This is a genomic window from Roseobacter cerasinus, assembly GCF_009811755.1.
GTDB lineage: Bacteria > Pseudomonadota > Alphaproteobacteria > Rhodobacterales > Rhodobacteraceae > Roseobacter > Roseobacter cerasinus.
Genome location: NZ_BLIV01000003.1, coordinates 401,713 through 629,918, shown reverse-complemented (window position 1 = coordinate 629,918; position 228,206 = coordinate 401,713). Strand labels below are relative to the sequence as shown.

Here is a 228,206-nt window from a genome sequence, read left to right as displayed (position 1 = left end):
CAGTGCAGTGGGCATGGCATAGCGACCGGCCGTAAAGGGCGTATCTTCGCCGCTGTCATAGACAAAGACACGTGGGGGCGTGCTGATGGTCAGCCCGTCGCTGAAAGCTGAAAGCTCCGCCCTGTAGCCGTCCACAAGCGCACTGGCCTTCTCCTCGACATCAAAGATGCGGCCCAGAGTCATCAGATCCGCATACATGTCGTCGATGCTGGATTTGTCTTTTTGCATGATATGGGCGCAGCTCTCGGTCAGCTCATAGACCTTGATGCCAAAGGGCTCCAGGGTCTCGGGTGTCACCTCCCCGCCGACCTTCATGCCGTAGTTCCAGCCGGCAAAGAAGAAATCGGCATCCGCGCCAACGAGCACCTCTTTCGAGGGGTATTTGGCCGAAAGCTCGGGCAGCTCTTCAACACCTGCGCGCATCCCTTCATCCAGCGTCTTCCAGCCCGAGACCCCGGTATAGCCCACCATCCGGTCAGCCAGACCCAGCACCAGCATCATCTCTGTCAGGTTCACATCGTTTGAGACGGCACGCTTTGGTGGGGCGTCGAAGGTGACCGTCCGATTGCAGCTTTCAACCGTGGTCTCGGCCAGGGTCAGGCCAGCCGACAGGATAACGGCGGCGGTGGCCAGAAGGGGTGTTTTCATCGAAGGTGTCCTTTGGTTTTAAGGTGGAATGTGAGATGCTCCGCTCCGCTCTGCGACAGCTGTTCGCGCCGCGTGGTCACCCGGAAGGCCTGCGCCACCGCTTCCTCCGACAACACGTGGCGTGGTGGCCCGAAGCCCACGGTATGCCCCTCGCGCAGAAGCAGCAGGTCGTCGCACACGCTCGCGGCCAGGTTCAGATCGTGCAGAGAAGTGACGATCGTCAAGGGCAGGCTGCGGATCAGGTCCAGCACTTCGAGTTGATGGCGGATATCAAGATGGTTGGTCGGCTCATCAAGGATCAGAAGGCGTGGTTGCTGTGCCACCGCGCGGGCGACCATGACCCTCTGACGTTCGCCACCGGAGAGTGTATCGAGATGGCGATGGGCCAGTCCTTGCAGCTCCAGCCGCTCCAATGCGCTGTCGATGATGGCTTGATCCTGCGCGCCCGCCGTCCCGGCAAAGCCACGCCGATGCGGTGTGCGCCCCAGGGTTACGATCTCTGTTACGGTCAGGGCAAAATCGCTTGGTTGCTCCTGCAGAACGGCGGCGACCCGTTGTGCCACGGCGCGTGCTGACAGGGTCCAGATGTCCTCACCATCGATGCGGACCTTGCCGGCTACGGGGCGGTGAAACCGGTAGAGCAGCCGTAGCAACGTGGTCTTTCCGGCCCCGTTCGGCCCGACGATGCCCAGCACGCGCCCCGGATCCAGATCAAAGCTGGTTGGGTGCAGCAGCGGGGTTGATCCGCGCCTGGGCGACCAGGAAAGGTCTTGCACGCAGAGATGTGCGGCGGTCACGACGCCCTGGCCTTGCTGGCTTCGATCGCAACGATCGCGGCGGGCACGCGGGCGAGGGTGGTCTGGCGCAGCTTACCGGGCCGGTCCACAGAGGAACACCACCCGTCTTGCAGATCGGCGTATTGCTCGGCGAAAGCCACAAGATCGTTGATGTCCGTGTTCGGATCGATGTCTCCGAAGAGATAAGTCGCCTTCTGTGTGCCGTGATAGGCCACGGTGCAGGGACGATCACAGCCCGCCATGCAGGCAACGCCGGAGATTTCGAACGTGTCGGAAACTGCCTCCCCGGCCAGGGCGATGGCCTGGCGCAGACGTTCGATCAGTTCATATCCGGGCCGACATGTGGTGCCCTTGTGTCGGCAGGATGTGCAGATCGTTATGCGATGTTCCATAAGGCCCTCCGCCAAACAGGCGGGCGTGGCAGGCAGAACAGGATTTTGGCGGTTGGAACCGCTTTGCCATCATATGCTCCTGACCAGGCACCCCGCCTGCATCGCGTTGAAATGCCGACGACTGATAGGCGCCGGTGATGGCAGGTCTCCTGACTTGTGGGTCGTCGCGTTCCCGAACCTTCCCGGACGTCGCGTCCAGTGGTCCATATCGGGGTTGCTCACCACTTACAGTTGCGGGGGCAGTCACGGATTTGGCGTCGAGTAGTCCAGCCGCACCGTGTTCCCTTTTCATCTCATTCGCCTTGGGGCGGTCGAGAACCATCACCATTATCTAGACTGGATCGGCCGGGAGGCGTCAATGTGGAAAAGACCACGGCCTGTCCATTTCCGCACGTAAGGTTTGATCTCAACCCGCAAACCAATCACGCTTGTGACTCACATCGGGATCACATCTTTGGGGGTTTGAGCCGGTTCTCAGCACGCGGCACCTGAGTCGTCGGGAGATTCGCGCAAAATCTGAGGTTGAGTTGGCGATGCACCAACCACCATGACGAGATTTTTTCAGGAAACCGTGCCTTTTTTAACCGTAATCACAAGTTAATTAAATTTTTGTTACCATTTGAGCGGATTTTAGCTGTAAGGTTGCGACCATAAAACGGAGGCCAATGCGGGGGACGCGGAGAGACCGGTTTGGGGGCGTCGTAGGAGTTTCGGGACGAGTGTCGTGGCAATTGAGCTGCGCGTGTTAGTTTTTGACACAACAGAGGGGCACATAAGCCCTTGTATTCTCTACCGAAAGTCAGGCGTTTAAGGCGGTTTTACCACGTTGAGTGGCGAGCGCGCTTAAGGGAGGTACCATCCTGCCTTTGCTCAAAAGCTCATCCTGCATGACCTGTATCAAGTTGGGACATACGGATGACTTACCAGAACTATAATTTCACCGCGTTTCGCGAAGCTGACCTGCTTAAAAACGGGGACTGGAACATCAATCATGGCGACAAGTTCGTGATGCCGGGCGAGGCCACAGTGAATGTGACTGTCCGCGATAACGACTCACGTCTGAGCGGCGACAACTGGCGTGGCGACAGCCGTGACATTTCGAATGACCAATATGGCCAGAACGCGTTCATTGACGGCGTGGCGACCGGTGGTCATCGCAAGATGTTCATCGAAAAAGCCTGGTATGTGAAAGGATCGGACGGCAAGATCTACACGATGGCTGAGGTCGAAATTGGTGGCCACAATGCCGCCGGTGCTGGCGATGACTACTTCACCTTTGTCGGGGATGTTCCGCCCGCCGGGGTCAGCCTGACCGTTGTGGGGTGCTGCAACGTGACCGGGCACGGCATCAAATACGAGCATTTGGGTGCGACACCGCCCGAGCCGCCAGCCCCCCCGCAGTGGGATCTGGATCCTGACACCTGCACCTACACCGTCGAGGCGGAGAGCCTGGATCTGCACGGCTTTCACGTGGTCGAAGGCGACATGGCGTCCGGTGGCGAGTTGGCCAAGATTTCCGGTCGCGACGGCAAGATTTCCACCGATTTTGGTGGCGAGGACGGTGTTTATAACCTGACCATCTGTGTGCAGGACGAATGCGACGGCAACTCCAAGCTGATGGTCTTTGTGAACGGCGAGTTCCAGCAGACCGTCATCCTCGACAGCGGTGTTGACGGTTGGGGGGGCGACAACGATGGGTTCTCCGAAGTCACGCTGCAGGGTCTTGAGATCGCGGAAGGCGATGACGTCGAGATCCGCGCCTGGCGCGACGGCAATGAATTCGTGCGGATCGACGCGCTCAAGTTCGAGCAGGTCAAGTTCGAGGAATGCGACGCACCCGGTGCCGTCAAGCTGGACTTCGAAGGGTTCGCAGCCGGTGACATCCTGGGTGCTCAGATTGATGGCGTGACCATCTCCGCCATGGGTGGCTCGGGCGATGCGATGATCTTCGACAGCCAGAACCCGACCGGTGGTGACGGTGACCTGGAAACACAGGTGGCGCAGCTGGGCAACGTGCTGATCGTTTCTGAAGATGGTGACCAGAGCGACCCCGATGACGTGGTGGGCGGCAAGCTGACCTTTGAGTTTGACGCCCCGGCATGGGTGTTTGACCTGAAGGTGGTCGATACCGAAGAGGGCGGTACCATCACGTTGACCCTTGTGAATGGCACAACCCAGACCTTCGACATCCCGAACCTTGTCAATGGCGGCGTGGGGCAGGTTGTTATGGATGTGGAAAATGTGGTCCGCATGGATGTGGAACTCGATGGGTCGGGTGCGATTGACGATCTGTGCTTTGTTCCCGGTGAGGCACAACAACCGCCCGGATCGCTGTCTGGTCGCTACTTCTGCGATGATGATCGCGATGGCCTGGACAATGACGGAGCTGGCAACGGTGTGCAGGGCGTTGAGGTCGAATTGCTGGACGCTGCCGGGAATGGCACCGGTATCACGACGACAACCGATTCAGAAGGCAACTATTCCTTTACCGGCCTCCAAGCAGGCACATATGGTGTTAAATTCACCGATACCGTATCTGGCAAGCAACTGACCGCTCGGAACGTGGACGATGATGTCTCCGACGACATCGACAGCGACGCTCGTGATATTGGTGACGGCATGTCTGTCATCAACGACATCGTCGTTGTGGCGGGTGAGAATACGCCCGACAACGACGCCGGCGTGATTGTCCCCAACGTTGACCCGGTCGCCACGGATGATGCGGGTATGGGCTGTGCCGACGAGCAGATCATCGTCGATTTGTCCGACAACTTCTCGGACACAGACAGTGCGTCGGTATCGATCACCATGTTGGGTGGCCTGAACATTGACGATGGCGAGACCATTCTGCTCGACGGTACAGCCAACATTGATGGCGGCGGCACTTTTGACTTTTCCGGCCTGTCGGTGACACGGAATGAAGACGCATTTGTCTTCGACGGTTTGGATGCGTTCTCCTCGCTGGGGTTTGGCGACTCAGCGACAGCCTCCTTCGAGTTCAAGGTCGAAGACAGCGACGGTGCAATTGACACGGCGAACGTTGATGTGACGTTCAAGGGCTATGCCTCGGAAGAGACGATCGGTGCGCTGATCGACGGCACGACCGTCAACTACACGGTGCTGCAAGGGGCAAACCTCGGTGAGTTTGTCGAGGCCTACACGCTGGAAATCACAGCGTCTTCGAACTCGGCTCTGCCGACGGGCTCCTACACGATGGCGTACTGTATGGACGCGATCCAGACGCTGGAAGCTTTCGTGCCGAGCACCGGGAACGTCTTGCTCGCCACCGAGGCAAATGCTGCCGCCGTGGGCAGCGCGGGCCTGAATGCCGACAACATCGACTCGGTCAACTGGTTGCTGAACAACGATCAGACTCAAGTCGACAATGGCGATGGCAACGGCAAGACCTACACTGACTTCGAGGTGCAGGAAGCCATCTGGACTCTGATGAACGGCGACACCTTCGTGATCAACGAGTTCCCGTTCCAGGAGGTCACGGACAACAACAACGGTGTTCGCGATGGTCTGGAAATCGGTACGGTCGAGAACATCAATGAAATCGTCCAGATTGCCTTGGCACAAGGGGATGGCTTCGTCGCTCAGGATGGCGACATCTTCGGCCTGATCATCGATCCGACATCGCCCGACGGCCAAGATCAGCCGTTCATCTTCGGCGTCGAGTACGAATGCATCTGCTGATCGCAGGTTAAAACAGGAGGGCAGGCCCAAAACTTGGCCTGGTCTCAAAATCAACGTGGGCCGGGAGACCGGCACGCTCGAAATCGCGGAAGAACCCGTGATAAACTGCAATGATTATTGCAATAACTTTGAAGGAAAATGGACATGAAAAAGGTTCTGGCTTCTGCAGTCGCTCTTGTAGCAACAGCTCCTGCATCTTTTGCCATCACCGTCATTCCCGGCGGAACACCGCAAGTGCCTGAAATCAGCGCACTTGAAGGCACAGCAGCTCTGGCTGTTGTGGCTGCGGTTGTTCTGCTGGCCTGGGAGCGCCGTCGCAAGTCTGCGTAACCATCCATTAAAAGACAAAGCGGTCCCGCTTCGGTGGGGCCGCTTACCTGTATGTAACGATTGAGTTCTGACGCTGCGCAAAGGTGCGCTCCAGCCCGTGCAGCGGATCTCTGATGTAAAGGAGAGGCCAGTGAGACAGCTTATCATTTCCGTAAATTCTGCTGGCCGGGTCAGCGTGCTGGGTCTTTTGGCGCTGGTGCTTGCGGCCGAGCTTCTGGCGATCTCACTGCTCTATCAACACGGGTTCGAGTTTACCTGCCGGGCCGTTGCGCCGGTGTGGTTCTGCGCGCTTGCTGGTCGCATTGTGCCGCGGGTGCTGGCTGTTCTGGCCGTCCTGGCCATCTTCGTGGTCGCGCGGCGCGGCCATGTTGCGTCGCTTCTGGCCAAGCCAGGGGCAGTGGGCACGGGGCTTGTCCTCAATCTGGCTGGATTTGCCCTCATTCTCGCGCCATGGTTCGGGTTGAGTGATGACAGCGCGCCTGGCGTGGTGACGGCGGCTGCGCTCTCCTGGTCTTTGGGCGGTCTGATCGCTGCAGCGGGCGCGGCCTTGTTTGTGGCACCCTGGTCCGCATGGCGCAGGCTGCTCTCGGAGAATGCGGGGGCCTTGACGATACTTCTGGCCATCGGCGTCACATTGCCCGAGCTGTCCGATCAGCTGCAGCCGCTCTGGGGCATCGACGCGATCACCGACATCACTTTCTTTGCCACGCTCTGGGTGCTGGGCCTTCTGGGATATGTCGTCTCCGCGCTGCCAGCGGAAAAGATCATCGGCACGGATGCGTTTGCCGTCGCCGTCGGGCCGCAGTGCTCTGGCGTGGAAGGCTTCATGCTGATCACCGTGTTCCTTGCACTTTACATGGGGCTTTTCCGCAAGGATCTGCGGTTTCCCCACGCGCTCATTCTGTTTCCTCTGGGCCTGCTGCTCAGCTGGGTTTTCAACGTCTTTCGCATTTCGCTGCTGCTTGTCATCGGCTTCGAAGGCCAACCTGACTTGGCGATTGGCGCTTTTCACAGCCATGCCGGGTGGCTGTCCTTTACGGTCCTCTCGCTCCTCTTGATCATGGCGTCTCGCGCTGTGCCCTGGCTGCGCCGCGACACCGGGACCGAGCGGGCGCTGACCTTGCCGCCGTTCCTGAACGATCCGGCTGTGGTGCGGATCCTGCCGTTCATCGTCTTCATGGCGTCGGCCTTGCTGGCCAGCACCTGGTCTCAGTCGCCCGGAGAGCTCTACGTCTGGCGGGCGATGGCCATGGGGGCAGCACTGGCCCTGGTGTGGCCTGCCTTGCGCAATCTCGCCTGGCGGCTTGATCTGCTGTCGGTTGCTGTAGGTTTGGGGATCGCCGTGCTGTGGATCCTGTCCGGCCCGAACACGGGCGACGCGCCCTACGGCAGTCTGACCGGCGTGGCTTTCTCGCTGTGGCTGGTGGCGCGCATCGTCGGCACCACGGTTTTTGTGCCAGTGATCGAAGAGCTGTTTTTCCGCGACTATCTGATCAGCCGTATTGCCCCATCAGGCCGGGGGATCATGCTGGGGGTTGGGCTGGTTGTCTCAACCGCAGCTTTTGCGGCATTGCACGACCGCTGGATCGTGGCTGCCATCGCGGGGGCTTTGTTTGCGGCCCTTGTCTGGCGCAGCCGCAATGTCACAGACGCGATCGTCGCACATGCAACCGCAAATGGGCTGATCGCGCTCTTTGCGCTGCTCACCGGAGCGTGGCACATTCTGTGACACCTGCGCTTTGTTGACCATAGCGGTGCCGCCCCTACGGCTGCGGGATTGCGTCTTCCCAAGCTGATCTGTCTCAGACCTACGGACGATGTGACGAATTCGCTGAAAGTCCCAGTGTTTGCATTAAGCGCTCCGTAAGACCTGCCTTGTAGGAGAATACCAGCCACCCTGCCCGGTCGCCCTTTTGTTGAGGCCGGCGTTGGGATCGACCGCAAACAAGAGGAGCCGAAGATGTCTTCAGCGAAACGCAAACTGGGCGGGTTGGGCGCGTTCAACAGTCTCTTTGTGAAATGCAGTGTGATGGTCGTCATCTGCATCGTGAGCGTTGTGGCCGTCATTGCCATCATGAATGATACGATGAAGCACCAGATGGCATCTGACAGTCTGAGCAGTCGCGCAAGTGAAGTGACAGGTTTGCTTGCCATGCAAATGGGTGGATCGATCAAGTTCGGCAATGCCAATGCGGTGCAGCAGATTGTCGAAGGGGTCGTCAAGGCTGCGGAGCCGGATGCCACAGGTGCCCTGGTCATGAGCACGACCGGTACGATCCTCTATTCCGCGGGCAATGAGCTTTTTGACGCAGCGGCCGCTGCGGCCCTGGCGCAGACCGCGCTGGAGCAAAACCAGGCCGTCCTTGCCGACGATGGGCAATCCGCTGCAGCGCCGGCTGTGTTTGGTGACGGGGCGGCCGTTGCCGGGGTTGTCGTGACAACGTGGAGTGACGCAAGCCTCTTGGCAGAGCTCAACGCTCTTCAAGCCAAATCGCTGACCTCCGGTCTGGTGGTCATGGTCGTTGCTGTGGGTTTGGCTGGTCTTTTCCTGCGCAGCCAGATGTCGCGCCCGATTACACGGCTGACGGTTGCGATGGGGGAGGTGGAAAACGCCAAGTATGACATTGACGTGCCCTTCACCGGGCGTGGCGACGAAGTGGGGCAGATGGCCCGGCGTCTGGACAATTTCCGCGGCGCACTGGCCGAAGCAAAGCAGGCTGAGCGCGAAAGCGCCTTCAAAAGCGCCGCCTTTGTCGGCTCGACGGCCCCTATGATGATGGTGGACGAACAGCTTAAGGTCCTCTTTATCAATCCAACTTGCGAAGCGCTGCTGAACACGATCATGCCCGATCTGAAAGCGGCGTGGCCGGATCTGCAATCCGGTCAAGTTCTGGGGGCAAGACTTGCGTCTTTCAGCGAGTTGAGTGTGCAGGCTCAAGAGATCCAGACCAAAGGGTCTGATGCCTTGCCGATCTCGCATACTGCAAAGATCGGGGAGGCCTTGATCTCCATCAACGTGAATGCCGCGCTGGATGAGAAGGGCATGATGATTGGTGCCGTGATTGAATGGTCAGACACGACCGAAGCGGCCCGCAACGCGGCCTTGCTGGACAACATCGACGAAGCACAGCTGCGCATTGAATTTGATGCTCAGGGTCACGTGGTTGCCGCCAACTCCAACCTCATTGCATTGCTGGATGAGCAAGAGGACGTGGTCATGAGCCGTGTGTTCACCACTGTCTTTGAAGGCAGTGCTGGGGGAGATATTGACAAGGAGACGCTCAAGCAGCGGGTCTTTGCTAGCGGTACCGATGCCGAAGCCGTCTTTGGCCGGTTTGGCGTAACCCGTGCCTCAGACGGGAAGACCCTGGTGGTGGAAGGAAACTTTGCCTCTGTTCCGTCACCTGACGGCCGTCTTGAGCGGGCCATTTTCCTAGGAACAGACGTCACGGAAAGCGCCGAGGCCATGCGGCTTGCCGAAGAAGAGCGCGCCCGCGTTGCAGAGCAGCAGCATCGTGTGGTCGGTGCTCTGGCCGTCGGCTTGCAGTCGCTGGCCGAGGGGGATCTGACTGTCGAGATCGAGGAGAGTTTCCCGGAAGATTACGAGAAGCTGCGCGCCAATTTCAATGCTGCAATCCGTGCCTTGATGGATGCGGTCAGCGCGGTTCTGCATAATTCGGAATCGATTCACAACGAAACATCCGAGATCACATCAGCCGCAGATGATCTGTCCAAGCGGACCGAAAAGCAGGCGGCGACACTGGAAGAAACCGCCGCAGCTCTGGACGAGTTGACCAGCTCGGTGAAATCGGCGGCTGAAGGGGCTGATGAAGCCTCCAGCATGGCTGTTGATGCGCAGACCAACGCGGAAAGCGGCGGCGAGATTGCGCGCAAAGCTGTCGCCGCGATGGATGGCATCAAGACGTCGTCGCAGGAGATTTCGAAGATTACGACCGTGATCGACGACATTGCGTTCCAAACCAACCTGCTGGCGCTCAACGCGGGTGTGGAAGCCGCGCGCGCGGGCGAAGCTGGCCGCGGCTTTGCGGTTGTGGCAACCGAAGTGCGCGCGCTTGCGCAACGATCCTCTGACGCGGCGCGGGAGATCAATGCGTTGATCTCCAGTTCCGGAGAGCAGGTGGAGCAGGGCGTTGAGCTTGTCGACAAAACAGGCACAGCTTTGGCCTCCATCGTGGGGTCTGTTTCTGAAATCTCCAAGCGCGTTGCAACAATTGCCGCCTCCGCGCGGGAGCAGTCGGCTGGCCTGAACGAAATCAACACCGCTGTAAATGAGCTTGATCACGTAACCCAGCAGAACGCCGCAATGTTTGAGGAAACCACGGCGGCCAGCCACGCCTTGAACAGCGAGGCTGATGCGCTCTCCTCCGCGATTGCCCGGTTCAAGCTGGGTGACCAGCAAAAAGCTGCGAAAGCACCAACCGATCAGAGCGAAAAACCTACACCGCCCTCAAAACCCGCGCCAGCTGCGGCCACCCAAGGTTCTGCAGCTCTGAAAATCGAAGAGGACGAGCAACGCGACATCGATGCAGGTTGGGAGGAGTTCTGAGCCTCGGAGATGAATGTGCCGCCTTGCCGCCGATGACGTGCGGCACCGTGGCCCAAATGGACCCTGTCTCACGACCTGATCCACAGTCAACGGGCGCCGGCACAAACCGGCGCCCTAATTGCTTTCCCGCTCGGCGATCAGGCCGGCGCTGCGCCTGAAAACCGCGCTTTCCATTCCTCACGAGCGTCATCGGTGACCTTGGCGAACAGCACCTCCGGCACGTCAAAGCTGTGGCCAGCCGGAAGCTGCGCCAGAAACGCTTCGACATCGTCTGGCCAGGAGGTCATTTCGACGCGCATGCTTTCCAGAATCCGCTGGCTGGCGCTTGGCACAAATGGCGCGGACAAGGTTCCGAAAAGATGGGCGAGATTCAAGCCCAGCCGGGTTTGAGCGGCGGCCTGATCGGGATCCGTTTTGAAAGTGCTCCAGGGTGCCACGCGCTGTAAGTACTCATTCCCGCAGGCCCAGATTGCGCGCAATTCGCGTGCGGATTTTCGGACCTCCATGGCATCCATCATTTCTGAATACCGCGCCACACGGTCGGTCAACTCCGCGATCAGAGCAGCCTCATCCGCCCCGTAGGATCCGCCATCCGGAACGGCCTCCCCAAACTTTGACCTGCAAAATTTGGTGATGCGGCTGACGAAGTTCCCAAGCACATCTGCCAGATCCTTGTTCACCGTGTTTTGGAAACTGTCCCAGGTGAACTCAGAATCGCTGCTTTCCGGCGCGTTGCTCAGCAACCACCAGCGCCAATAGTCAGCGGGCAACAAACCCAGCGCCTGATCCATGAAGATCCCGCGCCCCTGCGAGGTGGAAAATTGCCCGCCGTCATAGTTCAGGTAGTTGAACGACTTGAGGTGATCCACCATCTTCCACGGCTCACCCGATCCGATCAGTGTTGCGGGAAAGCTCAGTGTGTGGAAGGGCACATTGTCCTTACCCATAAACTGGGTGTAGCGGACATCTTCGGCGCCCTTGTCAGTGCGCCACCACCGCTCCCATGCGGCGTCATCCTGTCCGGTTGCCTCGGCCCACTCACCCGCGCAAGCGATGTATTCGATTGGGGCATCGAACCAGACATAGAAGACCTTACCCTCCATGCCGGGCCAAGGATCCGCGCCCTTGCGCACCGGGATCCCCCAGTCGAGATCCCGCGTGATGCCGCGATCCTGCAACCCGTCGCCGTCATGCAGCCACTTCTTGGCAATGGATGTGGTCAGGATGGGCCAATCCCGCTTGGAGTCGATCCAGGCGTCCAACTCACCCTTCAGCTCAGACTGGCGCAGATAGAGATGTTTGGTCTCTCGCACCTCCAAATCGGTAGATCCGGAGATTGCGGAGCGCGCATCGATCAGGTCCGTCGGGTCAAGCTGTTTGGTGCAATTCTCGCATTGGTCGCCCCGGGCCTTGTCATAGCCGCAGTTCGGGCATGTGCCTTCGATGTAGCGGTCCGGCAAAAAGCGCTTGTCGGCATGCGAATACACCTGCTTCTCTGCGACCTCCCGGATCAGCCCTGCCTCGGCCAGGCGCGCCGCGAAATGCTGGGTCAACGCATGGTTTTGCGGGCTTGAGGACCGGCCAAAGTGATCAAAGGACAGCCCAAACCCATCGGCGATCCGGGCCTGCACCGCATGCATGTCGGCGCAGTACTCCGCAACAGGTTTGCCAGCTTTCGCGGCTGCAAGTTCGGCGGGTGTGCCATGTTCATCCGTGGCACAGAGAAACAGGACCTCATGCCCCCGGGCCCTCATATAACGGGCGTAGAGGTCGGCGGGCAACTGGCTGCCAACCAGATTGCCCAGATGTTTGATCCCGTTGATATAGGGAATGGCGGAGGTGATGAGGTGGCGCGCCATAGGGGCCTCGTTGCTTCTGATCTGCCGCATGCTCTATCGCAGCTTTGTCGTGAGGGCCACCGAGGAATTCCTGGCGCTGGCTAGTCGTCGTTTGGTTTGCGCGCCCGGCGAAGCAACCGCCCGATGGTGAAGGAGGTGCGCGGCACGTAAACATAGCGTGTGCGGTCCTGCGGTGCGGGCCGCGCGCGCATGCGGGTGAGGCCAAAGACAACCAGCAGGACGTGGCCCACGGCAATCATGATAAAGAGCGCCTCGGCCCCATAGGCGGCGATCAGCAGCGAGGCGACATAGGGGGCCGCAATGGCGCCAAGCGCGAAATAGAACATCAGCGCCGCTGACAGCTCCACCCGCTCATGATCGCCCGCGAAGTCATGCGCATGTGCAGCCGCAACCGAATAGATCGGAAAAGTGGTCAGCCCAAAGAGGCCCGCTGTCAGCAAGATGCCCAGCGTTCCGAGACCTGCCGCAGAGATCGTGATGGCCGAACTGGCGATCGCAGCGATGGAGAGCCAAATCAGCACACGCCGCCGGTCGAACTTGTCGGCGAGCCAGCCAACCGGGTACTGGGCGACAGCACCGCCAAGCACAAACGCCGCAAGGAAGTAGGCGATCTGGTCGACACTCAGCCCAACCTCCTGCCCATAGACCGGGCCCACCATGCGAAAGGACGCGCTGGACAAGGCCGACACAACCACCGCAGCGGCGGCCAGCGGGGACCTGTCGTAGGCCAGACGCGGGCGCAGCCGAGGGGAATCTGGCGTTTCGGGCTGGCGCACGGTTGTCAGTGCCAGCGGCAGCAGTGCTGCGCAGCAAATGATCGCAAGCAGGTTGTAGGAGACATAGCTGGCCGGTTCCAAAACCCCGATCATCATCTGCGCGGCAACCGAGCCGCTGAGATCAACGACGCGGTACACCCCTAAGGTTCGGCCCCGTGTCTCATTCGTCACTTTGGCTTGTAGCCAGGCCTCAATCACCGTGTAGCAGCCTGCGATGCAGACCCCGGATGCGACCCGCATGGCGGCCCAGGCATAGGGGTCCACGACGAGCATATGGCTCATCAGGCCGATGGCGCCGGCGGCGGCAAAGGCGGCAAAGGCGCGGGAATGTCCGACGCTGCCCATCAGGCGTGGCGCCCACCAGCAGCCAATGAAGAAGCCCAGAAAATGCGCCGAGCCGAGCAGGCCGATATCCTGTTTGCTGAACCCCAGTTGCAGACCTGACAGCGCATCCAGCGGGCCGACCCCGCCCGACGACAGCTGCAGCAGCAGAACAGAGAGAAACAGGGCAGCAAAGGAGATCAGCAGGCGCATTATGACCGCAGACCTAGCAGGTCCGCCCGTTACGCCTCGCAGTTATTCGACAAAGCGCGTCGTTTTCAGGCGTCGCGGCGTATTTCGGCGGTGATGTCGAGATCGACGGCGTCGGCCACAAGGTTGGAATAGCCGACAGCACCAAATGCGGATCGGCTGAGCGTGCCGGTCAGGCGGATGTTCAGCACCGACAAATCATCTGCAGCCGATCCCGGGGGGCGGGTCAGGGTCGCGTTCAGATCCAGCGGTTGGGTGACACCCCGCAAAGTCAGATCACCGGCAATCCGGGCGCCTTCGGAAATGCGTCCGTCACGCCCCAGAATGACCCGCCGGGATTGGTAGCGCACCATTGGGTGATTTGCGGCATCAAGCACCTGCGCGCTCAACAGGGCCTGCGTGATGAAGATCATACCCGTGCGTGCGCCCCGGATGTCGGCGGACACATCCGCGCTGGAGCGGGCCAGCCTGCGGAGGTCGACGCGAATATCGGCGCTGCTGACCGGGACGGTGCCAACCTGTGTGGCTCCGCTGAGGTCAAACAGGAAGGCCACGCGGGATCGGTCCTGCACAAGCGCGTAGCGTTGCGGTGCTGCCATCCCGCGGGTGGCGCAGCTGGCCAGTCCAGCGGCGATGAGAAAACGGCGCGACAGCATGAGCGGCATGGCTCTGTCTCCTTGTTCCCCGGTTGACATATAGCCCTGCGGGCAGGCCTGCCAATGGCCGAGAGAGCGCCGGGGCGTCACATCTCGGTCATCATGGTGTTGAAATCGTCTTGCGGTGACAGTCGGGCTGGTTAGGGTGACCGGGCTTGCACGAAAAGGACAACGGCCATGAAGATGAACCGGTTGGGGCGTACATCGATTGAGGTTTCGGAGTTCTGTCTGGGGTCGATGACCTGGGGCACGCAGAACGTGGCCGAAGACGCGCACGACCAGATTGACCGCGCATTGGATGCGGGGATCAACTTCATCGACACGGCAGAGATGTATCCGGTCAACCCGGTCAGTGCTGAGACCATCGGCCGGACCGAGCGCATCATCGGGTTGTGGTTCGAAAGGGACATGCGCCGCGAAGACGTCGTTCTGGCCACGAAACACTCAGGCGAAGGGCTGGCGGTTGTACGGGACGGCGCGCCGATTACCGCGCAAACCATACCTGAGGCCATTGAAGGCTCATTGCGGCGGCTCAAGACCGACTACATCGATCTTTACCAGTTCCACTGGCCCAACCGGGGCAGCTATATGTTCCGCAAGAACTGGTCTTATGATCCGTCCAGCCAGCTGATGCTGGACACCAAGGCGCATATGGAGGAGGCGCTGGGGGCGCTGGAGGATGAGGTCAAACGCGGCACCATCCGCTCGTTCGGTCTGAGCAATGAAAGCGCCTGGGGCACCACAAAATGGCTGGAGGTGGCGGAGCGCTCGGGCGGGCCACGGGTCGCGTCGGTGCAGAACGAGTATTCGCTGCTCTGCCGGCTTTACGACACCGACATGGCCGAGATGAGCATTCAGGAGGACGTGTCCCTGCTGGCCTTTTCGCCGCTTGCGGCGGGGCTTTTGACGGGCAAGTATCAGGATGGCGCGGTGCCTGAGAAGTCGCGCATGTCTCTGAACGGAGATCTGGGGGGGCGCAAGACGGATCGGGCGTTTGAGGCTGTTCAAGCCTATCTCGATATCGCAGACCGGCATGGGCTGGACCCTGCGCAGATGGCGCTGGCTTGGTGCCGCACGCGGCCGTTCATGGGCTCGATCATCTTCGGAGCGACGACACTGGAGCAGCTGGAGACCTGTCTGGGCGCGATTGATCTGGATCTGGATGAAACCGTGCTGGATGACATTGCGGCCGCCCATAAGCAGCACCCGATGCCCTACTGATGGGGTCTTCCGACGGGCGCCGCAAAGATCAGGCTTGAACCAAGGCTGAAAGCGGGATGATATCCGAACGTCGGCGGTGCGCATCAGTGCCGCCGCTGTCGGAGGACGCGCCTTATGCCGCTGGCCATGACGAACGAGGTTTTCATCACCTGTGCTGTGACCGGCTCAGCCCGCACACAGGATCGCAGCCCGCATGTGCCACGGTCTCCAAAGCAGATCGCCGAAAGCGCCATCGCAGCGGCCAAGGCAGGCGCCGCCATTGTGCATTGCCACGTCCGAGACCCCGATACCGGCGCGCCCAGCCGAAAGCGCGCCTACTACCGCGAACTGACCGATCGTATCCGCTCCGCCGATGTGGATGTGGTGCTGAACCTGACCGCCGGCATGGGCGGAGATATCGTCTTTGGCGACGTCGAGGCGCCGCTGCCACTGCAAGAGGTGGGCACGGATCTGATTGGCGCGACGGCGCGGGTGGCTCATGTGGCCGATTGCCTGCCGGAAATCTGCACGCTCGACTGCGGCACGATGAACTTTGCCGAAGCGGACCATGTGATGACCAACACGCCCGGCATGTTGACCGCGATGGGGCGGAGGATGACCGAGTTGGGTGTAAAGCCCGAGATCGAAGTCTTTGACACCGGTCATCTGTGGTACGCCAAGCAGCTGGTGGCGGACGGTGTTCTGGAGGCCCCGGCGCTGGTGCAGCTTTGCATGGGAGTGCCTTGGGGCGCACCCAATGATCTGAACACCTTCCTGGCGATGGTGAGCAATGTGCCCGAAGACTGGACCTTTTCCGCTTTTTCGCTTGGGCGCGTCCAGATGGCCTATGTTGCTGCGGCGGTCCTGGCGGGGGGGCATGTGCGCGTCGGGCTTGAGGATAACCTCTGGCTCGACAAAGGCGTGCTGGCGCAGAACTGGCAATTGGTCGAACGGGCGGGCCGTATCATCGAGAACATGGGGGCAAAGGTCATGGGCCCGGCCGAGGTACGCAAGACGCTGGGGTTGACCAAACGGGCGCCGCACGCATGAAGAGGCTGGCGCGCGGCCTGGCGCTGTTTCTCCTGGCGGCCTGCGCCTCTGAATCGGTGCCTGGGTTTCGAGACACCTCCGTGCCGATCACGGCCACCACTCGGTTTTCGCCGCAGTCCTTCTCGGGCAGATGGCAGGTGATTGCGGCTTATCCAAGCGCCCTCTTTCCATCCTGCGCGGGCCAGCAGTGGTTTGCCGATCTTGACGCTGAACCGGCGCAGCTCACCGTGCGTTGCGGGTCCTCGGGTGTGTATGAGGTGCCGGTCGCGGTGGATGCACGCGGCGTTCTTCAGCTTGAAAGCGCCGAGTTGAATCGGCCCGCGCGCGCATTTTGGGTCATGTGGATGGATGAGGAGGCCCGAACGGCAGTCGTGGGCACACCGGGTGGAGAGCTGGGCTGGATCCTCAACCGTGACAGGGCGCTGCGCCCCGACCGGCTGGAGGCCGCGCGCGAGATCATGGCTTTCAATGGCTATGATGTGACGAGATTGCAACGGGCAGAGCCATGACAACGGCGGCGGTCATCGGCGGCGGGGTGATTGGCGGCGGTTGGGTTGCCCGGTTTCTGCTGAACGGCTGGGACGTGAACGTGTTTGACCCCGACCCGGAGGCCGCTGGCAAGATCGGCGCGGTGCTGGACAATGCGCGCCGGTCTCTTCCGGGTGTGCTCGACGTCGCTTTGCCGCCCGAAGGGCACCTGCGGTTCCACAACAGCATCGCCGACGCGGTTGCGGATGTGAATTGGGTGCAGGAGAGCGTGTCCGAACGGCTGGACCTTAAGCAGCAGACCTTGGCACAGATCCAAAGCGCCTGCCGGGCGGATGCAGTTGTCGGCTCGTCGACCTCGGGGTTCAAACCGTCGGATTTGCAGCTGGGAGCCGCGCGCCCGGGCCAGATCATGGTCTGCCATCCATTCAACCCGGTCTATCTGTTGCCTTTGGTTGAGGTGGTGACCCCGGAAACCTGTTGTCCGGTGATCGTGGAGCGTGCCCTGGAGTTGCTGCGCGGGATCGGGATGCATCCGCTGCATCTACGCAGGGAAATCGACGGTCATGTGGCGGATCGGCTGTTGGAAGCGATCTGGCGCGAGGCGCTTTGGTTGGTGAAGGACGGCATCGCCACAACCGGGGAGATTGACGACGCGATCCGCCTTGGCTTTGGCCTGCGGTGGGCGCAGATGGGGCTGTTCGAGACCTATCGCATTGCTGGCGGCGAGGGCGGGATGGCGCATTTCCTGACGCAATTCGGGCCCGCTCTAAACTGGCCCTGGAGCAAACTGACAGACGTGCCCGAGCTGACCGATACGCTTGTTGCGCGCATTGCTGAGCAGTCCGATGCGCAATCGGGGGCTCACACGATCCAAGAGCTGGAGCGCCGGCGCGACACCAACCTTGTCGCGCTCCTGCGCGCGTTGAAGGCGCAAGATCACGGGGCGGGCGCTGTGCTTGCGGCACAGGAACGACAGATGCGGCAAGGCCAGATGCTCGGCCAGCGCACCGAGGGCATTGAGGACCCTGCGGCTCCGGTGCTCACTCTGCGCCGCGTGGTCCCGCTCGACTGGACGGATTACAATGGCCATATGACCGAGGCAAAGTATCTGCAGGCCTTTGGGGATGCAACCGACCGCTTCATGGAATTGATCGGCTGCGATGCGGACTACATCGCGTCTGGGCGCAGCTATTTCACCGCTGAAACACACATCCGTCACCTGGACGAGGTTCATGCTGGCACGATGCTCGAGGTCCGGACCCGGGTGCTGGGCGGTGGCGGCAAGAAAATGCACCTGTGGCATGAGATGCGGGCGGGTGGGGCCGTCGTGGCAACGGGGGAGCATTTTCTGCTGCACGTGAGTCTGGAAACCCGTCGGCCCAGCGACCCGTCCGAGGCCATTGATCGGGCGCTGCGCCGATTTGTGGCGGCGCAATCCGACATGCCCAAGCCAGCGGGGGCCGGGCGCGCCATCGGCCCGCCTCGCTGACCCTGGGCGGACCAAAGGTGGCCTGAAAGCCCACCTGACCTGCTGGTCGCAATCGGCTCTGCCGGCAGGTGGGGCGGGCTTTCAGGCCGCCCCTGTTGACAGCCCGCGCAAGCGGAGAAAGAGCGATTCTTCATCGTTGTTCTTGAAGAACGGCACGCTTGCGGGGGGTGCCCGGTTTGCGGCCCGGGCTTCGATCTCTGACAGAACCACCTCAGTGATAAACGGCATGTCAAAGCTCCGGGCGTCGCGAAGCTTGACCCATTGCAAATGGGACAATTCATCGCTTGCGCGGGAAAAATCATCCAGGTCACCCATGATATCCGTCGCCTCGACAAGGAAAAACCGTGCATCAAACCTCCGGGGCCTGCCAGGAGGGGTCAGTGCGCGAAACACAAATTGCAGAGGTGCAGCTGACGGCTGGTAGCCGGTTTCGGCAAACTCTGTCCAGTCGGGTGGGATGGTACCCGGCCAAGCTCCGGGCGTGCCCAGAACAAGGCCGGTTTCTTCCCAGAGTTCGCGGATCGCAGCTGCCGTCAGGGCCTGGCTTAAATCTGTAGGTGTCTCCTCGCGCAGGCGCTCAGCACAGGGTGTGGGCAGCGGAGAGGCCAAAGGCACCGCGTGGTCGCCCGTATCAACTGCGCCACCCGGAAAGACGAATTTATTCGGCATGAAGGCCGCCTTGGCGCCGCGTTGCCCCATCAACACACGGGGGATTGTTTCACGGTCCCGCAATATGATGACGGTGGCGGCATCCCGTATCTCTGATGCCTGCTCTGATGCAGCGTCTGCCATCACGCGTGATCCTTCGCCCAAGGTCTGGGGGGGATCCGGTCAGTGCCTGGTCGCAAACCCGCCCATCTTTCGCGCCCATTGATACCCCACGATCGCCCCCTTCAGTCTTGGCAAAAGATAGAGGGACAGGGCGACGCAGCCAACCGCAAAAATCGTGAACAGAGTGAGCGGATCAGGCCGCCAGGCCACAAAGACAAGATGCAACAGCGGGGCCATCAGATGCCCGACAAAGAGAATGGTCAGGTAGGCTGGCCCATCGTCTGCTCGATGATGATGCAGATCTTCACGGCAAACCGGGCAGCTGTCGTTCACTTTCAAGTAGGATTTGAGAAGCGGGCCAGTGCCACATTGCGGGCATTTCCGCCGCCAACCGCGCAGCATGGCGCGTTTCGTATTGCGCTCCTCCGTGTCAGCTGGCTGGTGAGCGAACTCGGGGACGTCCTGCGTCATGTCAGACATTGCGGATTCCTTTCTCAGGCCCCTCATGCGCTTTTGTTGCGGCAATTAAAAGTCGCTCCGGTGTCGCTGCGGCGGGATGTCGCGAAAATATGCCAAAAATTTTTGCGACGGAAGCGCGGCTGGTGCCCGTGCAAGGAACTGTCCGGCGCGGCTCTTTCGGGCCTGCGGACCAATCAAAGGAGTAAGACATGAGACGAACGGTATCTTTCGCACTGATCACAACCACAGCCTTCGCCCTCTCAAGCGGCTCAGCCTTTGCGCGGGGCGACGGAGCGGGCGAACCTGTGGATTTCAGAACATTGGACAGCAATGGCGATGGGCAGATCACCCAGCAAGAAATGCAGGCCGTCGCACTTGAGCGGTTTGCCCGCGCCGATACAGATGGCGATGGTTTGTTGAGCTTGCAGGAGGTTCAGGCGACGTCAGCGGAACGAGCTGGGCGGATGTTTAAGCGCATGGATGCCAACAGCGATGGGCAGCTGTCAGAGGAAGAGGTGCAGCGGCCTGAGCGTGCGGCACGCCGCTTCGCCCGGCTGGATGCAGATGGCAATGGCACCGTCAGCGAGGCGGAATTTGACGCGGCGCGCGAGAAAATGCGCGGGCGCGGCAGAGATGGTGGCCAGTCCGAGTAACACTGCAGTCAGACATCAGCGGCTGCGCCTACGGATTGCGGCGCTGTCGCTTTTGGAGAATGCTTGGAAGAGTTATGCCACCGGACGCCGATTCTGCCATTTCGGATGATGTGTTGTTGGCCCGTTACGTCCGGGGCGACAGGGCTGCGGCGCGTGATCTCACAGCGCGCCTGCTGCCTCGCGTTTATGGTCATGCCATGCGGCTTTTGGGCGACGCCACGGAGGCGGAAGATGCCGCGCAGGAGGCGATGCTGAGATTGTGGCGCACGGCGCCGGACTGGAGGCCGGGGCAGGCGCAGATCAGCACATGGCTCTATCGCGTGACTGCCAATCTCTGCATGGATCGGTTGCGCAAGCGGCGGCCATTGGGGCTGGATCAGATTGCCGAGCCGGAAGACCCCGCGCCCGGCGTTGTGCAGCACATGCAGGATCGGATGCGGTTTGATGCGCTGCAAGAGGCGCTGGATGCGTTGCCCGACCGGCAGCGGCAAGCGGTTGTCCTGCGCCATATCGAGGGGCTGTCCAACCCGGAGATCGCGCAGGTGATGGATATTGGATTGCGCGCGGTGGAAAGTCTCACCGCGCGGGGCAAACGGGCGCTGCGGGATCTGCTGGTCAGGCGTCGGGCTGAACTGGGGTATGAGGATGAAAGAACCGGATGATATGGCCAAAGATCGGGCTGTGGATGCGGCGCTGGACGCAGCGCGCGCATCCCCGCCGCCCGTACCAGCGCATTTGATGACGCGGGTGCTGGCTGACGCTGAGGCGGCGCGCCCTGCCGTCCGTGACCGGTCCGGCTTTGGTGTTTGTGTGTCAGAGCTGATGGGCGGGTGGCAAGGCGTCGGTGGTCTGGTGGCCGCAACACTGGCTGGTGTCTGGTTTGGCTTTAGCCCGCCGGAGGCCATGCCGGACGCCGGGGCGCTCATTCTTGGCTATGAGAATGTCGAGCTGCTGACGAGCAGTGCGGAACTGACCAGCTTCGGCTGGGATCTGGACGGAGGGTAGAAGATGCAGGACAGCCAGATGACAAAATCGCGGGTCTCGCGACGGATCAAGATCATTCTTGGGGTGTCGCTTGGTTTGAACCTTGCGGTTCTGGGATTGGTCGGCGGCACCCTGTTGCGGCATGGTGAGGGCAAGCTGGCGGGCCTTCACGGCGTGGCTTTGGGGGGATACGGGCTGCCCTATATGATCGCTTTGCCGCGGCAGGATCGCCGCGTGGTCGTAAGATCTGTCCGCTCCAGCCCTGAGGCGCTGGACCGTGTCGCCCGGCGCGCGCTCTATAACGACGTACTTATGGCTCTGCGGAGGCCGGAGCTTGATCTCGAAGCGCTTTCTGTTGCTGTACGGCGTCAGGCCGAGGCGAGCATCATCGTTCAGCGCAGAGCGCAAACGGCCTGGCTCGATGTGATCTCCGATATGCCGGCCAAGGAACGTGTCGACTACGCGGCTGCCATCGAAGAGGTGCTGCGTCGCGGCCCCAAAGGCCGGAAATGACAGATCAGGCGGCGGGGCGGCTGAGGTTGACCTGATTACGGCCCTGCATTTTTGCGGCGTAAAGCGCTTTGTCCGCAGCATCGAGGAGCAGATTTGCGTCCTGTGGCGACGGCGCTTCATGCACTTTTCGGACCCCACCGATGGTCACCCCAATGGACACAGTCACCTTGATCGGCTGGTCCGCGCCCGGCACGACAAAGCCGCGTCCGCCGATCTTGCGACACAGGCGGCTGGCGGCGACTCGCGCCTCTGACAAGGGGGTGGCGGGCATCACGATCAGAAATTCTTCGCCACCGATTCGCGCGATCAGATCGACGCCGCGCAGATTGTCGCGCAGCCGCTTGGCGGTTTCCACCAGGACTGCATCACCCGAGGCATGGCCGTAAAGATCGTTGATCTGTTTGAAGTGGTCCAGATCGGCGACCATTACGGCAAAGCTGCGTCCGGTTGCGGCAGAATGCTCGGCCACGCGCGCCAGATGCGGCATCGCGTAGCGACGATTGTGCAACCCGGTGAGCGGGTCGGACACGGCAGCTTTGAGGCCCGTGCGCACCGTCGCGCGCAGCTGGTCACCCACCCGCTTGCGGCGCAGCATCGCCTTGATCCGCAAGGTCAATTCCGCGACGTCAAACCCGTCGCTCATCAGATCGTCCGCGCCCAGGTCGAGCGCATAGGCGCCCAGGCCCGGATCCGGCCGGGACTGCACCACCAGAATGCCTGCGTGCCGCGTGATGGCGGTGGCGCGGATGGCGGCCAGCAGACGCAGCACATCACTTGTGCTGTTGTCCTCGTCAGAGAGGGTCAGGATGAAGACATCCGGCACCTTCTCGGGCGACAGATCCCTGAGCGCCGTCTCGGGTGAGGTGAAGCTGAGGCTGGTGCGCAGCTGGGGGCGCAGCAGTGAAATCCAGTTGTGCGCCGTGTGCGCATGCGTGCCAACCAGCACGGCACGCCCCGGCGGCCCGAAATCCAGAGTGTCTTCGGCAAAGCCAAGGGCGCGTGAGGTGTCATCTCGCATTTGCCATTCCGCTGCTGAGTTGTGGGCGCGGATCAGGCTGCGAACCCGCGCCAGGAGGAGTGTATCGTCGATCGGCTTGAGCATGACATCCTGAACGCCTGCCTCAAGCGCGCGCAGCCGTGTCTCGGCGTTTGGCCGCGTGCAAACCACCATCATGGGGATCGCGCGGGTTTGTGGATTCTGATGCAGCCGACGGCACAATTCAGCTGCTTCGCAATCGGGCAGAGCCATGGCTGAGATGATCAGATCGGGGTCATGACGCAGGGCTGCAACGCAGGCCTCATCTGCTGTCGATGCCTGTATGACCTCATAGAAAGCCGAGGCGAGTTTTACCTTCAATACGATGCGATTTGTCGAAATCGCATCCACAATCAGTATTTTTCCTTGCACGCCAGTCGGGTCCTCTCAGAGGTGGCTTTCGGTCCGTCGACATTGCGCTGAATTTGGTTAACAAAGAGTTTCGAGATACGGGCAAAACACGGATAGGTGATGATGTATACGCGGGACTCCGCCGAGGTGCTTGGCCTCAAGGTCTTGGGCTGGCTGGCTGCTGAGGAAGAGTTGCTGCCGGTTTTCCTAGGTGCCAGCGGCGCCAGCGAATCTGATCTGCGGGCCGGGGCGACGGACCCGGTTTTTCTTGGCTCCGTGCTGGATTTTTTGATGATGGATGACGCCTGGGTGGTTCGGGCCTGTGATGCCATTGGTGTGGGATATGACGCGCCGATGCAGGCCCGGCAAGTCTTGCCGGGCGGTGCAGAAGTCAGTTGGACATGAGGCCTGTGAGCGGTGTGCTTTTCGACAAGGACGGCACGCTTTTTGATTTCGCGGCGACCTGGGAGGCCTGGTGCAAACGTTTTCTGGACCAGATTGCAGACGACAGCGCACATGCGACGCGGCTGGCTGCGGCCATCGGCTTTGACTACGCGGCCGGGCAGTTCATGCCAGGAAGTGTGGTTGTGGCAGGCACGCCCGACCAGATCGCCAAAACGCTCCTGCCTGACCTGCCGGATCTCGCCGAGGGTGATCTTATCGACATCATGAATACCGCCGCAGCTGAGGCTTTGCAGGTGCCTGCGGTGCCGTTGGCACCGTTGCTTGGGGAGCTGCGTGGGCGTGGGCTGTGTCTTGGCGTGGCCACCAACGACGCAGAGGCGCCCGCGCGCGCGCATCTCGATCAGGCCGGGGTCACAGACTACTTTGACTTTATCGCGGGATTCGACAGCGGCTATGGCGGCAAGCCCGATGCAGGGCAGCTTCTGGCCTTTGCCGCGGCGGTGGGGCACCCGCCCGCCGCGCTTGTCATGGTCGGGGACAGCACCCATGACCTGATCGCAGGGCGGGCAGCGGGCATGCGGTGTGTCGGGGTGCTCACTGGCGTAGCGGGCCGGGCCGAACTGGACGCCTATGCGGAGGCTGTCTTCGATGACATCTCCGCCCTGCCGGCCTGGATTGAGGCGCAAAGCTTGACCTGAGCTTCAATCCAGGCCCCACCCACCACAGCCCGAAAACGACTGAATGCGTCGCGAATAAGACGGCTGGCCTAACTGACGCCTTGCAGTCTGTGCTCACACACCTGCGAGGAGAGCAAGGCCATGGCTGGGACCACGACCAAACGCAGAACGCGCAGCGGCGGCCGGGCAGGGGCGGCGCATCGGCGCGGCAGCGCCGTGATCGAGCAAATGCCCTGGAATCCGCCTGTCAATACCGATCATCCAACCGAGCCTTTGTCGCCTGAGGGTGTCGCTGCGATCCACGATGGCGCGATGCGCATCCTGGAGGAGATCGGCGTGGCCTTCCTCAACCCCGAAGCGCTTGACGTGCTGCGCAAGGCGGGGTGTCGCATAGAGGGCGAGATTGTTCGCATGGGCCGCGACTTTGTCATGGAGATGATCGGCAAGGCCCCGCCGCAGTTCACCCTGACGCCACGCAACCCCGACCGGAGGGTCACTGTTGGTGGACGCCACCTGCTGTTTGGCAATGTCTCCTCGCCGCCCAACTACTGGGACATGCAGCGGGGGTCCAAAGTGCCCGGCACCCGAGAGATGTGCCGCAACCTTCTGAAGCTGACACAATACTTCAACTGCATCCACTTCGCTGGCGGCTATCCGGTCGAGCCGGTGGATGTGCACGCCAGCGTGCGGCATCTGGATGTGCTCTTCGACAAACTCACACTCACCGATAAGGTCATGCATGCCTACAGCCTCGGTCAGGAGCGGGTCGAAGACGTGATGGAGATGGTCCGGATCGCAGGCGGGCTGTCTCACGACGACTTCGATGCCACCCCCCGCATGTACACAAACATCAATTCCACCTCTCCGCTGAAACACGACTATCCCATGCTGGACGGGTGGATGCGACTGGCGCGGCGGGGGCAGGGGCTGGTGGTGACACCGTTCACGCTGGCCGGAGCCATGGCGCCGGTGACCATGGCAGGGGCCGTGGCGCAATCGCTGGCCGAAGCGCTCTGTGCGGTGGTGCTGGCGCAGCTCATTCGCCCTGGTTGCCCTGTGGCGATCGGGACCTTTACCTCCAATGTGGACATGAAGTCGGGTGCTCCTGCCTTCGGCACACCCGAATATATGCGCGCCACCCAGATGACCGGGCAGTTGTGCCGCTTCTACGGGTTGCCGATGCGCTCATCCGGGGTCTGTGCCGCCAATGTGCCGGACGGGCAGGCGATGTGGGAGACGTCAAACAGCCTCTGGGCGGCGGTGCAATCCGGCTCTCATATGGTGTATCACGCGGCAGGTTGGCTCGAAGGCGGGCTGATCGCGAGCCCTGAGAAATTCATCATGGATTGCGAAGTGCTGCAGCAAATCCAGCGGTATATGGACCCTGCGATCTGTGCGACAGGCCCCGATGAAATTGCCCTAGATGCGATCCGGTCGGTTGGCCATGCCGGACATTTCTTTGGCACGGATCACACGCAGGAACGCTATACCACGGCTTTCTACCTGCCGTTCCTCAGCGATTGGCGCAACTACGAGGGGTGGGAGGCCGCGGGGGCCATCTGGACGCCGGAGCGCGCGCATCTGATGTTTAAGGAGATCGTCGCCAGCTTTGAAGCGCCCCCGATGGATGTGGCGATCCGCGAAGAGCTGGCGGAGTTTGTGGCCAGACGCAAAGCCGAGGGCGGCGCGCCCACGGATTTCTAGGCGAGATCTCGCTACAATTGCTGCGGATGCCCATAGGGCGTTGGGTATTTATTAACCGATCCGCACCATCCTTGCGCTGCAGGATCTGGTGAGAGGGCATCATGCACGGGCTGGTCAACAGGGCCATACAACGGTTTGTCATTGACAGCTATGGGGCTGCGCAATGGGCGGCTGTGGTGCGCCGCGCAGAGCTTGGGTTTATCGATTTCGAGGCCATGTGGACCTATGAGGATGCGATCACCCCAAAGGTGCTGACAGCGGTGAGCGAGGTGCTTGAGCGCCCGCATGACGAGCTTATGGAGGATATCGGCACATATCTGGTGTCGCACCCGAATCTGGAGGCTCTGAGGCGCCTGTTGCGCTTTGGCGGCGTCAACTTTCTGGATTTTCTCCACTCGCTTGATGATCTGCCGGACCGCGCGCGACTGGCTGTCTCTGACCTGGTGTTGCCCCGGCTGGAACTGCGCGAGCTTAGCGCCCATGAATTCAGCCTCACATGCGAAGGCGAGATACCGGGGTGCGGCCATCTCTTTACAGGTGTGCTGCGGGCGATGGCGGATGACTATGGCGCGTTGGTGTTTCTGGAACATATGGGCGAGGCTGACGGCGTCGAGACGGTTTCGATTGCTCTGCTGGAGACTGATTTTTCCGAAGGCCGCGGCTTTGATTTGGGAGTGCAGGCATCATGAGCGACGCGCATCTGTGTTACCACATGTTGAACGTGCTGTGCCCGATGCATGTGATCCTGGACGATGACGGAAAAATCCTATGCGCAGGCCCGACGGCTCGGAAACTGTTGCCGGATGGCACGCTTGCCGGGCGCATGTTTCTTGATGTCTTTGAAATCAAACGACCGCGCGAGATCAAATCCATCAGCAGGCTGCGTGACAAGGCGGGTTTGAAGTTGCATTTGCGGTTTCGCTTGCCCCCGCATCGGGAAATGAAGGGTGTGCTGATGGAAGGCCCGCTGCCAGGGCAGATGATCGTAAATCTGTCCTTTGGCATTTCTGTCGTGGACGCGGTGCGAGATTACAAGCTGACAGCCGCGGATTTCGCGGCCACCGATCTGACCATCGAGATGCTTTATCTGGTGGAGGCCAAATCTGCGGCGATGGACGCCTCGCGCCAGTTGAACAGGCGCTTGCAGGGGGCTCGCATCGCAGCGGAAGAACAGGCGTTGACCGATACACTGACCGGCCTACGGAACCGCCGGGGCATGGACCGCGCGCTTGCAGAGCTGATCGCAAATGGAAACAGCTTCGCGTTGATGCACATGGATCTGGACTTCTTCAAGGCGGTGAACGACACCATGGGTCATGCGGCGGGTGATTACGTGCTGCAACAGGTTGCCAAAATCATGCAAAAGGAAGTGCGCAGCCGCGACAGCGTCGCGCGTGTCGGCGGTGATGAATTTGTGATCCTCCTGCTCGACGTGGATGACCCGGAAGTGATCTGCCAGATCGCTGATCGTATCATTGAGCGGATCAGCGCCCCGATCCTGTTTGAAGGTGCGCAGTGCAACGTCTCAGGCAGCGCGGGCACAACGCTGTCGCGCAACTATGATCTGGTGACGGCTGATCAGCTGTTGGGTGATGCTGATGTGGCGTTGTACGAATCCAAACGACTTGGTCGGCGGCGGCACACGTTTTTCTCGGAGGAGCTGCGTCAAAGACAGGGTGAGACCCCTGAACCGTTGCCGAGGGCGGAGGCGCGTTCGATCTGAGCCTGGCAACAACGGCCGCATTGTGAGGGGGCAGGTGCAGAAATGGATCGAGGCTCTGAGGCTCACGAATGTGGTTGATCAGGACGGGCTGCCGCTATGGTGTGGCGCAGAGACACACACTGCGAGATAAGGAGGCGACCGGTCGGGCGATACCAGCATGGCGTAGTGTGAACACATTAAACACACGGTCGGTGAAGCTGTGTCTTTGTGCTATCTCGTTCCCGGATGTTTGATGTGGAACGTCCCGCATCTTTGCATTTATGCTGCAGAGTTGTTGAATCCTATCAATAGGCTGTGTCGGCCAGGAATGACCTTAACGTCAAGCAATGCTGACCCAGACCTGACTTACATCGAGACCTGGGCGCACGTCTGCTTTGTCTCTGTGGCTTCGACGGATGGCGTCACCACACTGGGCAAACTTTCCTGCCGGTGTTTCCTATTGCAAGGTCTGGTGTTTCCCATTGCAAGGTCTCTCGAGGCCGCTCGTTGAGTTGCCTCGCAACGGCGCTGAGCTTGGCTGTAAGTTGATATGTCGAGGCCTCTTGGAAAGCACTGGCGCAGGAGGCGATTGGTGTTTTTGTTGCTGCCGCGTTGCCACGGCGAGTGAGGATCGCAGAAATGGGCGCCGATCCTAGTGGCCATGGAGAAGGTCAGATGGTGCGTCCTTTCTGGGCCACGATCCCACGTCAGCGAGCGGTAGAGCTCCTTGGACCGTTTGCGGGCTTGCTTGATCAGGACGGTGATGACGCTCTGCGTGTCCTGGTTTGCGATCTTTGCCAGCATCACGAAGCGGGAATGCCGCTCGACCAGCGTGGCAATGTCGCTGTTGTTAGTGCCAACGATCAGATCGCTTTCCCAGTGGCCAGGCACGGCGCGATCCTCAATCTCAGGCGGGCGTTCACGGATCGGTACGGCCTCCTTGATCTTCCGTAGTTTCAACCCGTTTGCGTTGCGCGCCGGGACCTGCGGATGGCGCGTGGGCTGCGCAGGCATTGCTGAAGGGCTTTCTTTAGAACACCCCGCGTCTGCACATAGAGGCTGCGATAGCTCGTTTCGTGGCGCACACGCTCTTGCTCCTCCTACAGCGCAGCGCAAGCCGTTTCACCCGCATGAGCTGCGGCGGCCTGCAACTGGTGCTGATCGAGAACGCCGATCCGATCCTGGGCCGCAAAGCCCGCTGGTTCGAAGACCCGGAGCTGGCCGCCAAAGGTGTCAATCGGCACGGCACCAAAGCTGCCCGATCTGCAAGCGCATGACCCCCTGCGGCACATTCGTCGAGGGAGTCCCCCCACACTCCAATCCATGAGGCTCCCCAATGGCTGATGATAAAAGACCAAAGTCGAAGACGCCCTCACCCGCACCACCAATTCAGACGGCACACCGGTGTGTGGCAAGGACAACGCCACCCGTTGCACCGTTTATCTATTTGACCGCCCCTGCGGCCATGCCCTCAACGATGTATTTTTCAAGAAAGATCGCAACTGTGATCAAAGGAAGGATCGCAGCGGATGACAAGGCTGCCATCGACCACCAGTTGATCCCTTGCGACCCGGTCTGGCTGGCCACCATAACCGGCAATGTTGTGGCGTTGGTTGAACTGAGCAGTGCTGCAAAGAAATACTCGTTCCAGCAGAGCACCAGGCTGAGGATGAAGGCGGCTACCATCCCCGGTAGCGCGATTGGCAAGACGATTTGCAAAAACGCTCCCCAGATGCCAAGGCCGTCGACAAGAGCGGCTTCTTCCAGTTCCACGGGGATGCCCTGGAACTGATCACGCATGATCCAGATCACGATGGGCAGCACCATCAAGGTGTAGAGCAGGATCAGCCCGATCCGGCTGTCTAACAGGTCCAACGAGCGGTAGAGGACCAGAAACGGCAGGGCCAGGACGACAGGGGGCAGGATCATCTGGCTGAGGAAGAAGAACGAGATATCGGAGTTCTTCATGAAGCCAAACCGGTAGCTGAACCGCGACAGCCCGTAGGCGGCAAGTGATCCCAGCACGACCGCCAGTGTCGACGCCGAAAGCGCGATGATGGTGGAGTTCCAGAAGCGTTTCAGGAACTCTTCCCGCACGGTCGAGACGTCACCGATCAGGCGCGGCGACAGGCCGAGGCTCTCCCAGCCTTTCCACTTCGGGGTATAGTCCATGAAGGGGATCATGTTCCCGCGCATCACATCCGGGGCGAGCTTGAACGAGGTTGTCAGCGTCCAGTAAATCGGGAAGAGGCAGACGAAGGCCCATAGAATCAATGCGCCATAGATCGCCAGACGGCTTGACCACCATGCCGCCCGGATCTGTTGGCCCGTGGCGTCATCCTTGAAAATCGCGCTCATGCCGGGCGCTCCATCCAGCGGCTGACCAGTTTCAAAAGCGCGGTGATGAAAATGATGATCAGCACCAGATAGACCATCGCCAGCAGCGTCCCATAGCCAACGTTCGAGCGGTCACGGTATTCACGGAAGATGAAGCTGGTCACACTGTCGGTGGCACCACCCGGTCCGCCGGAGGTCACATTGATGATGATATCCGCAAGCTTCAACTTGAAGATAATGCGGATCACGACGGCGGTGACCGACACGGGTAGCATGAGCGGAAAGATCACCTCCTTGAAGCTCTGCCATCCGCTGGCACCATCCACCTTGCTGGCCTCGATCACCTCACGCGGCAGCGCCTGAAGACCGGCCAGCAGCATGATCATCATGAAGGGGATAAAGGTCCAGGCGTCCATCGCCATGATCATGAAGCGCGCCATCTCGGGCGTGCCGAAGAAACTGGGCTCAAACCCCATCTCGCGCACCAGCCGCGACACCGGGCCAAAGCGCACCTCCAGCATGGACTTGCCGATCATCCAGGACACGGCAACCGGGCTTAGCATCAGCGGCAGCAGGAACACCACGCGAAAGAACTTGCGCGCCCGGATTTGCGCGTTGAGCAGCAGCGCCAGGCCAAAAGCGATTACATATTCCACGCTGATCGCAGCCACGTAGTAGACCATGTTCTTCAGCGCGTTCCAGTAGAAGGCATCCGCCCACATCTGGCGCATATTGTCCCAGCCGTTGGGCTGTGCGCCATTCAGTGAGGCCAGATTCCAGTCGGTGAAGGAGATGTAGAGCGCGAAGAGCAACGGGAAGACCACAAGGCTGATCACAAAGAGTGCGGCCGGCAGCACAAAGAGCGCGCGTTTGCCCTTCTCCCCATTAACGATCACCTGCGCAAAACACAGGGCCGTGGCCCAGAGCAGATAGGCATAGAGTACAGGCCGCCATGTGTCGAAGCCAAAAGCGATACGCCCGATCTCATGGGAAAATTGAAGTGTGGCAAGGGCCAGCACCAGCAGCCCTGTGCCCCAGACCACCGCACGGCCCAGACGCTTGCGCATGCCCGAGATATCATCTGCCGTGACGGCGTGCAGCAGGTCGCCTTCGGTGCTCATGCGACGACGTTAACGAGGATAGTTGGAGCTGTTAAGCATGAAATCAGCTTTTGCGATGTCTTTCCAACGAAGGCCAAGATGCGACGTCGGCGGATATGAAGTAGACATAGCAAACCAGACAACCCAGTCAGCCACGAGATGGACGTCATAAGCCCGGGCATTTCGCAAGAAACGCTCTGCCTGTAGTTTCAACGGGCTTTCATCACCATTGTTTTGGGGATCGCCAACAGCGGATTGCGGGTCATTGGGCATGATCAAAATCATTTTCACCCCTGGCGCTTGCAAAGGTGGACACGTTTGTGCGGCATACTGCAAAAGGTGCTCTTGTCCACCGCGCAAGCCGATGCAGCAACGGCGCGGGCCCAGGGCTCACATCCAACAGATGATGAATGCGGCGCGGGCGATGGCTGACAGGAAGAGCTTCGGACAGCGGTCGTATCGTGTTGCGACCCGTCGCCAGTCTTTCAGCCTACAAAACATGATCTCGATCCGGTTACGCCGTTTGTAGCAACGCTTGTCGTATTTCACCGGTTGGCGCGGAGGGGCGCAGCAAGTTCGCTGTCCCGCACCGCGGCCACGATCGAGGCCACGATGACACAAGATTAGCTTTAACAGAACCCGGATCTGTCTTTGTGGGATCTGGCTGAGAGGATCGGCGGCAAGCGGCACGCCGTCTCTCAGGCCTTGAATGAAGATCTGGGGCGGAACTTCTTTGACTATGTGAACATCGGATCGCAGTCGCCAAAACGCGTCTGGTGGCAACGGATGCGTCCATCCTGACCATCACCTTCGATGCGGGCTTTAACTCGCGTTCGGCGTTCTATCGCGCGTTTCGACAGTAGGTGGGCATGATCCCGTCCCAATACCGCAAGAGCGGTGAGATGGAGGACTCAGGCGCTCTCCTCAAGAAAGCCTGAAAGCGCCTTTGCTGTCTCTTCGGGAGACTGATCCACAAAGAAATGCCCGCCGGGCACAGCCGCGCTGCGCATATTGCGCAACCGGTCCGACCAGGTGGCTGGAATGTCATAGGCGCGCGCCATCGCACCATCAGCCCCATAGAGCACCAGAGCCGGGCAGGACACGCGCCGTTCCAGATCAGCCGCATCGAGATCAAAGTCATACTGCAGCGCCGCGCGATAGTCGGCACACATGCCCCGGATCGCCTCCGGATCGCGCCAGGCGCGGCGATAGGCCTCCAAGGTCTCCGTGTCAAAATCCTCCAGCCGCGCCGCACCCCACCCCAGCAGGCAGCTCTCGAAGTAGGCGTCCGGGTCATGGCCGATCATGGTCTCCGGAAAAGGGTAGGGTTGCGCCAGAAAGAACCAGTGATAGTAGGCTGTGGCCACCTGCCGCGTCAGCGACTCCAGCAGGTGATGTGTCGGCACGATGTCGAGGAGCGACAAGCTCAGAACGCGATGGGGCGCGTCGAGCGCAAGCCGATGGCCCACGCGCCCGCCGCGATCGTGGCCAACCACATAAAACTGCGCGTGGCCGAGCTGCTCCATCAGGGCCAGCTGATCCTGCGCCATGTGACGAAAGCTGTAGGGCTCCGTGCCCGCAGGCTTGCTGCTGTCGCCATACCCACGCAGATCCGGTGTGATCACCGTGAACCGGCGCGCCAGCCGCGCGGCCACAGGCTCCCACATTACGTGAGTTTGCGGAAAACCGTGCAGCAACAGCACCGGTGGCCCGCTGCCAGTGCTGCGATAGCAGATCCGCTGCCTGTTCACATCGGCAAAGAGCGGAGCGGACCGCGCGGTCACTGGCGCTGCCCGTTGACCAGGCAGGTCGGGCGGGCTTCAGGCCGCCCCTGGGCCACGCTCATGTGAGCGCCGCCAGCACGCGGGCCCAGCTTCGGATCCCCTTGTGAAAGCTCTCCATGTCATATTTCTCATTGGGGGAATGCAGCGCGTCATCGTCCTTGCCAAAGCCGATAAGCATGGGCGTGGTGCCGAGGATGTTCTGAAAATGCCCGGCAATGGGGATCGAGCCGCCACAGCCCACGTAGGCCGCAGGCACTTGCCATTCATCGCTGAGCGCTTGCCGCGCGGCCTCGAAGCTTGGGTCCGACGTCTCCGTCACGGAGGCGGCACCCGCGCCATGGCTTTGGAAGCTGACCTCGCAGTCCTCAGGCAGCATCTCGCGCACCATGGCACGGAAGCTCTCGCGGATCTTCAGCGGATCTTGCGTGCCCACCAGCCGAAAGCTGATCTTGGCATGAGCCTCGGACGGCAGCACCGTTTTGAACCCATCGCCTGTATAGCCGCCCCAGATGCCGTTCACCTCGCAGGTCGGCCGCGACCAGATCATCTCCAGCGGCGTGCGGTCCTGTTCACCCGCCGGGTGCGACAGCCCCACATCCCCGAGAAAAGCGCTATGATCAAAGGCCAGCCCCTGCCACTGCGCCTCGATCTCGTCGGGCAGCTCCGGAACACCGTCGTAGAAACCCGGCACCGTGATCCGGCCCTGATCGTCATGCAGCGCCGCGATGATCCGCGACAGCACCCGGACGGGATTGATGGCCACCCCGCCGTACATGCCTGAATGCAGATCAATCCTGGGTCCCGTGATGGTTAGCTCTTCTCCGAGCAGACCGCGCAACATCGTCACAATGGCCGGCGTCTTGCTCTCAAAAAGCCCGGTGTCGCAAATCAGCGCGAGGTCCGATGTCAGCTCCTCCGCGTTCTCCTTCATGAAAGGCACAAGCGAGGGCGAGCCGCTTTCCTCTTCCCCTTCGAGGAAAAACGTGAGCTTGCAGGGCAGGGTGCCATGCACCGCCTTCCAGGCGCGACAGGCCTCGATGAAGGTCATCAGCTGGCCTTTGTCATCCGACGACCCACGCCCACGGATCACCTCTCCCTTGGGTGTCTCTTCGATGCGCGGATCGAACGGGTCATTGTCCCACAGCTCCAGCGGGTCGACCGGCTGCACGTCGTAGTGCCCGTAGAACAGCAGATGCGGGCCAGGCCCGTCGAGATGACCAACCACCATCGGGTGGCCCGGTGTCGCCCGCTTCTCCGTCTTGATCCCGAGGCTGTTCAGATCCGCCACCAGCCAATCCGCCGCCCGGTCACAATCGGCTTTGTAGGCCGGGTCGGTAGAGATTGACGGAATACGCAACAGCGCCATCAGACGGTCCGTGGCCGCAGGCAGGTCTGTATCGATTTTGGATAGAACAGCGTCGAGGGACATCGGGGGGCTCCTTTGATTTGGGGTGACCGTATCAGCGGCGTGCGCAGGGGCAAGCGGGAAGCCTGTGAAGCAATTCACACAGGCATAAGACCAATTGATGTATGTCAAAGCTGCGACATGGTGCGCACCCTAAGGATATTGAACCTCTAGTTTGGGGTCTATATTGACAGATTAGAAAGATTCCAAAGGCAAGACACGGCCCGGGGATCAGATAAAGGAGACACCGGGTGAGCTACGACGACAAGCTGGATCAGGCCATTGCCCGTCTGCACGAAGAAGGCCGGTACAGAACCTTCATCGATATCGAGCGGCACAATGGCCATTTTCCACATGCCACCCGTACCCGCCCCGACGGCTCGACCCAGGACGTGACCGTGTGGTGCGGCAATGACTATCTGGGCATGGGGCAGCATCCGGTTGTGCTGGAGGCGATGCACGAGGCCATTGACGCCACCGGCGCAGGCTCCGGTGGCACACGCAACATTTCCGGCACCACCGTCTACCACAAGCGGTTGGAGGCGGAGCTTGCCGACCTGCACGGCAAGGAATCAGCGCTGCTGTTCACCTCTGCCTACATTGCAAATGACGCGACCTTGTCCACACTGCCGAAGTTGTTTCCAGGTTTAATCATTTATTCCGACGCGCTGAACCATGCCTCGATGATCGAAGGGGTGCGTCGCAACGGCGGGGCCAAGCGCATCTTCCGCCACAATGATGTCGCCCATCTGCGGGAGCTGCTGGAGGCGGATGATCCCGCCGCGCCGAAACTGATCGCCTTCGAGTCGATCTACTCCATGGATGGCGATTTCGGGCCCATCGAGGACATTTGCGATCTGGCCGAAGAATTCGGCGCGCTGACCTACATTGACGAAGTGCACGCGGTTGGCATGTATGGTCCACGCGGTGCTGGTGTCGCCGAGCGTGACCGGCTGATGCACCGGCTCGACATGATCAACGGAACGCTGGCCAAAGCCTTTGGCGTGATGGGCGGATATATTGCGGCTTCGGCGAAAATGTGTGATTCCATAAGGTCTTACGCGCCCGGTTTCATTTTCACGACCTCCCTGCCGCCCGCCGTGGCAGCGGGCGCTGCGGCCTCCGTGGCGTTCCTCAAACGCGCGCCCGAGTTGCGCGAGCAGCACCAGACACAGGCGAAAATCCTGAAACTGCGGTTGAAAGGCCTTGGCCTGCCGATCATCGATCATGGCAGCCATATCGTGCCTGTGATGGTGGGCGACCCGGTGCACACCAAGATGCTCAGCGACATGTTGCTGGAGGATCACGGGATCTACGTGCAGCCGATCAACTATCCGACCGTGCCGCGTGGAACCGAGCGTTTGCGCTTCACCCCGTCGCCGGTGCATGGCCCGAAAGAGATCGATGCGCTGGTGCAGGCGATGGATTCGCTGTGGTCGCATTGTGCGCTAAATCGTGCCGAGCAGGTTGGCTGACTTCTCGTCAGGTGAATTTGCGATTGTCTTGTGTTAACCTAACATAAACAACAGGTCAGATACGAATCGTGGGGACGATTCATGGTCTGACACAATGTTGGGCAGGCACGGGGTAGACACGGGGCAGCGGTATGATTGGGCGCAGGCGCTCTGAAAGGGTGAAGGAGGACGTCGAACGCAAAGGGTTCGACGACTTCGAATTGCGTCTCGGTGATGTCATGCGTGGCGAGCGGGCCACGATGGGCAAATCCCTTCTCGACGTCCAACGCGAACTGCGCATCAAAGCCGCCTACATTGCCGCGATTGAGAACTGCGACCCCGATGCGTTCGACACCCCGGGTTTCATTGCAGGCTACGTGCGATCTTATGCGCGCTACCTTGGTATGAACCCCGATGACGCCTTTGAGACGTTTTGCACGGAAAGTGGCTTTGCCGTCGCGCACGGGATGTCATCCAAAGCCTCCGTCGTGAAAAAACCGGGCCAAGATGTGCGCGCCGTCAAATCAGCCGATGCGGATATGTTCAACCGCCCCGGCACACCCTTTGTCCCAACGCGAGAGGGGTTTTTCTCCGGCATTGAACCAAGTGCTGTTGGCTCGTCTCTGCTGCTGCTGGCGCTGATCGGTGCCATCGGGTTTGGCGGATATTCGGTGTTGCAAGAGGTCCAGCGCGTGCAGGTGGCGCCTGTTGAGCAGACGCCGATCGTCCTATCCGATCTTGATCCTTTGGATGGTGTTCTGACAACCGCGCCGAGTGAGACCAGCGCGGCACCGGGCAGCACAGTGGACCAGCCGCGCGCGGAGGCGCTGGATCGGCTCTATCGTCCGCAGGCGCTGGATGTTCCGGTGCTGGTGGCGCGCGATGCTCCAATCTCGACAATTGACCCCAGCTCCTTCGGCAGTTTTGCGCAGCTGCGGATCGAGGAAGACGTAGCGCCGCCGCGCGAAAGTCTGGCTGGTGCCATCGATGACGACATTGCCTCAGCGCTCGACGTTCCAGCCCCAGTGCCGCAGGTGGTGGAAGAACCCGGCCCTGCACTGCGCATGGTTGCTGTACGGCCGTCCTGGGTGCGTGTGACCGCAGCCGATGGAACCGTGATTTTTGAGACCATCATGGAGCCGGGGGACACTTGGGATGCACCGTCGTCCGAGGTGCCGCCAACCCTGCGCACCGGTGAAAGCGGCGCCATCTACTTTGCTCTGAGCGGTGAATACTTTGGCCCCGTTGGCGAGACCGGAGCAGTGACGTCCAACCTTCCCCTTGCCGTCGACGAGTTGAAGGCCCGATATGCTGTGGCTGATCTGGCCGCCGACGAGGCGCTGGCCACCACTGTGGTGGAATTGCAGACCCCCCTGAATACAGTGGCTGATCAGTAGCCAACGTCGAAAACCTGCCATTGCGACCACCGCCGTGACTGTCTATTTTGATGGACAAGAGCTTTTTGGCGAGGGGTTGCCCGATGTCTTTGAATCACGTGCGTCCGTGGCGGAACATTTACCGCCGCACCTCCCGACAGATCATGGTGGGCGATGTTCCGGTGGGGGGTGACGCGCCCATCACCGTGCAAACCATGACAAACACGCTGACCACGGATGTGAAAGCCACCATCGCGCAGGTGCAGGCCGCTGCCGATGCAGGGGCCGATATCGTGCGGATCTCGGTGCCGGATGAAGCCTCGTCGAAGGCGCTGCGTCAGATTGTGCCGGAGGTCTCCGTCCCCATCGTGGCGGACATCCATTTCCACTACAAACGTGGGATCGAAGCAGCCGAGGCCGGTGCCGCCTGTCTGCGGATCAACCCCGGCAATATTGGCGACGAGACCCGCGTGAAAGAGGTGATCAAGGCGGCGCGCGATTACAACTGCTCCATCCGGATCGGCGTGAACGCGGGCAGCCTTGAGAAACATCTGCTCGACAAATACGGCGAGCCGTGTCCTGACGCGATGGTGGAATCCGGGCTCGATCACATCAAGATCCTGCAGGACAATGATTTTCACGAATTCAAGATCAGCTGCAAGGCCTCGGACGTTTTCATGGCGGCCGCCGCCTACCAGCAACTGGCCGAGGCGACGGATGCGCCTATCCACCTGGGCATCACCGAAGCGGGTGGGCTGACCTCGGGCACCATCAAATCTGCCATTGGCCTTGGCAATCTGCTCTGGATGGGGATCGGCGATACCATCCGGGTCAGCCTCTCTGCGGACCCGGTTGAAGAGGTCAAGGTCGGCTATGAGATTCTGAAATCCCTGGGGCTGCGCCACCGTGGTGTGAACATCATCAGTTGCCCCAGCTGCGCCCGTCAGGGATTTGACGTGATCAAGACGGTCGAAAAGCTCGAAAAACGGCTGGAGCATATCAAAACACCCATGAGCCTCAGCATCATCGGCTGTGTCGTGAACGGCCCCGGTGAGGCGTTGATGACGGATGTTGGCTTTACGGGCGGCGGCGCCGGGTCAGGCATGGTGTATCTTGCAGGCAAACAAAGCCACAAGCTTAACAATGACGAGATGGTCGATCACATTGTCGAGCAGGTGGAGCGCAAAGCAGCAGAGCTGGACGCCGAAGCCCGCATGGCAAGCGCGGCTGAGTAAGCCGCGCTGTTGGCGAGTGCTCTAGAGGTCCCGCTTCTCTTCGACCATCGCGCGCATCTGATCGTAGGGCAAAAAGCCTCGCAGCATTTCGTCATGCATCACAAATGTCGGCGTGCCGGTGATCTGCAACTGCTGCGCCAGAGCGCGCGTTTTGCGGATTTCCTCCGTCACCTCTTCATCGTCCATGCGGGCCTCAATTGCGTCCGCATCCAGATCGTAGGTCGTGGACAGGCGGCGCAGGGCGGGCAGGGTGATCTCGCCGTTGAACTCCATCAGTGCGTCATGCAGCGATTTATAGGCCTCGTCCCCCTCCAGCTGCCGGGTTGCGATGGCAAAACGCGACGCCAAAAGTGATTGCTCGCCCAAGATCGGGAATTCCTTCACGATGAAGCGGATGTTGCCATCGGATTCCAACAGCTTTTCGACCTCGCCATAGGCGCGTTTGCAAAACCCGCAGCGGTAGTCCATGAACTCCACCAGAGTGATATCGCCGTCCGGGTTGCCGCCGACAAAGGAGAACCCGTCGTTGAAAATCGCCTCCGCATGATCGGAGACCAGCGTTAGATCCGCCTGGGCCTGAGCCTCAGCCTGACGATTTTCAAGCGCCTGCACGGCTTCCATGATCACTTCGGGATTGTCCATCAGATAGGCGCGAACCTCGGCGCGAAACTGTGCCCGTTCCTCATCACTCATAGTGCCGAGATCGAGGGCCGCAGCCGGAAGGGCAAAGGCCAGCAAGGCGGGCAGGGCAAAGCGTTTGAGCATTATCGTCTCCGTTTTTCGGCGCGTTCGGATGCAATCAACACATCCTGCGCCCGTTGCCAAGAGCCGCTGCCTTCGGGCAGCAACCCCACAGCGCGTTTTGCGTGAATGCCAGCATCTTCCAGCCGACCGGTCAGGGCGTAGCGTTCAGCCGTCACCAGCGCGGCCATACCTGTCTGGCCCGAGCGCGCGTAAGCGACAGATAGATCGCGCAGCATGGACCCATCTCGAAAATCGATTGTGCGCGCTTTTTCAAGCGCTTGCCGCGCGCGCTTGATGTCGTCATTAGCCAAGAGGGCCCGGCCATAGCCGGAGAGTACAAGGGCGTCATTGGGAGCCAGCTGCACGGCCCGGCCATAAGCGGCGGCTGCAGCTGCAAAATTCCGCGTCTCCAGCAGGATCTGCCCGCGCTGATCGTGCAGAAACGGGTCACTTGGTCGCTGTGCAATGGCGGCATCAATGGCGCGAAGTGCCTGTTTGGTCCGAGACTGGCGATGTTCCGCGATGGCCTCGCGCAGCAGGCGCACATCGGCATAAGGCGTCTCGTTCACCCGGCGCAGGGTCCATTTGGGCGCGCGGGTATAGGCGCTGAGCTTGCCCTTGACCCGTGCAAACCAATAGGCGGCATCCGCATGGGGTGCGCCGGTGTTGCCATAGGCGGCCACAAACCCTTCGACGGCGCGAAACCGGTCGCGGGAGAGGGGATGGCTGCGCAGATAGGGGTCTTGCCGGGATTCGGACAGCACTTCCTGACCGCGAAAGATGCTCAGCACGTCGGCCATGCCTTGCGGGTCGACCCCCGCCGCCTTCATGTACCGGATGCCGGATTGATCGGCTGCGGCCTCCTCGGCCCGGGTGTGTTTGAAAAACCGCGCCTGTGCGGAGCTTTGCGTGCCAAGTGCGATGCCACCCGCGGCGCTGCCCGCGCCCGCCGCTGCCGCTGCAACCGCCAGCGCTGTCCCCAGACCCGCGGCTGTACGCGCGCTCGCCAGATTGGTCATGCGCCGCGTGATATGCCCATTGGCGATATGTGCGGCCTCATGCGCGATCACCGCTTGCAGCATCGGCGCCGATTGCAGCTTGTTGATCAGGCCATAGTGCAGAAAAATCGCATCATTGCTGACCACAAAGGCGTTCAGCGACGCGTTGTTGACCACCAGTATCTTGACCCGCGAGGGGCTGAGACCGGCGGCGCTGAGGATCGGGGTCGCCAGTTGTTTCAGCCCGTATTCGATATCCGCATCGCGCAACAGCCCCTGCGCCTGCAACGGCACGGCCATGAGCCAGAGCAGCAGGGCCGGGATTGACGCCAATCGAAAGACAAGGTGAAAGACCATGGGAAAAGACTGGAGCGATTTCATGCGGAGTTCAAGGCGGTCCGGGGTCGATCCCTTCATTGTGATGGATGTGATGGAGGCGGCGCGGCGTCTCGAAGACGCCGGGCGGCATGTCATTCACATGGAGGTCGGGCAGCCCGGGACAGGCGCCCCAAAGGCCGCGACGCAGGCGTTGGCGCAGGCGATGCAGACAGGCCCGCTTGGCTATACGGTGGCTTTGGGCCTGCCCGCCTTGCGCGCCCGGATCGCGCAGCTTTATGGGCAGTGGTATGATGTGGATCTTGACCCGAACCGCGTCGTCATCACGCCTGGCTCCTCCGGCGGGTTCCTGCTCAGCTTCACGGCGCTTTTCGACACGGGCGACCGGGTGGGTATCGGTGCGCCGGGCTACCCCAGCTACCGGCAGATTCTGCGGGCGATGGATTTGCAGCCCGTCGATATCCCCACGGCGCTGAACCACCGATATCAGCCGGTACCGGCTGATCTGCAGGGGCTGGATCTCGCGGGCTTGCTGGTGGCCTCACCGGCGAACCCGACAGGCACGATGCTGGATGCGTCTGCTATGCGGGCTTTGATCGAAGCTGCGCAAGGGCAGGGCGCGTCGTTCATCTCGGACGAGATCTATCACGGCATCGAATATGAGGCGAAGGCCGTCACGGCGTTGCAGATCACCGATGAGGCCTATGTGATCAACTCCTTCTCCAAATATTTCTCCATGACGGGTTGGCGCATCGGCTGGATGGTGGTGCCCGAGGATCACGTGCGCATCGTCGAGCGGATTGCACAGAACATGTTCATTTGCGCGCCGCATGCCAGTCAGATCGCGGCCCTTGCCGCCCTGGACGCCGAAGAGGAACTGCAGACCAATCTTGAGGTTTACAGCCGCAATCGCGCGCTGATGCTGGCCGGTTTGCCGGACGCGGGCTTTGACAAGATCGCACCGCCGGATGGCGCGTTTTATGTCTAAGCGGATGTGTCCGACCTGACCAAGGACAGCCAGGCCTTCGCAGCCGAGATCCTGGAACAGGCCGGGGTGTCGGTCACGCCCGGTCTTGACTTTGACCAAAGCCGGGGCCGCCAGACGCTGCGGTTTTCCTATGCGCGCAGCACTAAAGATATCGAGGAAGGTCTGGCGCGGCTCAAGGACTTCATGGCGCGGCGCTGAACAGGGATTCCAACGCAGGCACGCTTTTGCTAGACTGCTCGCAAAACACGCAGTGGCAGAGCAGCCCATGATCCGGCATTTTTTCTTTCTGGCAGCCAGCCTGCTGGCCCTGTCCGCGCCTGCGCCCGCGCAGGAGATGTCGGCCATCGCGCGCGTGGATGCAGCACAAAGCGGTGTGCAAAAAGGTTGGTTTGGCGGTGCGGAGTTCAGCCTGCACCTCAGCCAGGGTGTGCCCTATCGCGTTTTCACGCTGGCGGACCCGCCGCGCCTTGTCATGGATTTTCGCGAGGTTGACTGGTCCGGCGTGCGCGCCGATGACCTGTCGGACGGGCGCAGCCCGGTGCACGCGGTGCGCTTTGGCGCGTTCCAGCCGGGGTGGTCCCGGCTGGTGGCGGATTTGTCCGACACGTATTTGCCCGATGAGATTGGCATGACGCTAGATGAGGCCTCTGGCCGGGCGGTTCTGAACATGGACTTGGCCAGGGTTTCGGAGGAGGTCTTTGCCGCCAAATCGGGTGTGCCGGACAGCACATTGTGGCCGCAAGACTTGCCAGAGGGCAGCAAACCGTCGGGCCGAAGTGACCGCTTCGTTGTGGTCATTGACCCCGGTCATGGCGGCATTGATCCCGGCGCCGAGCGGGAGAATGTCAACGAGAAGGAACTGATGCTCAAGATCGCGCTTGATCTGCGCGAGGCGCTGTTGCGCGCGGCGGATGTTGATGTGGTGCTGACCCGGGAGAGCGATGTCTTTGTGTCCCTGCGGGCGCGCGTGGCCATCGCGCACCGGGCGGGCGGGGATCTCTTCCTGTCGTTACACGCCGATGCGCTGAGCCAGGGCGGGGCCGAGGGTGCCACAGTCTACACCTTGTCGGATGAGGCCAGCGACACCGCCAGCGCCCATCTGGCGGCGCGTCACAACCGCGCGGACATCATCGCGGGGGCCGATCTCACGGGCGCGGATGACGAGGTGGCGGGCGTGCTGCTCGATCTCGCGCGGCAGGAGACAGCGCCAAGATCCGAGGCGCTGGCGCGCTCTATTGTTGCCGGGCTGGATGAGGTGGGCGGGCCCATGAACAACCGCCCGCTGCGGCAAGCGGGGTTTTCCGTGCTGAAGTCCGCCGATATTCCCTCCGCTCTGGTCGAGGTGGGGTTTCTGTCGAGCCCGCGTGATCTCGCCAATTTGCGCGATCCGGTCTGGCGCGCGGCCATGGTGGATGGTCTGGTGGCGGCGATCCTGGCCTGGCGGGATGCGGATGAGGCCAAGCGCCCGCTGGTGCAGCGGTAGCCCGCCGCAGGGGTCCTGCGTCCGTTTCGTGTTTTGACGGGGCCTCATGCAGTCCCTATATGTAACCCACAGGTCCTAGAACAGGCGCGGTTTCACGGTGTTTCGGTTTATTCTCTCTTTTTTCGGCGGCATTTTCACCACGGTCACTATGGCGGTGTTCATGGTCGCGTTGACCGTAGGGGCCGTGTTCTGGATGTATGGGCGCGATCTGCCCAGCCACGAGTCGCTGGCGCAATATGCGCCGCCTACAATCAGTCGGATCTATTCGGGCCAGGGCCAGATCATCGATGAATTCGCTAAGGAGCGGCGGCTTTTCGCCCCGGCAGAGACCATTCCCGATCTGGTCAAACAGGCCTTCATCTCGGCAGAAGATAAGAATTTCTACCAGCACGACGGCTATGATCTGCGTGGGATCGCGGCGGCGGCCTATGATGCGGTGATGTCGCGCGGGCAGGATGTGCGGGGTGCGTCCACGATCACGCAGCAGGTGATGAAGAACTTCCTGCTGTCTGGCGACCGGCGCGCGGAGCGCAAGATCAAAGAGATCATACTGGCGTCGCGCATCGAAGAGACGCTGACCAAGGAGCAGATCCTGGAGCTTTATCTGAACGAGATTTTCCTCGGTCAGAACTCCTATGGCGTGGCGGCGGCCAGCCAGACTTACTTTAACAAGCCGCTCAGCGATCTGGAGCCGCATGAGGCAGCGTTTCTCGCGTCCTTGCCGAAAGCGCCCAGCGACTATCATCCAGTGCGCCAGAAGGAGCGTCTGCTGGCGCGTCGGAACTTTGTTCTGAAGGAGATGATGGAGAACGGCTATATTAGTCAGGAGACGTTGCTGTCTGAGCTGAACGCGCCGCTGCGGTCCGTCCAGAATGGCGATTTCGAGAGCTTCAAGGCCGAGTTGCCGCCCCGAGACTACTTCACCGATGAGATCCGCCGCCAGCTGACCGAAGACTTCGGCGAGGGCGAGTTCTTCACGGGGGGTCTGACCGTGCGCGCCACGATCGATCAGGAGATGCAGCCCATCGCCGCTGAAGCGCTCCGCCGCGAGCTGGAGAAATACGACCGCAGCCGTGGGATCTGGCGTGAGGCGCGGGTGAAGCTCGACCCGGCCCAGCTGGAAACCGAGGAGAGCTGGCGCGCGGCGCTGGCCGCAACCGAGATGGCCCGCGATATAGAACTTGATGGCCCGTGGTACCCGGCGGTGGTGCTGGAGGTCGGCAGCAATGATGCGCGTATTGGCATCGAAGGTGTGCGCGAAGACGAAGACGGCCATTTCATCGCCGCACAGGATGTGACCTGGGCGCGCAAACGGTCGCAGGACGGCACAACCGGCAACACAGCCAAGGTCGCCGGAGACCTGCTTGAGGTCGGCGATGTCGTACATGTGCGTGCGACCACTTCGGATGACGATGGCAGCTTTGTGCGCTGGTCCTTGCGGCAGGTGCCCGAAGTGCAGGGCGGCTTTGTCGCGATGGACGTGAACACAGGCCGTGTGATCTCCATGCAGGGCGGGTTTTCCTATCAGTCCAGCGTGTTCAACCGCGCGACGCAGGCCAAGCGACAGCCGGGGTCGAGCTTCAAACCCTTTGTCTATGCGGCGGCGCTCGACAGCGGCTATTCCCCCGCGACCATCGTTGTGGACGCGCCCATTGAGGTGAATACGCCGCAGGGTCTCTGGCGACCCCGCAACTCCACGCGCGAGTTTTACGGGCCCACGCCATTGCGCACCGGGATTGAAAAATCGCGGAACCTGATGACGATCCGGCTGGCGCAACAGATCGGCATGGACGTGGTGGCGGATTATGCCGAGCGCTTCGGCGTCTACGACAACATGGGCACCTTCTTGGCAAACTCGCTGGGGTCGGAGGAAACGACGCTCTACCAGATGGTGGCGGCTTACGCGATGTTCGCCAACGGCGGCGAGCGGGTGCGGCCCACGCTGGTCGACCGCGTGCAGGACCGTTACGGCAAGACGATCTACCGCCATGACCGGCGCCAGTGCGAAGACTGCGCGCGACCGCTTCTTCAGGCGGGTCTGGCGCCCAACATCGTCTCAAATCGGGAGCGGGTCATGGACCCGATCACCGCCTACCAGCTGACATCGATGATGCGCGGCGTGGTGGATCGCGGCACGGCGGCGCGCACCGTGAACCTGCCAGTGCCGACGGCCGGCAAGACCGGCACGACAAATGACGCCAAGGATGTTTGGTTTGTGGGCTTCACCAGCAACATCGTGGCGGGCTGCTACATCGGCTATGACCAGCCGCGCAGCCTCGGGCGCGGTGCGGCGGGCGGCAGCATGTGTGGCCCTGTGTTCCAGGCCTTCATGCAGGAAGCCACCATGAAGTATGGCGGGGGGCCTTTCGAGGTTCCGCCAGGTGGCAGCTTCATCAAAATCGACCGGTTCACTGGCGCGCGCCTTAGCAACGATGCGAGCGGTGAGACCGTTGTGGCGGAATACTTCCGTGATGGGGAGCAGCCGATCTTTGGCATCACCTATGATGGTGGCTTTGCCATGGGGCAGAACTTGCCACTGGTGGCCGAGGTTGGCGCGCGCCAGACTGAGCAAGTCACAACCTCGACCGGCGAGACGGCGACCGTAGGGCCCAAGGCGGACTTCGGCACGCTCAGCTCAGGCGGCTTGTACTAGCGGCGCCATGCTCCCTTGCCGCTGGCGGGGGGCTGGTTTATCACGGCGGTCACACCTCAGGTCAAAGGCTTCGATCATGCGCGCCGACGCACAAAATACCGTTGAGAAAATCGAAAAGTCGCTGGAGCTTCTGGCGCAGCGTCTCGATGTGGAGACGGCGCAATTCCGGCTGGAGGAATTCAACGCCCGCGTCGAGGACCCGAACCTGTGGGATGATCCCGATGCGGCACAGAAGCTGATGCGCGAACGGCAGATGCTGGTCGACGCGATGGAGACCTATGAAAGCATCAAGCAGGACCTTGCGGACAACATCGAACTGATTGAACTCGGTGAGATGGAAGAGGATGACGAGGTTGTATCCGACGCCGAAGCGGCGCTGAAGGCTCTGGAAGAGAAGGCAGCTCAGAAAGAGCTTGAAGCGCTGCTCGATGGGGAAGCTGATGGCAATGACACCTTCCTCGAAGTGAACGCCGGGGCAGGCGGCACCGAAAGCTGTGACTGGGCGTCGATGCTGGCGCGTATGTATGTTCGTTGGGCCGAGAAGAAGGGCTACAAGGTCGAGCTGCAGGCCGAAAGTGCCGGTGACGAGGCCGGGATCAAATCGGCGACCTATAAGATCAGCGGCCAGAACGCCTATGGCTGGCTCAAGTCTGAAAGCGGCGTACACCGGCTGGTGCGCATCTCGCCCTTCGATTCGGCGGCCAAGCGGCACACGTCTTTTACTTCGGTCTGGGTCTACCCGGTTGTGGATGACAATATCGATATCGAGGTGAACCCGGCGGATATTCGCATCGACACCTACCGCTCCTCCGGTGCGGGTGGTCAGCACGTGAACACCACCGATTCTGCGGTGCGGATCACTCACCACCCCACGGGCATCGTGGTGACCAGCTCCGAAAAATCGCAACACCAGAACCGTGATATTGCCATGAAGGCGCTGAAATCGCGGCTCTACCAGTTGGAGCTGGACCGGCGCAACGCGGCCATCAACGAGGCGCATGAAAACAAGGGGGACGCGGGCTGGGGCAACCAGATCCGCTCCTACGTGCTGCAGCCCTACCAGATGGTGAAAGACCTGCGCACGAACTTCGAGACTTCGGATACCAAGGGTGTGCTTGATGGGGATCTTGATGGGCTGATGGGGGCAACCCTCGCGCTGGATGTGTCGGGCAAGACACGGGCCGAAGCGCAGAGCGGCTGACTGCCCTTCCCGCGCTGAGCCATGCTATACTCTCCGTGGAGGACACGAGGGAGGATTCGACATGGCATCAGCCGCAACGGCCGAGATGAATATCGGCGCGCCCGAGCTTAGAACAGCACGTTTTGACGACCTGAAAGCAGCGCTGACACGCGGCGCGCGAGACTTTCGCCGCCATCCCTTCTACGGGCTGACCTTTGCCAGTTTCTACATTCTGGCGGGGTGGATGATGGTCGGTATCACATCCCTAACGGGTCACACCTTCTGGCTGGTGCTGGCGGCGATTGGATTTCCGCTGTTGGGCCCCTTTGCCGCCGTTGGGCTCTACGAGGTGTCCCGCCGTCTGGATCTGGGCCTGCCGGTGCCTGCCAAAGCCGTGTTCGGGGTGATCTGGCAACAACGCCTGCGGCAACTGCCGTCGCTTTGCACCATGATGGTGGTGATCTTCCTGTTCTGGTTTTTCCTCGGGCATATGATCTTTGCGCTTTTCCTTGGTCTGAGCACAATGACAAATATTTCAAGCTCTTACGAGGTGTTTCTCACCTTAAATGGGTTGAGCATGCTGGGTTTTGGCACCTTGGTGGGCGCCGTCTTTGCGCTGTTGATCTATGCGATGTCCGTGATCGGCCTGCCACTGCTGTTGGATCGTGAGATTGATTTCATCACGGCGATGATCACTAGCTTTGGCGTGGTGCGCGATGCGCCTTTGGTCATGCTGACCTGGGCTGCGGTGATTGCGGTTTTGAGTTTTGCGGCGCTGCTGCCGGGGTTTCTGGGGCTTTGGATCGTGCTGCCCTGGCTTGGGCACGCGTCCTGGCACCTCTATCGTCGCCTGACGAGCGCCGCTTAGGCGGGCGTATCTCGGCCCATCTGAACCAAAAGCGCTCGTAAGGCTGGCGCTTGAGGCGCGTTTGTTTCGAGGGCAAACACATAGGCCTGGGTCAAGTAAAAGGCGCGGGCGTTGTCATGGGCAGCCTCTGCTGCAGCCCGTTCATAGAGCACGGCCAAGGCGGTCTTGTCTCCGTCCGCATGCGCAGCCATGAGCTGCGCGTCGAGATCGATCATTCGGCGGCGCGCCGTGTGTCTTGACCGGCGCAGAGCCGCTCCGCCACCCAGGCGTGAAACAGATGCGTCGGCCCATCCATCGCCGGCGAGAACCGCCCGCCGTCGAAGGACACCGCATGGCGGCCGCGCTGCATGCCCTCCACCACAAAGATGTCTTCGACAAACACCTCCTTCCACTGCGCCGCATTTCGCCTGCGCAGAGCATCGTCAGTGTTGGATGTGGCGTAAAAGAGATGCACGTGCTCCTTCGTCCGCCCGGTGCCCCGCGGCTCAAGGATGATGGCAAAGACATGGTCCCGGTGCACGCCCAGCAGGACATTGGGAAAGGCGGCGATGTATTCTGCGGCAGTGTCCCACTTGGGGCTCAGACCGGCAAGATCGGGGAAAACGCCGCCGGTCTCACCGGTGATCTGGCGATAGACCCGCGTGCCTTGTCCGGAGAAGCAGCCCGGCTGTTCAACATGGTAGTGATCTTCCAGGCGCGAATAGCTGTTGAGCCCGGGATGCACCCAGGGCAGGTGATAGCTTTCGCAGTAATTCTCCACCGCGAGCTTCCAATTGCAGGCAACCTCCAGTGTAAAGCGGCTGTCTGCACCGCCATGATAGAGCGGCGTATTAAACTCCGCCCAGCGGGCCAGAAGATCGGCGTTGGCCTCTTCGAAGCTGGGCGCGGTGCCCGAGATGTTGATCCAGACCACGCCCAGCCAGATGTGACTGCGCACCTCGATCAGACCAAGGCTGCTGCGGTCGATGCCCGCGTGGTGATTATGCCCGGGGCCGCCCACATGCGGTGTGCTGACCAGGCGCCCGTCAGTGGCATAACACCAGCTGTGATACGGGCAGCGGATCGCCCCTTCGATCTTGCGCGGTTCCGACACCAGCACCATGCCGCGATGCCGGCAGATGTTCTGAAACACCCTGACCCGGCCATCCCGATCGCGCAGAAGCAGCAGCGGCATGCCCAGAAAGCTGAGGGGGATCGCGTCTCCAATCTCCGGAACATCCGCCTCCACCGCCAGACCGGACCAGCCCGCATGAAGCAGCGCGGGGCCCTCCGCTTCAAACACATCCGGGTCGGTGTAATGCGCATTGGGCAGCCCGTTGGCCTCGGCTATGGGGCGGCGGACGGTCGCCAGATCATCAAATGGGTGGTCCATGTCAGCACTCCCTTCCTGATGCAGGAAGGGTACGGCATTTCCCACGCGATGCCGTGCTCAAAACGACGCGAGTTTTCCCGCGCCGACATGATTTGGACCTAACGGAACGGGTCGTTGGGCTGGAGCAACCGCTGATGGAACGGCATCAGATCGTCCAACTGGCAGAATCCGGCCTTGCGCGCGCAGGACAGGGCCCGTGAGAGATCTTGCCCGATGTATTCATAGACCAGCCGGGTCATCCGCGTGCTGGAGGAGCTTTCGCGCACGGTACGCGCGACATAGCCGACCCAGAAGTTGTTCTGGAAGGAGGTCACGCGGCTGAGATAGTTGAACGAGGCGGTCATCGCGTTTCGACGGGCGACCGTCGCAGCAAAGCCGTCTTCGATGTGCATGATGAACCCGCGATACTCGCGCGCCCGTGCCGCTGCGGGAATGCCCTGCATGGCCATGGCCACCTTGGGCTCAAAGCCGCGCAGAAACGTGTTGTCGCCATCTCGTTTGATCAGCACCACCCCGCGGACATATTGATCGCCGCGCACAAAGCTGCGCCGCGCAAACTGGTAAAAACCGCTTGGCAGATCCTCTTCCGAGATGGGCTGCACCGTGGGGCCCATAAAGTCCCGCAGGTATTCGCTGGAGATCGGGCCGGTGCCCGGGCTGATTTGCTCCACCGGTTCCAGCAGGACACGGGCGTCTACTGCAAAGAACTCGCAGATCCGCGCCAGCACGTCAGGCCGGGGAAAGCTTTCACCGCTGAGGTATCTGTTGAACTGCGTTCGGTTGATCCCGAGATCGCGCGCCAGGGCCGAGACGGAGGTGTATTCGGCGGCCAGCGTGCGCAGGTTGGATCCGAACATGCTGCGCAGCTGCGCTGGTGATCTGGCGGTCAAAGACATCCACGTCCCTTTGTCATGTCCTGCCGTCAAGCATACCTCCCGGTACGGCATCGGCACTACGGTTTTTCGGCTTTGTCGAGAATAGTGATGCTATTTAGCGTCAGTTGCCGATCATATTTGTGTCAAGCTTAGGTCAGAGCGACACAAATTCCAAGCGTACGGTGCTCATTTTATCATGTGCTGTGACGTTAACTTCTTGGTACCAATATAGGTAAGGGTACAAGGATTGGATGCAAACATGATTGGCGTTGTTCTATGGAGCGACGCATCGGACCGCAAAGCGGTGATTTGGTGCGAAGATCAAGGGGATTTGGCGTTTCTGAATTCAGCCGATGACATTTTTCAGTCAGATGCGTTTTTTGATGCCGGTGACGTGGTGCAATTTGATATGGAGGTGCAGGCCTCCATGCGCCGAGCGCACAATCCCAGGCTGGTGTTGGAGCAGGCGGGTGTCGGGCTTCCTGACGCGCTGCGTCAAAGTGCGCAGAGCACGGCGCTGTCAGACCGAGGCGCGAAAGTCATTCCCTTCGCGCCCCGCAGAGTCGTGCAACACACAGATGTGCTGAAAGTATCAGAGGCCTAGGCGCCTACTCTCCCCGAGACAGGGCTGCAACGCCAGTGCGCGCCACGTCAGTCAGGCCCAGGGGGCGCATCAGATCTGCGAAAGCGTCAATCTTGTCAGGCGCTCCGGTGATCTCGAACACAAAGCTTTCGAGCGTGCTGTCGACCACATTGGCGCGGAAGATATCGGCCAGCCGCAACGCTTCGACCCGTTTGTCGCCTTGCCCCACGACCTTGAACATGGCCAATTCCCGCTCAACGCTCGCGCCTTCGACGGTCAGGTCATGTACGTCATGCACGGAAACGATCCGCCCCAGTTGCGCCTTGATCTGCTCGATCACCTGCGGCGTGCCGGAGGTCACGATGGTGATGCGGGAAAGATGCCCGGTGTGATCCACTTCCGCGACGGTCAGGCTATCGATGTTGTAGCCGCGCCCGGAGAAGAGGCCGATAACCCGCGCTAGAACCCCAGGTTCATTCTCGACCAGAACCGCCAGCGTGTGGCGTTCCACCACGTCCGAGAAGGTGGGACGGAGGTTATAAGCGGAATGGCTGGTGGCGCCTTTTTTGATTTTCAAAGGAGACATCGTCGATCTTCCGTTTCTGTCACAGGTTGTAGAGTTGGCACTTGTAGCTGCCCGCCTTTGAGTTGGCCTTCGCTTCGGTGATTGTATCGTTGCTACGTGACCTTGCGGCGGCCGTTTCACACTCAAGCAAAGCAGTTCGTTTCGCTTCGCCAATGGAGGAATAGTTGAAGGCTGTTCCGAATTGTCCACTCGGTGTGAAGGCGAGCGCAAAGTAGTTTCCTTCAGTTGTTCTGGACCGCGCTCTTGTGAGCGCATCGAAGATATGCTTTGGCAACTCCTCGGTCTTGGAGGCATCAGCAGGCTCCACTGTGGATAGTAATATACAGCGATCACCGGGATTGTACGCTTCACACATAGACTGCGAGATTCGCTTTGCATCACTCAAGGTAGGCGCGCCTCCGGCTCGGCCGCCGCCGTCACCTTCTTCAGTTACGTACATCGCAGCAAAGAAGTTGTAGCTTTTGAATTCGTTGAACTTTAGGACGCTTTCCTGTGAGAGCTGAACGTCGGAGTGTTGTCTTATGACCTTTTGGGGCATTTGCTCCGACACTGTAGTGCAACCGGCAAGTGCAACACCGATAGCGGCTAGGGCGGCAAGCCTGAATTGATGCGTCACACCAAAACGCTCCCCTTGCTATCAATCACCCCTTGCGTCTCGGCTTCGCCAAGCAGCATTTCGTTGTGGGCCTTTCCGCTAGGGATCATCGGGAAGCAGTTCTCGTGCTTCTCGACAAGACAGTCGAAGATCACCGGGCCATCGTGATTGATCATCTCCATGATCGCATCGTCGAGGTCATCCGGATCAGAGCAGATGATGCCTTTCGCGCCGAAGGCCTCGGCCAGCTTCACAAAGTCGGGCAGGGCCTCCGACCAGCTTTGGGAATAGCGCTCGCCGTGCAAGAGCTCCTGCCATTGGCGCACCATCCCAAGGCGTTCGTTGTTCAGAATGAACTGTTTCACCGGCAGGCGGTACTGCACCGCCGTGCCCATCTCCTGCATGTTCATCAGCCAGCTGGCCTCACCCGCCACGTTGATCACCAGCGCATCGGGGTGCGCCATTTGCACCCCGATGGAGGCCGGGAAGCCGTAGCCCATGGTGCCCAGACCCCCGGAGGTCATCCAGCGATTGGGATCCTCAAAACCCAGATACTGCGCGGCCCACATCTGGTGCTGGCCCACTTCGGTGCAGACGTAGCGGTCGTGCTTCTTGGTCAGCTCTTCGAGCCGCACCAGCGCATGCTGCGGTTTGATGATCTTGCCGGTTTGCTCGAATTTCAGACAGTCTACCGCCTTCCACTCCTCGATCTGCGCCCACCACTTGGCCAGCGCCTCTGCGTTGGTTTTGCGCCCACGCGACTTCCAGACCTTGAGGATATCTTCCAGCACATGGCCCACATCGCCCACGATCGGGATGTCGGTCTTGATGACCTTGTTGATCGATGACGGGTCGATGTCGATATGCGCCTTGATCGACTTGGGGCTGAAGGCGTCGATGCGTCCGGTGATCCGGTCGTCGAAGCGGGCGCCGATGTTGATCAGCAGGTCGCAATCATGCATCGCCATATTGGCCTGGTAGAGCCCGTGCATGCCCAACATGCCCAGCCAGTTCTCGCCCGAGGCCGGGTAGCTGCCCAGCCCCATGAGCGTGGACGTGATCGGAAAGCCCGTGACTTTGACAAGCTCGCGCAAGAGCTGGCTGGCCGCAGGGCCGGAGTTGATCACACCGCCGCCGGTGTAGAAGACAGGCTTTTTGGCCTTCTCGATGGCGGCGACCAGCTCGGTGATCTCTTCCATGTCGCCCTTCAACTTCGGCTGATAGTGCGAGACGGAGGGTTTGGGCGCGTGGTACGTGCCCGTGGCGAATTGAACGTCCTTGGGAATGTCCACAAGAACGGGGCCGGGTCGGCCGTGGGTGGCCACGTGGAACGCCTCGTGGATCACGCCCGACAGCGCGTCGGTTTCTTTCACCAGCCAGTTGTGCTTGGTACAGGGGCGCGTGATGCCCACGGTATCCGCTTCCTGAAAGGCGTCAGAGCCGATCATGAAGGTGGGCACCTGGCCGGTCAGAACGATAAGCGGTATCGAATCCATCAAGGCATCGGTCAGACCGGTGACCGCATTTGTGGCGCCGGGGCCGGAGGTCACCAGCACCACGCCGGGCTTTCCGGTGGAGCGCGCATAACCTTCGGCGGCGTGCACAGCACCCTGTTCATGGCGCACGAGGATGTGGCGGATGGCGTTTTGCTGAAAGATCTCGTCGTAAATCGGTAGCACGGCGCCCCCGGGATAGCCAAAGACGGTGTCCACACCCTGATCGATCAAGGCTTGGACAATCATTTTTGCTCCGGTCATCTGCCGTGTCATATCTTTCACTCCGTGCTGGCCCGTTGTGGCCGCTTGCTCCCGTTTGGGCAAAAAAAAGCCCCCGATCTTGGCGGGGGCGCATGGGGCAGAGAATGGTCTACCGTTATCGGCCCATGCGCGTTGTTCCTACAATGACGACTAGACGTGTCATGCCTGGTGGCTCCTTTGTGCTGAGCGGAGATTATGTGGGGGAGATAGGGCCGTCAAGGACCTATCCAGTAAAAAACATGTCGCTGGCAGGGATTTTTTTATCATTTCCTTGCGCTGATACGCACCCTGGCGACATTTTCCGAATTTCCGGAGGTCAAATCTGGCCGGATCAGGACGACTCGATGGTCTGAATGTCCTCACGAGCGGAGAGGGTGAGCTCCTGCACCTCTTCGGCCAGGGTCTTGAATTCCTGTGCGATGATCACGAGGCCCTTGCCTGCCTCACCGGCGCGGGAGGCTTCGACCGAGGCGTTGATCGACATCGAACGCACGTATTTCCCGATCCGCTCCAGCCGGTTCAACCCCTCGGCCAGCCGTGCGGCGGACTGCATGGCCCGGTCAAGCTGTGCTGCGCGGTTGTCATCCATCTGTGCCCAGATGTGATCCATCACGGTGCTGACCGCGTCGAAAAACTCGCGCTCGGCAAAGGCGATGTAGCTGTCCAATATTTGCGGGCTTGGGCCATCTTGCTGGAGTGCGGCACAAAGCTCATCGGTGCGGCTGACCATGCGCCCGATCACGGCCATCTCGGTGCTCTGGCTTTCGGCGAGCGCGGCCAGCCAATGGCTCAGCGCTTCTGGCAAGTCGTCAAAATGGGCCGTACCCTGCAGCACTTCAATGGTCTGGCGCAATGTCTGGACCTGGGCATCGACGTCTGCCTGCAAGGTCTGGCGTTTGTCGTCCGCGCTTTCGCTCGCATGTTGGCTGATGGTCAGCCCGATACGTAAAACAAGCGTGCGCAGCGTGGCCACGCGGTCGATGGCCGCGCGGTAGGGCAGGGCGTTTATGGCGGAGGCGTCCGAGAGGGATATCTTGGCGGGTGCTGTCATGCCTTGGGTCTAAGCGATTCTTGCTTAACAGTCCTTGAACAGATCCACGCTGTCAGAAAGGATTTCCGGTGCCTTGCAGCACCCCATGCTCCAGTGCGTAACGGGTCAGCCCGGCGGTGCTGGAAATGCCGAGCTTGCGCTTGATGTTCTTGCGGTGCGTCTCGACCGTGCGCACCGAGATATCGAGCGCGATGGCCACTTCCTTGTTGGATTTGCCCTGCGCCAGTTGCAGCAGGATCGTCTGTTCGCGCCCGGTGAGCGCCTCGCGCGCGTCGCCGCCCTTGGGCTCCAGCGACCCGCGCGCGCCGGTGCAGAGATACCGCTCGCCGGACATGACCACGTCGATGGCCTGCTTGATCTCGTCGGTGGGCACGTCCTTCAGCACGTATCCCATGGCGCCATGGCTGAGCGCGGTCGAGATGTATTCGGGGCTGTCGTGCATCGACAGGATCAGAATGCGGGTGCCCGGGCGCTGTTCCAGGATGATCTCGGTCGCGGTCAGCCCGCCCATATCAGGCATGTTCAGATCCATGAGGATCACATCCGGGTCGAGCGTGGCCAGTTGCTCAATTGCGGCGCGCGCGGTGTTGCAAGTGCCTACCACATCGATGTCGTCATAGCTTTCGAGGATCGACTGGATGCCTTCAGCCACCATCGGGTGGTCATCGACAATCAGGATTTTCAGAGGGGTCATGCGGGGACTTTCCCACGATCGGAGGTTTCACGTTCGGGCGGCAGCAAATGCGAGAGCGGCACGCTCACTTCGATCACCGTGCCCGTGCCGCCGCGTGGCTGGATCAGGCGGAACTGGCCTTCCAACTGTTCCACACGCTCTTGCATATTGCGCAGGCCCAGCCCGCCGGTGGGGCCATCGCCCGGCAGGCCACGGCCATTGTCTTCAATCCGCAGGGTTGCGCCTTTCTTGTGGCCGCGCAGGTCAATGCGCACATGGCTGGCGCGGGCGTGACGCTCTATATTGGTCAGCGCCTCCTGCGCGATGCGGTACATGGCGATCTTGGCCTCACCATCGAGCCGGTTGCGGAAGACCACGGTCTGAAAGCTGACATCAATGCCGGTGCGCTCCTGGAAATCCTCGGCCAGCGCTTTGATCGCGGGGCCGAGCCCGAGGTCATCGAGCACGCCGGGGCGCAGGTCGCGGCTGATCCGCCGCACTTCGGAGATGGCCTCGCCCAGCGTCTCGATCCCTTTTTCCAGCGGCTGCCCGGCGGTGGCATCGCCCCGGTCGAGCTTGCGCCGCGCTGTGTCGAGCGCATAGCGCACACCGACCAACAACTGGCTGATCCCGTCGTGCAGCTCGCGCGCCACGCGCCCGCGTTCTTCTTCCTGCGCGTCCAACACTCTTTGTGTCAGTTTCTTGAGCTTGGCATCCGCCAGTCGGCGTTCGCGGATATTCAAACCCATGCCCGTGAGGAAGACGGCAAGCAGGGCGGCCAGCGTGATGACACCAATATAGAAGAAGGTCTGCTGCACCCGCGCCTCCACATCAGCGCGGGCTGAGGCGACGGTGGCCAACACGTCGTCGATGAAGACCCCGGTGCCCACAGCCCACCGCCAGTTTGGAAAACTGGTGACATAGGTGATCATGCGGGCCTCTTCGCCGGTGGAGGGCTTGGGCCAGAGATAACTGTGGTATCCTGCGCCTGAGCGCGCGATACGGATGATCTCATCCACAACCGGGGTGCCTTCGCTGTCAGTCAGGCCCGACCAGTTCTGATTGATCATCTCGGTCTGGCGCGGGCTGACCAGATTGGTGCCGTCATAGTCGTAGACAAAGAAGAACCCGTCCGTGCCATAGATCATCGCGGAGAGAATCTGGGTGACCTGATCCTTCGCGGCGCGATCCTCCGGCCCGGCGTTGCCATAGACAAAGTAAAAGCCGTTGCGCGCCTGGGTCACATAATTGGCCAGCTCGGCCTTCTTGGCCTCAAGCAGTTGCGTCTCCAACGCGCGGATCTCACGCTCAGCCAGGGCGCGCGATTGATAGGCGACAAGCACGGCAATCGCGGCCACCGCTGCAATCAGCGGGATCGTGGCCACCAGCGACAGTTTTTGCGCATAGCTGGGGCGAAAGAGAGCACCAAGCCGTTTCATAGCCGTCTGGTTACGTCGAAATTGCGCCGAATCAAAGACCGATCCACTGCGGTGACAGCCCTCGACCCGGTAACTCAGGCCGCCCAAAGCCGAAAATCGGCCAAAAAATATGACCAAAACGATCCAAATGCCGCCGATCTACGCAGTACTAGGTATTTCATTTGAAAACCGCCTCGCTAGTGTGGCCACACTTCAAACGACCCGCGCGATCTGTCGCGCACTGGGAGATATAACTGGGAGGAAGATCCAAAATGGACCGTCGTTCATTTCTAAAGACATCTGCATTGGGCGGCTCGGCCGCTGCCGCCACAACGCTGGCTGCCCCCGCGATTGCGCAAGGCAACCGCGTTCTGACAATGGTGACATCCTGGCCGCGCGGCTTTGCCGTGCTGGACGATGCGGCCACCTACTTTGAGGAAATGGTGGGAGCGATGTCCGACGGCACGCTGACCATCGACAAGAAAGCCCCAGGCGAGCTTGTCGGCGCCTTTGAGGTGTTTGACGCGGTCTCCTCCGGTCAGGCCGATATGTATCACTCCGCTGACTACTACTTCATCGGTCAGCACCCGGGCTATGCCTATTTCACCGCCGTGCCTTTCGGCGGCACCGCCCAGGAAGTGACCAACTGGTACCACCACGGCGGCGGCCACGAGCTGCACACCGAGCTGGGTGAGATCTTCAACCTGAAATCCTTCATCGCGGGCAACTCCGGTTCGCAGTCGGGTGGCTGGTTCCGCAAGGAAATCAACTCCGCGTCCGATTTCAACGGTCTGAAGTTCCGCATGCCGGGTCTGGGTGGCAAGGTGCTGGGCGAGCTGGGTGCTTCGGTGCAGAACATCCCGGGTGGTGAGCTTTATCAGGCACTGTCTTCCGGTGCGCTGGACGGTCTGGAGTGGGTTGGCCCCTTCGCGGACGAACGCGCCGGCTTCCAGGAAGTGGCGAAAGTCTACTACACCGCCGGTTTCCACGAGCCGGGCTCCGCTCTGGCCGCGAGCGTCAACCTCGACGTCTGGAATGACCTGTCGCCTGCGCATCAGGCGATCATCTCCAACGCGGCGATGGCGACCACGCACACCCAGCTGGCCGAAACATTGGCCAACAACGGTGCCGCGCTGGCACGTCTGCAGGCGCAAGGCGTGAAGACGCTTCAGTTCCCGGACGACGTCTGGGATGCCTTTGGCGCGGCCTCCAAGACCGTGATGGACGAGAACATGGGAGACGAGCTCTTTGCGAAAATCCGTGGTTCCTTCGAGGAATCGCTGGCGCAAAGCTCCGACTGGCTGCTCAAGTCCGACGGCTTCTACGTCGAGCAACGCAACCGCGTTCTGGCCAAAGGCTGATCGCACCACCACACAAAAAGGGGCTGCCACAGGCGGCCCCTTTCACGGCGCGAGGCCGGTGGGGCCGCAGATCCGGGCGAGACCTTGTTGTGCGGTAAGAGGCGCACAACAACGGAGGGGGACATATGGAAAACGACGCTGGCGAAGCCGCAGGCTCACTCTCCGTCATCTTTGACGGCATTCTGTGGTTCTTCACGAACATAGGCCTGGCCTTTTACAACTTCTTCTACGCGATCACGCATCCCGCACTCTGGCTGGACTGGTCCAGCAAGGAAGCGATCATGCGCTTCGTCTACTATGGGGGATCAGTTGAATTCTTCTTTGTGGTCTTCACGGCGTTTCTGGTCGTCTTTGCTGTCGGTCTTTGGAAAAACAGCTTCATGTGGGGCTGTGTTCAGGTGCTGGAGAGCTTTGCCAACACGGTTGGCCGGTTTTTCGCCTGGGCGGGGTTGCTGATGGTGATCCAGCAGATCGTGATCGTCTTCATGCAGCGGATCTTTACCCGGCCCGATATCTCAATCGGGTTCGGAATTCCGCTGCAGTTCGACATCAGCTGGTTTGCCGAAGAGCTGAAGCTCTATAATGCCATGGTTGTGTGCCTCTGCATGGCCTACACCTTCGTGCAGGGCGGTCACGTGCGCGTCGATCTGGTCTATTCGGCTGTGAAGTTCCGCACCAAGAAGGTGATCGACATGTTCGGCGCGGTCTTCTTTATGATGCCGGTCGCGGTGCTGATCTGGATGTACGGGTGGTTCTTCCTCTGGCGGCATCTGATTGTGCCCAACCCCTCCGCCTCTGACACGTTGGACCGGCTGCTCACCAAATCGCGCGCGCTGCGCTGGAATGTGGAGACCATCGGCTTCAGCCCTAATGGCTTCAACGCCTACTTCCTTTTCAAGGTTCTGCTCTGCGCCTTCACCGCCATGCTGTTTCTGCAGGCCGTGTCGATGTTCTTCCGCTCGTATCTGGAGTGGAAAGAGGGCGCCGAGAGCGAGAACAAATACCTCGACCGCGACAGCTTGGGCGAGGGCGAAGAGGCCTACGAAGGCACACACTAAAACGACGCTGCGGCATACGCAGCGCAATGAGGGACTGAACTCATGTTTTTCGGACTGGACGGCGTCGAAGTTGGCCTGATCATCGTTTTCATCTGCCTCTTTGGTGGCATCCTCTCGGGCTTTCCGGTGGCCTTTGCGATCGCGGGGGCCGGTGTGATTTCCTTCGGGATCATCGCGGCCCTCGACAGTGCGGGGTTGCTGATCCACCAGGCCATCGACACGGGCAGTCAGGTCTACCGGGATCTGGTGAACTCCGGCGTGAAACCCGACACGATATCCGTCTTCCGATACCCGGATTTGCCGCGCATTGAAGAGGCTGTCTTCCCCAGAGGGTGGGAAGACGCGATGAACCGCAATGTCTCTTTCGTGGTGAACCGCATGAACGAGCGCGTTCTGGCGGGCCAATCCATCGAGACACTGCTGGCCGTGCTGATGTTCGTGCTGATGGGCATCACCCTGGAACGCTCGAAGATCGCAAATGACCTGCTGACCACCATGGCGCGTGTCTTTGGCCCACTGCCGGGCGGTCTGGCTGTGTCCATTGTGGTTGTGGGGGCGTTCCTCGCGGCTTCCACCGGGATTGTGGGCGCGACGGTGGTGACCATGGGCCTGCTGGCGCTGCCCACCATGCTGCGCAACAACTACTCACCGGAGCTGTCGACCGGGGTCATCGCGGCCTCAGGCACCTTGGGGCAGATCATTCCGCCCTCCATCGTGATCGTACTGCTGGGCACGCTGGCAGGCGATCTCTACTCCCGCGCGCAGGAAGACCGGGCCAAGTTGGAAGGCTGCACCGATGCGCTGACCTATCTGGGTGAGCCGGCTGTGCTGTCTGTGGGCACGCTCTTTCAGGCCGCACTGCTTCCGGGGATCATGCTGGCGCTGCTCTATGCGCTTTATGCCTTTGGCTACGCGCTGCTGAACCCCGACAAGGCGCCTGCGGTCGAGATGGGCAGCACCAACGGCGAACCGGTGACCCGGGGCGAGGCCTTCACCTGGTTCCTTGGCGCGCCTGTTTTGCTGATCGTTGGTGCCATTCTTCTGGGCAATATGAATGTGATTGGCGATCAGTCGACCACGGTCTCCCGCTTCTCCGACATTGGAGAGGGCGCATCGCTGCGCACCAATGTGGGGCCGGAGTGTCAGGCGTCAATGATCGAGCTGCACGGCCAAGAGGCCTGGGACACCGCCGTTGCGGAACAGGCCGCCATCAATGACGCCGGTGGGGTGCAGGCGGCGCGGGCGCTGTCCGAAGAAGAGTTCGCGGAAGCACAAGCGGCCAAGATCGCAAACGCTGCGCCCATCGGCACAGGCATCGCCATCATCGTGGTGCTGACCTCGCTGTTCCTGACCACGGCGCGCGGGGTCTCACCCTCGACCTCTCCGCAGCCACTGATCGTGGGCGCCGTGGGGGCCATCCTGATGCTATTGGTGGATATCTTACTGGTTGGCCCGGGCACAAGCGCGGGGCTCGCCGTGGTGCTCATGGCCTTGCCCTTTGCAGCTTTGATGTATGGCGTCGTTCATGCCACCAAGATCTGCGCGCAGAATGAGCTCATTCGCGTGGTCTTTCCACCGTTGGTTCTGATCGTGGCGGTGCTGGGCTCCATCCTCGGTGGCATCACCAACCCGACACCGGCGGCCGCGCTCGGGGCCGGGGGCGCAATCATGCTCGCAGCCTACCGCAAGCTCAAAGACCAGGACCGCACGCCGAAGGTGATCATCTGGTCGACGCTGGCGATCATCGTCTGCATCCTTGTGGGCATCAATTTCGACCTGCGGATCAATGCGGGCACCCCGAGCTTTGAGAGCTGGGTCGCGTTTTTCGTGGCCTATGCCGCCTATCTCTATGCGCTCTTTGGGCTGCTCTTCTCCTGCTACGTGCTCTACACCTCCGGCGTGCTCAGCCCCGTGGTGCGCGAGACGGCCAAGGTCACGAGCATGGTCTTCACCATTCTGATCGGGTCGCAGCTTTTGAATATGGTGGTGATCTCCTTTGGTGGCGAGCACTACATCCAGCAGTTCCTCAAGAGCTTCGACAATGAGTTCACGGTCTTCCTGATCGTGATGATCGTGCTCTTCGTGCTGGGCTTCGTGCTCGACTTTCTGGAGATCATCTACATCGTGATCCCCATTGTCGGACCGGTGATCTATGGCGGCAGCTTTGACCCCAAATGGGTCACGATCATGATCGCGGTGAACCTGCAGACGTCCTTCCTGACGCCGCCTTTTGGCTTTGCGCTCTTCTACCTGCGCGGCGTTGCGCCGAAGGAGGTGACCACGGGCCATATCTATCGCGGGATCATCCCCTTCGTGCTGATCCAGGTGGCCGGTCTGGCGCTTTTGTGGTGGGTTCCGGGGATCGTGACACTTGTACCGGATCTGATCCCGAACTGATTGCGCAGCTGCGTTTGTGAAAAGAGAAGGGGCCTCGTGGCCCCTTTTTGATGATGTGGTGACAGATCAGGCCGCGGCGCGGCGCGCCCGACGCTTCAGAACGCTCAGGCCAGCAAGACCAAAGGCCATCATCCAGACCGATGCAGGCAGCGGGACAGGCGCGGGTGCCGCTTGCAGAACCTCGTAACGCAACCCATCAGCGGTGCCTTCGGCGAAGCCTTTCCAATAGGTGTGGTCGTCGCGCAGGGTGCCATCATCGTTGACGGACCAGGTCCCGTCACCACCACGGGCCAGCAGGTTCAGATAGGCGCCCTTGTCGACATCGCCCTTAAGCTCGCGATCCATCCAGGCGGTCAGGAAGTGCTGGCCCACATTGTTCATGAACACCGTGTCCCAGACCTCGTCCGTGTAGTGCTCCGAGACATTGAACCGCAGCCTGTCGTTGTAATAGAAACTCTCTTCCGGCGCGGGGATGGGGGCCACGGTGTTGTGCCCGCCGCCGTCGAAGGTCAGCAAGGCGCGGTCAACGCTGGTCGCGCCCTCCCAGATCGCCCGAACCCCGTTTTCATAAAGCGACGTGGCATCCTCGGACCCGGCAATGAAGAGCATTGGAATGTCGATGCCCGCCAGCCCTTCGGCATCCCAGAAGCCCGCATTCATGCCCCAGGGGCCAATCGCCACCGCCGTCTTGATGCGCGCGTCCGGCAGGGCCTCATGTGTGTCGCTGCCCGCCTGATGGATGCCCAGCGTACCGTTCGGCCCGCCCCAGGGATATCCGACCGAGGTTTCGGTGACGCCGCCACCTGCCGTGACGATGGCCCCATAGCCACCCATCGAGTAGCCAACCAACCCGGTGTTATCGGTGTCGATCAGCCCGGTGAACCCCGACCCTGCGGTGTTATTGAGCTGCGCCATCTGATTGAGCACAAAGATATTGTCCAGCGGCCGGTTCACCAGGGTGGAGCCAAAGGCGGATTGGTCGCGGTAGGTGGAGTCCGTATGGTCGATGGAGGCGACCACATACCCCTTGGAGGCCAGGTTTTCCGCCAGATGCGACATCAGAAACCGGTTGCCGGGAAACCCGTGGCTGAGCATCAGCAGCGGGAAGGCTTCGTCCCCTTCAGCCGGAGCGGCATCCCGCATGGCGCGGCCTTCCAGTGTGACTTCCGTGGTGCCGTCGCGGAGAAAGGTGTTGAATTTCGTCTCACCCGTGGCATCTGCGGCCGCCGGATACCACATTTCGACGGTCAAGGGGCGGTCATAGCGGGGCGGGTTGCCAGGGGTGCCAGCGCCGCCTGCCACAGACACGATGTCGATCTGATCCGGGTTCACGAACTCGAACTGCCGCACCCCGACGGGCAGGGTGCCGTATGCGGCCAATTCCGGTGCATCAGGCGATTGCCCGTCGATCCGGTTCTGCGCGGCCAGCGGGGATGCCGCCGCTGTCGCGACAAGCGCTGTGGTCAGGGTGATGTGCTTCATGGGGGGTCTTTCTCCGATTCTGATGAGCCTGTAGTGGCGCACACGCATAAGGTGTAGCGCCGCTATCACGGCCCAAAAAACAGAAGTTTACGACGGTTCAATGAAAGGCGGAGTGCCGCCCATGACGCTGCGTGACCTAGCGCGTCGGGCGCGTGTCCGGCAGGTGGATATTGGCCACCTGTTCCGCAATCGGATCGTTCGACAGCGGGTGCATGTCGGCTGTGAACTCCTCCGGGCTGGTCATCTTTTGCCAGCGCCCACCGACATAGATTTCAAGGCCCGAGAACTTGGACTTATAGCCCATTTTCTGGCTGCCCGGCACCCAATAGCCCAGATAGACATAGTCCAGCCCGGCCTCTTCGGCGATCTGGATATGATCGAGGATCATATAGGTGCCAAGTGAGCGCTTGGGTTCGTCCGGCGCGTAGAAGGAATAGACCATGCTGAGCCCGTCAGAGAGCACATCTGTCAGGCTCACCCCGATCAGATCGCCTGTCTCTTTATGAGTGTATTCGACCACGCGGCTGCGAATGGGGGTCTCTTCGATCATGGCGGCAAACTCGAAGACGTCCATATCCGCCATGCCGCCTTCCGCGTGGCGGCTGTCGAGATAAGTGCGGAAGAGTTCGTATTGTTCTTCAGAGGCCCAGGGCGAGGTGGCGCGTCGCGCCAGATCTTCATTGCGGTTTGCCGTACGGCGCTGGCTGCGCGAGGACCTGAACTGCGACACGTCGATGCGTGCGCTCAGACAGGCGGAACACTCCGCACAGGAGGGACGATAGAGCACATTTTGCGAGCGCCGAAAGCCTTGCTGCGACAGGCTGTCGTTCAGCTTGTCCGCATTGTCGCCCTGCAAAGCAGTGAACAGCTTCCGCTCCATGCGCCCATCCAGATAGGGGCAGGGTTGCGGGGCCGTCACATAGAATTGCGGCGCTATCGGCAATGTGTGGCGCATGAGACTCCAACTCGCTACACGCCAAGGATAACAAGACCCTTGCCAGCCGCCAAGATGAAGTTTGCGTTCACATGCTCGTGCTGCGGCGGTTTATCATCACCGTTCCGAGAACCTGGTCTGTCAGGCCCTGGCCCCGCGCCGTTGTCGCCATCAGCACCATGGAAATCAGCTGCAGCGGCGCCATGGCGCAGCTGATCGTATACCCCAGCGTATGGGCAAAGGCCGTGCCGAGCGTCAATGGCGCGCCGTCCGGCAGGCGCAGCTCGATGGCGAAGAGGCGCATGCCCCAGGTTGCGGACCCGTTGGCCAGGGTGACGGTGCGGTACATGAAACCAACCACCAGAAAGAGCAGAGGCAGGATAAAAATGGCCGTGAACAATGTGAAGGGCAGGATGATCAGGCAGGCGATGCCCGTCACCACCGCGTCGACCGCCCAGGCCAGAAGCCGTTTCATCGGGACACTGTCATAGAACTCTGGCTGGCTGTGTGGATCGGGAAGCGGCATGATGTCCTGCACTTTGCTCTGCGCGAAAAGGGCGCGCATTCGCCCCGGTGATACGCTTAAACGCTGTTGAGGTTCAAATGAGGAGAGGGCAGGGCGGGCAACGTGCCGCCAGCCCTCACCTGTGCGCGGGGCCGCAGGGGCCCCGGCGCGATGGCTCAGGCTTCGGCTGCGGGGTCAGCGCCCTTGCGCGAGCGATCTTCCATGAACTGGTCGAACTCGGCCTTGTCTTTGGCGTCGCGCAGCCGCTCCAGGAAGGCTTCAAACTGTTCCTGTTCCTCTTCGAGACGGCGCAGCGTGTCGGCCTTGTAGGAATCGAAGGCCGAGTTGCCGCTGGGTCGCATTGCGCGCATCCCTTGGCGCATGGAGGTGGATTTACGGCTGCAGGATGTGAACATGCGTTTGCTCCAGATCATGTAGAAGAGAAGGGCCAGACCAACCGGCCAGAAAAAGACAAAGCCCAGGACCATAGCAGCGATCCAAGCGCCCTTGCCTTTCGAATCAAGCCAGTTTTCGGCGCGGGTGAACCAACCGGGCTGGCTGGGCAGGGGGGTGACATGAGTCGCGGTGGTCATCGAAGTGCCTTTCTGCTGTGTGTGGTCCTCGGGATCTCCGGGGATGTGAATGTCTTTCACATTACAGAGATTGGGATCCGGCAGGCAGGTTACAAGGCTAGATGTGAATGTTTTTTACATTAACTGAGGATATATAATAATATCAGAAGTTTGTGGGGTATTGTTTTGGGGATTCCACTCTGGTGCACTACGGGTTTTTCACCAATGACACCAGGTTTCGCGGCAAACGGTTTTGGTCGGTTTGCTGCGACAGGCGCGACGAACATGCCCGCTTCTACTGACTTCGCCTGGAAGGCGGGGGGCGAAAAGAAGCATCCACACCAATATCCGGCGCGGGGCCCAGATACCGCGGGAACGTCCGCATCGCCCGCAGATACATCGTCTTCGTCTGCAGCCTCTTGCTCCTCAAGTCTTCGAGAAACCGCTGGCGCAGGGCCAGAACGTCGTGGCCCATGATCGGAACCTGCGCCATCGGGCGGAAACGGTCCCAATCGTCAGACAGGTGCACCCATCTGCAAAACCGCAGCGCCCCAGTCAGAGCGCAAGACCCGCCACAAGCGTGAAATTACCGCGAGCGCGCTTTCGCCCTTGCCCCACCATGGCGCCATATAACGGCGCGGGTATAAGCGGGTCGGCGGTCCTGTTCAGACGTGGCCGCCGACCTGCGCCACCACTTACGGAATGATCCGGTTATACTTGGTGCCCTGCAAGGTCGCGCCAAGCAGCAGACCGGCGCGTCCGAAGACGGCGGCCTGAACCGGCGACAACGCCGTGGTGGTGTCGGCTTTCACGCCGTCGCCTTGATCCGAGATCACATATTCCACGTCACCGCCGACAACCCAGCCGGGAGAGCGGCGGAAGTTGGTCAGTGACTCATCCGTCAGGAAAAACAGCACATGCGTATACTGCTGCGCGCCGATCTGCAGCCCGCCCGACAGCTGCGTGCTGGAGTAATAATCCACCGTGGCCTCGTTCACCCGCAGCGCGCCGCGCCCATAGGCCCCGCCAAAGCCGAAGCCCGCCTCGGTGATCAGTGGCATCACCAGCATCCCGCTCGACTTCTCTGCGAGGTTCACGGTATTGGGATAGCGCCGGTACATCTCTTCGAGGGTTGCATCAACCCGGGCATCGAGCGCTTGCGCGCCACGCGATCCAATGCCGTTGCCGCAGGCCGCCGTGACCGACACCCCCGCCAGTGCGCCGAGGGTGAACCCCCGACGAGTAAGATCTATCTTGTTCATGTCATCCGCCTGTAATTTCATTGCTCTGATGCCGGTTTGTCCGACTTGTGCGCAAATATACGCCGAGGCGGGCGTGCTGTCACTCAAAAGCTCATAAGCTGCGCAGCTTACCGCTGTCCGTTCAACACCCGTGCGGCGGCGGGGGCAAAATAGGTCAGGATGCCATCGCATCCTGCGCGTTTAAAGGCCATCAGGCTTTCCATCATGACCTTCTCGCCATCGATCCAGCCATGCTGCGCCGCCGCCTGGATCATGCTGAACTCGCCCGAGACCTGATAGGCATAGGTCGGAGCGCCGAAGGTCTCTTTGACCCGGCGGCAGATATCTAGATAGGGCAGGCCCGGTTTGACCATGACCATATCGGCGCCTTCGCGCAGGTCGCGCTCGATCAGCCGCAGCGCTTCGTCGGAGTTCCCTGGGTCCATCTGGTAGGTCTTCTTGTCGCCGGTCAGCGCACCCGAAGCACCCACCGCATCGCGGAACGGGCCATAGAAGGCCGAGGCGTATTTGGCCGAATAGCTCAGGATCATCACATTCTGATGGCCCGCCGCTTCCAGCGCCTGCCGCATCGCGCCCACGCGCCCGTCCATCATGTCGGAGGGTCCAATGATATCCGCGCCCGCGTCGGCCTGCGCCAGCGTCATCTTGACCAGCGCCTCGACCGTGCGGTCATTCACGATCTCGCCGTCTTCGACAAAGCCGTCGTGACCGTTGATGTTGTAGGTATCCAGCGCCACATCCGTCATCACCGCCAGTTCCGGCACCTCCGCCTTGATCGCGCGGATCGCCCGGTTGGCGTGGTTCTCCGGGTCCCAGGCGCCCGCGCAATCTTCCGTGCGCTCCTCGATGCCGGTGTAGGGGAAGATGCAAATGGCCTTGATGCCCAGATCCGCCGCCTCGCGCGCGGCCTTCGCGATCTTATCGACCGAGCGGCGATAGACCCCGGGCATCGAGGGGATCGGCTCCTCAATCCCTTCGCCCGCCCGCACAAACACCGGCCAGATGAAGTCATCCACGCTGAGACTGTTCTGCCGGGTCAGCGCGCGGATCGCGGGGCTTTGCCGAGTGCGGCGCAGGCGGGTGGCCGGGAAGGGGCTCTGAGTGGGTCGCATGGCATCTGTCCAGTTTTTGTGACACTGCATGACTGCCACGGATTTTTCGCAGGGCCAAGGGTAGGAATTGCCGCGCCGCCCCGCTAAGAGAGGCAAATCACGCAACAAAAGCCTGCGCCTTTGGACCTTTACCAGAACATCTTTGAGCTGATCGACATGCGGTCCTTCTCGAACCTCTGGTTCTGGATCGCACTGGCGGTGCTGTGGTCGACGGCAAGCCACTGGGTGCTGGGCGTGCCATTCGATATGGTGGCGCGCGCGCGGCGCTATGGCGGGCAGGCCGAGCAGGACCTCGAAGACATGGTGCGCATCAACACCAACCGGCTGTTGTTCATCGCCAATGTCTCCGGGCTGTGGCTGTTGGGGCTGGGGTGTTTTCTGCTGACCGGCTTGGGCGTTCTGGGGTTCTTCTACCGGCTGGAGATTGCACAGGCGCTGTTTCTGCTGGGGCTGCCGATGTCGCTTGTGGGGCTCTTGTCGCTCTCGACCGCGCGGCTGATCTATCAGACGGAACCGACAGGCGAGGCCCTGAGGCGGCGGCTGATCCGGCATCGGCTCTATGTGCAAATGATCGGCGTGATCTCTATTTTCATCACCGCACTCTGGGGGATGTATCAGAATCTCGCAATTGGTCCGCTGGGCGGTTGACACCCGCAGCGGAAGCGCCAATTGAAGCAGCCCATGGCCCCACCCAAACATATCACCATTTCCGGCGTGCCCGAAGGCTTTGACGCCCGCGTTCTGCTGCAGGAACTGGAGACGCGCGGCCAGCCCATTCTGCATGTCGCGCGCGACGACAAACGGCTGGCGGCGATGCGCGCGGCGCTGCGGTTCTTTGCGCCTGACATGCCTGTGGTGGTCTTTCCCGGATGGGACTGCCTGCCTTACGACCGGGTCTCGCCCAATGCCGATATCTCGGCGCAGCGGATGGCGACGCTGGCCGGATTGGTGCATGGCATGCCGGAGCGGTTTATCCTGCTCACCACGCTGAACGCAGCGATGCAGCGGGTGCCAGCCCGTGCGACCTTGCAAGATGCCGCCTTCTCCGCCCGCGTGGGCGACCGGGTGGATGAAGTGGCCCTGCGCGCTTTTCTCGTGCGTATGGGCTTTGTGCAAAGCCCCACGGTGACCGAGCCGGGCGACTACGCCATTCGCGGCGGCATCATGGATATCTATCCGCCCGGTGATCTGGGGCCGGTGCGGCTCGATTTCTTTGGTGACGTGCTGGACGGCGCGCGGCGCTTCGATCCGGCGAGCCAGCGGACGACGGAGAAGCTCGATCAAGTCGAGCTTGCGCCGGTGTCGGAGGTCATCCTCGACGAGGCCTCCATCACGCGGTTTCGCCAGAACTACCGGATTGAGTTCGGGGCTGCCGGAACGGACGACCCGCTTTATGAGGCGATCAGCGCGGGGCGCAAGCATCAGGGGGCGGAGCACTGGCTGCCATTCTTCCACGCGGAGTTGGACACGCTCTTTGACTATCTGCCGCAGGCGGCGATTTCGCTGGACGATCAGATCACCCCGGCGCGGCTGGCGCGATGGGACAGCATCGCGGATCAATATGAGACGCGGCGGTTGGCCATGGCAAACCGCTCGAAGATGGATAGCGTCTATAAACCCGCGCCGCCTGAGGCGCTGTATCTCGACGATGCGGCCTGGCAGGCCTGCACCGAGGCGCGGCGCGTGTTGCAACTGGCGACCCTGCCACAGCCGACGGGGCTGGGGGTGACGGATGCCAGCGGGCGCATCGGGCGCAATTTTGCGCCGGAGCGCCAGCAGGAATCCTTGAGCCTTTTTGGGGCTTTGGCAGCGCATGTGAAGGTGAAGATGCAGGAGGGGCCGGTTCTCATTGCCAGCTACTCCGAAGGCGCGCGGGAGCGTCTGACGGGGCTGATCGAGGATGAGGGGCTGGCCGAAGCGATCCCGGTGCCCGATGCCACGCGCATTGGCAGGCGGGGCCTCTATCTGGCGGTTTGGGCGCTGGAGCATGGGTTTGAGGGGCCTTGGGACCATAAGGCGGGAGATGCTCGGATCACTGTCGTGTCCGAGCAGGACGTGCTGGGCGACCGGCTGATCCGCAGCCCTAAGCGCAAACGCCGGGCGGAGAACTTCCTGACCGAGACACAATCGCTCAGCCCCGGCGATTTGATCGTGCATGTGGATCATGGCATCGGGCGCTACAAAGGCCTTGAGGTAGTCACCGCCGCCGGGGCTGCGCATGAGTGCATCCTTCTGGAATATGCCGAAGGGTCAAAGCTTTACCTGCCCGTTGAGAACATCGAACTGCTGTCGAAATACGGGCATGAGGAAGGGCTGCTCGACCGTCTCGGCGGGGGCGCCTGGCAGGCGAAGAAGGCGAAGCTGAAAGAGCGCATCCGCGAGATGGCGGACAAGCTGATCCGCATCGCGGCGGAGCGTGCCCTGCGCAAGGCGCCGGTGCTGGAGCCACCGCCCGGCATGTGGGACGCCTTTGCAGCACGCTTCCCCTATCAGGAAACCGACGACCAGCTACGCGCCATCGAAGAGGTCATTGGCGACATGACCTCCGGCAACCCGATGGATCGGTTGGTCTGCGGCGACGTGGGCTTTGGTAAGACCGAAGTGGCCATGCGCGCAGCCTTTGTCGCCGCCATGTCGGGCGTGCAAGTGGCGGTGATCGCCCCCACGACCTTGCTCGCCCGGCAACACTACAAGAGCTTTGCAGAGCGCTTCCGGGGCTTCCCGATCAACGTGCGTCAGCTGAGCCGCTTTGTGACCACGAAGGAGGCCAATGCCACCCGCGATGGCATGTCTCGTGGCACCGTGGACATCGTGATCGGCACCCATGCGCTGCTGGCCAAGGGCGTGCGCTTCCAGAACCTCGGCCTGTTGGTGATCGACGAAGAACAGCATTTTGGCGTGATGCATAAAGAGCGGCTGAAGCAGCTGCGCAGCGACATTCACGTGCTCACGCTGACGGCCACACCGATCCCGCGCACGCTGCAACTGAGCCTAACGGGCGTGCGTGACCTCAGCATCATCGGCACGCCACCGGTCGACCGTCTGGCGATCCGCACCTATGTGAGCGAGTTCGATACGGTCACTCTGCGCGAGGCGCTGCTGCGCGAACACTATCGCGGCGGGCAGTCCTTCTACGTGGTGCCGCGCATCTCGGATCTGCCGGAGATTGAGGAGTTCCTCAAAGAGCAGCTGCCAGAGCTGACCTACGTGGTGGCGCATGGGCAGATGGCAGCGGGCGAGCTCGATGACCGGATGAACGCCTTCTATGATGGCAAATTTGATGTCCTGCTGGCCACAACGATTGTGGAATCGGGCCTCGACATCCCTACGGCGAACACGATGATCGTGCACCGCGCGGATATGTTTGGTCTGGCGCAGCTCTATCAGATCCGGGGGCGGGTGGGCCGCTCGAAGACGCGCGCCTATGCCTATCTGACCACCAAGCCGCGCGCCAAGCTGACGGATACGGCGCAGAAACGCCTGCGTGTGCTTTCCAGCCTCGACACGCTGGGCGCGGGTTTCACGCTGGCCAGCCAGGATTTGGACATTCGCGGGGCGGGGAATCTTTTGGGCGAAGAGCAGTCCGGCCAGATGCGTGACGTAGGCTTTGAGCTTTATCAATCGATGCTCGAAGAGGCGATTGCCAAGATCCGCGCGGGCGAGATGGAGGGGCTGTCGGATGCTGATGATCAATGGGCGCCGCAGATCAATCTGGGCGTACCGGTGCTGATCCCCGAGGACTATGTGCCTGATCTCGACGTGCGGCTGGGTCTTTATCGTCGGCTCAGCAGCCTGACGACCAAGGTGGAGCTGGAGGGCTTTGCCGCTGAGCTCATCGACCGCTTTGGCAAGCTGCCGAAAGAGGTAAACACGCTCATGCTGGTCGTGCGGATCAAGGCCATGTGCAAGAAGGCCGGGATTGCCAAGCTCGACGGTGGGCCGAAGGGCGCCACGATCCAGTTCCACAACGACAAGTTTGCCTCGCCGCAGGGGTTGGTGGAATTCATTCAGGATCAGCGCGGGTTGGCGAAGGTCAAGGACAACAAGATTGTCGTGCGCCGCGACTGGAAAGGCGATGCCGACAAGATCAAGGGCGCCTTTGCGATTGCACGCGATCTGGCGGAGAAGGTTGTGGCCGAGCGCAAGGCCAAGCGCGCCAAGGCGAGCTAAATCGGTATTTCAAAGCCTTATCGAATTGCTATTGGAGAGCGGAGGTCAGCCCCAGACCCTGGGTGGGGGTGAAGTCCCCTCTCGTCAAACCGGAGGTTTGCATTTGGCAAAACGGGAGGGTCGGGGGCTGGCCGGCGGTGCCGGCTGGGTGCACTGCCAATAGGGTGACGCAAGGCCTCTGGATGCTGCTTTGGCTACTCCGCGGGCAGCCGCGCTTCGACCCGGCCCATGTGGCGCATCACGATGAAGGCCAAGAGCGCCATGACAAAGATCGCCCCCACCAGCGGCCGCAACGTGCCGTCAAAGAGCAACCCGATGGGCGAGGCGATGGCCGCTGCCACCACAGTCGAGACAGCGCCGATCACGCTGGCGGCCATGCCCGCGATATGGCCCATCGGCTCCAGCGCGATGGCATTGAGGTTGCCGATGGTCAACCCGGCCTGAAAGAACACATAAGCTTGCCAGGCGGCGAAGATGAGAAACGGGCTGGTGCCCAGGGTCGCGTTGTTCAGCAGCACAGCGCCGGACAGCAGGATCTGTGCAGCCAGCGCGATGGTGATCAGCCGCCGCATGCCAAACCGCACCACCAGCATCGCGTTCAGCAGGCTGGCCGGGGCGGAGAGCAGGGCAATCCCGCCGAACCACCAGTGAAAGCTGTCCTGCTTGTCATAGACCTGTTCATAGACCGGCTGCACCATCATCAGGATCGTGAAGAGGATCGACATGCACAAGGTCTGCGTGATGATCGACAGCCGCACGATGGGGTGGGCAAACATCTCGCGCACCGCAGCCGCCATCAGCCGGGGCCGCAGCGGGCGCCGGTTCTCGCACGGCAGTGTCTCGGGCAGGCGTGCGAAGAGCCAGAGCACGGAGATGATCGAGAACAGGATGAAGGCGGCAAAAATCCCGCGCCAGCCATGCTGCGCGATGATCAGATAACCGAGTGTCGGTGCGATGGCGGGCACCAGCGTGAAGATCATCATCACGATGGAGACGATACGCGCCATCTCGCGCCCCGAATAAAGATCGCGGATTACAGCGAGGGAGACGATACGCGGGCCTGCCGCGCCGATACCTTGCAGAATGCGCGCGGCCAGCACGATCTCGAAGGTCGAGCTGGCCCAGGCGATGGCTGACCCAGTGATATAGAGAGCTGCGCCGCTGATCATCACACTGCGGCGCCCGAAGGTGTCGGACAGTGGCCCGGTAAAGAAAGTGCCCAACCCCATGCCAAGCACAAAGGCCGTCATGATCAGGGGCGCGCGGGTCGGCTCTTCTGGCGTCAGTTCGGCAGCGATGTCGGGCAAGGCAGGCAGCATCGCATCAATCGAAAAGGCGATTGTTGCGAACATCATGGCCATGAGCGCGATGAACTCCGCGCGCCCCATGACGGGTTGCGATGACGGTTGCGGCACGAGGTACACTCCCAGAACGCCGCCCGTGCAGAATAGGGCTGCGTTCATTTGGTCTAACCTACAGTTGTAGTGCCGACAATCTTACTTTTTTGCACGCTTCAGCATGCGATTGTGAGCATCACGCGGCCTGTGTCAGCTCCGCAATCACCTTGGCCCAAAGCTCCGGCGGCTGCGCGCCAGGCACGGCGTGTTGGCTTGCCAGGATGAAGGTGGGCACGGATTTCACCCCCATCTGGCGGCTATGCGCATCGCGGGTGCGTATATCTTCGGCATCTGCATCCGATTGCAGCAGTTTGCGCACAACGGCGGCGTCCATGCCGATGCTGTCCGCGATGTCGGCCAGAACGTCGTGATCGCCAATGTCGCGCGCCTCGACGAAATAGGCCTGGAAGAGCGCATCCACCGCCTCGGTCTGCCGCTGCTCAATGCCCGCCCAATGGATCAGCCGGTGCGCATCGAGCGTGTTGGGCGTGCGCTGCATGCCTTCAAAGTCGATGGTCAGCCCGGCGGCCTCAGCGTGCTGCACCACGGGTGCATAGGCGCGGAGCGCCCCTTCCTTGCCGCCGAACTTGCCTTCGAGATAGGCGCGGCGATCCATGCCTTCGCGCGGCATGTCGGGGTTCAGCTGGAACGGGTGCCATTCGATCTGGAACGGGTGGCCGGGGTGCGCGGCCAGCGCCTTGTCCAGATGCGTCTTGCCGATATAGCACCAGGGGCAGATCGGGTCGGACATGATGTCCAGCTTGATGGGGTCGGTCATGTTGCGGCCTCGAACCCGGCGCGCAGGGCACGGCGGAGAATTTTGCCATTGGCGCCCATGGGCAGCTCCGGCAGGTGAATGTAAAGGCGCGGCTGTTTGTAGCGCGCCAGCGTCTCGCTGACATAAGAAGCCAGGGCGGCTTCGTCCAGTGCTGCGGGCGCGGTATAGAAGGCGGCGATCACGCGGGCATCGGCCTTGACCTCGACATCCGTCACGGCCACGGCGGTCAGGCCGGGGGCTCCAGCCAGGGCGGCCTCCACTTCGATGGGAGAGACGCGGTAGCCGCCCGCGTTCATCATATCATCGTTGCGGCCCAGATAGGTGATCTGGCCCTCTTCATCCATGCTCGCCTGATCGCCGGTCAGGAACCAATCCCCCTGCATGCGCGCGGCGGTCTCCTCCGGCGCGTTCAGATAGCCCAGCATCAGCCCCGGGTCGCTCCGGTGCACGGCGATGGTGCCTTCCGTGTCGCGCGGCACAGGGCCATCGGCGTCAAGCAGCGCCACCCGGCGCCCTTGCTGCGGTTGGCCAAGGCTCTCTGGCCGCACCACACGCCTCGGCGCCCCGGAAATGAAGGTGGAGCATTCGGACATGCCGTAAGCCTCGTGAATCTCGGTCCCGGTGGCGGCGCGCCAGCGGGCGGCAACGCGGGGGGCGAGCTTTTCACCAGCGCTCAACCCATGGCGCAAGGCAGGCAGGGACAATATGCGTTGGTCTTTCAGCATCTGCCGGTAGACGCCCGGCGCGGCAGCAAATAGTGTCACACCGTGCTCTGCCATCAGGTCAGGTAGCTGGCCCGCTGCTGTGCCCGGTGCAGGGATGAGTGCCGTGGCGCCTTGGGTCCAAGGATCCATCAGCCCGGTGCCTAGCGTATAGGTCCAGTTGAAGGCGCCTGCATGCAGCAGGCGGTCGGCGGGCCTGAGGTCATACCAGCCGTCAAACATCATGCGCCGGGCCCAGATCGCGCGATGCGCGTGCAGCACGGCGCGGGGCACGCCCGAGGTGCCGGAGGTGAAGACGATATAGCCGGGCCGCTCAGGGTCGCCCATGTGATAGGTGGCGGGCGACAGATCGCGGAAGCCGCGCAGCTGTGCCAGATCGACGGTCAGATCATGCGGCACGCAGGCAACGTCTGGGTCGCGCAGCACGGCGGCGGGGCTGGCTGTGGTAAGAACCGTGCGGGTCTCCGCCTCGGTCAGCGCGGAAGAGGTGGGCACGGGCACCAGCCCGGCGGCCAGCGCGCCCAGATAGGCTATGGGAAAATCCACGGTGTTCCCCAGCCGCATCAGCACCCTATCCCCCGGCACCAGACCCAGCGACAGCAGGCCCGTGGCCGTCCCACGGACGGCACGCTCCAGGGCGGCGTAGTTCCAGCGCTCCACGCCCGCAGCGCCGAGAATCAACAGGGCGTCTTTCTCGGGCATCTGCAGCCCTGCCTCCAGCACATAGGCGGCCATGTTGAAGGGGCTGGGGCAGGGCTCAAACGGCCCCTCGTCGAAAACGGATGTCATGCCGCGGTGCTAGCGGCGGCTCGGCTGCGTTGCAAGCCTGCGGACTTGGCCTTATAGATTTGCAATGACCAGTGCTGACCCAAAGACACTTATCCGCTTGGCCCGCGAAAACGGAAGCTCCGAAGATGGCGTGCCTGTCGATCTCGGCCAACGCGTGCGCGAATTGCGCAAGGCGCGCGATTGGACGCTTGAGCAGGCCGCAACGCAAGCCGGGCTGGCGCGTTCAACGCTGAGCAAGATCGAGAACGGGCAGATGTCGCCCACCTATGACGCGCTGAAAAAGCTTGCCGTGGGGCTGGAGATTTCCGTGCCGCAGCTCTTCACGCCCCCCCGCGCGGGTCAGGTGAACGGGCGCATGGCGGTGACCAAGGCGGGGCAGGGCACGGCGCAGGCCACTGTGACCTACGAGCATGAGCTTCTGGCCGAGACGCTGACCAAGAAGCAGATGCTGCCCTATCGCGCCCGGGTGCGCGCCCGCAGCATGGAGGAGTTCGACGGCTGGGTGCGTCACGACGGCGAAGAGTTTCTCTATGTGCTGACCGGGGTGATCCGGCTTTACACCGAATTCTACGAACCGGTTGAGATGCGCCGGGGCGATGCCGCCTATTACGACGGCACCATGGGCCACAATGTGGTCTCGGTCAGCCAGGAGGACGCGAACATCCTCTGGGTGACCTCACTGGCCTGAGGCGTCGTACCACCACAGCTGCGGCATATACTCCGGCCCGTCGCCATAGATGGGCAAGGTGTCGGGGTACTTCATTTCGCGGATATGCCCGATGCGCCCGTCTGTATATTGCCAGAACGGCACCGCATAGCGCCCGGCGGTCAGCAGCCGGTCAAGCGCGCGCACGGCGGCGTTGAAGTCGGTCTCGCTGCGGGCTGACAGCATCGCGTCGATCATGCCGTCCACCGCCGGAGAGACCACGCCCATCAGGTTGCGCGAGCCGGGCTGATCTGCCGCCTCAGAGCCCCAGTAGAACCGCTGCTCATTGCCCGGCGACAGCGAGACCGCGCGCCGCATATAGGTCATATCGAAATCAAAGGCGGTTTCGCGTTCCTTGAACTGCGCGCTGTCCGTTGTCTCGATACGCACTTCCGCCCCCAGCCGCCTCAGCGCGCCAAGATAAATATCGGCGATGGCGAGGGCTTCGGTATTGCTCTGTTCCAGCAGCAGGGTGAAGCGCAGGGGCGCCCCGGAGGCATTGCGCATCACCCCGTCTTGTGGCGTCCACCCCGCCTCCTCCAGCAGCTTCAGTGCGGCGCGAATGCCCCGGCGGTTGCGCAGAGAGCCATCGGTGACCGGAAGCGCATAGCCCTCCAGCACACCGGGGGGGAGATCCTCTGCATAGGGCGCCAGCAGGGCGGACACGGCAGCATCAGCAGGCCCCGGCTGCATGGCGAGGCTGGAGTTCGAGAAATAGGAGGTTATGCGCGGCTGCGCCCCGCCGGTCAGCGTGTCGTTGATGTACTCAAAGTTGAACGCCTGGATCATCGCCTCACGCACGCGCCAGTCGTCAAAGGGCGGCTTGCGGGTGTTCATGACAAAGCCGGTGATGCCCGAGGGCTTCTGGTGCGGCAGTTCGGATTTCACCACATCCCCGCGCGTCACGGCGGGGAAATTGTACTGTGTGGCCCATTTCTCGGCATTGAACTCGCGCAGGGCCGAGATCTGCCCGCCCTTGAAGGCCTCGAAGAGCACCGAGGTGTCGCCGTAGAAATCCAGCTTGATGCTGTCGAAATTGAAGGTGCCGCGCCGGAAGGGTAGATCAGCGCCCCAGTAGTCGGAGTTGCGGGTCAGTTGCACGTAACGACCCGCCTCGTAATCCGAGACAACGTAAGGCCCGGTGCCCAGCGGCACATCCGCCAGCGCGGCATTTGCGAAATCGCGACCCTCCCACTGCGCGCGGCTGAGAATGGGGCGTAGGCCGGCCAGCAGCGCCAACTCGCGGTTGTCCGTGTTGAAGGTGATCTTGAGGCTCCGCGGGCCGGTTTGTTCTATGCTGTCGATCTGCTGGGCGAGGCCGAGATAGCGCGGGTGCCCTTCGCTGCCCAGAAGCTCATAGCTGAAGATCACATCATCGACGGTGACTGGCGTGCCGTCGGAAAAGGTTGCACCCTCTCGCAGGGTGAAGGTCACCCAGGAGCGGTCGTCAGGTACCTCCACCGATTCGGCGAGCAGGCCGTAGAGCGTGAAGGGCTCGTCCCACGACCGGCCCATCAGGCTTTCATGGGTCAGGAACCGCAGTTGCCAGGGCACCGTGCCTTTGCGGATGAAAGGGTTGAGGCTGTCGAACCCGCCGGAATTGCCCAGCGTGATCGCGCCGCCCTTGGGGGCCTCGGGGTTGGCATAGGGGAGTGACACAAAATCGGGTGGCAGAGCGGGCGCACCATACATAGATATCCCATGCGCGGGCTCAGCATGCGCGAGACTTGTGCAGAGAATCGCCGCAACAGCCGTCAGCAGGTGCGTGCTGCGGCGTAAAAAAACCATGCTCATTTTGGGGACAATCTCCTGCTGCCCTTGTTTTCTTGGGCTTCAGCCTATCGAGGTATTTCCGTCTTATCAAACTTTTAGCTTGGCCTGCGGCGTGAGATTGCTTATAACAAGAGCACTGCTCGATAGGTTTCTTGCCTGTATGAAACCTGCCTCAATAACTTAACGCCTGCCTCGTGCAGGCGTTTTTTTTGGTGGGTCTGCAGCGCCCGATGAAGCAGCATTTGCAGCGGCAAAAACCGGAGCATACCCCCGAAAGACGTTTCCTTTGCAGGCGCAGCACGGCATGATGCGTGCAACGCAGCATTTCACCCAAACAGGAGGCGCCTCGCCATGGCATTCGAGATTTCACTGACGGGCAAGACAGCGGTGATCACAGGCTCCAATTCGGGCATTGGTCTGGGCATCGCCTGGGAGTTGGCCAAGGCGGGGGCAGACGTTGTGCTGAACTCCTTCACCGACGCCGACGAAGACCATGCGCTGGCCAAGGAAATCTCTGACAAGACGGGCACGACAGCGCGCTATATTCAGGCGGATATGTCCAGGGGCGACCAATGCCGTCGCCTGATCGAAGAGGCGGGCCGCTGCGATATACTGGTGAACAATGCGGGCATTCAGCATGTGGCGGGAATTCCGGAATTTCCGGTGGAGAAATGGGATGCGATCATTGCGATCAACCTCAGTTCCGCCTTTCACACCACCGCCGTCGCCTTGCCGATGATGCGCGAGGCCGGCTGGGGCCGGGTGGTGAACATTGCATCGGCCCATGGGCTGACAGCCTCGCCTTACAAGTCGGCCTATATCGCGGCCAAACACGGGATTGTCGGCCTCACGAAGACGACGGCGTTGGAGACCGCGAAGGAGCCGATCACGGCGAATGCGATCTGCCCCGGCTATGTGCTGACGCCGATTGTGGAGAAACAGATCCCTGACACCATGAAGGAATACGACATGAGCCGCGAGGAGGTCATCGAGAATGTGATGCTGACGCGGCAGCCGTCGAAGGAGTTTGCGACGGTCGAGCAGATGGGGGGTACGGCAACCTTCCTGTGCTCGGACGCGGCGGCGCAGATCACCGGCACAACCATAAGCGTCGATGGCGGCTGGACGGCACTGTAAGAGTTTCTTGCCTCCGGCGGGGATATTTTAGGCCAGAAGAAACAAGAAGGGCATGTGATGGCGGTGAAACGGATCAATCTGGCTTTGCAAGGTGGCGGGGCGCATGGGGCCTTCACCTGGGGGGTGCTCGACCGGCTGCTCTGTGAAGATGACCTTCACATCTCGGCGATCTCCGGCACCTCCGCCGGAACGCTGAATGGCGCTGCCCTCAAGGCGGGCATGATCGAAGGCGGGCGGCAAGGGGCCCGCGACCGGCTTGACTGGCTCTGGACAGAGGTCGGGGCGCGACCTGATCTCAATATCCCGGCCTGGATGGTGCCGTTTTCCTTGGGCGATTTCAGTCATGCACTGGAGTATTCGCTGCCTGTCATGGCCAGCGAGGCCTGGACGCGGATGGTCTCGCCCTATGCCTATGGGCCATTCTACCGCAATCCGTTGCGCGATATCGTCGAGCAATTCAACTTTGACGCGGTGCATGAGGAGGGTGGCAAAGGCCCGTGCCTGTTTATCTGCGCCACACGGGTGCGCAACGGGAAGGTGCGGGTGTTCAAGGACAGCGAGATCAGCACCAATGCAATCCTTGCATCGGCCTGTCTTCCGACGATTTTTCAAGCGGTGGAGGTTGAAGATGCCGAGACCGGTCTGACCGAGGCATTTTGGGACGGTGGCTACACGGGCAACCCGGCGCTCTTCCCGTTGTTCAGCCCCTCGCTGCCGGATGACATTCTGGTCATCAACATCAACCCGCTGGAGCGTACGGAGCTGCCCAGAACAGCCCAGGCTATCCAGAACCGCATCAATGAGATCAGCTTCAATTCATCCTTGCTGCGTGAGCTGCGCGCCATTGAGTTCGTGCAGCGGCTGCTGGAGCAGGGCACATTGACGACCGGCCAGAAAAACCGCGTGTTGATCCACATGATTGCCGATGATGCGCTGATGAATGAGCTGTCGGTGGCGACCAAGCTGGTGCCGACACCCTTTACGCTGTCTCGATTGAAGGAAGCGGGGCAGCGCGCGGCCGAAGAGTTCCTGACGCACCATAAAGCGGATCTGAACGTCCGCAGCTCGGTCGATCTGGTGGAGATGTTCCAGTAGCTCAGATCTGCCCCACGGACAGCGGCGCATCCGCATCCTTGCCATTGGGATAGACCAGACCGGCGGAGATCACCAGTTTGGCCGCATCCTCGACCGTCATATCCAGCTCGATCACATCATCTGCGGGGAAGAACAGCAGAAAGCCTGAGGTCGGGTTTGGGGTTGTGGGCACAAAGACACTCACCATCGGTTGGCCGTCGTTGCCGCGCATGGCAATTTCGCCCTTGGTGGTGGTCGAGATGAAGCCGATGGCCCAGATGCCGCGGCGCGGATACTCGATCAGGCAAGCGGTCTCGAAGGAGCGTTCGGACTGGGCAAAGACCGTCTCGGAGATTTGCTTGATGCCGGAGTAGATCGTGCGCACAACGGGTGTGCGTTCGACCAGGCTTTCGCCATAGCGGATCAGCGACCGGCCTATGATGCCCTTGGCCATCCAGCCGACAATCACAGTGAAGACCAGGAAAATCACCACGCCGATGCCGCGAATGTTGATCTGGATTTCCGGGTCGAGCCCCAGCCAGTCCTGCAGCAGCCGGTCCGGTTGGTAGGAGCCGGGCACCAGCGGCAGCACAAAGCCGTCGATCCAACCGACAACCGACCAGATCAGCCAAATTGTCAGCCCCACGGGGGCGATGACCACAAGCCCCGTCAGGAATGAGGCCCGCAGACGGCTGAGAAGGCTGCTGCGGATCGGGGGGTCTGGATCAAACGGGGTGTTCATAACGCTTCTCTGACTGACGCCTTCCGTAGTTAGGCGCAATGCCGGGGCGGTACAATGGATTTACCGGGTGCTGTGGTCAACTTCCCGTCTCGCGGGTGAGGGTGACCAATTCCGATGCGATTTGCGCCGCAAGCCGCGCGTTGTTGCGCACCAGCGCGATATTGGCGGTGAGGGAGCGGCCCTCGGTCAGCTCGAAGATGCGTTGCAGCAAATAGGGCGTGACCGCCTTGCCTCGGATACCATGCACGTCCGCATCGGCCTGGGCTTGTGCGATGATAGGCGCCAATGCCTCTGCGGCGATCTCGCTGTCTGCCGGGATCGGATTGGCGATCAGCTGCCCGCCCGGCAGCGCCATCTGCCCGCGCATGTGGTGCGCGCGGGCGATCTCAGCCGCCCTATCCATCCGCAAAGGGGCTTTCAGCGGGGAGTGTGCGCTCCAGAAGGCGGGAAAGCTGTCCTGGCCAACCGCGATGACCGGGACGCCTTGGGTTTCAAGCACTTCCAGCGTTTTTTCAACGTCGAGAATGGCTTTGGCACCAGCTGCGACCACCGTCACCCGCGTCTGAGCGAGCTCCATCAGGTCAGCTGAGATGTCAAAGCTGTTCTCGGCCCCGCGATGCACCCCGCCGATGCCACCGGTCGCAAAGATCTCGATGCCAGCGAGCTGGGCGGCAATCATTGTGGCCGCGACCGTGGTTGCGCCGGTGCCGCCCGTTGCCATACAGGCCGCGAGATCGGCGCGTGACAGTTTGGCAACCGATTTTGCCTGCGCGAGCGCTTCCAGCTGCGCGTCATCGAGGCCGATATGCAGCGTACCATCGATCACCGCGATGGTGGCAGGCGTGGCCCCGGCGCCGCGAATGTCGTTTTCTACCTGCCGCGCCACCTCAAGATTTTGCGGATAGGGCATGCCGTGGGTGATGATGGTGCTTTCGAGCGCCACCACGGGCGTGTCGCTGGCCATGGCAGCGGCCACTTCGGCAGAGCGGATCAGCGGCAGGGCGGTCATAGGGCGGTTCCTCCGGAAACATAGGTGGCGGCGGCCTGAAGGGCGCGGCCAAATGCCGCCTCCGGCCCGTTGCCTTCGGCTTCGGCCGCGATGTGGGCGGCCATGAAGGTATCTCCCGCGCCCGTGACACGGGTGACCAGCACCTGCGGCGGGGTCTGGGTCAGCAGGCCCTCCTGCCGCCCTTCTGTGGCGTCAGCGCCCCCGTCGGTGACCAGCACGCGGGCCGCTCCACGGCTGAGCAGCCCTTCTGCGGCGCTGCGCGAGTTGTCGAACCTGCGCTGGCAGAGCAGGCTGGCCTCTTCCAGATTGACATAGAGCGTGCCGCGCCCGCCCTGCAGAAACGGCCCAAGCCGCTCGGCCTTACCGGGGGACGCAGGCGCCACGCGCAGATCGGCCTGCGCAAAGAGGGGACTGCGGGCGATCTCAGTCAACAGATCCAGTGTCAGGTTCCCGTCCAGCGCCACCAAACCGGTGTAGGGGGCCTCAGGCGTAGCCAACCGTCCGGTTGAGAGCGGCGCGAGGATCTTGGATCCGGCGGCTTCCAGCGAATGCGCGTCGGCAATGGCGGCGATCAACCCATTGGCGCCCTCGACAGCCATGTAAACATCTGTGGGCAGGTCGTCCGAGCGGTAGATCATGTCGGTGATCATGCCGCGCGCGGCACAGGCGGCGACAAGCTCGTCGCCCTCGGGGTCGCGGCCAATCGCCGTCAGCAGGGCCGGTGTCAGCCCAAAGCGCACCAGCGTCATGGCGATGTTCATGGCCACGCCGCCGGGAATGCGGGTGATGCGCCCGGGCACATCAGAGCCTTGCCGCATCACGCTGGGTGAGCGCCCGATCACATCCCAGAGGACTGATCCGATGCACAAGATGTCGGGCGGGGGAAAAACTGTCATGGCGGTCTTGTGGCGGGGAACGCGGACAGGTTCAAGCCCGTCTTAGTCAGGCACCGAAAAGGTCAGCGCGGCCCAGAGCGTTTCCCAGACCGGCGCGCGCTCCGCCGTGCCGGCCTCGGCACTGGGGCGCAGCACCACGGCGTCGAGCAAATAGCTGTGCCCGGGCGCAACCGAGATCGCCGCTTCTCCTGCCGCATCCGTGCGCGTCAGCCGGACGTCGACGCGGCCATCAGGGGCACGGTCAAAGACCTCCACCTGCGCATCGGCGCGCGGGGTGCCCTGATACAGCACCTTCACGCGCATGCTCCCGTCGAACTCCGCTCCATAGGGGTTGGTCAGCGCGACAAACTCAGTCGCCAGACCAAAGGCGCGGTCTGCCCCCGCGCCGGAGCCCACGGCCACCAGCGCCTTGGCGTGCCTTGTATAGCTTTCGCGAAATCCCTCCTGCGGCCAGCCCGCAGCCACATGATCTGCGGCAGCATTGGGGAAATCCTTGTGTTTGGCGAACTTCAGGAATTTCTCCCACTCCTTGTAGGTCAGCCGCGACGGCGCGGTTTCATGCAGGATGACCAGCAGGCCCTCCGTCTCCGGCGCAGTGGCCTGCAAGGCCGGGGTGTCACCCGCACGCCCCGGCACGGGCTGTACGGTGTCGCCAAGCACTGTCTCGAACCGGGTAAACCGGTTCTCGAACCAGGCGAGCGAGGTGCCCTTGAAGGTTTCACCATTGCGCAGATCCGCCAGCAGCGGATCGCCGGGTGCAATCTGAAACTGCTGCGGGTCGATCCAAAACTCATGGCCAAGCACCGCCGGAGCCTTTAGCAGTAGCCCTGCCAGAACGAGTTGGAAGAGTTTCATGAGACCACCCCTGATTGCCCTGCTGTTCAAGCTGTTGGTTTTGGTTACGGTGTCAAGCTTTGGCTTGGGCCCATCACCTGCACGCGCGCATGAATTGGTGCCGACCATTGCGGACCTGACCGTCACTGGCGGGGACACGGTTGTGCTGGATCTGCGCATCAACCTTGAAGCGTTCCTGTCCGGCGTCGATCTGGATGCAGCAGAAAACACCAATGATGATGAGGCCAGCGATGCCTATCGGCAGCTGCGCGCCTTGTCGGCGGCAGCTCTGGCCCGTGAAGTGCCGCAACTGCTGGCGGACTGGAACGCCTTGCCATTGGCCGAAGCCTCGGAGGCGTTGGTCTTTACGCAGCGCAGTCTGGAGGTTCCGGGCGATCTGGACGATGAACTGCCGCGGATCTCGCTTTGGTCCCTGACAGCGCCTTTGCCCGAAGGCGCCCGCACCCTCACCCTGAACTGGCCAGCAGGATCGGGGGCGCTGGTGCTGCGGCAGCAGGGTGTCGAGGCACCCTATACCGGGTTTCTGGCAGGCGGTGAGAGCAGCCCGCCTATCACGATCAGCGGGGGCGACGCCGCCGGGCCGTGGGCCACATTTGCAGGCTATGTCCCGGTTGGGTTCGATCACATCCTGCCCAAGGGGCTGGACCACATCCTCTTTGTGCTGGGCCTCTTCTTCCTGAGCACGCGGATGGGCCCGCTGGTCTGGCAAGTCAGCGCCTTCACGCTGGCCCATACTGTCACGCTGGCGCTTGGGGCCTTGGGGTGGGTCAACATCGCCGCCAGCATCGTGGAGCCGCTGATTGCCGCCTCCATCGTCTATGTGGCGGTTGAGAACATCTTCACCGCCGGGCTCAAACCCTGGCGTCCCGCTGTGATTTTCGGCTTTGGTCTGCTGCACGGGCTGGGCTTTGCCTCCGTGCTGGGCGAGTTCGGCTTGCCGGAGGGCCAGTTCATCCCCGCGCTTGTCGGCTTCAACATCGGAGTGGAAGTGGGGCAGCTGACGGTCATTGCCATCGCCTTCTTGCTCGTCGGCTGGTTCCGCGACAAACCCTGGTATCGCGATCTTGTCGCGATCCCGGCCTCCTGTGCCATTGCGGCCGTTGGCGCGTTCTGGGTGATCGAACGGGTCTTTCTCTAACGTTCAACCCATTGCCTGGACCAGCGCGCCGAGCGCTTTGGCCGGGTCATCCTCGGCCCAGATTTCCTCGCCAATGCCAAAGAAATCAGTGAAAGGCACAAGTTCGGCTGCGCGCTCCGCCGTCAAATTGCCCTCGGCCACCACCGGCACCTCGATCATCTCGGACCACCAGCTGAACAAATCTGTCTCGGTAAAGCTGCCATCCCCCAGCCCGGAGGCCCGCACCGGCCCGAAGCTGACATAGTCCGCACCCGCTTCGCCCGCCGTCATGCCGTCATGGCGTGAGGTGGCGCAAAAGCTGCCAACAATCGCATCCGGCCCAAGCGCCTTGCGCGCCTCCCGCACGGCGCGGGCGCCATCGGTCAAATGAACACCGTCCAACCCCAAACGCTCCGCCAGACGCCAGTGATCGCTGACCACCAGCGCGATATCGCGGGCATGGGTCACCTCGCGCAGCACATCCGCTGCGCGCGACAGCCGGTCTTCATCCCGCGTTGCCAGATCGAGCCGCACACAGGCGACCTCATGCGCGTCCAGCGCGGAGGCCAGCACATCGGGAAACCGGCTCAGCTCGAACTCCGGTGGGGTGACGAGGTAAAGCTGGGGCTGCTCGGGCGTATCCATGTGTGGTCCTTACGTCTTTTGCCGAGCAGTAGCGCAAGTGACGCGGAATGGAAACGCCCCCAGACCGCGCCGCTTGCGAGCCTGCGCATTGCCCACTATGAGGCGGCGCATGACAGATGGTATTCAGCAGCCCGCAGCGCCCGCCTTTGTGCTTGTCCGCCCGCAAATGGGCGAAAACATCGGAGCCGCGGCGCGCGCGATGTGGAACTTCGGGCTTGATCACATGCGTGTCGTGGCCCCGCGTGATGGTTGGCCGAACCAGAGTGCCGTGGCCATGGCCAGCGGGGCAGGGCGGCTGCTTGATGAAGCACGTCTGTGTGCGGATCTGCCCGAGGCCATTGCCGACAGCACCTTTGTCTTTGCCACGACCGCGCGCTCGCGGGATCTGACCAAACCGGTGTTCAGCCCGGAAGAGGCCTTGCGTGAGACGGCGCGGCGGATTGCCGAGGGCCAGCGCGTGGCCGTGCTCTTCGGCCCCGAACGCGCGGGGCTGGAAAACGAGGATATCGCGCAGGCCAATGCGATTGTCTCGGTGCCGGTAAATCCGGCCTTCCCGTCTTTGAACCTCGCGCAATGTGTGCTGCTGATGGGATACGAATGGCGGCGTGCGACCGGCGATGTGGAACCGCAGGTAACCGAGATGGCTGGCACCCCTTGGGCTGAGGCGGGAGAGGTCGAGCACCTCGCAAAACACTACGAAGAGCGGCTCGAAGACGCCGGGTTTTTCTTCCCCGAGCACAAGGCGCAATCGATGCGCACTAACCTGCGCAACATGTGGAGCCGCATGCCGCTGACCCGCGCGGATGTGCAGATGATGCACGGCATGCTGCGCCAGCTCCTGCGCCGCCCCCCGCGCGACGACGGGACGCGCTAGACCTCGCGGGCCACTGTCATTAGGTAGGCGGTGGGACGGACAATCAGGAAGATCCGCATGAGCACCAAGCGCAAGCTCTTCGAAGACGTGAGCCAGCCAGAGACCACACGCCCCGCGGCGCAACCCGGCGGGATCGACAAGGGCCAGAGCAGCGCGCGGGGTGCAATCCGGGCGTGGCTGATGATGCTCTTTGGTCTGGTGTTCCTGATGATCCTCGTGGGCGGGCTCACCCGCCTCACCGACAGCGGGCTCAGCATCACCGAATGGCGTCCGATCACCGGCGCGCTGCCGCCCTTGTCAGCTGCGGAATGGGAAAGCGAGTTTGCCAAGTACCGCGCCATTGATGAATTCCAGATCCAGAACCGCTGGATGGAGCTGGAAGACTTCAAGGTCATCTATTGGTGGGAATGGGGCCACCGCCAGCTGGGCCGCGTCATCGGGCTGGTCTGGGCTTTGGGCTTCGGCTGGTTCGCCCTGCGCCGCCAGATCCCTGCGGGCTGGTCGCCTAAACTTCTGCTTCTGGGCGCTCTGGGCGGCGCGCAGGGTGCCATCGGCTGGTGGATGGTCGCCTCGGGCGTGACTCAGGGCGAGGGCATGACCGATGTGGCCAGCTACCGTCTGGCTACCCATCTGGGGTTGGCCTTTGTCATCCTCGGCGTGCTGACATGGTACATCCTGCAGCTGGGCCGCCTTGCGCGCGACCTCCTGCAAGCCCGCCGCGCGCGAGAATCCAAGCCGTGGTCGCTCTCCACGGGGCTTATGCATTTCACCCTTCTTCAAATACTCATTGGCGCATTGGTCGCCGGCATCGATGCGGGCCGCAGCTATACGGACTGGCCGCTCATGGGCGGGAAAATCTTGCCCGACAGCGCCTTTGTACTGGAACCCGTCTGGCGCAACTTTTTCGAAAGCCCGGGTCTGGTGCAGTTTATCCACCGGCTGACAGGCTACCTTCTGGCCGCTTTCGCGATCATCGTCTGGCTGCGCGGGCGCAAATCCTCTCATGCCGCAACACGCTTCGCCTTCAACGCTGTGATCGCCGCCGTCGCGCTGCAAATTGTGATCGGGATCGGCACGGTACTTTATGGCGCGCCCGTGCATATCGCGTTGGTGCATCAGGGCATGGCCGTGGTGCTCTGGGTGCTGATCCTGCGCGCGCGATTCCTGAGCGGTTACCCAATTGCCAGTTCTTTGAGAGGAGCCACCTGATGTCGACCTACGAGGACTTGATGGGGTTCACCCGTGAAACCCAAGCCTTGGCGCAGGTCGCCGGGCGGTTGGACTGGGATCAGGAAACCATGATGCCACGCGGTGCAGCCCCGCAACGCGGCGAGGAAGCTGCCGCCATGGCCAGCGTGCTGCACGCGCGGCGCATCGACCCCAAGGTGGGGGCGTGGCTGGCCGCGCTGGACGGCGTAGAGCTTGACGAGACGGCTGCGGCGCAGCTGCGCCACATTCGCCGCAGCTATGACCGCACCAGCAAGGTGCCCGCGAAACTTGCCGCCCGCATCGCGCGGGTGACCTCCGAAGGGCAGGGGATCTGGGCAGAGGCCCGGCGCACCGAAGACGTGGCCCTCTTCCTGCCGGTGTTGAAAGAGATCATCGCCCTGCGCGTGGAAGAGGCGCAGGCGCTCTCGGGTGGCGGCCCGCTCTACGACGCGTTACTTGACGACTACGAACCCGGCACAACCGGGCCAGAACTGGAGATGATGTTCGGCGCGCTGCGGCCCGAACTGGCCAATCTGCGTGCGGCAGCGCTAGAGGCGCCCGCACCGCCCGAGCTGACAGGGCACTTCGATGACGCCTTGCAGATGACACTAACCCGGACGCTGGCAGAGCGCTTTGGGTATGACCTGCAGCATGGGCGCGTGGACAAGGCGGTGCACCCGTTCAGCTCCGGCTCGGGCCTTGATGTGCGCATCACCACGCGCACTAATCCGACCGACCCGTTCAACTGTTTTTACTCTACGATCCACGAGGTTGGTCACGCGACCTATGAGCAGAACATCAGCCGCGACTATCTGCTGACACCTCTGGGGCAGGGTGTGTCGATGGGCGTGCACGAAAGCCAGAGCCGGATCTATGAAAACCAGATCGGGCGCAGCCGGGCCTTCACAGGCTGGCTCTATGGGCAGATGCGCGACACCTTCGGCGACTTTGGCATTGCCGATGAAGAAGCGTTCTATGCGTGTGTGAACCGCGTCTCTGACGGGTTCATCCGCACCGAAGCGGATGAGTTGCAGTATAACCTGCACGTGCTTCTGCGCTTCGATCTGGAACGTGCACTGATCAGCGGCGATCTGGCGGTGGATGATCTGGAGGCCGCTTGGAACGACCGCTTTGCCGCCGACTTCGGGTTCGCCGTCGATAAACCTTCAAACGGTGTCCTGCAGGATGTGCACTGGTCGGTCGGGCTGTTTGGGTATTTCCCGACCTACAGCCTCGGCAATGTCTACGCGGGCTGCCTAAAAGAGGCCATGCGCGCGGCGGTGCCGGATCTGGACGGCGCGCTGGCCGAGGGGAATACGGCACCCGCCACAAACTGGCTGCGGGACACTGTGCAGACCCATGGGGGCCTTTACGAGGCGCGCGATCTGATCACCCGCGCCTGTGGGGCGGAGCCCAGTGAAGCACCGCTGCTGGCGTATCTCAAAGAGAAATTCGGCGTGATCTACAACCTCTAGAGTGGCTCAGAGCAGCGCCATACGCTCGGCCCGCTCCATATCCGGGTACGGGCGGTAGAGCGCAAAATCAGCGGAGGCGATCAGATCGTGCACGGCACGGTGCATCTGTGCCACATTATCGTCCCGCTCGCCTGTCAGGCGGAAAGCGGCATCTAGCTGGGCCAGACCGTCCACCTCGATCTCCAGCAAGAAATCGCGGTAGCAATCCGCCGCCAGATTGAGCTTGCGCCGCATCAGGCGCCATTTGCCAATGGCCCCTTCGGCTTTCAGATGCCCCATCCAGTCGTCAAGCGCCTTTGCAAAGAGCAGCGCCTTGGCGTCATCCTTCAGCGTGATCATGCAGCAATATACGTTCATGAGAGCACCTCTCGCGTCACATATCTCAAGTGTGCGCAAAAATGCTTGAGGTGACGTTAAGAGCCGCGCAGTTTGCGCGAAGTGACGCAGCGGCATAGGCGCGACGATCCGGGACGCTTGCACCAAAGGTTAAGAATGCAGACCAATAATTTGATTTTAAATCAAATTACTATGAAAAATACAACACCAAGACATCGCAACTGCTGCCCTTCACAGGATCACTCTTCCGAAGCCTCTTCGGCATCCTCGCCCTGATCTGCGATCCAGGCGACGCTGACAACCTCTTCACCGCGCCCAGTGTCGAACACTTTCACGCCCCCGGCGGAGCGGGAGCGGAAGGAAATGCCATCGACGGGCACGCGAATGGACTGGCCTTTGGAGGTGGCCAGCATGATCTGGTCGTCCATCTCCACCGGGAAGGAGGCCACAAGCGCACCGCCGCGCATGGCCTTGTCCATCGCCTGCACGCCCATGCCGCCGCGCCCGCGTACGGGATAGTCGTGGCTGGAGCTGAGCTTGCCCGAGCCGCCTGCCGTCAACGTCAGGATCAGGTTTTCCGCTGCCGACATCTCCGCATAACGGTCCGGGCTGATGGTGGCGTTGGCGTCGGTTTCTTCCTCGTCCGTGCCGTTGCTCTCTGCATCATCGGCAATCCCCGCCATGGCGCGGCGCATCTTGAGATAAGCCGCGCGTTCGTCCGACGTGGCGTCGAAATGCCGGATGATCGACATCGAGACCACCTTGTCGTCGCCGTTGAGTTTCACGCCGCGCACGCCGACCGAGCTGCGCGAGTTGAAGACCCGCACGTCCGTCGAGGGGAAGCGGATCGCGCGACCGGAGGCGGTGACCAGCATCACGTCATCATCCGGTGAGGCGATGCGTGCATTGATCAGCGTGGTCTCGGCGTGTTCATCCTCAAACTTCATGGCAATCTTGCCATTGGACTTCACATTGGTGAAATCGCTCAGCGCATTGCGCCGCACCGTGCCCGCAGAGGTGGCAAAGACGATCTGCAGTTCCGACCAGTCTTTCTCCTCCCGGTCGATCGGCAGGATCGCGGCAATCGACACGCCTGTTGGAATCGGCAGGATGTTCACAATTGCCTTGCCTTTCGACGTGCGACCGCCCTGCGGCAGACGCCAGGTCTTGAGCTTGTAGGCCATGCCATCGGTGGTGAAGAACAACAGCTGCGTATGGGTATTGGCGACGAAGAGGGTGGTGACCACATCCTCTTCCTTGGTCTGCATGCCCGCGAGGCCCTTGCCACCGCGCCGCTGGCTGCGGAAATCAGCGAGCGGCGTGCGCTTGATGTAGCCGCCCGAGGTGACCGTCACGACCATGTCTTCGCGCGCGATCAGATCCTCGTCGTCCATGTCACCAGACCAGTCGACAATCTCTGTCCGGCGCGGTACAGCGAAAAGCTCGCGCACTTCGCGCAGCTCATCGGCAATGATGCCCATGATCCGGTCGCGGGAGCCCAGAATTTCGAGGTATTCCTTGATCTTACCGGCCAGTTCTTCGAGCTCGTCGGTGACCTCTTTCACGCCGATCTGCGTGAGACGTTGCAACCGCAGCTCCAGGATCGCGCGGGCCTGCGTCTCAGAGAGATTATAGGTGCCGTCGTCGTTGGCCGTATGGGTCGGGTCGTCGATCAGCGCGATGTAGGGCAGAATGTCCTGCGCGGGCCAGCGACGCGTCATCAGCTTCTCGCGGGCCTCGGGCGCATCGGCTGAGGCGCGGATGGTCGCGACCACCTCGTCGATATTGGTGACTGCGACAGCGAGACCGCAGAGGATATGGCTGCGCTCGCGCGCCTTGCGCAGAAGATAGGCGGTGCGCCGGGCCACGACATCTTCGCGGAAGTCGATGAAATAGGTGAGAAACTTGCGCAGGGTCAGTTGCTCGGGCCGCCCGCCGTTCAGCGCCAGCATGTTGCAGCCGAAATAAGTTTGCATCGGTGTGAAGCGATAGAGCTGGTTCAGCACCACATCCGGCACCGCGTCGCGCTTCAGCTCAACCACCACGCGCACGCCATTGCGGTCGGACTCGTCCTGCACATGGGCGATGCCGTCGATCTTCTTCTCGCGCACCTGTTCCGCGATCTTCTCGATCATGGTGGATTTGTTCACCTGATAGGGGATCTCATCCACGACAATCGCCCAGCGGTCACGGCGGATCTCTTCCATGCGTGTCTTGGCCCGCACGATGACGGAGCCGCGCCCTTCCAGATAGGCTTTGCGCGCACCGGAGCGGCCCAGCATGATGCCGCCGGTGGGGAAATCTGGGCCGGGCACATAGTCGATGAGCTGTTCCGAGGTCAGATCCGGGTCGTCGATCAGCGCAAGCGTGGCGTCGATCACTTCGCCAAGGTTATGCGGCGGGATATTGGTGGCCATGCCGACGGCAATACCACCCGCGCCATTGACCAGCATATTCGGGAAGCGGGCAGGGAGCACGGTCGGCTCCTGCTGCTTGCCATCATAGTTGTCCTGAAAGTCGACCGTGTCCTTGTCGATATCGTTCAAGAGATAGGCGGCAGGCTTGTCCATGCGCACTTCGGTATAGCGCATGGCGGCCGGGTTATCACCGTCCATGGAGCCGAAGTTGCCCTGACCATCGAGCAACGGCAGCGACATGGAGAAATCCTGGGCCATGCGCACCAGCGCGTCGTAGATGGCTGAGTCCCCATGCGGGTGATACTGACCCATCACATCACCCACGGGGCGCGCCGATTTGCGATAGGCCTTGTCGTGGCTATTGCCGGTTTCGTGCATCGCAAAGAGGATGCGCCGATGTACAGGCTTCAACCCGTCACGCAGATCCGGGATCGCCCGGCTGACGATGACCGACATCGCATAATCGAGATACGACGTGCGCATCTCATGTTCGATGCTAACTGTCGGCCCGTCATACTCCGGGCGTTCAGGCAATGTTTCATCATCATTATCAGGAGGTTGTGGTGTATCGCTCACGTAGGTTGCCCAATTTTTCCGCAGGGTCTATATCTTGTGGATTTACTCTATCAGAGGGGACATATAAGGTGCAATCCCTCACTTTGTGCACGACTGGCAGCCGCCGGGACAGAGTGACAACACCCTGTTTTTATTGAAAAGTAATCCTGTCCTGTCATTCTGGATGCGTTAACCAGTTGCGAGGACACGATATGCCACTATCCGAGACAGAGTTAATGCTGAAGGGATATGGCCTGACCACGGCCGAGTTTTTCTACCACATGCCCGACTATCAACATGTGCTGAACAGTTTCATCTGGCAGGACTATGACATCGCGCCCGATCATCCCCGGCTCTTCGAATTTGTGGATTTCTGGAGGTCGGAGATCGAAGGCCCATTGCACTCGGTCCGCTTTACGCACCGCAAAATGATCAGCGCGGGCGAATGGCGCAATGTAACGGGCGAGTTCACCCTTCACTAAGCGCGTGCTGTCGCCGACATCAAGAGCGCGGAATACCAGCGATCACGCAGGTTTTTGGTGCGTGTCGGGGTCACAACGACGTGCTGATCGTAGAGTACTGCAAAGTCAAACGTTGACGTGACAGAACCCGTAGAGTTGGCGGCAATGGAGTAAAGTGCAGGCTTCTGTTGCCAGGTGCCTGCGGACCCCGCCTAGTGCTGCAAGGCGCTAGGGCTTAAGAGTTCAGTCTCTCCGGTCGCTTACGCGGCCATCGCTACTGGTGCACGATTGTCATTTGCAATTGTACGTTTTGAACCGATAACGGTGGTATCTCACCGAAACAAAGCTAACCCCTTTAGACGTTCGTCGATCCTGTTTCGGCCCCATGATCCTCAAATGAAGGATGTTTGGTGGAGCCGCCGGGTACCGCCCCCGGGTCCGATCCGCTTATTGCGAGCGCGTTTATGTCCATAGTTCCGAAGAACATGGAAGATATAAGGGGAATGGTTGGAAAACTCAAGGGCCAAGCCAGATGGGTCTCGGCTTTTATCTTCGATGAAGAAGATCAAAAAGTGATTTATTATCAAATTGTAATAATGAAAAGTTAATACTTTTGATCTCAGGCGGGTGCAAAACGTAACAGGCAAAAGCTACAGTGGATTCGCCCAGAGGAAGGCGAGGGCGAGGGCCGCTTCGATCCCGCCAAAGATCAAAACCTTGCGGCGCGGCGGCGCATCGAAGATCAGAGACACGAGCCGCCCCAGGGCGGCGCCCACGAACACAAACCCGATCATCGCAAACCCCAATGGCTCATCGAGCCAAAGCGCGGCCAGCCCGGCCACCACAAACAGCCCGCCCACTGACGCGCGCATCTCACTCAGCCCCATGGTGCTGCTCGTCGGCGCAAGATCAAGCGCGGCAGCTGTGTAGCGAGGGGCGAGAAAGCCAAAAAGGCCAAAGCCAATCGTCAGCAGGCAGGCGATGAGATTCAGGATATCCGTCATGTACCGCAAGCTAGCGGTGAGACACGGGGTGGCAAGCGCTATGAGGTCCGCGACATGTCTGATCAGCGGCGTCTTCGAGCTTGCAGTGCCGGCAATCGGGTGATTTGGTCGCGGCGAGATACGAGGTCGATTTCAGCGATCCATTTATGTCAGAGGATAGAGTTCGAATGTTCAAACAGTTTATGGCATCTTCATTGCTGCTTGCCGTTCTGGCAGCCTGCGCGTCCGGCCCAACGCTCACACCGGAAGAGAAAGCACGACGGGATGCGCGCAAGGCGCTGCACCTCGCAGCACTCGACGCTGCCCGCGAAGTGCAGGTCGGCGGAAAGACCTTTCGCGTTGCAAAAGTCGAAACCGGCGACCGCGACGACACCTATGCTTTCGTTGATCTGATCTCGACCCCTCGCGTTCTTTACGTCCCGGAACTGGAGCAGGCCGCACGTCTGGCGACAGGCTGTGATGCTGAGTTCGCGGCAGGCGTGCTTGCTTTTATTCGAGGTGACCTCAACACCGTTGATATCGGCAAGATGACTGCATTCGAGGTGGCAGGACGCAGGATGGGCCATCGGGTCGATCTGTCGTGCTGAGGTTTCGAAACGGCCTTGCTCTGCTTGCGGCTGTCGCCGTCATAGCTTGCGCGCCATCAGATCCGAAACCTTCGGCCAATATCGCGGAGGTGATCGCAGACGTGGAATCGCGTCCGCTCACCTTCCCGGACTATCCTCAGCCCGGGCGCACCTATCTGTCCTTTGACGACGCGCATGGCTATCAGGTCATCTTTATCGACAGCGGCAATCGGGCCTGGCTCTGGTATCCGGGCAACGCCCGTGCGCTGGCCGGTGAGTATATGCTTGACACGGTGGCCGGGCAGCGCGCCATCTGCTGGCGCTATCCGTCGAGCAGCGGCAATCCCGTGACTGGCACTCGCGGTGGCAGTTTCAACTGCACACCGCGGTTGCTGTCGCAGAAAAGCACCATAGCTGCGCTGCGCGGCGATCCGTTCAACCTTGCCTCCGGCGCAGTGCCGTACCCGTTGCAGCGGTGCGTCGCACCCGAGGCTTTTGTGTTTGATCGGGTGCGGTTCGGCTGCTGAGCTTGCCCGCTAGTTCAGCACGACAGGCTCGGGGCGACCCATGCGGCAGAGGTCACAGACGCGCACCGCTTCGGTGATGCCCATCTCCGCCAGGGCGCGGAAGTTGGGCAGGGTGTAGGCATCCGCTGCGGCCAGATCAACATCATAGCCAAGATCCTGGAACGACGCGATAGAGAGGCGGCTGATCGGACGCTGGGCCCCTGACAGAAAACCGGTGAGCAGCTCGTCACCAAACACCAGCTCGCGCCAGTGCCCCTCGCGGGTGCCCGCGCCACCGGTGTTGGCGATGGGCACCGCGGCTTCGCTGCCGCCGAGATCACGGTATTCTTGCGTGGCGCCGGCCCCGGTAAAGCGCGGGTCGTTGGTGCCGCTGGCCTGCACCAGACCAGCCCGGGCCCAGAGCGTGCCGAAGCCCAGCACATGGGCCATTTCATGCAACACCACATCTTCAAAGCTGGCATTGCGCTCCAGTCGCTCCACATCCGCCGTGTCAAACTGCATGATGCCCGCGACGGGCAGCTCCGAGCCGGGGCGCAGCGCCGTTGGCCCGGCCTGACCCAAGACCCCCTCCGGCCCGTCAATGGGGGAGATGGACACCTCGATCAGCAGGCCGTCGAGACGACGGCCCTCGAATGTCACCGGCTCAAAGGCGGTTTCGATGATGCTGTCCCAGCGATCTGCCGCGCGGGTAAAGGCACCGCGGCGCGCATCCGAGATCGGGGTGGTGAAGTCGAGCGTGATCATATCTGGCCTCATGGTCTGCTGCACCCCCACTGAGGGGCGCGATATTCATGACATGGGGGCTGAGTTGCGGACCGGGAATGACCCTATCCACAAGTGGCGCATTCCCGCAGAAATCCGGCGCGCTTGGCGGCAGGTTTCGGCCTAGCGGCGTGCGGCGCGGGCGGCAAAGACGCTGTGCGCCAACGTCTGGGTTTCCTGCTCCAGTGCGGTCAGGGCGCTGGCCGTGGCGGCGGCATCCTGCGCCTCAATGGCGTCGGCAATGCCTTCGTGCAGCGCGATGATACGCGCGCGATCGCGGGCCGTGAAGGTGATCATATTCATCAGGGGCTGCATCGCCTCGACGGCGCCCGCCAGCTGGTACGACAGCACCGGATTGCCTGCGCCATCAACCAGCGCGCGGTGAAAGGCCACATCCGACGCGCAGAAGGCCTCGTCGGTCAGCCCCGGCTGGCTCTGGCGGTGGATCTCGGCGCGCATGGTTGCGAGGTGATCCGGCGTGCGGCGGGTGGCTGCGAGCGGCGCGCAGGCGCGCTCCAGCGCATAGCGCGCCTCGCAGGCGGTCTCGAAGCTGACCGCATTCATGGAGAGCAGCAGGGTTGAGGTGGTGATCTGTTGCGGTTGTGCCGCCTCAAAGCTCAGCCGGTTCACAAAGGCGCCCCCCGTCGCCCCGCGCTGCGTGCGAATGAGCGATTGCGCCGCGAGCCGCTTCAGCGCCTCGCGCACCGTGGGGCGCGAGACATCGAACTGTTCGGCCAGTTCCGCCTCGGAGGGCAGGCGTTCGTCGACGATCAGACCGCCCGAAATGATCGCATCGCGGATCGCAGCGGCGATCTGGGCGGAGAGGTCGGCGGGGTTATCGGGATCGATTTTCATATGTCTTACATTTAATGTTTGCCCGGGTTCTAAATGTCTGGCATTTGAATCGCAAGGAGACAAGACGACTCATGCACGCCACCCTGCGCACTACGCTCTGGTTGAGCTTTTTTGCGGCCATTCTGGCGGCATGGTGGGTGATGTATATGATGAGCGTCGATATGGACCTCGATCTGCTGGGCCGTCCGGGGCCGCAGGGGCAGATGATGGCGGCGATGGATCCGCGCATGCCGATGTATATGCCGATGGCCAATTTCGGGCCGCTCTTCTGGATGTGGGCGATCATGATGGCGGCGATGATGCTGCCGACGCTGGTGCCGACGCTGCGGGCCTACGAAGACCTGATGGTCAGTGCGAACGGCACAAGGCCTGGGTGGCTCGGCCTGCTGCTGGGATACTTTATCGTCTGGGTCGCCTTCGCTGCAGTGATCACCGGCGCGCAGCTGCTGCTGCTTTTTGGTGGCGTCGTGGACATGCTGGGGATCGCGCAGTCGCCTTGGGTCGCAGGCGGGTTGTTGCTGGCCGTGGGGGCCTTCCAGTTCACGCGGGCCAAGGAAATCTGCCATGGTGTGTGTCATGCGCCTGCGATGTATTTTCTGGGGCATTGGCGCACCGGTTTTTCGGGCGGGTTGCGCATGGGGCTGGGGCTGGGTGCATTTTGCGTCGGCTGCTGCTGGGGGTTCATGTCGCTGGGGTTTGTCGGCGGGGTGATGAACCTCGCGTGGATGGGCCTGGCGACGCTCTTCATGGTGATCGAGAAGCTGCCTCAATTGGGGCATTACGTGACAAAACCCATGGGGGTGCTGCTCTGTGCAGCGGGCCTCTGGGTGATCGTGGGAGGATAAGGAATGGCCAAGAACAGACGCAGTGACGCGGATCGTCTGCCGATTTCGCAGCGGATCGACCAGCGGATGCCGAACCCCAAACGGCGCGAGATGAGTCCGACGGAATGGGCGATCAAGGGGGAACTGTTCCTCAACTGTTCCTGCACGGTGTTTTGTCCTTGCGTGGTGTCGCTGGGGGCGCATCCGCCCACCGAAGGGCACTGTCATGCCTGGATGGCGATTGCCATTGACGAGGGGCATTACGAGGGCGAGGACCTTGGCGGTCTGAACATCGGGCTGCTGGTGGACATACCGGGGCGTATGGGCGAGGGGAACTGGAAGGTCGCGGCTTACGTGGATGAGCGGGCAACCGGCAAGGCCTATAACGGCATCCTGCAGATCTTCTCGGGGGCTGCGGGCGGCACGACGGGGCTCTTCACCATGCTGGTCAGCGAGATCATCGGGGCAGAGCGCGCGCCGGTGGAGATCGTGCGCGAGGGCAAACGGCGCAGCATCATGATCGGGCGCAAGATCCAGGGTGAGATCGAGATGCTGGCGGGCAATGACCCCGAACATCCGGTGATGGTGAGCAATTCGAAATACTGGATGGGGCCCGATATCATCGCGGCCACGGGGCTGAAGAGCCGGGTGCGGGACTATGGCCGCGTGTGGGATTTCGGCGGCAAATCGGCTGAGATCTGCCCGATTGATTGGAAAGGCCCCAAACCGTGATTGAGCCGGGCTATGCGCAGATGATGGCGCGTTACAACGCCTGGCAGAACGACTGGCTCTTTGCGACTGTAGACGGCCTGGACGAGGCCGCGCGCGAAGCGGATCGCGGCCTCTTCTGGGGGTCGATCCGGGCGACGCTGAGCCATCTGATGTGGGGGGACCTCATGTGGATGTCGCGGTTTGACGGCGGGGAGGGGCCGTCAAACCCGTTGAATGAGACAGGTGATGCCTATGACTGGTCTGAGCTCATGGCGGAGCGCCCTGCTGTGGACGCGCGCATCACCCGTTGGGCAGCGGGTCTCGCCGACGGGGCTTTTGATGGCGATCTGACCTGGTGGTCGGGGGCTGCGGGGCGAGAGATGTCGAAACCTTATGCGCTCTGCGTGGCGCATGTGTTCAATCACCAGACCCATCATCGCGGCCAGGTGCACGCCACCCTGACCGCGCTTGGGGTCAAAACCCAGGACACGGACATTCCGTTTCTACCAGAGGATGCCTGAGATGGCGCTGATTTCTCCGTCACGGCGGTTGCGCCGCACGCCCTTCTCCGCCGGGGTCGAAGCGGCGGGCGTAAAAGCCTATACGATCTATAACCACATGCTGCTGCCCACGGTCTTCGAAAGTCTGGAGGCGGATTATCACCACCTGAAAAACCACGTGCAGGTCTGGGATGTCTCGGCTGAGCGGCAGGTGGAGCTGCGCGGGCCCGATGCGGCGCGGCTGATGCAGATGCTGACGCCACGCGATCTGCGGGGGATGCTGCCGGGGCGGTGTTTTTATGTGCCCATCGTGGATGAGACGGGCGGTATGCTGAACGACCCGGTGGCGGTGAAACTGGCTGAGGATCGGTGGTGGATTTCGATTGCGGATTCGGATCTGCTGCTCTGGGTGAAAGGCATCGCCAATGGCTGGCGGCTCGATGTGCTGATTGATGAGCCGGATGTCTCGCCGCTGGCTGTTCAAGGTCCGAAGGCCGAGGATCTGATGGCGCGCATCTTTGGCGAAAGCATCCGTGACGTGCGCTTTTTCCGCTTTGGCCTCTTTGAATACGAGGGGCAGGAACTGGCGGTGGCGCGGTCGGGCTATTCCAAGCAGGGCGGCTATGAGATTTATGTCGAAGGCAGCGATCTGGGCATGCCGTTGTGGAACGCGCTCTTCAAGGCGGGCGAAGACCTGAATGTGCGCGCCGGCTGTCCAAACGCGATCGAGCGGATCGAGGGTGGGCTGCTGAGCTACGGCAATGATATGACCGATGACAATACACCCCATGAATGCGGGCTGGGGCGGTTCTGTGACACGCAAACGGCCATTGGCTGTATCGGGCGCGATGCGCTTCTGCGCGTGGCCAAGGAGGGCCCCGTCCAGCAGGTGCAGGCGATTGCCATTGACGGTGATCCAGTGCCGGGGTGTGACCGGATCTGGCCGCTTTATGGCTCGGGCCGGCGCGTCGGGCAGGTGACCTCTGCCGCGTGGAGTCCGGACTTCGAGACCAATGTGGCCATAGGCATGGTGCGGATGACCCATTGGGATCCAGGCACTGAGTTGGAAGTGGAAACACCTTTGGGTATGCGCAAAGCCGTGGTGCAGCCAGGGTTTTGGGCATGATCCGCTGCGCGGCGGCGCGGGCCGGGTTTGCATATTTTTGGAACAATGAAACTGGGGTGGGTCCCCTGAGAGGAGCGTGAGATGTTTAAGGCACTGGTGGTGAGTAAGGATGAGGAAAGTGGAAAAACCTCAGCTACCGTCGAGGAGATGGATGCGGACCGCCTGCCTGCGGGGGACGTGACCGTCGCCGTGGAGTACTCCACGGTGAATTACAAGGATGGGCTTTGCATTGGGCCGGGTGGTGGGTTGGTGCGGACCTATCCGCATGTGCCGGGGATTGATTTCGCAGGCACAGTCGAGGCATCGGAGGATGACCGCTACAAACCCGGTGACAAGGTGGTGCTGACCGGCTGGCGCGTTGGGGAAGTGCATTGGGGTGGTTACGCGCAGAAAGCACGCGTGAAGGCGGATTGGCTTGTGCCTCTGCCTGATGGGCTGGACACGCGGCAGGCGATGGCTGTGGGCACGGCGGGCTTTACCGCGATGCTGGCGGTGATGGCGCTGGAGGATCATGGGTTGAAAGCAGGCGACGGGCCGGTGTTGGTCACGGGGGCTGCGGGCGGTGTGGGGTCTGTCGCCACGGCGATCCTGGCGCATCTGGGCCATGAGGTCGCCGGGGTGACCGGGCGGCCGGAGACCGCGGAGTATCTCAAAAGCCTGGGCGCCAGCCGGATTGTAGCGCGCGAGGAGATCAATGAACCCGTGAAACGCCCACTGGAGGCCGAGACCTGGGCTGCTTGCGTCGATGCCGTGGGTGGCGCGATGCTGGCGCGGGTGTTGGGGCAGATGAGCTATGGCGGCTCGGTCGCGGCTGTGGGCCTTGCCGGTGGTGCGGCGCTGCCTGCGACAGTGATCCCGTTCCTGCTGCGCGGTGTGAACCTTCTGGGCATCGACTCGGTGATGCAGCCCTTTGACAATCGCGTCCGCGCCTGGGACCGCATTGCGCGTGACCTGCCCATGGACAAGCTGGAGGCGATGGTACAGCCCGCCGGTCTGTCTGATCTGCCACAGCTGGGCGCTGACATTCTGAAGGGGCAGGTCAAAGGGCGTGTTGTTGTAGACGTCAACGCCTAAGTGCCTTGTGGGCGTGCCAGAGGAGGATGGCACGCCCTTTTCCAGCCCGATTCAACCCCCTGTTGGTAATCTGCTCCACCCCTGCGGGAATGGGGCGGAATTGTGTTGATTTACCTGCAAACTCGGCGCTACCGAAAGTAAGGGACATACGTATTTGGGAGGTACGCATTGACGATGAAACGGTTTTTGGGATCAGCAGTTTTTGCTGTGGGGATGGCTTTGACGGTGCCGGCCAGCGCGACAACGGTTGGTGTTGACGCATGTTCGGTCAGCGGTGGCGGCTCAGCCGCAACCTTCACATTGGTCACGTCGACTATGGCGGAGTGCTTTGCAGGCAATGCCTCAAACTCAATTGAAGCGACAACGACTGTGCTCCAGATGGAGGGTTGGTCGCTCTACGAGAAACTGGATGCGTCCAGCGGAGCGGCCAATGGAGATTTCAATTTCGACAGCGACACGGCAGGCAACAATGGGTCCAAAGATGGGACGATCTTTGCCGATCTGAGCGGGTTCACCTCGGCCTTCATTGCGCTCAAGGCGGGGAACGGCTTTGGCGCCTTCTTGGTATCGGTGACAGATACAAGCTGGGACTGGACGTCCAGCAAGAACATCTCAAACGTCAGCATCTGGACCAAGGGGACGGCGCCCGATAGCAACACGCCTCCGGGCACTGTGCCGCTTCCAGCTGGCGGAGCCCTTTTGCTTGGTGGGCTGGCCCTGTTGACGATCCGTCGCAGCCGGTCCTGATCCGACACGAAAAGCGTCGCGGTTCTGGCTTCATCTCCCCCCTTTTTGCCGGGTGCATCAGACGGGGCGAGGACTGGCCCGTTGTCTGCTGATAACGTCCGGCCTGAGCCTCAGCCAACGGCGCGACGAGAAGAGACTGCACGATCTCCGCTCAAAGACCGAAGACAGCCCCATTTGCTGCGCGCACGCCCCAGCCTCTCTTGACCTGATCGGTAGGACACGTGACGGTTTGGCCATGACACTTGATACAGATTTTGTGCGCAGCCAGTTCCCCGCTTTTTCGGTGCCGGAGCTGTGCGGGCAGGCCTTCTTTGAAAACGCGGGCGGCTCTTACACATGTGGGGCGGTCATTGACCGGCTCACCCGGTTCTACACCACGCGCAAGGTTCAGCCCTATGCGCCTTACGCGGCCAGCCGCCTCGCAGGCGAAGAGATGGATGACGCCCACGCGCGGCTTGCCGCCATTCTGGGCGTGGAGCGGGACGAGCTGAGCTTTGGCCCCTCCACCACGCAGAATGTCTATGTGCTGGCACAGGCCTTTGCCGAGATGATGACCCCGGGCGAGGCCATCGTGGTGACCAATCAGGATCACGAGGCCAACTCAGGCCCCTGGCGCAGGCTGGCGGCGCGCGGCATTGAGATCCGCGAATGGCAGATCGACCCGGAGACGGGGCATCTGGAGCCGGCGGATCTGGAGGAGTTGCTGGATGACAGCGTTCGGCTGGTGTGCTTTCCGCACTGCTCGAACGTGGTGGGTGAGATCAACCCGGTCACCGAGATCACGGCGCTGGCCCATGCGGCGGGCGCGTTCACCTGCGTTGACGGCGTTTCTTATGCGCCGCACGGGCTGCCGGATGTCGGGGGGCTGGGCCCCGATATCTATCTGTTTTCGGCCTATAAGACCTATGGGCCGCATCAGGGCCTGATGGTCATCCGTCACGCTCTGGGCAGTTTGCTGCCAAATCAGGGGCACCCTTTCAATGGCGATGCCCTCTACAAGCGGTTCACACCGGCGGGGCCGGATCACGCCCAGATCGCAGCCTGTGCCGGTATGGCGGACTATGTCGATGCGCTTTATGCACACCATATCGGCGCTGAGGCGGAGCCTGCGGAGAAGGCGCGCGCCGTGCATGATCTGATGCGCGCGCATGAGATCTCCTTACTGGCGCCAGTGTTGGATGCAGTTTCCACCCGGACGTCCGTGCGCTTGATCGGCCCCGCCGAGGCAGAGATCCGGGCGCCGACAGTGGCACTAGCGCTTGAACGCCCCGGCGCGGCTGTGGCCGCTGATCTGGCAGCACATGGGGTCATGGCCGGAGGTGGCGATTTTTATGCCGGGCGTCCCCTGGAGGCGATGGGTGTCTCCCCGGAAAAAGGAGTTCTCCGGCTCAGCTTTACGCATTACACGACCGCTGCGGAGATCGATCAGCTGCTGGCTGCGCTCGACGCGGTTTTGTGAGCGATTTTTCGTGATCCAATGCCATGTGACCTACGTAGCCTTTGAAATAAATTGCGAAAGTTTTGCCGTGTGAGCGACGCTCCTGTTCTTGTCTGGTTCCGACGGGATGTCCGTCTGAGCGATCACCCGGCCTTGCAGGCCGCCTGCACCGGCGGTCGCCCCGTCATCCCGGTCTTTATTCACGATGAGGCGGTGCAGGGTTTGGGGGCCGCGCCGAAATGGCGGCTGGGACTGGGGCTGGAGTGTTTTGGTGCGGCGCTGCGGGAGAAAGGCAGCCGTCTGATCCTGCGCAAAGGCGACGCGCTGGAGGTCTTGCGCGCCCTCATCAAGGAGACGGGCGCCAGCGCCGTCTATTGGTCGCGTCTCTACGATCCGGAGGCGGTCGCGCGCGACACGAAGGTGAAATCAGCGCTGAAGGGCCAGGGCATTGAGGCCAAGTCCTTTGGCGGGCACCTGATGTTCGAACCCTGGACGGTCGAGACAAAGACCGGCGGGTTCTACAAGGTCTACACACCGTTCTGGAAGATGGTGAAGGATCGGGAAGTCGAGGCGCCGTTGCCTGCGCCGGGCGACATTCCGGCGCCTCAGAGTTGGCCTGAGAGCGACGATCTTGACGCCTGGGCGCTGGGAGCCGCGATGCACCGGGGCGCCGATGTTGTCCGACCGCATGTGCGCCTGGGGGAGCAGGCCGCCCAATCTCGGCTTGGCGCTTTCATCGCGCAGATCATCGCGGGGTATGACACCACGCGCGACCAGCCCAGCGTCGATGGCACGTCGGGCCTGTCCGAGAACCTCAGCCTGGGCGAGATCAGCCCGCATCAGTGCTGGCACGCGGGCCAGCGCGCGCGGGAAGAGGGTAAACCCGGGGCGGAAACCTTTCTGAAGGAGCTGGTCTGGCGCGAATTTGCCTATCACCTGATGCACCACACGCCGCAACTCTTGACCGGCAATTGGAAAGCCGATTGGGACGCCTTCCCCTGGAACCAGGATGAACGCAGCGCCGAGGTACAACGCTGGAAGCAAGGGCGTACGGGCATCCAGTTCGTCGATGCGGCGATGCGCGAGATGTATGTGACGGGCCGGATGCACAACCGCGGGCGCATGATCGTGGCGAGCTACCTGACCAAACATCTGCTCTGCCACTGGAAGATCGGCCTGCAATGGTTCGAGGACTGTCTGATTGACTGGGACCCGGCCAGCAATGCGATGGGCTGGCAGTGGTCAGCCGGGTCCGGGCCGGATGCGACGCCCTATTTCCGTGTGTTCAACCCGGTCACGCAGCTCGACAAGTTCGACAAGGACCGCGCCTATGTGAGGCGCTGGATCGCAGAAGGGCGCCAAACCCCGTCCGACACGGCGCTTGCCTATTTCGATGCGGTGCCGCGCAGCTGGGGGCTTGGCCCCGATGACAGCTATCCCGATCCGGTGGTGGCGGCGGATGCGGGCAGAAAGCGGGCGCTGGAGGCCTATGAGAACCGGGGTTTCTAGAAAGTGATGCAATGTCAACTTGCTATGAGGTGTATGTCAGCCTAGCCTGACAGCGATGCGAAACGGGGAGCGCAGATGATTTTAACAACAACACAGGGGCAGTCGGACCTGCCGCGATACTTCGCGCATGTCTTTGCCATGGCGCAGCAGATGAAATGCGGGCGGGCGGATTTCATCCTGCCGGACGGGCGGTTGTTTCGCGCGGAAGGGCGCAGCCCTGGGCCGGTGGCTGAGCTGCACATTCACAACGACGATCTGTTTGCCCGGCTCATCCGGGAAGGGGATCTGGGCTTTTGCGACGCCTATCTCGATGTCTGGTGGTCGACGCCGGATTTGCAAGCTTTCATGGATCTGGTGCACGAGCAGGACAACGAGCACATCTACGACGGGTTTCCGGGCATGGTCGTGCTGCGCAACTTCGAAAAGTTTCGCTATTGGATGCAGCGCAATCACAAGAAACAGGCCAAACGCAACATCAGCTTTCACTATGATCTCGGGAATGAGTTCTACGGGCTCTGGCTGGATGACACGATGACCTATTCCTCGGCACTCTTCGAGAACGGGCAGGAGAGCACGGAGAAGGCGCAGATCGCAAAGTACAAATCCATGGTGGATGAGATGGGTGCGCAGCCGGGGGATCACATCCTGGAGATTGGCTGCGGCTGGGGCGGCTTTGCCGAATACGCAGCAAAAGAACGCGGGCTCAAGGTCACGGGCCTGACCATCTCCGAAGAGCAGTTTAGGTATGCGCGGGAGCGCATTGAAAAAGCGGGACTTTCTAAGCTTGTAAACTTTAAGCTGCAAGACTATCGCGACGAGACAGGGACTTACGACGGCATTGTCAGCATCGAGATGTTCGAGGCCGTGGGTGAGCGGTACTGGCCAGCCTATTTCGATGTGGTGCGCGACCGGCTGAAGCCGGGCAAGGCCGCGACGCTGCAGATCATCACCGTTGCTGATCGGCGGTGGGCTGTCTACAAGCGGGGTGTGGACTTCATCCAGAAGTACATTTTCCCGGGCGGCATGCTGCCCAGCCCCAGCGTCCTGCGCGATCAGATCGGGCGCGCGGGTCTGGCGGTGGAACGCTCCATCGAGTTTGGCGAAAGCTATTCGCTGACCCTGCGCCGCTGGCATGAGAGCTTCAACGAGAAATGGGATCAGGTGAGTCATCTGGGCTTTGACGACCGCTTCCGGCGGTTGTGGAATTTCTATCTCACCTCTTGTGCTGCGACCTTCCAGAGTGCCAATTGTGATGTCACACAGATCACAGTAAAGCGCCCCGCCTGAGGGGCGCGTGGCCAAAGGAGGCCGGGATGCCCAACGCTGCCCGTCTTGTCGCTGCTCTTTGCGTAGGCGGCCTTGCGCTGATCGTGTCGGTTCAAGTTATGGGGCTGATGCCCGACAGCGCTGACTTTGGTTATTTTACCTATGTCAACGGCCTGATTGGGCTCTGCGTCGGCTGGATTGTGGTGGGAAAGCGGGCGGGCCGGGGTCTTGCCGCGGCGATCAATAACGGGCTGAGCGGCGTTCTGATGTTGCTTCTGTGGGCGCTCTTCGTGCACGCCTGTGTCGAGATGGTCGATCGCGCCTTGGCAAATCGCTACGGCGATGTCTTTCAGGCCATCGTGGCGGTGCTCAAATTGATGGCGGAGTATGGGCTGGTTCTCTTGGATACCCTTGCGATCGCAACGCTGATCGCGGGCGGTCTTGTGTCCGGGTTGCTCACGGAATACGCGTGGCGCAGCGGGCGCTAAGGACGGGACCCATGACATCGCATTTCTTCTTTGGCACCCTGTGTCATCCGCCTCTGCTGGCGGCGGTGATTGGCGAGACGGCCCATATCACGCTGCACGCCGCACAACTGCCGGGCTACCGCATTGAGGCTGCCCGCGAAGGGCCGTTTCCCGCGATCACGGCTGATCCGGATGCCGTCACCTCGGGCCTTCGGGCCGAGGGCCTGCGCCCGGATGATATCGAGAAGCTCGACTACTATGAGGACGCCTTCGGGTATTACCCGACGGATGTCACATTAACCGATGGCAGCGCTGCCCGTGTTTATCTGCCAAAGGCGGGCGCCGCGACACCCGCTGGGTCCTGGTCTCTTGAAGTCTGGGAACAGACCTGGGGGGCGCTCAGCGTTGAGGCGGCGCGAGAGGTGATGGGCTATCACGGCACCCGACCTGCTGCTGAGGTCGGAGCGATGTTTCCACGCATACGGGCCCGTGCGTGGTCGCGGATCAACGCGGCGCAGAGCCAGCATGGCGCAGGGACCCTGACAGGCCAGATTGAAGTGAGCGCCCGCCGCAGGGTCTACGCCGATTTCTTCGCGCTCGACGAGATCGATCTGCGCCACACCCGGTTCAACGGCAGCATGGGCGCGTCAATGACACGCGGCGTTTTCATCGTGTCCGATGCGGCGCTGGTCCTGCCCTATGATCCCATGCGCGACCGGGTGCTGTTGGTTGAACAGATGCGCGTGGGGCCTCTGGCGCGCGGCGATCGCGCCTGCTGGCAGTTGGAGCCGGTGGCCGGGCTGATCGATCCCGGTGAGACCGCCGAGGAAGCGGCTCGCCGCGAAGCGGTGGAAGAGGCCGGGTTGACGCTCGGGGCGCTGCACAAGGTTGGTGAAACCTACGCGTCCCCCGGCAATTCGACCGAATTCTACAACACATTTGTCGGTATCGCGGACCTGCCGGACACAGCGGCCGGGTTGGGCGGGCTGGAGGACGAACAGGAGGACATTCGCGCGCATCTGATGTCCTTTGAAGCACTGATGGAGCTCTGCGACAGCGGGCAGGCGGCCAATACGCCGCTGGTGATGATGGCCTATTGGCTGGCGCGCCACCGGGCGCGATTGCGCGGCACCTCTTGAGGTCATCTCACCGCACGGCTAGGTGTGGTGGACATAGACGAGAGGAACCGACGCGATGCATGTTGCAGGCGATCTGGCCAAGGCCATTGGAAACACCCCGCTGATCCGTTTGAAGAAAGCCAGCGAGGCGACCGGGTGCGAGATCCTCGGCAAGGCCGAGTTCATGAACCCCGGCCAATCCGTCAAGGATCGCGCGGCGCTTTTCATCATCAAGGACGCGGTGGAAAAGGGGCTGCTACGCCCCGGTGGCACCATTGTCGAAGGCACCGCTGGCAACACCGGCATTGGTCTGGCGCTGGTTGGCGCCTCCATGGGGTTCAAGACGGTGATCGTGATCCCCGAAACCCAGAGCCAGGAAAAAAAGGACATGCTGCGCTTGGCCGGAGCTGAGTTGGTACAGGTGCCTGCCGCGCCCTATCGCAACCCCAACAACTTTGTGCGCTATTCCGAACGGCTGGCCGCAGAGTTGGCGCGCAGCACCAATGAAGGCGTGATCTGGGCCAACCAGTTCGACAACGTGGCCAACCGACAAGCGCATGTTGAGACCACCGGGCTAGAGATCTGGGAGCAGACCGGCGGCAAGGTCGATGGCTTCATCTGTGCTGTGGGGTCGGGCGGCACGCTTGCAGGCGTCTCAGAGGTGCTGAAACCCAAAGGCGTGAAGATCGGCTTGGCTGATCCGGACGGCGCGTCGCTCTACAACTACTACACCAATGGTGAGCTGAAGATGTCCGAAGGATCCTCGATCAACGAGGGCATCGGGCAAATCCGCATCACCAAGAACCTCGAAGGGTTCACACCCGACTATGCCTATAACATTCACGACGCTGAGGCGCTGCCGATTGTCTTTGACCTGCTGCAGCACGAAGGGTTGTGCCTGGGTGGCTCCTCCGGCGTGAATGTCGCGGGTGCGATACGCATGGCCCGCGACATGGGGCCGGGGCACACAATCGTGACCATTCTCTGCGACTTCGGCACCCGCTATCAATCCAAGCTCTTCAACCCGGAGTTCCTGAAAGAAAAGGGGCTGCCGGTGCCAGACTGGCTGGATCGCGCTCCGATGAGCATTCCGGGCGTCTTCGAAGACGTATGAGGCTGATCCTTCATGCTGTCTGCGGGTTGGTGCTGATCGCGCTGCTGGCATGGAGCCTGCCCGCCAGCGCCCAACAGCAGAGCAGCGGGCTGAACCTGCAGGCCTGGAACAGCGTCGCGAGCCTGGCCGAAGACGCGATCGAGAACGATACCGCCAGCAATGAACGGTTCGAGCGGCTGCGGGCGGAGATCGCCACCTATCGCTCCGAGTTCACAGCAGGCACGCAGGTCAACGCTGAGCGCATAGCAACCCTGCGCAGCCAGATCGAGGCCTTGGGCCCCGTGCCTGAGAGCGGAGAAGAGCCTGCCGATATCGCCGGGCGCCGGGCCGAGCTGGAAGCGCAGCTGGAGATGTTGCTCGCACCGGTGCGGACCGCCGAGGAGGCGTTTCGCCACGCCGACGGGCTGATCCGTGAGATCGACGCGATCATCCGTGAACGGCAGGCAGAACGTCTGCTGGCCCTCGGGCCGTCCCCGTTAAACCCGCTGCACTGGCCCGTTGCCTTGAATGACTTCGGCACCATCCTGCGGGGCCTCGCGCTGGAACTGGAGATGGTCGCGGACCCGGTGCGCCAGCAACAGATGGCTGAAAACCTGCCGCTGATCCTGCTGCTTCTGGTGGTGGCTCTGGCGCTGATCATCCGTGGGCGCCACTGGGCCGGACTCTGGCTCAGCTACCTGCGCCGATGGGGCGGGCGTGGCTCCGGTGTGTGGCGGTTCCTGGTGTCGCTGCTGCGGATCTTTCTGCCGCTCGCCGGTCTCTTCACCCTCACCTATGCGCTGCGCAAGACCGGCATGGCCGGGGAGCGGTTTGATCGCATCCTTGAGGCGCTGCCGATTTTCGGGCTGATCCTGCTGGGCTTTCGCTGGCTGGCTGAGCGGCTCTTTGCGCGCGACGATGACGACGCGCTGATCCATCTGCCCGCTGGCAAACGGTCGAAGCTGCGCTTCTACGTCCTGCTGTTGTCGGTGCTCTTCGTGTCTCGGGGCGCGATCAACCTTCTGGTCGGTTTCGAAGATGTCGATCCGGCCACCGACGCGGTCATGGCCTTTCCGATTGTCGTGCTTATCGCCCTGGTGTTGGCGCCGATCGGTCTGATCCTGCGCAGTTACCGGCTGCGTCCGGAGGGTGAGGATGACGAGGCGCAAGTCCGCGGCATCGGGCTTGCCCGTGCTGTGCGCACCGCGGGATCGGCGTTGGTTGTGGTCTCTGTCGTGGCACCGATCATGGCCGCGGTCGGCTATGCGGAGGCCGGTGACGCGCTGCTCTATCCCACGTTGGTCAGCCTGCTTGTCCTCGGTTTCGTTGTCACGCTGCAGCGTTTCTCCGTCGATCTCTACGGCCTTGTCACAGGCGATCCCGAGACTGCACGGGATGCGCTGATCCCCGTGCTTGTAGGCTTTGTGCTTGTCATCGCATCAGCCCCGTTGCTTGCGCTGGTCTGGGGCGCGCGGGTCGCGGACCTGACCGAAGTCTGGTCGATGTTCAGCCGTGGGTTTGCCATCGGCGACACCCGCATCTCACCCGGTGATTTTCTGACCTTTGCGGTGATCTTTGGCGCAGGCTACGCCATCACGCGCCTGCTGCAGAGCACCATGCGCGTGAATGTGCTGCCCAAGACCCGGATCGACATTGGCGGGCAAAACGCGATCATCTCGGGCCTGGGCTACGTGGGGATCTTCCTTGCGGCCGTGCTCGCCATCACCGGGGCAGGGATTGATCTGTCGTCTTTGGCCATCGTCGCCGGTGCGCTTTCAGTCGGCATCGGCTTTGGGCTTCAGACCATCGTGTCGAACTTCGTCTCAGGCATCATCCTGCTGATCGAACGACCCATCTCGGAAGGCGACTGGATCGAGGTTGGTGGCCAGATGGGCTACGTCAAGGATATCTCCGTGCGCGCCACGCGGATCGAGACTTTCGACCGGACGGATGTGATCGTGCCCAATGCCGATCTGGTGTCCGGCACGGTCACGAATTATACGCGTGGCAACAAGGTGGGGCGGCTGATCGTGCCCATTGGCGTGGCCTACGGCACGGACACGCGCCGGGTCGATAAGATCCTGCGCGAGATTGCCGAAGCACAACCCATGGTGCTGCGCACGCCTGCGCCGCTGATCCTGTTCAACAACTTCGGCGCGGACTCGCTGGAATTCGAGATCCGCGTGATCCTGCGAGATGTGAACTGGATGATTGTTGTCAAGAACGACATCAACCACGCCATCGCGGAGCGCTTTGCCGAAGAGGGGATCGAGGTGCCCTTTGCGCAACGCGATATCTGGCTGCGCAACCCTGAGGTTCTACAAAGCGGGCAGGATACGGTTGAGCCGCCCTCCCCCGAGAGTGACGATCTGGCTTGAAACACAAGGGCTTCGGCGCGGATTTGCGCGATTTTGGCTCTTGCAAAGGGCAGGGGAGCCGGGCTACACCGCCCGAACGGAGCGGTGGCCGAGTGGTCGAAGGCGCACGCCTGGAAAGTGTGTAGGCGGGAGACCGTCTCCAGGGTTCGAATCCCTGTCGCTCCGCCACTTCTTTTGCCCGTGCCTGTGCGCACGTTCATGACATTGGACGCTGCGGACGCAGAGTGAAGCAGGTCGGCAATGATAAACACGCGCTAGAGCACCGCAGGCAGCTTCTCCCGTTGCCCTTGGCCGACCTGACGAATGATTGCGCCCAGGTCCATCAATTGTTTGGCGAGCGGATTTGTCTTGCGCCAGATCATACCAATTGTGCGTTTTGGTCGGTCTGACTTGAAATGGGAGACTGAAACAGAGGTGTTGCGCGTTTCCAATGGCACCGCCATCTCCGGGATCAGCGTCAGCCCCAGGCCGGAATCGACCATCTGCACCAGGGTCGATAGGGACGACCCCTCCATCAGAAGGCTCGGGGCCGTGGGGCGGATATCGCAGAACGACAGGGCCTGATCGCGAAAGCAATGTCCCTCTTCCAACAAGAGCAGTTTCATCTCCTGAAGCCTGTCCGGACTTGGCACAGGTTTGTGCGCATCCTCAAGCGATCGTACCAGCACGAACTCCTCATCAAAGAGCGCAAACTCACGTAACGCGGGTTCAGACACCGGCAAAGCCGCCACAACGATATCGAGCCGGGACTGCAGCACATCTTCGATCAGCGACTGGGTGACGGATTCTCTGGGCAAAAGCTCCAGATCCGGGAAGCGCCGCGACAGTTCCCGAATGATCGCAGGCAGCAGATAAGGGGCGACGGTGGGGATAACGCCGATCCGCAGGCTGCCCTGGAGCGGGCCATCAGCAGAGCGCGCCAGTTCCGACATCTCCTCGACATCGGTGAGGATCTTGCGGGCGCGGGTGAGAAACTCAGTCCCCAGCGCCGTCAGGCGGATCTGCCGGGCACTGCGTTCCACCAGCGGGGCGCCCAGCATGGTCTCCAATTCTTTGATCTGTGAGGACAGCGCCGGTTGCGAGATTGAGCAGGCTTCCGCCGCCCGGCCAAAGTGGCCCATGCGCGCCAAAGCATCGAAATACCTGAAATGTTTGAGCGTGAAGTTTATCATAGGCTGAAGTTATCGTTGAAAGAAGTATTTTCAATTGGAAACTATCGCTGCCCTTTCGTAATTTCACTGTACCGACCTAGAATCGTTTTAAACTCCAGGAGACCCAGCGATGGATGGAAACCAATTCAAAGGCCTCGGCGGCTGCCCCGTGAACCACGGCGGCAACACGGCGATGGACAAGCCGGTGACCAAATGGTGGCCGAATGCTCTGAACCTCGACATCCTGCACCAGCATGGTGCGCGCACCAACCCGATGGATGCGGATTACAACCATCGCGAAGCCGTCAAGGCGCTGGATTTCGAGGCGGTCAAGGCCGACGTGAAGGCGCTGATGACGGAGAACCAGGATTGGTGGCCAGCGGATTGGGGTCACTACGGCGGCTTGATGATCCGGCTCGCCTGGCACTCCGCGGGGTCTTACCGCATGCAGGACGGACGCGGCGGTGCGGGCTCGGGCAACATCCGTTTTGCGCCGCTGAACTCCTGGCCGGATAACGCGAGCCTCGACAAGGCGCGCCGCCTGCTCTGGCCGGTCAAGAAGAAGTATGGCAACGCGCTCTCCTGGGCGGATCTGATCATCCTGTCGGGCAACATGGCGTATGAGTCGATGGGTTTCAAAACCTTCGGTTTCGGTTTTGGCCGCGAGGACATCTGGGGCCCGGAAACCGACGTTTACTGGGGGTCCGAAAACGAATGGCTGGCGCCGTCCGAGAACCGCTATGGCGACCTCAACGATGCCACTACGCTCGACAACCCGCTCTCGGCTGTGCACATGGGCCTGATCTATGTGAATCCAGAAGGCGTGAATGGTCAGCCTGATCCGGCAAGAACGGCGGCGCATGTGCGCGAGACCTTTGCCCGCATGGCGATGGACGATGAAGAGACAGCGGCGCTGACCTGTGGGGGCCACACCGTTGGCAAAGCACATGGCGCGATGGCAGGCGACAACATCGGCGTCGAGCCGGAAGGCGCCGGCATTGAGGGGCAGGGCTTGGGCTGGGCCAACGCCGATCACGGCGGAACGGCATCGAACGCCTTCACCTCCGGCATCGAAGGGGCCTGGACAAAGGAGCCGACCAAGTTCGACATGGGCTATTTCGACTATCTCTTCGGCTATGAATGGGAGCTGACCAAATCGCCTGCAGGCGCGTGGCAGTGGGCACCGGTGGACATGCCCGACAGCGAAAAGCCTGTTGATGCAGGCGACGGCAGCACGCCCAAGATGCCGATGATGACGGACGCGGACATGGCGATGAAGGTTGACCCGGTCTACAACGAGATCTGCCAGAAGTTCATGGCGGACCCCGAGTACTTCAAGGACACCTTCGCCCGTGCCTGGTTCAAGCTGACCCATCGCGACATGGGGCCGCGCGCGAACTACTATGGGCCGGATGTGCCAGCAGAAGACCTGATCTGGCAGGATCCGATCCCGGCTGGTCCCACCGGCTACGATGTAGCGGCGGTGAAAGCGAAGATCGCGGAAAGCGGTCTGACATCCGCCGAGCTGATCGCCACCGCCTGGGACAGCGCGCGGACCTTCCGTGGCTCTGACAAGCGGGGCGGGGCCAATGGCGCGCGCATCCGTCTTGCACCGCAGAAGGACTGGGCCGGGAACGAGCCGGAGCGTTTGGCCAAAGTGCTGGGCATTCTGGAACCCATCGCTGCCGAAGCGGGTGCATCCATTGCGGATACGATTGTGCTGGCGGGCAATGTAGGCCTGGAACAGGCGATCAAGGCGGGTGGCCATTCAGCCGAAGTGCCCTTCACGCCCGGACGCGGTGATGCGGACGACAGCCAGACCGACGCTGCAAGCTTTGACGTGCTCGAACCGGTGGCCGATGGCTTCCGCAACTGGCAGAAGGATGAATATTCCGTCTCTGCCGAAGAGATGCTGCTCGACCGGGCGCAGCTCATGGGTCTGACAGCCGCGGAGATGACCGTTCTGCTGGGCGGCATGCGCGTTATGGGCACCAATCACGGCGGCAGCGCGTACGGCGTCTTCACGGATCGGGAAGGCGCGTTGACGAATGACTTTTTCGTCAACCTGACCGATATGTCTTACAGCTGGCACCCGCTGGATGATGGCAGCTTTGAGGTGCGGGACCGTGCCTCAGGCGACATCAAATGGCCCGCCACCAGCGCCGATCTGGTCTTTGGCTCCAACTCGATCCTGCGCTCCTATGCGGAGGTCTACGCCCAGGACGACAACGGTGAGAAGTTTGTGAAGGACTTCGTTGCCGCCTGGACCAAGGTCATGAACGCCGACCGCTTCGACCTGGTGGCCTGATCAGAGCGTCCGGCACTGATCGGGGCGCAGTTTAGAAGCAATAGGACAGGCAGCGTCTTTCGGGGCGCTGCCTGATGTCGTGCTGGCAGGGCGATTTCGTCACCGCCACGGGTTGGCCCATGGAGCCTTGGCATATCAGGCGAACGTGCCCCAACGACATAGCGACGACAGGACGGCCTATCCGGCCAGCCACCGCATGCAGGTGGCTGCCGTCTCGACAGGGTCGATGATCTCCACTGCCAGCGCCTGACGTGCGGCGCGGGTCAGATCGACCATGCCCGCACATCCCAGAATGATGGCATCGGCGCCATCGTCGCAAAATGCTTTGCGCGCCTCATCAAGGACAATGGTCTTTGATGCCTCCGCCTCCCGCTCCAGATCCAAGACCGCTACGTTTGACGCCCGAACCCGGCAGGCCCATCGCTGCAACCCGTAGCTGGCGATGTTCTTCTCGATCACCGGAATCGAAACGGGCAGCGTTGTCACGACGCTGAACCGCCAATTGCGCAAGGCCGCCCTGTGAAAGGCAGCCTGCCCAATCCCGAGAACCGGGCAGCGAGCGACTTCAGCGGCCTCGACCAGAGCCGTATCGTCAAAGCAGCCGATGATGATGCCATCCGGGGCTTGCGCATCAACGTCCCGCACAAGGTCCAGCAGGTGAGGCGCGGCCTGCGCGCCATCTTCCTCTCCCTGGATCGCCGATGGCCCATTATGTGAGGTCCGACCCTCAAAGCGCAACTCAGGCGCGGCGGTTGCCGCTGCGCGCACCATGGCCTCAGTCATAGAGGCGGTGCTGTTGGGGTTGATGATGACGATCCGCGCCACGAGGTCAGACCAGGCCTTTGCCCGCGTCAGACCCGCGCCGCGCCCGTCGTCGGCCCGCCAGCCAGTAGATGGTCAGGAAGAGGGCGATCACGAGGAATGAGAAAACCGTTGTCAGCGTGCCCAAGGCAAAGATGACCGGCGTGGTCACATTTGTGGTCATGCCGAAGATCTCCAGCGGCAGGGTGTTGTAACTGCCTGAGGTCAACAGCGTCCGCGCAAACTCATCATAGCTCAGCGTGAACCCGAAAAGCGCCACACCAATCAGCGAGGACGCGATGATCGGCAAGACCACATGCCGGATGGTCTGCCATGGCGAGGCGCCCAGGTCCCGGGCGGCTTCCTCATAGCTCTGATCGAAGCGATTGAAGACGGCAAACATGATCAATAGCCCAAAGGGCAGGGTCCATGTCAGCTGTGCGCCGAACCCGCTGGTCGACCAATGCACCGTCAAGCCTGATTGCGACCAGATCAGCCCCACACCCAGTGAGACCAGGATCGAGGGGATCACCAGCGAGGTGATGATCAGATAAAACAGGATCCCGGAACCCCGGAACCGCTTGCGAAAGGCCAACCCGCCCATGACTGACACCACAACCGTGGTGACCATCACCATCAGCCCCAGCGTCAGGGAGCGCGAGAACGAGCCCCAGATGTCGCCGACGGCCTGCTGCTCAAAAAGGTCCCGGAACCAATGCAACGAGGTGCCCCGCATCGGGAAGGTCAAGCCGCCGCCCGGGCCCTGAAAGGACAGAATGGCGATGGTGATCGTTGGGCCATAGAGAAACACCAGAAATAGACCAAAGAAGACGGCAAGGATGTAAAAGGAGCGGGGGCGCGGTTCCATCACAGCTCCTTTCGGATATCGACCAGCCGCAACAGCAGCGCGATCACCATCAGTACGGTGATCAGCAGGATCACCGCCGTCGCCGAGGCGGACGGGTACTGCAGCAGCCCGATATCGTTCTGGATCATCCGCCCAACATTGGCGGACTGGCTGCCCGACATGAAGCGCACGGTGATGAAATCGCCCATCACCAGCGTCACCACAAAGATTGTGCCGATCATGATCCCCGGCTTGGTCAGCGGGATGATCACATGCCACAGTGTCTGCCAGCCGGTAGCACCTGCATCCACCGCCGCCTCGATCAACGATTTGTCGATCCGCATCATCGTGTTGAAAATCGGGACCACCATGAACAGCGTGTAAAGATGCACAAAGGCCAGAATGACGCTGAAATCACTGAAGAGCAGCCACTCCAGCGGCTCATCGATCACCCCCCAGGAGATCAAAGTCGAATTGGCCAGACCATTGCGGCCCAGAAACGGGATCCAGGAGATCATGCGAATGATGTTTGAGGTCCAGAATGGGATCGTACAGAGCAGAAAAAGCGCAATCTGCCAGGTCAGGCTGCGCACATGGAACGCCAGGAAGTAAGCGACCGTAAAGCCGATCAGCAAAGTAAAGACCCAGGTGATCACCGCGTATTTCAAGGTGTTGAGGAACACCCGGTAGGTCACCTCAGAGCCAAAGAGAAATGCATAGTTGTCGAACTGAAACGCGGGGTAGATCGACCATTCCGTCGCCCCCCAAAAGCTTACAACAGTGATCATCACAATCGGCGCCACAAGAAACACCACCAGAACGAGCGCCAGCGGCGCGGCCAGTAGCCAACCCGAGAGATGTCTATTGCTCAGCACGCCCTGTCTTCACCCTTCCAAAAATACTCACTTGGGGGTCTGGGGGGCATCGCCCCCCAGCCGGTCGCCGCCCGCAAGGGCGGCGAACCCTCATGCAGCAATGAACTCGTTCCACTTGCGCACCATGTACTGGTTCTCGTCCATGACTGCGTTCCAGCAGGCCACTGCGCCCATGCGGTCGTAGAACGACCCGCCGTCACGCACAGCGCCCGCTTTCTCCATCACCTGACCAAACGGGTTTGCGATATCGCCCTCTGCCGCCTTACCTTCGAACCAGAACCCCCATTCATCCGCGCTCATGAACCCTTTCGAGGTTTCAGGCACCGCCGAGTAATAGCCCTGGCGCATCAGGAAACCGCCAACCCAGCCGGAGAGATACCAGTTGATGTATTCATAAGCCGCGTCCAGCTCGATGCCCGAGAGCGATTTCGACAAGCCAATGCCGCCGCCCCAGGAGCGATAACCCTCTTCCAGCGGCTGGTAGACACACGGAATGCCCTGACTGCGCACCGCCGTAATCGCCGGTGACCACATCGACTGGATCACCACCTCCCCCGAAGCCATCAGGTTCACGCTCTCGTCAAAGGTCTTCCAGAAGGCCCGGAACTGGCCGTTCTTCTTGGCCTCGGTGAAGATACCAAGGGTCAGATCAATCTCCTCCTTGGTCATATTACCCTTGTCGGGATAGGTGTATTCCCCCATCGACTCCACCACCATGGCCATATCCATGATCCCGATGGAGGAAATGTCGAGGATCGAGGCCTTGCCCTTGAACTCAGGGTTCAGAAGCTCACTCCAGTTGGAAATCGGACGGCCAATCAGATCAGGCCGGATGCCCAAAGTGTCGGCATTGTAGATCGTGGGGATCAGCGTCATCCAGCCGCTCTCATTGTCCACGAATTCGCGGCCATCGACCCCCTCGACAAAACCAACCGAATGCGGCGCGGTGCCTTGTGCGATCGTGCTCTCCGGCGTCAGCTTGCCATCGCGGAAGATGCCCACGATCTTGTCGTAGTTCTTGATCTTCGACGTATCCATGGCCTGCAGATTGCCCGTGGGCCAAACCTTCTTGCAGATCCAGTATTCAATGTCGGCAATGTCGAAACTGTCCGGCTGCGTCGCCGCCCGCTGCGTCACGCTGTCGGAATCCAGCGCGGTCATCTCCAGCGTGAACCCAAGGTCTTCTTTCACCTTGTTCGCCACTTCATTGAGATTGGACACCCCGGTGCCGAACTGGCGCAGCGTCACATCCTTGATGGCCTGGCCCCAAACCATCGGGGCTGGAAGTGCACTGGCCGCAACCGCAGCCCCCCCGGCCTTGAGCATCGACCGTCGTGAATAGCGGATTTTTGGAATTGTTGTCATTGTCTTTTCCCTGTTGGTTGAGGTTTTGGTCAGGCTGAAAGCGCATGCGCCGCCTGACTGTCCCAGTTGAGACCAACGGCCTCTCCCAGATCCTTCGGTGCTCCGAAGAAATCCTTGTCTGACAAAAGGGCCGTGACCTCTTGCGCGCCCGCAATTGCGGCGGTGAGCGAGACATGCGTGCCCTGGTACTCGATATTCGTAATCTTGCCCTGCAATTGCGCCCCTTCTGGTGCGCCGATCCGCAAGGCGTCCGACCGCACGGCGACTTTGCCCTCGGCCAGCGCGATCACATTGTGCGACCCCAAAAAACGCGCCACAAACGCGGTCTTTGGCGCATCAAACACCGCGCGCGTGGGACCAGCCTGTTCAATGCGGGCGTCATTCATGACGACAATCTCATCCGCCAGCGCCAGCGCCTCATCCTGACCGTGGGTGACGTGGATGAAGGTGATACCCAGCTCCCGCTGCAGCCGCTTCAACTCGGCCCGCATCCTAATTCGCAGGAACGGGTCCAGCGCGGACAGCGGTTCATCCAGCAACAGCACATCCGGCTCGGTGATCAGCGCGCGCGCCAGCGCCACCCGCTGCTGCTGACCACCCGACAGCTGTGCCGGCAGGCGGTCGGCAAAGCCGCTCATGTCCACCAGTTCCAGCATCTCACCTGCGTGGCGCGCGCGGACCGCTGCATCCACCCCCTTCATCTTCAGGCTGAAGGCCACGTTGTCGGCGACGCTCAAATGCGGAAACAGCGCATAGTTCTGAAACATCATCGCCGTGCCGCGTTTGGCGGGCGGCAGATGTGAAATATCGCGCCCGCCCAGCAAAACCGACCCGTCCGACACGCTCTCATGCCCCGCCACCATGCGCAGGGTCGACGACTTGCCGCAGCCAGATGGCCCCAGCAAACAGGCATAGGTGCCCGCGCCAAAGTGGTAGCTTACCGCATCGACGGCGATTGTGTCGCCATAGCGTTTTGTCAGGCTGACAAACTCCAGATCAAGATCGCGGGCCATATCCCCTCACAACTGCTGCGCAAAGACTGTCGGGCCTGCAGCACGATCCAAAACCAATTCGGCACCGCCACAGCGCAGCCTGCGCGAAACGCTGCCCGAACACGCAGGGTCTCGCTTCATTGTTCAAAAAATATGCAAATATTGTATACGATATGATGCAGCCTTGAGGTCAATCTTGCAGCGCAGCAGCGGCTCTGTCACTGAGAACAGGCAGACCCGATGAAAGACATCACGCCCCGTGTCCAATATCTCCGCAGAAGGAATCGTGACCCAGCTGACCGAGGCGGTACATGCGCACCGCATCCTGCCCGGCATGAAACTCAGCGAAGATGAGGTGGCCGAGGTCTTCGGTGTCAGCCGCACCATTGTGCGCCAGGCCCTGCGGGCGCTGTCGCATGACGGACTCGTCTCGATCGAACGCAATCGCGGTGCCTTTGTCTCCAAACCGTCCGTGAAGGAAGCGCGGGAGGTCTTTGAGGCCCGGGCCTTGCTGGAGCCGCAAACCGCCCGCGCTGCTGCCGAACGGGCGACACCCGAGGATGTGGCGCATCTGGAACGGCACATCGAAGATGAGCACGCCGCTCTTGCAGCGGGAGATGCAGGGCGGGCGCTGATGCTCTCGGGGCTGTTCCACGTGGAAATCGCCCGTGTGGCCGATCAAAAGACCATCGAGACCTTCATTCAACAGCTGATCTCACGCTCCTCGCTTGTGATCGCGCTCTACTGGCAGCGCCGCAGCGCACTGTGCGAAAGCCATGCGCATCACGCGCTGCTGGACGCGTTTCGGCAAAATGATCCCGACCGGGCGGAGGAAGTGATGAAAGGCCATCTGGTGGATCTGGTGTCGCAGCTGAACCTGCGCGAACCGCCCACTGAAACACGGTCACTCAAGGAGGCGCTGCGCGGATGATCGCGTTCAAAACGGCGACGCTGCCCGAGCTTGAGAAGGTGCTGGACTGGGCGGGGCAAGAAGGCTGGAACCCCGGGGTCGACGACGCAGCCGCCTTTCTTGTGGCAGATCCCGATGGTTTCTTCATCGCGCTCAAAGACGGCAGGCCAGTCGCCGCCATCTCGGTTGTGAACCACGCTGACAGCTTTGCCTTCCTCGGGCTCTACATCGTCCGGCCCGAATGCCGGGGGCAGGGCATCGGCTATGCCCTGTGGCAACATGCACTGGAACACGCCGGAGCGCGCACCATCGGGCTTGACGGTGTGCCCGAACAGCAGGCCAACTATGCGGCCTCCGGCTTTGCACATGCGGGCGGCACGACGCGATTCTCTGGGCATGTGGCACCAGAACCATGCGCGGATCTGCGACCTGCGAACGCAAAGGATATCCCCGCCTTGATCGACCGTGAGGCTGCGGCGTCCGGTGTGCGCAAGGCGGCGTATCTCTCCACATGGTTCGAAACCACACCCAACCGACGAACACTTGTGGGCTCCGCAGGTTTGTGCACCGTGCGCCGCTGCCAAAGCGGTGCCAAGATCGGCCCGCTGATCGCGACAGACAGCGCCTCGGTCCTGCGCCTGATCCGCCATGCCTCAGGTCTCTTTGACGGCGATGTCACGATTGACGTGCCGGACGCCTCAGCGGCCGTGGCTGACGCCTGCAGGAGTTTGCAGTTGAGCCCCGGCTTTGAAACCGCGCGGATGTATCGCGGCCCGCGCCCGAAGGTCGGCAGCGACCTCTACGCCGTGGCAACCCTTGAATTGGGGTAGCGGGAGGGCCTGGCCTGCGTCCGGAACATTTCTCAAAAATAAATTCGAATAAAGTCCCGAGCTGAGTTGTTGATGGTGTGGAGATGCAAAGGTCTCTGTGAAATCTGGAGGATATGAAGATGACATCAACCACTGCGCTTGCCCTGGTCGCCGCGCTGAGTGCAACCACGGCCTTTGCGGGCGGACATGCCAATTGGACGTCGGTCGACGCGCAGTCCAGCGTTGGGTTTGCATCAATCAAAAACGACAGCTTTGGCGAGCTGCACCATTTCAGCGCCGTCACGGGCACGGTCAGCGAGGCGGGTGCGTTGAACATCGCCATTGACCTCAGCTCTGTCGAGACCAACATCGACATCCGCAACGAGCGTATGATCGAACATGTCTTTCAGGCAGGCGCGGCCACAGCCACTCTGACCGGCGAGATTGATATGGCCGAAGTGAGCGGGCTTGCCGTTGGGGACACCGCGCTTGTGGATGTCGAAGGGACCTTGGCCTTTGTCGGGATAGAAACTGACGTGGAAACAGAGATGCTGGTGGCCCGTCTGGGTGAGGACCGCGTTCTGGTGACCACGGCGGATTTCATCCTGTTGTCGACCGAGGATCTGGGCATTGACGCCGGCATCGACAAGCTGATGGAGCTTGCAAGCCTCGATGGCATCACGCGGGTGTCACCCGTGTCCATTCGGATGGTCTTTGAAAAGTAGCTTGTGCCCGTCACACATCCCTGCGGCGCGAGAGACTTTGCAGAAGTTGAGCCATTGGCCTTGAGTGGCGGCCGAGATCAGGGTGATACTGGCTGTCTGATTGTCACCGGAGGAAGACCAAAACGCGATGCCGATGCCTGACGCAGCACGCCTGATACGGATTGGGTGCGCTTGAAACTCTGGCCACACGCCGACCCCCGCGCAGAGATTTCCGCGGGCCTGCCTGCGGTGTTTCCGCGGATCTGGCGTTATGCGCTGACCCTGACCGGGGCGCGGGACCGGGCGGATGATCTGGCACAGACCGTCTGCCTGCGCGCCATGGAGAAGGCGGAGCAATTCGAGCCAGGCAGCAAACTGGACCGCTGGCTTTTTCGCATCACCCATAACATCTGGGTGAACGAGCTGCGCAAAGAGGCCGTCCGACGCGGTGGAGGTCTGGTGGCGGTAGAGGAGGCTGAGATTGCGGACCCAAGGCAAAACCCGGAACAGGACCAGATTGGCCGGGAGCTGCGCCAAAGCGTTCTGCGGTTGCCTGAGACCCAGCGCCAGACCGTGATGCTGGTGTACATCGAGGGATATTCCTATCGGGATGCGGCCGAGATCCTCGACATTCCCATTGGCACTGTGATGAGCCGTCTGGCGACCGCACGCGCGACGCTGGGGGTAAGGTTTCGCGATCAGGAGGTGCCAAAGCATGCACGATAGAGAATTTTCGGACGCGGAGCTTGTCGCCTTTCTGGATGGCGAGGCGGAGTTCGCGCCGGTGGCCGAAATCACAGCCGCACTGGCGCGCGACCCGGCCCTGCAGCAACGGCTGGACGCGCTCGCCATCGATCGCGCCGCTCTGCGGCGCAGCTTTGCCATGGTGGAGCCTGAACCGGGTGTAATGCCGGATCTCGCCATAGCGCCCGTTGGTGCTCGTGCTCCGATATGGCATCTTGCGACAGCGGCAAGTCTCGCGCTGATGATCGGCGTCGGGGCAGGGGCCTGGATGGCTCAGCCCGAACCGCCTGGCTGGGCGGAGTATGTGGCGGCCTATCAGGCGCTTTACTCCGAGGCGACGCTGGCCCATGTGGCGCCAGACGACATGACCCAACAGGTCGAACTGGCACGCGTTGCTGCCGCCATTGGCAAGGATATTGCGCTGGCGCAGCTGCAAACCGTCCCCGAGGCGCACTACAAGCGGGCGCAGGTGCTGAGTTTCGACGGCAGGCCGCTGGTGCAACTGGCGTTTACAACACCGGCGGGCACGCCCATAGCGCTTTGTATCATCCGCAGCGACTCCCCTGATGCGCCGGCCCCACAGATGACGCGGATGGAAGGCCTGAGTGCCGCCCGCTGGTTGCGGGACGGATATGACTATCTTTTAATCGGTGGTACCGACAGCGATATGGTGTCACGCATGGCCAACCGGTTTGTGTCCATGAACCTCTAGGCTTGAACCGTGTGAAATTCCCCCACAGGCGGCGCTCGTCGGCGCCTCTAGGCAATACTGCCTATTCTCGGGTCTGGCTTTTTCAGGCACAATTCCGGCTTCGTCGTAGAAGGGAGATGGCGTTGAGCACAGGATCTGCACCGCTTCATCTCCCGCCTCTGCAGGGGGTGGAGCATCCATTTGACATCGGCTCGTCGGGAGGGGTGTCAACCCCATCGCGCACCCCGCAAGACCTTGAATTGCCTTGCCATCTTGCCAAGCTGCGGCTCGGGACAGACGCGGCCTTTCTGTTTGACTGCGCCGAACTGGTCGCCACAGGGCCGGCCACGACCACGCGGGCGGACGACGTCTTTCAGGCCCAGGCCCGACGTCTCGCCTCCTATGCGAGTACCCTTCAGCCCGGTTTGGCGATTGACGACATCTATGCGCACGCCCTGGTCCGCAAGACGGATATCCTGTCCGGGCACCGCATGCGCGCCTTCATCGCCGCACCTGTGTGGGGGTCCGAAGGGCAGACCGTGGCAGTTCTCTGTGCAGCCGATACAAAGGCGCGCCGCTGGCAGGCGGCTGACCTGATCGATATGCAGCAGATTATTGCTCAAACAGAGGGCCTTCATCTTTCGCAATTCTGAAATTATGCGACAATACTGGATCGGGGGAGAAGATGACGACGAGCATCGATATCAGATGACCGGTGCGAATGGCTTGATTGATGCAGACTTTGATGGGGCTGCTATGACTTTGGCTGCGCAGCGGCACAAGGCCAGACAAGGTGTCTCATGAAACTGTCTTTGGGCATGATCCTGGCGCTTTGTCTTGCGGGGCTGCAGTTTGTCGCCGTGACCATTGTGGTGTTTTCCTCCTTTCTGACCTCTGAAAAGGTCTTGCTGGATCATGCGCGCCAATTGCTCAGCGACGTGGGCACCAACACAATCGAACACTCCAAGGGGTTTCTGACGCCGGCCAAGGGCGCGGCGGAGCTCGCCACCCGGCTGGCCGAAAGCCAAGTGATCGCCAGCGACAATGTCCGGCAACTTGAAAAACTGCTGTTCCAGCAGCTACAGATCTCGCCGCAGTTTGCGGGCCTCTTTTACGGTGATGAAAGCGGCAATTTTGTCTATGTGATGCGCAGCAGGGGGCGGGCGCCGTTCCGGAGCAAGATCGTGCGCCAGTTCGACGATCGCCGCACAACCGACCTGATCTGGCGCGACGACAGCTATGGGGCTGTGGTCTATCAGACCGACCCGGCCGACACATTCGATCCGCGCACCCGGCTGTGGTATCAGAGCGCCAGCGAAAAGCTCGCCAGCATCTGGACCGATCCTTACATTTTCTTCACCTCCCAGACGCCAGGCATCACCGCCGCGTCGCCGGTCTTTGATGACGAGGGAGCGTTGCAGGGGGTTGTTGGCGTTGATATCGACATTGAGGCGATTTCCGAATTCCTGTCCCGCCTCAATATCGGCGACAGCGGCAAGGCTCTGATCTTGAACAAGAATGGTGATGTGATTGCCCACCCGAACCAGGACCTGATCAGCACGGCCAATGACGATGGCACCTTCCGCTTTGTCAATATCGGAGAGATCGGCGACCCGGTTGCCCGTGCCGCGTTCGGCAATCTGGACGGAGATGGCAACAAGGATATCTCGGTCGCGCAGGAGACCTACTCGCGGTTCAATTTCGGAGGGTCGACCTATGTGTCGACCGTCATGCCGGTGATCAGCGAAGCCTTGCCCTGGACCATTGCGGTTTATGCGCCGGAAGCGGACTTCACCGGTGAGATCAAAGCCAACCGCACACAGAACATCTGGATTGCTGGGGGCATTGCGCTGCTGACCGCCGTCTTTGGCCTCGCATTGGCCCATTTCATCCACAAGCCGGTGCGCGCCTTCGCTGTGCGCTCGTCTTTGGTGTCACAAGGCGAGATCGCAGCGTCGGAGCCGCTGCCCAAAACCTATCGGGAGCTGGAGCGCGCCAATGAGACACTGGTTCAGGCCATCGCTGAGCGCAAGAAATCAGAGGCCGAGTTCGGGCGCACGTTCGATCTGTCATCGCGAGGTATGGCGCAGGTCGAGGCGGGCACGGGGCGCTTGATGCGGGTCAACAGCAAGTTCGCCGCCATGCTGGGCTATTCGGATAGGGACATCCTCGACCGGACCATGCATGAGATCTCGCACCCGGATGATGCAGTAGCCGGGTTCTTCTTTGCGGACGGGCGCCATAACCGGTCGGAATATCTGCATGAAAAACGGCTCTTGTGCAAAGATGGCGGGGTTATCTGGGTCAGCGAGAATGTCATTGTGATCCGCGATGAGGAGGGCACCCCGCGCCACGCCGTTGTCACCATCGACGACATCAGCGCACGCAAGGCTGCTGACAGCAAGATCCGGCAGCTCAATCGTGACCTGTCACATTCCAGCCGGGTGAATGTGATGGGGCAGATGGCAACGAGCCTCGCGCATGAGCTGAACCAGCCGCTTCTGGCGATCACACAGAATATGGACAGCGCGCTTTATGCCATGAAAAATGGCATGGACGATTCAAAGGAGCTGATGACCATTCTGGAAGAGACTGACCGCCATGCGCATCGCGCCGGCGATATCATCAAGGCGCTGCGCGGGTTTGTGAAAAAGGATGGGGTCGAACGGGCCGAGTTCGACTTTGAAGAGTTGATGGAACAGACCCTGCATCTGGTTGGGGCCGAGGCCAAGGACAACGGCGTGTCCATTCGCACAGAGATCGACAACCTGGACCCGGTCTATGGCTCTCGCGTACAGATCGCGCAGGTGCTGCTGAACCTTTTGCGCAACGCAATTGAGGCGATCAGCGATGCGAATGTGGACCTGCGCCAGATCTGTATCGCGGCGCAGAACGCTGATGACGGGCTTGTCGTCCGCATCACCGACACAGGGCCGGGGTTTGACGAGGACGCCAAGGTGTTCGAGCAATTTGAAACCACCAAGGAAGACGGCATGGGGCTGGGGTTGTCGATCTGCCGTTCGATTGTCGAGGCCCATGGTGGAACGCTATGGTACCAGCAGGACCGGGAGGGGCGCTCGCAGTTCTGCTTCACGGTACCGGCGCTGGTGCCCAAGACAACAAGCGAGAGACGCGATGAAATCAGCGCCTGAGCCTTGCGTGTTCATCGTTGACGATGATGAGGATATTCGGACCTCCCTGTCTCGTGCCTTGCGCACCCGGGGGTACACCACCGAGGTCTTTGCCTCCGCCCAGGCTTTTCTTGAGGGGTACAACCCCGATCAGCCCGGCTGTTTGATCCTGGATTACGGCATGCCAGAGATGTCCGGCTTGCAGCTGCAGGAGCTGTTGGTGACGCAGGGCTATGGGCTGCCGATCATCTTTGTGACCGGCCACGGGGGGGTGCCGGAATCCGTCCAGGCCATGAAACGCGGTGCCATCGATTTTCTGGAAAAACCGTTTCGGCAGGACGCCTTGCTCACGCAGGTGGACGCCGCGCTTGAGCTGGACACGCAGCGGCGGGCCGGGCGAGACAGGGCCCGAAACGCGCGGGTGCGCTTAGGCAAACTGACCGAGCGCGAGCGTGAGATTGCGCAGATTTTTGTCTCAAACCCGTCAAGCGCTTCGAGCAAGGATGTCGCCCGCCAGCTCGACATCAGCCCGCGCACGGTCGACCACCACCGGGCGCGGATCCTGGAGAAGATGTGCGTAACCTCGGTTGCGGAGCTGGTGGATCTCTCCATCACAACACAGCTTTTTGGCAAAGACGGGCCGGGCGCCGCATAGGTAGTTTTGCCTAGGCAATAACGCGAATTTACCCACGCCGGGTTTTTGCCCATTACGGTGATACAGTGTGGGTTGGATATCGTGGGCGCAGTTACGCGCCATCGAGTAACGAGTTTATCAGTTTGCTTTTCAACAGCTGCTCATTTGAAGTTCAATTTTCGCATCCGGAATCGGAATTCAAGTGCGTAATGCTTGGGCAAGCCGGAAGGGCGTTGCAACCCACATCACACTGGCGGGTTGCAACGTACCAAGCGTCTCCTCCCCGGGACCGGCACGTGCTAGCTGAAGTCAAACTGTTACAAACGCCATCGCGGATGTCGTTATCGCCCGTCCGACATATGTGTCGGCGGGCGGCCAGCTCATCTGTGATGGCCCGTGGTCGAAAACTGGATCAGACTCTCATAAAAAAAGCGACCAATCGGTCGCTTTCAACGTGGTATCAGGGGGGCGAAACAGGCGTTCTAGCGACCCCAGGTCCGCACCACACCGCAGTCCATATGGACGAAATTGGAGCGGCTGTATTTACCAACTCCGCCGCCCCGGCAGGCTGCCGCCGCGCGCGCAACCTGCGCAACCGTACGGCTCGACAACCGCAGGTCGGCCGCCTGGCCTTTCATGTGCAGCGAATTCTTCGCCACGCCCCGGCTGCGCGAGCGCAGCATCGCATTGGTCTGGGGGCTGCGGTAACCCGAGAGCAACATGTAGGGTTCCGTCGCGTCCAGCAGGTTGTGTGCCGCCGACATGATGTCGATTGTGCGCAGGTCCATCGACGTGACACCGTCGGTGCGCCAGTCGCGCATGAAGTGATTGATTTCTTTGACCGCATCTCGAATGTATTCGCCCTCGATCCAGTAGATCATGTCGATCCGTTCGCCCGTGCGACCCGAATACATCTTGATCCGTCGGATGTCACCGCCGCCGCGCAGGAAGCCCGCCGCGTTTGCGAATGTAGGTGCTGCTGTGATTGCTGTCGCCGCGAATGCGCCCAAAATGGCACGGCGAGACATGCTCGATGCAGTGTCTGTCGTCATGTGGTCTTCGCCCCGTATTCTGCCTTTGCTCGTGATGTTACACGAGGGTGTCATCTCTTCCCCAGATGCAACATGGGTATGTCATAGAGGCGATTGTTAACCAAGTCCTGAACGCGGGAACGGTGTTTTATGGTCATTTTTAGGCAAAATCTTGCCACTCTGGTAAGGTCTGCGTGTTTTGCGCTTGGGCGATGCAACTCTGCATCAGCTTCATCTTTCCTTGACCGAAGTCTCAAATGTTATTGGACAGGGTTGGCGCGCATCAGCAGAACCGATGTTACAAAATTGTGCGGGGTATCCAGAATGGCATCTTTCGGCCTGAGAAAATCTTTCATCTTTGTCACAGCGGTGGCGCTGCTTTTTGCCGTGATGAGCGCGGTCATGCCAACGCAAGCAACGGCGCAAGACACCGCCTTCAAGCAGGCCGTCGCCGAAGCTGCGGCACGTGACGAGGATATCGCCGCGTTCTATCAAGCCAATGGGTTCGAAGGGATCTGGACCGGCAAGGGCCGCGACAGGAACCGCCGGGCGGCGCTTATTCAGGCGCTGGATGCGGCTGACGATCATGGTCTGCCGGCGGCACGTTACGATGTTGTGGGACTGCAGGCCAAAATGCAGGCGGCCCGGACACCGCGAGATATGGGCCTGCTCGAGGTCGAGATGAGCCGTGTCTTTCTGCAATTCGCCCGTGATCTGCAGACCGGCGTGCTGATCCCCAGCCGGATCGACAAGGCCATTGTGCGCAAGGTGCCTTACCGCGACCGCAGCTCCTATCTGGTGAATTTCGCAAAATCCTCGCCCAAGGGATTTTTCCGGGCCCTGGCGCCACGCACGCGGGAATACACCGCCTTGATGAAAGAGAAACTGCGCCTGGAGCGGTTGCTTGCGCAGGGCGGTTGGGGTCAGACCGTGCCATCCAAGACGCTCAAGCCTGGCGCGTCGGGAGCAGCTGTGGTGGCCCTGCGGGACCGGTTGGTGCGCATGGGATACATGAAACGGACCGCTGGCCAGAGCTACGACGCGACGATGGTCGCCGCCGTGCAGGGCTTTCAGCGCGCCCACGGGCTGGAGCAGGACGGTGTTGCAGGCCCCGGAACAATGGCTGAGATCAACGTCTCCGTTCAGGAGCGGCTGCAATCGGTGATCGTGGCGATGGAGCGCGAACGCTGGGTGAACCGCGACCGCGGAAAGCGTCACATCGAGGTCAACCTGACCGATTTCACTGCCAAGATCATCGACAATGGCAAGACTACCTTCGAGACCCGCTCGGTCATCGGGCACCGCGAGCGCGACCGCCAGTCGCCCGAGTTCTCCGATGTGATGGAGTTCATGGTGATCAACCCCAGCTGGTATGTGCCGCGCTCCATTGTGACCAAGGAGTATCTGCCGGAACTGCAGGCCAACCCAAACGCGGTGAACCACATCGAGATCACCGACCGGAACGGGCGCCGCATTGATCGCTCTGCCGTGGATTTCACTCAGTTCACAGCGCGCACCTTTCCTTTCGCCATGCGCCAGCCTCCCAGCCGGGGCAACGCGCTGGGGCTGGTCAAGTTCATGTTCCCCAACAAGCACAACATTTACCTGCACGACACGCCTGCCAAGAATCTCTTTGGCCGCGAGGTCCGGGCCTATAGCCACGGCTGTATCCGTTTGGCAGATCCGTTTGACTTTGCCTACGCGCTGCTGGCCAAGCAGACCAGCGATCCGCAAGGTCTGTTTCAGGCCAAGCTCGCCACCGGCAAGGAACAGCAGGTGGACCTGAAAGAGCCGGTGCCGGTGCACATCATCTACCGCACCGCCTTTACCGACAGCAAAGGCCGCACCCAGTTCCGCCGCGACATCTACGGTCGTGACGGGCGCATCTGGGAGGCGCTGTCCAAAGCAGGGGTGGCCTTACGCGCGGTTCAGGGGTAGATCTGCGCCCGGATACCCCGGGGGCTACAGCATGTCAGACATCAGCCACAGCGTCGAAGAAATTGCCCGCGCGCTTGGCGCGCAGGCGTTCGGAGATCTGACGCTGCGTGTGTCGCGCGCGGCGGAACCGCAGACGGCGGGGCCGAGTGACCTCGCCATTGCGACCAATCAGACCTACGCCGACACGCTCAGCGCCGGGCAGGCGCAGGTCGGTCTGCTTTGGGAGGGGGCCGATTGGGAGGCGCTGGGTCTGAAGGCCGCAATCGTTCCAAACCGCCCGCGCTATGCCATGTCGGGCATCACCAAGCTGATGGACCCGGGGCAGGGGTTTGCCGAAGGCATTCACCCCTCAGCCGTGATCGACCCGACGGCAGAGCTGGGCGAGGGCGTCAGCATTGGCCCGCTCACGGTAATTGGTGCAGGCGCCAGGATCGGCGCAGGATCGGTGATCGGGCCGCAATGCTTCATCGGCTGGAATGCGGAAGTGGGTGCGGGCGCCTTCCTGCGCGAAGGTGTGGGTATTGGGGCACGCGTCCGCATCGGCGCGCGTTTCATCGCGCAACCCGGTGCGCGCATTGGCGGCGATGGGTTCTCCTATGTGACGCCTGATCGTTCCGCCGTCGAGGCGACCCGCAGCACGCTGGGCAGCCAGGAAGACACCCAGGCCCAGTCCTGGACCCGCATCCACTCGCTGGGGGCTGTTGTGCTTGGCGATGACGTCGAGATCGGCATGAACGCGGTGATTGATTGCGGCACCATCCGCGACACGGTGGTGGGTGACCGCACCAAGATCGACAACCTCGTGCATATTGGCCACAACTGCGTGATCGGCACCGATTGTCTGCTCTGCGGCTGTGTCGGCATCGCGGGCTCCGTGGATATCGGGAATTTCGTGATCCTGGGCGGGCAGGTCGGTGTCAGCGACAACATCTTCATCGGCGACGGCGTGATTGCGGGCGGTGGCAGCAAGATCCTGACCAATGTGCCTGCGGGACGCTCCATCCTCGGCTACCCGGCGGTGAAGATGGACACCCATGTGGAAACCTACAAAGCCACCCGCCGCCTGCCGCGCCTGCTGCGGGACGTGGCGGCCTTGCAAAAAGCGGTTTTCAAATCAGGCGAGAGTGACTAAATCCCAAGGCGAAGGACCGCAGAGGACCGGCGCTTATGAGCATCAAGGACAAAGTCATCGCCATCATCGCGGAGCAGGCCGTGCTTGAGCCGTCTGATATCAGCGTGGACAGCAGCCTCGAAGAGCTGGGCATCGACAGCCTCGGCCTGGTGGAAAGCATCTTCTCCATCGAGGAGGAGTTCGACATCACCGTGCCCTTCAACGCCAATGAGCCGCAGGCGTCGGATTTTGACATCTCGACTGTGGCCTCCATTATCTCGGGCATAGAGCGGTTGCAGGCGGAGCAGGGCTGACAGACGATGAAACGCGTCGTCATCACCGGAGCCGGGACGATCAACGCGCTGGGGCATGACGTGCCGTCGACCCTCACCGCCATGCGGGAGGGTGTGTGTGGCATCGGCCCGCTGGAGCTGCGCGACGTGGAGCGGCTGTCGATCCAGATTGGCGGGCAGGTATGCGGGTTTGAGGCGGAAGGGCGCTACAACCGCCAGCAGATGACGCTTTATGACCGCTTCACCCAGTTCACGCTGGCGGCTGCCAAGGAAGCCATCGACCAGTCGGGCATTATCTTCAGCGGCGAGCTCGCGGCGAAATCCGGCGTCGTCTTGGGAACCGCAGGCGGCGGGGTCAGCACCTGGGACGACAATTACCGCTCGGTCTATGAAGACGGCAAGAACCGCGTGCATCCCTTCGTCGTGCCGAAGCTGATGAACAACGCCGCCGCCTCCCACGTCAGCATGGAGCACAACCTCAAGGGGCCCTCCTTCACGGTGTCAACGGCCTGCGCCTCGTCGAACCACGCGATGGCGCAGGCTTTTAGCATGGTCCGCTCCGGCATGGCCCCGGCGATGATCACCGGCGGGTCGGAAAGCATGCTGTGCTTTGGCGGCGTGAAGGCCTGGGAGGGGTTGCGCGTCATGAGCCGAGATGCCTGCCGCCCGTTTTCCGCCAATCGCAACGGGATGGTCCAAGGGGAGGGCGCGGGCGTGTTCGTCTTCGAGGAATACGAACACGCCCGCGCCCGTGGCGCCCAGATCCTGTGCGAAGTCGCAGGATTTGCAATGTCGTCCGACGCCAGTGACATCGTGATGCCCTCCAAAAATGGGGCGTCGCGCGCGATGGCGGGCGCGCTTAGCGATGCGGGCATCAATCGCGATGAGGTGGGCTATATCAACGCCCATGGCACGGGCACGGCGGCCAACGACAAGACGGAATGCGCCGCTGTCGCCGATGTCTTTGGCCCGCATGCCGACAAGCTGATGATCTCCTCCACCAAATCCATGCACGGTCATCTGATCGGCGGCACCGGTGCTGTGGAACTGCTGGCCTGTATCATGGCCCTGCGAGACGGGGTGATTGCCCCCACCATCGGCTATGAAGAGCCGGACCCGGAGTGCGCGCTGGACGTGGTGCCAAACGAGGCGCGCGAGGCGAAGGTCAAGGTGGCCATCTCCAACGCCTTCGCCTTTGGCGGGATGAATGCGGTGCTCGCCTTGCGGGCCGCCTAGAGCCTCCGCAGACCACCCGACACGTCCAGCATCACCGACTATGTTGACCTCCACGGTTGGAGACTGTGTTGGGTCTAAGGGCTTTGCGCGAGGGTCTGCGGGCCGCTGCTGACGCAAGCGGCCCGGTCAAAATGGTTTCTTACTGATCCGGCGCAACCGCTTTTTCATAGGCCGCCGTGAAGCCGGTCAGGGACAAGGTGACTTTGACCGGCGTGTCAGGTGAGGCGAAAGGCACAATATCCAGATCCGCCTTGTTGCCCCGTTTAAGGATCGTCACGTCCTCATCCGCCAGGGCAATCTGCGCGTAGCATCCAACCCGGTCGCAAAAGGCATAAGGGAACCGCCGTGTCGGATTGGTGTCGATTTTCATGGTCAAACCCGCCTGAAGCGCGGTTTCGAGAGGTACGATAATTGTGGCCCCTGCGGCGAAGCGATCGTTTTCCGGCAGTTGAAAGACGGTAACCTCGGACATCGGGTTGCCCTCATCGTCCTCCAGCAGTTGGAACATCTCGCAGGGGTCCTTGTCGTCCTCCGTCTTGACACAGCGCATCGTCCAATCGCCGATCGTTTCAGTGGTGTAGCGTTGGCCAACCTGAGGCCCTTCGGTGACAACCTCACCGACGCTCAGGCCATCTATGACGCTCGGCGCGGGCGGGGTCTCATTGTCCTCGGAGGTGTCCGACTGCGCGATGGACATGGACGCAGCCACAACCAACGACAGGGTCAGTGCGGTTCCGGCAGTGTATATAGACGTCAGCTTGGGCATGTGTGCTCCGTATTTGGTGAGTTGCCGAAGATGTAGCATGCGGGTTTTGCGCTGTCAGTCCCATGCGCAGGAAATAGCCCGGCAGGTCATCATTTTTCCGTGGGCCTGCAATAAGAAAAGGGATGCGCAACGCATCCCTTCCCATATTGTTTTCTCCCCGTCGGACTGGCCGACTTATTGACGCAGAGGCTACGAAACGCGGTCCTGCGCGTCAACCGAAAACTCGCAGAAAATGAGACCGCTTACATGGGCAACCTGAGCTTTCGAAAAAAGGCCGTACCGATGAACGGCACGGCCAGTCTGACAGGGAGGATGTTCGGGTCTGGAAAGGACATGTAGACCAGCCGAACAGCTTGACTATGCGGGACAAAGGTTAACATCCTGTGCGCAACACGAGGCAAAACGGGGCAGGGGGCTAGCGCATGGCATCGGGGATCTTTATCGGCGGCGGCGGCGCAGACTATGGCACGCAACAACATCTGTCGCTGGGCTATGCGAACCGGCACGGGCTGATCGCGGGCGCCACAGGCACGGGCAAGACCGTCACCTTACAAATTCTGGCGGAAGGGTTTTCCAAGGCCGGGGTGCCCGTGTTTCTGTCGGATGTGAAGGGGGATCTCTCGGGCCTCGCCAAGGCGGGCAGCCCGGCGCACAAACTGCATGGGCCCTTCACGGAGCGTGCAACGAAAATCGGCTTCACCGACTATATCTACGAGGCCTTCCCCGTGACCTTCTGGGATCTCTTTGGCGATCAGGGCCACCCGGTCCGCACGACGATCTCCGAGATGGGCCCGTTGCTGCTTGCCCGCCTGCTGGAGTTGACCGAGGCACAGGAGGGCATCCTCAACATCGCCTTTCGCCTCGCGGATGAAGAGGGGCTGCCGCTCCTGGACCTGAAAGACCTGCAATCGCTGCTGGTCTGGATCGGTGAAAACGCCAAGGAGCTGTCCTTGCGCTATGGCAATGTCTCCTCGGCCTCCATCGGCGCGATCCAGCGCCGTCTGCTGGTGCTGGAGAACCAGGGCGTCGCCGGGCTCTTCGGCGAGCCTGCGCTGGCGCTCAGCGATCTCATGCGCACGGGCACCGACGGCAAGGGCCAGATCAACATCCTCGCTGCCGACAAGCTGATGGGTGCGCCCGGCCTCTACGCCACCTTCCTGCTCTGGCTGCTCTCCGAGCTCTTCGAGGAGCTGCCCGAGGTGGGCGACCCCGACAAACCCAAACTGGTCTTCTTCTTCGACGAGGCGCATCTGCTCTTCGACGACGCCCCCAAAGCGCTGGTCGACAAGGTAGAGCAGGTCGCGCGGCTGATCCGCTCCAAGGGCGTGGGCGTCTATTTCATCACACAGAACCCCGCGGATGTGCCCGAAGACATCCTGGGCCAGCTCGGCAACCGCATCCAGCACGCCCTGCGCGCCTTCACCGCGAAGGACAAAAAGGAGCTGCGCCTGGCCGCCGAGACCTACCGCGAGAACCCCGCTTTCGACACCGAAGAAGCCATCCGCGAGGTCGGCGTGGGCGAGGCGGTTACGTCCATGCTGCAGAAAAAAGGCGTGCCGGGCGTGGTCGAACGCACGCTGATCCGCCCGCCGTCCTCACAGCTGGGGCCGATCTCCAAGGCCGAGCGCGCCCAAGTGATGGTCGCCTCCGAGATGGCCGGAAAATACGATGATCCCGTCGATCGCAAATCCGCCTTCGAAATCCTGAAAAGCCGCGCCGATCAGGCCGCGCAGGAAGCTGCCAAAGCCGAAGAGGCAGCCGAGGAAGACGCCTCCCCACTCGCCCGCGAATTCAGCGCCGCCCGCCGCTACTCCGGCACCCGTGTCGCCCGCTCCACCTCCCGCGCCAGCCGCCGCCAGCCCCAAAGCCTCGGCGGCGCCCTCGCGAACGCCGTGATCAAAGAGCTCTCCGGCACCACCGGCCGCCGCCTCGTGAGGGGTATTCTGGGCGGGTTGTTCAAGGGGCGGTGAGCCTTGAAGGCGGGTGTCGTCTGCTTCGGCTTTGAGCCCGACTCGGTCATGGAGTTTTTATGCTAGCTGCGCAAAGCGAAATGTCTTATGCGCGTGCGCAAAAAACCGTGGTGCAGCGCGGCGGATATCTGGGCGCGCTGCATAAAGCGCGAGAATGATACGGTTCACGCGAACGAATAGGCATTTTTGCGGCAGGCTATATCACTTGGCAGCACATACGGACGTCGCTATCGTGCGTCACCCAATTCTGTTAAACTTCACAAACAAATAACCCACATAAATCCAACCAACCGAGGCGTAGGCTTTGACAGCGCGAACACCAGGGCCGCTGTCCATACCGTTGATGTGATCATTCAGTGCAATAACAACAGTCACTAGCCAAAGCACCAACTGAAGCCAACGGTTGTTTTTATGCTTCACGCTCTCGACTCTACTCAATACCACAAAGAATTACATCGCTCTGCAGCCCAGTTGTTCAAAGCAATTCAGTGCATTCCGCCATATATCACAGAGTATGTCTGTTCCGCCCTGAGGATGCAGGATGAAGAAAACTCGAATTAAGATCTTCAAGCAAGGCTTGCTTTTCTTCTTGCTCGGATATGCTTCGCCAGCTATTATCTCCATTTTTGTGGTTGGATTTCGGTTTGACTACCTTTGGGCTGCCATCATCAACGGCGTTGTTTTATTGTATTGGCCGGTCTTTGTTCCGATTGCAGTCGAAGAGGCTTTTCGGAAGCAGGAATAAACGAGTTGTCTTTCGTCAAGAGCGGTGGGTGAGTTTTTCCGCAAGATTTAAGAGACAGTCTACCTCTCCGGGATCAACCCCCTTGGACTGAACCGCAGCACCAGCAGTAGCACCAGCCCCATCGTGAAGAGCCGCATATGCGCGGCACTCTCGATCAGATGCGCCTTCAGCGGCGAGCCATCGGCCATGCCAGAGGTGATCAGCTCCATCAGCCACAGCCCCATCGGCTCCACCTGAACCCAGAGGAACCAGATCAGGAACCCGCCCAGCACAGCTCCGAAGTTGTTGCCCGAGCCGCCCACGATTACCATCACCCAGACCAGAAATGTGAACCGCAGTGGCTGATATGTCCCAGGCGTCAGCTGCCCGTCGAGCGTTGTCATCATCGCGCCTGCGATCCCGCAAATGGCCGAACCCAGCACGAAGATCTGCAGATGACGGGCCGTGACATCCTTGCCCATGGCCTCTGCCGCCACCTCATTGTCGCGAATAGCCCGCATCATCCGGCCCCAGGGGCTGTTGAGCGCCCGCTGCGCCATCCACAGCAGGATCAGCAGCACAATCAGAAACAGCCCTGCATAGAGCAGCTTCACGTAAAGCGTCGATGCCTCCACCGCCGTAAACCCCAGCCCGGCCGCCCGCTCCACAAACGCCGGATCGTTCTGCAGCTCGATCTCAAACGGCGTCGGCCGGGGCATGCCGATCACGTTCTTCACCCCGCGCGACAGCCAGTCCTCGTTCTTCAGCACCGCGATGATGATCTCGGCAATGCCCAGCGTTGCAATCGCCAGATAATCGGACCGCAGCCCCAGCGCCGTCTTCCCGATCACCCAGGCCGCAGCGGCGGCAAAAAGCCCGCCCACCGGCCAGGCCAGCGTGACCCAGAGCCCTTCATCAAATCCGAGCCCACCGAGATATCCGGTGGACGCCGGATTGATCGCCTCCACCGACTCCACACCCGGATCAAAGAGCGCGCGATAGACGAAGAACCCGGCCACCAGCATCCCAAGCACGACAAGCTTGCGCGCCAGCCCCGGCGCCATCCGCGCCCGCACGAACACCACGGCAAAAATCGCAACGACTGCAAAGCCGAACGCCCCAAGGATCGTCCAGCCCCCGGCCTCGAAGGCCCCCGGCGTCGCGGGCATGCCCACAAGCACCGCCGCCAGCCCGCCAAGCGCCACAAACCCCATGATCCCTACGTTGAACAGCCCCGCGAACCCCCACTGCAGGTTCACGCCAAGGGCCATGATCGCCGAAATCAGCCCCATGTTCACGATCACCAGCGCCGAGTTCCAGCTCTGCATGAAACCGACCAAGGCGATCAGCAGCGCCACAATCGCAAAGAGCATGGTGTTCTTGACCGTCGGGCTCATACCGCTTTCCCCTTGAACAGCCCCGTGGGCTTGAAGAGCAGCACGATGAGCAGAATGAGGAAGCTCACCGCAAATTTGTAGTCGGTTGAGAGCAGTTGCAGCAGTCCGCTTGGCGCCACCTCCTCCGGCACGATATAGGTCACCACCTTCTTCCAGGCATAGGTGACGGTGACCTCCGAAAAGGCAATGACAAAGCCGCCCGCAATGGCCCCCAGCGGGTTGCCCAGCCCGCCGACGATAGCGCTGGCAAAAATCGGCAGCAGCAGTTGGAAATAGGTGAAGGGCTTGAAGCTCTTGTCGAGCCCGTAAAGCACGCCCGCTGTCGTCGCCAGCGCCGCCACGATCAGCCAGGTGACCATCACCACCCGCTCAGGGTTGATCCCCGATAGCAGTGCCAGATCCTCATTGTCCGAATAGGCCCGCATCGACTTGCCCGTGCGCGTGCGATTCAAAAACCAGAAGAGCAGGGCGACGACGACCACCGCCGTGACAATGGTGATGCCTTGCGTCGTCTTGAACGCCAACCCCTCGCGTAGCCCGGTCATCTCGCGGAAGGTCCGCGCGGAGATGATAAAGCGCTCACCGTCCAGAAATCGCTGATCATCCGGCCCGATGATGAAGCGCACGATCCCGTTGAGAATGAAGGTGACCCCAAGGCTCACGATCACGAAAATCACCGGCTTGGCCTTCTGCGCGCGGTAGAACCGGTACACAGCGCGGTCCGTGACCAGCACCAGCAGCATGCAGCCCAGGATGCCAAAGGGCAGGGCGAGCAGAGCCGTCGGCAGCGGCCCCAGGCTCACCCCCTGCGCCTGAAAGAACCAGGTCATCAGCACGGTCACCATCGCCCCGAAGGCCATCGTGTCCCCATGGGCGAAGTTCGAGAACCGCAAGATACCATAGATCAACGTGACCCCCAACGCCCCCAGCGCCAGCTGCGAGCCATAAGCTACAGCGGGAATGATCACGAAGTTTGAGAGGGCAATGAAGGCGTTGAGAAAGTCCACTAGAAAAGCCCTTCACACACACCGCTTAAGGTGCGACGACGCGCTACGGCATCAGCGTAACTCACATACTTGGTAGGTGTTCTGAATAGGCTCACAGTGATGGCTCCCCGATGATCGGTCGGAGATATCGACCCCACGTACCCCCGCTCTTTTATCAGCAAAGCTGGCCCCCTAGAGATGACCTGCCAAGTCGTGTCAATAGAATTGATTGTATCGATGATCATGTCTTCTGTGATCCGCTGTACCGCGAACGAAACACCATCCAGTTTGATTTCTTGTGGCGCGTCGACCGCCCATTCCAACAACGCCTCGCTATCTTCACAAGCGATGCCTGGCGAGCAGGTTGGTTTTAGCAAGCAAGAAGCAGCCATTGTTTGCGTTGCGACGCAAGCACCGACCATCGACACAATGAGTAAGGAACTTAGGTCGGACATCCTCACCCCCCCAGAAACGACTTGCGTACCTCGGGGTCGGCCAGCAGTTCCTTGCCCGTCCCCGTATACGCATTCCGCCCCTGCACCAGCACATAGCCCTTGTCGGCAATCTCCAGCGCCTGCCGCGCGTTCTGTTCCACCATAAGGATCGGGATGCCCGTGCGCGCCACCTCGATGATCCGGTCGAAAAGCTCATCCATGACAATCGGCGACACCCCCGCCGTGGGCTCATCCAGCATCAAGACCTTTGGTTGCGTCATCAGCGCCCGCCCAACCGCGACCTGCTGGCGCTGCCCGCCCGACAGCTCCCCCGCCGCCTGCCACCGCTTGTCGCGCAGGATCGGGAACAGATCATAAATCTGCTGCATCGTAGGCCGGATATCGTCGGTGCGGATGAAGGCCCCCATCTCCAGGTTCTCCTCCACGGTCATGGAGGTGAAGATGTTCGAGGTCTGCGGCACAAAGCCCATGCCCTTGGCCACCCGATCCTGCGGCGAGAGCGCTGTGATGTCTTCGCCATCCAACCGCACATGCCCGGCCCGCAGGTTCAGCATCCCGAAAACGGCCTTCATCCCGGTCGACTTGCCCGCGCCATTTGGCCCGACGATCACGGCAATCTCACCGCGATCCACCGCAATCGTACACTCATGCAGAATGTCCGGCCCCGACCCATAACCGCCGGTCATCGCTTCCCCAATCAGAAACGGCCCACCGGGCGCGGGTGCGGCACGACCGCCAGACGTCACCGGTGTCGCAGTGCCCATACCCTTCGGATTGCCCAGCGACAGATCCTTATTGCCCCGGTCGGAGTAGGGATCGGAACTCATGCCTTCATTCTTCCACAAATACTCCGGGGGGGGAGGCCCGGACCGCGCCAGCGGCAACCTGTCCAGTGGACAGGTTGAGGGCCGAACGGGGCGGAGCCCCCTGTCACATCAACACTCACGCGCCCACCTTATCCTTGTTCTTGAGCCCGGTACCCAAATACGCCTCGATCACCTGTTCATTGGCCTTGATCTCATCCAGCGTTCCTTCGGCCAGCACCTTACCCTCTGCCATGCAGATGACCGGATCGCAAAGTCGCCCGATGAAATCCATGTCATGCTCGATCACCACGAACGTATAGCCACGGTTCTGGTTCAGGCGGATAATCGCGTCGCCGATGGTGTTGAGCAGGGTGCGGTTCACACCCGCACCGACCTCATCCAGAAAGACGATCTTGGCGTCCACCATCATCGTGCGACCCAGCTCCAGCAGCTTCTTCTGCCCCCCCGAGATCTGCCCCGCCTTCTGCTCCGCCAGATGCTCGATGGTCAGGAACTCCAGCACCTCATCCGCCTTGGCTTTCAGCGCGCGCTCCTCATCAGCGATCCGTCTGCGCCCGAACCACGTGTTCCAAAGCGTCTCGCCCGACTGGTAGCCCGGTACCATCATCAGGTTCTCGCGGCAGGTCATTGAAGAGAACTCATGCGCGATCTGGAAGGTGCGCAGCAGCCCCTTGTGAAAGAGCGTATGCGGCGGCAGGCCGGTGATGTCTTCGCCATCCATCGTCACACGGCCCGAGGTCGGTTCAAGAACGCCTGCGATCACATTGAAAAGTGTGGTTTTTCCGGCACCGTTGGGGCCGATCAACCCGGTGATCATACCTTTTTCGATCTCAAGGCTCGCGCCATCGACGGCATGAAAACCACCGAAATGCTTGTGAAGGTCGTCAACGACGATCATTCATAAATCCCCATCCGCGCTGTTTGCGCGTGTTGTATCATTGGAACAGCCCAGAGCACAAAGCTCCGGGCTGCTCAAGCCGTTCCGTGACGGCTTACTTGAAGCCGATGGTGGCGTTTTCGCCGTCTTTCACTTCGATCAGGCGGTAGGTTCCGGCCGACTCGCCAGGGCCGATCAGCTCGACCGCCGAGGCGCCCACATAGTCGATATCGCCGCCCTCGCGCAGGATGTCGAAGGCTTTGCCCAGCTCCCCAGGATAAATCTTCTCACCGGGCGCATTGGCCACCTCGAGGATCTTGGGACCATACTCCGCCGGGTCAGTGCTGTCCGCGGCTTGCATGGCCAGCATGAAGAGCGCCGCCGCATCATAGCTTTCCGGCGTGTAGGGCGATGTGGCGTCAAAGGCGTCACCCGCCATCGCGGTCAGCTTTTCAATGCCTTCGCCGCCGGACCCCGCGATCTGACCATAAGAGCCGTTCAGTGCCGAGCCGACATTGGCGGGCAGGCTGTCACCGATCATGCCACCGGGCAGGCCGAAGGTTTCAAAAGCGCCGGAGTCCAGCGCTGCATTGATAATGCCCAAACCACCCTGATCAAGGTACCCCGCGACCACGAGAATATCGCCGCCAGCGGAAGCAAGCGCACCCATCTCGGCGGAGTAGTCGGCCTTGCCGTCCTCATGCGCCGCCACGATGGTCACTTCGCCGCCGATCTTCTTGAAATTGCTCTCAATTGCGTCGGCCAGACCCTTGCCATAGTCATTGTTGGTGTAGGTCAGAGCGATCGAGGTCACGCCACGATCCTGCAGCACCTCGGCCATGACTTCGCCTTCCCGCGCATCCGACGGCGCCGTGCGGAAGAACAGATCGTTGTCTTCGACGGTCGAGAGGCCTGGCGATGTGGCAGACGGTGAAATCATCACCATGCCATTGGGGATCGCCACGTTCTGCAAGATCGCACCGGTCACACCCGAGCAGTCGCCGCCGATGATGCCATGCACACCCTCGGCAATCAGCCGTTCGCCGTTCGAGGTGGACAGGCCGTTGTCGATACAGCCGGTATCTGCCCGCATCGGGATCACCTTGGCCGCATCCAGCAGCTTGCCGCTGTCGGTGGCTTCCTGCATGGCCAGCTCAGCACCGGACGCCATCGGGCCGGCCAGCGATTCAATCGGGCCGGTAAAGCCGATCAGAACACCAAGTTTGACCTCTTTCGCGTGACCGCCCGCAAGCGCCGAGCTCGCCACAAGTGCTGCAGCCGTCGAGGCCAGAAGCATCTTTTTCATTGATCTCTCCCATGTTGGAACGTCTCGTTCGAAAATGAGGTTATGCGCAGCCTGCTGAAAAGAAAAGTGGTTTTGCGGCGGGTCACGTTTGGGTCAGTGAGACTTGAGACCGCATGAAGCGATGCTAACTCTGCCAGCAAGCCTTAAGGTAGAAAGGACCAAGTGATGTTCCATCTTCCAGCCCGGAATTTCGGTGTGCTGTTGGGGCTGCTCAGCGTTGTGATCCCCGTTGCCGGGCGGGCGCAAGATGACGTTGCGGTGACGCCTGTCATTCAAGGTCTGGATACGCCTTGGGCTGTCGCAACGCTGCCAGACGGTGGGTTTCTGGTGACCGAGCGCGACGGCGCATTGCTGCATATTGGCGATGGCGCTGCCAATACGGTACGCGGCGTGCCCGATGTGCAAGTGGGCGGGCAGGGCGGCCTGCTGGATGTGACAGTGGCGCGAGACTTCGCACAGAGCCGCGATATCTTCCTGACCTATTCCAAGCCGCAAGCGCGCGGTGCGGGCACAGCCCTTGCCGTGGCGCGGCTGGCGGAAGATGGATCGCGCCTCGAAAACTTGCAGGTGATCTTTGAATCCGCTCCCGGCAGTTCGGGCGGGCGGCACTTTGGCAGCCGGGTTGTCGAAGCCCCTGACGGCACGCTGTTTGTCACAATTGGCGATCGCGGCGACAGACCCTCCGCACAGGATCTCAGCAATCACAACGGTACGGTGGTTCGTGTCAATCGCGACGGCTCTGTCCCGGCGGACAATCCCTTTGTCGGACAAACCGGCATTCAGCCGGAGATCTGGTCATTTGGCCATCGCAACGCACAGGGTGCGGATTTCGATGCGTCAGGTCAGCTCTGGACGTCCGAGCATGGGGCGCGCGGCGGGGATGAGTTGAACATTGTCAAGAAGGGCGCCAACTTTGGCTGGCCTGTGATCTCCTATGGACGACATTATTCCGGGGGCAGGATCGGCGAGGGCACGTCGAAGCCTGGTATGGAACAGCCGGTGCACTATTGGGATCCGTCGATGGCGCCGTCGGGTCTCATGGTCTATCAGGGCGATATGTTCCCGGACTGGCGCGGCGACATCTTTGTAGGCTCGCTCAAATTCGACTATATCGCGCGTCTGGAAGTCTCAGGCACCAGCGCGCATGAGGCGGAGCAGATTGACATGTCCGAAACCGGCCGCGTGCGCGACATCATTGAGGCGCCTGACGGCAGCATCCTCTTTATCTCGGTGGGTGACGGTACTGTTTACCGCATGGCCCGCCCCGGGGCCTGATGGTCGAACGCCACGCATTTTTGCCTCAATGCCGCAATCATGCTGCAATCGATCAAGGTTCTGCGATTGGAAGTTGTGGGGCAAAAATCATAAATTCCTGCCCGGGACCAAACGTTCATTATTATGAAATACTAAGGTCTGGAGGGCGGAGATAGTGTTGACGACGCCGGCGTTTGGGCTTCGGTCGGTTGACGTCAAAATCACCTTGGGTCTTCTTTTCAGCCTGTTGGCCACAGTTCTGGGAGCCGTTTTTAGCAGACGGGTCAAATCTGTCTGATGGTCACCACGGATCAGATCGACAGCCGTGTCGCGTGGCTGCCGCGCTCGCGGTAGGGCGTCGTATCATAATGGGCGCGGTAGCATTTGGAAAAATGCGACGGTGAGGCGAAACCGCAGGCCAGGGCGACGTTTATCACGCTCATATCCGTCTGCATCAGCAGGTTGCGCGCCTTCTGCAGGCGCAACTCCATGTAATAGCGCTTGGGCGAGCGGTTCAGATACCGCCGAAAGAGCCGCTCCAGTTGCCGGGTGCTCATGCCCACATCCTTGGCCAGGATAGAGGGGCTGATCGGCTCTTCGATATTGCCTTCCATCATCTGGATGACCTTGCTGAGTTTGGGGTGTCGCACTCCGATGCGCGTGGGCACGGACAGGCGCTGCGTGTCTTGATCGGTGCGGATCGAGGCATAGATCAGCTGATCGGCCACCATATTGGCCAGATCCTCGCCGTGATGATCCGCGATGAGCTTGAGCATCAGATCGATGGACGATGTACCGCCAGCAGTGGTGATGCGATTGCCGTCAACCACAAACACCGATTTGGTCAGATCGACCTCCGGAAACTCCTCCGAGAAGCTGTCCTGGTTCTCCCAGTGGATCGTGGCGCGCTTGCCGTCGAGCAGACCTGCCTTGGCCAGAGTATGCGCCGCCGTACAGAGCCCACCCATCAGCACACCCTTGCGCGCCTCGCGGCGCAACCAGCCCAACACCCGTTTGCTTGTGGCCTCTTGCACATTGATGCCGCCGCAGACCATCACCACATCATCGCGCGACAGATCTTCAAGATCACCGTCGAGCTTGAACCCGCTGCCGGAGGAAGCGGACACGATATCGCCGCCTTCGCCGATGATGTGCCATTCATAGAGGTTCTTGCCCGCCATCCGGTTGGCAATGCGCAGGCTCTCCACAGCGGCGGCAAAACAGAGCAGGGTAAAATCCTTGAGCAGCACAAAGACGAAACGCTTTGGCTTTTCGGCGGGCGGTTCATTCCGCGTGGCGGGTTGTATTTGGGACATCGCCGTCTCTTGATCTTATCTCTTGCCCGCAGGGGCACGCGGCCTGCTGCTGAACGTCAGATGGTCACGAGCTTTCGCCCACATCAAGAGGTCGCATTTGTGATATGGTCACTGCGACAAGGCTTTTGTATAGAGAGGGCCGAGATACGAGAGCTCGCAGCCTTGCGAGCCCAACCCGGAGTGGACGAGATGAGTGAATGGAGCAAATCGAGCTGGCGCGCAAAACCGCGGATCCAGATGCCGGAGTATCCGGATCAGGCCGCGTTGGACGCGGTTGAGGCCCAACTTGCACGGTTTCCTCTTCTGGTCTTTGCGGGTGAGGCGCGCCGCCTCAAGGCCCATCTGGCCGCGGCCAGCCGGGGCGAGGCGTTCTTGCTGCAAGGCGGCGATTGTGCGGAAAGCTTTGACCAATTCAGCTCGGATGCAATCCGCGACACGTTCAAGGTGATGCTGCAGATGGCGACCGTGCTGACCTATGGCGCCAAGGTGCCGGTGATCAAGGTGGGCCGCATGGCCGGGCAGTTCGCCAAGCCGCGCTCAGCGCCCACCGAAACCGTGGATGGTGTAGAGCTGCCCAGCTACCGGGGTGACATCATCAACGAGCTGGATTTCACCGCTAAGGCCCGCATCCCCGATCCCGAGAAGATGCTGCGCGCCTATACGCAGGCTGCGGCCACGCTGAACCTCATTCGCGCCTTCTCGACCGGTGGCTATGCCGACATCAACCAGGTGCACGCCTGGACCTTGGGTTTTACCGAGCATGAGAAGGTCGAGCGGTACCGCGAGATTGCCAACCGCATCTCTGACACGCTCGACTTCATGTCCGCCGCAGGCGTGACGCCAGAGACCGCGCACACTCTGCAGTCGGTTGAATTCTACACCAGCCATGAATCACTGCTGCTGGAGTATGAAGAGGCGCTGACCCGCGTGGACAGCACCTCTGGCAAGTGGCTGGCAGGCTCCGGTCACATGATCTGGATCGGTGATCGCACGCGCCAGCCCGATGGCGCGCATGTGGAATTCGCAAGCGGTGTGCAAAACCCGATTGGCCTGAAGGCTGGCCCGTCGATGACATCCGACGACCTCAAGGCGCTGATGGCGAAGCTGAACCCCGAAAACGAGGAAGGCCGTCTGACGCTCATCGCACGCTTCGGTGCGGGATCGGTGGGCGAGCACCTGCCACGCCTGATCAAGACCGTGCGCGAGGAAGGGGCCAATGTCACATGGGTCTGCGACGCGATGCACGGAAACACCATCAAGTCGTCGACGGGCTACAAGACCCGGCCCTTTGACTCGGTGTTGCGCGAAGTGCGCGAGTTCTTTGCCGTGCATGCCGCCGAAGGCACCGTGCCGGGGGGCGTGCATTTCGAGATGACCGGGCAAGACGTGACCGAGTGCACCGGAGGTGTCCGCGCCGTCAGCGATGAAGACCTGTCAGATCGCTACCATACAGCCTGTGACCCGCGCCTGAATGCCAGCCAGTCGCTGGAACTGGCGTTCCTGATTGCGGATGAGCTGTCCAACCGGCGCGAGGCGCATCGCGCGCAAGCGGCGGGCTGAGACGCAAAGGCTGATGTCCAAGACCCGCCGGTGGCCAATTCACCGGCGGTCTTCTTATGGCAAACGCAAAATCACCCGCACGTTCTGCGCGGGTGATCATCCTGATCAAAGGAGTTTGCTGCTTAAATTCGGATCAGTCGTCGGACTTCACAAGCCGCAGATAGGGCGCGTGACGTCGCGGTGTCTCGCTGCGGAAGGGCACTTTTGGGGGTTGCAGCGCTTTGTTCGGTGTTCTGACCATAGGCTTCGGCGCAGGGATCTTTTCTGTCACAACGGGCGGCAGCGACGCATCTGCCAGGATGGGGCGCAGCGACGAGCGCACCACATCAAACCGGCGCGGGCTGCGGCCCATGTCGCCCACAGAAATCAGGGCCCCCAGAATACGGCTCACGTCGCCCAGATCGCTCTTGAGCGGCATCAGCAGCATGCGGGCCTCAAGCGGCGGCAAGGATGCCCCTTGCTCAGAGCGCAATTCGAGCGTGCACGTGGCGGGTGTTTCGAAGACTTCTTCAAGAATATCAGAAACTTGGCGGCGGGAGTTCGGCATGATGAAGGAGGTCAACGGCATGCCGCGCACCTCCATGCCCATCAGATCGCTCAGATGACTGCCCGCAATGCGCAGCCGTGCAATGCCCGGTGCGATCCGCTCCACGATGAAGGAATACTCTAATGCCTGCTCAATCCCGCGCGGGTCAATCTCGGATCGGTTTGGCATCAGACGGTTGCCGCGCAGGCCTTCCCAATAGGCCTCGACCTGCGCCAGCGGCGTAAATCCGTTTTTTGAAATACGTTGGGTCATACTCAATACATTGTGCGTGTTTTGGCCGTTGTTGTCCATTACCCGCCCCCTTCTCAAATGCGATACCCGCGTTGATGACTTGTTAACGTGGCGCCCGTGCTTCGTCTTTACACGGTGCCATACTGGTTACTGGAATATTAATATCAAGATTTTTCCACAAATGCTTGCATATCTTTATATTTGGTTAACCTCAGCGAGGCGCGACCGGGACGGGCAACAATACGCTCGGGGGTTGCCCCTCCGCGATGAATCGCCATAAGGCTGAGGCAACGGGACGGCGAGAAAGACAGATATTATGATCCGCTCCATGACCGGATTTGCCTCCGCCAGCGGCAGCTTGCCCCCCCATGCCTGGGACTGGGAGCTGCGGGCGGTCAATGGAAAAGGCCTCGATCTCCGCATTCGCGTCCCCGATTGGATTGTGGGGTTGGAGGCAAGCCTGAGAAAGCTGCTGAGCGCCCAGGTGAAACGCGGAAATGTGACCCTGTCGCTGCGGCTGTCCCGCGCCGAACAGGAGGGCGCGCTGCAGATCAATGCGACCCAGTTGTCCTCCGTTCTGGGCGCTATGGCGACCATCGAGACCCGCGCGGCGGAAACAGGTGTCACGCTGGCCCCATCAACGGCCGCAGACATCGTTGGACTGCGGGGTGTTTTGGAAACATCAAACAGTGAAGACGACACAACGGCGCTGGCCCAGATGCTGATGGCCGAGGCGGAGGCGCTTCTGACCAGCTTCAACGCCATGCGCGACGGCGAAGGCGCGGCCTTGCGCAAGGTGCTGCTGGGGCAACTGGAGGAGCTGACCGCATTGACGGAGGAAGCTGCGGCGCTGGCCACCGTGCGCCAGGCGGCGCTTGCGGACACACTGCGGCGCAATCTGGCCAAGGTCATCGACAACACAGAGAACGTCGATCCCGACCGCGTGGCACAGGAGCTGGCCCTGATTGCCGTAAAGTCGGATGTCACGGAAGAGATAGACCGGCTGACGGCTCATATCGCCGCCGCGCGCGAGCTGATTAGCGGGGAGGGCCCCGTGGGCCGCAAGCTCGATTTCCTGATGCAGGAGTTCAATCGCGAGGCCAACACGCTGTGCTCCAAGGCGCAGAATACGGAGCTGACCCGCTGCGGCCTGGCCCTGAAAACGGTGATCGACCAGATGCGGGAGCAAGTCCAGAATGTGGAGTAACCCATGACAGCGCCGCGCCGGGGCCTTTTGATCATTCTTAGCTCGCCGTCGGGGGCGGGCAAATCCACGTTGGCACGCCGGTTGCGCGACTGGGACAGCGAAATCGAGTTCTCCGTCTCCGCCACAACGCGCCCGCCGCGCCCCGGCGAAGAGGATGGACGCGAATATCATTTTGTGGATGAGGCACGCTTCAAGATGCAGGTGGCTGAGGGCGGCATGCTGGAGCACGCCCATGTCTTTGGCAATTTCTACGGCTCGCCGCGCCCGCCGGTGCAGGCGGCCATTGACGAGGGGCGCGATGTGCTCTTTGACATCGATTGGCAGGGCGCACAGCAGATCACCAATTCATCGCTGGGGCCGCATACGCTCTCCATTTTCCTGTTGCCGCCCTCGATCCGGGAGCTGCGCCAGCGGCTGGAAAAACGCGGCCAGGACGGCGCCGAGGTGATTGCCCGCCGCATGGAGAAAAGCTGGGACGAGATCAGCCATTGGGGCGCCTATGACTTCGTGATCGTGAACGATGATCTCGACCAGACCGAAGCGCAGCTGAAAACAATCATCTCGGCCACGCGCCTGCGCCGCAGCCAGCAACCGCAGCTGACCGACCACGTGCGCCGCCTGCAATCGGAATTCGAGGAGCTGTCATGACACTCTATGCTTTGGGCCCGCATCGCCCGACCGTTTATGCCGATACATGGGTCGCGCCTGATGCCAATCTGGTGGGGCAGGTGGTGCTGGAGGAGGGGGCGTCGGTCTGGTTCGGCACCACGATCCGGGCGGATCACGAGGAGATCCGCGTGGGCCGCGGCTCCAACGTGCAGGAGAACTGCGTGTTTCACATCGATGCGGGCTATCCGCTAAGCATCGGCGAGAATTGCACCATTGGGCATAAGGTCATGCTGCATGGCTGCACCATCGGGAACAATTCCCTGATCGGCATGGGGGCCACGGTTCTGAACGGCGCCAAGGTCGGCGAAAACTGCCTGATCGGAGCCGGGGCGCTGATCACGGAAAACAAGGTGATCCCTGATGGTAGCCTGGTGATGGGCGTTCCGGGGAAGGTTGTGCGGGAGCTGGACGCGGAGGCCATCAAGGGCCTCACGCTGAGCGCGCTGCATTATCAGGAAAACATGCGCCGGTTCCGCGATGAGCTGCGCGCCGTCGAGGGATGACATGAAAAACGAAAAAGGGTCTTTGATGCGGCCGGATGCGCTGCCCGAGAGTGCAAGCCGGCCGGTGGTCACACCGCTCAGCCCCTCGGTGGTCTATGCCTCCGACACGCCCGACATGCTGGACCAGCAATATGACGGCGGGCTGCAGGGCTATACCTATGCGCGCGAGGGCCACCCCAACGCGGATGTGGTGGCCAAACGGGTCGACCGGATGGAGAACGCGCCGCATATGGGGGTCTTGACCGGCTCCGGCATGGGGGCGGTGTCGGCTGTGCTGCTTGGATTGACCGAGACGGGAGATCACGTGATCGGCAGCACCCAGCTTTACGGCCGCTCCCTGCGCATGATGACGGAGGACCTCCCCCGCCTCGGGATTGCCACCACGCTGGTGGATGCGGGCGATGTAGACGCCGTGCGTGCCGCGCTGCGGCCCGAGACGCGGATGGTGTTGGTGGAGGTGGTCTCGAACCCGACATTGCGGGTGGCGGATCTTGAGGGGTTGGCCACGCTCTGCCGCGAGGCAGGCATTCTGCTGGTGGTCGACAACACCTTCACCACCCCGCGTGCGATCAGGCCGTTCGACTGGGGCGCCGATATCGTGCTGCACTCGCTGACCAAGCTGCTGGCCGGGCATTCGGACGTCACGCTGGGCTATGTGGCCGCGCAGGATGAAGCACTCAACAACCGTCTGCGGGTCTTTGCCGTCACCGCCGGGCTGACGCCCAGCCCCTTTGACTGTTGGCTGGCGGAACGCGGCATGCTGTCGTTTGATCTGCGCTTTGACCGGGCGGAACAGACGGCCGCGTGTCTGGCGGATCATCTGGCCGGGCTGCCCGGCGTCGCACGGGTTCTCTACCCGGGACGGGCGGACCACCCGGATCAGGCGCGCGCGGCGCATCTGCTGGCAGGTCACTTCTGCAACATGGTTACCTTTGAGCTGCGGGGCGGGCGGGCCGAGGCCAATGCCTTCACCCGCGCGGCGGACGGCCTGAGCTTTGCTCCCACGCTGGGCGATGTGGGCACCACGATCTCGCATCCCGCGTCGTCTTCTCACCGGGCGCTGACGGCAGAGAAGCGCGCCGAGCTTGGCATGAGCGAAGGCACATTTCGCGTCTCCGTCGGTCTGGAAGATCCCGAGACGCTCTGCGCTGTTTTCAGCCAGGCCATCGCTGCGGCCACCGGGGGCTGATCGAAGATGAGCCGCGCCTTGTCCGACACTCTGGCCGCGGTTCCCTTACCGGCCCTGCTGATCGATCAGGACGAGCGTATTGTCGGCGCCAATGAGGAGGCCCGTGCGCTGGTCGGGCGCGGCGTCGAGGGGCGCAACTTCATCACCATGCTGCGCCAGCCGTCGGTCATTGATGCGGTGCAGGCTGTCCTGCGCGACGGCAAGCCGCGTGCGACGCAATATCTGGCCAGTGACGGGGCGCAGGACCTGACGTTCCGGGTGACCGTCCGCCCGGTTGCTGACCAGCGGGTGATCCTGCTGTGCTTTCTGGATGTCACGCATCTGGAGCAGGCGGGCCAGATGCGCCGCGACTTCGTGGCCAATGTCAGCCACGAGCTGCGCACACCGCTCACCGCCCTGATGGGGTTCATCGAAACGCTGCGCGGCCCGGCGCGCGATGATGTGGCTGCACGCGAACGCTTTCTGGACATCATGGAAGGGGAGGCGGGGCGCATGAACCGGCTGGTGGGTGATTTGCTCTCACTCAGCCGGGTGGAGGGGGATGAGCGGGTGCGCCCGCGCGATCAGGTCAATCTTGGCGAAATTCTCTCCTCTGTGCTGCGCACGCTGAAACAGCTGGCGGGCGATGCGGGCGTGACCTTTGACGAGGACTTTGGCGCAGAGCCGGTCGTGCTGACAGGCGATGCGGACCAGCTGATGCAGGTGTTCACCAATTTGGTGGAGAATGCCATCAAATACGGCGCATCCGGCAAGCGGGTCACCTTGCGGATCGAACGCAGCGCGCGCGACCCTGCGTTGCGCGCCCCGGCGGTGCGGGTGCATGTGATCGACTACGGCCCCGGCATAGATGCCGTTCACCTGCCGCGCCTGACAGAGCGGTTCTACCGGGCCGACAGCCACCGCAGCCGGGCCCTGGGCGGCACGGGGCTGGGCCTCGCTATCGTGAAACACATCATCAATCGCCATCGCGGACGGCTGAAGATCGAAAGTGAGCTGGGGCAGGGCACGCAATTCACGGTCGTGCTGCCCTTGCAGATCAGCGGGCCCAGGGGCGAGTCGCAGCTTTGACCTCGACCCCATTCGCCGACCATGCTGCCGCAACCCTAGATGGAATAAATAAATAAAATAAAAACAATGCCCTGAGCCGTTTCCGCTCCCGTACCCGCAGCTGTCATAAAACTGTTACGCAACTGTCACAAAAGCATCGTCGCAGCGCCGTATCCAGCGGCGCAAGGTCGCTGTGGGAGCGACCAGATTCGAAAAACAGACAATGACAGGAGATATCATGTCGTTTGCAAAACTCACCACATCCGCGCTGGCCCTTGCGGCTCTGTCCGCCACAACTGCTGCCGCGCGTGATCAGGTGCAAGTTGCCGGCTCTTCGACCGTGCTGCCCTATGCCTCCATCGTAGCCGAAGCCTTCGGAGAGAACTTTGAATTCCCCACGCCGGTTGTCGAATCCGGTGGCTCCTCCGCCGGTCTGAAGCGCTTCTGCCAGGGCGTTGGCACCGAGCACACAGACATCGCGAACGCCTCGCGTGCGATCCGTGAAAAAGAGATCAAGGCCTGCGCCGAGAACGGCGTGACCGACATCATCGAAGTGCGCATCGGCTATGACGGCATCGTCTTCGCCAGCCAGATTGACGGCCCCGCGTACACGGCCTTCACCCAGTCCGACATCTTCAACGCGCTGGCGCCGAAGGTCATGGTCGACGGTGAGTTGGTCGATAACCCCTACACCAAATGGTCCGACTTCAACGCTGATCTGCCCGAAGCCGACATCCTGGCCTTTATCCCGGGCACCAAGCACGGCACACGCGAAGTCTTCGAAGAGAAGGTGATCGCAGCGGGCTGTGAAGCCACGGGTGCGATGGAAGCCATGATCAAGGGCGGCATGTCCGAGGATGACGCGGAAGACGCGTGCCTCTCCGTGCGGACAGACGGCAAGTCCGTGGACATCGACGGCGACTACACCGAGACGCTGGCCTCGATCGATGCCAACTCCAACGCCATCGGTGTCTTTGGTCTGGCGTTCTACGAGAACAACACCGACAAGCTGAAGGTTGCGACAATGGCCGGCGTTGAGCCGACCACCACAACCATCGCCGAAGGGGAATACCCTGTGTCGCGTCCGCTGTTCTTCTACATCAAGAAGGCGCATATCGGCGTGATCCCGGGCCTCAAAGAATATGCCGAGTTCTTCGTCTCTGACGAGATCGCTGGCCCCGACGGCCCGCTGGCCGCTTACGGCCTGGTGTCCGACCCTGAGCTGGTAGCCACACAGGACGGAGTGTCCGGTGAGAAAGTCATGGGCGGCGGCAGCTGATCCAATCCCATTGGGACCATTGAACCGGGTGGGCGGCGGCTGACGCCGCTCATCGCTCTGAGTGATCCGACCACGCGTCACACCGGATAATTGGGGGGCATATGCCGCTACTCTGGCTTACCGTCATCGTTCTCGGCCTGTCGCTGGTCGGCTATCTGTTGGGTCGGCAGCGGGCTATGCAGAGCGCCTCGGGCGACAGCAGGGCGCTGCATTCGCTGCCCATCTACTACGGGATGAACGCCCTGATGAAGGCCGTGGTTCCGGCGCTGGGGCTGATGGTGATCTGGCTGCTGGCGCAGCCACTGGTGATCGAGAACCGCATCGCTGACATGATCCCCGCGTCGGCCACGGCAGATGACACCAATCTTGGCCTTGTGATGGCTGAGGTGCGGCGCACGGCCGAAGGGCTGGACAATGCAGTGGCCGCTGGCCTGATGGATGAGGACACCGCAAGCAACGCGCGCGCGGACATCACCGATGTGACCGCGCGTCTGAAACAGGCGGGTCAGGTCGTGACCAACCAGATCACGCAGCCGGTGCTGCGCGCAGCACAGGCCTACCGCGTGATGAGTGCCACCTCCAACACCATCATGACGGTTGCCGTTCTTTTGGTGGCGCTGGCGGGCGCCGGGTGGGGCGTGCTGCAAAGCGGGCGCGACTTCCGCGCGCGCAATGTGGTCGAACAAGGTATTCTGGTGATCCTGATCGCAGCCGCCTCTGTCGCGATCCTGACCACCATTGGCATCATCCTGTCGCTGATCTTCAATACAATCGAATTCTTCCGGCTGTATCCGGCTGCCGATTTTTTCACCCTGCTGGAATGGGCGCCCAGCTTCTCGGGACGGGGCGGCGCCTCCAGCCTGGGTATTCTGCCGCTGCTCTGGGGGACGATCTACATCTCCATCGTGGCGCTGATCGTTGCGGTTCCCATCGGGCTTTTCTCGGCCATCTACCTGTCGGAATACGCGTCACCTAAGGTGCGCGGCATTGCAAAGCCGCTGCTTGAGATTCTGGCGGGCATTCCCACCATCGTCTATGGCCTCTTTGCTCTGTTGACCATCGGGCCGCTGCTCGTAAGCGTCTTTGGCAAGGATGGCGTGGGCTGGATGGGCGGTGGCCGCTCGGTCATGACGGCAGGCATTGCCATGGGCATCATGTTGATCCCCTTCGTCAGCTCGCTGTCGGATGACATCATTAATGCAGTGCCGCAATCGCTGCGTGATGGGTCTTATGGCCTCGGCGCCACCCGGTCGGAAACCATCAAGCAGGTGGTTCTGCCCGCAGCACTTCCGGGCATCGTGGGTGCTGTCCTGCTGGCGGCAAGCCGGGCGATTGGCGAGACCATGATTGTGGTGCTGGGGGCAGGGGCCGCGGCCCGCCTCTCGCTCAACCCGTTTGAGGCTATGACGACCGTGACCGCCAAGATCGTCTCGCAGCTGACCGGGGACAGTGACTTTGCCTCGCCTGAGGCGCTGGTGGCTTTCGCCTTGGGGATCACCCTCTTTGTCCTCACACTCGGGCTGAATGTTTTCGCGCTCTACATCGTGCGCAAGTATCGGGAGCAGTATGAATGACCGACGCCAGCATGCCGACCAGCTCTGACGCGAAACCGCGCACGCCGCTGACAACGGTCGACGCGCGCACAAAAAAGCGCAAGGCCGCCGAGGCGCGGTTCCGCATGTACGGGATTGCAGGAATCGCCACAGGTATCTTCTTTCTGATCGTTCTTCTGGCCTCGATTGTCGCCAGCGGCACGGGCGCGTTCCAGCAGACTTTCATCAATGTCCCGGTCTATCTTGACCCTGCAAAGCTCGACAAGAATGGCAACCGCAACCCTGCGGAGCTCGCAAAAGTCTCCACCTTTGGCTACACGCCTCTGATCCAGGAAGCTCTGCTGACGCAGGTCCAGAACAACGGGATCGAGACCCCGCTTGAAAAGCGCGGCGATATGAAAGCGATGATTTCCGCCTCTGCCGCCGCACAGGTACGTGACGTAGTGCTGGGTGACCCAGATATGATCGGCGAAACGGTCGAGTTCCGCATTCTCGCCTCCAGCCGGGTCGATGGTTATCTGAAGGATCGCGTCAAGCGCGAGGACGTGGCCCGCGACAAGAATATCGATGCCGAACATTTGGATCTGGTCGATGCGCTGGTGCCACTCGGGATCGTCCAGAAGACGTTCAACATCGACTTCATCACCGGCGCAGACGCCTCTGAAAGCCGGGCCGAAGCTGCGGGGATTGGTGTGTCGATGATCGGATCTTTCTTCATGATGCTGGTCGTGCTTGTGCTTGCCCTGCCGATTGGGGTGGCCGCCTCGATTTATCTTGAAGAATTTGCGCCAAAGAACCGACTGACCGATCTGATCGAGGTGAACATCGCCAATCTGGCGGCGGTTCCTTCGATCGTCTTCGGGATCCTAGGGCTGGCCGTCTTCATCCAGTTCATGCACCTGCCACAGTCGGCACCGCTTGTGGGCGGCATGGTGCTGACTCTTATGACGTTGCCGACGATCATCATCTCGACGCGCGCCTCGCTGAAGGCGGTGCCTCCGTCGATCCGCGATGCGGCACTTGGCGTCGGAGCGTCCAAGATGCAATCGGTCTTTCACCATGTTTTGCCGTTAGCCGCGCCTGGTATTCTGACCGGAACGATCATCGGCCTTGCACAGGCCTTGGGGGAAACAGCACCGCTGTTGCTGATCGGGATGGTGGGCTTCATCGCCTCCAACGCGCCCGACAGCATTGCCAGCGGGCTGCTGGATCCGAACTCGGCCATGCCCGCGCAGATCTATGAATGGGCCAAACGCGCGGACCCTGCGTTTTATGAACGGGCCTGGGGTGGTATCATCATCCTGCTTTTGTTCCTGATCACGATGAACACCATTGCCGTGATCTTGCGTCGTCGATTCGAGCGGCGTTGGTAAAGGGGAAACAGTCCAATGAACGATATGAGAGTACTGGAGAGAGACGTGGACGCCAACGCCACTAAAATCGCCGCCCGCGGCGTTCAGGTCTACTATGGAGACACCCACGCAATCAAAGATGTTAATGTCGACATCCAGGACAAGACCGTGACCGCCTTCATCGGGCCGTCTGGCTGTGGCAAATCCACCTTCCTGCGCTGCCTCAACCGGATGAATGACACAATCGACGTCTGCCGCGTGCAGGGCGATATTCATATCGATGGTGAAGACATCTACGACAAGCGCGTGGACCCGGTGCAGCTGCGTGCCAAGGTGGGTATGGTGTTCCAGAAACCGAACCCCTTCCCCAAGTCGATCTACGACAATGTGGCCTACGGCCCCAAGATCCATGGTCTGGCCAAGAACAAGGCGGACCTCGATGATATCGTGGAGCGTGCGCTGCGCCGTGGCGCGATCTGGGACGAGGTCAAGGACCGTCTGCAAGCACCGGGCACCGGCCTCTCTGGCGGGCAACAGCAACGCCTGTGCATCGCGCGTGCCGTCGCGACCGAGCCGGAAGTGCTTTTGATGGATGAGCCCTGTTCCGCGCTGGACCCGATTGCCACAGCGCAAGTTGAAGAACTGATTGACGAACTGCGGCAGAACTACTCGGTGGTGATCGTGACCCACTCCATGCAACAGGCCGCGCGGGTCAGCCAGAAAACCGCCTTCTTCCACCTTGGGAATCTCGTGGAGTATGGCGAGACAGGCACGATTTTCACCAACCCCGAAGACCCGCGCACGGAAAGCTACATCACAGGTCGGATTGGATAAAAATATGCAAGACCAACACATTGCCTCCGCCTTCGACCGCGACTTGGAGGCGATCCAGGCTCAGATCATGAAGATGGGCGGTCTGGTCGAGGCGGCCATTCGCGACGGCGCACAATCGCTGGACACCCGCGATGAAGAGCTGGCTGAGCAGGTCCGCAGACAGGACCGCACAATTGATGACCTCGAAGAGATGATCAACGAGGAAGCGGCCCGCGTCATCGCCCTGCGGGCCCCCACCGCGCGCGATTTGCGCCTGATCCTGAGTGTGATCAAGATCAGCGCCAATCTGGAACGGATCGGCGACTATGCCAAGAACATGGCCAAGCGCACTGGCGTTCTGTCGCAGATGGCGCCGGTCGATGACAGCAGTGCCGCGCTGCGCCGCATGTCGCGTGAAGTGGAGCGGATGCTGAAAGATGCGCTGGACGCCTATATCCAGCGGGATGCGGAATGGGCCCTCGAAGTCATCCACCGCGATCACGAGGTGGATCAGATGTACAACGCGCTGTTCCGCGAATTCCTGACCTTCATGATGGAAGATCCGCGCAACATCACCGCCTGCATGCATTTGCATTTCATCGCGAAGAACATCGAACGTATGGGCGACCATGTTACGTCGATTGCCGAGCAGGTGGTCTATCTGGTCACCGGTGAGCACCCGGAAGACGCGCGCCCGAAAGCCGATAAAACATCGTTGGTAGCAGAAGGATCGTAACAATGTCCGCCGATCAACCCCGGGTTCTGGTGGTCGAGGATGAACCCGCACAGCGCGAGGTTCTGGCCTATAATCTCGAAGCCGAAGGCTTTGCCGTCAGCCGCGCCGAAAACGGTGAGGAAGCGCTGATGCTGGTAGAGGAAACGGCACCGGATGTGATTGTGCTCGACTGGATGATGCCGAACCTCTCGGGCATCGAGGTGTGCCGCAGGCTCAAGATCAAATCCGAGACGCGGACCATTCCGATCATCATGCTCTCGGCCCGGTCCGAAGAGGTCGATCGCGTGCGGGGCCTTGAAACCGGCGCGGATGACTATGTGATCAAACCCTATTCCGTCATCGAGCTGATGGCTCGGGTGCGCAGCCAGCTGCGCCGCGTGCGTCCGGCGGCTGCGGGCGAGCGGCTGGAATATGAGGATATCATCCTCGATGCCATCACGCACCGTGTGAATCGGGGTGATGCGGAGTTGAAGCTGGGGCCGACCGAGTTTCGATTGCTATCCACCTTCATGGAAAAACCGGGACGGGTCTTCTCGCGCGAACAATTGCTGGACCGGGTCTGGGGCCGGGATATCTATGTCGATACCCGCACCGTGGACGTGCACATTGGTCGCCTGCGCAAAGCGCTGACCCGACATGGCGGTACGGACCCGCTGCGCACCGTGCGCGGCGCAGGCTACGCTCTAGGGTAGGGGCCTCAGACCGGTCGCAGGCCCAACATCTGACGCGCCTGACTTGGGGTCGCCACCGGGCGGGCGTATTTCTCGCAAAGCGCGGCGGCACGGCGGATGAGTGCTGCATTGGACGGCGCCAGTGTTTGCCGATCCAGGCGCACATTGTCTTCCAGGCCCGCCCGCGTATGGCCACCTGCGGCAATGGCCCATTCATTCACCTTGATCTGTGCAGGACCAATGCCTGCAGCACACCAAAGCGCATCCGGCGCGCGGCTCTTCATGATCTCTACATAGAAGTCAAACACCTGCTTGTCGGCGGGCATAGCGTTTTTCACGCCCATGACGAATTGCACGTAAAGCTTTCCGTAAAGCGTGCCCGCCTCATGCAGTCGGATTGCGTGCAGTATGTGTGACAGATCAAAGGCCTCAATCTCAGGCGTGACCTCATGGGTGCGCATTTCGCGCGCGAGCCACTGCACCAGATCAGGCGGGTTTTCATAAACACGCGTCGGGAAGTTGTTGGAGCCTACCGAGAGAGACGCCATATCGGGGCGCAAGGGCAGCATGCCTCCGCGCTCCCGGCCCGCGCCCGATCGGCCCCCGGTCGAGAACTGGATGATCATGCCGGGGCAGTGCTTTTCCAACCCTTCCTTCAGCTGTGCGAATTTCTCCGGGTCGGAGGAGGGCGTCTCGTCGGGATTGCGCACATGGGCGTGGCAAATCGCGGCCCCGGCTTCAAAGGCTTCATGTGTGCTTTCCAACTGTTCGGCAACAGAAATTGGCACCGCCGGGTTCGCGGCTTTTGTCGGCACGCTGCCGGTGATCGCGACACAGAGGATACAAGGGTCAGACATCAAAAAACACCGTTTCTTTCGGGCCTTGCAGGTAAATATTAAAGTTATAGGTTGCGTCTGGTCCCGGCTCGGCAATCAGCGTGTGCAGCCGACCTGTCGGCTGGACGCGCGCCAGAACAGGATCATGCGCCTGCATATCGTAATCTTCCGGAAAATACATCCGCGTATGCAGGCCTATGTTGATCCCGCGCGCGATGATCCAGACCGTGATATGCGGTACCATGACCGTGCCATCGGGGCAGGGCACAGCGCCGGGCTTGATGGTCTCGAACCGCCAGCGCCCAGTCTCTGCATCTGCCGCAGCCCGACCCCAGCCGGAAAACGCCGCTGATCGGGTGGTATAGCGCCCCTGCTCATCGGCCTGCCAGATTTCCACCACAGCATCGGTCAATGGCGCGCCATCTCCGTCAAAAATCACGCCTTCAATGGCAATGCGCTGGCCCGGGGTCTCGGCCTGCAGCATCTGCGCCCCGAGATCTTCGGCAAAGACACCCGTGATGCCGCAGGCATTTGGCATGCAGCCGATATGCACATAAGGCCCGGCCGTTTGAGAGGCCGTCTCATGCAGATCGTCGCTCATATCCCCTCCGGTCTGTTCTCGAAATAGCTGGCACGCCGGCCGCGCAGCACAATGTCAAAGCGGTAGGCGCGCGCATCCATCGGAACGGTGGCCTCCATATCCGGCTGCGCAATCAGCCGTGCGATTGCATCTTGATCCGGCACTGCGTTCACAATCGGACAGCGTGCGATAAGCGGATCGCCCTCAAAATACATCTGCGTGACAAGACGCTGCGCAAAGCACTGACCAAAAACAGAAAAATGAATGTGCGCCGGGCGCCAGTCGTTGCCGCCATTGGGCCAGGGGTAGGGCGCGGGCATGATCGTTCGGAACATGTAGGCCCCGTTCTGATCCGTGATAACGCGGCCACAGCCGCCGAAATCCGGATCCAGCGGCGCGAGATACCCGTCTCTCTTATGACGATATCGCCCGCTTGCATTGGCTTGCCAGACCTCGATCAACGCGCCAGGCACGCCACGGCCGGTTTGATCCAAAAGACGGCCATGCACGATGAGACGCGCGCCCATAGCTGTCTGTCCCGGTCGCGCGTGGTTCACGATCAGATCATGATCCAGAGGCCCCAGACTGTCCCGGGTAAACACCGGGCCGATGTTCTCTGTGGGCGTCGCAGGCATAGAAATGCGCGCATGCTCCGGTGACCTCATGCTGCTGGAGCGATACGCCGGCGCCCGTGCAGCGGGCTGACGTGTCCAGTCGCGTGGCATGATCGGTCCGCCGTTCAAACTTCGTCCATCTCCTGGAAGGTCTGCTTGGCGAGCTTCAACGCGTGGTTGGCACGCGGCACTCCAGCATAGATCGCCACGTGCTGAAAGACCTCGATCACGTCGCTCTTGCTCGCACCGGTATTCGCCGTTGCGCGAATGTGCATCGGGATTTCGTCGAAATTCCCCGTGGCCGCCAGCAACGCCAATGTCAGCATGGAGCGCTCGCGATAGCTGATGCCGGGCGACGCCCAGACCGTTCCCCAGGCGCTTTCGGTGATCAGGCGTTGGAATGGCTCATCGAGATCTGTCTGCGATTGCAACGCCTTATCGACGTGTTCGGATCCCAACACCTCTCTGCGCACCCGGTGTCCATCTTCGTACCGATCCACCATAGAAATCCCGTTGCGTTGCTACTTCGGCTGATTGAGGTTAACCGGACAGGCCCAAATGATAAAGGTCATTGGCATACCTGGTTCAATTCATATTTTTACATAATACTGATTATGCGCCTTTTTCATGTATGCGGACACATTCTAAACTGGGTTGCGACAAATCCCCCATCTTGCTGGAAAGCAAGGAGAATGGAATTGGCCCATACAGAGCTAGATCTGCGTGAGAGACGCGCAATTGAAGATATGTTGCACGCCAAGGTGCCCGTCAGAGAGATGGCGCGTTTCTTGAAGCGGCACAAATCGACGATCTCTCGCGAGATCAAACGCAATTTCTTGGCGGATGATGCCTTCCCAAAGAAGTATGCGGGCTACTTCGATCATGCCGCTCAATTGCGGACTGATAAGCGTCGGTCTGTGCAGCACAAACTGATCCGGCATTCAGAACTCCGCAAGACTGTTGTGGCGAAGATCAAACAAAGCCCCCTCTCGGCAGATTTTGCTGTACAAAATCGCCTGCCGGTCAATGGGACACCCGAGCAGATCGGCAACCGCATAATCTATGAAGGCGCAAAACTGCGCGTCTGTCAGGAGACCATATACCGCTACATCTATTCAAAGGAAGGTATGGATCAGGAGCTGTGGCGGTATCTGCCCGGTAGAAAACACGAACCGGCGCGCGCGAAGATGGCTGCCGAAGACGCGAGACATCACGGCATTCACGGATCATGATGTGTAGATGATCAGCGACCGCCTCAACGCGACGTCCCGGAAGTGTCTCGGATGGAAGACACCCGTTGGAGTGTTTCGAGAAAAGATGATGGAGGAGATGAGCCAAGGCCCCTACCCTCGGAAAGAGTAGGAGTCGCGGTTCAAGTATCGCTCACATCTTACCTCCTGAGATGAGCACCGAGCGCTGCGAGTTGATGAAGTGCTTGTATATCAGGAATCCTCAAAAGAGCAGGTCAATCCGTGTATGCGTTATCGACATCGCCTCCTGCTCTGCGGTGTATAGGGCGAATTTACCCTTGCAGCGATCACCCGGAACCTCCGCAAACTGGCGCAGATCTGTCCTGCACCGCAGCAAACGCGAAAAGCCCGATCAGAAAGGCGCTCGCACCCTGTTCAACACGCCACTTTCTGCACCCGCAAGGCGTTATTTTTCCAAAGAATCGGCTCGAAGCGGACTTCCGACCCCACTGAGAAGGCCCACTCCGAAGGCGGTGCGTTCTCAAAGCACCTGAAGACGTTTGAACAGGCTCGACGTGTCCCAGCGCCCGCCGCCCATTTTCTGCACATCTTTGTAAAACTGATCGACCAGCGCCGTGACCGGCAGGCTGGCGCCCGTCTCATCCGCCGTCTTCAGACAGATGCCCAGGTCCTTGCGCATCCAGTCTGTGGCAAAACCGTGGTCGAAGTGATCGTCGAGCATGGTCTCGTAGCGGTTGTTCATCTGCCAGCTGCCCGCCGCACCCTGGCTGATCACTTCGACAACGGCGTGCCCATCCAGGCCCGCTTTGTCGGCAAAGTGCAACGCTTCGCTGAGGCCCTGAACAAGCCCGGCAATGGCGATCTGGTTGCACATCTTGGTCATCTGACCGGCACCGCTCTCACCGATGCGACGGCAGATCTTGGCGTAGACGTCCATCACTGGCAGCGCGCGCTCGTAGGCGCCTTCGTCGCCACCACACATGATCGACAGGGCGGCGTTCTCGGCGCCTGCCTGCCCGCCTGAGATCGGCGCATCGACAAAGCTCACCTGTTTTTCATTGGCTGCGACATAAAGCGCACGCGTGACCGCCGCCGACACCGTGGTGTGATCGACAAAGACCGCGCCCGACGTCATGCCTGCAAAAGCGCCATCCGGCCCAAGACAGACTGAGCGCAGGTCATCGTCATTGCCCACACAGGCCATCACGAAATCCGCCCCCGCAGCTGCCTCGCGCGGGGTGGTGGCCATGGCCCCGCCATATGTGCTGACCCAATCCTCCGCCTTGGTGGCGGTGCGGTTGTACACGGTCACCTCATGGCCAGCCTTCTGCAAATGCCCCGCCATGGGTCCACCCATGACCCCCAGTCCCAAAAATGCCAGCTTGGCCATATGTTTGTCCTTCCCGTTTTCCGTGTTGCTTTACGTCGCTCTCCTACCTAACAGTCAGGGCGCACGGGTCAACAAATCGGAACGAGAAGGCGAGACACGGATGGCTGTGGTCTTCAAATGGTTGATGCGCCTGGCGGCCACCTGCGTGGTATTGGTCGTGCTGGGCGTCTGCATGGTGTACTATCTGGCGTCCCGCTCGCTGCCTGACTACGACAAGACGCTGGAGGTGCCATACCTCACCGCCGAGGTCGAGATCGTGCGCGACAATGCCAATGTGCCGCATATCTTTGGGCAGAGCGATCAGGATGTATTCTATGCGCTGGGGTATGCTCATGCGCAGGACCGGCTGTGGCAGATGACGATGCTGCGCCGCACGGCCCAAGGCCGCCTGTCGGAGGTCTTCGGCACGGCCACGGTCGAGATCGACACGCTGATGCGGCGGCTGGATCTTTATACACGCGCCGTCGCCTCGGTGGATGCGCAAGACGCGCGGACGATGCAGATGCTGCGGGCCTATGCCACCGGCGTGAATGCGCGGCTCGATGAGATCAACACCAGTGCCCTGGGGCGCGGCGCGCCCGAGATGTTTCTGTTCAACGCGCCCGTCTCCGCCTGGCGCCCGGCGGATTCGCTGGCCATCATCAAGCTGATGGGGCTGCAACTGGCCGCACATCTGGACGAAGAGGTGCTGCGCGCGCGGATGTCGCTGGCGCTGTCTGATCCAAAGCGGCTGGCTGATATCCTGCCGGATGCGCCGGGCGGCGGTGTCGCGGCCCTGCCCGAATATGCGCAGATCGTGCCGGGTGTGACCCGCTTTGCCGAAAACACCATGCTGCCGCAGCACCCGCTCTCGCCCTTCAAACGCCGCATCTTTGCGGGCGCGTCAAACGCTTGGGCGGCGGCACCGTCGCGCTCTGCCTCTGGTGGCACGCTGCTGGCCAATGATCCGCATCTGGAGTTCACCGCACCGGCGATCTGGTATCTGGCGCGGTTGGAGCTGGAAAGCGGCGGGGTGATCGGGGCGACCATCCCCGGCATGCCGCTGGTACTCAGCGGGCGCAGTGAGGCGCTCGGCTGGGGGATCACCTCGGCCTATATGGACGATCAGGATGTCCATATCGAGCAGCTGAACCCCGACAATCCCGAGGAATACCGCACGCCCGACGGCTTCAAGCGGTTCGAGACGCGCGGGTCGATCATCACAATCAAGGATGAGGCCCCGATCACCATCACCCTGCGCTGGACGGACAACGGGCCGGTTCTGCCGGGCACGCATTACAACCTTGGCAGCATCACACCGCCTGGTCATGTGGCCTCGCTGGGCTGGACGGTGCTGAGCCGGAACGACACCTCGATGAGCGCTGCGATGCAGCTGATGCAGGCCATCTCCGTGCGTGAGGCGATCAGGGTTGCTGAAGGGTTTCTGGCGCCGGCCATGAACCTGATGCTGGTGGATCGAAGTGAAATCGGCATGAAAATGATCGGCGCCATGCCCCGGAGGGATGCCGGCCACCAGAGCCAGGGCCGCCTGCCCAGCCCCGGGTGGATTGCCGCCAACCGCTGGCAAGGGCGCCTGCCCTATGCCTCCAACCCCGAATTCATCGCACCCAACGGCGGGATCATCGGCAACACGAACAACAAGGTCGTTGACCGCCCCTTCCCCAATCACGTGTCGTTTGACTGGGGCGACACGCAGCGCATCCAGCGCTGGCAACGGCTGATGCAGGCGCGTGAGGTGCACACCCGCGACAGTTTCATCGAAGCGCAACTGGACACGGTCAGTTTCACCGCACGCGCGCTGCTGCCGTTGATTGGTGCGGAACTGTGGTTCACCGGCGAGGCCGCGCCCGAAGGCACGCCGCTGCGTCAGCGGCAGCGTGCCTTGACGCTGCTCGCAGGCTGGTCCGGTGAGATGAACGAACACATGCCGGAGCCGCTGATCTACGCGGCCTGGCTGCAACGGTTGCAGCAGCGCATGATCCAGGATGAACTGGGCCCGCTGGCCGCCGAGATGACCCATGTGGAGCCGCTCTTTATCGAGCGGGCCTTTCGCGACATCGACGGCGCTTCGGTCTGGTGCGACGTGATCCAATCCGCCCCGGTGGAGACCTGTGCCGACATGGCGCGGCTGGCGCTGGACGATGCGCTGATCATGATTGAGGAGACTTGGGGCCCGGCGCTGGAGACCCTGCGCTGGGGCGATGCACATCAGGCGACGCATGACCACGCGGTGCTGGGCGAAGCGCCGCTGCTGCGCTACTTTGTAAACATCCGTCAATCGACAAACGGCGGCGACAACACCTTGCAGCGTGGGCTGACCAAGGGCACCGGGCCGGACCCGTTCCACAACACCCATGGGGCGGCCTATCGTGGGGTCTATGATTTTGCCGATCCTGACAGTTCGGTGTTTATCACCTCGACCGGGCAATCCGGCCATCTTCTGTCGCGTCACTACGACGATCTGGCACAGCTCTGGCGGCGCGGCGAGTACATTCCAATGTCGCTCGATGAGGGTCTGGCGCGCGCGGCCTCGGTTGGGGTGACAGTGCTGCGGCCGCGCCGCTGACCCGATGGCGCAGGTGGTTTTGTTTCACAAACCCTTTGGCGTGCTGTCGCAGTTCACCGACAAGGGCACTGAGGGCTCGCCACGCCCGACGCTGTCGCAGTTTATCGAGGTGCCGGGCGTCTACGCGGCGGGACGGCTCGACAAGGACAGCGAAGGGCTGCTGGTTCTGACCGATGACGGGCGACTGCAAGCGCGCATTGCCAATCCCAAGTACAAACTGGCCAAGACCTATCTGGTGCAGGTGGAGGGCGCGCCGGATGCGACGGCGCTGGATCGGTTGCGCCGGGGGGTGACGTTGAAGGACGGGCCAACCAAACCGGCGGAAGTGACGGCGATTGACGCGCCCGCGCCACTCTGGCCGCGCGACCCGCCGGTGCGATTTCGCAAGACGGTCCCGGACGCCTGGCTGCGCATCACAATCCGCGAGGGGCGCAATCGGCAGGTGCGGCGCATGACGGCGCATGTGGGGCTACCCTGTCTGCGGCTCGTTCGGGTGCAGGTGGGGCATTGGGCGCTGAATGATCTGGCCCCCGGCGCCTGGCGGTTTGCAACAGAGGGTGGCCCATAGGCCCACCCCACCTACTGATTGCGCGGGGGTCACAACCGTTCGAACTGCGCCTCTTGTTGCACAGTCCAGCGCACGGTCAGGTCAAACCCGCTGTCGGTCTGCTGCTCTGTCTCGACCAGATCCTGGTCGAAGAGCCAGGCGCGTTTGCGCCCCTCTGCAAAGTCAAGATGCAGCTGTGCTTCACGCTTGGCGCCTTGCAGCTGCGTCGTGATGGCGGCTAGCAGCGCATCGGTGCCCGCGCCTTTTAGCGCCGAGATGGCAAAGACCTGATCGTCACGGTCAGCACGCACCTGCACCGCATCGCGGGCCTCCGCGTCCAGCAAATCGAGTTTGTTCCAGACCTCGAAACTGGGACGATCCTCTTCGACGCCCAGCGACGTCATGATCTCGCGCACATCCTGCGCCTGCTCTTCCGTCTCGGGGTGCGAGATGTCGCGCACATGGCAGATCACATCCGCGGCCAGCACCTCTTCGAGCGTGGCGCGGAAAGCGGCGACCAGTTCGGTGGGCAGATCGGAGATGAAGCCCACCGTGTCGGAGAGAATGACCTCGGGCCCATCGGGCAGCTCGACGCGGCGCATCGTGGGGTCGAGCGTGGCAAAGAGCATGTCCTTGGCCATCACCTCCGCTCCGGTCAGATGATTGAACAGCGTGGATTTGCCTGCGTTGGTGTACCCCACCAGCGCGACAATCGGATAAGGCACTTTGGCGCGGGCGGCGCGGTGCAGCGCGCGGGTTTTCACAACCTTGTCGAGCTGGCGCCGCAGGCGCACAAGCTGTTCGTCGATAGCGCGGCGGTCCGCCTCGATCTGGGTTTCACCCGGACCACCCACAAAGCCCAGACCACCGCGCTGTCGTTCCAGGTGAGTCCAGGCGCGCACCAGCCGCGTGCGCTGGTAGCTGAGCGCGGCCATCTCGACCTGCAGCACGCCTTCACGAGTGGCGGCGCGGTCGCTGAAGATCTCCAGAATGAGGCCTGTACGGTCCAGCACCTTGACGCCCCAGGCTTTCTCAAGATTGCGCTGTTGCACCGGGCTGACGGGGCCGTCGATCAGCACAAGTTCGATCTCTTTGTCTTCCAGCGCGTCATGAAGCTCATCGATCTTGCCTGACCCAAAGAGCATGCCCGCACGCACGGTCTTCAGCGGTACGACTTCACCGCCGACAACCTCAAGTTCGGGCAAGGCGCGCGCAAGCGAAATCGCCTCGGCCAATCCATGATCGGCCAGGCGGCGGTTCGGATCAGACTTGATATCGGGATGCAACACCCAAGCGCGGGTCACCCGGCTTGCATCGTCATTCTCGACTTGAAACGTCGCTTTGCTCAAGAAGCGTCTTCGCCCTCATAGAGACTGATCGGCTGGCTCGGCATAATGGTGGAAATCGCATGCTTGTAGACAAGCTGGGACTGCCCGTCCCGACGCAAAAGCACGCAGAAATTGTCGAACCATGTGATGACGCCTTGCAGCTTCACCCCGTTGATCAGGAAGATTGTCACAGGAACTTTTGTCTTGCGAACATGATTCAGGAACGCGTCCTGAAGGTTCTGTCTGTCCGACGCCATTTTAGCACTCGCCTTTTTTCTTGCCGGAGCCCGCAGACCGAGCCCGCCCCTCGTCGGACAATTATGAAGGGAGCGCCCGTGAGATTCCAGCCCAAAAAACAGTCCGTTACGGACCTAAAAATCCGGACCTGTCAGGCGCGCCATAAATCCGGTGTCAAAAGCGCGATAATCGCCAATGTCTCAAGACGGCCCAGCACCATGGCTGCGCAAAAAACCGCCTTTGCCGCAGGGCTCAGCAGCGCCAGATCAATCGGGGTGTCGGCGGCCAGCGTGATCAGGGGGCCGGTTGTTGAGAGGCCCGCAATGCTCAGCACCAGAGCATCTTCAAAAGACACCCCAAGCAGCGCCAGCAGGATCGTGAGCGCCGCCAGCGTGAGCGCGAAGAGCATGAAGAAAATCCAGGCGATGAAGGCCCCATTGCGCTGCAGGCGGCGGGCATCGGTGGCCGCCCCGCTGACCGACGAGGGATGCACCAGCCGCTCCATCTCTCGCAACCCGTTGAGATAGAGTGCGAAGACGCGCAACAGCTTCACCCCGCCCGCCGTCGTCGCCACACCGCCACCGATCAGGGCCAGCCCCATGAGAATCAGCCCTGGCGTGTCCAGCCCCGACCAGTTTTGCGTCTGCGCCCAGTATTCGCTGGCAAAGCCCGTGGTCGTCAGGAAAGACATCACCGTAAAGAGCGAGCCCCAGAAAGCATGGCCCGCCTGCGTCAGATCATCTTCGGCGGCCACATCGAAGGCCCCCCACCAGTGACGTAGAAACAGGATCAGCGGCACACCAAGGATCAGCACCAGCCCGATGCGAAACTCCGGATCGGTGCTCAGACCACCTTGGGTCGCCGTGATGGTGTCAGAGGAGAACGTCAGTCGCGACAGTGCAAAGACCATGAAAAGCATCATCAGGGCTTCACCGGTCAGCCCCGAACTGCTGGCCTCGACCCCCCCCACGGGTGAGATGCCGGAGGTGGCCATCACCGCCATCGCGTGGCAGAGGGCCACCAAAGACCGGTCTCCGCTGATGATCAGCAGCACCCATAAGAGCAGCGTCAAACCTATGTAGATCGGCAGCAGCGCTGTCGAGACGCGCAGCAAGCGCTCACGCGGCTCGGCTCGGCCAATCAGGCTCGACAAGGATTCGCGCTGCCCGGGCTCAGCCTGAGCGGTGACTTCGAACCCTCCCAGGTTCAGCGGCGCAAGGATCGCCGAGGCCGCAATCCACATCAGCGCGCCCCCCATCCAACCGACCTGAGCGCGCCACAAATGCAGGGTGGTGTCGAGCCGATCGGGGATCTGAAACAGCGTGGCCCCGGTGGTGGTGATCGCACTCACCATCTCCATATAGGCGTTGATGAACGTGGTGGTGCCAAGCCCTTCGTAGAAGGGAATGGCGAGAAAGATGGGCAGCACCACAAAGGCCGCAAAAAGCGACATCAGCGTGCCCAGAGCCCCGTGTTTCGGGCGGCGCCCGGCCAGGGCAATGGCGATCATGGTAAACAGGGTCAGACCTAGGATGCCGCTGTAGAAAAACATGCGCGCGCTGTCGAGATTGCGCACCACACCGCCATGCAGCGCAGGCACCAGCATCGACACCGAGGCCAGCCCGAACAGCAGCAGAAACAGCGGCAGGTCGAGCAACTGCTCCCAAGCCGTCCGGCGGCGGACGATCTGTTGCTGGCGCGCCATGCCCTAGAAGAAGTCGATAGAGACCTGCATCAGGCGCTCCACCTCTGGCACATCGCCCGCCAGCGCAAACATGGCCACCACATCGCCTTCCTCGATCCGTGTGGTACCCAAGGGCCGGATCACCTCCTCGCCCTTGCGCACAGCACCGACCAGCACGCCTTCGGGAAAGTCGATCTCGTTGATGCGCTTGCCCGCCAGCGGCGAGGTCGACATCACTTCGGCCTCGATCACCTCCGCCTCGGCGTCGCCGATGGAATAGACCGCGCGCACCCGCCCATGGCGGATGTGGCGCAGGATCGAGCTCACCGTTGTGGCGCGCGGGTTGATATAGGCGTCGATTCCTAAAGGCGTCATCAGCGGCACCAGCGTCGGGTCATTGATCAGCGCGATGGTATAGGGGCAGCCCTCAGCCTTGGCGCGCACGCAGGCCAGCATGTTGGTCTTGTCATCATCGGTGATCGCCAGCATCGCATCGGCGCGCTCGATGCCTGCCTCCGCCAAGAGGGCCGCATCAAGGCCGTCGCCGTTCAGCACAATCGTGCGCTCCAGCGCCTCGGCAGCCCGTTCGGCGCAATGCCGGTTCTTCTCGATCACCTTGGCACGGACCCGCTTGGCGCTGCCTTCCAGGGCCTGCGCCACAGCCAAACCCACGTTGCCGCCGCCGACCAGAACCACCCGGTCCTGCTTGGCCACGGTCTTGCCAAAAATCTCCAGCGTACGCGGGATGTCGTCCACATGGGTGAAGACATAGCACTCATCACGGACGAACAGCTGATCTTTCGCCTCAGGCGCGAAGAGCATGCCGTCGCGGCGCACGCCCACGACTGTCGCCCGCAGCGTCGAAAAGAGATCCGTCAACTGCCGCAGCGGCGTGTTCACGATCGGACAGTCTTCTTCCAGCGCGATCCCCATCAGATGCGCCCGCCCGTTCATGAAAATCTCGGTGTCGAAGGCCGCGGGCGCCGAGAGGCGCTGCAGCGCCGCCGTCGCGACCTCTTTCTCTGGGCTGATCACCACATCAATCGGCATGTGATCGCGGCGGTAAAGATCGGAGTAGATCGCATCCAGATAGGACTGGCTGCGCAGCCGGGCAATCTTGCGGTTGATGCCAAAGACCGAATGCGCCACCTGACAGGTCACCATGTTGACCTCGTCCGAGTAGGTCGCGGCAATGACCATCTCGGCGTCGCGCGCACCCGCCCGGTCGAGCACATCGGGGTAGCTTGCGAACCCGGCGATGCCCTGCACGTCCAGCGTATCAGTGGCGCGGCGCACCAGATCGGGGTTGTTGTCGACCACAGTGACATCGTTGCGTTCGCCCGACAGATGGCGGGCGATCTGCCAGCCGACCTGCCCCGCACCGCAGATAATCACCTTCATGCGTGTGACGTCCTTCGAGCCGTTTCGCGATCTTCTGAATGGCAGATGGTCCGGAGGCGGTCAATTCAATTGTCCTCGGCACGGAATACGGGCAAACTGAGCCCATGGTGGGTATTCGGTCTTGTTTGATCCTGTCGGCGGTGGTGCTGTCCTCCTGCGCCCCGCTGTCGATCTATCATCGCGAGGGGGTGGCCGTCTCACGCATGCAGTCTGATCTGCTCTCCTGCGAAATCACAGCTCTGGCGAATGTGCCGGTGAACAACCAGATCCGCCAGGAACCGCCCGTCTATGTCCCCGCGCGGCGCCACTGCGATTCAAGCGGGGCCTGCACAACACGCGGCGGCTATTTCCGCGAGGGGCGCATCTTTACCGTAGACCTGAACGCAGATCTGCGTGAACGGGCCGAAGTGCAGTGCATGGCCGAACGCAACTACACCCCGGTCACTGTTCCGAATTGCCCCAGCGCCGTCTTCCGCGCGGCACCCAAGGCCAGCACGCAAGTTTTGCCGCGCCTTCGATCAAACAGCTGCGCGATCAAATATCGCGATGGCACCTGGCAGATCGTCACCCGTGCGGGCCAACCAGCACCTTAGGACTGGACGTCCGCTGACAGGCTTTCTACAGCTTTGCGCATGAAGCTGACGAGTCCCCCCGTGCCCGACCTGCAGACGGCCAAGCACCTCGTGCAGGCGCACTCCGCCGCACTGGCCGAGGCCACGCCCGGCACTGTTGCCTCGGTGTTGGCCGCGCGCATGGCGCCCGACTGCTACTGGTACGGGATGCACCCGTTTCACGAACAGACCGGGCCTGCTGCCATCGCCGAGGCCTTTTGGGTTCCGTTTCTGACCGCGTTTGCCCGGGTGCAGCGCCGTGAAGACATCTTCTTTGCCGGGCAGAATGAGATCGATGGCTTCCAGGGTGTCTGGACCTGTTCCATGGGTCATCTCATGGGGCTGTTCGATGCGCCGTTTCTGGGCATCCCCGCGACGCGGAAGATGGCCTTTCTGCGCTATGCGGAGTTCAACCAAATCGAAGACGGGCAGATCACACAAAGCGCGCTTTTCATCGATCTGCTGCACCTGATGCTGCAGGCCGGGCTGTCGCCCCTGCCCGCCCGGCAGACCGGCCAGCATCTGATCCAGCCCGGCCCGCTGACCCATGACGGGCTGCTCTATGATGCGCAGGAGCCTGCAGAGGGCGCGCGGACACTGGCGCGCATCAACCACATGATCGGCTCCATCACGCGCGCCAATGCCACCGCCACCCCGCTGCCGCCCGCGCAAGAGCTGGCGCAGGACTGGGCGGATGACATGATCTGGTGGGGCCCCGCCGGGATCGGCGCGAGCTATACCATCGACCGCTATATCGAGCAGCACCAGGCGCCATTTCGCCTTGGCCTGTCAGGCCGGGCGTTCAACGGGCATCTATGCCGCATGGCCGAAGGGACCTATGGCGGGTTTTTCGGCTGGCCAAACCTGACGCTCACCAACACCGGCGGCTTCATGGGTCTGCCGGTGAATGACGCGCGCGCTGACATGCGTGTGGTCGATATCTACCGCCGAGACGGCGACAAGCTGGCGGAGAACTGGGTGTTCATCGACATGCTGCACTTTCTCAAAATGCAGGGTGTCGACCTGCTGGCCGATCTGGCAGACTGATCACTCCGCTGCGTCCATCTCCGCATCCACATGCGCCACGCGCGCGCCGGATTTCGCAGATGTCACCACGCCGAGCGACTTGAGCTTGCGGTGCAGGGCGGAGCGTTCCATGCCCACAAAACTCGCCGTGCGAGAGATGTTGCCGCCAAAGCGGTTGATCTGGGTCAGCAGATACTCCCGCTCAAAGGCTTCGCGCGCTTCGCGCAACGCCAGCGTCGCCAGCGCGCCGGAGAGTACAACGCGGTTCTCATCCTCACCGCCCTCATGGGTCCCCGGCAGCTCACGCGCCTGGATGGGCCCGGTATCGTCGCCGAGAATCAGCACCCGCTCCACCAGGTTTTTCAACTGCCGCACGTTCCCAGGCCAGACCATCGTCTGCATCAGCGCCTGCGCGTCCTCGCTCAGGCTACGTTGCGGCAGGCCCTGGCTTGCGTTCATCTCGCTGATGAAGTGTTCGGCCAGCATCGGAATATCCTCGCGCCGCTCTTCCAGCGACGGCACCGCAATCGGCACCACGTTCAGACGGTGATACAGCTCTTCCCGGAACGTGCCCGCCTCAATCGCCTGCTGCAGATCGCGGTTGGTCGAGGAGATCACCCGCAAATCCACCCGCACCTTGTCATTGCCGCCCACACGCTGGAACTGCTGGTCCACCAGAACGCGCAGGATCTTTGATTGCGTACCCACGGGCATATCGGCCACTTCGTCGAAGTAGATGACCCCGCCGTGCGCCTCTTCCAACAGCCCTGGCTCCACTCCGCGTTCAGGCGTTTCGCGGCCAAACAGCACCTCTTCCATGCGGCCTGGCTCGACCCCCGCGCAATTCACCGTAACAAAGGGGGCTGAGGCGCGTTTGGAATTGGCGTGGATATAGCGCGCCGCGACTTCCTTGCCGCAGCCCGCAGGCCCCGTCAGCATCACGCGCCCGTTCGATTTTGTCACCTTGTCAAGTTGGCTCACCAGCGATCGGAACGCAGCGGAGTCGCCGATCATGTCGGATTTCGTCACATCTCGGCGCCGCAGGCTCTGGTTCTCGCGGCGCAGGCGCGAGGTTTCCATGGCGCGGCGGATCACCACAAGCAACTGGTCGATGTTGAAGGGCTTTTCGATGAAATCGTAAGCTCCCTGCTTGATTGCCGCGACGGCAATCTCGATATTGCCGTGGCCCGAGATGATCACCACCGGCACATCCGGATTGTCGCGCTTGACCGTCTTGAGGATGTCGATCCCGTCCATCCGGCTGTCCTTGAGCCAGATGTCCAAGACGATCAGCGCGGGCGCTTCGGCATTGATCGCGGCCATGGCATCGTCAGAGTTGCCCGCCCGCCGGGTGGCAAAGCCTTCGTCCTCTAGAATATCCGAGATGAGTTCGCGGATGTCGCGTTCGTCATCAACGATTAGAATATCACTCATTGGTCAAAGTCCTTCCTGCTCGGGTATTTTTGTCTCAGCACCAACGGCACAGGGCAGCGTGATCACCACCATGGCGCCCGCGTGGGTCTGGCCGTCAAAAACGGGCGCATCCTCCAGCGACAGGCTGCCGCCGTGCTCCTCGATGATTTTCTTCACAATGGGCAGGCCAAGGCCGGTGCCTTCACTGCGCGTCGTCACATAAGGCTCGAAAAGCCTGGCGCGGTCTTCGGGGAACCCTATGCCGTTGTCGGCAATGCGGATTTCTGCCTGATCTTCAGAGGCTGTCATCTGGACGCGGATTTCCGGCACATGCCCCGCGGGCGCACCACTTTCCACAAGTGTTTCAATGCCTTCCCCGGCGTTCTTGATCAGGTTGGTCAGCGCCTGGCTGATCATGGTAGCGTCAAGGTCGGCGGTGACCGTCGCTTGGGGCAAATCGGCGGTGATGGCCACATCCGGCTGGCCGGTTTGCTGCAGCAGCACCGCATCGCGCACCACATCGCCCAGCGGAATCGGCTTGCGCTCCGGCTCCGGCATCCGCGCGAATTTGGAGAATTCATCCACGATGCGGCGCAGGTCATTGGTCTGGCGCACAATCACATCGGTCATCTGATCCAGCGTTTCGCTGTCATCACCCAGTTTTGGTGAAAACTTGCGCTTGATGCGCTCTGCCGACAGTTGGATCGGCGTCAGCGGGTTCTTGATTTCATGCGCGATGCGCCGCGCCACATCCCCCCAAGCGGCCATCCGCTGCGCGCTGACCAGATCGGTCACATCGTCAAAAGAAACCACATAGCCTTCGAGCGTGCCGTCCTGCGCGCGCCGGGTCGACATGCGCACCAGCAGGTTTTCGACCTGCCCTTGCCGCGACACTTTGATCTCGCCCTTGGCGACCTCGTTGCGCGCCTCCACGATGGTGTCGAACATCGGCCCGAACTCGGGGATCACAACTTTCAGCGCCAGAAACTCCTGCCCGCTTTTCCAGCCCAGCAGACGCTCCGCCGCGCGGTTCACGAAGGTCACCCGCCCGCGCGGGTCGAGGCCAACCACACCGGAAGTCACCGAACTCAGCACCGAATCGAACAGCCTGCGGCGACGCTCGATCTGTTCGGTGTTCTCCACCAGCGTGTCGCGTTGTGCCTTGAGTTGCCGGGTCATCTGGTTGAAGTACCGGCCCAGCATGGCGATCTCGTCGTCACCTGTGTCCTCGCGTACCTGCACGTCCAGATCTCCGGCGCCGACCTGCTGCGCCGCTCCGGTGAGCCGTCCGACAGGCACCGAGAGCCGCTCGGCAAACCAGAGCCCCAGCCAGATCGCGGCGAGGATCAGGATCAGCGCAAAGGCCAGATACAGCAGACCGAAATCAAACAGCAACTGCCCCCGTTCACTCTCCAACTGCTGATAAAACAGCACCGTTTCCTTGGTCTCGTCCAGAAGCGATAGGATCTCGCCATCGACCTCGCGGCTGACATAAAGAAAGCGGTCCACAAACCCGGTGAGCCGCACCAGCGCGCGGAACTCATTGTTGTCCCAGTCTTCAATGACCACAACGTCTTCGGTATCGGCGGCCTCCAGATCGGCCCCGCTGGGTCGTTCATAGTCAAAGAGGTAGGAGCGGTCGCCGCGCGCGCGGATTTCACGTGTGCCATCAATCAGATAGGCTTCGCGCAGCCCGCGCTGGATTTGCCGCTGCCCTTCGCCCAGCAATTCACTGTCCGAGACATTGGCGCCCGAGCGTCGCGCCTGATTGAGACTTTGCGCGAGCGCAAGCGCATCCTGCGCCAGATCGAGACGCTGCTCTTCCTCATAGGCCTCGGCAGCCGCCAGCGAACTGCCCACAACCGCCCGCACCCGATCGGAAAACCAGCCCTCAAGGCCCACATTCACGGTGAGCCCCGCAAAGATCGCCACGCTGACCGTCGGGATCAGGGCCAAAAGCGCAAAGACCCCCGTGAGACGCAGGTGCAGCCGGGAGCCGGCGGATTTGGCGCGCCGTGCCGCGATCAGCCGGGCAACCTGCGACAGAACCAGCGCGGCCACCACCAGCACATAGACCAGATCGGCCAGCAGGATCAGCCGCAGCCCCAGCGTCGTGCCCGCCTCAGCCAGGGGCCCAAGCACCAGATATGTGGAGAGCGCCAAAACCGGCCCCAGCGCCACAAGACCCAGGGTCGCAAAGTTTCGCACTCGCCTGATCCGGCGGAGCGACCCCAACCGAACCCAGAGTGACTTTTCTACACGGGGGTTCACCCGATGCCCTCACTTATGATGTGGCGCGCAATGCACCAAACCGCCTTATCTTGTGGTCCTGATCAGGGGTGTCCCCCAATGGCCACGCGTTGTGTTGCGGTTTTACATCAATTTGCGACGGCGTGTCACCTCTATATCGAGATCCGTGATCTTCTTTCTGAGCGTATTGCGGTTGATCCCCAGCAAATCCGCGCATTTCGCCTGATTTCCACCGGTGGCTTCCAGCGAAATTTCGATCAGCGGCGCTTCGACCTCACGCAGAATCCGTGCGTAAAGACCTTCGGGCGGCAGCATATTGCCGTGCAGATCAAAGTAGCGGCGCAGGTGGCGTTCCACCGATGCGCCCAGCTTTTCGGTATTGCCCGCCGCGCGCATCGGTTCCAGATCGGGTTGCGCACCCAAAACCTGCTCCACTTCGCTGGCTGTGATCTCTGCCGCGCGGCTGGTCAGCCCAAGGCGGCGAATGGCATTTTCAAGTTGGCGCACGTTGCCGGGCCAGGAATAATTGCGAAAGATCTCATTGGCCTCACGTGACAATTGCCGAGGCGCTGCCCCCGCCGCTTCGGACTTGGCCAGAAAATGCATGGCGAGGATGGGGATATCATCGACCCGTTCGCGCAGGGCCGGCACGCTCAGGGTCGCGCCGCTGAGGCGATAGTAGAGATCCTTGCGCATCTTGCCGGCTTCCATATCGGCATTCAGGTCGGTCTGGCTGGTGGCCAAAAACCGGGGCGCAAACTCTCCAGGCGTGTCCATCATATGCACCAGCCGCGCCTGCAGCTCCGCCGGAAGATCGGCCACTTCCTCCACCAGAAGGGTGCCGCTCTTGACCCGGGCCAGCAGCCGCGCAGGTCCCTCAAGATCCTGCAAGTCTTCGGAGGACGCAGTGATGAACGGCAGGTTGCGACGATCAGAGAAATCATGGATCGCACGCGCGATCAGGGATTTTCCGGTGCCGGATTCGCCCCAGATCAGCACCGGCAGATCGGTGTTCATGACCCGTGCCACCACGCGGTAGAGCGCCTGCATCACCGCCGTGCGCCCCACAAGCGGCAGATCGTCGGGCCGCCCTTCGGACTCCTCAGGCGCGCTGCGGCTCTGCGGCCGCGCCTCCAGCGCCCGGGCCGTGCGCTTCATCAAATCCGGCAGATCGAAGGGTTTGGGCAGATAATCATAGGCCTCGGCCTCCGCCGCCTTGATCGCCGTCATGATGGTGTTTTGCGCGGAAATCACGATCACCGGCAGGCCGGGCCGGTCCTCGGCAATCTTGGGCAGCATCTCCAGCCCATTGCCATCCGGCATCATCACGTCAGAGATCACCACATCGCCCTTGCCCTCACCGACCCAGCGCATCAGCGTGGTGAGGCTTGAGGTGGCATGCACCTTGCAGCCCGCCCGGGTCAGCGCCTGGGTCAGAACCGTCCGGATTGTTCGGTCATCATCTGCGACCAGCACTGTCCCATCCATCTGTCAACTCTCCTGTGTTTTATGTCTGCGGGGCGGCCTTGGGCGCGCGCGGCAATGAAATGCGGAATACGGTTTTGCCGGGCACGGAGGTGACGGAAATCCAGCCTCCGTGGTCCGAAATGATCTTGCTGACCAGCGCGAGGCCGAGGCCCGTGCCATTCTCGCGCCCTGATACAAAGGGGTCAAAGACATCGCCCTTGATCGCGTCAGGCAGCCCAGGGCCATCGTCGATGATCTCGACCTGAAGCGGCAGCGACTCGCCCGAGCCGTCCGCGCGGCGCAGCCGGAAGGAATGCTCGTAGTAGCTGTGCAGCCGGATCGTGCCCTTTCTGGTGCCCGCCGCCTCAGCGGCGTTCTTCAGCAGGTTCAGCACCACCTGCAGCAACTGGTCCGGGTCGCCAAAGGCCAAGGGCAATGAGGGGTCATAGTCCTCGACGATCTTCATATGCGCGCCAAAGCCCAGCAAAGCCGAGCGGCGCGCGCGGTCAAGCACATCATGCACATTCACAGGCTGCATGTCCGGTTGGGAGAGATTGCCAAACTGCTCCACCTGCCCCAGCAGCTTCACGATACGGCGGCTTTCCTCGACAATCAGATCGGTCAGTTCCAAATCATCGGGGTCAAGGTTCATGCTCAGAAGCTGCGCCGCCCCGGTGATGCCCGCCAGCGGGTTCTTGATCTCATGGGCCAGCATCTCCGCCATGCCGATGGCTGATTTCGCCGCCGATTTCACCGAATGGTTCTGCGTCATTCGCCCAGCCAGCTCACGCGGGGAAATCATCAGGATCATATGCCCCGGATGCCCGATCAGCGGCGCCACCTGCAGATCGGATTGCATCGGCGCGCGCTGGCCGCTGCCCACATCGACGTCATTCACAAAGAGCGGCGTGCCGCTGTCGCGCGCCCGCTGAAAGGCCGCTTCAAGCGGGTCATTCACCGCGATCTGGTCCCAGATCGGCACATCGCAGACCGATTTGGAAGAGACGTTCAGAAACCCTTCGGCAGCCGAGTTGATCTCCACAATGCAATCATCCGGCCCAATGATCAGCGCAGGCACCGGCAAGCTGGCCCATATGGCGCGATCAGAGGTCATGCGGCCACCGGATCCTCTGCATGGCAGGCCTCGGGGATCAGCTTGAGCGTGGCCTCGACCTCCGTTGCGGTCAGAACAGCGCGGCGCAGCGCGTCCGGCGTGCCGCAGGTCTCCATGTACCAGCCGAGATGCTTGCGCGCGACCCGCAGACCCAGCGTGCGCCCGTAAAAGCCGATCATCGCGTCGTAGTGATGGCCCACCATGTCGGCAAAGGACGTGCCTTGAGGCACCTGCGGGGCGGGCGTGCCGTAAAGCTCATGCGCGATCTGCGCGAGCAGCCAAGGACGACCACGTGCGCCCCGCCCGACCATCAGCCCGTCAGCCCCGGACTGGGCCAGGGCAAAGCGCGCCGAGGCACTATCGACGATATCGCCATTGGCGATGACCGGGATCTGCACGGCCTCCTTGACCTCGCGGATCGCGACCCAATCAGCCCGCCCCTTATAGAACTGGCAGCGCGTACGCCCGTGTATGGTGATCATGCGTATGCCCGCAGCCTCCGCGCGGCGGGCGATGTCCGGTGCATTGCGCATCGCATCGTCCCAACCCAACCGGGTCTTGAGTGTGACGGGGATGGTGACCGCGCGCACAACCGCCTCAATCAGTGTCAGCGCGTGATCAGGCGTGCGCATGAGCGCCGAGCCCGAATAGCCCTGGGTGACCTTCTTGGCCGGGCAGCCCATGTTGATATCGATGACCTGCGCGCCCTGCCCTTCGACCATACGCGCGGCTTCGGCCATGGGCGCCGCCTCGCGCCCGGCAAGCTGCACGGCGGTGCCCACGTGGCCAAGACCAAGCTCCGCTTTCTCGCGCGTGCCCGGACGCGCATTCAACATGTCATGGCTTGCCACCATTTCAGATACAACCAACCCAGCCCCAAAAGACGCCACCAGCGTCCGAAACGGTAGATCAGTGATTCCGGCCATCGGCGCCAGCAGAACCGGGGGCGTCAGGTCGAATGGGGAAACGGCAGGCATCTATTGCTTAATCCTTGGGCACTGCATCAGGATGTATCAATTGCATGGGTTTCTCTCAATAATCCAAGGCGATTCAGTGATCCTTAACCGGAAAAAACGCTTAATAATTAGGCAAACAGCTGCCCCGATTGCCTCTGCGGCACAGACCTCATAGATACGGAGGCATGCGCATCCCGGACCAGTCATGAAGATCGCCGCCCTTATTGTTGCCGCCGGGCGCGGCTTGCGCGCGGGAGGCGCTCAGCCCAAACAGTGGCAACCGCTGGCTGGCAAGTCGAGCACATTCTTTGCCCTGCGCGCCTTTGCAGACCACCCCGATATCGCGCATCTGGTGCTTGTCCTGCACCCCGATGATATCAGCGCCGACCTCACCACAGGCCTGCCCAAGGCGCAGATCGTCGCGGGAGGCGCAACCCGCAGCGCCTCTGTCTTTGCCGGGCTGCAGGCGCTGGACGGCCGGGTCGATCAGGTGCTGATTCACGATGCGGCGCGGCCCTGCGTCTCGCGCCAGGTGATCGACGGCGTGATTGCAGCACTGCGCGAGACCGTGGCCGCGGCACCTGCGGTTGCGGTGGTCGACGCGTTGTGGCGCAGCGCAGGCGGGCATGTGGCCGAGGCTGTGCCGCGCGACGGTCTCTTTCGGGCGCAAACGCCACAGGGGTTTCATCTTGATGCGATTCTCGCGGCCCATCGTGCCCATCCCGATGGCGCGGCGGATGATGTGGAACTCGCGCGGCGGGCCGGGTTCGACGTTGCCATCACACCCGGCAGCGAAGACAATCTGAAAATCACCCTGCGGGACGATTTTGCCCGCGCCGAACGCATTCTGGGAGCGCGCGATGGACATCAGACTGGGTAACGGCTTTGACGTGCACGCCTTTGGCCCGGGCGATCACGTGACGCTCTGCGGTGTGACAGTGCCGCATGATCGCGGGCTCGTGGGTCATTCGGATGCGGATGTGGGGCTGCACACTATCACCGATGCGATCTATGGCGCGCTGGCGCGGGGCGACATCGGCCAGCATTTTCCGCCCAGTGACCCGCAGTGGAAGGGCACGGACAGTGCTGTCTTCCTGCGCCATGCGGTGGCCCTGGCGCGCGATCTGGGCTTTGGACTGTCGAACATCGACTGCACGTTGATCTGCGAGACGCCCAAAATCGGCCCGCATGCCCCGGCGATGCGCACACGGATCGCCGAGATCGCCGGGCTTGAGCAAGATCGCATTTCAGTGAAGGCAACAACATCGGAGCGGTTGGGGTTCACCGGGCGGGGCGAAGGCATCGCCTGCCTCGCCACCGCCGCGCTGGTCAAGCCATGAGCACGCTGGCACGTCTGATCGGGACGGTTTTGGGAGTTGGGCATATTCACCCCGCGCCGGGCACCTGGGGGTCGCTGATCGCCCTGCCCTGGGCCTGGCTTTTGCACGTGCTTGGAGGCTTTCCGCTCTTGCTGATCGCGCTGGTCGTAGCTTTTGTGAAAGGCTGGTGGGCGACGGGCATCATGACCCGGGGCAGCGACGACCATGACCCCTCCGAAATCGTGGTGGACGAGGTGGTGGGGCAATGGATCGCGCTGTTGCCGCTCTCTTATGCCGCCTGGTCGCGGGGGATCGATATTCTGGCGATGTGGCCCGGCTGGATCGCAGCTTTCCTGCTCTTTCGGCTGTTTGACATCACCAAACCCGGCCCCGTCGGCTGGGCTGATCAGCGGGGCGATGCGCTTGGCGTGATGCTGGATGATGTGATCGCCGGGGTGTTTGCCGCTCTGGGCGTGCTGGCGCTTGCAGCACTCTATCACGGGGTGATTGCATGAGTCTCGCTGAGGATATCATCGATAAAGCACGCGCCACCGGAAAAATGATCGCCACAGCCGAAAGCTGCACCGGCGGCATGGTCGCCGCCGCGCTGACCGATGTGGCGGGCTCATCCGGTGCACTGGACCGTGGGTTCGTGACCTATTCAAACGCCGCGAAAATCGAAATGCTGGGGGTCGCCGAAGCCACTTTGGCCGCGCACGGCGCCGTCTCCGAAGAGGTTGCGATGGAAATGGCACGCGGGGCACTTCTGCATTCGCAGGCGCGGGTGGCCGTGTCGATCACCGGCATCGCTGGCCCCGGCGGGTCCGAGCACAAGCCGGAAGGTCGGGTGTGTTTCGGCATCACTGACGGCAGTGAGGTGGCCACCGAGACGGTTGAGTTTGGCGCTCTGGGGCGGGACATGGTGCGCGCCGCGGCGCGTGACCACGCGCTAGGGCTGCTGCTCAGCCGGTTCTGACATCTGCATCTCCTGGCGCAACGCTGTCAGATCGTCTTCTGACACGGCGGCCCAGAGAGTTTTGGCGCGCTGCGACCCCAGCAGGTCGGCCGCTTTGCGGAGCAGCTTGGAGTGGCGCAGCTCACGCGGCAGCGGCGCGGCCAGATCATGGTGACCCTCACCCTGCGCCCCGTTCGACATGCGCAGGGTGACCATGGCCTCAGTCTCGGTCAGCCCATCATCGGGCACAACCTCAACCCGTCCGCGCAGTTGCCGCAACGCAGGATCATTCGCGACCGCATTCGTGAAGCTGCCCGGTTGCCCCGTTTCATAGCCAGACAACGCCATCGCCGCCGCCTGCCGGTAGCTGAACTTGGCGGCAAGACCGGTTGTAGGCTCCTGCTGGTTGCAGACGCTCATCCATCGCGGGTGGGTTCGGATCGTGAGACGCTCGACCTCTCCCGGGGGCACGGTCATCTCACGCAGGGCTTCCAGCATCGCGTGCAGGCCATGACAACAGGCGTGATACTTGTGACTGATCCGCAGAATGCGCCAGGGTGCCTGCCCCAACCTGTCCAGATATGCGGTTTCACCCGCGCCGTGATGGGTCGCGCAAAACGCGTCCATCCCCTCCGTCGCGCCGGTCAGACCGGCCTGTGCCCAAAGCGCGCTCTCAACGCCGCTGCGTGCGGCAAGCCCCGCGTTCAGAGGTTTGCCCGCAGTGCCAAATTGCGCCTTCAGACCAGAGGCCTGCGAGGCGCACAGACCCAGGGCATGGGCCGTCTGCTCGGCCGTCAGATCCAAAAGGCGCGCGCAGGCCAGCGTCGCCCCGAAAGCACCCGCCGTGGCCGTCTGGTGAAAGCCGATCTGATAGTGACCCCGGCCAAGCCAAAGGCCGACGTGAATGGAGGCCTCAACACCAATGAGGCAGGCCACCAAAAACTGCTGAAAGTCACGCTGCTCCCGCTCCGCCAATGCCAGCGCGGCGGGCACAATGGCGACGGAGGGGTGGCCGATATGATCAAAATGCGTGTCGTCAAAATCCAGCGCGTGGCTGAGCGCGCCGTTGATCAGCGCGGCGGTTGGGGCTGCGCGTAGGCCGCCGCCAAACAGCGTCGCTTCTGAGCCTGCGTTCAGAGCTGCGCCGCGAAGCCCCGCGAACTCCGCCTCTCCAGCGCCTGTGCAACCGCAGACCGCCCAGTCGAAGAGCGAAAGGCGCATCATCTCAAGGGCTTCGGCGTCGGGCTCCGACCTTGCAAATGCAATCAGCTGGGCGGTGATCCCCATGCCAACCTAAGCCTGCGCGTCGCGCGCGGGGCCGTATAGATCTTCTGCCCGGCTTTCAAAGGCGCGCACGATTCGTTGCATCGCCTCGTTAAAGACCACGCCGATCAGACGCTGCAGAATCATGTTGCGAAAGGCAAAATCGACAAAGAAGCTGACCTCGCAGCCACCCTGCACATCGCGGAAAGCCCAGTTCGACTTCATATAGCGAAACGGCCCATCAAGATATTCGGTGTCGATATTCTTGTCTTCAGGCATCAGCACGACGCGGCTGGTGAACCGCTCGCGAAAGACCTTGAAGCTGATGATCAGGTCCGCCTCCATCACCTGTGCGGCCCCTTGTGGGGTGACGGATTTGACCCGCGCCGCCGAACACCAGGGCAGGAACTTCGGGTAACTTTCTACATCCGCCACAAGGTCATACATCTGTTGGGCGGTGTAGGGCAGCGTTCGGGTTTCGGCGTGGGTCGGCATTGATTTGTCAGATTGTGAAGGTTAGCCATCCATGTGCTGTGTCCTCAACCCAAGATCAAGGTCTAACCCATGTCCGCGCGTCCTTATGTCATAGATGAGTTAATCTCGGCTAAAGCCATTGCCGCGCGCATCGAAGCGCTGTGCCGCGAGATCCATGACGAGTTTGAAGACACCAACAAGCTGGTGGTAGTGGGTCTGCTGCGGGGCAGTTTTGTCTTTATCGCCGATCTGGTGCGCGAGCTGGACCTGCCCATCGAGGTCGACTTTCTGGAGGCCTCCAGCTACGGCGACGGCATGGAAAGCTCGCGCGAGGTGCGCATCCTCAAGGATCTGCGCGGTGCCATCGAAGGGCGCGATGTGCTGGTGGTCGAAGACATCGTCGACACCGGGCACACGTTGAACCACGTCACACAACTGCTGGTCAGCCGCCTGCCCGCGCGGCTGAAATCCATCGCATTGCTCGACAAACCCAGCCGCCGCGAAGTGGACTTCAAGGCGGATTGGACCGGGTTCGAGATCCCGGATGAATTTGTCGTGGGTTATGGCATCGACTTTGCACAGCGCAACCGGAACCTGCCGTTTATCGGCAAGGTCCGCTTCATCGATTCGCCGGGCTGATCGCCCGCCCGGCTTGTGTTGACGTTTTGAAAGCTGCGCCGTGGTGCTAGGTTTGCGCCCCGCTTCGGCGGGCCGCCTCCCGTTTGGGTGCGTCCTGCGCGTCGCGCGCCATGATCGCAAAAATTGCATCGTCAATATGATGGGACGCCACATCGTACCGGTTGCGGTCGAGAGCACAATTGATGTCGCGCAGGGCCAGAATAGCCCAGTGAATATTGGTCATTGGATCTGCCTTGAAAGTGAGGAAATTTCTGCCCCCGACCTACACAGTCTGCAGGCCCCAAGTCACGGGGAACAGACGGGCAAATTCCCCGGATAACGCAACGTCACGGTGTTTCAGGCGATCCCAAGCTTTGTGTTGCGCGCGGCCCGCAGGCGCGCAAAGTCATCACCGGCGTGATAAGAGGAGCGCGTCAGCGGCGTTGCTGAGACCATCAGGAAGCCCTTGCCGTAGGCAGCCTTCTCATAGGCGGCAAACTCGTCGGGGTGCACAAACCGGTCCACCCGGTGGTGTTTCGGCGTGGGTTGCAGATATTGGCCAATGGTCAGAAAATCGATGTCTGCCGCGCGCATGTCCTCCATCACCTGCATCACGGCCTGCTTGTTCTCGCCAAGCCCCACCATGATACCGGATTTGGTGAACATGCCTGGGTCCAGCTCTTTCACCCGCTGCAACAGACGCAGAGAGTGGAAGTATCGCGCGCCCGGGCGCACCTCCGGATAGAGGCCGGGCACGGTTTCCAGGTTGTGATTGAACACGTCAGGCCGCGCCTCGACCACAGCTTCCAGGGCCTCCGGCCCGCAGCGGATGAAGTCGGGCGTGAGGATCTCGATTGTGGTGTCCGGGCTACGGTGGCGAATGGCGCGAATGGTCTGTGCGAAGTGATCCGCGCCACCATCCTCGATATCGTCACGATCCACCGATGTGATCACCACATGGTTGAGGCCCAGTTTTTCCACCGCATGGGCCACGCGACCGGGCTCAAAGGCGTCCAGCGCGTCGGGCGGCTTGCCTGTGGCGATGTTGCAGAAGGTGCAGGCGCGGGTGCAGACCTCGCCCATGATCATCATGGTGGCATGGCCCTGGCTCCAACATTCACCGACGTTGGGACAGCCTGCCTCTTCGCACACGGTAACGAGGTTGTTGTCTCGCATGATGCGGGCGGTCTCCGCATAGCCCTGACCGCTGGGTGCCTTCACGCGGATCCAGTCCGGTTTCTTGGGCTGAGGATTGTCCGGGCGGCGGGCCTTTTCTGGGTGGCGCTGCTCGGGAATCTTCAGATCGCGGGGGGCCATCACACATGCTCCTTCACATCCGGACGCCATATGCGCCCGCTGTTGATGTGGTTGTAGCGGAAAGCACGCGCAAGGTTCAACAGGCAGCCCGGTCGCAGGGTGCATGGCTGTCGTGCAACACCAACATGCAAAAGGGCGCCCCGCATGGGACGCCCTGGCCTGCATCTGCGCGATGAGGTGTCAGCCGATCAGCGGACCACCTGGGCCCACTGTCTCGTCGTAATGGCGCTTGAGCCGCATCAGCGCGATGCGCAGCACAATCTTGCCGGAGCGTGCGGACCAACCCAGTTTTTTCTCGGCTGTCTCCAGCCCTTCCAGATAACAGCAGCACCGCAGGGCCACATCCGACAGACCCGGGCCCAGATCGGCCAGCGCGTCTGCCACGCGTTTGCGGGCGTTCGACGGGCCGTCGCTCACACCGCTGTCGGGGAGAAAGTCACCGCGTGCACCCGCGGTCAGGAAATTGTCCCAATTCTGCGCGACGCGCGGGCCCATCTGAGCCAGCTCGAAATCCTCGCGCAGCCGTTCGCCCACGGTGACCAGATCATCGGTGAGAAAAACCTCACCGTTCTTGTCACGCCGCCGCGCCAGCGCGGTCAGCGGGCTTTCGGCCAGATTGTAGCGCATCCGGCGCGGGCGCCCGGTGTCCATGTCCGGCAAGGTTTTCTCGCCCCAGACGCGGTGCTGCCCGGCAAAATCTACTTGCGCCTCGGCAAAGCCACCTGCGGTGGTCGCGCCCTCCTCATCCAGCATGGTCTCAAGTGCGGTGCGGCCTGCGGGGGTGATCGTATAGCGGGTGATCTTGCCGCTGGTCTGCGGCGAGATCCATTCTTTCAACGCCATGGCTTCGGCGATCTGCCGGGTCACGACGCCGGTCCGGGTGGCCTGCCCGCCCGCGCCATCGCGGACGATCACGGCTTTTTCCATTTCAGCAGCCACGGCCAAGACCGCGCCAGTTTCGCACAGCCTGCGCAAGACGCGCCCGGCCTCAACGCGGAGGGTTGCCTCGCTGGGCGGTTGATCCGATTGCGACTTCGGGGGGGTGATGCGCTCTTGAAAACTCATGCCTGCTTCGTCCTTTTGATCGACTTTGCCGGTGTCAGAACGGGAAACAAAATGCGCAGCACCCAGGCTCTTAAGGGCTGCGTCCACCAGAGGATCATCTCGCCGCGTCTCGACCCGCCTGATCTGGCGCAGGATCGTCGATGCGTGACATCCCGCCGCCCGTGCGAGCGCGCGTATCGGAAGCCCGGCCTCGGTGTGCGCGAGATAGACCTGTGCAGCAGCCGGAACCCAGTCAGGCAGAACGGACTCTGATCCGCGGCTGATCGATGAGGTCGAGATATCCAGCTCCTTCATAGGGTCAAATCCATAGTTTCGACATGCTTTGGTTGTTTAAGAATCTATAAACACAACCTAAAGATGATTTGGTTACCCGTTCGTTAACAGCTTTGATTTGAGAAGTATTGTCGGGAAAATCTAAACAGTTTTTACACCTGCGCACGCGCATAGACGAACAGGCGCAACAGTATTGACCAACGACCAGCGGCGTATCGGTCAAAGCTCAGGGCAATCCAGAAATCCCCACGACATCAGAGTCTTAACAAGACCCTAATCCCTCCGCGCGTCCAACTCAAGGGCGGCGCAACGCGCGCATCTGCCGTGTAGTATCGCCTCTGCTGGGCAAAAAGCTCACGGGGAAAGACGGTACAAAGGAATTCTAGACATGCAAGATCTGCTCTCGATGCTGCACGCAATTCGCCGACCCACATTGCTGATGCGCGCGGCGCGCATTGGCGCCGAAGACTACCGACGGTCGGTGCACCTGCCACGCCTTTTGGGATACGGCGTGCTGCCACGGCATGGCGCGGCCTTGCTGAAACTGATCGAACTTGAGGCAGATCTGAACAGCCAACGCACCGGTGGTGACACCAGCTATAGCCTGATCAAGCATGTCGATGTGCTGATCGCGATGCTGGGTGAGGCCCGGGTGCTGCGGGCCTCGCAAGCGGCCTGATGCTCACATAAAGCTATCGGGTTCTTCGGACTTTCTCCGCGTGATGAAGTCGGACAGGGCCTCGTTGATCGCCGGATCAAGGGCGGGCTGCTGGTAGTCCCCCAACATCTTTTCGACGCGCAGGCTGGCAAGGGTTTGCGTGTCGCGGGCGCCTTCATCCTCCCAGGTCTCAAAGGGCTTGTAATCCAGAAGATCGGACTTCCAGAAAGCCTCCTTGAAATTGCTCTGCGTATGCGCACAGCCAAGATAATGCCCGCCCGGGCCGACCTCGCGCAGCGCATCCATCGCCTGCGCGGTCTCATCCATCATGACCCCTTGGGCCAGGTGATGCAGCGTGCCGAGCTGGTCCGCATCCATCACGAATTTCTCGAAAGACGACACCAGCCCACCTTCGAGCCAGCCGCAGGCGTGCAGCATGAAATTCACGCCCGCCAGCAGCCCCATGTTCAGGCTGTTCGACGTCTCATAGGCCGCCTGCGCGTCGGGCAGTTTCGAGCCGCAGAACGACCCGGCCGAGCGATAGGGCAGCCCAAGCCGCCGGGCCAGCTGGCCCGCCCCATAGGTGATATGCGCGGCTTCCGGCGTGCCGAAAGTCGGCGCGCCTGAGTTCATGTCGATCGAGGTCACAAAAGCCCCCATGATCACCGGCGCACCGGGGCGAATGAGCTGGCTGTAGGCGATGCCCGCCAGCACCTCGGCCAGCACCTGTGTCAGCGTGCCCGCCACCGACACCGGCGCCATGGCCCCGCCCACGATGAAGGGTGAAATGATGCAGGCCTGGTTGTTCTTGGCATAGACCTCCAGCGCGCCCATCATCACATCGTCGAAGGTCATCGGCGAGTTGATGTTGATGAGCGAGGTCATGACCGTGTTCTGCTTAACGAAATCCTTGCCAAAGAGGATCTCGCACATCTCCACACTGTCCTGCGCCCGGCTGGGCTCCGTCACTGACCCCATGAAGGGCTTGTCGCTCAACGTCATATGCGCATGCAGCATATCAAGATGGCGCTTGTTCACCGGCACATCGGTCGGCTCGCAAACCGTGCCGCCGGAGTGGTGCAGCCACTTCGACATATAACCCAGCTTCACGAACTTGCGGAAATCCTCCATCGTCGCATAGCGCCGCCCGCCAACCGCATCGCGCACAAACGGCGGGCCATATACTGGGGCCAGAACGAGGTTCTTGCCGCCGACAACTACGTTGCGCTCGGGGTTGCGCGCATGCTGGGTGTAGCTGGACGGCGCCGTCGCACAAAGCTGCCGCGCAAGACCGCGCGGGATGCGCACGCGCTCGCCGTCGACCTCAGCTCCCGCCGCGCGCCAGCGCTCAAGCGCTGCGGGATTCTCGACAAAATTCACTCCAATCTCAGCCAGCACCGTTTCGGCATTGGCCTCGATGATCTCCAGCGCCTCGTCGTTCAGCACTTCGAAGTTGGGAATGTTGCGTTCAATATAGCGCGCGGTCTCAAACGACACCGCGCTGCGCTCCGCGCGCCGCGCCGCGCCGCCGCCCCGGCCCCGTCTGCGCTGTGCTGCTTCGGCCATACTCATGCTCCAGATGTGCTGCTTGGGGTGGTGCTACTGCATTCTGTACCGCAATCTCATCCGCATAACGGCCTTGCAGGTCAAAAAGCGACATGGCCCCCTGCACAGCTCTTCTTTTGGCCAAAAGTATCCCGGGGGTTTGGGGGCTGGCCCCCATTCCGACCCTTGCCACTTTCAACCGGCGCGCCTAAGCAGCGGGCATGAGCACATCCGATCACGACCGCCTCCTCATCATCGATTTCGGCAGCCAGGTGACCCAGCTGATCGCGCGCCGCCTGCGCGAGCTGAACGTTTACTGCGAAATCCACCCCTTCAACCATGTGGACGACGCCTTCCTGGCGGAGTTTACGCCCAGGGCGGTGATCTTCTCCGGTGGGCCCGCGTCGGTGTTCGCGGATGGTGCACCCATGCCACCCAAATCCGTATTTGATCTGGGCGTCCCAATCCTTGGCATCTGTTATGGGCAACAGGTCATGATGCACTGCCTCGGCGGCAAGGTGGAGCGCGGCCACGGCACCGCCGAATTCGGACGGGCCTATGTGACGCCCGAGGCGCGCAAGCTCGCCCTGCTGCAAGGCTGGTTCGAGGCCGACCGCGAACAGGTCTGGATGAGCCACGGCGATCACGTCAGCGAAATCGCGCCGGGTTTCGAGGTCTATGGCACCTCACCCAACGCGCCCTTTGCCATCACCGGCGACACGGAGCGTGACTTCTACGCTGTCCAGTTCCACCCCGAGGTGCACCACACCCCGAACGGCGCCAAACTCTATGAAAACTTTGTCCGCCTTGCAGGTTTCACCGGCGATTGGACCATGGGCGCTTACCGCGAAGAGGCGATCAAGCGAATCCGCGCGCAAGTCGGCGACGGCAAGGTCATCTGCGCGCTCTCCGGCGGCGTCGACAGTTCTGTCGCCGCGGTGCTGATCCACGAGGCCATCGGCGATCAGCTCACCTGCGTCTATGTGGACCATGGGCTCATGCGCAAAGGCGAGAGCGCGCAGGTGGTGGGCATGTTCCGCGAGCACTACAACCTGCCACTCATTCACGCCGACGAATCCGAGCTGTTCCTCGGCAAGCTCGAAGGGGTCTCCGATCCCGAGACCAAGCGCAAGATCATCGGCGGCCTCTTCATCGACGTCTTTGAACGCCACGCGCAAGAGATGGGTGGCGCGGATTTCCTTGCTCAAGGCACGCTCTACCCGGATGTCATCGAATCCGTCTCTTTCTCCGGCGGTCCGTCGGTCACCATCAAATCACACCACAACGTCGGCGGCCTTCCCGAACGTATGAACATGCAGCTGGTCGAGCCTCTGCGCGAACTGTTCAAAGATGAGGTCCGCGCTCTGGGCCGCGAGTTGGGCCTGCCGCCCAGCTTCATCGGGCGTCACCCCTTCCCCGGCCCGGGCCTTGCGATTCGCTGTCCCGGTGAGATCACACGCGCCAAACTCGACATCCTGCGCGAAGCCGACGCTGTCTATATCGATCAGATCCGCAAGCATGGGCTTTACGACGATATCTGGCAGGCCTTCGTGGCCATCCTGCCCGTTCGCACGGTGGGCGTCATGGGCGACGGGCGCACCTATGACTATGCTTGCGCACTGCGCGCCGTTACATCGGTTGACGGGATGACGGCAGACTATTACCCCTTTAGTCATGAATTCCTGGGTGAGACGGCAACGCGGATCATCAACGAGGTTCCGGGGATCAACCGCGTCACCTACGACATCACCTCCAAGCCTCCGGGCACAATCGAATGGGAATGACATGATGCACGCGGTTCTGCGGCTATGGCGACTACCGGGGCTCAAACACTAGCCCCCGCTTCGCCTGTTCCGCATCCTCTGCCTCAAGGTTTTTCCCATGTCCCCCGTTTTCAAGGCTGCGCTCTGGATGAGCGGTGCCATCGCCTCCTTCTCCACCATGGCTGTGGCCGGGCGCGAAGCCGCCTCCGAACTCGATACCTTCGAGATCATGATGTACCGCAGCCTGATCGGGGTCGTGGTGGTGGTGACGCTGGCGGGGTTACTGGGCACCTGGCGCGAGATCAACCGCGACAGCCTGGGCACGCATGTGATCCGTAATCTGGCGCATTTCACCGGGCAGAACCTGTGGTTCTATGCGGTCACCGTGATCCCGCTGGCGCAGGTCTTTGCCCTGGAGTTCACCTCACCACTCTGGGTCATCGTGCTATCGCCGCTGATCTTGGGGGAAAGGCTGACCTTGGTGCGCGGCATCGCGGCGCTGATGGGATTCCTCGGCATCCTGATTGTCGCGCGGCCCGATATGGCCGGGCTCAACGCGGGCGTGATCACCGCCGCATCTTCCGCCATCTTCTTTGCACTCACGATCATGATCACCAAACGGCTGACCCGCAGCCAAAGCATCACCTGCATTCTGTTTTACCTCACCACAATGCAACTGGTCATGGGGGTGATCGCGGCAGGCTATGATGGGGATATCGCCGTGCCCGGCGCCGCAAGCCTGCCTTACGTGGTGCTGATCGGCATCGCGGGGCTGGTGGCGCATTTCTGCATGACCAACGCGCTGGCGATTGCGCCAGCCACGGTGGTTGTGCCGCTCGATTTCATCCGCCTGCCCGCCATCGCGGTCATCGGAATGATTCTCTATGCCGAGCCGCTGGACATCTTCGTGTTTCTGGGGGCGGCCATCATCTTCACCGGCAACTATTTGAACATTTGGGTGGAGACGCGCCAAAGAACTTGATTTTACGTGAGGTCACACCTCACCCTTCCCTTGCGTCATGCGTTGATCCGGCCCGCGCCTGTGCTTACGTGGCGCCGCCTGCACCGATACCAACGCAACATACGCAGGTATGTCTTCTGGGGAGGAGATCCATGAAAAGATATCTATCAAGTGTAACAGTACTGTGTCTCGCCGCAGGAGGCGCCCACGCAGGCGCGCTGGACCGAACCGGGCAGTCCGTCGATGTGCTCTTTGAGGAGGGGCGGTATCTGGAGTTCAGCTTTACGGGTGTGTCGCCTAGTCTCTCTGGAACAAGTAGTGGTGTCTCGGGGTTGCCAAATGGAACCGGATCCGGCGACATCTCACCGAGCTATTTTCAGTTCGCGGGAGCCTACAAAGCCGACATTAATGATCGCCTCTCTTATGCGCTCATCCTCGACCAACCCTTTCTGGCGGAAGTAGATTACGCCGCCGGTACAGGATACTTTGCCGCCGGCTCCAATGCAGAATTTGATTCAGTCGCCCTAACTGGTCTGCTGCAGTACAATTTTAATTCTGGTTTCAGTACCTTCGGTGGACTAAGACTTCAGTCCGTTTCGGCAAATGCGGCAATCGAGTTCCCCGCGCTTGGCCTAACTGGTTACAGCGTGGATGCGGAGCGAGACTATGGCGTCGGTTATGTATTTGGCGTAGCTTACGAAAAACCGGAAATTGCTCTTCGAGTATCACTAACCTACAACTCCGAAGTAAGTCACTCAAACGACGTAGTTGAAGGTTCCGCATTAGGCGCTGGTCGAACTTCTGTCACCGACTTCGAAACACCCCAGTCGGTAAATCTTGCGTTCCAGACAGGTGTTGCGCCAGGGACCCTACTGTTTGGTGGTGTAAGATGGGTCGATTGGTCAGACTTCGCTCTGACACCTGCGGACTACCAGACACTGACGGGAGGGTCTTTGCTATCTTACGAAGATGATGTGTTCACCTACACGCTCGGTGTCGGGAGACGCCTGAACGAAAACTGGTCAATCGCGGCTTCGCTCGGATACGAGAAGACAAACGGCAGCTTCTTCACCAACCTCGGCCCGTCCGACGGTCAAGAGAGCATTGGCCTTGCAGCCATCTACACCCAAGGGAACATGAAGATCACAACTGGTATCCGCTACATTCGCATCGGAGATACCGTTACACGTGCTGGTCCTGTGGCACCGGCCGCCCGGTTCGAAGGCAACGATGCTATCGCTTTGGGCGTTCGTGTCGGCTATAGCTTCTAAACCACAAGACACCCGAACACCCTAAAAGCCCCGTGGAGAGATCCGCGGGGCTTTCGCGCATGATCCGGGTGGCTCCGCTGCGGCGCGTTGCGTAGGCTTGCCCCATGACGGATCAAATGTCCCTTTCATCCCGAACCTGGGCCGCCCTTCTTCTGCTTGCCGTGATCTGGGGGGCGTCGTTCCTGTCGATCCGCGTTGCGCTGGATGAGATCGGGCCGCTCACTGCCGTGGCGCATCGCACGCTCTGGGCTATGCTGGTGCTCTGGATCGTTGTGGCCATCCGCCGCTTGCCACTGCCCCGTGCGCCGGGAATCTGGGGCGCGTTTCTCGTCATGGGGCTCTTGAACAACGTCATCCCCTTCGGCCTCATGGCCTGGGGACAGCTTTATGTCGAGACCGGGCTGACATCAATCCTGAACGCTGCCACAGCAGTGTTCGGAGTCATCGCCGCCGCGCTCTTTTTCAGGGACGAGCGGCTCAGCCTGCGCAAATCCATCGGCGTCCTGCTTGGATTTTTCGGTGTGGCGACGGCCATCGGGCTGGAAAATATACGCAGTTTTGATCTGCGGTCTCTGGCACAGCTGGCCATCCTGGCGGGCACGGTCTCTTACGCGCTGGCCAGTGTCTGGGCGCGCAAGACGCTCTCGGCGCTGTCCCCGCAAGTGGCCGCAGCGGGCATGTTGACCGGATCTACCATAGTCACCCTGCCCCTTGCGCTGAGTGTCGAAGGCCCGATGCGGTTCGACCTTGCGCCCGTCACGGTGCTGGCCATTGGCTACTATGCCGTCATCGCCACTGCCGGAGCCTACCTGCTTTACTATTATATCCTTGCGCGTGCAGGCAGCGGGAACCTCATGCTGGTCACCCTGTTGATCCCACCTGTGGCGATCCTGCTGGGCACAGTGGTGCGGGATGAGGCGCTGAACCCCAATGCCTATTTTGGCTTTGCCATCCTCGCGCTTGGCCTCGCGGTGCTCGACGGACGCCTCTGGCACAGGCTTCGAAAGACGGGCCGATTGATTGACCCGCCTCCCAAACGTCCCTAGGACAAGCCTGTACCACCGCTGTCAGGACGCGCCCCATGCTCTATTCTTCCGCTGCCGACTGGCGCGCTGCCCCCCGCAAATCCGTTCTGGTCTACGGCATGTCGGGTTTGGGAAAAACGCATATGTCGAACCTGCTGCGCGACAGCGGCGACTGGTTCCACTATTCCATCGACTACCGCATCGGCACCCGTTACATGGGCGAATTCATCACCGACAATGCCAAGGCGGAGGCGATGAAGGTGCCCTTCCTGCGCGATCTGCTGATGAGCGACAGCATCTATATCGGCTCCAACATCACCTTCAACAATTTGGCCCCCGTCGCCACCTATCTCGGCAAACCCGGCGATCCGACCAAGGGCGGCTTGCCCATCGCGGAGTACAAGCGGCGGCAAGAGCAGTTCCGCTTGGCCGAAATCGCTGCTCTGCATGACACGGTGCATTTCGCCAAACGGGCCGACGCGCTTTATGGCTATCCGCATTTCATCTGCGACACCGGCGGCTCGATCTGTGAATGGGTGGATGCCGATGATGACGCGGACCCGATCCTGCGCGAGCTCTCCCAGCACTGTCTGCTGGTCTGGATCAAAGGGGACGCGGCGCATACGCAGGAGCTGATCCGCCGCTTTGACCGTGCGCCAAAACCCATGGCCTATCAGCCGGAGTTTCTTGCCCGTGTCTGGCAAGATTATCTGAGCAAAAACAAATGTGTCGAAGAGGATGTGGACCCGGATGACTTCGTGCGGTTCACCTATGCGCAGGCGCTGGCACACCGCCAGCCGCGCTATGAAGCCATGGCGCGCTGGGGCATGACCGTCACGGCAGATGAGGTCTCAAACCTGAAGACGCCTGAGGACTTTGACGCCCTGATAGCCCAACACCTGTAAGATCCGTCACCCAAGCGTGAGCGCGCGCCCCTTGAGACACCCCCCGCAAAAGCCTATCTGACTGCTCTGATCAGACGCCGGAAGACACCTATGCCCATCAAGATCCCCTCCGACCTGCCTGCCTATGACGTGCTCACGCGCGAGGGTGTGATGGTGATGGATGAGGATCAGGCGGCCCGGCAGGACATTCGCCCCCTGCGCATTGGCCTGTTGAACCTGATGCCCATGAAGATCCAGACGGAGACTCAGTTCGCTCGCCTGATCGGGGCCACACCGCTGCAGATCGAGCTGACCCTGATCCGCATGTCTGAACATCAGACCAAAAACACCGCTGCGGAGCATATGGAGAGCTTTTACCGCCCGTTTCAGGAGGTGAAGTCCGAGAAATTCGACGGGCTGATCATCACCGGCGCGCCCATCGAGCATCTGGAGTTCGACGCCGTCACCTATTGGGACGAGCTGCGCGAGGTCATGGACTGGACCCAGACCAATGTGACCTCGACCTTCGGCGTGTGCTGGGGCGGGATGGCGATGATCAACCACTTCCACGGGGTCAAGAAACACATGCTGGAGGCAAAAGCCTTTGGCTGTTTCCGACACCAAAATCTGGCGCCGGCCTCGCAATACCTGCGCGGGTTTTCCGACGACTGCGTGATCCCCGTCTCGCGCTGGACCGAAATGCGGCAAGGCGAGATTGACGCCGCACCGGGACTGAAAACGCTGCTGGGCAGTGATGAGGTCGGCCCCTGCCTTGTCGAAGATCCAGCGCATCGCGCGCTCTATATCTTCAACCACTTCGAGTATGACAGCGACACGCTGAAACAGGAATACGACCGGGACGTGGCCAGCGGTACACCAATCAACGTGCCGCAGAACTACTATCCGCAGGATGACCCGACGCGCGCCCCGCTCAATCGGTGGCGCAGCCATGCGCATCTGCTCTACGGCAACTGGCTGACGGAGGTGTATCAGGACACACCCTATGACATCGATGCAATCGGGCGTTAGACGGGTGGTGATCGCAACGCTGCTTGTGCTGGCGCTGGTGGCCGTGGTGCAATGGCGCGCGACGGCGCGGGAGGCGCAGGCCAGCGCCGACTTTCCTCCAACCGGGCAACTCATTGCAACGGGATCGCGGCGCGTGCATGTGCAGGTGTTGGGTGACAACGGCCCCGATCTTGTGCTGCTGCACGGGGCGTCGGGCAGCCTGCGCGAGTTTACCTTCGATCTGGCGCATCAGTTGAAAGACCGCTACCGCGTGATCCTTCTTGACCGGCCGGGCCTCGGCTGGACGGATCGCGCGTCCGCCCGGTTTGGGGGATCACTGAACCGCAATGCTGAATCGCCCGCCGATCAGGCCGCAATGTTGCAGGAAGCCGCTGACGCGCTGGGTGTCACCAACCCGATCATTCTTGGCCATTCCTTTGGCGGCGCGGTGGCCCTCGCCTGGACTCTCTCCCGCCCCAAGGGCACTGCAGCCCTTGTCATGGTCTCAGGCGTGTCTCAGCCCTGGCCGGGCGAGCTGGACTGGCAATACCGCATCATGGACACGACACTCGGCAACCTGATTGTACCGCCGCTGGTCTCGGCCTTGGCGCCCGGCTCTCTGGTGCGCAGCAGCGCTGAATCGATCTTTTGGCCGCAGCAGATGCCCGAGGGGTATCTGGCGCATATTGGCCCTGACCTCACACTGCGCCGTCAGACCTTCCGCGCAAATGCGCAACAAATCAACAGCTTGCGTCCCCATGTGGTGGAGATGTCCAAGCGCTATTCCGAGCTGACCTTGCCTGTTGAAATCCTGCACGGCACCGCAGATGAAATCGTGCCCATCCACATTCACAGCGAACCACTGGCGCAGCAAATCGATGGTGCGGTGCTGACCCGGCTTGAGGGTGTGGGCCATATGCCACATCAGGTCGCGACCGACGCCGTTGTTGCCGCGATTGACCGCGCAGCGGCCCGTGCGGGTTTGCGTTAAGGGTATTAACATCCCATATTGAAGCCAGACCCACTGCCCCGGAGGGCCCATGGACCTGCCATTTGACGGCGCCATCAGCAAGTTTTTCGAAACTGAAGCCCCCCGTGAGGTGCGCGAGGCCATTCGCCGGGCGGATCGGGGGGATATTCTTTCAACGACCTATCCGCACGGCGACAGGATGGCGCGCAAACCCTATGAGAAAGAGCTGGCCGTACTGCAGATCGAACTGGTGAAAATGCAGGCCTGGGTGCGCGAAAGCGGCGCGCGAGTCGTGATCGTCTTCGAGGGACGCGACGGCGCCGGAAAAGGCGGCACAATCAAGCGGTTCCGCGCCAACCTTCACCCGCGCACAGCGCGGATCGTAGCGCTGTCCAAACCCACCGAAACCGAGGCAGGTGAATGGTATTTCCAGCGCTATGCCCGACAACTGCCAACCGCTGGTGAGATCGTGTTCTTCGATCGCAGCTGGTACAATCGCGGCGTGGTGGAGAAGGTGTTTGACTTCTGCACGGACGCGCAGCGCCAACACTTCTTCCATCAGGTCCCCCAGTTCGAAGATATGCTGGTGGACGAAGGCGTGCACCTCTTCAAGCTCTGGCTGAACGTCGGACAAGCCGAGCAACTGCGCCGGTTGCTGGCGCGCGAAAGCGACCCGCTGAAACAGTGGAAGCTCAGCTGGATCGACGTCGAGGGGCTGAAGCGCTGGGAGGCCTACACGCAGGCCATTTCCGAAACATTGGAGCGCAGCCATACGGATGTCGCACCCTGGACGATTCTGCGCTCCGACGACAAGCGCCGCGCGCGGCTGAACGCCATCCGTGCGGTGCTGCATGGGCTGGACTACGACCGCAAGGACGAGAAAGCGATTGGCCCGGTCGATGCGTCCGTCTGCGGCGGTTTGGACGTCTGGGATGCCTAAGCGCGGCTACCACCACGGGAACCTGCGTCAGGCTCTGATTGACGCGGCGCTGCAGCTGATCGAGGCGCGGGGACCGATGGGGTTCACCCTTTCTGAGGCGGCCAAACAAGCGGGCGTGACGCCCGCAGCGGTCTATCGGCATTTCGAAGGCCGCGAAGATCTGATCGCCGAAGCCGCGTTGCAGGGCTACGAGATCTTTGCCGATCTGATGCAATATGCCTATGACAAGGGGCAACCCTCTGCGCTGGCTGCGTTTTCCGCAACCGGACGCGCCTATCTTGCCTTTGCGCGCAAATATCCCGGCCACTACATCGCGATGTTTGAGAGCGGGATTTCAGTGAACCGTACGCCGGACTTGGCCGCCGCCGCGACCCGCGCCAATGATGTTTTGGAAAAAGCGGCAACCGACCTCAGCCAGCATATCCCGGAGGACAAACGCCCGCCTGCCTCCATGTTCTCGGCGCATATCTGGGCGCTGAGCCACGGGGTGGTCGAGCTTTTTGCCCGGAACTCGCCCGGGCGCGCTTCGCCCTTCCCTGCGGATGACCTTCTGGAAAGCGGAATCGGAATCTATCTGCGCGGTCTCGGGCTGATCACCCCGGACAGCTGAGGCCCCTTCCAGAAGACACAAAAAAGGCCGCCCGAACAGGGCGACCTTTTTGATTTGGACAAGGGGCTGTCCGGCTTAACGCTTGGAGAACTGGAAGCTCTTACGCGCCTTGGCCTTACCGTATTTCTTCCGCTCGACCACGCGGCTGTCGCGGGTCAGGAAGCCAGCGGCTTTCAGCGCACCGCGCAGGGACGGATCGTAAAGCTGCAGCGCCTTTGAGATACCGTGCTTGACCGCACCGGCCTGACCGGAGAGGCCACCGCCCTTGACGGTGGCAACCACGTCGAACTGACCTTCGGTGCCAGAGACGGAGAACGGTTGCGCCAGGATCATCTGCAGCACGGGGCGCGCGAAATAATCGTTCTGGGGCTTGCCGTTCACGGTGACTTTGCCGGAGCCGGGCTTGATCCAGACCCGGGCAACCGCGTCTTTCCGCTTGCCGGTGGCATAGGAGCGACCCAGATCGTCACGCACGGGCTCGCGCGGGGTTTCGACCACTTCAGGAGCGGCTTCGAGACCAGCAGCCTGGCCTAGCTCTTCGAGTGTGTTAATTTCTTCAGCCATGCTCATGCACTCCGGGTGTTTTTGCTGTTCATGGATTTCACATCCAGAACTTCGGGGCTCTGCGCCTCGTGAGGGTGATCACCGCCTGCGTAGACACGCAGGTTGGTCATTTGCTGACGGCTCAGACGGTTGCCCGGCAGCATGCGCTTGACCGCGAGGGTCACGACACGCTCGGGATGCGCGCCTTCGAGGATCTGCGCCTTGGTGCGCGACTTGATCCCGCCCGGGTGGCCGGTGTGCCAATAGTGGTTTTCTTCGCGCTTCTTGCCGGTGAGTTGCACCTTGTCAGCGTTGATGATGATCACGTTGTCGCCCATATCCATATGCGGTGTGAACGACGGCTTGTGCTTGCCACGCAGACGCATGGCCACGATCGACGCGAGACGGCCCAGAACAACGCCCTCGGCGTCGATCAGGATCCATTTCTTGTCGATATCTGCGGGAGTTGCAGAGAAAGTTTTCATGGACGGTTCCCCGGTTGAGGTGAAGGCCTGCGGCTGACGCCATGGGCCTGAATTCGATTGTGCGGTTATAACCAAGGCAATTGGCGCGTCAAGCGATGGTATCGGCATAAAGCTTCATAAAATCATATGGTTATAAAATAGGTATTATTTTACCCCATCTCTTGACCCGCTTTAGGCTTGGAGTCAGACGATGTTGGAGCCTCTCCGGTAGGGGCGCCAGCATCTTCGCGACCAAGACAAAAGCTGACTTAGCGGCGCGGTTAGTCGGTTGCCGTCTCCGACGCGTCTGGCATGGCCCGCAGCATTTCATGGATGACATCATAGGCTACTCCGATGACCCCTATTGCCTCCTCAAGGCTTACGGTCACGTTGGGGTGGGCAAGCGGGTTTCGATGCTGGTCTTTCAGCTGCTTCAGCGTCTCCCACACCATGGCGTCGCCATGCTGACCTTGCCGCAATCGCCACGCCCCAATTCTCACCCACGTCATCGAAGAGGAACTTTAAGGATCCTGACAGTTCGGTCGCTTTTTGTGTCGAAACCCGCAGATATGGACTGAAAACACTTTCTGGATACAGCTGACCCAGTTTTGTCGCAGCATTGATTTGCAACTCTGACTATTGGTCGCGTCCGGTTCCTGTGGCTTCGGAGCAAGATATTATGTCTTTGCTGTTTCCAGTGGAAGCCTGTGGACCTAAATCTAGACGCTGATCTGCTCGGGCGGGCCGTCCAGCAAGTCGCGCAGTCGCAGCATCGCGGCGTCAAAGCTTTTCAGGGACACCCCTGCATTGATCGCCATCCGCACCGCATGCGGCGCGCGGGCGTCGCGGCAGACAAACTCCTCCGCTGATCTGATCTGCACGCCAACCGCTTCCGCTGCCTGACAAAAGGCCCCGGCCCGCCAGCCCATGGGCAAGCGGAGCCACAAAAACGGCACGTCCTCGCGCCAGCTCAGGTCATATCCGCCCAGAATATTGACCGCGCTTTGCACATAGGTGTTGAAGGCGCGGCGGGTTTCCTGCGTCAGATCATCAATCTGCGGATGCATCAGCAGCATCGCACTCAGATCGCAAAGCGGCGTGGCGAGGCCAAAGAAGCTGTGCTCGGCCGTGCGGCGCAAGATCGACCATTTGCCCTCAGGCGCGATGGCAAAGCCAAAGCGCAGCGACGGGGTGATCGTTTTGGCAATAGACGACACATACCAGCCCCGTTCCGGTGCCAGCATCCGGTAGGTCGGCGCACGGTTCACGCCCATCCTGTAACAGTCATCTTCGAGGATCTGTACGTCATGCCGCCGCGCGATTTTGGCGATCTGCTCCCTCCGGGCCACCGGGGTAAAACCCCCCGTAGGATTGTGCACTTCGGGCGAGGTGCACAGCACCTGCGCATCATGCGCCTTGACCGCCGCTTCAAATGCCTCCGGGATGAGGCCGTCTTCATCCATAGCGACGGGCACCACATCGGCCCTCAACATCTCTGCCACACGGCGAAATCCCGGATAGGCCAGTTCTTCGATGAGAATCGCCGGCTTCCGCCCCTGAAGCACCGATTGCAGGATCAGCAGGATGCCGTTCTGCCCGCCATGACACAGGGTGATGTCCTTCTCGCCGAGCGGGCCCAGTGGCGTGCCCTCCAGCCACCGAAGTACCGCGCGCCGTGCCGCGCGCGCACTGTCGCGGCTGGGGTAATGCATCACGCCCGAGGGTGGCTCCTTTGCTACCTGTGCCATCAGCTGGCAGATCACCTTGTCCTGCCCGACGCAGGGCAGATGGGGAGAGAACAGGCTTACCGCATATCGGTCTTCATCCTCGCAGACGGCATGTGGGATCACGTCAATCTCGATCGGCTCATCCGACACCCGCATCGGGCTGGGCGGCGCCACAAATGTGCCGCGCCCGACTTCTGCCTTCAACGTGCCCTCGTCCGTGAGGATGGTATAGGCCCGTGCAACTGTCCCCGGGGTGATGCCAAGCGTCCAAGCCAGTTCCCGCACCGGCGGCAGCTTGTCGTCCGGCTTCAATGCGCCCTCATCAATACCCCGCCGTATGCTGCTGACAACCGCCTGGTATTTGGGCCCCTGCCCCGACACGAGTTCCGGTTGCCAAATTGTACCCATTACAATGTTTTCCTAGCGTGAATGTATCAAGCATCGTATCAATATAATGTAGCTATGTTGCTACATTGTGTCAATACAATTTAGGAGATTTCCCCATGGCACGCGCGACTTCACTTTCGACCGAAACACTGACCTATCTGGCGGAGGCACGCATCGTGCCAATGCTGGCCGTCATTGCGGTTGAATTTGCGGTCTGCCTGTCGAAATGGGCCACTCGCCGAGAGACCCGCCGCGCTTTGAAAAAGCTGACGGATTGGGAGTTGCGCGATGTGGGGCTGACACCGGAGCAGGCTCGCGATGAGGCTGCAAAGGTGTTCTGGCGCGCGTAACCTCCCCGGTACGCGACCAGACCTCTTCCTCAAGGCCGGGCTCAGTCCCGGCCCTTTTTTATGGATCAAGCGGCAGCTTTACGCTGCCGACGCGCGACGATCATGGCCGCAACACCGCTCAGCAACAGCAAGCCGCCCGCAGGCAGTGGCACAGGGGCCGGATCATCGCTTGGCGGGATGTTTCCGGTGAACTCCAAGGGGTGCAATTCGCCATTGTCCGACAGGATCGACTGCGCAATGACCGACCCTTCATTGCTGGCCCCAAGCTCGATGGTTGCACCGGGTGCCAGCACATGGCCAAAGACGGTGCTGTTGAAGTTGATCACACCCGTCGCCTCAAAGAAGTTCCAGATCACGCCCGTGGCCGCATCGATCGGCGCAATGCCAAGGTGGTCAACGAAGTTCAGTGAGACATCGCCAAAATCCCCGGCGACGTTGATCAAAAGCGTATCGAGACCGGTGAGGTCAAACACACCCGTGCCCGCTGCCAGAAAGCTGAAGTCAATGTTGAGCACCGGAGCGCCACCAAACACGCGTTGACCGCTGCCGTTGGTGGTCACGGTATTGGGGCCGGGCAATTGACTCAGTCTTTTGGATTCTGCTTCAAAAACCGCAAAATCGATCTCCGGGACATTTGGGGTCGGTGCATTCTCGATCAGAATGTCTTCATTCTGGTTGAAATTGCCGCCCGTGCGGAGACCGCCCAACGTGACAGTCTGAACACCACCGTTCAGCTGAAGGTTTGAATCGGTCAGGTCGCCCTCAATTGTCACGCCGCCGGATTTGCCGACCGTGATGTTGGCGTCCGTTGCATCACCAAGGATGATCAGATCGTCAAAGCCATCTGCGGCGGTGCCCTCGTTCCGGTCGTTGATGATGATGTTGCCGGTGGCGTCGCCTGCAATGATGACACGCCCTTCAGATTCGCTATTGCCGGAAAAATCTTGCGTCACCGCGCCAAAGGATCCGAAGATCTCCTCAACCGTGAGCGGCGCTGCGGCCACCTGGCCAGCCAGAATGGCGAAAGCGGATGCGGACAAAACACTCTTGAACACGCGATTTACCTCTTAAAAATCTCGATCTACTTTATCTCGGTATGCCGCGTCCGCAAAGAGCGCAACGCAAAAACTAAAAATTGTCGTTAATGTGATGTGACGTCATGACAGCGCAATTGTCGGCTTATTGTGGAGGAATGGCATAGGTCAGGCTGGCGCGAGCGACAGGCGGCTCCTGCCCCTTCGAGTATATCAGGACATCGCAGACAGAGAGCTGCTTGCCAAGCTTGAGCAGGCGCACCTCCCCCAGCAGATCCGTGCGGGCGGCAGGTTTGTGCATGAAGTCGATGGCGCAGTTGGTCGTGACAGCCAAAGCCTGCGGCCCGATGCGAGCGAGGGTCATGAGATAGGCCCCCACATCCGCCAGCGCAAACATCGTGGGGCCTGACACCGTGCCGCCGGGGCGCAGATGCTTGTCGCTGACCTCAAGCCTCACGGTGAGCCGATCCGTCGCCACGTCTTCCACGACAAAATCATCCGCCACCTGCTCAAAAGCCTGATCAAGGAAGGCATTCAGCGCGGCGGCATCCATTTTCAGCGGCATGATCCCTCCGGATGTGGTGCTCGCGGAACCCTGTTCGAATTCCCTTGAGAGAGCAAGCGCCGCCCCGCGCCTGACGCAGCGTCACAGGCCTGTGGTGGCTGCGGCGACACGGGGCCGCCGGGGCTGTTGCGCAGGCTGGGCGGCTGAACTAGATGTGCCGCATGACACAAGAGTTGCATATCGTGGGCGGCGGCATGGCCGGATCGGAAGCGGCCTGGCAGGCGGCGCAGATGGGTGTGACGGTTGTGCTGCACGAAATGCGGCCCGACGTCGGCACCTTCGCACATCAGACGGGCCTTCTGGGGGAGATGGTCTGCTCCAACTCCTTCCGCTCGGATGACGACGAGCAGAACGCCGTGGGCCTGTTGCACTGGGAAATGCGCCAGGCGGGCGGCCTGATCATGCGAACTGCCGATCAGCACAAATTGCCTGCTGGCGGTGCGCTTGCGGTGGACCGCGACCCTTTTGCGCAATCGGTTACAGACGCTTTGATGGCGCATCCGAATGTGCGGGTGGAATATGGCGAGATCACAGAGCTGCCCGAGGACGGCCACTGGATCATCGCCACCGGGCCGCTCACCTCCTCCGCCTTGGGTCAGGCGATTGCCGCAGAAACCGGAGCGGAGGCGCTGGCCTTCTTCGACGCCATTGCCCCCATCGTCTATTTCGACAGTATCGACATGTCGACGGCCTGGATGCAGTCGCGCTATGACAAGGGCGAGACCGAGGAAGAGCGCACCGCCTATCTGAACTGTCCGATGGACCGGGACCAGTATGAGGCCTTCATCGACGCGCTGTTGAGTGCTGACAAGACCGAGTTTCACGAGGGCGAAGCGACATCTTCCCCCGACCCCACCCCCTACTTCGACGGCTGCCTGCCCATTGAGGTGATGGCTGAACGCGGGCGCGAGACGCTGCGGTTTGGTCCGATGAAGCCCGTCGGCTTGACCAACCCGCATCAGCCGGATGTGAAACCCTATGCCGTCGTGCAACTGCGCCGAGACAACAAGCTGGGCACGCTCTACAATATCGTGGGTTTCCAGACCAAGATGAAATACGGCGCACAAACAGATGTTTTTAAACGCATTCCGGGGCTGGAGAGTGCGAGCTTTGCCCGTTTGGGCGGCATTCACCGCAACACGTTTCTGAACTCCCCCACACTTCTCGATGCGCAGATGCGCCTGCGCTCGCGCCCAAACGTCCGCTTTGCCGGGCAGATCACCGGCGTTGAAGGCTATGTGGAATCGGCGGCCATGGGGTTGCTTGCGGGGCGGCTCGCCGCTGGCGATATCCTGGGCCAGCCGGTGGATGTGCCGCCCGACTGCACCGCGACCGGCGCGCTGATCACCCATATCACCGGCGGTGCGGAGGCCAAGACCTTCCAGCCGATGAATGTGAACTTCGGGTTGTTCCCGCCAGTCCAGGGCCTGAAAGGCGGGCGGCGCGGGCGCAAGGATCGCTACAAGGCCTACACGGATCGCGCGAAAATCGCGTGGAAAGAGTGGCTTGGCGCGGCAGCCCTAGACGCGGCCTAGTCCGAAAGGCTATCCTTGCACCATGACGCAAGGATATCTCGACAAGGTCTACGCCGCGCGCGCCCCGGAAGATACGCGCACCCTCTATGATGCATGGTCGGCCAGCTACGACGCCGAGGTGCGCGAAAACGGCTATGTGACGCCGAACCGCTGTGCCGAGGCTCTGGCCAGATCCGTGTCGGATCTCACCCGCCCTGTTCTGGATTTCGGCTGCGGCACCGGCCTCTCCGGTTTGGCGCTGAAGCTTGCCGGGTTTGAGACCGTCGACGGCGTCGATCTTTCGCCCGAGATGTTGCAGCAGGCGCGTGCCAAGCGGCTTTATCGCCAGTTGGAGCTGTGCACCGTGGAGGGCGCGCTGCCCGTGGAGATTGATGACTATGCCGCAGTGGCCGCCATCGGTGTGATTGGCGCGGGGGCGGCTCCGATCTCTGTCTTCGATGACCTGATGCACGGGCTGCGGCGCGGCGCCCTCCTGGTCATGTCGTTGAACGATCACGCGTTGCAGGACCCGGCCAATGAGGGGCGGATCTGCGAATGGACGGACTGCGGCGCGGCACGGCTTCTGGTGCGGGAGCGTGGGCCCCATTTGCCGGGCATTGGCTTGAAATCCAACGTATATATCCTTGAGAAGACGTGACATTCCGAACCCGGTTTGCGCCATCTCCCACCGGGCCCTTGCATTTGGGCCACGCGTTTTCGGCCCTGACCGCCTTTGACATGGCGCGCCGCGCGGGTGGTGAATTCCTGCTGCGGATGGATGACATCGACCGCATCCGTTCAAAACCCGAATATGAAGACCTGGCTGTCGAAGACCTGCGTTGGCTTGGGCTCAGCTGGCCGGAGCCGGTGATGAAGCAATCCCGGTCCGGGGCACGGTTTCGGGCTGCACTTGCGCAGCTGGACCAACTGGACCTGACCTACCCTTGTTCCTGCAGCCGGGCGGACATCGCCGCCGCCGCTGATGCGCCGCAGGAGGGCGTGCCCACCCATGGCCCCGATGGCCGCATCTATCCCGGCACCTGCCGAGGGCGCCCGATGTCCAAGGCCACCGAGGATGACGCAATCCGGCTCGATATGGCCAAGGCGCTGGCGGTCGCAGGCCCCCTACCCGCATTTGTCGAGACAGGTGCGGAGGTCTGCGGGACTCATGCCTTGGAGGCCACCGATCTGCTAACCACCATTGGCGATGTCGCCGTCGCCCGGCGCGGCATGGCGGCGGCTTATCATCTTTGCGTGGTGGTCGATGACCACGCACAGCAAATCAGCCATGTGGTCCGCGGCGTTGATCTGTTTGACGCCACGCGCATCCATGTACTGCTGGCGCATCTGCTGGGGCTGCCGATCCCGATCTACCACCATCACCGGTTGATCCGCGACGATGCCGGAAAGCGGCTGGCCAAGCGGGACGACGCGCGCGCCATATCACTTTATCGGGCCGAAGGCGCGCAGCCGGATGACATTCGCCGGATAGTCGGCCTGCCCCTTGGCTAAGGCTTACTCAGGCTGCATCAATTCCACTTCACCCGCATCCGACACACCTGTGTAAAAACAGCTGCGCCGCCCGGTGTGGCAGGCAAGCCCGATCTGCTCCACCTGCAGCAACAGGCAATCCCGATCACAATCCACCCGCATCTCGATGAGTTTCTGATGGTGGCCGCTGGTCTCACCCTTGATCCAGAAGGCCTGTCGCGAGCGGCTCCAATACGTCACACGCCCACTCTCCAAGGTACGGGCCACGGCGGCACGGTTCATCCAGGCCATCATCAGCACATCCCCATTCACCGCATCCTGAGCAATGGCAGGGATCAACCCCGCGTCGTTGTATGTCAGCGTGTCAGGATCGAACGCCGCCAGCTCCTGCGTCATGCCAAAAAACCTTTTTGCATCTGTTGCCCGAGGACTTATGTATGAAAGCCGAAAGCAACGGAAGAGCGCGGGTGCGTCATGTCTGGTGAAAACGATCTGATCAAACTTTACTCAGGCCGCATTCTGGCGCTGGCATCGGATATCCCGCATTTGACCCGGCTGGACCACCCGATGGCGTCGGTAAAAAAACGCTCGCCGCTCTGCGGCTCTGCTGTGACCGTGGATTTGAACGTCGAAGAGGGTCGCATCAGCGCCTTTGGCCAGGACGTGAAGGCCTGCGCGCTGGGGCAAGCGGCAGCCGCGGTGACAGGCGGCGCCATCATAGGACGAACCCTGCCAGAGCTCGAAGCCGGCAGAGACGCCTTGCAGGCTATGCTGAAAGACAATGGCCCCGTGCCCCCCGCCCCTTTTGATGGTTTTGAGGTCTTGGAACCGGCCAAAGACTACAAGAATCGTCACGCTTCGATCTTGCTGAGCATTGAAGCTGCCTGCGAGGCGATGGCACAGGCGCTGCGGGCCGATTGCGCCTGATCCTTGCCCGAATTGGCGATTTTTAAGTAAATGCTGTCATTCCTGGTGCGGGCGAAACACCCTGAGCACTATGACAAGCCAGTTTCAGATATTTGACGACCGCGTGGGGCTCAAAGCCGGGCGCAATACCGAGCCGTTCCTGTCGCAGGTCTTCCGCCGCGACATGGGTGGCGGCGCGTTCAAGATGATGAAAGATCTCTCCGCGCCCATTTTCGTGCAAGGCCACCACTGAGCCGGTCTGCGCCTCGCCTATACTTCTTTTAAAAAAAGCGCCGCACGTCCCGAGCAGGACGGCGGCGCCAGGCAATGCGTCTCTCACGGGGGATCCGAAGCACAAGGACAGGGGGGCAAACCCTGATGAGATCGGAACAGGCAGCGTTCGTCTCATGTGCCAGTTCGGGGAAGCAACTGGCCTGTGCGCGGCGCGAGATCGCAGGCAGAAATCAGATCAGGGACGGGATATGCAGCCCCACCAAAAGCATCACAACGAGAGCCATCAAACCAGCGGCATCCTGCAGCAGCGTCCTGTGTGACCTGGACGCGACGGAGGCGATTTCGAAAAGCAAGGACATGGGCAACTCCCTCTTGTTGCCTCTTTGTTCTCATATCTGCAAGGTGATGTAAAGAACTTATTAAGAACATATGCGAACAAATATGTTTGAGCGCCGCTCGAAAGGGCCTTAGCCCACCGAAATAAGGCGGATCGCCTCTTCCTGACGCATCAGCCATAGCAGCAGTCGGGCCGCCTCTCCCCGGGGAGTGCTAAGCGTGGGGTCTTGGGCCAGCAAGGTGCGCGCATCGCTTTGCGCGATCGACATCAGCCCCGCCTGCCGCTCCAGATCCGCGATTTGGAACCGGGGCAGCCCCGACTGCGCCGTGCCAATCAGGTCACCCGCACCGCGCATCTGCAGATCGGTTTCCGCAATCGCAAACCCATCCTCGGTCTCCCGCAGCACTTCGAGCCGCCGCCGCCCGGTCTCGGACAATGGCGCCTGATAGAGCAGCAGACAGGTTGACGCCGCAGCCCCCCGGCCGACCCGCCCCCGCATCTGATGCAGCTGTGCCAGGCCAAAGGTCTCGGCCCGCTCGATCACCATGATGGTCGCGTTCGGAACGTTCACGCCCACTTCGATCACCGTCGTGGCGACCAGGACACTGGTCTGTCCGGCAACAAAGCGGGACATCGCCGCATCCTTCTCGGCGGCGGGCATCTGGCCGTGCACCAGCCCGACCTGCCCGTCCCCCAGAGCGGCCCTCAAATGTTTGAACCGGGCATCCGCTGCGGTCAGATCGAGCACCTCGCTTTCTTCCACCAGCGGGCAGACCCAATAGCACTGCCGCCCCTGCGATATAACCGCGCGCAACCGCTCGATCACCTCATCCATGCGCTCGGTGCTGATCATCGCGGTCTTGATCGGCTGGCGTCCGGGCGGTTTTTCATCGAGCACGGAGATATCCATGTCGCCGTACTGCGCGAGCGACAGGGATCGCGGAATGGGGGTGGCCGTCATCACCAGAACATCGACATCCGCGCCCTTGCGGCCCAGCTCAAGCCGTTGGCGCACACCAAAGCGGTGCTGTTCATCGACCACCGCAAGCCGCAGATCGGCAAAGGTGACATCCGCCTGAAACACCGCATGGGTGCCCACCAGAATCTGGATATCGCCGCGCGCCAGCGCCTCCAACTTGCGCCGTCGCTCCGCGCCTTTGTCGCGGCCGGTCAACACCTCCAGCACCACGTCAGCGTCTTGCGCAAGGGGACCGAGGGATTCCAGATGTTGCCGCGCCAGGATCTCCGTGGGCGCCATCAGCGCCCCCTGCCCGCCCGCCTCGACCGCGCGCAGCAAAGCCAGAAAGGCAACAAGCGTCTTCCCTGCCCCCACGTCGCCCTGCAAAAGCCGGTTCATGCGCGCCGGAGCAGCCAGATCTGCGTTGATCTCCTCCACCGCGCGCGACTGCGCTGCGGTCGGACGATAGGGAAGCGTTGCCAGAACCCGCTGCTGAAGCTGTCCGTCCCCTTGCGTCACCCGTCCCGGTTTTCGCCTTGCGGTGGCGCGCGCCAGGGCCAGCGTCAATTGATGGGAAAAAAGCTCGTCATAGGCCAGGCGCTCGCGCGCGGGTGCTGTTGGCGCGAGATCTTCCTGTCGGGCGGGGTCATGCGCCGCCATTAGGGCTTCTGCAAACCCGGGCCAGCCCGCGCGTGCCTTTTGCTCGGGGTCTATCCATTCAGGCATCTCTGGCACACGGTCCAGAGTCGCCCGCGTGGCCTTGAACATCAGCTTTTGCGTCACCCCGGACGTGAGCGGATAGACTGGCTCGAACGCGGGGATGCGCCCCGCGTCCTCTTCCGCAACGATGTAGTCAGGGTGCACCATCTGCGGGATATTGTCGAAACTCTCCACCTTGCCCGAGACGATGCGGCGGCTGCCCGTGGGCAGGGTCTTTGCCCAATAATCCCCGCGCGCCTGGAAGAACACCAGTTGGAACGACGTCTGCGCATCCTGCACATGCACGCGGTAGGCGCCACCTTTCGTGCGCGGCGGTGTGTGCGGCCCGATCTGAACCGACACCGTGAGCGTCGTGGGCAGCACCGCATCCCGGATCGTCTCAATGCGGCTGCGATCGACGCCCGCATAGGGCAAGATAAAAAGAAGATCGCGGGGGGCCTGCACACCAAGCGCTGCCATGGTGCTTGCGGTTTTGGGCCCAACGCCAGCCAGCGCCGTCAAATCGGCAAACAGCGGAAACAGCCGTTCCGGACGGCCGCTCATACGCCTGCGATCAGAGCGAGCCAGCTGTCTTCATCCAGCGTTTCAATGCCCAGCTCTGCGGCCTTTTTCGCCTTTGATCCGGCGCCGGGTCCGGCCACCACCAGATCGGTCTTTGCGGACACCGAGCCTGAGACCTTGGCGCCCAACCGTTCGGCGCGGGCCTTGGCCTCGGCCCGGGTCATCTTTTCCAGGGTGCCGGTGAAGACGACGGTCTTTCCCGCGACAGGGCTACCTTCTGTCTTTGGACGCGCGGCGGGCTGCACATCCAGATGCGCCACCAGCCCGTCAATCGATGCGCGCTCCGCCGGTTGCGCCAGCGTGTTCACAAGAGACCCGGCCATCACCGCCCCCACACCGTCGATGTCGAGAAGATCCGACCACGCCGCATCTTCGCGATCCTGCGCGGCCTGCATCGCGCTGATGAACGTCTCCCACGTGCCGTAGGTCTGGGCAATGAGGTTCGACGCCGCCTCGCCCACATGTCGGATGCCCAGCGAGAAAATCAGCCGCGACAGCGGGATCTTCCGCTTGTCATCAATCGCGTCAAAGAGGTTGGAGGCCGATTTCTCACCCCAACCTTCGCGGTTCTTGAGCTGCTGCATCCCGGAGCCGAACCGCTCTCGCAGCGTGAAGATATCAGCCGGGGTCTGGATCCAGCCGTCGGCGTAGAACTGCTCCACCTGTTTTGCCCCCAGCCCTTCAATGTCGAAGGCGGCCCGGGAGACAAAATGCTTGAGCTTTTCGACCGCCTGCGCGGGGCAAATCAATCCGCCAGTACAGCGACGCACAGCGTCACCGGGCTCACGCACTGCATCGCTGCCGCATTCGGGACATGTGCTGGGGAAATCATAAGGTGTTGCCTCTGTCGGGCGTTTGGCCAGATCAACGTCCGCCACCTTGGGGATCACATCGCCCGCCCGGTAGACCTGCACCCAGTCTCCGATGCGGATATCCTTGCCCTCCCGGATGGTGGTGCCGGTGTTGTCACGGCCCGCGATGTAATCTTCGTTGTGCAGCGTGGCGTTCGAGACCACCACCCCACCCACTGTCACGGGATCGAGCCGCGCCACCGGTGACAATGCACCGGTTCGACCCACTTGAATGTCGATAGCCGCGAGGCGAGTCCAGGCCAGTTCTGCCGGGAATTTATGCGCGATGGCCCAGCGGGGCGTGGTTGACCGGAACCCGAGGCGACCCTGAAGTGCCAGATCGTTGACCTTATAGACCACCCCATCAATATCATAGCCCAGGGTCGCGCGCTGTGCCTCGATTTTTGCGTAATGTTTGATGAGTGCGTCGGGTCCATCGCAGAGGCGGGTCAGCGGGTTGGTTTGGAAACCAAGGGCTGCCAGGCGCTCAATCGCCTGCATTTGTGTCTCGGCCAGCGGTTCGGAGACAGCGCCCCAAGCGTAGGCAAAGAAACGCAGCGGACGTTGACGCGTGATCGTCGCATCCAACTGCCGCAGGGAGCCCGCCGCTGCGTTGCGCGGGTTGGCGAAGACCTTGCCCCCCGTCTCGGACTGGCGCGCATTCAGCGCTTCGAAGTCCGGATGCGACATATAGACTTCGCCGCGCACCTCCAACACGTCGGGCGCGCCTGCAATCCGGGTGGGGATATCGGCGATGGTGCGCGCGTTGGCGGTTACATTTTCACCGACAGTGCCGTCGCCACGCGTCGCTGCCTGCACAAGTGTGCCCTGCTCGTATCGCAAGGACAGCGACAGGCCGTCGATTTTCGGCTCGGCCGTGTAGGGCAGCGGCGCGTCGTCATCCAACCCAAGGTAGCGCCGAACACGTGTGTCAAATTCCGCTATATCATCGGCGTCAAAGCCATTCGACAGGGACAGCATGGCCACTGCATGCGTGACCTTGGAAAACCCCTCTGCGGGGGCTGCACCCACTTTATCCGAAGGGCTGTCGCTGCGTTTCAGATGTGGAAACCGGGCCTCAATCGCTGCATTGCGCTGCTTCAGCGCGTCATAGGCGGCGTCCGATATGTCAGGCGCATCATCGCCGTGATAGGCGGCATTGGCCTTGGCCAGCTGCGCTGCAAGTTCGGCCAACTCGTCCTTCGCGGCCTGCTCGCTCAGCGTGTCAACATCTGCCAAAGACATCTTAGCTGGCCCCTTCCAAATCGCATGTCAAACTAGATATGCGCAGGCCAAGGTCAGGTCCAGTTGATTTCGTCGGAAGCGAGTGTCTGGCAACGGCGGTGGTCCAAGGGGACCGCCACCGCCACTGCTCATAGTCAGGCGCCTATGGCAAGCCTTTGGCTGTCATCGGCCTGGGAGGGCTCCGGGTCTCGCAGCACGTAACCACGCCCCCAAACCGTTTCGATGTAGTTTTCTCCATCGGTCGCCGTGCTCAGCTTCTTGCGCAGCTTGCAAATGAAGACGTCAATGATCTTGAGCTCAGGCTCATCCATGCCGCCGTAGAGGTGGTTGAGGAACATCTCCTTGGTCAGGGTTGTGCCCTTGCGCAGCGACAACAGCTCCAGCATCTGATATTCCTTACCGGTCAGATGCACTGGTTTGTTGTCGGCGCTCACAGTCTTCGCGTCGAGGTTAACCGAGATCAGCCCGGTGTTGATCACCGATTGCGAATGCCCTTTCGAGCGGCGAATGATCGCATGGATTCGGGCCACCAGCTCTTCGCGATGGAACGGCTTGGTCAGATAGTCATCTGCACCAAATCCAAATCCCTTGATCTTGTTCTCCGTGTCATCCGCCCCAGACAGGATCAAAATCGGCGTCTCAATCCGCGACAGGCGCAGTTGGCGCAAGACCTCATGGCCATTCATATCCGGCAAATCGAGGTCCAGGAGGATCAGATCGTAGTCGTAAAGCTTTGCCAGATCGATCCCTTCCTCTCCCAAATCGGTCGCATAGACGTTCAGATTTGCGTGGGTCAGCATCAACTCGATGCTCTTAGAGGTTGTGGGGTCATCTTCCACTAGCAGTACGCGCATGATTTTCTCCGCATCGGATGTCCGTTTGTCAGGATTAACCGTGAACAAAAAAGGTTAATCACACGTTACCGTCTGCAAGAAACCTACTTGAACAACTTAAGGTTGTCTATATCTTTGTAGTGCTGTGGCTTTCAGAGCATCCTCGCCATGCTCCGAGACAGCCTTGACCCACTCATGAAACTCATCTTCGCTGATCTGATACCGCTTCAACGCGTCGCTTTGCGTGATCAGCCCATAGGCCACCCCACGCACCACAGCGGCCTTGCGCGAGGCAACCCAGCGCATTGTGCTGGCTGGAGGGAGGTCTGCCTGCGTCATCACGGTCCCATCTGCCAGCGTCACAGATCGTGGCCCATCTACTTTCTTAAGATACATCACTCATACCCGCAGTAACTGTCTTGACGCAGACCTTGACCTCCGGGCCTTAAAGACCGATGAAGCGCGCTCTTGAGAGTAATTAGGATTTTCCTATATTTTCACGGACCCCGGAGACACCTGATGCCGCGCGACACCGCCATACCTCTGAATTCGCTTGGATTTGCAAAACCGCCGTCCGAAACGCGCGTGGTTGTGGCCATGTCCGGCGGCGTGGATAGCTCAGTTGTGGCAGCGATGCTGGCGGATGAAGGCTACGATGTGGTTGGCGTTACGTTGCAGCTCTACGATCACGGGGCGGCGCTGGCCAAAAAGGGCGCCTGCTGCGCCGGGCTCGATATCCACGACGCCCGCCGCGTGGCGGAAACCATGGGGTTCCCGCACTACGTCCTCGACTATGAGAACATCTTCAAGGATGCGGTGATCGACGAGTTTGCCGACAGTTATCTGGGCGGAGCGACCCCTGTGCCCTGCATCCGCTGCAATGAACGCGTGAAGTTCAAGGATCTGCTGGAGACGGCGCGCGATCTGGATGCCGACTGTATGGCAACAGGGCACTACATCCAGCGCAAAATGGGCCCGGAGGGAGCGGAGCTACACTCCGCCGCGGATACCGCCCGCGACCAAAGCTATTTCCTGTTCTCGACCACGCCAGAGCAATTGGATTTTCTGCGCTTCCCGCTTGGGCACCTCACATCCAAATCCGAGACCCGCGCACTTGCAGCCAAATATGATCTGAGCGTGGCGGACAAGCCCGACAGCCAGGACATCTGCTTTGTACCCAACGGAGACTATGCCTCCGTGATCCGCAAACTGCGCCCCGAAGCGGCCGCCCCCGGAGAGATCGTGCATGCAGATGGCCGCGTGCTGGGCGCACATGACGGGGTGGTCAACTACACCATCGGGCAACGGCGCGGTCTGGGCATCGGCGGTCTGGCTGAGCCGCTCTACGTTGTCAAACTCGATCCTGAATCGAAACAGGTCATCGTCGGGCCAAAAGACATGCTGGCCACCCGCACTGTGCCGGTGCGCGAAATCAACTGGCTGGGGGATGCACCCTTCACATCCCGTGACACCTGGCCGCTTGCGGTCAAGGTCCGCTCGACCCGCCCGCCAACAGACGCCATCCTGCGCCCGACCAGCGCGACCGAAGCCACTGTTGAGCTGATCACCCCCGAAGAAGGGGTCTCCCCCGGTCAGGCCTGCGTCTTCTACGACCCCGACAGCAGCCGGATCTACGGCGGCGGCTGGATCCACAAAGGCTGAGACAAGCGCCGCGCCACGCCCGTGGCGCCTGTTTGGCCCCGGCAGGGGTCAAACGCATCATGTCAGGCGTCAGCCTGTACTTTTATCAGAGAGGCGCGACAGCACCGCGCGGGCGGCACGCAGGCCGGGGTCGTCCCCGCCTGCCCCAAGGCGCTGCATGGTCACCTGCATAGCATCCCGCTGCGCCTCCGGTGCAGCCATGACCTCCAGCAATCCCGCGCCAATCTTCTCAGGCGTGCAGTCTGGCCCCAGAAAATCGGGCACCACGCGGGTGTCCGACACGAGGTTCACCAGCGTCACCGTATCCACCAGCGCCATCAATTTGATAATATTGAACGAAAGCCAGTTCATCTTATAGGCAATAACCATGGGCGTGCGCGCGGCCGCCAGTTCCAACGACACCGTGCCGGAAGCTGCGAGTGCGATGTCCGCAGCGCCGAAGGCCGCCAGTTTGATCTGGCTTGCCTCCTCCAGATCCATCTCGCGCGGGTCCAGAACCAGTGGAGCACCGGGCCAGTCTGCGACCTTCTCAAGAACCAGATCCGCCACAGGTGCGGCGGCAGGCACCACGATCTTCAGATCTGGATGGGCCGCCAGAACGGGTGCTATGGCATGGCCAAAAATACCCCCCAGCCGCTCAACCTCACCGCGCCGAGAGCCGGGCAGCACCAGCAACAGCGGCGCATCCGCGATGCCATGCGCCTCCCGAAACGCCTGTGCTTCGGCGCCTGTTGCCTGACGCTCAGCCACCACAGGGTGCCCCACAAAATCACAGACCATGCCGTCGAGCGTCATCAGCGGCGGCTCAAACGGGAACAGCGCCAGCACATGGTCGATGACCTTTGCCATCTTCTGCGCCCGCTTGGGACGCCAGACCCAGACAGTCGGCGCCACATAGTGCACCGTCCGGACATCGCTTGCCGCCTTCACCCGCCTGGCCACGCGCAAGGAAAAATCCGGGCTGTCGATGGTGATCATCACATCCGGCGCCGTGTCGATCACGGCCTGCGCCGTCTCGTTGATCCGCGCCATCAGCGCGCGATACTTGGGCAGGATCTCCGCGATGCCCATCACGCTCAGCTCGTCCATGGGAAAGCGGCTCACCAGCCCCTGCGCCTGCATGTCCGCCCCGCCGATGCCGTCAAACTGCACCTCCGGGCACAGGGCCTTCAGCCCAGCCATCAATGCCCCGCCCAGCTTGTCGCCAGACGGTTCACCCGCAATGATAAAGACCCGCATCAGTCCGGCAGCCGGGACCAGAGCACCAGACCCGCCGCATCTGCGGCAGCCACGGTGACCTCAGGTTCCAGCAGGATGACGCGGCCGGCCTCCACGATCAAACCCGCCAACCCGGCCTCCGCCAGCATGTGCATCGTGTCAGGCCCGATGGTCGGCATATCCACCCGCAGATCCTGCCCGCGCTTGGGCCCCTTGACCAGCACCGCGCGCGCGCGGGCCGCCCCCTCCGGCAGGGTCTGGAGCATGTGGTCGGTCCCGCCCAAGGTCTCGATCCCCCAGATCTGCCCCGCACCAACAACACAGCCCTGCCCCACATCCAGCGGCGCAAGAACCGCCAGCACCTCGCTGCCGCGCGCCATGTCGGAGGTCATCTGCTCATCCGGTTGCGCCGCGCTCAGCACACCCTCGGGCACAAGCAGATCAGGCACCAACTCATGTGCCGCCCGTACAGCAAAGCCCTTCTCTTCGAAAATACCAATCACCGCCCGCAACGCACCATCATCACCGGCAGCCATGGCCGCCATCAGCTTTGGCACCAGCGGCAAGGTCGCGGCATCAATGGCTGCCGGATCCACCGGCGGGCGCTCGATACCGCCGCAAAAACACACATCCGTGACACCGCGTTGCTGCAATTGGGACAATAGACTGCCGATCTGTTCCAGCCGGAACGTCAGATCGGGTGCCAGCCCCTCCGGTTCAAATCCCTGAAGCGCACAGACCAAGGGAGCTTGCGGCATCCCTTGCGCGATCCGGGCCGGCAGGCCGCCGCGTCCTGCGATCAGCGCCAGCATCAACCCGGCGTCAGGAAGTGGCGGTCACTGTCGGCCAGGATGAAATCCACAATCTCGCGCACATAGTCGCTGGTGGTCTCCTCCTTGAGGCGGCGCGCCCGGTCATGGAACGTGCCCTCGCCCTGCGCTAGCATCTGAAAGGCCGCGCGCAACGCTGTGATGTCCGAGCGGGCCACGCCGCGCCGCTTCAGCCCCACGAGATTCAGACCATCAAGCTCGCCCCGGGGCGCCTGTACCAAACCGTATGGAATCACGTCATTGGTCACCATGGTCACCGCGCCGATGATCGCGCCGCGCCCGATGCGCACGAACTGATGCACGCCCGAAAGCCCACCAACGATGACGTCATCCTCCAAAATGCAATGTCCGGCGATCGCAACCGAGTTGACGATCACACAGCGATTTCCGATCATCGTATCATGGGCGATGTGGCAGCCTGCCATGAAGAGATTGTCATCGCCGATCCGGGTGACCCCGCCGCCGCCTTCGGTGCCACAATTCATGGTCACATGTTCACGGATGCGATTGCGCTTGCCGATGATCAGCTGCGTCGCCTCACCCTTGAACTTCAAGTCTTGCGGGATCTCGCCGATCACTGAAAAGGGAAAAATTACGGTCTCATCACCCACGTCTGTCTGGCCGGTGACCACCACATGACTCTTGAGATGCACGCCTGCGCCAAGCACGACCTGCGGCCCGACGCAGCAAAACGGACCAATCATCGCCGTCGGATCGATGCGGGCGCCCTCCTCGATCACCGCGCTGGGGTGTATATTGCCCACGGCCGCTATCCCAGGTCCATCATGGCTGTGAACTCACACTCGGCTGCCATTTCGCCGTCGACCGTAGCGGTGCCGCCAAAGCGCCAGACCTTGCCACCCGGCTTGCCGCGCAGAGTCTCGATCTGCATCTGCAACACATCCCCCGGCACCACCTTGCGACGAAACTTGGCCTTATCGATGGCCATAAAATAGACCTTCATATCCTGATCCGCCATGTTCAGCGACACACCCACCATCACGGCTGATGCCTGCGCCATGGCTTCGACGATCGTGACACCCGGCATGATCGGCAGCCCTGGAAAATGCCCCTGAAAATGCGGCTCGTTCATGGTGACATTTTTGATACCGCGTGCCGAGGAGGTGCCATCGATATCAACAACGCGGTCCACCAGCAGGAAGGGGTATCGATGCGGAAGAATACGCTGGATCAGTTGGATATCGGCTGAAACGAGGGTGCCTGCGGCTGTGTCTGTCATCTCTGCTGTCCTTTTGTGTTCAAGGGCTTGCCTCTTCCGTAGCAAGACCGGGGCAGCGGAGCAAGCACGGCAATGAACCGAAGGCGTCCACGCGGTCTAGTCCGCGGGGCTCTCCCCTTCGCCCAGAACAGCGTCCAGCCGCTCAATCGCAACATCGGTGATGTCAATCGCGTTGAGGCTCAGAAACACAGAGCGCTGTTCCATCACCACAGCCGCTCCAGCCTCGCGCATCAGTGTCTCCAGCACAGGGGCCGCAGCCTTCAGGAACACCCCCCGTCTCTGCTCAAGTGCCTGGTTGAGTTCCCGGGTCTTGGCATCCTGTGTCCGGCGGGTGTTTTGCACTTTTTCGTCAAATGCATCCGCCAGCGCGCGAAAGGCATCGGCCTCCATGGTGCCGCGCTGCTCCGTCAGAGCCTGCTCTTCGTCTTGTAGCGCCTGCTCAATCTGCCGGTTCTCAGCCGCGAGTTCTGCTCCAAGCGTCTCAAACTCGACCACGGTGCGCTTGCCGTATTCACTTTCGGCAAACAAACGGTCCGAATCGATGGTCAGAATGGGGCTCTGAACCGGGCCGATCCGCTGTGCCGCAGCAGGCTGCGGCGGCATGAGCAGACAGATGACCGCCAGCAGGACCGGAAGGATGCCCGCCATCCGTGTCATGGCATCAGAAGGTCGTGTTCAGTGTGAACTCGAACGTCTGGTCGCGGTCAAAATCCTCTTTCTTGATCGCTTCAGAGAAGTTGAAGCGCAGAGGGCCGATGGGCGTGTCCCACAGGATCGAGAAGCCAATCACGTGACGGAAAGAGCCACCTTCGCCGACAATGGTACCGCCCGCCGTATTCACGTCGCTCAGATCCCACACATTGCCCACATCGTAGAAAAGCCCGCCGGTGATGCCAAACTCCTCCGGAATACCAATGGGAAACTCTGCATCAAACCGCGCCGCGACGTAGAGGTTGCCGCCCAGAGGGTCCTCATCACTGCGCGACACATCGCGCGGGCCAATCCCGCCTGGTTCAAATCCGCGAATGATATCGGTGTTGTTCTGGAAACGATCTACTGCACGGTTCGCACCACCGCTCCACGCCAGCGCGCCGCCTTCCAGCGAGGCGCGCAGGGTGATCTCTTCATTGAGGACTTTGGTTTCACCAACCGCGCGCGCTGTGGTTCTGATGTACTCGGAATCGCCGCCAAGACCTGCGAAATCCTGCGAGAACTGCAACAGATAGCCGGAATTCGGGTCCAGCCCGCGCAACCGGCTGTCGTAGGTGAACTGATAGCCGATGGCGCTGCTGACCTGCTTGCCCGCTGCAATCTCGTTCCCGATCACGGCCCCGTTCTCCGGCGTGTCCCGGACCAGCATCTCAGACTGTTCGATGGTGTAGCGCAGCTGCAAGGTGGAGTTCTCACCAACCGGGTAGGTCAGGGACGGCTGGAAACGGAATCGTTTGGTATCAAACGTTGTAAAGGAGCTATCGGTTTCATTCAGATCAAGATTGAAACCAAACGCAACATCGCGTCCCAGGAAGGCTGGTTCGACGAAGTTCAATCTGTATCGCTCCGAATCTTCGGTTGTCGAGACCGTGACGCCAACGCGCTGACCGCGACCTAAGAAATTTTCCTCGGCAAACCGGATGGCAAAGCCAATACCATCGTTGTTGGAGAACGACGCCCCGAAACTGAACGATCCTGTCGGTGCCTCTTCGACATCCACGTCCACAACCACCTGATCCGGGGTCGAGCCTTCGCGGGCGTTGACCTCCGCAGTCTCGAAATAGCCAAGGGCCCGAATGCGCTCCGCCGCTTCGCGGATCTCACGCGGGTTGAACGGGTCACCTTCCACGCTGCGGAACTGGCGCCGGATGACCTGATCCAGCGTCGTGGTATTGCCTTCGATATCAATCCGCTCGACAAAGACGCGCGGCCCGCGTGTCAGCATGTATTCGACATTCAGGGTCAGATTGCGGTCATCCCGTGTCACGCGCGGTTCAACACGCAGGAAATCGACACCATCCCGCAGGGCCTGCCGTTCCAGCCGCGCAATGTCGTTCTCCAACAGAGACGGAGAATAGGTCACACCGGGTTTGACCTTCACGATATCCAGATACGCGTCCGCATCCACACCAGGGAGGTCGCTGGTCGCCGTGATCTCACCAAAACGGAAGCGCTGACCTTCCTGAACATTGAAGACCAGGAAATAGCCGTCCCGCTCTTCGGTCAGCTGGGCATTCACCGAATTGATGCGGAAATCGACATAGCCGCGCGACAGGTAGAAATCCCGCAGCAGCTGGCGATCAAATTCAATACGGTCCTCGACCAGAGTGTCCGCCCGAATCAAGCTGCGCAGCAACCCTGCCTGTTTGGTCTCAAGCACACGGCGCAGGCGACGGTCACTAAACGCGCGATTGCCGACAAAGCTCAGACGTTCGATTTCGATGTTGTCACCTTCGAGGACCTCGAACACCAGATCGACCCTGTTGTCTGACCGGCGAATGATCGTGGGCGACACCCGGGCGGAGAGCCGCCCCTGCGTCGCATAGGCATCTGCAATCAGATCCGCATCCCGCTCCACCTGGGCCGGGTTGAAGACGCGCCGTTCGCTGGAGTTGATCGCAGCGGACAACGCCTCGTCATTGAGACGTCGGTTGCCCTCGAAACTGATCCGGTTGATGGTTGGAAACTCCACCACGGTGATCTGCAGGCCGTTGTTGGTCGGGTCGAAATCAACGCTTTCAAAAAGACCTGAGTCGACCAGCCGCTGGAGCGCCGCATTCAGCTCTGCCGCGCTGACAGTCTGACCCGGCGCGATGCCCGCGCGGGTCAGGATGGCCGCATCGCCGACGCGCAGATTGCCGTCGATCGCAATGGAATTCAGCTGGAATTGCCGGACCTGCGCTGGCGAGGGCTGCGCGATGGAAAGTGCCGAAATGGCCAGACAAAACCCGACTGTCCGAACCGACGTCGCAACTGTTCTGCTGCGGCCGGAAACACGCGGGTCCGCGCCCCGATTTGCCCAATTCATGATCTGCCCCGATGCTCAGTACTTTATGGTTAACTGAGTATCGGCAAAGGTTGGTTTTGTCAAAACCATGTGGTCAGAAATTATCGACTCACTAGATGCGCCCGCAGTGGGCCATAGGTCGCGCGCGACCTGTGTTGCTTTTCGGCCTCAGTGGAGGGCCTGACCCAAGGCCGTGGTGATCCAGGACGCGGCACCCAGCGACAGCGCGATGGCTCCAAAATAGAGCATCCTATCCCGGTTCAAATCCACCAGGAGGCTCAGGCTACGGTATCCGTTGTTGATCGTTTGCATGGGATCTCTCCGTTTCGATACCCATGGCGTACACGCAGAATGCGGCCACTCTTTGATCAAATGTGGCAAAAACAGGACGATTGGGCGGGGTAGAGGTGCCTTATGGGCAGAATACATCATTCCCAAGTGCGAAAAGCATCAGGCTCAGCACCGTCGCAAATCCCAGCGTCATCAGCACTTGCAACGCCTTGTCGCTGGGTGGTTTGCCCGCAACCGCCTCATAGGCATAGAAGACCAGATGCCCGCCATCAAGGGCGGGGACCGGGAAGAGGTTCAGCAGCCCCACGGCCGTGCTCAGCACCGCGATGAACCAGATGAACGACTGCGCCCCCTGGCTGGCCATAGCACCCGAGGTCTGCGCGATGCCAATGGGCCCGCTGAGGTTGCAGGTGCTGATGGCCCCCGTGATCATATGCGCCAACCCGCTCAGCGAGCCCTCGATGATGCGCACCGTCTGCCGCGCACCGCTGGCCAAGGCCGCGCCCACACCGGGCGTTTCGGTTGCAGGTTCAAAGGCCAGACCACCCGCAATTCCAATCCGCCATTGCGTTGCGAACCCGCCACCCGGCTGAGGTTCATCCACTCGACGTGGGGTCAGCGTCATATCCAGTTCTTCACCGTCGCGCCACACGCGTAGGGCCAGAGGCGCACCATTGCCGCCCTCTACCTTCTCCTTCAACTGATCGAAGGCAAAGATGGGTGTGTCATCCACGACGATGATCACATCATCGACTTCCAGACCCGCTCCCAAAGCAGCGCTTTGCGGGGTCACCGCCGACACCAGCGGCGGCAGCAGATAGGCGCCTCGCACGATGCGTTCAGAGCCCTCCCGCACCACCGTATAGTCCAGTTGCGGCTGCAACGGCAGCGCATCAATAAAAGCGGAATAGGCGACCGCGTCTTCTGTGCTTGGGATGGCCTCCCCGTTGATTCCAATGATCTCATCTCCAGTCTGCAGCCCGCGAATTTCCACCGGCAGGGGGCGCAGTTCGCCAACGGTCAAGGGGTCGCGCGACACGCCGCTCGTCACGATCACAGCGGCAAAGACCACAATGGAGAGCGCGAAGTTGAAGATCGGACCCGCCGCCACGGTTGCGGTCCGAGCCCAAAGCGGCGCGCCGTGCATGGTGGCGCGCAGCCGCGCGGGGTCGGCCTGCGCCTCGGCCATGGCGGCCTCGTCCTTACCGGAGGCGGCATTGGCATCGCCTGCGAATTTCACATAGCCACCAAAGGGCAGCGCGGCGATCTGCCAGCGGGTGCCGCGCCTGTCCACGTGGGACCACAGCACCGGCCCAAACCCGATGGAAAAGACATCCGCATGAATGCCCGACCAGCGGCCCACAATATAATGCCCGTATTCGTGGATCGCCACGATCACCGACAGCGCCACCACAAAGGCGGCGATGGTCCAGACCAGCCCGCCAAACTGCGGGATCAGCGTAAAAATGTCCAAAACCTACCCTGCTCTGCTCTTCATGACCGCACGGGCCTCTTGTCGTGCCAGATGGTCGATCTGGGCCACGTTATCAAGGGTCATCTCACCCGCAATGTGGTCTGACGCCGCTGACATCCGCGTCAGAACCTCTTCGACAACGATGGCCATCTCGTTAAAGCGGATCTCTTCGGCGATGAACGCATCCAGCGCCGCTTCCTTGGCGGCGTTGAACACCGCTCCGGCCAGGCCGCCCGTTTCCATCACCTCGCGCGCCAAACGCAGGGCGGGCCAGCGGGTCTCGCACGGGGCCTGAAAACTCAACTGACCGATCTGCGCGAGATCGAGCCGCTCCACCGGCAGGTTACGCCGCTCCGGCCAGTGCAGCGCATAGCCGATGGCGTGCCGCATATCCGGCGGGCCCACGTGGGCCATCAGGGCGCCATCGCGAAAGCCAACCATGGCGTGGATCAGCGATTCGGGGTGCACCAGCACCTCGATCTGCGCAGGGGGGACGCCGAAAAACTCCTTTGTTTCAATCAGTTCCATCGCCTTGTTGAACATGGAGGCGGAATCGATGGTGATACGCTGCCCCATGTCCCAATTCGGATGACTGGACGCCTCGGCCAGCGTGGCCTTCGCCAATTTCTCTATGGGCCAGTCGCGAAAAGCGCCGCCACTTGCGGTGATGATGATCCGTTCAACCGCGGCCATGTCCTCACCGACCAATCCTTGGAAGACCGCCGAATGCTCGCTGTCCACAGGCAAGAGCCGCGCGTTGTGCGTCTTGGCCGTGGTGAGCATGAGTTGGCCTGCGCAGACCAGCGATTCCTTGTTGGCCAGCGCCAATGTGCCACCCTGCGCCAGTGCGGCCAGCCCAGGCGCCAGCCCCGCCGCCCCCACAATCGCCGACATGACCCAATCAGCCGGACGGGCGGCGGCATCGATGATCGCCTGCGTCCCGGCGGCGGCTTCCACCGCGCTGCCCGCCAGCGCGGCGCGCAGATCCTCCAGCAAATGGTCATGAGCGGTAACGGCTACATCCGCCCCAAGGCGCCGCGCATCAGCGGCCAGCTGGGCAACGTTGCCCGCCCCGGTGAGCGCCATAACGTGATAGTCTTCCGGCGCCCGCGCGATCAGATCAATTGTGTTTTGCCCGATGGAGCCAGTCGCTCCGAGGATGCTGACCCGCCGCACAACTACCTCAGCATCACGGTGGAGCCGATGAGTGGCCCGCCGATGATCAGCAGGAAGATGGCTGCCCCCAACATGCCATCGAACCGGTCGAGCAGCCCGCCGTGCCCGGGGATCAGGTTGGAACTGTCCTTGACCCCGACCCGGCGCTTGATCGCACTTTCGGCAATGTCGCCCATCTGGCTGGCCATGGAGACCGCGACCGAAATCCCGATGAGCTGCGGCCCCGCCCCGGTGTTTGCCATGAAAAGCGCGCCAACCAGACCCGCCCCAACCCAGCCAAAGCCGGTGCCAGCCCAGGTTTTCTTGGGGCTGACGCGCGGCCAGAACTTTGGCCCGCCGATCATGCGGCCCGCGAAATAGCCGACCACATCGGTTGCCACGACAACCAGCACCATCCACAGCATCCAGTTGAACCCAAGCGTGTCGCGCACCGCCATCATGCCAAAGCCCGCCAGCAGCACCATGACCGTGAAGACCATGTAGATCGTGCGGAAGCGGATCAGCTGACCAAAGCCCACCAGCGCCGAGGCCAGAAGGATCGGCAGCGCAAACCCCGCCGGCAGGTAGCTCGCCAGCAGCAGCGCGGCCCCTGTGAGCAGCCCCATCTGCAACGGCACGCGGTCCGGCGCCTTGATCATGACGGCCAGTTCCCACACCATGATGCCGCAGATCGCCGCAACCATCACGTGGAAGACGTGGCCACCGGCCCAGACCCCGGCCAGACCCAGCACAACCATGGCCGCACCAGAGCCCATGCGCACCGCGAGATCTGACCATTTTTCTGCCGTCTCGGCCACGGGCCCTATGCCTTCACGCCGCCATAGCGGCGATCGCGGCACCCGAAGGATTCGCACAGGAGCTGGAACTCCTCACGGGTGAAATCAGGCCACAGCGTGTCGATGAATTCGTATTCGGAATATGCGGACTGCCACAGCAGGAAGTTCGAGATACGCGCCTCCCCGCTGGTGCGGATCACAAGATCAGGATCCGGCAGGACGTGGGTGTCGAGATAGCGTGGCAGGGTCTCTTCATCAACGGCATCGGGGCTGAGCTTGCCTTCGGCCACGTCCTGCGCCAAGCGCCTGGTTGCGCGCGCCACCTCATCGCGCCCGCCATAGTTGATGGCAATGGTCAGGTTCACACGACTGTTCTGCTGGGTCGCCACCTCAAGATCGCTCATCATCGCCGTCAGCTTCTTATCGAGCCGCAGCCGGTCCCCGATGAAGCGCACCCGCACACCGGATTCCACCAGCGCGCGTGTCTCCTTGATGATATAGCGGCGAAAGAGGTTCATCAGCCCCGCAACTTCCACCTGCGTGCGCTTCCAGTTCTCGGTCGAGAAGGCAAAGATCGTCAGATAGTCGACCCCGAATTCGGGGCAGGATTCAACGATCTCCCGCACCCGGCGCGCACCCGCGTGATGCCCGTAAAGCCGGGGCCGCCCGCGCTGCGTCGCCCAACGGCCATTGCCATCCATGATAATCGCAACATGCCGCGGGCAACCCGGGATAAGCTCGACTTGGGGTTGGGGCAAGCCCGCCATATGTGTCTCCTGCAAGGAGCGCGCCACCTGGCGTCTCCGTGAAAAGCAGATCGCCCGCCGATGCGGGCCTCTGCGGTGTTTTGCGACGCGCGCTGGCGCGACAAAGGGCCTGGGCGGTCGGCCGGTCAGACCTGCATGATTTCGCCCTGCTTGGTCTCAAGCAGAGTATCGATCAGTTTTATATAACGATCCGTTATTTCCTGAACCTCGCCTTCCCAAAGCTTCTGATCATCTTCGGAGAGACCATCCCCCTTGGCCTTCTTGATCTGATCCATCCCGTCGCGGCGGATGTTGCGCACCGACACGCGGCCACTTTCCGCATATTGACCGGCGACCTTGGTCAGCTCGCGACGGCGCTCCTCATTCAGCTCCGGGATCGGCAGCATGATGATGGTGCCGTTGAGCTGCGGGTTGATGCCCAGCCCGCTTTCGCGAATGGCCTTCTCGACCTTATTCACCAAGCCCTTGTCCCACACATTGATGGTGACCATACGCGGCTCAGGCACGTTCACGGTGCCGACCTGGTTGATCGGCGTCATCGAGCCGTAGGCGTCCACCATCACCGGCTCCAGCATCGAGGCCGACGCGCGGCCCGTGCGCAGCGAGGCGAACTCGGTGCGCAGATTTGCCATCGCGCCATCCATCCGCCGTTCCAGATCATCGGTGTCGAGCATAAAATCGTCTGACATAAGTCCGTCCTGCCACAAGTGTCGTGCCGGGCATGCGCGATGCACGCCTTACGTGTTTGAAAACGTGTATAGATCAGGACGGGCGCGAAAGGCCAGAAAGAGTTGCCGCTGATCCTCGGGCCTATCCTAGCCCTGCACCCGCGTATAGGTGCCCTCGCCTGCGAGAACCGCGCGGAAGCCATCCGGCTCATCCAGCGAGAAGACGAAGATCGGCAGATTGTTGTCCCGGGCGAGCGCAATGGCCGATGCATCCATGACCCCAAGCCGCTTGGCCAACACGTCATCGTAGCTGACCGTCTCGTAGCGTTTCGCATCGTCGTGTTTGGCCGGGTCCTTGTCATAGACACCGTCCACACCGTTCTTGCCCATGAAGATCGCCTCGCAGGACATCTCGTTCGCGCGCAATGTCGCGGCGGTGTCGGTGGTGAAATAGGGGTTGCCCGTTCCGGCCGCAAAGATGCAGACCCGCTTTTTCTCAAGGTGCCGCACGGCCCGGCGGCGGATGTAGGGCTCCGCCACTTCGTTCATGGTTATCGCGCTGATCACCCGGGTGAAGACCCCAAGCCCCTCCAGCGCCGACTGCATCGCCAGCGCGTTCATGACCGTGGCCAGCATACCCATGTAGTCCGCCGTGGTCCGCTCCATCCCCTGAGCCGAGCCTTGCAGGCCCCGGAACACATTGCCACCGCCGATCACCATGCAGATCTCGACGCCGAGGTCATGCACCGATTTGACCTCCTGCGCGATGCGCTCCACCGTGGGCGGGTGCAGGCCGAACCCCTGATCGCCCATCAGCGCCTCGCCCGAGATTTTCAGCATCACACGTTTAAAGGCAGCCTGCGGCGCGGCGTCGGACATGGGGGAGAGCTCCTGCGGTACGGGGTTTTGTTCGGCGGCAAAATGTCGGAAAAGCAGCCGGACTTCAATGCACGCTTGCGCAGGATGGCAAGAAAATGGCCACGGAGCCGATCTCGGACAGGACCGCGCTCATAGGCGGGCTGTCACCGGACAAACCAGTGCTGATCGCGGGGCCGACGGCCTCGGGCAAATCCGCGCTGGCGCTGGAGATTGCAGACCGGCAGGGCGGCGTGATCGTGAACGCGGATGCCAGTCAGGTCTATGGCTGCTGGCAGGTGCTCACGGCGCGCCCGAGCCTTGATGAGATGGCCGGCATTCCGCATCACCTCTATGGGCATATCGAGGCGGAGGCCCCCTACTCTGCCGGGCACTGGCTGCGTGAGGTCACACCCTTGCTAGGCGCTGCGCGACCCATCATCGTCGGAGGCACGGGGCTGTATTTCATGGCGCTGACGCAAGGCCTCGCGGACATCCCCGCCACACCGCCGGAGGTGCGCGCGCATGCGGACACATTGACATTGGAGGAGATGCTTGCGGGGCTGGATGCGGAGACCCGCGCCCGTATCGACCCAGCCAACCGCGCGCGGGTGCAGCGCGCGTGGGAGGTGATGACCACCACAGGGCGCAGCCTGACGCAGTGGCAGGCGCAGACCGGTCATCCGACGTTGGCGGAGACGGAGGCCAACACGCTGGTGTTCGACGCCCCGAAAGACTGGCTCAATGGGCGGATTGTGCAGCGGTTCGATATGATGCTGGCTGCCGGCGCGCTGGACGAGGCCCGCGCCGTGCTGCCGGAGTATGACCCCAGCCTGCCCGCGCATCGCGCAATTGGCGCGCCGGAGCTTGTGGCCCATCTGCGCGGAGAGATCACATTGGAGGCCGCGCGGGAGCGCGCGATCATCGCTACCCGGCAATTCGCCAAGCGCCAGCGCACCTGGTTCCGCTCCAAGATGGAGGGGTGGCAGCGCGTGCGCCCGCACTAAGCCGAATGCCGCTGACGCCATCCAAGCCTGGAGGGTAAGGCTGGCATTAACCTTCCGGTAACCTAAACTAAATAGCGTCGTCGCAAACCGGGGATGTTATGGCTATCGACCGACCGATCATTCAGACATTGTCACAGCTCAGCATGGGGCAGGATTGGCGCTTGTCGCTTGTGCATGACCGACCGGCGCATTTGCTGATCTGGGTGACCCGCGGCCAGGGGCGCGTGTTGATGGACGGGCAACGTCAGGGGGTTGGCACACACAGCGCCATTGTCCTGCCCGCGTGTCACCTCTTTTCGCTTGAACTGGGGCGCCAGTCGATCGCGCAGGTGGTGGTCATCCCGCAGGAAACCGATCTGCTGATGCCAAAGATCCCCCGCCTTCTGCGCATCCGCGATTCCATGGTGATGAATGAGCTCAACACGCTGATCGAAGCGGCGGGACGAGAGCAATCCAGCGGGCGCCCGCTCTGCCGCCAATCGATGGAAGCATTTGGCGCATTGATTTCGGTCTGGATTCAGCGGCAGATCGCAATGGAAGAACACGCACCGGCGCGGCGCAACGCAGCGGCCCGCCTGTGCAGCGCCTATTGCGCGCAGATCAATGCACATTTCGCGACGCCAATGACCATGTCGGACCATGCGGAAGCTTTGGGGGTCACACCCACACATTTGACCCGCGCCTGCAAGGCCGCTACAGGCAAGACGGCGGCGGAACTGCTGACCGAGCGGGTTCTGCATGAAGCACGCTGCCTGCTGGCTGAAACGAATGTGCCTGCACAGGACATCGCGCGCCACCTCGGGTTTGGCAGCGCGGCCTATTTCACGCGCTTCATGCAGCATCACACACGGGCCACCCCAACGGCGCTGCGCCGGGCCTCGGCCGCCACCCTGAAAGCGGCCTGACCCTCAGACTGTCATCAAACCGTCGCCAAGATGTCATCCATTTGCGACCCGCGAGATGTCGCAAATGTGCTAGGTTCTGGCGCAAGCTTACATTGACGCCGCCCCCGAACTCATGCCTCATAGTTGGATCAAAAATTCGGAGCCGCACGCAATCGCGGTCCAAAAACCGGCGCAACCTATCCGCGCGGGCCTGACAACGGGGACCAATGGGACTATTCATACTCAGGCGCCTTGGCGTCATGCTGCTGACGGCCCTTTGCCTGACGTTCATCGTCTTCTGGCTGACGAA

The 228,206-nt window shown here is 61.5% G+C and carries 220 protein-coding genes, 1 tRNA gene, 1 other RNA gene, 5 pseudogenes and 1 riboswitch (2 of these 228 only partly in view); of the genes and pseudogenes, 116 read left to right on the top strand and 111 right to left on the bottom strand.

The genetic code is table 11. From position 1 onward, the window contains the following. The 3 genes in view from So717_RS10545 to So717_RS10535 are tightly spaced (each overlapping or abutting the next) and all read right to left on the bottom strand, a layout consistent with a single transcriptional unit that may run on beyond the window. Positions 1-648 carry the 5' portion of an ABC transporter substrate-binding protein gene (locus So717_RS10545; protein ID WP_159976927.1) on the bottom strand. The gene continues 288 nt to the left of window position 1, outside the view, so 648 of the gene's 936 nt are visible here — the first part of the coding sequence; the start codon lies at positions 646-648; its stop codon lies beyond the left edge, outside the window. Further along, positions 645-1,445 (bottom strand): ABC transporter ATP-binding protein, encoded by an 801-nt coding sequence (locus So717_RS10540; RefSeq protein ID WP_159976925.1) that lies wholly within the window; start codon positions 1,443-1,445, stop codon positions 645-647. The genes So717_RS10545 and So717_RS10540 overlap by 4 nt, the downstream gene beginning before the upstream one ends. Further along, positions 1,442-1,837, bottom strand: a complete 396-nt coding sequence (locus So717_RS10535) for a DUF1636 family protein (RefSeq protein WP_159976923.1) — start codon at positions 1,835-1,837, stop codon at positions 1,442-1,444. The genes So717_RS10540 and So717_RS10535 overlap by 4 nt, the downstream gene beginning before the upstream one ends. 122 nt (positions 1,838-1,959) lie before the next feature. Continuing rightward, positions 1,960-2,175: riboswitch (cobalamin riboswitch) on the bottom strand. A 577-nt stretch (positions 2,176-2,752) separates the two neighbouring features. On the opposite strand from So717_RS10535, the gene So717_RS10530 reads away from it, so the two are divergent. The 4 genes from So717_RS10530 (at position 2,753) to So717_RS10515 (ending at position 10,433) form a co-directional block, all read left to right on the top strand. Next, the gene (locus So717_RS10530) at positions 2,753-5,536 is read left to right on the top strand and encodes an SdrD B-like domain-containing protein (protein ID WP_159976921.1); all 2,784 of its coding nucleotides are present in this window, start codon (positions 2,753-2,755) and stop codon (positions 5,534-5,536) included. A gap of 144 nt (positions 5,537-5,680) precedes the next feature. Beyond that, on the top strand, positions 5,681-5,866 hold the full coding sequence (locus So717_RS10525) for a VPEID-CTERM sorting domain-containing protein (RefSeq protein WP_159976919.1): 186 nt from the start codon (positions 5,681-5,683) through the stop codon (positions 5,864-5,866). A gap of 130 nt (positions 5,867-5,996) precedes the next feature. Continuing rightward, a complete protein-coding gene (xrtE, locus tag So717_RS10520; protein WP_159976917.1) occupies positions 5,997-7,595 on the top strand; it encodes an exosortase E/protease, VPEID-CTERM system in 1,599 nt (532 codons plus the stop codon). Between the two features lie 231 nt (positions 7,596-7,826). Then, the gene (locus So717_RS10515) at positions 7,827-10,433 is read left to right on the top strand and encodes a methyl-accepting chemotaxis protein (RefSeq protein ID WP_159976915.1); all 2,607 of its coding nucleotides are present in this window, start codon (positions 7,827-7,829) and stop codon (positions 10,431-10,433) included. Between the two features lie 137 nt (positions 10,434-10,570). On the opposite strand, the gene metG is transcribed toward So717_RS10515, so the two are convergent. From metG to So717_RS10500, 3 genes are all read right to left on the bottom strand, one after another. Then, the gene (gene metG, locus So717_RS10510) at positions 10,571-12,292 is read right to left on the bottom strand and encodes a methionine--tRNA ligase (RefSeq protein WP_159977173.1); all 1,722 of its coding nucleotides are present in this window, start codon (positions 12,290-12,292) and stop codon (positions 10,571-10,573) included. Positions 12,293-12,372: 80 nt separating this feature from the next. Continuing rightward, entirely contained in the window at positions 12,373-13,602 is a 1,230-nt protein-coding gene (locus tag So717_RS10505) for an MFS transporter (RefSeq protein ID WP_159976913.1), read from the bottom strand. A gap of 65 nt (positions 13,603-13,667) precedes the next feature. Then, positions 13,668-14,264 carry a YceI family protein gene (locus tag So717_RS10500; protein ID WP_159976911.1) on the bottom strand — a complete coding sequence of 199 codons (597 nt, stop codon included), beginning with the start codon at positions 14,262-14,264 and terminating at the stop codon, positions 13,668-13,670. 168 nt (positions 14,265-14,432) lie between these two features. On the opposite strand from So717_RS10500, the gene So717_RS10495 reads away from it, so the two are divergent. The 4 genes from So717_RS10495 to So717_RS10480 all read left to right on the top strand — a co-directional run bounded on the left by So717_RS10495 (position 14,433) and on the right by So717_RS10480 (position 18,483). Beyond that, on the top strand, positions 14,433-15,476 hold the full coding sequence (locus tag So717_RS10495; RefSeq protein WP_159976909.1) for an aldo/keto reductase: 1,044 nt from the start codon (positions 14,433-14,435) through the stop codon (positions 15,474-15,476). Positions 15,477-15,590: 114 nt separating this feature from the next. Beyond that, complete coding sequence (gene bcoG, locus So717_RS10490; protein ID WP_159976907.1) at positions 15,591-16,505, top strand: 3-dehydrocarnitine:acetyl-CoA trimethylamine transferase BcoG; 915 nt, start codon at positions 15,591-15,593, stop codon at positions 16,503-16,505. Beyond that, positions 16,502-17,014 (top strand): lipocalin family protein, encoded by a 513-nt coding sequence (locus So717_RS10485; protein ID WP_159976905.1) that lies wholly within the window; start codon positions 16,502-16,504, stop codon positions 17,012-17,014. Before bcoG ends, So717_RS10485 begins: the two co-directional genes overlap by 4 nt. Beyond that, on the top strand, positions 17,011-18,483 hold the full coding sequence (locus So717_RS10480; RefSeq protein WP_159976903.1) for a carnitine 3-dehydrogenase: 1,473 nt from the start codon (positions 17,011-17,013) through the stop codon (positions 18,481-18,483). The genes So717_RS10485 and So717_RS10480 overlap by 4 nt, the downstream gene beginning before the upstream one ends. Before the next feature lie 81 nt (positions 18,484-18,564). On the opposite strand, the gene So717_RS10475 is transcribed toward So717_RS10480, so the two are convergent. Together So717_RS10475 and So717_RS10470 are read right to left on the bottom strand one after the other, a co-directional pair. After that, entirely contained in the window at positions 18,565-19,275 is a 711-nt protein-coding gene (locus tag So717_RS10475) for an NUDIX hydrolase (RefSeq protein ID WP_159976901.1), read from the bottom strand. A 39-nt stretch (positions 19,276-19,314) separates the two neighbouring features. Next, a complete protein-coding gene (locus So717_RS10470; protein ID WP_159976899.1) occupies positions 19,315-19,734 on the bottom strand; it encodes a DUF983 domain-containing protein in 420 nt (139 codons plus the stop codon). Positions 19,735-19,922: 188 nt separating this feature from the next. Between So717_RS10470 and So717_RS10465 the strand changes: the two genes are divergently transcribed. The 4 genes from So717_RS10465 (at position 19,923) to So717_RS10450 (ending at position 21,863) form a co-directional block, all read left to right on the top strand. Beyond that, positions 19,923-20,366 (top strand): EF-hand domain-containing protein, encoded by a 444-nt coding sequence (locus So717_RS10465; protein WP_159976897.1) that lies wholly within the window; start codon positions 19,923-19,925, stop codon positions 20,364-20,366. Positions 20,367-20,440: 74 nt separating this feature from the next. Beyond that, on the top strand, positions 20,441-21,028 hold the full coding sequence (locus So717_RS10460) for an RNA polymerase sigma factor (protein ID WP_159976895.1): 588 nt from the start codon (positions 20,441-20,443) through the stop codon (positions 21,026-21,028). Beyond that, a complete protein-coding gene (locus tag So717_RS10455) occupies positions 21,012-21,371 on the top strand; it encodes a hypothetical protein (RefSeq protein WP_174239009.1) in 360 nt (119 codons plus the stop codon). Before So717_RS10460 ends, So717_RS10455 begins: the two co-directional genes overlap by 17 nt. Before the next feature lie 18 nt (positions 21,372-21,389). Beyond that, complete coding sequence (locus tag So717_RS10450; protein WP_159976891.1) at positions 21,390-21,863, top strand: periplasmic heavy metal sensor; 474 nt, start codon at positions 21,390-21,392, stop codon at positions 21,861-21,863. Between the two features lie 4 nt (positions 21,864-21,867). On the opposite strand, the gene So717_RS10445 is transcribed toward So717_RS10450, so the two are convergent. Then, positions 21,868-23,271, bottom strand: coding sequence for a diguanylate cyclase (locus So717_RS10445; RefSeq protein WP_159976889.1), 1,404 nt, complete (start codon positions 23,269-23,271; stop codon positions 21,868-21,870). Positions 23,272-23,370: 99 nt separating this feature from the next. Between So717_RS10445 and So717_RS10440 the strand changes: the two genes are divergently transcribed. The 5 genes from So717_RS10440 (at position 23,371) to So717_RS10420 (ending at position 27,759) form a co-directional block, all read left to right on the top strand. Further along, complete coding sequence (locus tag So717_RS10440) at positions 23,371-23,655, top strand: DUF3572 domain-containing protein (protein ID WP_159976887.1); 285 nt, start codon at positions 23,371-23,373, stop codon at positions 23,653-23,655. After that, a complete protein-coding gene (locus So717_RS10435; protein WP_159976885.1) occupies positions 23,652-24,353 on the top strand; it encodes an HAD family hydrolase in 702 nt (233 codons plus the stop codon). The genes So717_RS10440 and So717_RS10435 overlap by 4 nt, the downstream gene beginning before the upstream one ends. A 120-nt stretch (positions 24,354-24,473) precedes the next feature. Further along, positions 24,474-26,036, top strand: coding sequence for a trimethylamine methyltransferase family protein (locus So717_RS10430; protein WP_159976883.1), 1,563 nt, complete (start codon positions 24,474-24,476; stop codon positions 26,034-26,036). A gap of 101 nt (positions 26,037-26,137) precedes the next feature. Continuing rightward, positions 26,138-26,725: a heme NO-binding domain-containing protein gene (locus So717_RS10425; protein ID WP_159976881.1), complete on the top strand. Its 588-nt coding sequence runs from the start codon at positions 26,138-26,140 to the stop codon at positions 26,723-26,725. Beyond that, the gene (locus So717_RS10420) at positions 26,722-27,759 is read left to right on the top strand and encodes a diguanylate cyclase domain-containing protein (protein ID WP_238840810.1); all 1,038 of its coding nucleotides are present in this window, start codon (positions 26,722-26,724) and stop codon (positions 27,757-27,759) included. Before So717_RS10425 ends, So717_RS10420 begins: the two co-directional genes overlap by 4 nt. A gap of 401 nt (positions 27,760-28,160) precedes the next feature. Here the strand turns inward: So717_RS10420 and So717_RS10415 are convergent. Beyond that, a pseudogene (locus tag So717_RS10415) lies at positions 28,161-28,835 on the bottom strand (IS30 family transposase); the annotation flags it as partial. A 33-nt stretch (positions 28,836-28,868) separates the two neighbouring features. On the opposite strand from So717_RS10415, the gene So717_RS10410 reads away from it, so the two are divergent. After that, positions 28,869-29,015 carry a hypothetical protein gene (locus So717_RS10410; protein WP_159976879.1) on the top strand — a complete coding sequence of 49 codons (147 nt, stop codon included), beginning with the start codon at positions 28,869-28,871 and terminating at the stop codon, positions 29,013-29,015. Between the two features lie 166 nt (positions 29,016-29,181). Here So717_RS10410 and So717_RS10405 read toward each other — a convergent pair whose 3' ends face one another. The 4 genes and pseudogenes from So717_RS10405 to So717_RS10390 form a co-directional block, all read right to left on the bottom strand. Next, positions 29,182-30,096 (bottom strand): carbohydrate ABC transporter permease, encoded by a 915-nt coding sequence (locus So717_RS10405; protein WP_159976877.1) that lies wholly within the window; start codon positions 30,094-30,096, stop codon positions 29,182-29,184. Continuing rightward, positions 30,093-31,196 carry a carbohydrate ABC transporter permease gene (locus So717_RS10400; RefSeq protein ID WP_159976875.1) on the bottom strand — a complete coding sequence of 368 codons (1,104 nt, stop codon included), beginning with the start codon at positions 31,194-31,196 and terminating at the stop codon, positions 30,093-30,095. Before So717_RS10400 ends, So717_RS10405 begins: the two co-directional genes overlap by 4 nt. A 9-nt stretch (positions 31,197-31,205) precedes the next feature. Beyond that, on the bottom strand, positions 31,206-31,466 hold the full coding sequence (locus So717_RS10395; RefSeq protein WP_159976873.1) for a hypothetical protein: 261 nt from the start codon (positions 31,464-31,466) through the stop codon (positions 31,206-31,208). A gap of 99 nt (positions 31,467-31,565) precedes the next feature. Next, positions 31,566-31,727 (bottom strand): annotated as a pseudogene (locus So717_RS10390) (IS5/IS1182 family transposase); the annotation flags it as partial. 200 nt (positions 31,728-31,927) lie between these two features. Between So717_RS10390 and So717_RS22640 the strand changes: the two are divergent. Continuing rightward, positions 31,928-32,038 carry a helix-turn-helix transcriptional regulator gene (locus So717_RS22640; RefSeq protein ID WP_159977169.1) on the top strand — a complete coding sequence of 37 codons (111 nt, stop codon included), beginning with the start codon at positions 31,928-31,930 and terminating at the stop codon, positions 32,036-32,038. A gap of 48 nt (positions 32,039-32,086) precedes the next feature. Here So717_RS22640 and So717_RS10380 read toward each other — a convergent pair whose 3' ends face one another. Both So717_RS10380 and So717_RS10375 read right to left on the bottom strand, forming a co-directional pair. Next, positions 32,087-32,959 carry an alpha/beta fold hydrolase gene (locus So717_RS10380; RefSeq protein WP_238840808.1) on the bottom strand — a complete coding sequence of 291 codons (873 nt, stop codon included), beginning with the start codon at positions 32,957-32,959 and terminating at the stop codon, positions 32,087-32,089. Positions 32,960-33,017: 58 nt separating this feature from the next. Next, positions 33,018-34,388, bottom strand: coding sequence for a M20/M25/M40 family metallo-hydrolase (locus tag So717_RS10375; RefSeq protein ID WP_159976871.1), 1,371 nt, complete (start codon positions 34,386-34,388; stop codon positions 33,018-33,020). A gap of 227 nt (positions 34,389-34,615) precedes the next feature. On the opposite strand from So717_RS10375, the gene hemA reads away from it, so the two are divergent. From hemA to ispG, 3 genes are all read left to right on the top strand, one after another. Next, entirely contained in the window at positions 34,616-35,839 is a 1,224-nt protein-coding gene (gene hemA / locus So717_RS10370; protein ID WP_159976869.1) for a 5-aminolevulinate synthase, read from the top strand. Positions 35,840-35,970: 131 nt separating this feature from the next. Then, a complete protein-coding gene (locus So717_RS10365) occupies positions 35,971-37,215 on the top strand; it encodes a helix-turn-helix domain-containing protein (protein WP_159976867.1) in 1,245 nt (414 codons plus the stop codon). An 83-nt stretch (positions 37,216-37,298) separates the two neighbouring features. Beyond that, positions 37,299-38,429: a flavodoxin-dependent (E)-4-hydroxy-3-methylbut-2-enyl-diphosphate synthase gene (gene ispG, locus So717_RS10360; RefSeq protein ID WP_159976865.1), complete on the top strand. Its 1,131-nt coding sequence runs from the start codon at positions 37,299-37,301 to the stop codon at positions 38,427-38,429. Positions 38,430-38,450: 21 nt separating this feature from the next. Here the strand turns inward: ispG and So717_RS10355 are convergent, their stop codons facing one another. Together So717_RS10355 and So717_RS10350 are read right to left on the bottom strand one after the other, a co-directional pair. Beyond that, complete coding sequence (locus So717_RS10355; protein ID WP_159976863.1) at positions 38,451-39,194, bottom strand: DsbA family protein; 744 nt, start codon at positions 39,192-39,194, stop codon at positions 38,451-38,453. After that, positions 39,194-40,552 (bottom strand): M48 family metalloprotease, encoded by a 1,359-nt coding sequence (locus So717_RS10350; RefSeq protein WP_238840806.1) that lies wholly within the window; start codon positions 40,550-40,552, stop codon positions 39,194-39,196. Before So717_RS10350 ends, So717_RS10355 begins: the two co-directional genes overlap by 1 nt. Here So717_RS10350 and So717_RS10345 point away from each other — a divergent pair. The 5 genes and pseudogenes from So717_RS10345 to So717_RS10325 all read left to right on the top strand — a co-directional run bounded on the left by So717_RS10345 (position 40,551) and on the right by So717_RS10325 (position 47,679). Beyond that, positions 40,551-41,693, top strand: a pseudogene (locus tag So717_RS10345) (pyridoxal phosphate-dependent aminotransferase). The gene So717_RS10350 and the pseudogene So717_RS10345 overlap by 2 nt on opposite strands. Positions 41,694-41,760: 67 nt before the next feature. Continuing rightward, positions 41,761-42,978, top strand: coding sequence for an N-acetylmuramoyl-L-alanine amidase (locus So717_RS10340; protein ID WP_159976861.1), 1,218 nt, complete (start codon positions 41,761-41,763; stop codon positions 42,976-42,978). 97 nt (positions 42,979-43,075) lie between these two features. Beyond that, complete coding sequence (locus So717_RS10335) at positions 43,076-45,631, top strand: penicillin-binding protein 1A (protein WP_159976859.1); 2,556 nt, start codon at positions 43,076-43,078, stop codon at positions 45,629-45,631. A 76-nt stretch (positions 45,632-45,707) separates the two neighbouring features. Then, positions 45,708-46,832: a peptide chain release factor 2 gene (gene prfB, locus So717_RS10330; RefSeq protein WP_159976857.1), complete on the top strand. Its 1,125-nt coding sequence runs from the start codon at positions 45,708-45,710 to the stop codon at positions 46,830-46,832. Between the two features lie 61 nt (positions 46,833-46,893). Continuing rightward, positions 46,894-47,679, top strand: coding sequence for a DUF2189 domain-containing protein (locus tag So717_RS10325; RefSeq protein ID WP_438810649.1), 786 nt, complete (start codon positions 46,894-46,896; stop codon positions 47,677-47,679). On the opposite strand, the gene So717_RS10320 is transcribed toward So717_RS10325, so the two are convergent. The 3 genes from So717_RS10320 to So717_RS10310 all read right to left on the bottom strand — a co-directional run bounded on the left by So717_RS10320 (position 47,676) and on the right by So717_RS10310 (position 49,908). After that, entirely contained in the window at positions 47,676-47,894 is a 219-nt protein-coding gene (locus So717_RS10320) for a hypothetical protein (RefSeq protein WP_174239030.1), read from the bottom strand. The genes So717_RS10325 and So717_RS10320 overlap by 4 nt on opposite strands. Then, the gene (locus So717_RS10315) at positions 47,891-49,051 is read right to left on the bottom strand and encodes an aromatic ring-hydroxylating oxygenase subunit alpha (protein WP_159976855.1); all 1,161 of its coding nucleotides are present in this window, start codon (positions 49,049-49,051) and stop codon (positions 47,891-47,893) included. The genes So717_RS10320 and So717_RS10315 overlap by 4 nt, the downstream gene beginning before the upstream one ends. A 98-nt stretch (positions 49,052-49,149) precedes the next feature. Then, a complete protein-coding gene (locus tag So717_RS10310) occupies positions 49,150-49,908 on the bottom strand; it encodes a helix-turn-helix domain-containing protein (protein ID WP_238840804.1) in 759 nt (252 codons plus the stop codon). 277 nt (positions 49,909-50,185) lie between these two features. Here So717_RS10310 and So717_RS10305 point away from each other — a divergent pair, with 277 nt between their 5' ends. Further along, positions 50,186-50,530, top strand: coding sequence for a hypothetical protein (locus tag So717_RS10305; RefSeq protein ID WP_159976851.1), 345 nt, complete (start codon positions 50,186-50,188; stop codon positions 50,528-50,530). A gap of 4 nt (positions 50,531-50,534) precedes the next feature. Here So717_RS10305 and ilvN read toward each other — a convergent pair whose 3' ends face one another. From ilvN to So717_RS10275, 6 genes are all read right to left on the bottom strand, one after another. Further along, positions 50,535-51,095: an acetolactate synthase small subunit gene (gene ilvN / locus So717_RS10300; protein ID WP_159976849.1), complete on the bottom strand. Its 561-nt coding sequence runs from the start codon at positions 51,093-51,095 to the stop codon at positions 50,535-50,537. A gap of 19 nt (positions 51,096-51,114) precedes the next feature. Beyond that, positions 51,115-51,711 carry a hypothetical protein gene (locus So717_RS10295; protein WP_159976847.1) on the bottom strand — a complete coding sequence of 199 codons (597 nt, stop codon included), beginning with the start codon at positions 51,709-51,711 and terminating at the stop codon, positions 51,115-51,117. Further along, positions 51,708-53,459: an acetolactate synthase 3 large subunit gene (locus tag So717_RS10290; RefSeq protein ID WP_159976845.1), complete on the bottom strand. Its 1,752-nt coding sequence runs from the start codon at positions 53,457-53,459 to the stop codon at positions 51,708-51,710. The genes So717_RS10295 and So717_RS10290 overlap by 4 nt, the downstream gene beginning before the upstream one ends. A 319-nt stretch (positions 53,460-53,778) precedes the next feature. Next, positions 53,779-54,498, bottom strand: coding sequence for a methyl-accepting chemotaxis protein (locus So717_RS10285; protein ID WP_159976842.1), 720 nt, complete (start codon positions 54,496-54,498; stop codon positions 53,779-53,781). A gap of 52 nt (positions 54,499-54,550) precedes the next feature. Beyond that, positions 54,551-55,192, bottom strand: a complete 642-nt coding sequence (locus So717_RS10280; protein WP_159976840.1) for a response regulator transcription factor — start codon at positions 55,190-55,192, stop codon at positions 54,551-54,553. Further along, positions 55,189-56,610 carry a cache domain-containing protein gene (locus So717_RS10275; protein ID WP_159976838.1) on the bottom strand — a complete coding sequence of 474 codons (1,422 nt, stop codon included), beginning with the start codon at positions 56,608-56,610 and terminating at the stop codon, positions 55,189-55,191. Before So717_RS10275 ends, So717_RS10280 begins: the two co-directional genes overlap by 4 nt. 251 nt (positions 56,611-56,861) lie before the next feature. Between So717_RS10275 and So717_RS10270 the strand changes: the two genes are divergently transcribed. The 3 genes from So717_RS10270 (at position 56,862) to So717_RS10260 (ending at position 61,405) form a co-directional block, all read left to right on the top strand. Next, entirely contained in the window at positions 56,862-57,950 is a 1,089-nt protein-coding gene (locus So717_RS10270) for a TRAP transporter substrate-binding protein (RefSeq protein ID WP_159976836.1), read from the top strand. Between the two features lie 125 nt (positions 57,951-58,075). Next, a complete protein-coding gene (locus So717_RS10265; RefSeq protein ID WP_174239029.1) occupies positions 58,076-59,008 on the top strand; it encodes a TRAP transporter small permease subunit in 933 nt (310 codons plus the stop codon). Positions 59,009-59,050: 42 nt separating this feature from the next. Further along, positions 59,051-61,405 carry a TRAP transporter large permease gene (locus So717_RS10260; protein ID WP_159976834.1) on the top strand — a complete coding sequence of 785 codons (2,355 nt, stop codon included), beginning with the start codon at positions 59,051-59,053 and terminating at the stop codon, positions 61,403-61,405. 66 nt (positions 61,406-61,471) lie between these two features. Here the strand turns inward: So717_RS10260 and So717_RS10255 are convergent, their stop codons facing one another. From So717_RS10255 to hemB, 6 genes are all read right to left on the bottom strand, one after another. Continuing rightward, positions 61,472-62,887, bottom strand: coding sequence for an alpha/beta hydrolase family protein (locus tag So717_RS10255; RefSeq protein WP_159976832.1), 1,416 nt, complete (start codon positions 62,885-62,887; stop codon positions 61,472-61,474). Between the two features lie 136 nt (positions 62,888-63,023). After that, complete coding sequence (locus tag So717_RS10250) at positions 63,024-63,842, bottom strand: arginyltransferase (RefSeq protein WP_159976830.1); 819 nt, start codon at positions 63,840-63,842, stop codon at positions 63,024-63,026. A gap of 67 nt (positions 63,843-63,909) precedes the next feature. Further along, a complete protein-coding gene (locus So717_RS10245) occupies positions 63,910-64,386 on the bottom strand; it encodes an RDD family protein (protein ID WP_238840802.1) in 477 nt (158 codons plus the stop codon). A 116-nt stretch (positions 64,387-64,502) separates the two neighbouring features. After that, positions 64,503-64,919: a DUF2852 domain-containing protein gene (locus So717_RS10240; RefSeq protein WP_159976828.1), complete on the bottom strand. Its 417-nt coding sequence runs from the start codon at positions 64,917-64,919 to the stop codon at positions 64,503-64,505. 674 nt (positions 64,920-65,593) lie between these two features. Beyond that, the gene (locus tag So717_RS10235) at positions 65,594-66,160 is read right to left on the bottom strand and encodes a lipid-binding SYLF domain-containing protein (RefSeq protein ID WP_159976826.1); all 567 of its coding nucleotides are present in this window, start codon (positions 66,158-66,160) and stop codon (positions 65,594-65,596) included. A 107-nt stretch (positions 66,161-66,267) separates the two neighbouring features. Continuing rightward, a complete protein-coding gene (gene hemB / locus So717_RS10230; protein WP_159976824.1) occupies positions 66,268-67,272 on the bottom strand; it encodes a porphobilinogen synthase in 1,005 nt (334 codons plus the stop codon). A gap of 120 nt (positions 67,273-67,392) precedes the next feature. Between hemB and So717_RS10225 the strand changes: the two genes are divergently transcribed. Continuing rightward, the gene (locus So717_RS10225; protein ID WP_159976822.1) at positions 67,393-67,920 is read left to right on the top strand and encodes a component of SufBCD complex; all 528 of its coding nucleotides are present in this window, start codon (positions 67,393-67,395) and stop codon (positions 67,918-67,920) included. 33 nt (positions 67,921-67,953) lie between these two features. Further along, positions 67,954-71,442 carry a transcription-repair coupling factor gene (gene mfd, locus So717_RS10220; protein ID WP_159976820.1) on the top strand — a complete coding sequence of 1,163 codons (3,489 nt, stop codon included), beginning with the start codon at positions 67,954-67,956 and terminating at the stop codon, positions 71,440-71,442. Positions 71,443-71,636: 194 nt separating this feature from the next. Here the strand turns inward: mfd and So717_RS10215 are convergent, their stop codons facing one another. The 3 genes from So717_RS10215 to So717_RS10205 all read right to left on the bottom strand — a co-directional run bounded on the left by So717_RS10215 (position 71,637) and on the right by So717_RS10205 (position 75,128). After that, positions 71,637-72,830, bottom strand: coding sequence for a multidrug effflux MFS transporter (locus So717_RS10215; protein ID WP_159977155.1), 1,194 nt, complete (start codon positions 72,828-72,830; stop codon positions 71,637-71,639). A 145-nt stretch (positions 72,831-72,975) separates the two neighbouring features. Beyond that, complete coding sequence (locus So717_RS10210; protein ID WP_159976818.1) at positions 72,976-73,617, bottom strand: DsbA family oxidoreductase; 642 nt, start codon at positions 73,615-73,617, stop codon at positions 72,976-72,978. Then, positions 73,614-75,128 (bottom strand): class I adenylate-forming enzyme family protein, encoded by a 1,515-nt coding sequence (locus So717_RS10205; RefSeq protein WP_159976816.1) that lies wholly within the window; start codon positions 75,126-75,128, stop codon positions 73,614-73,616. Before So717_RS10205 ends, So717_RS10210 begins: the two co-directional genes overlap by 4 nt. Positions 75,129-75,192: 64 nt before the next feature. Between So717_RS10205 and So717_RS10200 the strand changes: the two genes are divergently transcribed. Next, a complete protein-coding gene (locus So717_RS10200; protein ID WP_159976814.1) occupies positions 75,193-75,816 on the top strand; it encodes a helix-turn-helix domain-containing protein in 624 nt (207 codons plus the stop codon). Here So717_RS10200 and So717_RS10195 read toward each other — a convergent pair. Continuing rightward, the gene (locus tag So717_RS10195) at positions 75,805-77,628 is read right to left on the bottom strand and encodes an extracellular solute-binding protein (protein WP_438810648.1); all 1,824 of its coding nucleotides are present in this window, start codon (positions 77,626-77,628) and stop codon (positions 75,805-75,807) included. The genes So717_RS10200 and So717_RS10195 overlap by 12 nt on opposite strands. A 330-nt stretch (positions 77,629-77,958) precedes the next feature. On the opposite strand from So717_RS10195, the gene So717_RS10190 reads away from it, so the two are divergent. Together So717_RS10190 and So717_RS10185 are read left to right on the top strand one after the other, a co-directional pair. Beyond that, on the top strand, positions 77,959-78,744 hold the full coding sequence (locus So717_RS10190; RefSeq protein WP_159976812.1) for a 3-hydroxybutyrate dehydrogenase: 786 nt from the start codon (positions 77,959-77,961) through the stop codon (positions 78,742-78,744). Positions 78,745-78,801: 57 nt separating this feature from the next. After that, a complete protein-coding gene (locus tag So717_RS10185) occupies positions 78,802-79,839 on the top strand; it encodes a patatin-like phospholipase family protein (protein ID WP_159976810.1) in 1,038 nt (345 codons plus the stop codon). A gap of 1 nt (position 79,840) precedes the next feature. On the opposite strand, the gene So717_RS10180 is transcribed toward So717_RS10185, so the two are convergent. The 4 genes from So717_RS10180 to So717_RS10165 all read right to left on the bottom strand — a co-directional run bounded on the left by So717_RS10180 (position 79,841) and on the right by So717_RS10165 (position 83,320). Beyond that, complete coding sequence (locus So717_RS10180) at positions 79,841-80,560, bottom strand: DUF502 domain-containing protein (protein WP_159976808.1); 720 nt, start codon at positions 80,558-80,560, stop codon at positions 79,841-79,843. 76 nt (positions 80,561-80,636) lie between these two features. Beyond that, entirely contained in the window at positions 80,637-81,569 is a 933-nt protein-coding gene (locus So717_RS10175; protein WP_159976806.1) for a pseudouridine-5'-phosphate glycosidase, read from the bottom strand. Further along, on the bottom strand, positions 81,566-82,465 hold the full coding sequence (locus So717_RS10170; protein ID WP_159976804.1) for a PfkB family carbohydrate kinase: 900 nt from the start codon (positions 82,463-82,465) through the stop codon (positions 81,566-81,568). The genes So717_RS10175 and So717_RS10170 overlap by 4 nt, the downstream gene beginning before the upstream one ends. Before the next feature lie 42 nt (positions 82,466-82,507). Next, the gene (locus So717_RS10165) at positions 82,508-83,320 is read right to left on the bottom strand and encodes a DUF4198 domain-containing protein (RefSeq protein ID WP_159976802.1); all 813 of its coding nucleotides are present in this window, start codon (positions 83,318-83,320) and stop codon (positions 82,508-82,510) included. Here So717_RS10165 and So717_RS10160 point away from each other — a divergent pair. Then, a complete protein-coding gene (locus So717_RS10160; RefSeq protein ID WP_159976800.1) occupies positions 83,319-84,458 on the top strand; it encodes a HupE/UreJ family protein in 1,140 nt (379 codons plus the stop codon). The two genes, So717_RS10165 and So717_RS10160, sit on opposite strands and share 2 nt — an antisense overlap. Before the next feature lie 3 nt (positions 84,459-84,461). Here the strand turns inward: So717_RS10160 and So717_RS10155 are convergent, their stop codons facing one another. Then, positions 84,462-85,082 carry a thiamine phosphate synthase gene (locus So717_RS10155; RefSeq protein ID WP_159976798.1) on the bottom strand — a complete coding sequence of 207 codons (621 nt, stop codon included), beginning with the start codon at positions 85,080-85,082 and terminating at the stop codon, positions 84,462-84,464. Between the two features lie 109 nt (positions 85,083-85,191). Here So717_RS10155 and So717_RS10150 point away from each other — a divergent pair, with 109 nt between their 5' ends. The 3 genes from So717_RS10150 to So717_RS10140 are packed head-to-tail and all read left to right on the top strand — an operon-like array spanning position 85,192 to position 88,640. After that, positions 85,192-85,956, top strand: coding sequence for an RNA methyltransferase (locus So717_RS10150; protein WP_159976796.1), 765 nt, complete (start codon positions 85,192-85,194; stop codon positions 85,954-85,956). 57 nt (positions 85,957-86,013) lie between these two features. Continuing rightward, positions 86,014-87,165 (top strand): heme A synthase, encoded by a 1,152-nt coding sequence (gene ctaA / locus So717_RS10145; protein ID WP_159976794.1) that lies wholly within the window; start codon positions 86,014-86,016, stop codon positions 87,163-87,165. Further along, entirely contained in the window at positions 87,165-88,640 is a 1,476-nt protein-coding gene (locus So717_RS10140) for a carboxypeptidase M32 (RefSeq protein ID WP_159976792.1), read from the top strand. Before ctaA ends, So717_RS10140 begins: the two co-directional genes overlap by 1 nt. Positions 88,641-88,646: 6 nt before the next feature. On the opposite strand, the gene So717_RS10135 is transcribed toward So717_RS10140, so the two are convergent. Both So717_RS10135 and gyrA read right to left on the bottom strand, forming a co-directional pair. Beyond that, a complete protein-coding gene (locus So717_RS10135) occupies positions 88,647-88,997 on the bottom strand; it encodes a DUF6614 family protein (protein ID WP_159976790.1) in 351 nt (116 codons plus the stop codon). 218 nt (positions 88,998-89,215) lie between these two features. Next, entirely contained in the window at positions 89,216-91,969 is a 2,754-nt protein-coding gene (gene gyrA / locus So717_RS10130) for a DNA gyrase subunit A (RefSeq protein WP_159976788.1), read from the bottom strand. Between the two features lie 191 nt (positions 91,970-92,160). Here gyrA and So717_RS10125 point away from each other — a divergent pair, with 191 nt between their 5' ends. After that, on the top strand, positions 92,161-92,430 hold the full coding sequence (locus So717_RS10125) for an usg protein (protein WP_159976786.1): 270 nt from the start codon (positions 92,161-92,163) through the stop codon (positions 92,428-92,430). A 153-nt stretch (positions 92,431-92,583) separates the two neighbouring features. On the opposite strand, the gene ssrA is transcribed toward So717_RS10125, so the two are convergent. Beyond that, positions 92,584-92,933: a transfer-messenger RNA gene (ssrA, locus tag So717_RS10120) on the bottom strand. Between the two features lie 126 nt (positions 92,934-93,059). Continuing rightward, positions 93,060-93,413: a DUF4345 family protein gene (locus tag So717_RS10115; protein ID WP_159976784.1), complete on the bottom strand. Its 354-nt coding sequence runs from the start codon at positions 93,411-93,413 to the stop codon at positions 93,060-93,062. 167 nt (positions 93,414-93,580) lie between these two features. On the opposite strand from So717_RS10115, the gene So717_RS10110 reads away from it, so the two are divergent. Together So717_RS10110 and So717_RS10105 are read left to right on the top strand one after the other, a co-directional pair. Then, entirely contained in the window at positions 93,581-94,000 is a 420-nt protein-coding gene (locus So717_RS10110; protein ID WP_159976782.1) for a hypothetical protein, read from the top strand. 101 nt (positions 94,001-94,101) lie between these two features. Continuing rightward, positions 94,102-94,506, top strand: a complete 405-nt coding sequence (locus tag So717_RS10105; protein WP_159976780.1) for a hypothetical protein — start codon at positions 94,102-94,104, stop codon at positions 94,504-94,506. Positions 94,507-94,515: 9 nt separating this feature from the next. Here the strand turns inward: So717_RS10105 and So717_RS10100 are convergent, their stop codons facing one another. Both So717_RS10100 and So717_RS10095 read right to left on the bottom strand, forming a co-directional pair. Next, a complete protein-coding gene (locus So717_RS10100; RefSeq protein WP_159976778.1) occupies positions 94,516-95,250 on the bottom strand; it encodes a leishmanolysin-related zinc metalloendopeptidase in 735 nt (244 codons plus the stop codon). A 141-nt stretch (positions 95,251-95,391) separates the two neighbouring features. After that, positions 95,392-96,123, bottom strand: coding sequence for a FadR/GntR family transcriptional regulator (locus tag So717_RS10095; RefSeq protein ID WP_159976776.1), 732 nt, complete (start codon positions 96,121-96,123; stop codon positions 95,392-95,394). Between the two features lie 71 nt (positions 96,124-96,194). Here So717_RS10095 and So717_RS10090 point away from each other — a divergent pair, with 71 nt between their 5' ends. The 14 genes from So717_RS10090 (at position 96,195) to So717_RS10025 (ending at position 110,542) form a co-directional block, all read left to right on the top strand. Continuing rightward, entirely contained in the window at positions 96,195-96,968 is a 774-nt protein-coding gene (locus tag So717_RS10090; protein WP_159976774.1) for a DUF2182 domain-containing protein, read from the top strand. A gap of 3 nt (positions 96,969-96,971) precedes the next feature. Then, positions 96,972-97,679 carry a DUF1326 domain-containing protein gene (locus tag So717_RS10085; RefSeq protein ID WP_159976772.1) on the top strand — a complete coding sequence of 236 codons (708 nt, stop codon included), beginning with the start codon at positions 96,972-96,974 and terminating at the stop codon, positions 97,677-97,679. Continuing rightward, positions 97,658-98,179, top strand: a complete 522-nt coding sequence (locus So717_RS10080) for a DinB family protein (protein WP_238840800.1) — start codon at positions 97,658-97,660, stop codon at positions 98,177-98,179. Before So717_RS10085 ends, So717_RS10080 begins: the two co-directional genes overlap by 22 nt. Position 98,180: 1 nt before the next feature. Next, positions 98,181-99,284, top strand: coding sequence for a dimethylsulfoniopropionate demethylase (locus tag So717_RS10075; RefSeq protein ID WP_159976770.1), 1,104 nt, complete (start codon positions 98,181-98,183; stop codon positions 99,282-99,284). Between the two features lie 81 nt (positions 99,285-99,365). Next, positions 99,366-100,358, top strand: coding sequence for an acryloyl-CoA reductase (gene acuI, locus So717_RS10070; protein ID WP_159976768.1), 993 nt, complete (start codon positions 99,366-99,368; stop codon positions 100,356-100,358). A gap of 213 nt (positions 100,359-100,571) precedes the next feature. Then, positions 100,572-101,105: a hypothetical protein gene (locus So717_RS10065; RefSeq protein WP_159976766.1), complete on the top strand. Its 534-nt coding sequence runs from the start codon at positions 100,572-100,574 to the stop codon at positions 101,103-101,105. A 235-nt stretch (positions 101,106-101,340) separates the two neighbouring features. Further along, a complete protein-coding gene (locus So717_RS10060; RefSeq protein ID WP_159976764.1) occupies positions 101,341-102,564 on the top strand; it encodes an aminotransferase class V-fold PLP-dependent enzyme in 1,224 nt (407 codons plus the stop codon). Between the two features lie 69 nt (positions 102,565-102,633). Further along, entirely contained in the window at positions 102,634-104,052 is a 1,419-nt protein-coding gene (locus So717_RS10055; protein WP_159976762.1) for a cryptochrome/photolyase family protein, read from the top strand. Between the two features lie 75 nt (positions 104,053-104,127). After that, positions 104,128-105,339: an SAM-dependent methyltransferase gene (locus So717_RS10050; protein ID WP_159976760.1), complete on the top strand. Its 1,212-nt coding sequence runs from the start codon at positions 104,128-104,130 to the stop codon at positions 105,337-105,339. Positions 105,340-105,365: 26 nt separating this feature from the next. Beyond that, positions 105,366-105,806: a TrgA family protein gene (locus tag So717_RS10045; protein ID WP_159976758.1), complete on the top strand. Its 441-nt coding sequence runs from the start codon at positions 105,366-105,368 to the stop codon at positions 105,804-105,806. A gap of 11 nt (positions 105,807-105,817) precedes the next feature. Beyond that, the gene (locus So717_RS22520) at positions 105,818-106,924 is read left to right on the top strand and encodes an NUDIX domain-containing protein (protein ID WP_159976756.1); all 1,107 of its coding nucleotides are present in this window, start codon (positions 105,818-105,820) and stop codon (positions 106,922-106,924) included. A 55-nt stretch (positions 106,925-106,979) separates the two neighbouring features. Continuing rightward, positions 106,980-108,017 carry a cysteine synthase A gene (locus So717_RS10035; RefSeq protein WP_159976754.1) on the top strand — a complete coding sequence of 346 codons (1,038 nt, stop codon included), beginning with the start codon at positions 106,980-106,982 and terminating at the stop codon, positions 108,015-108,017. Next, positions 108,014-110,374, top strand: coding sequence for a DUF3772 domain-containing protein (locus So717_RS10030; protein WP_174239028.1), 2,361 nt, complete (start codon positions 108,014-108,016; stop codon positions 110,372-110,374). The genes So717_RS10035 and So717_RS10030 overlap by 4 nt, the downstream gene beginning before the upstream one ends. A gap of 78 nt (positions 110,375-110,452) precedes the next feature. Next, positions 110,453-110,542: transfer RNA gene (locus tag So717_RS10025), tRNA-Ser, on the top strand. A gap of 86 nt (positions 110,543-110,628) precedes the next feature. Here So717_RS10025 and So717_RS10020 read toward each other — a convergent pair. Then, a complete protein-coding gene (locus So717_RS10020) occupies positions 110,629-111,546 on the bottom strand; it encodes a hydrogen peroxide-inducible genes activator (RefSeq protein ID WP_159976752.1) in 918 nt (305 codons plus the stop codon). A 109-nt stretch (positions 111,547-111,655) separates the two neighbouring features. Here So717_RS10020 and katG point away from each other — a divergent pair, with 109 nt between their 5' ends. Next, positions 111,656-113,833, top strand: a complete 2,178-nt coding sequence (gene katG, locus So717_RS10015) for a catalase/peroxidase HPI (protein WP_159976750.1) — start codon at positions 111,656-111,658, stop codon at positions 113,831-113,833. 177 nt (positions 113,834-114,010) lie between these two features. Here the strand turns inward: katG and So717_RS10010 are convergent, their stop codons facing one another. The 5 genes from So717_RS10010 to So717_RS09990 form a co-directional block, all read right to left on the bottom strand. Next, on the bottom strand, positions 114,011-114,658 hold the full coding sequence (locus So717_RS10010; protein ID WP_238840798.1) for an aspartate/glutamate racemase family protein: 648 nt from the start codon (positions 114,656-114,658) through the stop codon (positions 114,011-114,013). A 4-nt stretch (positions 114,659-114,662) separates the two neighbouring features. Then, on the bottom strand, positions 114,663-115,502 hold the full coding sequence (locus tag So717_RS10005) for an ABC transporter permease (RefSeq protein WP_159976748.1): 840 nt from the start codon (positions 115,500-115,502) through the stop codon (positions 114,663-114,665). Next, positions 115,502-116,356 carry an ABC transporter permease gene (locus So717_RS10000; protein WP_159976746.1) on the bottom strand — a complete coding sequence of 285 codons (855 nt, stop codon included), beginning with the start codon at positions 116,354-116,356 and terminating at the stop codon, positions 115,502-115,504. Before So717_RS10000 ends, So717_RS10005 begins: the two co-directional genes overlap by 1 nt. Before the next feature lie 90 nt (positions 116,357-116,446). Continuing rightward, positions 116,447-117,712 carry an ABC transporter substrate-binding protein gene (locus So717_RS09995; protein WP_238840839.1) on the bottom strand — a complete coding sequence of 422 codons (1,266 nt, stop codon included), beginning with the start codon at positions 117,710-117,712 and terminating at the stop codon, positions 116,447-116,449. Between the two features lie 38 nt (positions 117,713-117,750). Continuing rightward, positions 117,751-118,734: an ABC transporter ATP-binding protein gene (locus So717_RS09990; RefSeq protein WP_159976742.1), complete on the bottom strand. Its 984-nt coding sequence runs from the start codon at positions 118,732-118,734 to the stop codon at positions 117,751-117,753. 238 nt (positions 118,735-118,972) lie between these two features. Here So717_RS09990 and So717_RS09985 point away from each other — a divergent pair, with 238 nt between their 5' ends. The 8 genes from So717_RS09985 (at position 118,973) to So717_RS09950 (ending at position 126,357) form a co-directional block, all read left to right on the top strand. After that, positions 118,973-119,644, top strand: coding sequence for a GntR family transcriptional regulator (locus So717_RS09985; RefSeq protein ID WP_238840795.1), 672 nt, complete (start codon positions 118,973-118,975; stop codon positions 119,642-119,644). Then, the gene (locus tag So717_RS09980; protein ID WP_159976740.1) at positions 119,641-120,453 is read left to right on the top strand and encodes a GNAT family N-acetyltransferase; all 813 of its coding nucleotides are present in this window, start codon (positions 119,641-119,643) and stop codon (positions 120,451-120,453) included. The genes So717_RS09985 and So717_RS09980 overlap by 4 nt, the downstream gene beginning before the upstream one ends. A 119-nt stretch (positions 120,454-120,572) precedes the next feature. Beyond that, positions 120,573-121,157, top strand: coding sequence for a YceI family protein (locus So717_RS09975; RefSeq protein ID WP_238840792.1), 585 nt, complete (start codon positions 120,573-120,575; stop codon positions 121,155-121,157). A 171-nt stretch (positions 121,158-121,328) separates the two neighbouring features. Then, positions 121,329-121,862: an RNA polymerase sigma factor gene (locus So717_RS09970; protein ID WP_238840790.1), complete on the top strand. Its 534-nt coding sequence runs from the start codon at positions 121,329-121,331 to the stop codon at positions 121,860-121,862. Then, positions 121,852-122,592 carry an anti-sigma factor family protein gene (locus So717_RS09965; RefSeq protein ID WP_159976735.1) on the top strand — a complete coding sequence of 247 codons (741 nt, stop codon included), beginning with the start codon at positions 121,852-121,854 and terminating at the stop codon, positions 122,590-122,592. Before So717_RS09970 ends, So717_RS09965 begins: the two co-directional genes overlap by 11 nt. A gap of 203 nt (positions 122,593-122,795) precedes the next feature. Next, a complete protein-coding gene (locus So717_RS09960) occupies positions 122,796-123,224 on the top strand; it encodes a GAF domain-containing protein (protein WP_159976733.1) in 429 nt (142 codons plus the stop codon). Positions 123,225-123,371: 147 nt separating this feature from the next. Then, on the top strand, positions 123,372-125,723 hold the full coding sequence (locus So717_RS09955) for a cache domain-containing protein (protein ID WP_159976731.1): 2,352 nt from the start codon (positions 123,372-123,374) through the stop codon (positions 125,721-125,723). Then, entirely contained in the window at positions 125,707-126,357 is a 651-nt protein-coding gene (locus So717_RS09950) for a response regulator transcription factor (protein ID WP_159976729.1), read from the top strand. Before So717_RS09955 ends, So717_RS09950 begins: the two co-directional genes overlap by 17 nt. Before the next feature lie 461 nt (positions 126,358-126,818). Here So717_RS09950 and mepK read toward each other — a convergent pair whose 3' ends face one another. Next, positions 126,819-127,388 (bottom strand): peptidoglycan L,D-endopeptidase MepK, encoded by a 570-nt coding sequence (gene mepK / locus So717_RS09945; protein ID WP_159976727.1) that lies wholly within the window; start codon positions 127,386-127,388, stop codon positions 126,819-126,821. Between the two features lie 239 nt (positions 127,389-127,627). Then, positions 127,628-127,771: a hypothetical protein gene (locus tag So717_RS22270; protein ID WP_238840788.1), complete on the bottom strand. Its 144-nt coding sequence runs from the start codon at positions 127,769-127,771 to the stop codon at positions 127,628-127,630. Between So717_RS22270 and So717_RS09940 the strand changes: the two genes are divergently transcribed. Genes So717_RS09940 through So717_RS09925 form a run of 4 tightly spaced genes read left to right on the top strand, consistent with a single transcriptional unit; the run spans position 127,770 to position 131,945 of the window. Then, positions 127,770-129,305: a L,D-transpeptidase family protein gene (locus tag So717_RS09940; RefSeq protein WP_238840786.1), complete on the top strand. Its 1,536-nt coding sequence runs from the start codon at positions 127,770-127,772 to the stop codon at positions 129,303-129,305. The two genes, So717_RS22270 and So717_RS09940, sit on opposite strands and share 2 nt — an antisense overlap. A 31-nt stretch (positions 129,306-129,336) precedes the next feature. Beyond that, the gene (locus tag So717_RS09935; RefSeq protein WP_159976723.1) at positions 129,337-130,437 is read left to right on the top strand and encodes a UDP-3-O-(3-hydroxymyristoyl)glucosamine N-acyltransferase; all 1,101 of its coding nucleotides are present in this window, start codon (positions 129,337-129,339) and stop codon (positions 130,435-130,437) included. A 35-nt stretch (positions 130,438-130,472) separates the two neighbouring features. Then, positions 130,473-130,730 carry an acyl carrier protein gene (locus tag So717_RS09930; RefSeq protein ID WP_159976721.1) on the top strand — a complete coding sequence of 86 codons (258 nt, stop codon included), beginning with the start codon at positions 130,473-130,475 and terminating at the stop codon, positions 130,728-130,730. A 6-nt stretch (positions 130,731-130,736) separates the two neighbouring features. Then, entirely contained in the window at positions 130,737-131,945 is a 1,209-nt protein-coding gene (locus tag So717_RS09925; RefSeq protein WP_159976719.1) for a beta-ketoacyl-[acyl-carrier-protein] synthase family protein, read from the top strand. Between the two features lie 139 nt (positions 131,946-132,084). On the opposite strand, the gene So717_RS09920 is transcribed toward So717_RS09925, so the two are convergent. Beyond that, positions 132,085-132,711, bottom strand: a complete 627-nt coding sequence (locus So717_RS09920; protein WP_159976717.1) for an invasion associated locus B family protein — start codon at positions 132,709-132,711, stop codon at positions 132,085-132,087. 422 nt (positions 132,712-133,133) lie between these two features. On the opposite strand from So717_RS09920, the gene So717_RS09915 reads away from it, so the two are divergent. Continuing rightward, complete coding sequence (locus tag So717_RS09915) at positions 133,134-134,681, top strand: helicase HerA-like domain-containing protein (RefSeq protein WP_159976715.1); 1,548 nt, start codon at positions 133,134-133,136, stop codon at positions 134,679-134,681. Between the two features lie 237 nt (positions 134,682-134,918). Here the strand turns inward: So717_RS09915 and So717_RS09910 are convergent, their stop codons facing one another. Then, positions 134,919-135,125, bottom strand: a complete 207-nt coding sequence (locus tag So717_RS09910) for a hypothetical protein (RefSeq protein WP_159976713.1) — start codon at positions 135,123-135,125, stop codon at positions 134,919-134,921. A 97-nt stretch (positions 135,126-135,222) separates the two neighbouring features. Between So717_RS09910 and So717_RS09905 the strand changes: the two genes are divergently transcribed. Further along, entirely contained in the window at positions 135,223-135,426 is a 204-nt protein-coding gene (locus So717_RS09905) for a hypothetical protein (protein ID WP_159976711.1), read from the top strand. A gap of 59 nt (positions 135,427-135,485) precedes the next feature. Here the strand turns inward: So717_RS09905 and So717_RS09900 are convergent, their stop codons facing one another. The 6 genes from So717_RS09900 to So717_RS09875 form a co-directional block, all read right to left on the bottom strand. Continuing rightward, on the bottom strand, positions 135,486-136,802 hold the full coding sequence (locus So717_RS09900; RefSeq protein ID WP_159976709.1) for a branched-chain amino acid ABC transporter permease: 1,317 nt from the start codon (positions 136,800-136,802) through the stop codon (positions 135,486-135,488). Next, on the bottom strand, positions 136,799-137,809 hold the full coding sequence (locus tag So717_RS09895; protein ID WP_159976707.1) for a branched-chain amino acid ABC transporter permease: 1,011 nt from the start codon (positions 137,807-137,809) through the stop codon (positions 136,799-136,801). Before So717_RS09895 ends, So717_RS09900 begins: the two co-directional genes overlap by 4 nt. Beyond that, positions 137,809-138,243, bottom strand: coding sequence for a hypothetical protein (locus So717_RS09890; protein WP_159976705.1), 435 nt, complete (start codon positions 138,241-138,243; stop codon positions 137,809-137,811). Before So717_RS09890 ends, So717_RS09895 begins: the two co-directional genes overlap by 1 nt. A gap of 2 nt (positions 138,244-138,245) precedes the next feature. Continuing rightward, the gene (locus tag So717_RS09885; RefSeq protein WP_159976703.1) at positions 138,246-139,070 is read right to left on the bottom strand and encodes an ABC transporter ATP-binding protein; all 825 of its coding nucleotides are present in this window, start codon (positions 139,068-139,070) and stop codon (positions 138,246-138,248) included. A gap of 115 nt (positions 139,071-139,185) precedes the next feature. Beyond that, on the bottom strand, positions 139,186-139,968 hold the full coding sequence (locus So717_RS09880) for an ABC transporter ATP-binding protein (RefSeq protein WP_159976701.1): 783 nt from the start codon (positions 139,966-139,968) through the stop codon (positions 139,186-139,188). Positions 139,969-140,062: 94 nt separating this feature from the next. Beyond that, a complete protein-coding gene (locus So717_RS09875) occupies positions 140,063-141,253 on the bottom strand; it encodes an ABC transporter substrate-binding protein (protein WP_159976699.1) in 1,191 nt (396 codons plus the stop codon). Between the two features lie 165 nt (positions 141,254-141,418). Between So717_RS09875 and So717_RS09870 the strand changes: the two genes are divergently transcribed. Next, positions 141,419-142,528: a PQQ-dependent sugar dehydrogenase gene (locus So717_RS09870; protein ID WP_159976697.1), complete on the top strand. Its 1,110-nt coding sequence runs from the start codon at positions 141,419-141,421 to the stop codon at positions 142,526-142,528. Positions 142,529-142,818: 290 nt separating this feature from the next. On the opposite strand, the gene So717_RS09865 is transcribed toward So717_RS09870, so the two are convergent. Further along, positions 142,819-143,823 (bottom strand): GlxA family transcriptional regulator, encoded by a 1,005-nt coding sequence (locus So717_RS09865; protein ID WP_159976695.1) that lies wholly within the window; start codon positions 143,821-143,823, stop codon positions 142,819-142,821. 189 nt (positions 143,824-144,012) lie between these two features. On the opposite strand from So717_RS09865, the gene So717_RS09860 reads away from it, so the two are divergent. Further along, on the top strand, positions 144,013-145,383 hold the full coding sequence (locus So717_RS09860; RefSeq protein WP_159976693.1) for a class II 3-deoxy-7-phosphoheptulonate synthase: 1,371 nt from the start codon (positions 144,013-144,015) through the stop codon (positions 145,381-145,383). A gap of 133 nt (positions 145,384-145,516) precedes the next feature. Here the strand turns inward: So717_RS09860 and So717_RS09855 are convergent, their stop codons facing one another. After that, positions 145,517-146,182, bottom strand: coding sequence for a PAS domain-containing protein (locus So717_RS09855; protein ID WP_238840784.1), 666 nt, complete (start codon positions 146,180-146,182; stop codon positions 145,517-145,519). Between the two features lie 295 nt (positions 146,183-146,477). Between So717_RS09855 and So717_RS09850 the strand changes: the two genes are divergently transcribed. The 11 genes from So717_RS09850 (at position 146,478) to phoB (ending at position 157,201) form a co-directional block, all read left to right on the top strand. Then, on the top strand, positions 146,478-147,368 hold the full coding sequence (locus So717_RS09850) for a YicC/YloC family endoribonuclease (RefSeq protein ID WP_159976689.1): 891 nt from the start codon (positions 146,478-146,480) through the stop codon (positions 147,366-147,368). A gap of 3 nt (positions 147,369-147,371) precedes the next feature. Beyond that, positions 147,372-148,016: a guanylate kinase gene (gmk, locus tag So717_RS09845; RefSeq protein WP_159976687.1), complete on the top strand. Its 645-nt coding sequence runs from the start codon at positions 147,372-147,374 to the stop codon at positions 148,014-148,016. Further along, positions 148,013-148,540 (top strand): gamma carbonic anhydrase family protein, encoded by a 528-nt coding sequence (locus So717_RS09840; protein ID WP_159976685.1) that lies wholly within the window; start codon positions 148,013-148,015, stop codon positions 148,538-148,540. The genes gmk and So717_RS09840 overlap by 4 nt, the downstream gene beginning before the upstream one ends. A 1-nt stretch (position 148,541) precedes the next feature. After that, the gene (locus So717_RS09835; RefSeq protein ID WP_174239027.1) at positions 148,542-149,729 is read left to right on the top strand and encodes a trans-sulfuration enzyme family protein; all 1,188 of its coding nucleotides are present in this window, start codon (positions 148,542-148,544) and stop codon (positions 149,727-149,729) included. 6 nt (positions 149,730-149,735) lie between these two features. Next, positions 149,736-150,797, top strand: coding sequence for an ATP-binding protein (locus tag So717_RS09830; RefSeq protein ID WP_159976683.1), 1,062 nt, complete (start codon positions 149,736-149,738; stop codon positions 150,795-150,797). 217 nt (positions 150,798-151,014) lie between these two features. After that, entirely contained in the window at positions 151,015-152,055 is a 1,041-nt protein-coding gene (locus tag So717_RS09825) for a substrate-binding domain-containing protein (protein WP_159976681.1), read from the top strand. Between the two features lie 101 nt (positions 152,056-152,156). Then, positions 152,157-153,629, top strand: a complete 1,473-nt coding sequence (gene pstC, locus So717_RS09820; RefSeq protein WP_159976679.1) for a phosphate ABC transporter permease subunit PstC — start codon at positions 152,157-152,159, stop codon at positions 153,627-153,629. Further along, positions 153,626-154,981: a phosphate ABC transporter permease PstA gene (pstA, locus tag So717_RS09815; RefSeq protein ID WP_159976677.1), complete on the top strand. Its 1,356-nt coding sequence runs from the start codon at positions 153,626-153,628 to the stop codon at positions 154,979-154,981. Before pstC ends, pstA begins: the two co-directional genes overlap by 4 nt. Positions 154,982-154,996: 15 nt before the next feature. After that, on the top strand, positions 154,997-155,794 hold the full coding sequence (gene pstB / locus So717_RS09810; RefSeq protein ID WP_159976675.1) for a phosphate ABC transporter ATP-binding protein PstB: 798 nt from the start codon (positions 154,997-154,999) through the stop codon (positions 155,792-155,794). Positions 155,795-155,798: 4 nt separating this feature from the next. After that, positions 155,799-156,509, top strand: coding sequence for a phosphate signaling complex protein PhoU (phoU, locus tag So717_RS09805; RefSeq protein WP_159976673.1), 711 nt, complete (start codon positions 155,799-155,801; stop codon positions 156,507-156,509). Between the two features lie 2 nt (positions 156,510-156,511). Beyond that, on the top strand, positions 156,512-157,201 hold the full coding sequence (gene phoB / locus So717_RS09800; RefSeq protein WP_159976671.1) for a phosphate regulon transcriptional regulator PhoB: 690 nt from the start codon (positions 156,512-156,514) through the stop codon (positions 157,199-157,201). A gap of 5 nt (positions 157,202-157,206) precedes the next feature. Here phoB and So717_RS09795 read toward each other — a convergent pair whose 3' ends face one another. From So717_RS09795 to pcaC, 4 genes are read right to left on the bottom strand one after another with little or no spacing between them, the layout of a single operon-like run. After that, positions 157,207-158,037, bottom strand: coding sequence for a 3-oxoadipate:acetyl-CoA acetyltransferase (locus tag So717_RS09795; protein ID WP_159976669.1), 831 nt, complete (start codon positions 158,035-158,037; stop codon positions 157,207-157,209). Further along, on the bottom strand, positions 158,030-158,617 hold the full coding sequence (pcaG, locus tag So717_RS09790; RefSeq protein ID WP_159976667.1) for a protocatechuate 3,4-dioxygenase subunit alpha: 588 nt from the start codon (positions 158,615-158,617) through the stop codon (positions 158,030-158,032). Before pcaG ends, So717_RS09795 begins: the two co-directional genes overlap by 8 nt. Further along, the gene (pcaH, locus tag So717_RS09785) at positions 158,614-159,321 is read right to left on the bottom strand and encodes a protocatechuate 3,4-dioxygenase subunit beta (protein ID WP_159976665.1); all 708 of its coding nucleotides are present in this window, start codon (positions 159,319-159,321) and stop codon (positions 158,614-158,616) included. The genes pcaG and pcaH overlap by 4 nt, the downstream gene beginning before the upstream one ends. Positions 159,322-159,335: 14 nt before the next feature. Further along, complete coding sequence (gene pcaC, locus So717_RS09780; RefSeq protein ID WP_159976663.1) at positions 159,336-159,713, bottom strand: 4-carboxymuconolactone decarboxylase; 378 nt, start codon at positions 159,711-159,713, stop codon at positions 159,336-159,338. A 111-nt stretch (positions 159,714-159,824) separates the two neighbouring features. Here pcaC and So717_RS09775 point away from each other — a divergent pair, with 111 nt between their 5' ends. Both So717_RS09775 and So717_RS22745 read left to right on the top strand, forming a co-directional pair. Beyond that, entirely contained in the window at positions 159,825-160,442 is a 618-nt protein-coding gene (locus So717_RS09775; protein ID WP_438810654.1) for a helix-turn-helix domain-containing protein, read from the top strand. Beyond that, positions 160,369-160,572: pseudogene (locus So717_RS22745) on the top strand (IS30 family transposase); the annotation flags it as partial. The gene So717_RS09775 and the pseudogene So717_RS22745, both read left to right, overlap by 74 nt. Before the next feature lie 369 nt (positions 160,573-160,941). On the opposite strand, the pseudogene So717_RS09770 reads toward So717_RS22745, so the two are convergent. After that, a pseudogene (locus tag So717_RS09770) lies at positions 160,942-161,823 on the bottom strand (NAD(P)-dependent oxidoreductase); the annotation flags it as partial. A gap of 88 nt (positions 161,824-161,911) precedes the next feature. Here So717_RS09770 and So717_RS09765 point away from each other — a divergent pair. Beyond that, positions 161,912-164,377 (top strand): penicillin acylase family protein, encoded by a 2,466-nt coding sequence (locus tag So717_RS09765; protein ID WP_159976660.1) that lies wholly within the window; start codon positions 161,912-161,914, stop codon positions 164,375-164,377. Positions 164,378-164,381: 4 nt separating this feature from the next. After that, positions 164,382-164,945 (top strand): pseudouridine synthase, encoded by a 564-nt coding sequence (locus So717_RS09760; RefSeq protein WP_159976658.1) that lies wholly within the window; start codon positions 164,382-164,384, stop codon positions 164,943-164,945. 29 nt (positions 164,946-164,974) lie between these two features. Here So717_RS09760 and hflX read toward each other — a convergent pair whose 3' ends face one another. From hflX to trkA, 4 genes are all read right to left on the bottom strand, one after another. Then, positions 164,975-166,273, bottom strand: coding sequence for a GTPase HflX (gene hflX / locus So717_RS09755; RefSeq protein WP_238840780.1), 1,299 nt, complete (start codon positions 166,271-166,273; stop codon positions 164,975-164,977). Next, complete coding sequence (gene hfq, locus So717_RS09750; RefSeq protein ID WP_007119530.1) at positions 166,270-166,509, bottom strand: RNA chaperone Hfq; 240 nt, start codon at positions 166,507-166,509, stop codon at positions 166,270-166,272. The genes hflX and hfq overlap by 4 nt, the downstream gene beginning before the upstream one ends. A gap of 131 nt (positions 166,510-166,640) precedes the next feature. After that, positions 166,641-168,194 (bottom strand): TrkH family potassium uptake protein, encoded by a 1,554-nt coding sequence (locus tag So717_RS09745; protein ID WP_159976656.1) that lies wholly within the window; start codon positions 168,192-168,194, stop codon positions 166,641-166,643. A 3-nt stretch (positions 168,195-168,197) separates the two neighbouring features. Continuing rightward, positions 168,198-169,574 carry a Trk system potassium transporter TrkA gene (gene trkA / locus So717_RS09740; protein WP_159976654.1) on the bottom strand — a complete coding sequence of 459 codons (1,377 nt, stop codon included), beginning with the start codon at positions 169,572-169,574 and terminating at the stop codon, positions 168,198-168,200. Positions 169,575-169,612: 38 nt separating this feature from the next. Here trkA and So717_RS09735 point away from each other — a divergent pair, with 38 nt between their 5' ends. Together So717_RS09735 and So717_RS09730 are read left to right on the top strand one after the other, a co-directional pair. Continuing rightward, the gene (locus tag So717_RS09735; protein WP_159976652.1) at positions 169,613-170,167 is read left to right on the top strand and encodes a hypothetical protein; all 555 of its coding nucleotides are present in this window, start codon (positions 169,613-169,615) and stop codon (positions 170,165-170,167) included. Positions 170,168-170,206: 39 nt separating this feature from the next. After that, positions 170,207-171,232: a nuclear transport factor 2 family protein gene (locus So717_RS09730; RefSeq protein WP_159976650.1), complete on the top strand. Its 1,026-nt coding sequence runs from the start codon at positions 170,207-170,209 to the stop codon at positions 171,230-171,232. Here the strand turns inward: So717_RS09730 and ntrX are convergent, their stop codons facing one another. The 5 genes from ntrX to dusB all read right to left on the bottom strand — a co-directional run bounded on the left by ntrX (position 171,233) and on the right by dusB (position 178,432). Then, a complete protein-coding gene (gene ntrX, locus So717_RS09725; protein WP_159976648.1) occupies positions 171,233-172,645 on the bottom strand; it encodes a nitrogen assimilation response regulator NtrX in 1,413 nt (470 codons plus the stop codon). A gap of 3 nt (positions 172,646-172,648) precedes the next feature. Beyond that, complete coding sequence (locus tag So717_RS09720) at positions 172,649-174,895, bottom strand: sensor histidine kinase NtrY-like (protein ID WP_159976646.1); 2,247 nt, start codon at positions 174,893-174,895, stop codon at positions 172,649-172,651. A gap of 102 nt (positions 174,896-174,997) precedes the next feature. Next, positions 174,998-176,362 carry a response regulator gene (locus So717_RS09715; protein ID WP_159976644.1) on the bottom strand — a complete coding sequence of 455 codons (1,365 nt, stop codon included), beginning with the start codon at positions 176,360-176,362 and terminating at the stop codon, positions 174,998-175,000. Between the two features lie 19 nt (positions 176,363-176,381). Further along, positions 176,382-177,455, bottom strand: coding sequence for a two-component system sensor histidine kinase NtrB (locus So717_RS09710; protein WP_159976642.1), 1,074 nt, complete (start codon positions 177,453-177,455; stop codon positions 176,382-176,384). Beyond that, positions 177,452-178,432, bottom strand: a complete 981-nt coding sequence (dusB, locus tag So717_RS09705) for a tRNA dihydrouridine synthase DusB (RefSeq protein ID WP_159976639.1) — start codon at positions 178,430-178,432, stop codon at positions 177,452-177,454. Before dusB ends, So717_RS09710 begins: the two co-directional genes overlap by 4 nt. A gap of 184 nt (positions 178,433-178,616) precedes the next feature. Between dusB and ispD the strand changes: the two genes are divergently transcribed. The 4 genes from ispD to So717_RS09685 are packed head-to-tail and all read left to right on the top strand — an operon-like array spanning position 178,617 to position 180,706. After that, entirely contained in the window at positions 178,617-179,291 is a 675-nt protein-coding gene (gene ispD, locus So717_RS09700; RefSeq protein ID WP_159976637.1) for a 2-C-methyl-D-erythritol 4-phosphate cytidylyltransferase, read from the top strand. Beyond that, positions 179,272-179,751, top strand: coding sequence for a 2-C-methyl-D-erythritol 2,4-cyclodiphosphate synthase (ispF, locus tag So717_RS09695; protein WP_159976635.1), 480 nt, complete (start codon positions 179,272-179,274; stop codon positions 179,749-179,751). The genes ispD and ispF overlap by 20 nt, the downstream gene beginning before the upstream one ends. After that, entirely contained in the window at positions 179,748-180,245 is a 498-nt protein-coding gene (locus tag So717_RS09690; protein WP_159976633.1) for a phosphatidylglycerophosphatase A family protein, read from the top strand. Before ispF ends, So717_RS09690 begins: the two co-directional genes overlap by 4 nt. Then, on the top strand, positions 180,242-180,706 hold the full coding sequence (locus So717_RS09685; protein WP_159976631.1) for a CinA family protein: 465 nt from the start codon (positions 180,242-180,244) through the stop codon (positions 180,704-180,706). The genes So717_RS09690 and So717_RS09685 overlap by 4 nt, the downstream gene beginning before the upstream one ends. On the opposite strand, the gene So717_RS09680 is transcribed toward So717_RS09685, so the two are convergent. Then, positions 180,680-181,972, bottom strand: coding sequence for an MmgE/PrpD family protein (locus So717_RS09680; RefSeq protein WP_159976629.1), 1,293 nt, complete (start codon positions 181,970-181,972; stop codon positions 180,680-180,682). The two genes, So717_RS09685 and So717_RS09680, sit on opposite strands and share 27 nt — an antisense overlap. Positions 181,973-181,978: 6 nt before the next feature. Then, positions 181,979-182,443 (bottom strand): type II toxin-antitoxin system RatA family toxin, encoded by a 465-nt coding sequence (locus So717_RS09675; protein ID WP_159976627.1) that lies wholly within the window; start codon positions 182,441-182,443, stop codon positions 181,979-181,981. Positions 182,444-182,512: 69 nt separating this feature from the next. Between So717_RS09675 and hpt the strand changes: the two genes are divergently transcribed. Continuing rightward, on the top strand, positions 182,513-183,061 hold the full coding sequence (gene hpt / locus So717_RS09670) for a hypoxanthine phosphoribosyltransferase (protein WP_159976625.1): 549 nt from the start codon (positions 182,513-182,515) through the stop codon (positions 183,059-183,061). Between the two features lie 46 nt (positions 183,062-183,107). Here hpt and So717_RS22060 read toward each other — a convergent pair whose 3' ends face one another. The 3 genes from So717_RS22060 to So717_RS09660 all read right to left on the bottom strand — a co-directional run bounded on the left by So717_RS22060 (position 183,108) and on the right by So717_RS09660 (position 185,716). Then, a complete protein-coding gene (locus tag So717_RS22060; protein ID WP_174239026.1) occupies positions 183,108-183,284 on the bottom strand; it encodes a hypothetical protein in 177 nt (58 codons plus the stop codon). 113 nt (positions 183,285-183,397) lie between these two features. Further along, on the bottom strand, positions 183,398-184,357 hold the full coding sequence (gene lipA / locus So717_RS09665) for a lipoyl synthase (protein ID WP_159976623.1): 960 nt from the start codon (positions 184,355-184,357) through the stop codon (positions 183,398-183,400). A 180-nt stretch (positions 184,358-184,537) separates the two neighbouring features. Beyond that, positions 184,538-185,716: a DUF6456 domain-containing protein gene (locus So717_RS09660; protein ID WP_159976621.1), complete on the bottom strand. Its 1,179-nt coding sequence runs from the start codon at positions 185,714-185,716 to the stop codon at positions 184,538-184,540. A gap of 367 nt (positions 185,717-186,083) precedes the next feature. Between So717_RS09660 and So717_RS09655 the strand changes: the two genes are divergently transcribed. Then, the gene (locus So717_RS09655; RefSeq protein ID WP_159976619.1) at positions 186,084-186,374 is read left to right on the top strand and encodes a DUF6477 family protein; all 291 of its coding nucleotides are present in this window, start codon (positions 186,084-186,086) and stop codon (positions 186,372-186,374) included. A 3-nt stretch (positions 186,375-186,377) separates the two neighbouring features. Here So717_RS09655 and So717_RS09650 read toward each other — a convergent pair whose 3' ends face one another. Next, entirely contained in the window at positions 186,378-187,919 is a 1,542-nt protein-coding gene (locus So717_RS09650) for a trimethylamine methyltransferase family protein (protein ID WP_159976617.1), read from the bottom strand. Between the two features lie 200 nt (positions 187,920-188,119). Here So717_RS09650 and guaA point away from each other — a divergent pair, with 200 nt between their 5' ends. From guaA to So717_RS09605, 9 genes are all read left to right on the top strand, one after another. Continuing rightward, positions 188,120-189,682 carry a glutamine-hydrolyzing GMP synthase gene (gene guaA / locus So717_RS09645; protein WP_159976615.1) on the top strand — a complete coding sequence of 521 codons (1,563 nt, stop codon included), beginning with the start codon at positions 188,120-188,122 and terminating at the stop codon, positions 189,680-189,682. 97 nt (positions 189,683-189,779) lie between these two features. Next, the gene (locus So717_RS09640; protein ID WP_159976613.1) at positions 189,780-190,643 is read left to right on the top strand and encodes a DMT family transporter; all 864 of its coding nucleotides are present in this window, start codon (positions 189,780-189,782) and stop codon (positions 190,641-190,643) included. A gap of 131 nt (positions 190,644-190,774) precedes the next feature. Then, entirely contained in the window at positions 190,775-191,893 is a 1,119-nt protein-coding gene (locus tag So717_RS09635) for an OmpP1/FadL family transporter (protein WP_159976611.1), read from the top strand. Positions 191,894-191,997: 104 nt separating this feature from the next. Continuing rightward, complete coding sequence (locus tag So717_RS09630) at positions 191,998-192,939, top strand: DMT family transporter (protein ID WP_159976609.1); 942 nt, start codon at positions 191,998-192,000, stop codon at positions 192,937-192,939. Positions 192,940-192,974: 35 nt separating this feature from the next. Further along, positions 192,975-193,823 carry an ATPase gene (locus tag So717_RS09625; protein ID WP_159976607.1) on the top strand — a complete coding sequence of 283 codons (849 nt, stop codon included), beginning with the start codon at positions 192,975-192,977 and terminating at the stop codon, positions 193,821-193,823. A gap of 90 nt (positions 193,824-193,913) precedes the next feature. Then, positions 193,914-194,831, top strand: coding sequence for a homoserine O-acetyltransferase MetA (gene metA, locus So717_RS09620; RefSeq protein ID WP_159976605.1), 918 nt, complete (start codon positions 193,914-193,916; stop codon positions 194,829-194,831). Continuing rightward, positions 194,806-195,801: an alpha/beta fold hydrolase gene (locus tag So717_RS09615; protein WP_438810647.1), complete on the top strand. Its 996-nt coding sequence runs from the start codon at positions 194,806-194,808 to the stop codon at positions 195,799-195,801. The genes metA and So717_RS09615 overlap by 26 nt, the downstream gene beginning before the upstream one ends. Before the next feature lie 49 nt (positions 195,802-195,850). Next, the gene (gene ppk2, locus So717_RS09610) at positions 195,851-196,720 is read left to right on the top strand and encodes a polyphosphate kinase 2 (protein WP_159976603.1); all 870 of its coding nucleotides are present in this window, start codon (positions 195,851-195,853) and stop codon (positions 196,718-196,720) included. Then, positions 196,713-197,330: a TetR/AcrR family transcriptional regulator gene (locus So717_RS09605; protein ID WP_159976601.1), complete on the top strand. Its 618-nt coding sequence runs from the start codon at positions 196,713-196,715 to the stop codon at positions 197,328-197,330. Before ppk2 ends, So717_RS09605 begins: the two co-directional genes overlap by 8 nt. Positions 197,331-197,405: 75 nt before the next feature. Here So717_RS09605 and rpsI read toward each other — a convergent pair whose 3' ends face one another. From rpsI to So717_RS09585, 4 genes are all read right to left on the bottom strand, one after another. Beyond that, positions 197,406-197,894 carry a 30S ribosomal protein S9 gene (rpsI, locus tag So717_RS09600; protein WP_159976599.1) on the bottom strand — a complete coding sequence of 163 codons (489 nt, stop codon included), beginning with the start codon at positions 197,892-197,894 and terminating at the stop codon, positions 197,406-197,408. 2 nt (positions 197,895-197,896) lie between these two features. Then, complete coding sequence (rplM, locus tag So717_RS09595) at positions 197,897-198,358, bottom strand: 50S ribosomal protein L13 (protein WP_159976597.1); 462 nt, start codon at positions 198,356-198,358, stop codon at positions 197,897-197,899. 260 nt (positions 198,359-198,618) lie between these two features. Continuing rightward, on the bottom strand, positions 198,619-198,846 hold the full coding sequence (locus tag So717_RS09590; RefSeq protein WP_159976594.1) for a hypothetical protein: 228 nt from the start codon (positions 198,844-198,846) through the stop codon (positions 198,619-198,621). 210 nt (positions 198,847-199,056) lie between these two features. Further along, complete coding sequence (locus So717_RS09585; protein ID WP_159976591.1) at positions 199,057-200,472, bottom strand: aminotransferase-like domain-containing protein; 1,416 nt, start codon at positions 200,470-200,472, stop codon at positions 199,057-199,059. Between the two features lie 95 nt (positions 200,473-200,567). On the opposite strand from So717_RS09585, the gene So717_RS09580 reads away from it, so the two are divergent. Continuing rightward, positions 200,568-200,801: a DUF1127 domain-containing protein gene (locus So717_RS09580; RefSeq protein ID WP_159976587.1), complete on the top strand. Its 234-nt coding sequence runs from the start codon at positions 200,568-200,570 to the stop codon at positions 200,799-200,801. A gap of 65 nt (positions 200,802-200,866) precedes the next feature. On the opposite strand, the gene So717_RS09575 is transcribed toward So717_RS09580, so the two are convergent. Together So717_RS09575 and So717_RS09570 are read right to left on the bottom strand one after the other, a co-directional pair. Beyond that, positions 200,867-201,856, bottom strand: a complete 990-nt coding sequence (locus So717_RS09575; RefSeq protein WP_159977137.1) for a collagen-binding domain-containing protein — start codon at positions 201,854-201,856, stop codon at positions 200,867-200,869. A 124-nt stretch (positions 201,857-201,980) separates the two neighbouring features. Then, positions 201,981-202,400: a PaaI family thioesterase gene (locus So717_RS09570; RefSeq protein WP_159976584.1), complete on the bottom strand. Its 420-nt coding sequence runs from the start codon at positions 202,398-202,400 to the stop codon at positions 201,981-201,983. Between the two features lie 161 nt (positions 202,401-202,561). On the opposite strand from So717_RS09570, the gene trmFO reads away from it, so the two are divergent. Genes trmFO through gluQRS form a run of 3 tightly spaced genes read left to right on the top strand, consistent with a single transcriptional unit; the run spans position 202,562 to position 205,426 of the window. Then, complete coding sequence (gene trmFO / locus So717_RS09565; RefSeq protein WP_159976581.1) at positions 202,562-203,935, top strand: methylenetetrahydrofolate--tRNA-(uracil(54)-C(5))-methyltransferase (FADH(2)-oxidizing) TrmFO; 1,374 nt, start codon at positions 202,562-202,564, stop codon at positions 203,933-203,935. Positions 203,936-203,957: 22 nt separating this feature from the next. Then, positions 203,958-204,572 (top strand): class I SAM-dependent DNA methyltransferase, encoded by a 615-nt coding sequence (locus So717_RS09560; protein ID WP_159976578.1) that lies wholly within the window; start codon positions 203,958-203,960, stop codon positions 204,570-204,572. Further along, positions 204,569-205,426 (top strand): tRNA glutamyl-Q(34) synthetase GluQRS, encoded by an 858-nt coding sequence (gluQRS, locus tag So717_RS09555; RefSeq protein ID WP_159976575.1) that lies wholly within the window; start codon positions 204,569-204,571, stop codon positions 205,424-205,426. Before So717_RS09560 ends, gluQRS begins: the two co-directional genes overlap by 4 nt. Positions 205,427-205,429: 3 nt before the next feature. Here gluQRS and hisI read toward each other — a convergent pair whose 3' ends face one another. Continuing rightward, entirely contained in the window at positions 205,430-205,801 is a 372-nt protein-coding gene (gene hisI / locus So717_RS09550) for a phosphoribosyl-AMP cyclohydrolase (protein WP_159976572.1), read from the bottom strand. Between the two features lie 78 nt (positions 205,802-205,879). On the opposite strand from hisI, the gene So717_RS09545 reads away from it, so the two are divergent. Beyond that, a complete protein-coding gene (locus So717_RS09545) occupies positions 205,880-206,332 on the top strand; it encodes an iron-sulfur cluster assembly scaffold protein (RefSeq protein WP_159976569.1) in 453 nt (150 codons plus the stop codon). A 70-nt stretch (positions 206,333-206,402) separates the two neighbouring features. Beyond that, on the top strand, positions 206,403-206,564 hold the full coding sequence (locus So717_RS09540) for a hypothetical protein (protein WP_438810645.1): 162 nt from the start codon (positions 206,403-206,405) through the stop codon (positions 206,562-206,564). A gap of 211 nt (positions 206,565-206,775) precedes the next feature. On the opposite strand, the gene So717_RS22515 is transcribed toward So717_RS09540, so the two are convergent. The 5 genes from So717_RS22515 to sciP all read right to left on the bottom strand — a co-directional run bounded on the left by So717_RS22515 (position 206,776) and on the right by sciP (position 212,446). Next, positions 206,776-206,904, bottom strand: coding sequence for a hypothetical protein (locus So717_RS22515; RefSeq protein ID WP_275113669.1), 129 nt, complete (start codon positions 206,902-206,904; stop codon positions 206,776-206,778). A 108-nt stretch (positions 206,905-207,012) separates the two neighbouring features. Beyond that, positions 207,013-209,103, bottom strand: coding sequence for an ATP-dependent DNA helicase RecG (gene recG / locus So717_RS09535; protein ID WP_159976566.1), 2,091 nt, complete (start codon positions 209,101-209,103; stop codon positions 207,013-207,015). Next, complete coding sequence (gene ligA, locus So717_RS09530; protein WP_159976563.1) at positions 209,100-211,217, bottom strand: NAD-dependent DNA ligase LigA; 2,118 nt, start codon at positions 211,215-211,217, stop codon at positions 209,100-209,102. The genes recG and ligA overlap by 4 nt, the downstream gene beginning before the upstream one ends. Before the next feature lie 134 nt (positions 211,218-211,351). Next, on the bottom strand, positions 211,352-212,071 hold the full coding sequence (gene ctrA / locus So717_RS09525; RefSeq protein ID WP_159976560.1) for a response regulator transcription factor CtrA: 720 nt from the start codon (positions 212,069-212,071) through the stop codon (positions 211,352-211,354). 96 nt (positions 212,072-212,167) lie between these two features. Further along, a complete protein-coding gene (gene sciP / locus So717_RS09520; protein WP_159976557.1) occupies positions 212,168-212,446 on the bottom strand; it encodes a CtrA inhibitor SciP in 279 nt (92 codons plus the stop codon). A gap of 123 nt (positions 212,447-212,569) precedes the next feature. Here sciP and mnmA point away from each other — a divergent pair, with 123 nt between their 5' ends. Next, complete coding sequence (gene mnmA, locus So717_RS09515; protein ID WP_159976554.1) at positions 212,570-213,712, top strand: tRNA 2-thiouridine(34) synthase MnmA; 1,143 nt, start codon at positions 212,570-212,572, stop codon at positions 213,710-213,712. A 69-nt stretch (positions 213,713-213,781) separates the two neighbouring features. On the opposite strand, the gene lpxB is transcribed toward mnmA, so the two are convergent. From lpxB to pyrH, 13 genes are all read right to left on the bottom strand, one after another. After that, the gene (lpxB, locus tag So717_RS09510; RefSeq protein WP_159976551.1) at positions 213,782-214,951 is read right to left on the bottom strand and encodes a lipid-A-disaccharide synthase; all 1,170 of its coding nucleotides are present in this window, start codon (positions 214,949-214,951) and stop codon (positions 213,782-213,784) included. Then, the gene (locus So717_RS09505) at positions 214,951-215,742 is read right to left on the bottom strand and encodes an LpxI family protein (RefSeq protein WP_159976548.1); all 792 of its coding nucleotides are present in this window, start codon (positions 215,740-215,742) and stop codon (positions 214,951-214,953) included. Before So717_RS09505 ends, lpxB begins: the two co-directional genes overlap by 1 nt. Then, entirely contained in the window at positions 215,742-216,524 is a 783-nt protein-coding gene (lpxA, locus tag So717_RS09500) for an acyl-ACP--UDP-N-acetylglucosamine O-acyltransferase (RefSeq protein WP_159976545.1), read from the bottom strand. The genes So717_RS09505 and lpxA overlap by 1 nt, the downstream gene beginning before the upstream one ends. A gap of 5 nt (positions 216,525-216,529) precedes the next feature. Further along, entirely contained in the window at positions 216,530-217,000 is a 471-nt protein-coding gene (gene fabZ, locus So717_RS09495; protein ID WP_159976542.1) for a 3-hydroxyacyl-ACP dehydratase FabZ, read from the bottom strand. Positions 217,001-217,096: 96 nt separating this feature from the next. Next, positions 217,097-217,657, bottom strand: coding sequence for an OmpH/Skp family outer membrane protein (locus tag So717_RS09490; protein WP_159976539.1), 561 nt, complete (start codon positions 217,655-217,657; stop codon positions 217,097-217,099). A gap of 4 nt (positions 217,658-217,661) precedes the next feature. Continuing rightward, a complete protein-coding gene (bamA, locus tag So717_RS09485) occupies positions 217,662-220,019 on the bottom strand; it encodes an outer membrane protein assembly factor BamA (protein ID WP_159976536.1) in 2,358 nt (785 codons plus the stop codon). 147 nt (positions 220,020-220,166) lie between these two features. Next, positions 220,167-220,310, bottom strand: coding sequence for a hypothetical protein (locus So717_RS22055; protein ID WP_174239025.1), 144 nt, complete (start codon positions 220,308-220,310; stop codon positions 220,167-220,169). 100 nt (positions 220,311-220,410) lie between these two features. Continuing rightward, positions 220,411-221,763, bottom strand: a complete 1,353-nt coding sequence (rseP, locus tag So717_RS09480; RefSeq protein ID WP_159976533.1) for an RIP metalloprotease RseP — start codon at positions 221,761-221,763, stop codon at positions 220,411-220,413. Between the two features lie 3 nt (positions 221,764-221,766). Next, positions 221,767-222,939 carry a 1-deoxy-D-xylulose-5-phosphate reductoisomerase gene (dxr, locus tag So717_RS09475; RefSeq protein ID WP_159976530.1) on the bottom strand — a complete coding sequence of 391 codons (1,173 nt, stop codon included), beginning with the start codon at positions 222,937-222,939 and terminating at the stop codon, positions 221,767-221,769. A 2-nt stretch (positions 222,940-222,941) separates the two neighbouring features. Further along, positions 222,942-223,694, bottom strand: a complete 753-nt coding sequence (locus So717_RS09470) for a phosphatidate cytidylyltransferase (RefSeq protein WP_174239034.1) — start codon at positions 223,692-223,694, stop codon at positions 222,942-222,944. Positions 223,695-223,741: 47 nt separating this feature from the next. After that, positions 223,742-224,482 (bottom strand): polyprenyl diphosphate synthase, encoded by a 741-nt coding sequence (uppS, locus tag So717_RS09465; RefSeq protein WP_159977135.1) that lies wholly within the window; start codon positions 224,480-224,482, stop codon positions 223,742-223,744. A 125-nt stretch (positions 224,483-224,607) separates the two neighbouring features. Next, the gene (gene frr, locus So717_RS09460) at positions 224,608-225,171 is read right to left on the bottom strand and encodes a ribosome recycling factor (RefSeq protein ID WP_159976524.1); all 564 of its coding nucleotides are present in this window, start codon (positions 225,169-225,171) and stop codon (positions 224,608-224,610) included. A 126-nt stretch (positions 225,172-225,297) separates the two neighbouring features. Further along, positions 225,298-226,029: a UMP kinase gene (pyrH, locus tag So717_RS09455; RefSeq protein ID WP_159976520.1), complete on the bottom strand. Its 732-nt coding sequence runs from the start codon at positions 226,027-226,029 to the stop codon at positions 225,298-225,300. A gap of 95 nt (positions 226,030-226,124) precedes the next feature. Between pyrH and miaA the strand changes: the two genes are divergently transcribed. The 3 genes from miaA to So717_RS09440 form a co-directional block, all read left to right on the top strand. Next, positions 226,125-227,012 (top strand): tRNA (adenosine(37)-N6)-dimethylallyltransferase MiaA, encoded by an 888-nt coding sequence (gene miaA / locus So717_RS09450; protein ID WP_174239024.1) that lies wholly within the window; start codon positions 226,125-226,127, stop codon positions 227,010-227,012. Between the two features lie 98 nt (positions 227,013-227,110). Next, positions 227,111-227,917 (top strand): AraC family transcriptional regulator, encoded by an 807-nt coding sequence (locus tag So717_RS09445; protein ID WP_238840776.1) that lies wholly within the window; start codon positions 227,111-227,113, stop codon positions 227,915-227,917. Between the two features lie 206 nt (positions 227,918-228,123). After that, a protein-coding gene (locus So717_RS09440; RefSeq protein WP_159976517.1) for an ABC transporter permease crosses the window boundary here: on the top strand, positions 228,124-228,206 show its 5' portion. 958 nt of this gene lie beyond the right edge of the window; only the first 83 of its 1,041 coding nucleotides appear in the window; it begins with the start codon at positions 228,124-228,126; its stop codon lies off the right edge, out of view.

Coding starts and splice junctions, on each gene's coding strand:
- So717_RS09730 (WP_159976650.1), top strand. CDS start 170,207: ATGAAGCTGACGAGTCCCCCCGTGCCCGACCTGCAGACGGCCAAGCAC.
- So717_RS10060 (WP_159976764.1), top strand. CDS start 101,341: ATGACACTTGATACAGATTTTGTGCGCAGCCAGTTCCCCGCTTTTTCG.
- So717_RS10050 (WP_159976760.1), top strand. CDS start 104,128: ATGATTTTAACAACAACACAGGGGCAGTCGGACCTGCCGCGATACTTC.
- So717_RS10365 (WP_159976867.1), top strand. CDS start 35,971: ATGATTGGGCGCAGGCGCTCTGAAAGGGTGAAGGAGGACGTCGAACGC.
- So717_RS10140 (WP_159976792.1), top strand. CDS start 87,165: ATGTCGACCTACGAGGACTTGATGGGGTTCACCCGTGAAACCCAAGCC.
- So717_RS09855 (WP_238840784.1), bottom strand. CDS start 146,182: ATGACCCAACGTATTTCAAAAAACGGATTTACGCCGCTGGCGCAGGTC.
- So717_RS10210 (WP_159976818.1), bottom strand. CDS start 73,617: ATGACCGACCCCATCAAGCTGGACATCATGTCCGACCCGATCTGCCCC.
- So717_RS09955 (WP_159976731.1), top strand. CDS start 123,372: ATGAAACTGTCTTTGGGCATGATCCTGGCGCTTTGTCTTGCGGGGCTG.
- fabZ (WP_159976542.1), bottom strand. CDS start 217,000: ATGACAGACACAGCCGCAGGCACCCTCGTTTCAGCCGATATCCAACTG.
- So717_RS09760 (WP_159976658.1), top strand. CDS start 164,382: ATGGCGCAGGTGGTTTTGTTTCACAAACCCTTTGGCGTGCTGTCGCAG.
- So717_RS10430 (WP_159976883.1), top strand. CDS start 24,474: ATGGCTGGGACCACGACCAAACGCAGAACGCGCAGCGGCGGCCGGGCA.
- So717_RS10425 (WP_159976881.1), top strand. CDS start 26,138: ATGCACGGGCTGGTCAACAGGGCCATACAACGGTTTGTCATTGACAGC.
- So717_RS10100 (WP_159976778.1), bottom strand. CDS start 95,250: ATGATCACGCTCGACTTCACCACCCCGATCTCGGATGCGCGCCGCGGT.
- So717_RS10375 (WP_159976871.1), bottom strand. CDS start 34,388: ATGTCCCTCGACGCTGTTCTATCCAAAATCGATACAGACCTGCCTGCG.
- ispD (WP_159976637.1), top strand. CDS start 178,617: ATGAAGATCGCCGCCCTTATTGTTGCCGCCGGGCGCGGCTTGCGCGCG.
- So717_RS09680 (WP_159976629.1), bottom strand. CDS start 181,972: ATGGGGATCACCGCCCAGCTGATTGCATTTGCAAGGTCGGAGCCCGAC.
- dusB (WP_159976639.1), bottom strand. CDS start 178,432: ATGCCTGCCGTTTCCCCATTCGACCTGACGCCCCCGGTTCTGCTGGCG.
- So717_RS10195 (WP_438810648.1), bottom strand. CDS start 77,628: ATGAGCATGGTTTTTTTACGCCGCAGCACGCACCTGCTGACGGCTGTT.
- So717_RS09590 (WP_159976594.1), bottom strand. CDS start 198,846: ATGACGTGGGTGAGAATTGGGGCGTGGCGATTGCGGCAAGGTCAGCAT.
- hisI (WP_159976572.1), bottom strand. CDS start 205,801: ATGACGCAGGAGCTGGCGGCGTTCGATCCTGACACGCTGACATACAAC.
- So717_RS10290 (WP_159976845.1), bottom strand. CDS start 53,459: ATGACACGGCAGATGACCGGAGCAAAAATGATTGTCCAAGCCTTGATC.
- So717_RS10125 (WP_159976786.1), top strand. CDS start 92,161: ATGCCACTATCCGAGACAGAGTTAATGCTGAAGGGATATGGCCTGACC.
- ispG (WP_159976865.1), top strand. CDS start 37,299: ATGTCTTTGAATCACGTGCGTCCGTGGCGGAACATTTACCGCCGCACC.
- rpsI (WP_159976599.1), bottom strand. CDS start 197,894: ATGGCTGAAGAAATTAACACACTCGAAGAGCTAGGCCAGGCTGCTGGT.
- So717_RS22520 (WP_159976756.1), top strand. CDS start 105,818: ATGACATCGCATTTCTTCTTTGGCACCCTGTGTCATCCGCCTCTGCTG.
- ppk2 (WP_159976603.1), top strand. CDS start 195,851: ATGGACCTGCCATTTGACGGCGCCATCAGCAAGTTTTTCGAAACTGAA.
- metA (WP_159976605.1), top strand. CDS start 193,914: ATGCCCATCAAGATCCCCTCCGACCTGCCTGCCTATGACGTGCTCACG.
- So717_RS10150 (WP_159976796.1), top strand. CDS start 85,192: ATGACAGATGGTATTCAGCAGCCCGCAGCGCCCGCCTTTGTGCTTGTC.
- So717_RS09840 (WP_159976685.1), top strand. CDS start 148,013: ATGACACTCTATGCTTTGGGCCCGCATCGCCCGACCGTTTATGCCGAT.
- So717_RS22060 (WP_174239026.1), bottom strand. CDS start 183,284: ATGACCAATATTCACTGGGCTATTCTGGCCCTGCGCGACATCAATTGT.
- So717_RS09570 (WP_159976584.1), bottom strand. CDS start 202,400: ATGCCGCTGAAAATGGATGCCGCCGCGCTGAATGCCTTCCTTGATCAG.
- So717_RS09470 (WP_174239034.1), bottom strand. CDS start 223,694: ATGGGCTCTGGTGCGGCCATGGTTGTGCTGGGTCTGGCCGGGGTCTGG.
- So717_RS10110 (WP_159976782.1), top strand. CDS start 93,581: ATGTTCAAACAGTTTATGGCATCTTCATTGCTGCTTGCCGTTCTGGCA.
- So717_RS10530 (WP_159976921.1), top strand. CDS start 2,753: ATGACTTACCAGAACTATAATTTCACCGCGTTTCGCGAAGCTGACCTG.
- So717_RS10005 (WP_159976748.1), bottom strand. CDS start 115,502: ATGGAACCGCGCCCCCGCTCCTTTTACATCCTTGCCGTCTTCTTTGGT.
- So717_RS09980 (WP_159976740.1), top strand. CDS start 119,641: ATGATCGCGTTCAAAACGGCGACGCTGCCCGAGCTTGAGAAGGTGCTG.
- So717_RS09795 (WP_159976669.1), bottom strand. CDS start 158,037: ATGTCTGACCCTTGTATCCTCTGTGTCGCGATCACCGGCAGCGTGCCG.
- So717_RS10235 (WP_159976826.1), bottom strand. CDS start 66,160: ATGAACAAGATAGATCTTACTCGTCGGGGGTTCACCCTCGGCGCACTG.
- gmk (WP_159976687.1), top strand. CDS start 147,372: ATGACAGCGCCGCGCCGGGGCCTTTTGATCATTCTTAGCTCGCCGTCG.
- So717_RS10285 (WP_159976842.1), bottom strand. CDS start 54,498: ATGACAGCACCCGCCAAGATATCCCTCTCGGACGCCTCCGCCATAAAC.
- So717_RS10340 (WP_159976861.1), top strand. CDS start 41,761: ATGATCCGGCATTTTTTCTTTCTGGCAGCCAGCCTGCTGGCCCTGTCC.
- phoB (WP_159976671.1), top strand. CDS start 156,512: ATGTCCGCCGATCAACCCCGGGTTCTGGTGGTCGAGGATGAACCCGCA.
- So717_RS10350 (WP_238840806.1), bottom strand. CDS start 40,552: ATGAAATCGCTCCAGTCTTTTCCCATGGTCTTTCACCTTGTCTTTCGA.
- So717_RS10245 (WP_238840802.1), bottom strand. CDS start 64,386: ATGCGCGCCCTTTTCGCGCAGAGCAAAGTGCAGGACATCATGCCGCTT.
- pcaC (WP_159976663.1), bottom strand. CDS start 159,713: ATGGTGGATCGGTACGAAGATGGACACCGGGTGCGCAGAGAGGTGTTG.
- recG (WP_159976566.1), bottom strand. CDS start 209,103: ATGAGCGGCCGTCCGGAACGGCTGTTTCCGCTGTTTGCCGATTTGACG.
- So717_RS10525 (WP_159976919.1), top strand. CDS start 5,681: ATGAAAAAGGTTCTGGCTTCTGCAGTCGCTCTTGTAGCAACAGCTCCT.
- frr (WP_159976524.1), bottom strand. CDS start 225,171: ATGTCAGACGATTTTATGCTCGACACCGATGATCTGGAACGGCGGATG.
- trmFO (WP_159976581.1), top strand. CDS start 202,562: ATGACACAAGAGTTGCATATCGTGGGCGGCGGCATGGCCGGATCGGAA.
- katG (WP_159976750.1), top strand. CDS start 111,656: ATGGATGGAAACCAATTCAAAGGCCTCGGCGGCTGCCCCGTGAACCAC.
- So717_RS10200 (WP_159976814.1), top strand. CDS start 75,193: ATGACCAGTGCTGACCCAAAGACACTTATCCGCTTGGCCCGCGAAAAC.
- So717_RS09580 (WP_159976587.1), top strand. CDS start 200,568: ATGGCACGCGCGACTTCACTTTCGACCGAAACACTGACCTATCTGGCG.
- hemB (WP_159976824.1), bottom strand. CDS start 67,272: ATGCGACCCACTCAGAGCCCCTTCCCGGCCACCCGCCTGCGCCGCACT.
- pstB (WP_159976675.1), top strand. CDS start 154,997: ATGAACGATATGAGAGTACTGGAGAGAGACGTGGACGCCAACGCCACT.
- So717_RS10305 (WP_159976851.1), top strand. CDS start 50,186: ATGATTGGCGTTGTTCTATGGAGCGACGCATCGGACCGCAAAGCGGTG.
- bcoG (WP_159976907.1), top strand. CDS start 15,591: ATGCCGCTGGCCATGACGAACGAGGTTTTCATCACCTGTGCTGTGACC.
- So717_RS09870 (WP_159976697.1), top strand. CDS start 141,419: ATGTTCCATCTTCCAGCCCGGAATTTCGGTGTGCTGTTGGGGCTGCTC.
- So717_RS09655 (WP_159976619.1), top strand. CDS start 186,084: ATGCAAGATCTGCTCTCGATGCTGCACGCAATTCGCCGACCCACATTG.
- So717_RS10475 (WP_159976901.1), bottom strand. CDS start 19,275: ATGGCAGACGCTGCATCAGAGCAGGCATCAGAGATACGGGATGCCGCC.
- So717_RS09540 (WP_438810645.1), top strand. CDS start 206,403: ATGACAAGCCAGTTTCAGATATTTGACGACCGCGTGGGGCTCAAAGCC.
- So717_RS09900 (WP_159976709.1), bottom strand. CDS start 136,802: ATGAGCCCGACGGTCAAGAACACCATGCTCTTTGCGATTGTGGCGCTG.
- So717_RS10265 (WP_174239029.1), top strand. CDS start 58,076: ATGGAAAACGACGCTGGCGAAGCCGCAGGCTCACTCTCCGTCATCTTT.
- So717_RS10485 (WP_159976905.1), top strand. CDS start 16,502: ATGAAGAGGCTGGCGCGCGGCCTGGCGCTGTTTCTCCTGGCGGCCTGC.
- mepK (WP_159976727.1), bottom strand. CDS start 127,388: ATGACGACAGACACTGCATCGAGCATGTCTCGCCGTGCCATTTTGGGC.
- So717_RS10410 (WP_159976879.1), top strand. CDS start 28,869: ATGAGCTGCGGCGGCCTGCAACTGGTGCTGATCGAGAACGCCGATCCG.
- mfd (WP_159976820.1), top strand. CDS start 67,954: ATGGCCCCACCCAAACATATCACCATTTCCGGCGTGCCCGAAGGCTTT.
- So717_RS09675 (WP_159976627.1), bottom strand. CDS start 182,443: ATGCCGACCCACGCCGAAACCCGAACGCTGCCCTACACCGCCCAACAG.
- So717_RS10260 (WP_159976834.1), top strand. CDS start 59,051: ATGTTTTTCGGACTGGACGGCGTCGAAGTTGGCCTGATCATCGTTTTC.
- So717_RS09615 (WP_438810647.1), top strand. CDS start 194,806: ATGACATCGATGCAATCGGGCGTTAGACGGGTGGTGATCGCAACGCTG.
- So717_RS09965 (WP_159976735.1), top strand. CDS start 121,852: ATGCACGATAGAGAATTTTCGGACGCGGAGCTTGTCGCCTTTCTGGAT.
- So717_RS09630 (WP_159976609.1), top strand. CDS start 191,998: ATGACGGATCAAATGTCCCTTTCATCCCGAACCTGGGCCGCCCTTCTT.
- So717_RS10535 (WP_159976923.1), bottom strand. CDS start 1,837: ATGGAACATCGCATAACGATCTGCACATCCTGCCGACACAAGGGCACC.
- So717_RS10315 (WP_159976855.1), bottom strand. CDS start 49,051: ATGGACCACCCATTTGATGATCTGGCGACCGTCCGCCGCCCCATAGCC.
- rplM (WP_159976597.1), bottom strand. CDS start 198,358: ATGAAAACTTTCTCTGCAACTCCCGCAGATATCGACAAGAAATGGATC.
- So717_RS10250 (WP_159976830.1), bottom strand. CDS start 63,842: ATGCGCCACACATTGCCGATAGCGCCGCAATTCTATGTGACGGCCCCG.
- So717_RS09940 (WP_238840786.1), top strand. CDS start 127,770: ATGCCAACGCAAGCAACGGCGCAAGACACCGCCTTCAAGCAGGCCGTC.
- So717_RS09975 (WP_238840792.1), top strand. CDS start 120,573: ATGACATCAACCACTGCGCTTGCCCTGGTCGCCGCGCTGAGTGCAACC.
- ispF (WP_159976635.1), top strand. CDS start 179,272: ATGGACATCAGACTGGGTAACGGCTTTGACGTGCACGCCTTTGGCCCG.
- So717_RS10090 (WP_159976774.1), top strand. CDS start 96,195: ATGCACGCCACCCTGCGCACTACGCTCTGGTTGAGCTTTTTTGCGGCC.
- So717_RS10460 (WP_159976895.1), top strand. CDS start 20,441: ATGCCACCGGACGCCGATTCTGCCATTTCGGATGATGTGTTGTTGGCC.
- hfq (WP_007119530.1), bottom strand. CDS start 166,509: ATGGCGTCGGACAGACAGAACCTTCAGGACGCGTTCCTGAATCATGTT.
- So717_RS10175 (WP_159976806.1), bottom strand. CDS start 81,569: ATGACCGCCCTGCCGCTGATCCGCTCTGCCGAAGTGGCCGCTGCCATG.
- So717_RS10215 (WP_159977155.1), bottom strand. CDS start 72,830: ATGGGGCGCGCGGAGTTCATCGCGCTCATGGCCATGATGTTCGCAACA.
- uppS (WP_159977135.1), bottom strand. CDS start 224,482: ATGGCGGGCTTGCCCCAACCCCAAGTCGAGCTTATCCCGGGTTGCCCG.
- So717_RS10420 (WP_238840810.1), top strand. CDS start 26,722: ATGAGCGACGCGCATCTGTGTTACCACATGTTGAACGTGCTGTGCCCG.
- So717_RS10155 (WP_159976798.1), bottom strand. CDS start 85,082: ATGGATACGCCCGAGCAGCCCCAGCTTTACCTCGTCACCCCACCGGAG.
- So717_RS10455 (WP_174239009.1), top strand. CDS start 21,012: ATGAAAGAACCGGATGATATGGCCAAAGATCGGGCTGTGGATGCGGCG.
- So717_RS09745 (WP_159976656.1), bottom strand. CDS start 168,194: ATGGCGCGCCAGCAACAGATCGTCCGCCGCCGGACGGCTTGGGAGCAG.
- So717_RS10170 (WP_159976804.1), bottom strand. CDS start 82,465: ATGACAGTTTTTCCCCCGCCCGACATCTTGTGCATCGGATCAGTCCTC.
- So717_RS10135 (WP_159976790.1), bottom strand. CDS start 88,997: ATGAACGTATATTGCTGCATGATCACGCTGAAGGATGACGCCAAGGCG.
- So717_RS10500 (WP_159976911.1), bottom strand. CDS start 14,264: ATGCCGCTCATGCTGTCGCGCCGTTTTCTCATCGCCGCTGGACTGGCC.
- So717_RS10405 (WP_159976877.1), bottom strand. CDS start 30,096: ATGAGCGCGATTTTCAAGGATGACGCCACGGGCCAACAGATCCGGGCG.
- ctaA (WP_159976794.1), top strand. CDS start 86,014: ATGAGCACCAAGCGCAAGCTCTTCGAAGACGTGAGCCAGCCAGAGACC.
- So717_RS10435 (WP_159976885.1), top strand. CDS start 23,652: ATGAGGCCTGTGAGCGGTGTGCTTTTCGACAAGGACGGCACGCTTTTT.
- So717_RS09860 (WP_159976693.1), top strand. CDS start 144,013: ATGAGTGAATGGAGCAAATCGAGCTGGCGCGCAAAACCGCGGATCCAG.
- So717_RS10160 (WP_159976800.1), top strand. CDS start 83,319: ATGAGACCACCCCTGATTGCCCTGCTGTTCAAGCTGTTGGTTTTGGTT.
- So717_RS10505 (WP_159976913.1), bottom strand. CDS start 13,602: ATGCGCCTGCTGATCTCCTTTGCTGCCCTGTTTCTCTCTGTTCTGCTG.
- So717_RS10075 (WP_159976770.1), top strand. CDS start 98,181: ATGGCGCTGATTTCTCCGTCACGGCGGTTGCGCCGCACGCCCTTCTCC.
- pyrH (WP_159976520.1), bottom strand. CDS start 226,029: ATGTCCGACGCCGCGCCGCAGGCTGCCTTTAAACGTGTGATGCTGAAA.
- So717_RS09875 (WP_159976699.1), bottom strand. CDS start 141,253: ATGAAAAAGATGCTTCTGGCCTCGACGGCTGCAGCACTTGTGGCGAGC.
- So717_RS09880 (WP_159976701.1), bottom strand. CDS start 139,968: ATGATCGTCGTTGACGACCTTCACAAGCATTTCGGTGGTTTTCATGCC.
- So717_RS10495 (WP_159976909.1), top strand. CDS start 14,433: ATGAAGATGAACCGGTTGGGGCGTACATCGATTGAGGTTTCGGAGTTC.
- So717_RS09735 (WP_159976652.1), top strand. CDS start 169,613: ATGGCAGATGGTCCGGAGGCGGTCAATTCAATTGTCCTCGGCACGGAA.
- So717_RS10240 (WP_159976828.1), bottom strand. CDS start 64,919: ATGACCACCGCGACTCATGTCACCCCCCTGCCCAGCCAGCCCGGTTGG.
- sciP (WP_159976557.1), bottom strand. CDS start 212,446: ATGTATCTTAAGAAAGTAGATGGGCCACGATCTGTGACGCTGGCAGAT.
- So717_RS10065 (WP_159976766.1), top strand. CDS start 100,572: ATGGCTTTGACGGTGCCGGCCAGCGCGACAACGGTTGGTGTTGACGCA.
- So717_RS09660 (WP_159976621.1), bottom strand. CDS start 185,716: ATGAAGGAGCTGGATATCTCGACCTCATCGATCAGCCGCGGATCAGAG.
- So717_RS09625 (WP_159976607.1), top strand. CDS start 192,975: ATGCTCTATTCTTCCGCTGCCGACTGGCGCGCTGCCCCCCGCAAATCC.
- ntrX (WP_159976648.1), bottom strand. CDS start 172,645: ATGAGTGATATTCTAATCGTTGATGACGAACGCGACATCCGCGAACTC.
- So717_RS10255 (WP_159976832.1), bottom strand. CDS start 62,887: ATGAAGCACATCACCCTGACCACAGCGCTTGTCGCGACAGCGGCGGCA.
- lipA (WP_159976623.1), bottom strand. CDS start 184,357: ATGGCCCCCCGCGATCTGAAGATTCCCGAGCAGCGCCACCCAGAAAAG.
- So717_RS09650 (WP_159976617.1), bottom strand. CDS start 187,919: ATGGCCGAAGCAGCACAGCGCAGACGGGGCCGGGGCGGCGGCGCGGCG.
- phoU (WP_159976673.1), top strand. CDS start 155,799: ATGCAAGACCAACACATTGCCTCCGCCTTCGACCGCGACTTGGAGGCG.
- So717_RS10320 (WP_174239030.1), bottom strand. CDS start 47,894: ATGATCGATCTCGACGCGCAGCTCATGGCTGCGCATGCGGACGGAGAC.
- hpt (WP_159976625.1), top strand. CDS start 182,513: ATGTCCGCGCGTCCTTATGTCATAGATGAGTTAATCTCGGCTAAAGCC.
- So717_RS22270 (WP_238840788.1), bottom strand. CDS start 127,771: ATGACCGCGCTCATCACGGCAAAAAGCAGCGCCACCGCTGTGACAAAG.
- So717_RS09905 (WP_159976711.1), top strand. CDS start 135,223: ATGAAGAAAACTCGAATTAAGATCTTCAAGCAAGGCTTGCTTTTCTTC.
- So717_RS09545 (WP_159976569.1), top strand. CDS start 205,880: ATGTCTGGTGAAAACGATCTGATCAAACTTTACTCAGGCCGCATTCTG.
- So717_RS10440 (WP_159976887.1), top strand. CDS start 23,371: ATGATGTATACGCGGGACTCCGCCGAGGTGCTTGGCCTCAAGGTCTTG.
- So717_RS10030 (WP_174239028.1), top strand. CDS start 108,014: ATGAGGCTGATCCTTCATGCTGTCTGCGGGTTGGTGCTGATCGCGCTG.
- So717_RS10480 (WP_159976903.1), top strand. CDS start 17,011: ATGACAACGGCGGCGGTCATCGGCGGCGGGGTGATTGGCGGCGGTTGG.
- So717_RS09925 (WP_159976719.1), top strand. CDS start 130,737: ATGAAACGCGTCGTCATCACCGGAGCCGGGACGATCAACGCGCTGGGG.
- So717_RS09605 (WP_159976601.1), top strand. CDS start 196,713: ATGCCTAAGCGCGGCTACCACCACGGGAACCTGCGTCAGGCTCTGATT.
- So717_RS09505 (WP_159976548.1), bottom strand. CDS start 215,742: ATGCTGGCGCTGATCGCAGGACGCGGCGGCCTGCCGGCCCGGATCGCG.
- lpxB (WP_159976551.1), bottom strand. CDS start 214,951: ATGCGGGTCTTTATCATTGCGGGTGAACCGTCTGGCGACAAGCTGGGC.
- So717_RS09890 (WP_159976705.1), bottom strand. CDS start 138,243: ATGTCCGACCTAAGTTCCTTACTCATTGTGTCGATGGTCGGTGCTTGC.
- So717_RS09490 (WP_159976539.1), bottom strand. CDS start 217,657: ATGACACGGATGGCGGGCATCCTTCCGGTCCTGCTGGCGGTCATCTGT.
- So717_RS22515 (WP_275113669.1), bottom strand. CDS start 206,904: ATGTCCTTGCTTTTCGAAATCGCCTCCGTCGCGTCCAGGTCACACAGG.
- miaA (WP_174239024.1), top strand. CDS start 226,125: ATGGCCACGGAGCCGATCTCGGACAGGACCGCGCTCATAGGCGGGCTG.
- So717_RS09775 (WP_438810654.1), top strand. CDS start 159,825: ATGCGCCTTTTTCATGTATGCGGACACATTCTAAACTGGGTTGCGACA.
- pstA (WP_159976677.1), top strand. CDS start 153,626: ATGACCGACGCCAGCATGCCGACCAGCTCTGACGCGAAACCGCGCACG.
- So717_RS09850 (WP_159976689.1), top strand. CDS start 146,478: ATGATCCGCTCCATGACCGGATTTGCCTCCGCCAGCGGCAGCTTGCCC.
- So717_RS09920 (WP_159976717.1), bottom strand. CDS start 132,711: ATGCCCAAGCTGACGTCTATATACACTGCCGGAACCGCACTGACCCTG.
- So717_RS09445 (WP_238840776.1), top strand. CDS start 227,111: ATGGCTATCGACCGACCGATCATTCAGACATTGTCACAGCTCAGCATG.
- So717_RS09640 (WP_159976613.1), top strand. CDS start 189,780: ATGTCCCCCGTTTTCAAGGCTGCGCTCTGGATGAGCGGTGCCATCGCC.
- So717_RS10400 (WP_159976875.1), bottom strand. CDS start 31,196: ATGAGCACCGAAGGCGACCTGCTGCACGCCGTCACGGCAGATGATATC.
- So717_RS09990 (WP_159976742.1), bottom strand. CDS start 118,734: ATGGCCCGCGATCTTGATCTGGAGTTTGTCAGCCTGACAAAACGCTAT.
- So717_RS09635 (WP_159976611.1), top strand. CDS start 190,775: ATGAAAAGATATCTATCAAGTGTAACAGTACTGTGTCTCGCCGCAGGA.
- So717_RS10275 (WP_159976838.1), bottom strand. CDS start 56,610: ATGAAACGGCTTGGTGCTCTCTTTCGCCCCAGCTATGCGCAAAAACTG.
- So717_RS09865 (WP_159976695.1), bottom strand. CDS start 143,823: ATGTCCCAAATACAACCCGCCACGCGGAATGAACCGCCCGCCGAAAAG.
- So717_RS09930 (WP_159976721.1), top strand. CDS start 130,473: ATGAGCATCAAGGACAAAGTCATCGCCATCATCGCGGAGCAGGCCGTG.
- So717_RS09915 (WP_159976715.1), top strand. CDS start 133,134: ATGGCATCGGGGATCTTTATCGGCGGCGGCGGCGCAGACTATGGCACG.
- So717_RS10280 (WP_159976840.1), bottom strand. CDS start 55,192: ATGACCCCTCTGAAAATCCTGATTGTCGATGACCACCCGATGGTGGCT.
- mnmA (WP_159976554.1), top strand. CDS start 212,570: ATGCCGCGCGACACCGCCATACCTCTGAATTCGCTTGGATTTGCAAAA.
- metG (WP_159977173.1), bottom strand. CDS start 12,292: ATGGCGCGCCACCTCATCACCTCCGCCATTCCCTATATCAACGGGATC.
- So717_RS10310 (WP_238840804.1), bottom strand. CDS start 49,908: ATGTTCGGATCCAACCTGCGCACGCTGGCCGCCGAATACACCTCCGTC.
- So717_RS10180 (WP_159976808.1), bottom strand. CDS start 80,560: ATGAACACCCCGTTTGATCCAGACCCCCCGATCCGCAGCAGCCTTCTC.
- So717_RS09710 (WP_159976642.1), bottom strand. CDS start 177,455: ATGACCTCTGATCGCGCCATATGGGCCAGCTTGCCGGTGCCTGCGCTG.
- So717_RS10325 (WP_438810649.1), top strand. CDS start 46,894: ATGGCATCAGCCGCAACGGCCGAGATGAATATCGGCGCGCCCGAGCTT.
- pcaG (WP_159976667.1), bottom strand. CDS start 158,617: ATGAGCGACGATCTGCATGAGACGGCCTCTCAAACGGCCGGGCCTTAT.
- pcaH (WP_159976665.1), bottom strand. CDS start 159,321: ATGCCACGCGACTGGACACGTCAGCCCGCTGCACGGGCGCCGGCGTAT.
- bamA (WP_159976536.1), bottom strand. CDS start 220,019: ATGAATTGGGCAAATCGGGGCGCGGACCCGCGTGTTTCCGGCCGCAGC.
- So717_RS10465 (WP_159976897.1), top strand. CDS start 19,923: ATGAGACGAACGGTATCTTTCGCACTGATCACAACCACAGCCTTCGCC.
- So717_RS09825 (WP_159976681.1), top strand. CDS start 151,015: ATGTCGTTTGCAAAACTCACCACATCCGCGCTGGCCCTTGCGGCTCTG.
- So717_RS09585 (WP_159976591.1), bottom strand. CDS start 200,472: ATGGGTACAATTTGGCAACCGGAACTCGTGTCGGGGCAGGGGCCCAAA.
- So717_RS09765 (WP_159976660.1), top strand. CDS start 161,912: ATGGCTGTGGTCTTCAAATGGTTGATGCGCCTGGCGGCCACCTGCGTG.
- So717_RS10085 (WP_159976772.1), top strand. CDS start 96,972: ATGGCCAAGAACAGACGCAGTGACGCGGATCGTCTGCCGATTTCGCAG.
- pstC (WP_159976679.1), top strand. CDS start 152,157: ATGCCGCTACTCTGGCTTACCGTCATCGTTCTCGGCCTGTCGCTGGTC.
- So717_RS10035 (WP_159976754.1), top strand. CDS start 106,980: ATGCATGTTGCAGGCGATCTGGCCAAGGCCATTGGAAACACCCCGCTG.
- So717_RS09560 (WP_159976578.1), top strand. CDS start 203,958: ATGACGCAAGGATATCTCGACAAGGTCTACGCCGCGCGCGCCCCGGAA.
- So717_RS10205 (WP_159976816.1), bottom strand. CDS start 75,128: ATGACATCCGTTTTCGACGAGGGGCCGTTTGAGCCCTGCCCCAGCCCC.
- ctrA (WP_159976560.1), bottom strand. CDS start 212,071: ATGCGCGTACTGCTAGTGGAAGATGACCCCACAACCTCTAAGAGCATC.
- ilvN (WP_159976849.1), bottom strand. CDS start 51,095: ATGTCTCCTTTGAAAATCAAAAAAGGCGCCACCAGCCATTCCGCTTAT.
- So717_RS10045 (WP_159976758.1), top strand. CDS start 105,366: ATGCCCAACGCTGCCCGTCTTGTCGCTGCTCTTTGCGTAGGCGGCCTT.
- So717_RS09690 (WP_159976633.1), top strand. CDS start 179,748: ATGAGCACGCTGGCACGTCTGATCGGGACGGTTTTGGGAGTTGGGCAT.
- So717_RS22055 (WP_174239025.1), bottom strand. CDS start 220,310: ATGCAAACGATCAACAACGGATACCGTAGCCTGAGCCTCCTGGTGGAT.
- So717_RS09830 (WP_159976683.1), top strand. CDS start 149,736: ATGAGCCGCGCCTTGTCCGACACTCTGGCCGCGGTTCCCTTACCGGCC.
- So717_RS10185 (WP_159976810.1), top strand. CDS start 78,802: ATGGCGGTGAAACGGATCAATCTGGCTTTGCAAGGTGGCGGGGCGCAT.
- So717_RS10270 (WP_159976836.1), top strand. CDS start 56,862: ATGGACCGTCGTTCATTTCTAAAGACATCTGCATTGGGCGGCTCGGCC.
- So717_RS09685 (WP_159976631.1), top strand. CDS start 180,242: ATGAGTCTCGCTGAGGATATCATCGATAAAGCACGCGCCACCGGAAAA.
- So717_RS09950 (WP_159976729.1), top strand. CDS start 125,707: ATGAAATCAGCGCCTGAGCCTTGCGTGTTCATCGTTGACGATGATGAG.
- So717_RS10095 (WP_159976776.1), bottom strand. CDS start 96,123: ATGAAAATCGATCCCGATAACCCCGCCGACCTCTCCGCCCAGATCGCC.
- So717_RS10470 (WP_159976899.1), bottom strand. CDS start 19,734: ATGTCTGACATGACGCAGGACGTCCCCGAGTTCGCTCACCAGCCAGCT.
- So717_RS10450 (WP_159976891.1), top strand. CDS start 21,390: ATGACAAAATCGCGGGTCTCGCGACGGATCAAGATCATTCTTGGGGTG.
- trkA (WP_159976654.1), bottom strand. CDS start 169,574: ATGAAGGTGATTATCTGCGGTGCGGGGCAGGTCGGCTGGCAGATCGCC.
- So717_RS10190 (WP_159976812.1), top strand. CDS start 77,959: ATGGCATTCGAGATTTCACTGACGGGCAAGACAGCGGTGATCACAGGC.
- ligA (WP_159976563.1), bottom strand. CDS start 211,217: ATGTCTTTGGCAGATGTTGACACGCTGAGCGAGCAGGCCGCGAAGGAC.
- So717_RS09885 (WP_159976703.1), bottom strand. CDS start 139,070: ATGAGTTCCGATCCCTACTCCGACCGGGGCAATAAGGATCTGTCGCTG.
- So717_RS10515 (WP_159976915.1), top strand. CDS start 7,827: ATGTCTTCAGCGAAACGCAAACTGGGCGGGTTGGGCGCGTTCAACAGT.
- So717_RS10165 (WP_159976802.1), bottom strand. CDS start 83,320: ATGAAACTCTTCCAACTCGTTCTGGCAGGGCTACTGCTAAAGGCTCCG.
- So717_RS10355 (WP_159976863.1), bottom strand. CDS start 39,194: ATGCTCAAACGCTTTGCCCTGCCCGCCTTGCTGGCCTTTGCCCTTCCG.
- guaA (WP_159976615.1), top strand. CDS start 188,120: ATGAGCACATCCGATCACGACCGCCTCCTCATCATCGATTTCGGCAGC.
- acuI (WP_159976768.1), top strand. CDS start 99,366: ATGTTTAAGGCACTGGTGGTGAGTAAGGATGAGGAAAGTGGAAAAACC.
- So717_RS09715 (WP_159976644.1), bottom strand. CDS start 176,362: ATGGATGGGACAGTGCTGGTCGCAGATGATGACCGAACAATCCGGACG.
- So717_RS09835 (WP_174239027.1), top strand. CDS start 148,542: ATGAAAAACGAAAAAGGGTCTTTGATGCGGCCGGATGCGCTGCCCGAG.
- So717_RS10115 (WP_159976784.1), bottom strand. CDS start 93,413: ATGACGGATATCCTGAATCTCATCGCCTGCCTGCTGACGATTGGCTTT.
- prfB (WP_159976857.1), top strand. CDS start 45,708: ATGCGCGCCGACGCACAAAATACCGTTGAGAAAATCGAAAAGTCGCTG.
- So717_RS10020 (WP_159976752.1), bottom strand. CDS start 111,546: ATGATAAACTTCACGCTCAAACATTTCAGGTATTTCGATGCTTTGGCG.
- So717_RS09935 (WP_159976723.1), top strand. CDS start 129,337: ATGTCAGACATCAGCCACAGCGTCGAAGAAATTGCCCGCGCGCTTGGC.